The organism is Rhizobium sp. Leaf341, assembly GCF_001424325.1.
Classification (GTDB): Bacteria; Pseudomonadota; Alphaproteobacteria; order Rhizobiales; family Rhizobiaceae; genus Ferranicluibacter.
Genome location: NZ_LMPE01000005.1, coordinates 1 through 207,068 on the forward strand (window position 1 = coordinate 1; position 207,068 = coordinate 207,068).

Here is a 207,068-nt window from a genome sequence, read left to right on the forward strand (position 1 = left end):
CAGCGCCGCCGCCCTCGTTGGTAGGCGGGTTATAGGGCTACCCCCGCCCGTTCGTCAACAGGGTTTCTGAAAAAAATGACAGTTTTCTGACAAGTCTCGATGCAGCAAGGGCTGGAGTCCCCTCCCCTCCCCGGGCACCCCGGGGAAAAATGCCGTCATTGAGCGGCCGCCCTCAGTTTTACACATTCACGGTGTCTGAAAGCATGACATGCGCCGTGTCCGATTTGACTCGAGGACGCGAAAGATGCACATCTTCGGACAATATACGCAGCCTATAATAAGAACCGGCCTACAATAAGAACCGGCGCGTTCAACAGGGACCCGATCAGCTGGCATGATCACGGACAAATCCATGATGCGGTCGCTGGGCAACGAGCCGCCCATACTGGCCGACGGCCGCAGGGCACCCGACCGCCGAGAAATCTCGCTCCGCTGGCTCTCCGGCACCTTCCTGACCGGGATCACCTCCAGCCTGCTGATGGGCGTCGCGCTTTTTGCTGCGCTCGACGGACGCCAGCAGCTCGCCATCCCGGCGGAAGCCTTTGCATCCGCCGATCCGGGTCTGCGCGCCGGGCAACCGGCGACGGTGGCCAAGCGCGGCGGCCGGATCCTTTCCCCCGTGATCGTTGCCAAGCCCTCCGACCGCACGATCCTCGAGGTCTCCACGATGATCCATGACGGCGAGAAGGAAGTGGTGCGCCGCCAGCCTTTCGCGCATGTGAAGATGACGCTTGCCGCCAACCATCAGGCCTCGGAGTCCTATCCGTCGTTCGATCCGCTTGCGGTCTTTTCCAATGACGACGCGGCCTCCGCCCCTCCCCCGGTGCGCACCGGCACCATCTACGGCTCGGACGTCGAGTCCGAGGTTGCGCTGAAGACCGTCGACTTTCCCCTGAAGGGATCGACACTGAAGTTCGGGCCTTCGATGACGCTCGACGAGGTGGAAGAGAATGTCCGCTCCAACGGCGCGGCGCTCACCGAAGGCAATACCCAGCTCGCCTCCCTCTTCTACGTGGATCCGCGACGCTTCGCGTCGGATGCCTCCGACCTCGACCTGATCCAGGGTCTCTCCGCCCGCGTGGTCGAGGAGAACATGACGGTCACTCCCTTCGAGACGATCAACGACAAGAGTGCCGAATTTGCCGACGACGTGATTCCGGTCCGTCGCGAAGCCGACATGGCGAGCGTGCTGAGCGGCGCAGGCTATTCCAAGGCACAGGCGACCGATATCGCCGCCGTTCTGAAGACCGCGCTGAATTCCGACGTCTTTCATGAGGGCGACGTCGTTCGGATCGGGATCATCCAGAAGGGCGAGAACGAGGAAGCGCGCGTCATGCGCGCGAGCGTCTACGCCAAGGGCGGCGCACATGTGCTGACCATGGCGCTCGACGATCACGGCAGCTTCGTGCGCGGCGAGGAACCGCCGCAGCTGTCGGCCGTCTACACCGCCTTTGACGACAACGGCACGCCCACCATCTCGGCCGGACGTGACCTGCCCCGCGTCTATGACGGCGTCTACCGGGCCGCGCTCTCCTACGGCATGAATCAGACCATGGTCTCGCAGCTGGTGAAGCTTCTGGCCAGCAATGTCGATTTCCAGGCGCAGCTGAAACCAACCGACAGCCTGGAAGCCTTCTTCTCGGTTGCGGACGAGAGCGGGCGGGCAACGGACACGTCCGAGCTGCTCTACGTCAACGCGAAATTCGGCGATGCGCAGACGCGCTTCTATCGCTTCCAGGATCCCGACGACAATTCCGTCGACTACTACAACGAGATGGGCAAGAGCATCCGCCAGTTTCTGCTGCGCAATCCGGTTCCCAACGGCACCTTCCGGTCGGGCTTCGGCATGCGGCGCCATCCGATCCTCGGCTTTTCGCGCATGCACACCGGCGTGGACTGGGCCGCACCTCGGGGAACGCCGATCATCGCGGCGGGCAACGGCGTCGTGGAGAAGGCCGGTTGGGACAGCGGCGGTTACGGCAACCAGACGCTGATCCGCCATGCAAACGGCTATGTCTCGTCCTACAACCACCAGAGCGCCATCGCCAAGAACGTCAAGCCGGGCGCCCGCGTCTCGCAGGGGCAGGTTATCGGCTGGATCGGGACGACCGGCCTGTCGACAGGCCCGCACCTGCACTATGAGCTGATCGTCAACGGCAACCGCGTCGATCCGCTCCGCATCCGCCTTCCCGGCGGCAAGTCGCTGGACGGTCCTGCGCTCACCCAGTTCGAGGTCGAGCGCCACCGCATCGACGAACTGCTGGCCAAGGACAATGGCAGCGAGGTCGCCGCCACCCAGTGACGGCGATCCACGCGCCGCGATCGGGTAGACCGGAGCGCCGCGCTGAGCGACGCGGCAACCGGAGACCGGCCGTGAAGCCAGACGTACCGCAGGCACGACTTGCGGCAGGCAACACTTGCAGTAGGCAACACTTGCCGCAGGGCGATCCTCAATGCGGCCGCTTCGCAGCCGTTTCGGCAAGGCTTTCCTGATCCTGCATCTCCCCGGCCCTTGCTGCATCCAGCCGTTCGGCAACACCCGCATCGGCCGGATCCTGCTCCCGCCGCCAGGGCCTGCGGCCCTTGAGAACCCCGGATTCGTGGACGATCTCGGCCACATACTCTTCCTGGCGGTAGGCCATGACATGGATGCCGGAGACGCCCTTGATCTCCTTCACCTCGTTGATGATGTCGATGCAGATCTGCTTGCCTTCCTTCTTCTGGTCGGACGCGCCTTCCAGCCGGGCGATGATGGCATCGGGAATATGCACGCCGGGCACGTTCGATCGGATCCAGCGTGCGGTCCGGGCCGACGCCATCGGACCGACGCCGACGAGGATATGGCAGTGCTCGTGCAGGCCGAGATCGCGCACCTTGTCCATGTAGGCGCGGAACATCGGCACGTCGAAGCAGTACTGGCTCTGCACGAACTGGGCGCCGGCCTCGATCTTCTTGGCGAGCCGGTAGGGACGGAAATCATAAGGCGGCGCGAAGGGATTGATGGCGGCACCGAGAAAGACGCGGGGCGGCGCTGTGAGCTTGCGGCCGGAGAGGAATTTCGCGTGATCCCGCATGATCCGCACCGTTTCCAGCAGCGACATGCAGTCGAGATCGAAGACAGGCTTTGCACCCGGCTGGTCGCCGGCCTGAACGCCGTCGCCCGTCAGGCACAGGATGTTTGCGACGCCCATGGCCGCCGCTCCCAGCACGTCGCCCTGGATTGCGATCCGGTTGCGGTCGCGGCAGGAAATCTGCATGATCGGAGCATAGCCCATACGGGTCAGAAGCGCGCAGATGCCGACCGAGGACATGTGGCAATTGGCGCCCGACGCGTCGACGGCGTTGATCCCGTCGACCCAGCCCTCGAACACCGCGGCCCGGGCATAGACCTCTTCCGGATCCGCGCTGTCAGGCGGGTTCAACTCGGCCGTGACCGCGAATTCGCCGCGCCGAAGCACCTGCTCCAGGCGCCCGCGCGAGGAATGTCCGGGCAGGAGATCGCCGGGGGAAGCGGGCGGGATTCCCGTTCGTCCGCTCATGCCGGCCGTCCCGCGGATCCGGCCGTGGTGTCACGGGCCTCGGCGGCCGCCGCCGTCACACGCAGCCAGGAGGATGTCTCGCGCAGCGACTGGTTCACCGGCGGCTGCACGGCAAGGATGGCATCGCCCTTGTCCATCTGCCGCGAACCTTCCCAGGCCTTCACCCAGACGCAGGGCATATCCGGCTCCACTTCACAATTGCCGTTGGCGCGCACGCCGCCGCAGGGTCCGTTGCGCAGTTGCTTCGGACAGTTCATCGGGCAGGACATGCCGGTGGAGGACAGGATGCATTGTCCGCACATGCGACAATCGAACAACAGCCCCTTCACCCCGCGCTCGACCACGGTAACCGGCGCTTCGGCCCTGGCATAGCCGATCGCCCGCCAGAGCGGATGCAGCGCCAGAAAAAGCGCGGCGAAGCGGTGATAGACCCACTCCAGAAGGCGGGCGTGGCGCACGGACCAAAGGCGAATCGCAAAACTGCGCTGCCCTCGCCGGTTCGGGGAAACGGCGGCCGGCGTGTAGGCGCCGGTGGTGGCCTTGCGGGCGGCCTGTGCATTGCCCTTGATGGGATGGGGAGCGGGCGCCAGATCGGAGGGCGTGGGTTTCGTCATGGCACGTCTCTCTGTTCCACGTCTCTCGGTTCCACGTCTCTCGGTTCAACGTCTCTCGGTTCGGCGCGGTCGATGTCCGCGCGGGACGTCATCGGCCGCGCCGCAGCCTTTGCCGAACGCTTCATCGTCAACGGTCTCGCACCGCCGGAATGTGCGCGGTTTTTCCGGATTGGGCGCATCCTTGCACGACACACCCCCAAGGCGAAAGCGACGTTCGGCGCACCGGACTACCAGATGCCGCGCGTCACGCCGTTCCAGACCCAGGTCCACACCGGCGGATGATACCATTGGCGGGACGGAGCGGATACGGCAACCGGCCGAAGCGCCCCGGTCAGGGCATCTTCGACGGCCTGGAGGACGATGCCGGTCGACGCCGCCGTCTGCAGCAGGGGATAGGTGTGCATCGTATCGGCCTTTGCGGGCGTCATACGGGTTTGGTAGAGGATGCCGCCGGTATCCACCCCCGCATCGACAAGATGCACGGTCGCGCCGAAGTTTGCCTCGTCCCGATTCACCCGGGCCCAATAGCCGCCCATCAGGCCCCGGTACTGCGGATTGATGCCGGCATGAAAATTGATGACCGGACAGGAGATCGCGGCCAGGGTGGCCGCCGAGAGCATGCGGCACGAGACGAGAAGTACGGCGTCGGGCGACACCTGCGTCAATGCCGCCAAGGCTTCCGCCGTGTTGACGGAGGGGATGGAAACCCTCTGCACCTCGGCATTTGGCGCGTCGGAAACACCATAGGTCTCCAGGATCTCTCGGGCGCGACGCTCGGTCCAGCGCTTGCCCACCTTCGATGCCACCATCGTCACGAGTTGCCCCAGAGCGACCGGCCATCCGAGTTTTCGCGCGCGTCTTCTGACAAAGACGGATTTCGACTCCGCTGGCTCCTGGAAAACGACGACCTCTGAAAACCGGCCGGCAAGGGCATTGATCAGGATTTGCGGATTTCGCCCGCCCGCCGTGACCACGACCACCCGGCCATCTCGCTTCGCCTCCGACATAGGACCGTCCTTCTCCTGCAGACGCTCTTTGTCGCCGATCCCGCTTACCGGGGGATTAAGGACAGGAAAGCGAGGCCAGGCCGGCATGGAAAAGGCCTCCCCGGTGTCCCGGGAAGGCCTGTGTCCGTTGATCCGATCAAATACGTTCCGGATCAGGCAGCGGCGCGGTCGTCGCTGGCGCCGCGCAGCTTGAAGTTCAGCCGGTCGGAGCCTTCCAGCACCTTGACGACGGATCCGTCCGGAATATCGCCGGCGAGAATCCGCTCGGCCAGCGGATCCTGGACGTAGCGCTGGATCGTCCGCTTCAACGGGCGCGCACCATAGACGGGATCGTAACCGCGCTCCGCCAGCCAGTGCCGGGCGTCGCCGTCCAGCTCCAGCGTGATCTTGCGATCGGCCAGCAAGGTCTTCAGGCGCTCCAGCTGGATGTCGACGATCGCACCCATCTCGCCGCGCTTCAGGCGGTGGAAGAGGATGATCTCATCGACGCGGTTAAGGAACTCCGGCCGGAAGGCCGAGCGAACCACGCCCATCACCTGCTCGCGCACGCTGTCGGTATCCTCGCCTTCGGCAAGCCCGGTCAGATATTCCGCTCCGAGATTCGATGTCATGATGATCATCGTGTTGCGGAAATCCACGGTTCGGCCCTGCCCGTCGGTCAGGCGCCCGTCGTCCAGCACCTGCAGAAGCACGTTGAACACGTCAGGATGCGCCTTTTCGATCTCGTCGAACAGCACGACCTGATAGGGCTTCCGGCGCACCGATTCCGTCAGCGAACCGCCTTCCTCGTAGCCGACATAGCCAGGAGGTGCACCGATCAGCCGGGCAACGGAGTGCTTCTCCATATATTCCGACATGTCCATGCGCACGAGCGCTGTGTCATCATCGAACAGAAAACGCGCCAGCGCCTTGGTCAGCTCCGTCTTGCCCACCCCGGTCGGGCCGAGGAAGATGAACGAGCCGATCGGCCGGTTCGGATCCTGCAGTCCGGCACGTGAGCGACGCACGGCACGCGACACCGCCTGGACGGCATCGCCCTGCCCCACGACCCATTGCGCAAGCTCGTCCTCCATCCGCAGCAGCTTTTCACGCTCGCCTTCCAGCATCTTGTCGACCGGAATACCGGTCCAGCGGGACACGATGTGCGCAATATTGTCCGGCGTCACCACCTCCTGAACCATGGAGGCGGCGGAACCGTCCTGCGCTTCGGAGTCCTGAAGCTCCTTTTCGAGCTTCGGGATGACACCATAGGCAAGCTCGCCGGCCCGTTGGAACTCGCCCTTGCGCTGGGCAATGGCCAGTTCATTGCGGGCTTCGTCCAGCTGCCGCTTCAGATCGGCGGCAAGACCCAGCTTCGACTTCTCCGACTGCCAGCGCGCCGTCAGCGCATCGGCCTGCTCTTCGAGACCCGTCAGGTCCAGCTCGAGCTTCTCCAGCCGGTCCTTGGAGGCGCGGTCGGTTTCCTTCTTCAGGGCCTCCCGCTCGATCTTCAGCTGCATGATGCGACGGTCGAGCTCGTCCAGTTCCTCCGGCTTGCTATCGACCTGCATCCGCAGTCGCGACGCGGCCTCGTCCATCAGGTCGATGGCCTTGTCGGGCAGGAACCTGTCGGTGATGTAGCGATTGGACAGCGTCGCGGCCGCGACAAGGGCCGCATCCGAAATCCGGACCTTGTGGTGCTGCTCGTACTTTTCCTTCAGCCCGCGCAGGATCGAGATCGTATCCTCGACATCCGGCTCGTTGACCATGACCGGCTGGAACCGGCGGGCCAGCGCCGCATCCTTCTCCACATGCTTGCGGTACTCGTCGAGCGTGGTCGCACCGACGCAGTGCAGCTCTCCGCGGGCAAGGGCCGGCTTCAGAAGGTTGGAAGCGTCCATGGCACCATCGGCCTTCCCGGCACCGACCAGCGTGTGCATCTCGTCGATGAACAGGATGATTTCGCCCGCATCCGCCTGGACTTCCGAGAGAATGGCCTTCAGCCGCTCTTCGAACTCGCCGCGAAACTTGGCACCGGCGATCAGCGCGCCCATGTCGAGCGCCATCAGCCGCTTGTCCTTGAGGCTTTCCGGCACGTCGCCATTGACGATGCGCAAGGCGAGACCTTCGGCGATCGCGGTCTTGCCGACCCCGGGTTCGCCGATCAGCACCGGGTTGTTCTTCGTCCGACGCGACAGCACCTGGATCGTGCGACGAATTTCGTCGTCACGCCCGATGACGGGATCGAGCTTGCCGTCCCGCGCATCCGCCGTCAGGTCGCGCGCATATTTCTTCAAAGCGTCGAAACCCGCTTCGGCATTGGCGCTGTCCGCGGTGCGGCCCTTGCGGATATCGTTGATCGCCTGGTTCAGCCGCGCCGCCGTAACGCCGGCCTTGGACAGCGTCTGCGCGGTGGACGCGGAGGCTTCCACGGCCAGTGCCAGCAGCAGGCGTTCGACGGTGACGAAACTGTCGCCCGCCTTTTTCGACGCCTCTTCGGCGGTCGTGAAGACCTTTGCCAGCGGCTGCGAAAGCGAGACGCCGCCATTGCCGCCGGAGACCTTGGGCAGCTTGCCAAGCGCCGCATCATTGGCGAGCTTGGCGTCCTTCGCACGGCCGCCGGCACGTTCGATCAACGAGGCCGCCATGCCCTGGTCGTCATCGAGCAGCACTTTCAGAACATGCTCGGGCGTGAACTGGGGATGCCCGGCCGAAAGCGCATAGGTCTGCGCCGACTGCAGGAAACCACGCACGCGTTCGGAATATTTTTCGATATCCATCGTCTACCTCCTTGGGACCGGAACGCCCATGCGGCACGCCCCGGCGGTTGGGATCAGGCTCCCGAAATCGGCAAGCCCGGTATCGCGACGAAGAGGCCGCGGGTTGCAGCGTCGTGTCGCTTCGAAGAAAGATATGGGAGGCATTTTTGCCGAATTAAAGAGCAGATTTCGCGTTGCCTCTGCTTTATCGCGCGATTGTTTCCTGCGGCGCGAAAGCGTCCAGAAGTGCGGGGTCGACGATCCAGCCTTCCAGGGGATCGGCCTCGACCGGGATGCCGTAGCCCCTGTCTTTCTGCCCATAGGCCCAGCCTGCCTGAACCGCGCACAACAGCGCGTCCAACGCATCCGCCGTCGGATCATCGGCAAGCGAACGCGGTGCTTCGATGCGAAGACCGGTGCGGGACAGATCGCCTGCGGGGTCGCAGAGGCGGTCGAAGAGATCGAGACGAGCCGCGAGAAGTTCCGGCGTCTGCAGGCTGCGCGCGTCGTTCTTGTAGGATCGTCGCCCGATCAACCGCCGCGCCATCACGCCGGGATAGGCCTCGACCACGACACGGGCCGGGTCGCCCGCCCGCAGCAGCGGCAGATGCACATCGGACGCAAGCAGCCGGCGGGCGCCCTCGTAGAACATGAGACCGACCGGCACGCCATGCAGCTTTTGCGGGCTGATGCCGCCGGTCGTGCGATCGATGAACCGCTGATGTTCCTTGTCACCCGCGGCACGCGGTAGACGATACGCCGTCAACGTCTCGTAGAAGGCTGCCCGCGAGAGCCCCGAGACATGACCGACATAGGCCTCCCAGCTGAGAGGCCAGCCGATCGTCTCGATGAATTTTCGCGATTGCCCGAAAGGAAAGTCGAGACCGGCAATCCAGGGCCCCGACGAGGACAGGAACGCGGTGAAGCCTTCGAAATCCGCCCAGCGATGCAGCGCCACGAACCGAAGCGTCTCGTCCTCCAGAACGCATTCTGCACAGGTTATCGGCTTCCGCCCGGACGGCGCAGAGGTGAAATCGATGCCGAAGACGCGCATTCCCTCGCCAGCTGCCACGATCTGGCGCCCGCTGTTCGTGGCAGGTCGGGCGAGCGGCGGCGTGGGCAGGGTTTCGGCACGGAAGGCGGATCGTGTCTCCGGCAACAGCGACGCGGGCAGCACCGTCATCGCCTGGAGGATGGCCGCAACATGCATCGACTGGCCGATCAGACCGGAAGCCAGACCGGCGAGCACGGTCTCGATCGGCAGAAGTTCGACCGACATGCCGTCTTCGTCCGGGTCAAGCTGCTGGTCGCCGACGCGCACGACGTTGTGGGCAAGGAAAGCATGCACCCGGTTCGTCTGCGTGGAAGGATTGGCGTAGAGCGAACTCAGCCGTTCCATCCGCTCACAGCCATATCCGGTTTCCTCCAGAAGTTCCCGCCGCGCCGCCGCTTCCGGATCGGCATCCTCTGGCTTCATGCTGCCGGCCGGCGCTTCCAGCAGGGCCTTCCCCACAGCATGCCGATACTGGCGGACCAGGACCATCTGCCGATCCGCGGTAATTGCGACGACCGCCACCCAATCGGGATAGGTCAGGACATAATAGGGATCGACGCGAAGCCCGGTCGAGGTTTCGCAGGCCTCCGCACGGAGGTCGATCTGCCGGTCGCGGATCAAAGATCGCGAATGCAGGATTTTCCAGCTCTCGTCATTCCCAGCCATCGTCACCCCCAAGACACCACACGCCGACACGGGCGCGGAAGCGCCCCTACCCCATTCACGCCGGCGCGGCGGCTTTTCGAGCCGATTGCATCCTATTTGTAAGAATTGACAAACGCCCTGAAATCCCGAACGCCGGAGAGAGCCAGATCTCCAGCACGCCGACACCGCGGAACCCTGTCCATGCCACACACGCGCCCGCCAGCCTTCCCGGCAACCCTGCTCTCGACCCTTGCCGGAACGTTGGCGCTTCTGATCCTCATCGGGGGACCAGCATCGGCCGCTGGAAACACGCCCTGCAGTGGACGGAAAGGCGGGATCGAGCGCTGTCTTGGCGAACGTTTCCTCTGCCGAGACGGTTCGATCAGCGCCAGCAGGAAATCGTGCTCCGCGACCGTCGGCCTTCTCGACATCCTGCCGAAGCCCCCTGCGGCCGCCGGTTCGACAGGTTGCAACTGCCGGGACGGCAACGTTTGCACGGGCCCACGCGGCGGAAGGTTCTGCCTCTCCGACACCGGCACGAAAAGCTACCTCAGAAAATAGAAGACGACAGACGGCAAGCTCCCGGGTTGCGTCTCGAAAGCCTCTAGACACGGAAGCGGGACGACCGCGCGACGCCCGCTCGGCCGTATGCCCGAACAGCGACCATGAAAAAGGGCGACGTTGCCGCCGCCCTGTTTGACTACGATGATCGTGCGACCACTTATTCGGAGTCGGCCAGAACCGGTGCTTCCGGCTGCTCGCCGGCGACACCCTCTTCCGCAGACCCTTCGGTGCGACGCGGACGACGGGGGCGCGGGGCGGCGCGGCGGCGCGGGGCACGGCCTGCGGATGCTTCCTCTTCGATGACCACCTCAGCGGGCGTGCCTTCGATCTCCGGCTGCGGGCCGGTTCCATCAATGACGGTTTCCGGCGCAGCGGCAACGGGGTGCTGGGCAGCGACCGGACGTTCGCCACGGGGCTGACGCTCCGGACGGGGTGCGCGCTCGGTGCGTTCCGCCCGCTCAGGGCGCTCGGCCTGCTCTGCGCGTTCGCTGCGCTCCTGGCGTTCCACCTGGACAGGACGGTCGGTGCGATCCGACCGCTGTTCCTGACGGTCCGCGCGCTCGGTGCGCTGCTGCTGCGGCTGCTGCTGACGGGGCTGTTCACGCCGGGGCGTCGGCTGCTGGATCATGGCGGGCTGATCGTCGTAGCCCTGGTCCTGATCGTCATCCATCATGCCGTCACGGTCGTTTCCGTCCATGTCGTTGCCATCATAGGACGAACGATCGTCGCGCTGGAAGCGCTCCTGCATCTGCGCCTGTGCGGCGGCAATGATGCGATTGTAGTGCTCGGCATGCTGCAGGTAGTTTTCGGCGATGACACGGTCGCCGGAGCTCTGGGCATCCCGTGCAAGCGTCGTGTACTTCTCGGCGATGTGCTGCGCGGTGCCGCGAATCTTCACGTCTGGGCCGGAACTGTCATAGGTCCGGGTGAGCGGGTTCTGCCCCTTCCGGTTATGATTGTTGTTGCCGCCGCCGCCATTGTTATTGTTGTTATTGTTGTTGTTACGCCCACGGCCGCGCTTGTTCTGCTGTCCTGGCCTCATCCTATCGTCACCCGAAATCTCTTGATCATGATGGTTCATATGGCGTCCGGCCTCATGGCTCCGGCCATCGTGGTAAACACCTTCCGTCAACTCCCGACATCAGGGGAATGAGAGCAAGAAGGCACGCCGCGACCCAGCAGCCTGAAAAGGCATCTTGCTGGTTGGCGTCAAATTAACAGGTACCCGCACCAGGCACTGTCGACCCAAGCTCTTGTGTCAGAAGAGCATTCCCTGCGGAGAGGTCTGACCGGAACGAATCCTGAAATCCTTGACCGTCTGCTCAGTGCGTGGCGGCAACCTAGCCGTCTTCCCTGCCAATTCCAAGCCTTTTCTTTGCATATGCGAAAAGAACAGCGCGTTGTAGAGAGAGTAAACGCTGGCTTTCCCACAGGTTTGCAGGCCGATGCGTCATCGATGGCCAACATCGGCACGGCGGAAGACGAGCACGCGGTCGTTACCGCCAAGGTCGCGCAGGAAATGCGTTCGCGCGAAACCTTCCGCCTCGAAGATGCGGGTGACACTGTCCTTCTGATCGAAGCCGATTTCCAGCCCCACCACGCCCTCATCTTCCAGAACCGTGGCCACTTGACCGGCAATGATCCGGTAGGCGTCCAGCCCGTCGGCCCCGCCATCGAGCGCCAGCAGCGGATCGAACAGCCGGACCTCGGGATCCAGCCCGCGAATGACGTCGGACCGGATATAGGGAGGATTGGAGACCACGATGTCATAGCGCCCGTCGACGCCCGCGAACCAGTCGCTCTCGACGGTCCGGAAGCGGTCGGACAGACCGTGCGCCTCGGCATTGGCGGCCGCCGTCGAAAGCGCGTCGGCCGAGAGATCGACGCCGACACCGGTCGCCTGCTCGACGTCGTTCAGGAGCGCCAGGCAGATGGCCCCCGTTCCCGTACCGAGATCGAGAATGCGGCATGTCCCGAGCCGCGCCACCGATGCACGCACATGGGGCAGCATCGCCTCGACCAGCGTTTCCGTATCCGGCCGCGGCTCCAGCGTTTGCGGCGAGAGCGCCAGGGTCAAGCCGTAGAAATCCCGCGCACCCAGGATACGGTGCAGCGGTTCGCGTGCGAGCCTGCGCGCGATGGCCGAACGAACGGCAACGACCTTGTCCGCCGGCACGACATCCCCGCCGCGGCTCACCAGCTCCGTCGGCGTTAGGCCCAGCAGGCCGCGGATGAGAAGACGGGCTTCCTGGGCCGGATCATCGAAATCCGCCTGCCGCAGCGCCGTCCGGATCTCGGCGGCAAGACTGTCGATCGTCGCGGTCACCGGTCAGCCTTGCTGTTCGCCGAGACGGGCGAGCTGATCGGCCTGGTAGTCGGCAAGCAACGCATCCACAACTTCGTCGATCTCGCCCATCATCATCCGGTCGATCTTGTAGAGCGTGAGGTTGATACGGTGGTCCGTCACCCGACCTTGCGGAAAATTATAGGTGCGGATGCGCTCGGACCGGTCGCCCGAGCCGACCTGGCTCTTGCGGGAGGCCGAGCGCTCGCTGTCCGCCTTCTGCCGTTCCATGTCGTAAAGACGCGACCGCAGGACCTGCATCGCCTTCGCCCGGTTCTGATGCTGCGATTTTTCCGAACTCGTGACCACGATGCCGGAGGGCATGTGGGTGATACGCACCGCGCTGTCGGTCGTGTTGACGTGCTGGCCGCCGGCGCCCGACGAGCGCATCGTATCGATGCGGATGTCCTCGGCGCGGATGTCGATATCGATGTCCTCGGCCTCGGGCAGCACGGCAACGGTGGCCGCCGAGGTATGGATTCGCCCTTGCGTTTCGGTGTCCGGCACCCGCTGCACGCGATGCACGCCCGACTCGAACTTCAGCTTCGAGAAGACGCCGCGCCCCGTCACGGTGGCGATGATTTCCTTGAACCCCCCGGCATCGCCATCGCTGGCGCTCAGCACTTCGACCTTCCAGCCCTTGTCGCTCGCGTAGCGCTCGTACATCCGGAAGAGATCGCCAGCAAAGAGCGCTGCCTCCGAGCCACCGGTGCCCGCGCGAATCTCGAGGATCGCGCTCTTCTCATCGGCGGCATCCTTCGGCAGCAGCAGGATCTGCATTTCGCCTTCCAGCGCCTCCAGCCGGGCCTCGATCTCGGGCTTTTCCATGTCCGCGAGATCGCGCATGTCGCGGTCGGTCGTCTTGTCCGACAAAAGCGTTTCGATGTCGGCAAGCTCTGCACGCGCCTTTTCATACTGGCGGATCTTGGCGACGACAGGCTGAAGCTCGGAATATTCGGACGCAAGCTTGACATAGACGTCCGCTGCCGGACCGGCCGACATGCGTGCCTCGATCTCGCCGAACCGCCGCTCCAGCTCCCGCATCTTCTCGACAGGTAATGTGGCCAATGCTTACTCCAGGCCGCTCTGCGGCAAAATTTCAAATGTCAGAAAGAAGGACCCTCTCCGGCCGGGCAGAGAGGGTCTTCCGCGTCCCGGGTCCGAGCCCGTCTAGACCGGAATATCGTTTTCCGCCGCGAAGGCTTTCAGAAGCTCCCGCGGGGTGCGCGTTTCCTTGGTGTCGTCCAGAAGCGCGTTCAGTGCGGGCGACAGCCGTGCCAGATCGGTCGCCATCAACATCGCCTTGACGGGTCCGACGGCCGTGGGGGACATGGACAGCGAACGGAAGCCGATGGCCAGCAAAGCCAGGGCCGAAAGCGGCTTCGACGCCATCTCGCCGCACAGCGTGACGGACGTGGCGTTGCGCTCGCCCGCGCGCACGATCTCGCGCAGCATGCGCAGGAACGGGCGGCTCAGCACGTCGAAGCGGTCGGAGACACGCGAATTGCCGCGATCCACGGCCATCGTGAACTGGAACAGGTCGTTGGACCCGACGGAGACGAAGTCGACCTCGCTCATCAGTTCGTCCAGCTGGTAGAGCAGCGCCGGCACTTCCAGCATGGCACCGAACTGCAGCTTGCGGGGCAATTGCTCGCCGACCTTCGACTGGCGCTGGATTTCCTTCTGCAGCAGCTCGCGCACCGCCTTCAGCTCGAAAACCTCCGTCACCATCGGCAACATGATGCGCAATTCCTGTCCGGCCGACGCCCGCAGCATCGCGCGCAGCTGCGTGCGCAGCAGGCCGGGACGGTCGAGCGACAGGCGGATCGCCCGCCAGCCCAGCGCCGGGTTTTCCTCTTCCGCAGCCCGGAAATACGGAACCACCTTGTCGCCGCCGATATCGAGCGTGCGGAACGTCACCGGCTTGCCGGCGGCCTGTTTGAGGACGTTGCGGTAAAACGCCTCCTGCTCTTCCATGCGCGGCATGGTCGAGGCGATCATGAACTGAAGCTCGGTGCGGAAAAGACCGATGCCCTCGGCGCCCGATTCGTCGAGCTGCGGCAGATCGACCATCAGTCCGGCATTCATCTGCAGCCGGATCCGACTGCCATCCTTCGTCACCGGCTCGACGCCGCGAAGCGCACGGAACTGCTCCTGCCGGCGCGCGCGCAGGCGCACCTTCTCCTCATAGGCGCGCTGGAGATCGGCCATGGGGCGCAGGTGCACCTTGGCATCGTCGCCGTCGATGATCATCGCATCGCCGTTTTCCGCGAGCGCCACGGCACCGGCCGCCTGGCCGACGACCGGGATGCCCATGGCCCGCGCGACGATGACGACATGGCTTGTCACCGCGCCGTCTTCGAGCACCAGTCCGCGAATGTTTTCACGCGGATAATCGAGGAGCTCGGCAGCCCCCATGGCCCGCGCGACGACCACGGCGTCGACCGGAAAATCCTTGTCCGACACGCGCGCGCCGTAGCCCGTCAGCTGCCGCAGCAGCCGGTTCGCCAGATCGTCGAAATCGTGCATGCGCTCGCGCAGATAAGGGTCCGTCAGGCGCATCATCCGCGCCTTCGTCTCGCTCTGCACGCGCTCGACCGCGGCTTCCGCCGTCAGCCCGTTGCGGATGGCCTCTTCGAGCTTGCGCACCCAGCCGCGGTCATGGGCAAACATCCGATAGGCTTCGAGCACCGCACGATGCTCGCCCTCCATCGAGACGTCGCGCCGCGACAGCATGTCGTCGATCGAGATCCGCAGCGACCCCAAGGCTTCCCCGAGTCGCGAAAGCTCCTTGTCGGTATCGTCGTTCAGGAGATTGGTGACGACGATCCGTGGTTCGTGGAGCACGACATAGCCGAGGCCGACGCCCTCGTTGAACCCGGAGCCCTCGATCGTCACGGGGCGCGACAGGTCCAGCTCGAGGCCCGGGCGGGTGATCTTCTTCAGCTCGCCGGTGGCGACCATTTCGGCCAGAACCATGGCCGTTGTCTCGAGCGCTTCGACCTCATCGTCGCGATAGGTGCGGCTCGCCTTGTTCTGAACAACGAGAACGCCGAGCGACCGTCCGGTGCGCAGGATCGGCACGCCGAGGAACGAATGATAGACCTCTTCGCCCGTTTCCGGCAAGTAGGTGAAGGCGGGATGCGACTGGGCGTCGGACAGGTTGAGCGGACGCGCGCTGGCCGCGATCGTGCCGACGAGGCCCTGCCCCATCTGCAGTTGCGCCAGGTGCACGGCGTCCTTGTTCAGACCCTCGGTGGCGTAGAGTTCGAGAACGCCGTCGGAGCGCAGCACATAGACGGAGCAGACTTCTGCAACCATGTTCTGCGCGATCTGGCGCACGATCCGGTCAAGCCGCTCCTGCGGCTCGAGCGGCTCCGCCATCAGTTCGCGCAGCCGCTTGAGAAGAACGCGTGGACCGGACAGGTCTCTCATCGCGCAACGTCTCCCCGATCAAAGAGTGGAGGTGCAGACACCTCGGGCGGCAGCCTTCGGCCGCTTCGCTTAATTCTTATCCAGCCCGTAGACGGAATGCAAAGTCCGAACAGCCAATTCGGCGTACGCACCGTCGATCAGGATGGAAATCTTGATTTCCGAGGTGGTGATCGCCTTGATGTTGATGCCTTTTTCAGCAAGCGCGCGGAAAGCCGACGCCGCAACGCCGGCATGGCTGCGCATCCCGATGCCGATCACCGACACCTTGGCGAGACCCGATTCGTTCTGGACCGCATCGAAACCGATCCTGGTCTTCTCCGCGTCGAGAACGCGCAGCGCCTTGTCGACATCGCCGGACGGCACGGTGAAGGTCATGTCGGTCTTCGATCCGTCCTCGGAGATGTTCTGGACGATCATATCGACATTGATGTGTGCTTCGGCCAGCGGCCCGAAGATCGCGGCGGAAACACCCGGGCGATCGTTCAGACGCCGCAGCGAAATTTGCGCCTCATCCTTGGCATAGGCGATGCCGGTTACGACTTCCTGTTCCACGATCTCTTCCTCATCACAAATCAGCGTTCCCGGCGGGTTCAAAAGATCGCCCATGCCGGGCGCGTCGGGGTCCTCAAAACTGGAGCGCACGAAGGTACGGACCTTGTGCACCATGGCAAGTTCGACCGAGCGCACCTGCAGGACCTTGGCGCCGAGCGATGCCATTTCCAGCATTTCCTCGAACGCGATCTTCTTCAGGCGGCGCGCCTTCGGCACGATGCGCGGGTCGGTGGTGTAGACGCCGTCCACGTCGGTGTAGATGTCGCACCGATCGGCCTTGACCGCAGCGGCGATGGCAACCGCGCTTGTGTCGGAGCCGCCGCGACCGAGCGTGGCAATCCGGTTGTCGGGGCCGAGCCCCTGGAAGCCGGCGATGACGGCCACCTGGCCTTCGCCGAAGCGGCGGATGAGGTCGGACCCGTCAATATCCAGGATCCGGGCCGCGCCATGGGCGTTGTCCGTCCGGATGGGGATCTGCCAGCCCTGCCAGGACCGGGCGTTGATGCCGATATGCTGCAAAGCGATGGCGAGCAGCCCGGAGGTCACCTGTTCCCCGGAGGCGACGACGGCGTCATATTCGCGGGCATCGTGCATGGGAGAAGCGTCACGCGTCCAGCCAACCAGTTCGTTGGTCTTGCCCGACATGGCGGATACGACGACAGCGACCTCATGGCCGGCATCGACCTCGCGCTTCACATGGCGGGCAACGACCCGGATGCGATCCATGTCTGCGACGGAGGTCCCGCCGAATTTCATCACGATGCGTGCCATCTGCCTCTACCGGTACCAGAGATTGCGCGCGCCGCGCGCCTGCTGAAGTTGGCGGCTTCCTTAGCGAAGTTGCCGGAAACGCGCAATGGCCGGGAGAACCGGCGGGATCCCTGCCCGCGGGCGGGCCTGGCGCCTTGCCGCGGGGAGCGCGGTCGTGTCGCAGCCCTTGACAAGTGCGGAGTGCCGGACGACTTCACGGAGGACGCCTGAATTTCCCGGAGACGACATCATGACAGACGCGGCCCGCACGACCATCGACCAGTCCGAAGTCGATCGATTCTCGGCACTGGCGGCAGAGTGGTGGAACCCGCACGGCAAGTTCAAGCCTTTGCACAAGTTCAATCCTGTCCGCCTTTCCTACATTCGCGATCGGGCGGCCGAAACCTTCGGTCGCGACCTGAAGGTGCCGCGGCCGCTGGAAGGCCTGCGGCTTCTGGATATCGGCTGCGGCGGCGGGCTACTCTCCGAGCCGATGGCGCGCATGGGGGCGGATGTCGTCGGTGCCGATGCCTCGGAGAAGAACATCCGCATCGCCCAGACACACGCTGCCGGGAGCGGCGTTTCCGTGGATTACCGAGCGGTGACCGCCGAGGCACTGGCAGAGGCCGGGGAAACGTTCGATATCGTCCTCAATATGGAGGTCGTCGAGCATGTGTCGGATGTCGATTTCTTCCTGACCACCTGCGCTTCCATGGTTCGCCCGGGGGGCATGATGGTGATTGCCACGATCAACCGCACGATGAAGGCCGCCGCCCTGGCCATCTTCGCCGCCGAGAACGTGCTGCGATGGCTGCCGCGCGGCACGCATCAATACGAGAAACTGGTCCGGCCGGAAGAGATCGAAAAGCCGCTTTCAGCCTCCGGGATGACGATCACGGAACGCACCGGCGTCTTCTTCAGCCCCTTCACCAACCAGTGGAACCTCTCGCGCGACATGGACGTCAATTACATGCTGATCGCCAAGCGCCCCCGCGACTGATCAGGCGGCCGTGGCCCGCCGACGCGATGACGCCGTCCTTCGTCGCGCCGTCAGTTGACATCGTCGGGCAGGATCGGGAGCGGCGCAACGTCGATGCCCTCCTCGATCAGCGCCCGCGCCTCGTCGAGCGTTGCGCGGCCGATCAGGCCGCGGGCGTCCGCTTCGCCATAATGGATCCGGCGCGCTTCCTCGGGAAACTTCTCGCCGACGTCCTCGGCATTGGCACGGATGGTCGAGACCATCTCGCGGATCTTGGACACAGCGGCCTGCTGTGCCTGGTCCATCATCAAGCCGCGCTGCGTGTCCTTGCGCCGCCCGGTCGAGAGCGCCGGCGCCATCAGAGCGCGATGGACCGCGGCGGTCCCGCAGACGGGACAAGCGACCAGCCCGCTCTCGGACTGGGCATCGAAGTCGCCACTCGATCCGAACCAGCCTTCGAAGCCATGGCCCGCATCGCAGGTCAGCGCATAGCGGATCACGCGGCCACGCCTCCGCTCGTCGGGGCGCCCTCTGCGGCTGCGAGCGAGAAGTCGCGCGCATTCTTGAGATTGGGGATCTTTCCACGGGCGCCGGCCACGGCGGCCATGTCGAGATCGGCCGTGATGACGGCCGCACCGCCCGGCCCCGCTTCGGCAAGGATTCGGCCCCAGGGATCGACGATCATCGTGTGTCCGAAGGTTTCACGCCCGTCCTCGTGCACCCCGCCCTGTGCCGCGGCAATCAGGAAGAACCCGTTCTCGATCGCCCGCGCCCGCAGCAGGATCTCCCAGTGCGCCTCTCCGGTCTGGCGGGTGAAGGCGGCGGGAAGCGTCATGATCTCGGCCCCCGCGACCGCCTGCCGGCGAAACAGCTCAGGGAACCGGACGTCGTAGCAGATCGCAAAGCCCAGCCGGCCGAACGGAAGATCGGCAAGTCGCGCGGTTTCGCCCGGCGTATAGGCCGAACTTTCGCGCCAGCTTTCGCCATTGTCGAGGTCCACGTCGAACATGTGGATCTTGTCGTAGTGACAGATCTTTGCGCCATCCGGCCCGAACAGAAATCCGCGATTGGCGATCTTGCCGTCGGACAGACCGATCGCGGTCGAACCGATATGCAGGTGAATGCCGAGCTCGGCAGACAGGCGGCGCGCCGTCTGCACGATCACGTCGTCGTCCTCCCCGCGCAATGCGGCCCGCAGGGCCGTGCGGTCGCGCTGCAGGGCACCGGTCATTTCCGGCGTCTGGACATAGAGGGCGCCCTGTGCCGCTGCGTCGCGCACAAGTTCCGCCATTTCGGCAGCGTTCCTTTCGGGCGCGGTGCCGGAGCACATCTGGACGGCGGCGACACGAACGGACATGCGGTGGGGATCCTCAGGCTGCCAGCATCGGGTCGAGCTTGCCGGCCCGGTCGAGCGCGTGCAGATCGTCGCAACCGCCGACATGCCGGCCGTTGATGAAGATCTGCGGGAACGTGGAGCCGCCATTCGACTTGGCGATCATCTCCTGGCGGAGATCGGGAGAATAGGTCGCATCATGCTCCTCGAACGAGACGCCCTTGCTGGACAGAAGCTTCTTGGCGGCCGAGCAATAGCCACAGGCCTGACGGGTATAGATTACGACGGAAGCCATGAGCGACACCTGATTTCGGAATGTTTCCGCACCAGCACGACGCTGATGCCCTGCCTTGTTCGACATGTCCGGACGGAACCGGCATGGTCCCGCCGCCTGTCTTCGTCCGGTCATATAAGCACGGTCACGGCTCTTGCAAAGGTCAAAACCGTTACCTCGCTCGCCCCCGCGCGCTTCAGGGCCCGCGTTGCCGCCTCGACGGTCGCCCCCGTGGTGTAGACGTCGTCGACAAGCACGATCCGTCGGCCGAAGACGAGCGGCTGGCCCGCTTCCGTCACCCGAAAGGCGCCTTTCACATTATCCCGACGCTGCGTGGCACCCAGGCCCACCTGCTTGGCCGTCCGTCGCTGCCGCACCAGGGCCTCCGACAGCATCGGCCGGCCGGAGAGACGGGCAAGCGCCCGCGCCAGTTCCGCCGACTGGTTGTAGCGGCGCGACCAGAGCCTGTATCTGTGAAGCGGCACCGGCACGATCGCCTCTGCCGCCTCGACGGCCCCCTCCCCGGCCCGCAGCATCCATGCCGCCATCATCGGCGCGAGATCCGTCCGATCTGTGTATTTCAGCGCATGCACGAGGTCGCGGGCAATTCCGTCGTGAATGGCGACGGACCGCAGGCGTGTGAACGGTGGCGGATGGGCGATGGCGTCGGCGGAGAGGATGCCATGGCCGAGGTCATGGGAAAACGGAACGCCGAGCACCTCGCAGAACGGTCTCTCGATCAGCCGCAGGCTGGCCCAGCAGGACGGGCAGACGGCGGCATGCGCCTGGACGAAGCGACCGCAGCCGCGACAGACCGGCGGATAAAGAAAATCGGCCACATGCCGCCCGACGGCGAGAGACCGTGCGACAAGGGTCGAGCGAAAGCGCTCAAAGCGGCCACGCGGCCGTTCCCCGGCGTCCCCGCCGCCGCCCGAGGGGTCCGCGCGCGCTGCTGGAGCACCGGCCGCAGTCGGCAAGGGCTGCCAGTCACCGTCCATCTCCGGATGCGTCCTTCCACGCGCTCGACCGTTAGAAGATGCCGCCCGCTCTTGCACAGTCGCGCACCGGCGATGATATAGGCCGAGGTAAGGAGATTATCGTGGATATCGTTTTTGACCAGCCTCTTGTCGAAGCTCGGCGCCTGCGCGCGCTCAAGGCAGGCGACGAGAAGGCGCAATTCCTGCTCGACATCGTTGGCGAGGATCTTGCCGAACGGCTGGCGGTCGTGGAGCGCCGCTTCGAGACGGCCGTTGAACTGCACGGCTACACCGGCCGGACCGCCCGCGCCTTGATGGCCACCGGCAAGATCGGCAAGCTGACCCGGGTCGAGACGGACGCCGCGTTCGGCGGACCGGACGAGGTGATCGTCGCGCCGCTCGAGACGGTGCCGGTCCCACCCTCCAGCGCCAATCTCGTGGTCTCGCCCCTCTCCCTGCATCTGACGAACGATACGCCCGGCGTGTTTATACAGATTCGGCGGGCGCTGGCGCCGGACGGGCTTTTCCTGGCGGCCATTCCCGGCAACGGAACGCTGCAGGAGCTGCGGGAGGTTCTGCTGGCGGCCGAAAGCGAGATCACGGGCGGCGCCAGCCCGCGCGTCGTGCCCTTTGCCGACGTGCGCGACATCGGTGGCCTGTTGCAGCGCGCAGGCTTTGCCCTACCCGTGACGGATACGGAGACCTACACGGTCCGCTATGCCTCGCTGTTTGCACTGATGAAGGACCTGAGGGCGATGGGCATGACCAATACGCTGGTCGCCCGCAGCCGCAGGCCGCTGTCCCGCGCCGTGTTCCTGCGGGCGGCAGAGCTGTATGCCGAACGGTTCGCCGATCCGGACGGGCGGATCCGTGCAACCTTTTCGGTTATCTATCTCTCGGGCTGGGCACCGCATGAAAGCCAGCAGAAGCCGCTGGCGCCGGGCTCGGCGAAGATGCGGCTGGCGGATGCCCTGAAGGTGGACGAGAAGCCCTAAGGGGCAACGACAGCGGATGGCGGCCGGACCGGCAGCGCCTGCGACATCGGGCGCAACGCCTCTCAAAAGGCTCCGGCCGGGAAGCCTTGGTCGACGGTTCGCGTCACGGTGTCGTGAGGGCGTCCTTGACGGTGTTGAAGACGGTCGTCAGCTGCTCGCTCATGGCGCCGAAGCCGCCGATGATAGCAACCGCGATGATGCTGGCGATGAGACCGTATTCGATCGCGGTCGCGCCGTGGCGGTCGGAGAGAAATCGCTGAAACATGCACGTCACGGACATTCCCTCCAAACCGGTCTGAATCAGCATCCGCTCTTGACGCCATCGCCATTGACGATGCAGACGGCGCCCGGCATCTCCTGCAGGACGCTGCGGCGGACCGTATAGCGCTTCGTGCCCTTGTCATCGGGGATAGAGCCCGTCGAAATGGTGTCGTAGTCAATGGGCGCGTTTGCGAGAACCTTGGTCGTGTTCTTGCTGGCCATCATCGGCGTCAGAATCAACGTCAACGCAATGACGGCCGTTCCGAACAGCAAAGCGAGGTTGAGCACGCCGGTGCGCCGGTACTCGCCCTTCGTCAGGTCCTTGTCCTGAACCGTTCTCCAGAAATCATCGTCCACCATGGCCTGCCTCTTGCCTTTCCGACGCGGCGGAATGCTCCGTTTTCCATCCTCGATCGCCGCGCGCCGGTCCCGTCCTCCCGAAGGGCGGCGCGACTCGGCATCACGTGCTGGCCATTGTGCCCGTGGGAGATAAACGTTCCATTAACGCACAGGCAGGAGCATGCCGGAAATGCCTTTGCTTCAGCGCATTTAGGAAGAAGTTGGAAAGGTTTTCGGGATACGCGAAGGGAGGGTAGACGACAGGGCAGACGGCCCGGCTAGAGAAGATCCATCAGATAGGGGATCAGAGGCTCGTCGGCCGGCGGCATGGGATACTCGCGAAGCGCCTTGGCCCGCACCCATTTCAGCGCCTGTCCTTCCCGTCCCTGCGGCACGCCCTCGTATCGGCGGCAGACATAGAGCGGCATCAGCAGGTGAAAGTCCGCATAAGCGTGGCTGGCGAAGGTGAGCGGTGCGAGACAGGCCACCTTGGTGCGGATGCCGAGTTCCTCGTTGAGCTCGCGGATCAGCGTCTCCTCCGGCGTCTCTCCGGCCTCGACCTTGCCGCCCGGAAACTCCCAGAGGCCCGCCATGGATTTGCCCTCCGGCCGCTGTGCCAAAAGGATGCGGCCATCGCCATCGATGAGGGCGCAGGCCGCAACAAGCAGCAGCCGACGGGGCGGGTTTGCATCCATGATCATTCCTCAGGCGGCGTTCGATAGATATAGCGATAGGCCTCGGCAAAGCCGAGCCCGCGATAGAGCGCCAGGGCCGGTCCGTTGCCGGCCTCGACCGCAAGCCAGGCCTGGCGTGCCCCCTTCAACCGCGCCCAGCGGAGGCTCGCGCCGACGATGTCGCGGCCGATGCCTTCACCCCGCCGGTCCGGCCGGACGGCGACCAGCAGCAGGCCGGCAAGATCGTAATCCTGCACGGCCAGCGTGACGGCCGTCGGACCTTGCCCGATCTCCTCGAACAGGAACAATCCGCACTCCGCCCGGATCGCCTCGATCACCGATGTCAGAGATGCCTTGCTTTCCGGGGGATCGCCGGCAATGGCGATGCGCGCCTCCACGAAGCGGGCGACATCCCGCAACGGCACGTGGCCGAGCTCGTCGCTGGCCGGATGCGGTGGAATATCCGCCGTCATGACGATCGTCTCGGACAGGCGCGTCCACCCTTCGGCATCGAGATGGGTGGCAAGGGCGCGCGGCGTCAGCGGTGTCTGGCGCACCGTCGGCACCAGACCCGCGTCGCGAAACTGGCGCGCCGCTCGTTCGAGCCGGCCGGCCATGTCGCGCCCGTCATGCGGATCGAGCGGATTGATCGAGTTCAGCCGCCGGGAGCCGTGTCCGGGCGTCGTGCGCACCAGCCAGCTGCCGTCATAATGCACCGTCGCTGCCGGCCAGGCCCGAAAGCCGATCGCTTCCAGCCGCCGCACCAGCGGCAATTTCTCTCGTGTCGTGTCTTCCAGCATCGGCATGTCCGGTCGGCAGTCTCGGAGCCCGGCTTCGCGCTCAGCTCCGGTAGTCGCCATTGATCTCGACGTATTCCTTGGTCAGGTCGCAGGTATAGACCGTCGCAGTGCCCGTGCCGAGCCCGATCTCCACCTTGATGGCGATGTCCTGCTCCTTCATGACGGCCGTTGCGGCCGCTTCGGAATAGGCCGGGTCGCGCTCGCCGTCGACGGCGACGCGGATATCGCCGAACCAGATGGCAAGACGGTCGCGATCCGCCTTCTCGCCCGCCTTGCCGACAGCCATGACGATCCGGCCCCAATTGGCATCCTCGCCCGCGACCGCGGTCTTCACGAGCGGCGAGTTGGCGATCGACAGGCCGATCCGCTTGGCGGCGGCGTCGCTCTCGGCGCCCTCCACCGTGATGGCCACCATCTTGCGCGCGCCCTCCCCGTCCCGCACCACCTGAAGGGCGAGATCGAACAGCACGGCATTGAGCGCCGTACGGAAATCGTCGAGCGCCGCGTCGGATGCATCCTCGATGCGCGCCTGACCCTCTGCCGCCGCGGCGCCCGTTGCAAACAGCATCAGCGTATCCGACGTCGAGGTATCGCTGTCGACGGTTACCGAATTGAAGGACGGACCGACGCCCTGCGACAAGAGGGCCTGCAGGGCCTGCGGTGCGATGTCCGCGTCGGTGACGACGAAGGACAGCATCGTCGCCATGTCGGGCGCGATCATGCCGGCGCCCTTGGCGATCCCGTTGATGGTCACCGTCACGCCGCCGAGGGTGGCCGAACGGGTCGCGACCTTCGGATAGGTATCCGTGGTCATGATCGCCTTGGCGGCCTCCAACCAGAAGTCTTCCCGGCCACGCGCATGCATGTCGCCGAGCACGCCGGCAAACTTGGTGGCGTCCAGCGGCTCGCCGATCACGCCGGTGGAGGCCAGAAACACCTCGTCCGTCGAGCAGCCGACCGCCTCGGCCGCCGATCGGGCGGTCAATTCCGTCGCGGAAAGACCCTTGACCCCCGTAAAGGCGTTGGCATTGCCGGAATTGACGACGACCGCGCGGGCGACGCCGCCCGGCAGGTTCTGCCGGCAGAAATCCACGGCGGCGGACGGGCAGAGCGAGCGCGTGAAAACGCCGGCGACCGCGGCGGGCGCATCAAACACCATCATCAGGACGTCCGTCCGGTTCCTGTACTTGATGCCGGCTTCGGCCGTCGCCATGCGGACGCCGCGCACCGGCGGCATGTCGGCAAAGGTTTTCGGGGCAAGCGGGGAAACGGAAGCGGACATGGAGGAACCTTCGCGGAAAGGGCTGGGGGGATCGGCGACAGTGACGGAACGGTGATCGAGCCGTCAAACGAAAATCCCGAAGGATCGCCTTCGGGATTTCACTCATGATGGACGGTTGTCACAGACGCGTGACACCGGAGGATGGAAGCGGCGGTCGCCGGCCTCTGCGGCCGAAGCAGACCGGACGATCCAGCCGTCAGCCGCCTAGTTGGCGCCTTCGACGGCGTCGCCTTCGGCGGCGCCCGCTTCGTCGGCCTTGTTGGCCTCGTCATAGGCCTTCTTCAATGCAGGGTCGCTGATGTCGACGCCGGCATCCTTCTTGGCATCGGCGAGCAGCGCCAGATACTTGTCGCGCATGACGAGCTGCTTGACCTGCGGCTCGACCTGGTCGAGCGGCGGCGGCGGCTGGAGGCGCTTGTCTTCGAGAAGAATGACGTGATAGCCGAACTGCGATTTGACCGGAGTCTTGGTGTAGGCACCCTTCTCCAGCGCGAAGGCGGCTTCGGAGAATTCCGGCACCATGCGCTCCTTGGTGAAGTAGCCGAGGTCGCCGCCATCGTCCTTGTTCGGATCGGTGGACTTTTCCTTGGCGAGCGTGGCGAAATCCTTGCCCGCATCGAGGTCCTTGATGATTGCCTTGGCTTCATCCTCGGTCTTGACCAGGATGTGACGGGCCTTCACCTCTTCCTGTGGCTTGATCGCTGCGATTTCCTTCTCGTAGCGCGCCTTGACCTCGTCGGCCGAAACGGCGTCGACGACATGCTTCTTGAAATACGCGTTGTGAAGCTCGCGGTCCGTCAGATAGGCGAGACGCTTCTTGAAGTCTTCGCTGTTCTGCACGCCTTCGGCTTCGGCGTCCTTGGCGAGAAGCTTCACGTCGACAAGCCCCGAAAGCGCTGCGGCGCGCTTCTGCTCGTCGGGCAGCTGGGCCAGCTGCGGATCGAGCGAGGCCATCGCGAGATCGAGCTCGGACTGATGGATCTCGGCGGTCCCGACCTTGGCGACGACCGGATCGGCGGCATCCTGGGCAAAAACGGGCCCATGGATCGCGATCACGGCGCCAAGCGCCACGGCAGCGAGCAATCTGGATTTCAACATTCCGTAAACCTTTCCCGATGGGGTACCGGATCCGCCCTTCGCGGCCGGGTCGCCGACCTCACAAACACCAGAATGTGGCCGTTGTGTAGCCTTGCAAAACCGGCATTTTCAGCGAAACGTCGGCCTGCAACTCCCGTTGACATCATTCGACCCCCCTCTTATCTGTCACGCAACCTCGCGTCCAGAACAAGATCCGGGCGTTTTGGCGCAGTCGACGGGAAATCACACCCCACGCGCAGAACGCCGACGTCACATGAAAGGACCATCTTCATGGTCAGTCTCGGCGGCATCGCCCGCAAACTCTTCGGGTCCTCCAACGATCGTCGCGTCAAGGGCTACAACACCCGTGTTGCCGCGATCAACGCTCTCGAGCCTGAAATGAAGGCTTTGAGCGATGAAGCCCTTGCGGCCAAGACCGTCGAGTTCCGCCAGCAGCTGGCCGCCGGTAAGACGCTGGACGACCTTCTGGTCCCCGCGTTCGCCGTGGCCCGGGAGGCCGCCCGCCGCGTGCTCGGCCTTCGCCCCTTCGACGTCCAGCTTATCGGCGGCATGATCCTGCACGAGAAGTCGATCGCCGAAATGAAGACCGGTGAAGGCAAGACGCTGGTCGCGACGCTTCCCGTCTATCTCAATGCGCTTGCCGGCAAGGGCGTGCATGTCGTTACCGTCAACGACTATCTCGCCAGCCGCGACTCGGCCACCATGGCGCGCATCTACGGCTTCCTCGGCCTTACCACCGGCGTCATCGTCCATGGGCTGACGGACGACCAGCGCAAGGCCGCCTATGGCTGCGACATCACCTACGCGACCAACAACGAACTCGGCTTCGACTATCTGCGCGACAACATGAAGTACGAGCGGGTCCAAATGGTCCAGCGCGGACACTTCTTCGCCATCATCGACGAGGTGGACTCGATCCTGGTCGACGAAGCCCGTACGCCGCTGATCATTTCCGGACCGCTCGACGACCGGTCCGAGCTCTACACGACGATCGACGCCTTCATTCCGATGCTGGACGAGGCCGACTACGAGATCGATGAAAAGCAGCGCTCGGCGAACTTCTCCGAAGACGGCACCGAAAAGCTCGAGAACCTGCTGCGCCAGGCTGGCCTGCTGAAAGGCGAGACGCTCTACGACGTCGAGAACGTCGCGATCGTCCACCACGTCAACAATGCGCTGAAGGCACACAAGCTGTTCCAGCGCGACAAGGATTATATCGTTCGCGGCGACGAGATCGTCATCATCGACGAGTTCACCGGTCGCATGATGCCGGGCCGCCGCTATTCCGAAGGCCAGCACCAGGCGCTGGAAGCCAAGGAAAAGGTGACGATCCAGCCCGAGAACCAGACGCTCGCCTCGATCACCTTCCAGAACTATTTCCGCATGTACGAGAAGCTCGGCGGGATGACCGGCACGGCCTCGACGGAAGCGGAAGAGTTCGGCAACATCTACGGCCTTGAAGTCGTGGAAGTGCCGACCAACCTGCCGATCCAGCGTATCGACGATCATGACGAGGTCTACCGGACCACGGAAGAAAAGTTCAAGGCGATCGTCGAGGAGATCCGGCAGGCGCGCGAGCGCAACCAGCCCGTTCTCGTCGGCACCACCTCGATCGAAAAGTCGGAACTGCTCGCCGCTCTCCTGAAGCGCGAGGGCTTTACCAACTTCCAGGTGCTGAATGCCCGCTATCACGAGCAGGAAGCCTACATCGTCTCCCAGGCAGGCGTCCCCGGCGCGGTGACGATCGCCACCAACATGGCGGGCCGCGGCACCGACATCCAGCTCGGCGGCAATCTCGACATGCGCATCGAGGCCGAGCTCCACGACGTGGAGCCGGGTCCGGAGCGCGACCAGCGCGAAGCCGCCATCAAGGCAGAGGTCCAGGAACTCAAGCAGCAGGCGCTTGCCGCCGGCGGCCTCTATGTTCTGGCGACGGAACGCCATGAAAGCCGCCGCATCGACAACCAGCTGCGTGGCCGCTCCGGCCGTCAGGGCGACCCCGGCCGTTCGAAGTTCTACCTGTCGCTGCAGGACGACCTGATGCGGATCTTCGGCTCCGAGCGCATGGATTCCATGCTGCAGAAGCTCGGGCTGAAGGAAGGCGAGGCGATCGTCCATCCCTGGATCAACAAGGCGCTGGAACGCGCGCAGAAGAAGGTCGAGGCGCGCAACTTCGACACGCGCAAGAACCTGTTGAAGTACGACGACGTGCTGAACGACCAGCGCAAGGTCATCTTCGAGCAGCGCATCGAGATGATGGACAGCGAGGACGTTTCGGAAACCGTGGCCGACATGCGCCACGAGGTCATCGAGGACATTGTCGCCAAGCGCATTCCGGAAAAGGCCTATGCCGAACAGTGGGATGTCGAGGGGCTGAACAACGACGTCCTCGAAACACTCAACCTCGACCTGCCGATCGCCGCCTGGGCGGCGGAGGAAGGCATCGACGAGAACGACATCCGCGAGCGCATTTTGGCTGCGGCCGACCAGGCCAATGCCGAACGCGCCGAGCGATTCGGGCCCGAGATCATGCGCTACGTCGAGCGCTCCGTCGTGCTGCAGACGCTCGATCACCTGTGGCGCGAGCACATCGTCAACCTCGATCACCTGCGCTCGGTCATCGGCTTCCGCGGCTACGCCCAGCGCGATCCGCTGCAGGAGTACAAGGGCGAGGCGTTCGAGCTGTTCCAGGCGCTCCTGACCAATCTGCGCCAGGGCGTCACGGCGCAACTGATGCGCGTCGAACTGGTGCGCGACGCCGCCCAGGCGCCGCAGCCCGAGCCGCCGGAAATGTTCGGCCATCACATTGACGCCCAGACCGGCGAGGACGAGTTCACCACCGACCGCAACCTCGCCACGGTCGCGCCCGAAGACCGCGACCCGACCAACCCGGCCACCTGGGGCCGTGTCTCCCGCAACGAGGTCTGCCCCTGCGGTTCCGGGAAAAAGTACAAGCACTGCCACGGCGCCTTCGAGGCCACCGAGGCCTGAGAAACAAGCTCCGTCGACCGACAACCACGACACCACGTTCCGACAAGGGGCGTGGTGTCGTCGTTTGGACGCAGCGTGCACGCGCGTCTCACCGGTCAGAATGACCCCAGAACCTCTTTGCCTGCGGATGGTCGCATGCCATTGTCCCCGCGCACCTGTTTCGAAGCGCGTGAAGGGACCACGTCATGACATCGCTGGATCTCTTCCTTCCCTTCCTGGTCACCACGGGCCTCTTTGCCTTCCTTCGCGGTCCGGCCATGCTCTATGTCGCGGCCCGCACGGTTGCCGCCAATCGGCGTGCCGGGCTGATGGCGACGCTCGGCATCCATCTCGGCGGCTATGTCCACGTGGCCGCCGCCGCCGCCGGGCTGTCGGTGCTCTTCCAGGCGGTGCCGGCGGCCTATATGGCCGTCAAGCTCGCCGGTGCCGCGTATCTCGTCTATCTCGGCATCGCCATGGTGCGGACGCCGACGCGCCAACCAGGCGACAACGGGATCCCGGCGCCCGGTGTCGCGATGACATCCGCGCGCCGGGCTTTCCTGCAGAGCATGATGGTCGAGGTACTCAATCCGAAGACGGCGATCTTCTTCCTCGCCTTCCTGCCGCAATTCGTCGACCCGGCAGCCGCCGTTCCGATCGCGCTCCAGTTCGCCGTCTTGGGGACCATCGTCAACATGATGTTTTCGCTCGCGGATATCGTCTGCGTCCTGCTTGCCGATGCCGTTCTCGCGCGTTTGCGCACCTCAGGGCGGGCAGAGCGCCTGATGCAGAAGGTCGGCGGAACGGTCCTTGTCGGTCTCGGCGTTCACGTGGCCTTGGGCCGGGCCTAATCCTGACGTCCGGGCGCGTGTCCCAACGGAATGTTAACGCAGATGCGGCATCCTCCAGCCGTGTCGTATGGCGTCCAGGTCAGGTAGCGTTTCGTGTTTATGGCAGCGTGTCAAACGGCAGAGCGTCTTCTGCCGCCGGGTCTCAAAGACCGGCTCCTGCCGCTGATGCGCCGGCTGGAGCCGTTGCTCACCAGCGATGATCCGAAACATCGTGCGCAGCGCATGGCGCTTGTCGCCTTTGCCATCCGCGTCGTCAGCGCCGGCATCGCCTTTCTGTCCCAGATCGTCATGGCGCGCCTGATGGGCGAGTTCGAATACGGCATTTTCGTCTTCGTCTGGGTTCTCGTGGTCCTGTTCGGAAACCTGTCCTGCCTCGGCTTCCACACCGCGATCATCCGCTTCGTCCCGCAATATCACGCCGTGAACGCCATCGATGAAATCCGCGGCATGATGACGACGGTCCGGATCTTCGCGCTCCTCTCGGCGACAGCGCTCGCGCTTGTCGGCATCGGCGGGCTCGTTCTCTTCGGCGACGTCGTCAACGGCTACTATCTCGTGCCGCTCTATCTCGGTGTCTTCGCTTTGCCCATGATTGCCCTCGGCGATGTCATGGACGGGACATCGCGGGCCCATAGCTGGGCCGTCTCGGCCCTCAGCCCTACCTATATCGTCCGGCCGGTGCTCATTCTTGCCTTCATGGTGGCTGCGGTTCGCCTCGGCGAGGCCTCCACCGCACAGACGGCCATGATCGCCGCCATGGCCGCCACCTATGTCGCCACCGTCGGGCAGTTCTTCATTCTGACCTGGCGGCTGAAGCGGCGCTATCAGACGGGCCCGCTGCGGATCGAGTTCCGCACCTGGCTGCGCGTTGCCCTGCCGATCTTCCTCATCGAGGGCTTCGGATTCATGCTGACGAATTCCGACGTCGTGCTGGTCGGCATTGCGCTCGATCCGGAAAGCGTGGCAATTTACTTTGCCGCCGCCAAGACCATGGCGCTCGTCCACTTCGTGCTGTTTGCCGTCAAGGCCGCAGCCGCGCCCCGCTTCTCCGCCGCCATGGGCCAGCCGGATCGGCAGCAGCTGTCGGTGATTGCCATCGAGAGTGCCCGATGGTGCTTCTGGCCGTCGCTCTTCGTCGGCGGCGGCGTCCTTGTCTCGGGCGGCTTCCTGCTGTCGCTGTTCGGTCCTGCCTTCGTGTCGGGCTATCCGCTGATGGCGATCCTCTTCGCCGGCATCATGGCCAAGGCGTTCGTCGGTCCGGCGGAGGCCCTGCTGACCATGGGAGGCCAGCAGTCGCTCTGCGTCAAGCTCTACGCCGCGGCCCTTGCGGCCAACATCGCGCTCAATGTCAGCCTCATCCCGATCTTCGGTCTGACGGGGGCTGCCCTGGCAACGGCCGGCGCCATGGTGGTCGAGGCCGGTTTGCTCCACCTTGCCGTACGCCATACCTTCGGCATCAGGCTGTTTGCCTTTGCCGACCCCCATTCCAGACCCGTCAGGACCGATCGTCTCGATGCCGCCGCGGCAAAGGCGAGACCGATGGATGCAGAGGCCAGCCGACCATGAGCGCCACGCCCCAGTTTCCGACAGACGCCAACAGCCGCCCCTCCCGGGTTCCGCAGCGCGATCCGGTCGGCCACGCCGAAATCCATGCCGAGACGCTGGTGCCGACCGGGCGACCGGGCCGCGAATTCTGCGTCTATCCCGCCCGAGCCGGCTACGACCTGCAGGAGGAACTCGATTTTCTGTCGCATCGGGCGATCGAACCGAACGTGTTCTTCTCCGGCCGCTTCATTGCACCGGCCATGCCCCGTCTGGAAGATCGCGTCGTGCGGTTGGCGATCCTTCGTGACCGCAGCGAAACCCGCAGCCGGCTGCGCTTCCTGATGCCGTTTTCGGTGGAGAAGCCCGGCTTTGCCATCGGCACGCCGATCATCCGCGCCTGGTCCAACCCGTTTGGACCGCTCGGCACGCCGCTTCTCGACACGGAGGAGGCCGCCGAAACGCTCGACAACCTGTTCGACGCGCTGGCCAATCCGGATGCAGGCCTGCCGCCGATCCTGGTGCTGCCCGACATCCGCCTGAAGGGACCGCTCGCCAGCCTTGCCCGCGCGGTCGCCATCAGCCGGAACCTGCCGCTGACGGTCACCGACACGTTCAGCCGGCCGATTCTCCAAAGCGCGCTCGACGGCGAGACCTATCTGCGCGCCTCGATCAGCCCGGCGCATTTCCGCGAGTTGCGGCGCCAGTGGACGCTCCTGTCGCGCCTCGGCACGGTGACCCATGCCGTCGCGCGCCAGCCGGAAGAGATCCGCCTGCGCATGGAGGAATTTCTTGCCCTCGAAGCGTCCGGCTGGAAGGGGCGCCAGCGCACGGCGATCGTCATGGACCGCTACCGCGCAGCGTTCGCCCGCGAGGCGATCACCAATCTGGCCGAAGCCGATGCCGTCCGCATCCACACGATCGACCTCGACGGCGTCGCAATCGCCTCGATGGTGGTCTTCATGATGGGCGGCGAGGCCTACACCTGGAAAACCGGCTATGACGAGACCTATGCCCGATACTCCCCCGGCAAGCTGCTTTTGAGCGAGCTGACGGAATGGCATCTCGATGACCCCAATATTACGAAATCCGACAGCTGCGCGGTCCCCGATCATCCGATCATGAGCCGGTTCTGGGAAGAGCGCGAGGAGATGGGCACGCTCGTCATTGGCCTGCGCGCCAATCGCGACCGTGACGTGCGCCAGGTTGCCACGCAGCTCCACCTTTACCGCAACACCCGCAACATGGCCCGGCTGCTGCGCGAGAAGATGCGCGCGCTGGCGCCGCGGGGTTTCCGCTAAGGCATGTCGCCCGAACGTGTGCAGCGGCTTCGGGAAACGAGATACATCAAAACATAACTTTAAAGCGCATCGCCCGAAGAAGGAGAGCCCGCCGGAAGCCCGTCCTTACATCCGAGCTTCGGCATCGCGCAGCAGGCGGCGCAGGATCTTGCCGGACGTCGTCAGCGGCAAGGAATCGACGAAAGCCACCTCGCGCGGATATTCGTGCATCGACAGCCGCGTCTTCACCCAATCGGACAGGGCGGCGGCGAGAGAATCCGAGGCCGCATACCCCTCTGCCAGAACGACATAGGCCTTGACGATTTCGGTGCGCACCGGATCCGGCTTGCCGATGACGGCGGCCATGCGGACGGCGGGGTGGCCGGCCAGACAATCCTCGACCTCGCTGGGCCCGATGCGGAAACCGGACGAGGTGATGACGTCGTCATCGCGACCGAAGAAACGGATATAGCCGTCCGCATCCATCACGGCCTGATCGCCCGTCGTCATCCAGTCGCCGATGAACTTGGCCTGCGTCGCTGCCGGATTGCCCCAGTATCCGAGAAACATCACCGGATCCGGCCGTCGCACGGCAACCTGGCCCACCTGCCCGCGCGGCAGGACCGTCCCGGCCTGATCGATGATGTCGACCACGTGACCGGGCGCCGCCTTGCCCATGGATCCCGCCTTCAGCACGCCATAGGCCGCACTGGAGGAAATCACGATGTTGCACTCCGTCTGTCCGTAGAACTCGGAGATCGCGACGCCGAGCGCTTGCGACGCCTGCTCGAAGGTCTCGCGACCCAGCGCTTCCCCGGCGGCCCCGACCGTCCGAAGCTCGAAATCATACTGTGTCCTGGGATGCGCCACTGCCGTCATCAGCCGCAGCGCCGTCGGCGGGATGAACGCATTGCGCACCTTCATCTCCGACAGGATCCGGAACGCCATGTGCGGATCGAACTTTTGCGCCGGAGACGACACGACGGGAACGCCGAGCAGGAGCGACGGCAACAGCGCATTCAGCAGCCCGCCGGCCCAGGCCCAATCGGCCGGCGTCCACATGCGGTCGCCGGCCTGGGGCAGGCCGGCATGGTGAAACTGGAAGCCGGGAATATGGCCGAGCAGCACGCGATGCCCGTGCAGCGCGCCCTTCGGTGGCCCCGTGGTGCCGGATGTATAGATCATCAGGGCCGGATCGTCCGGCCCGGTCTCGGCCGCAACGAAACCGCTTGCCTCCGTGGCCGTAAGCGCATCGAAGGAGACCGTTGCGCCCGCCTCGGCCGCGCCCTCGCCGCCATCCGTGCAGACGATCAGGCGCAGATCGGGCACGCGCGCCCGGATATCCGAGAGGCGCGCGACGCCGGAACGATCGGTGATGACACTGCAGGCGCCGGCATCCCGCAGCCGGTATTCCAGCGCCTCGACGCCGAAGAGAAGGGCAAGCGGCAGCGCGATGCCTCCGAGCTTGTAGATCGCCGCATGCGCGATCGCCGCCGCGAACCCTTGGGGCAGCAGGATGGCGACGCGATCGCCCGGCCGGACCCCGCGCGCGAGCAGACCGGCCGCCAGGGCCGAAGACTGCGCCGCGAACGCGCCATAGGTCAGCGTCTGATGCTGTCCGTCCGGCTGGAAATGCTGCAGACAGACGCGCTCCGGCGCCCGCGCCGCCCAGGCATCGCTGACGGCGACGCCGATATTGAACACGCGCGGGATCTTCCAGGCGAAATCCCGGATCAGGGCGTCATAAGAGGTATTGGGGATGGACGAGGTGGGACGCATGAACCGCCGAGCGAGATGGAGACCGACATGGCGGCCGCCCCGACCCTATCATCCCCCTGCTCGGCAGATCAATCGAGGGCGACACGATCGCCCGCATGGATCCCGACCGAAGGACGCCCGCCTGCGCTGCTCGCCCGCCTGCCTGCCCGCCCGAGCTCACCCGAAATGCGCCAGGTCGTTGCCGCTCAGCCCATGAAGGGCGTGAAAGAGGGCATCCTGCGTGCGGTAACCGCTCTCGAACAGCGAGATCGCGGCGCTGGCCGCACTGACGCCGGCCTGCGTCCGCAACCCGATCCGCCGCTCGGCGCACCACGCAAAGACCGCACTCGCCACGACATCGACCTCACGTCGCTTTGGAACGCGGATCGTCGAAACTGCAAAAGAAGCCTGTGCCAAGGAAGCATCTCCCGTTCTGTAAGTGATGGCTTCAGAATGGCACGCACCGTCCTCTTTCGGCAAACGGCATGCGCCGGCCCGGTTAAGAAGCCACAGCACCTGTTCCAGGCTGAAACACGCCTCCCTGTGAAGACCGCGAAAATTCGGGGCAGCGGTCCTGCCGCACGCCGACGGCCGGGCCATACCCACCCCGTCCGGGCCGGTCCTCCCCCGCACCGCTGCGCCGCCTCCCGCGCACCGGCCGGAATTCCTCCCCGGAAACCGCCTGTAAAATGCCCCTTCTCGCAAAAAGCCGGCAAAGCAATTGCCAAAGCGCGCCCAATCTTTACCAAGCCTTCAGGATTGGCATGCGATTGTCATGGCACGCGCGGTTTGTAGAGCGTCCGCGCACCCTTCTCCCCCCGATCATCCCTCGATCACCCGGCAGGAAACCCTTTCGGCTTTCCCCTCGTGCCCTTTGGGCAGATGTGTTGATCTCGACCGAGGCCCTTGCGTTCGCAAGACGCGACCGTCACGTGTCTGTACGCGTCTGATGGAGGCCGCCGTCGAACCTCCGCCCACGGTATTCTGTCGGCCCACGTCAGCTGTTGTAGGTTCGCCGCAAGTCGCGCCGCCTAGACCAGTGAACTGCCGCGCTGCGACCGCTCGTCCCGGTTCAGAGCGTCCGCGATATCCCGCGCATCCTGCTTCTCGAGCCCGGTCAGATCCCGCCCGTCCGATGCCGCCGGCAGCCCGGTCATCTCGTCAACGACGGTCCAAAACCCGCTCCGCTCCTGCCGCACCCCATACCGCGTATCGACCATGTTGTGGCTCTCCGGTCCTGCTGGCGAGGAAATGAGGTGTCGGGGGCGAAGATCAAGGGGATGCTGCGGGGATAGGCTGGCGCGATAACGCGATCAGGTGGCCGTACCGTGCGGGCGGATCACAGGAAGGGAACCTCACCAATCGGCGCTTCACGCAGCTTGAGGAGCATCGCAAGCTGAAGCCGCGAGTGGCGTCGCTCTTCTCGTCTGACTTACGGAGAGACGCCCGTCCCCGATGCACTTGCTCCGCTGTTCCGCTCGCTAGTGGCTTTCAGCAGCAGGGCGGCGACACATATGGCGAGAGCAGGTGTGGCGGCTTTGACAGGATTGCTGTTCTCGCCGATCGAGGCACTGGCGAGCCCCTCCTCCCATCCGCATCCGCCTCTGTGCCCCGGCAAAATCACCTCTGCAAGCTCATAGGCATCCTGCAGATTGCTCGTGTAAGCCGGAACTCTCCCCACAACAGCGGGGCTCGCAGCACCCATGTTTGTTTCGAAAGCGTTCGCTGCATAAGCTCCCTCCACGCTCTCCTCTTCTGTGCGCGACCAGCCGAGAAGCGTGGCAATCATCATGTCCAGTTCACGGGAGCCCTGAGGAGCGTTCGCCAGCGCGCGGATAACGTCGATATAGCTCATTCCTTTGATCTCCCATGTTGCATCAGATGGAGCAACCTGTGATGCCTGAGTGGACGCAATGCGTATGGAAACGCAACAACAGACCCGTTATCGATGGGTCAGCAGATACATGAAGTCTATGAAGAGGAATACCCTTGAGGAGTCGTTCGATCCCTGGGCCGGCACGGTTCGATCCGGATCGAAGCGGAGAGCACGGGGGAATATTAGCAACTTCTCAATGTTTGAAAATACTTAAAAAGAGCACTCTTTGGAACAGATTGACCCCTCCTGTCCTCGCCTCTATGTTGCGACCGCTCAAAGCGAATCCGTTGCTGAAAGGGTCGGTTTTGAAGAACCCAAACACCGTCAACATCCTCATTGGTTACGACTCTAAAGAAATAGCTGCTTACCATGTACTTTCGCAGAGCCTGATTAAGCATTCGAGTCTTCCGCTCTCGATCACACCCATTGCCCTCGACAATGTCGCAAGCATCTTCACACGCGAGCGCAACAGCCTCCAGTCGACCGAGTTTTCCTTCAGCCGCTTTTTGGCCCCATATCTCTGCAATTTCGAAGGTTGGTCCATCTTCATGGATTGCGACATCATCGCTCGAAAGGATATCGCCGAGTTATGGGCACTGAGAGACGAACAATACTCTGTGATGGTGTGCAAGCATGACTACCAGCCCAAGGAAGACGTGAAGTTTCTCGGACAGGTGCAGACAAAGTATGAAAAGAAAAATTGGTCGAGCGTCATGCTGTTCAACAACAGCCGCTGCACGAACCTGACGCCTGACTATGTGTCGACAAGAAGCGGTCTCGAGTTGCATCAGTTCAAGTGGCTCGACGGAGATCACCAGATTGGCGGTCTCCCTCTCAAATGGAACCATCTGGTGGGCGTTTATGACTACGATCCCGAAGCGGCACTTGTGCACTATACCGAAGGCGGCCCCTATTTTGCAGACTACGCCGACTGCGATTATGCTGATGAATGGAATGCGATATTGAACGAAACAACATCCGTGGCGCAAAAATGAGCACACTTGTCTCTTTGAAGGGACTGGTGTCCCGCTTCGCCTTTACGCCATCGCTGAAACATGCGGTGGTCACGACCTTTCACAAGAAGGGCTACGAGGTCTATGGAAAGCGCTGTATCGAGACCTTTCTCGAGTACTGGCCGGCAGACGTCGAGATGCTCGTCTATGCGGAAGATGTTGATGTCGATATCAGCGATCGCCGCCTGACCGTGATTGATCAGGTACGAAATGTACCGAGACTGCATGAGTTTCGTGCACTGTACAAAGACAACCCTTACGCAAACGGCACGGACCCGCGCGGTAAAGGTGGATCAGACAATTTTCGATGGGACGCCATTCGATTTTCAAACAAGGTCTTTGCCGTCACCGACGCCATCGAGCGGACCAAGGGTTCATTCGATCAGCTCATCTGGCTTGATGCCGATACAGTGACGCACACGCAGTTTCCCAAGAAAATCATCGACAACCTTGCGCCGCGACGGAAACAGCTCGCTGCCTATCTCAATCGCAAGAGCTATCCGGAATGCGGGTGGGTCGGGTACAACCTGCACCACCCGGCCATTGATGATTTTGTTCACCGCTTCGAGCAATCCTATCTTTCAGGCCGCTTCCTGAAGTTGAAGGAGAGCCACGATAGTTATGTTTTCTGGGATATCGTGAAGGACATGAAGAAAAAGCGCGTTGCGGACTTCAAATATTTGGGCTCGGATACTGCGACTGGCCATATCTTCATCAACAGCGTGTTGGGTGGCTATCTTGACCATCTGAAAGGCGAGCGGAAGACGGACGGGAAGAGCCACGCAAGCGACCTGTATACAGGAAGGAAAGAGGGTTGGTGGCGCTAGCCTGCCCCCTCGCCTGTTGACAAACTCCTGCTACCGTCGCGGCAGCACCGGATATCAGCCTCGCTTGGAGATCGCCGCATCGCGACGCGAACAACGATCGTCCTTGATATGCTCGTGGCTGATGCTGCACACCTTAGGATCGCTTTAGATGAAATTGACAAAGGTCAGCCGCGAACGAAATGACTGGCATTTTTGGCAGGTCTTGGTCGTCTGCAGCGGAGCTGAGTTCCTCGCGTCCGGCCCCTCCCTTGTCCAGTCCCTGGAACTGAATTCACCAGATACCCGGCTTGTCGTGCTTCTCACGGACGGGGATAGCGCTGCGCGCTTATTGCTGCGGGATCTTGGACAGAAGCTCTTAAGCGTCGCTCTCTACGAGGCCCAGCTCGAAACAGCCGTGCCCTGCCGGGATCGCTATGTGCATGTCGCCGCGATCTTGGAGATGACCCAGATGCACACGCTGCTTCTGCAGGTCGACTCGTTCGTGCGCAGAGATCTGTCTCTGTTACCCACGGAGCTGCAGAAATGTGATTGCTCGATCCCCCTGCGGCTGGAGCGGGAACGTTCGCAGGACAGGGTCCGCCTGAGCTCCATCTGGCTGGCCCCGACCTACAACACGCAAAGCCTTCTCAAGGAGGCAACGCGGTACCTCCACGGCCATAAGGCCGCGACCTTGACGGAAATGGTCGAGCGGAAGGCATTCTACAATGCGCTGGTCAGATGCAGCGATTTTGTTCGACTGGTTCCGATGCCGATCAAGTTTTGCGACAGAAAGGATACTGCGTCCGCTTATATTCTTTCCGATCTCGCAACGCGTGTGGCGGACGCGCATGTTCGCGAAGAACAGGATCGGGTGAAGACACGGTTCGATGCGCCTGTGACGGATATCGTTTACTATCCCAAACAGGATGTCGGCACGAAGGCCATCCTCAAGAACAATCACTTCAAGCTTCGCCTGAGCCGTCTTTCGCGGCCCGGACGAATCTATTGGAGGTTCATGGCGCGTTTCCTCGCGGAAAGAGCGTGGAGCAATGGACGGAACGCCCGGATCGTCGCTCTTCCGCAGTGGGAGATAACGCCGGAGGAACTGCAAAAGCTGGGTCGCGACGTCAGTCACATTTACTTACCCCACATGATCAGGGAACAGTTGCGCCATCCCAAGGCTCGCTATTACATGCAGGAGCTTTTGCCAGACCTGTTCACCGTTGATGAGAATGGTTGGGGTGCTGCCTCCAAGGCGTTCAATTGCTCGGATTTCCTGCGTCATGACCCAGATCCGCGTCTTGACGCTTTTCTTGCCAAAATCAGAACGTCGCGGATCACCAAGGCGCCGCAGGCCAAGTCCCAGCAAGGCGAACTGCCGACATTCGCCATTCTGGTTCCCCTCCAGGTACCGGGCGACGACGCCCTCATTCACCACGCCAATATAGACCTGGAGGGCTTTGTCGAAACGCTCGCGGGCTTTGCGAACAGAGCGCGGGTGACGGTCCTTTTCAGAAAGCATCCCTACGACGAAACCACGTTCTACGACCGGATGAAGGAGCGCTTCGCGTCAGAGCATGTCGTGTTCGACAGTCGTGGGCATATTCACGACGCGCTCGAGCAGGCCAAGGCCGTCGCCGTTATCAACAGCGGCGTCGGTTTCGAGGCCATGATCTATAACAAGCCCCTCCTCTCCTTCGGACGCGCTGTTTATGATGAAGCCGTCGGTCGGGTGACCAACGACAATATCGACGACGTCTACGCGCAAATCATCAGTGAGAACGAGCAGACCCGGACCGAGCGCTATAGAAGGTTCATTTCCTGGTACGTCTTTGCCGTAGGGATCAAGATCAACGAGCAGATCCTCAACCTGGCGGAGGATCGGATCGCCACGCCCGCATATGGCGAAAACCCCGTATACCCCAACTTGGTCGCAGATGAATCGGCCGATGTCCGCGGCGTCAAGGTCGTCAAGCTGAAGCCCAAGCAGCCATGGATGCGCCTGCGCGCGAGATCCGAGCATATGCTTCGCTACTGGAAGAGGGCTTTTTCCAGACGGTGGCGCCGGTTCCGGAAAACGAACACGATTCAATACGATTCGAAACTCAAGGCACTTTTTCTGCGCGACCTTGATGAGAGCGTCTTTGCTGGGAAAACGGTCGCTCTGGTCGGCAACGCCTCTTCCTTGGGGCTGAGCGCGAATGGTGCCGAGATCGATCGGCACGACATCGTGATCCGCATGAACCTGGGGTATCCCCTGACAGTGCGGAGAGACGTCGATCTCGCGGATACCGACAGGAAATGGGTTCAGGGACAATTCGTCGATATGAAGTCGACGGGGCGGGAAGGCTTTACCCTTCTGCGCCCTGATGCCCCGGAGGATGTGGCCCGGAGGTTGACGAACATTCAGGCAACAGGGCGTAAAACGGATATCTGGTCATGCTCCACCAGCGACCGCAACCGTCAAGTCACCTATGCGCCGGTGTTCGACTGCACGAAGGTCGCCTGCCACCCGGCCTATCATCATCTCTCGTGGAAGCTCCTGCTCAAGAATACCGTCATGCGAATGCCGCAGTCCGTGTTTGAGGATTTGACCACCTCGTTGCAACTCGAGCCAACGTCGGGCCTTATTTGGATCGAGTATCTCACCCGCACGTCGATGAAGTCGCTCGATCTCTATGGGTTTGATTTCTTTGCATCGGGCCATATCACGCGGACGACGCCGAACGTTCTGAGCGCAAGCGGCACGTGGCCGCATGACCCGGCGATTGAACGTGCCTACGTGTTCGAAACCGTGTTAAAGACGGACGCACGGGTATGTCTGGTGACGCGTGATACGTTGGACACAACAGCTTGAAACGAGAAGATCTGTGCATTGCTTTCCATCCGCAACTTGCTACCTGCTGCATCCGAAATCCCCATGAAAGGCGTGTTTACAAAGAAGGTAGCGTTTGCGCCTGGCATAGAGGTACGCGTGGAAACGCCCGTTCGTTTCAACGACGTCAAGTTTCGCTCCAACATACAAGTGGGGGCGTACACGTACTTTCGTGGGGCGGATCTCTCAAGGCTGGCGAAGGTTGGTCGATATTGCAGCATTGCACCCGGATTTCGGTGCGGCGAAGCCAGTCATCCGCTGACATGGCTCAGTACATCTCCCTTCCAGTACTCGGACAACAAATTCGAGTTTGAAAAGCTGATCGGCGCGTTTGAGTTCGAACCCCGCACAGCCGAAAACGATCCGACGGCCGCGCGGGGCGATCCGAGCATTGGTCACGATGTATGGATCGGATCCAACGTCACGATCATGCGTGGCGTGACCATCGGACACGGCGCTGTGGTTGCAGCCGGCTCCGTGGTGACCAAGAACGTTCCGGCCTATGCCATGGTCGGCGGCGTACCAGCAAAGGTCATACGCATGCGCTTTGAAAGGCCACTCGCGAAGCGAATGCTTCAGTTCAAGTGGTGGCGGTTTGACGCCAAGGATCTGAGTGGCCTCAAGTTCAGCGACCCGGAAGCTGCACTCGATGAGCTCGCAGAGAGAGAGAGGCTCGGGCTGCAAGCACGTCCCGTCAGGTACACTCTTGTGGACCACAAAGACCTTTGAGCGAACCGACCCGGGGGCATAGACGCCCTCCCACAAATTTTTCGCCGTCCATGAACTCGATAGGCCACATTACCCCTTTTGGAGATAAGTGCGCGCTTCAGGTTGCTGAGCATATCGAATGAACCCAACAAACCGGCCATACAGTGCAGGCGAGCGCCAGGAGCGCGCTCGCCTGCACATGGTAGCGTTTTGGGAATCCCGGCATGAGTACCGGATTCACGGTTCAAGGTTGGGCGGCCTGCACAGCAAGCAGATCACGCTTCGCCGAAGCGTGATTCGGATCAATTTTCAAAGCTGACTCGAAAAGCTTCTTCGCCTCGTTATGCTGATCCTGATCAATCATCGCAGCTCCAAGGCGCCAATGATACTCGGCGACAGATGGATCAAGCCTTAGCGCTGCCTGGAGGAACGGGAGCGCGCTAGCTTTGTCGCGTGCGCGTGCGTACCCAATTCCGAGTTTGTAGTTCAGCCGAGCATTGTCAGGCATGTGCTGCAAAGCGACCTTCAGGATCTCGACGCCCTTTTCGGGTCTGCCTGCCCTAAGCAGGCAAACGCCATAGTCAGCATAAATCGGCCCTAGATCCTCCGCGCTAATAGCCGTCGTCTGAGATGGGATAACCGTGCTGAAAACGGTGCAAGCCTCCTTGTACTGCCGCAACTTGAAGAATTTTGCCGCCAAGACTAGGCGATCCTTCGTACCAAGCCTGTCGGCTTTCTTGAGGAGAACAGCATCTGTTTCCACATTTGTAGGAGCGGCAGCGGGACTAGCCAGCGGCTGCTTCGGCCGCACGCCAGCAGAAGGACAGTATGAGTATAGGACCGTGTCCATGATAAACCCGACAACATCTCGCTCAACGTGAATATTGTCCCGCGTGTAAGCTCGCGAACGATCAGTCAAGGTCACTATTTCGTACGACGGGAAATAGTCCGTCATGTCATGAGACCTGACGAACTCTTCACATGCAGCTCGCTGAACGCTCTTGCTATAGCAATTTGCCATAAGCGCATCGTCGCCTGTGAATGTCGCTTTAAAAGGCACAGGTGACGTCGTTATCAGAATCTTGGTATGCGCGGCGCCGTATTTGCGGACGAGCGAGTGGATGCGTTCGAGAGACGCGAGAATCTCTCCGTAGCTCAAGACGTCGAGGGCAAACCGGTTGGGATAACGCCGTCGTGCCTCTACCGGCGGAATACCGTTGAGATACAAATCCGCTTCCAAGTCGAACCAGCTTTCGGCAAGCCCCAAGGTTATGATCACCACATCGCTGGTGGCAAGTTCTCGCATCGCTGCCATGACATCCGCCCTGCGCGCGGAGACGCGATCAAATGTAGTGGGCGGTAAATTGTAGCCGAGATGAGGATCAACCCAAAGTCCGGGTCCAGCCTCAAGGAACAACTTATCTTCCGGATGCGGCAACCCTTCAAAAGCCCAGCGAATCTCGTTTTCCATCGAGTGAACAGAATACTTGTTCAGTACGTCATTTGGCGTCTGTGTAACACGCTCTTCTGGAGGCACATTGATCTTCAACATCGGCAATTCAAAGCCGATGCTATCAAGATGCTTCTCAATTTCGCGTGCGAAACAAGATCCGATTGTGATGATTTTTGCCCCAGGCTCAAAAGTAAATGAAGAGCTAGGAGACAGTTCCGCAACCCCACCCAATCGGGTCTGGGGCTTACGACCATCGGGCCATGATGAGCGGCGGACATTCTTTTGTAAATTCTCAAGCGCGGCGGCGCCCTCAAGACGGAGCAATGGCAAGAATGCCTCCATGAGTTGTTGTATCGTAAGACGGGATAAGCCGAGGAGAAGGCTAACGCAACTCAATTACATGTTTTCCAGAAAGCCGTCGTCAGACCTAGGCGGTCTTCGGCTTACAGCTCCTCAAACCCAGCACACGCAAATGAGGTAGACGCTAACAGCCTGCCCAGGATCGGGATTGAGCGATCGGGACGATGAAGATTCATAGCCGGTGTCCGGATCCGGTTGGCAGCACCACGTGGGGCCGGACGACCCCGGGGTTCTATCGCTGCGCCCCGCGGAAGGAAGCGAGCTCTGCTGCCTTCGACTGCTTCCCCTGCCGATTGGCGAGACATCTCGGCCTCACAGACGACCGTTATCAGCGCGACGAAAGCTTTCGTCTAGGCAGGTTTTGCGGCGCTCAGTATGGCAATGCAGAGCGCAAGCGGCGCGCTGGTCGCGGCAGCCTCGACCGTGCGATTGCCATACTCCACAGATGCGTTGCTCCCGGTCCCGCCCCAGGTCACGGCGCAGATCAGGGTTGGAGAAATCTGGTTTGCAAGCTCATATGCAGACTGAAGGTTCGTCGTATATCGCGGCACCTTGTCCGGGTCCGCGGTGCCGGGGTTCACCCAGAACAGCCGTTCGCCCTTTTCTCCAGACTTTTTATCGACATAAGGGAACGACCGCCTTTCCCAACCCAGGAGATAGGCAACCTGTCCATCGAGCGTTCGCGAACCGATAGGAGCTTGCTGGAGCTGACGGATAACGACGTCGAAACGAGCCGATTTTTCATTGCCCAACGCGTCAGTTACTGTTCTTTCCACGTGCAATCCTGTCCCTGAGCCTCATGGCGACAACCTGTTCCATTGTACTAGCAAGAAGCATCTTAAAAATGAAGTCGGGATCAAACGCCGCATCGCAAGCATGTGCCTCATGAAAAATGCGCTGTATCTCGGTGGGTCTGTCGTCGTCGATCGCGCCTCGACGGCGGCGTATCAACACGAACTGCGATTGCCGTTCCTAACGCAGGCATACCCGCTTTTTCGCTCTCAGACCCGCAGGAATGGCGTACAAACGCTTCTTTCGCGGCAGGGGCGTCACCTTGATTTGACCCGATTGGGAAGCTACGATGTTGAGCACTTGTTGCAAGGCGCCCCTGCGTCGGAAGGTCTGACCCGTTGAGTAAGATGAAAACACACCTTCGAGTGGTGGCGGCGCTCGTAATTCGTGAAATGTCGACCCGCTTCGGGAGAAAGCCCGGCGGTTACGTCTGGGCACTTCTCGACCCGCTTGCGCACATTGCCTTTCTCTCGTTCATCTTCATGGGGATTGCTCGTCATCCCCCTCTTGGCGCGAGCTTTATCCTGTTTTTCGCCACGGGCTATATCGGGTTTATGTTTTATCAGGCGTCGGCCGGCTACGTAACCGGCTCTGTCAGAGGCAACCGACCACTGCTCGCCTATCCGAACGTTGCGCCGATCGATACAGTGTTCGCGCGCCATATACTTCAGGTCGGGACCAATATCGTTGTCAGCCTTGCCGTTTTACTGCCGATCACCCTATCGCTCAAGCACCCCGTCGAGATCAGTTGGGTGCCTCTGATCGAGGGCGCGAGTGCCGGCGGAGTGTTGGCTCTCGGCATCGGCTCCACGAATGTCGTGCTGTTCCAGCAATTCCCCGTCTACGAGAAGATTTTCGCAATCGTGAGCCGCCCGCTCTTCATGCTGTCGGGTGTGTTTTATCTGCCGGATACCCTTCCTCCCCAGATGCGCGAGATCATTCTCCTAAACCCTGTTGCACATGTCATCATGTCGTTTCGGAAGGGATTCTATCCCGAATATCGCGCTGTCGGTTACGATCCCGGCTATATGTACGCCATTGCTCTTTCGGTACTGGTCCTTGGAATGTGCGTCTTTACCTCGTCGCGAAGGGTTTTGAGGGGCCGCTAGGATCAACTCTCGGTGAGAGCCGTGATGGCCTCCGGTTACCACATTGGCATCAAATCAGTCAGCCATCACAAACATTGTGTCTCCGGCGCTGCCTTGCTAGGAATGCCGTATTCAGTTTCTGAAGAGCAGACACAGATCGGCAGAGGCCGAGGTGTCGGCTTTTGGAGGTATGGTTCCGGGACACACATCCCGTTCGATTTCAAGGAAGAACGACATGGCCGTCGCCCCCCATTCTGAAGTGTCCGTCGGCGAAGGTACGCACAGAGTGACCTTTTCCAACACCGGCAGGCTGTCCCTGATCGCCGGTCCCTGCCAGATGGAGAGCCGCGACCATGCGTTCATGATCGCCGGCACCTTGGTTGAGCTCTGCAGCAAGCTCGGTCTCGGCCTCGTCTACAAGTCCTCCTTCGACAAGGCGAACCGCACGTCGATGTCCGGCAAGCGCGGCATCGGTCTCGACAAGGCGATGGAAATCTTCGCCGACCTCAAGGCGGAATATGGCTTCCCCGTCTTGACCGACATTCACACCGAAGAGCACTGCGCACGCGTCGCCCCGACCGTCGATATCCTGCAGATCCCGGCTTTCCTGTCGCGTCAGACGGACCTGCTCGTGGCCGCCGCCAAGACAGGCCGGGCGATCAACGTCAAGAAGGGCCAGTTTCTGGCGCCCTGGGACATGAAGAACGTCCAGAGCAAGTTTCTCGAGAGCGGGAACCCGAACGTGCTGCTATGCGAACGCGGCGCCTCGTTCGGCTACAACACGCTCGTCTCCGACATGCGATCGCTGCCGATCATGGCGTCGCTCGGTTCGCCGGTCGTGTTCGACGCGACGCACTCGGTCCAGCAGCCCGGCGGGCAAGGCGGATCGTCGGGTGGGCAGCGCGAGTTCGTGGAAACGCTGGCGCGCGCCGCCGTGGCCGTCGGCGTGGCCGGCGTGTTCATTGAGACGCACGAAGACCCCGACAACGCGCCGTCCGATGGACCGAACATGGTGCATCTGAAAGACATGCCGCAGCTTCTCGAAAAGCTGCTCGCCTTCGACGCCATTGCCAAAGCATAGACGCAATTGGGTCTCATGGACCTTCGACACGAAGATATGGAAGGAGTCGCGGCATGATCAAACGCGCTTTGCAACTCGTTGAACACGATGTGATTGATTCGGCACTGCGAACGCTCTCCTTTGGAAAGCAGGGGCTGGACGCGCTCGAGGCCGCCATGGCCAATGGTCTCGGCGATGCCTTCCGCAAGGCAGCGGCGCTGATCGGCGAAAGCGACGGTCGGGTCATCATCACGGGCATCGGCAAAAGCGGGCATATCGGCAGCAAGATTGCCGCCAGCCTCGCATCGACGGGCACGCCGTCCTTCTTCGTGCACCCGGTCGAAGCCAATCACGGCGATCTCGGCATGATCACGCCGGCCGATGTCGTGCTGGCGCTGTCCTGGAGCGGAGAGACGGCCGAGCTTCAAGGGATCGTGTCCTTTACGCGTCGCTTTTCCGTGCCGCTGATCGCGCTGACATCCGGGGAACACTCGGCCCTTGCGCGCGGCGCCGATATCGTGCTGCTTCTGCCGAAGGCGACGGAAGCCTGCCCGCACGGACTGGCGCCGACGACCTCGACGCTGATGCAGCTCGCCATGGGCGATGCCCTTGCCGTCGCGCTGCTCGAAGCGCGGGGCTTTTCGGCAACCGACTTCCGCGTCTACCATCCAGGCGGCAAGCTCGGCGCCATGCTCTCGCATGTCAGCGACCTCATGCACACGGGCGACCATCTGCCGCTCGTGGCGAAAGGCTGCTCCATGCCGGATGCGATCCACGAGCTGTCGGCCAAGCGGTTCGGCTGCGTCGGCGTGGTGGACGACGACGGCCGTCTCTGCGGCGTCATGACGGATGGCGATATCGCCCGCCACCTCGATGGCCGCCTCGGGTTGATGACGATCGACGAGGTCATGACCCACAACCCGAAGACGGTGGGAAAAGGCACGCTGGCGACCGCTGCCATGGCGATCCTGAGCAAGCACGGCATCGCGGCCCTGCTGGTGGTGGACGACGACAGAAGGCCGATCGGGATCGTCCATTTCCACGATCTCCTGCGCGCCGGCGTGGCCTGAAGCCTCTCTGGGGGCGGTCCATTGTCACCAGGGTCGACGCAGCAGGCGTTGCACCCCGGTGCATACTCCGCCTTGCCTGCTCCGACCGTCGTCACGACCGTTGGAGAAAGAAACACGCGCTTGCGGCAGAGTTGGCGATCCGCGCCATGCCGCGGCCGTGCGGGAGCGGCCTTGGTCGCCATGCGAAAGCGCGGCGTTGATGTGCGCTGACCTCGGCGCCCATGCCCGTGCCCGTGCCCGTGATCAGGACGAGGACTGGGCGCGTCCAAGCCCTAGAGACCCTGGTCCCGTTTCCCCATGGCGTGCGGCGGCCTCACCGTTCCTCCAATGCCCGCACTTGCCGGTCCAGCCGCTTGACGATTTCGAGCAGAGCGGAGAAGGCGCGTTCATACTTGAAACCCTCGACGGCACCGCCCGGACCCCGGATCACCAGAGGCTCAAGGCCAAGTGCGGCGGCTTGATCCGCAATCGAACCCATATGATCGGTTTCAGGATCATCGCCCTCGCAGAGGCTTTTGTAGAGCTTGCCGTCGAGCAGGAGCATCGCATCGAGCATCTCGTCCGGGATCGGCCTGACATCCGTTTTGTACTTGAGCGCAGAAGTCGAGCGTCGCAGACGCCCATCGCTGTCCACCATCACGTTTGCGGCGTTCGCCGTTGTGCCGGCGTAGACAGGAGGCGACGCAAGGCTACCTCCGTCATAGGAAAGGAAGGTGACGTTGCTCCGCTGGAACGTCACGGTGCCTTCGCCCCAGCGCTGGTCGTAGGCCGTTCCCCAGACGGTCTCGTTGTCGGCCATCCATCCCCAGGTGGTGATGGCATCGCCAACCATATTCTGGAGGCTTATCCGACCGTCGGCCCGCCATGAGCGAAGGGTCAGGCCCGACATGCCCGTCTCGCCATCCGAGAGGAAGTCGAACCCGTTGTGATAGCCGGGGCCTTGGAAGGAAATCCGGCGTCCCTTGTCACCACGCGGGATCCAGGCTCGCGGCAGCACGTCGCCCGTGTCGTCGGGTATATCCGCGCTGATATTGCAAAAGAACTCGCCCTCGAACCGCAGCAGATCGCCTCGGTGCGGAGTCGTCTGGGCGCTGGTGCGGATGCGACCGCGCCTTTGCGCCTTGGGCACGCCTTGTGATGTCTGGTACGACAACCATGCCGCACTCGTTTCTGCAAAATTGCGGCCACCCGCCACGTCGAGATTGGACCAGGACCCGATGTCGAACATCCAGATGCTGGCGCAATCGAAGCGGCAGCTTTCGAACGACAGGCCTTGCGCGCCGCCCAGCCCGGGGATGGCATAGTTCAGGCGGATCAGGGCACCATCTGCTTCCCGATAGGCAAGGGTCTCGCCGCTGCTGTCGTTGTAGAACTCGCAGGCACGAAATTTCGTGTCGGAGATGCCGTTTGCGGCATAGGCGGCGTTCGGACCGCTCTCGACCACCAAGGCACATGCCCCTTCGAACCGGCAGACGTCCCAGAGATTGTTCGTCAGCCCATAGTCGTAGAGCGTCGCGTAGTCGGACGTGAACCATGCGGGAAGGTGAGCCAGCGTCATCATCCGCGGATTCGATCGCCCCCATGTGGCGTCCAGACGGCACGCCGCTTTTCGCCATGCGCCGCGCACGTCGAGGCCCGAATAGAAACCCCGGGACACGCCGCACAAAAGCAGGCCGACATCCCAGGAATCGGCATCGCGGCCCGTCTGAAGCGTGATGTCGATCACGCCGCCATTCTCGCCGAGTTCGGCGATAAGGGGGCGCAGAAGGACGTCCGTTCCATCGCCGCTCTCATCGGTCCAAAGCCGCGGTGTGCCGGGCCCCGATGTGTGAAACACGGTTCCGGTCAGCGGATGGGCGACCCCGGCGGTTGTGTCTCCGTACTTGCGCAAGACGTTGTGCCGAACAGTGCCTCTCAGCCGGACAGAGGACGGGCGATACAGGGTATCGTCGACAAAGAAGAAGCCGGCCGCATGGACATCTCCTCCGCCCTTCGAATACTTGAAATCGATCGCGTTCTGGATTGCCGCCCGGTTGATGGCCGCATCCGCGGGCGAGGCCGAGCCCCTGGCCCCGAACATGCGAACATCGATGTTCAGCGCGTTGGCGTACGACCACCAACCGCCATCTGCCGTCTGCCTGTGCCATGCCCTGACCGGACTTGGAGGCGAAGGCAGCCGGTACATCCTGAAGCTGTCGCAATCGTCGTCAAGATAGTAGCCATGCAGGTCTACAACGGCGATGATCGACGGTATGAACGCGGCGACGAATTGCGCCATCGTGTTGAACGGCAGTATGCCCAGCCCAGACGGGAGGTTCCCATCCTTCCCGGCGATCATCGGGTTCAACCCGGCGCCGCCTGCATGCGTTGCGGCTGCTGTCCCCGCGGTGAGAGCCGACACTCCAAACAGCAGATGTCTGCGCGTTCCGTCCAAAGCAGGCTTTCCCTCGTTTCGCGATCCGAACGCGATTTCGTTTCCCACAGCATGTTTGCTGGAGGCCGCATCGAGCGTACACGGGGCTACGGTAGAGGAAATCTTGGCGAAAGTGGACCCGGAGCCATCGGGACAGGGAACAAGCCCCGGCGTCGTCGGCGCTTGTTCCGACGTGCAGATCTCCGGAGAGGACTTTTTGTCCGCCCGGTACCGAGGCCATGTCTTGAGCAGGGCATCAACCTGTCGGTAACGGTCGCGGAGGATCGTCTCAGCGGGACGTATGCGTTCCGCGAACTAAAACTTAGGACCGAGCACGTCAGTGCTGCCGTTGCAACGCGGCGCGACCTCCAGCACCTCGCGCGTCATGATCTCCGACGGGAAGACAGATCAAGCATCGCTGCCCAGCTCAAGCGCCTTCACGACAAGGTCCGGTTCCCGTGGGGCTTCTACAGGCGACGGGTCAGAAATGCCGGCGCTGTGGCCAGCCAAAAGCCGGGTATAGGAACGCTCGGCGGCCTCCGCGGCTGCAATATGCGAATGGGCCTGTCCGGCGTTCTGATCGGCCTCGAGGCCTTCATGGTTCGTGGTCAACTCCCAGTGCCAGCCCTCGTCGAGACTAATGTCGGACACGGCAAGGTAGATACGCGCAACGGCTTTGTTTCCGTCGAGGCCTGTGAAGTCACCATGGCTGGTCGGGTTCGCCTTACGCCATTCCAGCGGGACGACAAAGGTGGGGCTGCTCTTGTTCATGGGATCGAAACTTGTGTCGTTCCCCGTTGTTCCCAGGAACACGTCGGACGGTGAACTTCGGATGAAGGGCAAACAAGTGCCTTTCCGACCTATCAATCGGACCCGCACGCGTTACCTAGCATGTTCGGACGTCGGTCGTCGTCTGGCACCCTGGCATGGATGGAGGATGCATGTTCCTGCGCACAGTCGATTGGCCGAGAGCCGTCGCGATGGTGGCCGATATCGCCAAAGGAACCGCGTCGGTCACGCTCCGGACGTATTCGCGAAAAGATGACAAGGCTGACGCTGCGGTCAACATCTATGGCTGGGCCTTTCACCAGATCCAGGCGTTCGGCGAGTCCGAGAAACGGGCAACCCGACTTGTGGATACGCAACAGCTCACCCAGGCCCTCCTGGGGATAGCGACGCCGGACGCAGAGTCTTTCACCTATGAGGTGGAGAGCGGCCGGGACTACGCTGTTGAAGCGCAATCGATCGTCAAGGCATTTGGCGATGTTGCCGTAACGGTGGTGTCGGCGGACGTCGGCAAGGTGTCGATTACCTGGTTCACCGTTGTGGTTCGACTGAACAGCGACCTCATTCACTGGAAGATGCAGTATCACGAGCGAGATATCCGGCTCTCGAGCCCCCGCCCATAGGCGGTGACGGTGTGTGCTCCCGCACTTGTTGAAGCCGGAGACCCGCCAAGGCGGCGGAACTCGCACCCGTCCCCGCAGTTGTCGTTGGTGAAGGAGCAAGACCATGACCAATGAGAACGAAGAACGGGCCAACAATGCAGGCCTCGATAGCAGAAATGTGACCGAGCCATCGGCGCTCGATGTTGAGCGGCAACCTCAGCCCGACAAGGCACCGGAGACGGACTCAAATCTCAACACTGCCCCGCCTGTGAGGATGGGGCGCGGATCTGAAGCGGCAGAGAAGCCGACGGAAGCGGATACAGCCGATAATCCGATCCATCATACAGGCCATCTCCCAGCACCGGTGACGAGCAACCGATAAGCAATTCATCTTCGGAGGATTGTAACAATGACGGATCACAAGAAGACACATGGCGTCGATCTGCAGGAGCCCACCGGTACGCCGGAACAAAGGGCTTCCAGGGAGCAGGAGCCGCCTGTCCGAGAGTCCAGTGAACAATATTCGAAAGACGTCACGGACCGCAGTCTGATGCCGATCGGCTCCACATTGAAGAAAGGGAAGCCGACCGTGCCGTGACGGGTCAGCACGACACGATCTTGATATCGGCCTCCCGAGCCGCCTGCAGAAATTGCAGGCGGCTTTGTTCCGGCTGTGCAGCATCTTGCAACACGGATTTGCATGTCCTGACGGCTCTCTCGTAAAAAATACCGTTCCGCAGAGGCCATTCGTTGCGAAGGACCTTTGCTGCCTCTTTTGCGCTTGTCACAATGCGATAATGCCCATGCCCATACATCTCAAGCGTAACGGGCTGGTCCCAAATCTTCGTGTCCATGGTGTCCTCCACCCATAGAACCTGATGGTTGGCCGTGTGGTTCCCCATCAAACGAATGACACTGATCGCTATCGAAGCTCAACCCACAAGAGTGTCCATTCCTCTCCCGGTGCCCGATGCCGATAGATCCCTTGACCCTCAAACTGCATGATCTTCGTTATTGAGATGATGTCCGCCGCGGTATGGGCCGCGGGCAGCGAGGCCTGCTCCAGAACGGCCTCTAGCTGCTCCAGCGACGTCGTTCCCTCAAGAGCAGCGCCCGCCGCTCTCTCAATCTTCCAGGCGTACTGGTTCATCTCGTCACCATCTTATCTGCGCAAAGCGTCTTGGATCGTGACCGATGCCGGCACTGCGCCGGCTTCGTTCGTCATTCCGATGATCCTGATGTTCCTCGTTCGCCTTAACCGCAGGCCGTCGCTGGCGATGAAGAAGATCGGGTCGAGCGCTTCTGCCCGTCATTCTCCAAGGTTGGCCCATTCCGTCCCTCTGGGATCAGGAACAGCTCATCTGCGCGTTGCATGTTGAGAGAATACCGAGCCGCAGCGGAAGCTTTGCAGACGGCAGCATTCGCAAGCTTGGAGCGTTCTCTGTGTCCTCTCGTCCCATGATGCGGAGCCAAACAGGGCAGGTGCGCGGAGGTTTCGGTACGGGATGGGACCAAAGGCGTGTGGCTGTCTTCGCCCAAAAACATCGAAGCGGAGCAAAACACCGATTGAGCGCGTGAAGTTGCTCGGAGCGGGTGCGCCGTCCTCGGCCCTTGGTAACCTTCGCCGCCCAAAGCTTTCGTGCCTCAACGCCTGCGCACGGTGCATGGCATGCGGATCTCAGCGATATTCGCCAGCTCTCTTCACCGCGGGACTGGACCCCATCCGCGACGACGGTATCGATCTATATGGAAAGTGGCGAACGGAAGCGCGCGGCCTCGGGCTGTTCCCGAGGGTGGGCACGGCTGCAATCGAAGGCCGACGCGGCCAGTCGCAAAAAGAGCTTCAAAGGCTTTGGAGAGGACAACAGATCCTTAAAGGATCAGAATCCCATGTCCCGCAACCTGTCTCGCTGCGGGGCTCCACCGTCGCGCAAGCGAGCTTTCGTGACGTCATTCCCGTTTCGCGCCAAGATCACTCCGCTGGTCGAACCAGAATTTCCACACGACGGTTCTTTTGACGCCCTTCGGGGTCATCCTTTCCTTGCGGTGTTTCATTCGGCGCCACGGGATTGGCTTCACCGCGTCCTTCGGTCGTGATCAATGCGGTCTGGAAGTTTTGCTTGCGGACAAGGAAGTCCTTGACCGCTTCGGCCCTCCGGACAGAGAGCTTCAGATTGTAGCTGTCGCTGCCCTTGCTGTCGGTATAGCCATCCACCAGAAACAGCGCCTTCGTGAAGCGTTGGCGGACATCGTCCGACATCGCCTCCAAAGCCTGTGTCGCCTTCGAACGCAGTGTTGCCTTGTCGAAATCGAAGAGAATGTCGGCCGACAGGGTGTAGCGAACGCCGCCTTCAACCTCCTTGACCTCCAAGCCCTTCACGACCGGCGGAGGCGGAGCAGCGGGCTTTGGGCCGAGCGCCAATTCGTCGTCCGTCATAGGGGGCGACGCGAACGCAATCCCAGGGGAGGCAAAGCCAATCCCGGGCGATGAGAAACTGATGCTGGGCGACGACGCCGAAAACCCCGGCGGAACTGTCGCTGGTGCGCTTTGCGCCATCGCGCCGCTCACCGTCGCCAGGAAAACGCCCGTTGCGATCGCGAGGTTGCCCATCATTTGACCGCTACATCCATGATCGGCACGGTCGAGCCAAATCGGACGGCGAACGGGCCGGGGCTGGTTGCGGGCGGTGCAAACCAGGCCCAGGCCTTGAATGTCTCGCCGGGATTGAGCGGTGCTTCCGGCGGCTGCGTGCAGAGGCACTCGCTGGCGACGCCGATCTTGAAGCTCACCTTGTTCGGGAAGTCGTAGAGCGTAATCTCGTTCAGACCGTAGGCAGCACGGCCGATACCAATTTCCGCGATGTTGACCGCCGCATTGCTGTTATTGATGACCTCGTAATCAAGCTGCACGATGTCCTGGCCCGGCACGCGCTTGAGGTCGACAATCCGGGCACTTACCCCCGACTGAAGCTCGACCGTCATCGGAGCGCTCTGCGCGAACGCTGCCGAAGTAAAAACAAGCGACAGACCCGTCAGAAGCAGTATGGCTGAACGGCTCGGCATGGTTCTCCCTCCCTATCGAACAGGCCACAGACTACAACTTTGCCCTTATCTCACAAGATCCACGATCGTTTTTCCGAACGGTGCCGATCCCGGCTTGGGACCGCGATAACCATCCCCGAGGCAATCCATGGAGACCGGATTGCGAGGACGACGAATGCGTGCCAAGCCGCTCGATCGAGACACGACGGGCAGCGCAAAGCGGACTGAGACAAGGCATCAATCGCTAAGGGTTTTTTATTGGTGAGAATAATCTCTCTGGTGCCCCATGCCGGAGTCGAACCAGCACTCCTTTCGGAACTCGATTTTGAGTCGAGCGCGTCTACCAATTCCGCCAATGGGGCACGGGAGAGGCAGGAACGGGATTTATACGGGTGGACGGGGCTTGGTCAACCGGGATTCCGTCGGAATGCAGCGCAATCGCTTGCCGTCATGGCTGAGGGCGCTTCGCCGTTGACCGGACAACAGGTTGGTCGGGTTGCGGAAGACATGCGGGGAAGACGTGTGGCGGAAAGCATGCGCCGAGGAGCATGGTCCGCTCATGCCTGTCGTCCGAACGTGTAGAGCGGTTTCGGGAAACGACATGCATCCAAACCAGCCCTGAATTGCGTTGCGTGAATCCCTTTTCACGCAACGCGCTTGAGGGTGCGGGACGGCTGGCTGGCGTGGCGCCAGCATGCGCCCCGTGAAAAACCATGGTGCGGAGCAACATCCATTGTGCAGGCGCGATTTACAGTTGGGCCGTTCGTGCATAAAAGCGAGAGCATGCCCTTCGGGGCACCGCCGTTTTACCGCCCGGCTCGGGATATCGTCGCGAGTTTCGGGCCAGCGCTGCGCGCGGGATCCCGTCCCGCCTGCCGTCTGAACGAGGATTTGCCGATGCTCCGCAGCCTTTACGACTGGACCATGTCGCTTGCCGCCCGCAAGTCGGCGGAGGTCTGGCTTGCCGTCATCGCCTTCGTGGAAAGCTCCGTCTTCTTGGTGCCGGCCGACGTGCTGTTCCTGCCGATGGCGCTGGCGCGGCCCGAGCGGGCCTGGCGCTATGCGGCGATCGCGACCGTCGCCTCCGTCCTCGGCGGCATTGCCGGCTGGTATCTCGGACATTATGCGTTCGAGGCGCTGGCCCGCCCGATCCTCGAATTCTACGGCAAGCTCGAGGCGTTCGACACCATGCGGGCCTCGTTCAGCAACGAAATGCTCGTTCTGCTGCTCGTCACCTCGGGGCTTGCCCACCTGCCGCCGATCAAGGTCGTCACGATCCTCTCCGGCGTCGCGGGCATCCATCTCGGCTTGTTCATCATGTGCGCCGTCATTGCGCGTGGCGCGCGCTTCTTCCTGCTCGCCTGGCTGCTGCGCCGCTACGGCGAGGAGATCCGCCATTTCATCGAAAAGCGTCTCGGCCTGATCTCGGCCGTCATCGCTGCCGTGCTGATCGTTCTTTTCATCGCCTACCGCTTCTTCCTGCACAATCCGGAGATCGTCACGCCCTGACCGGGCGACGCCTTTCCGGGTCGCCGGCCGGCGCGAAACCGATTTCGGTCGCCGGCCATATGCTGTAAGCCCGTCGGCAACATCGACGCCAACCCGCCTTTCGGAGCCTTGAGATCGTGACCGAGACCGTGACCGCCCTTCGACGCTCCCCTGCCCTGCCCGCAGCCGTCCTCGTCACGCTCGGGATGATCGTCACGGTGGGAACCGCGCTCGGCTTCGAGCATCTCGGCGGCTATATCCCCTGCGCCCTCTGCCTGATGCAGCGCGAGCCCTATTATTACGGCATTCCCGTCGGCCTGCTCGCCATCCTCAGCGCAGCCTTCCCCATGCCGGCCTGGCTGCCGCGCCTGCTGCTGGCCGTCGTCGCGCTGATGATGCTGGTCGGCGCGGGCATCGGCATCTACCACGCGGGCGTCGAATGGCATTTCTGGGCCGGCCCGGCAAATTGCTCGACGACGGCGCAGGGCGTCTCGCCCAATGTCGGCGACCTCCTGGGCGATCTCGACAGCAAGCATGGGCCCTCCTGCACGGATGCGGCCCTGCGCGTGCTCGGCCTTTCCTTTGCCGGCTGGAACGTGCTGGCGAGCTTGGTGCTGGCGGCCATCGCCATCCGCGGCGCCGTCAAAGCCCGGTAAAAACCGAAAAGGGCGCCCTCATGTGGCGCCCTCGAAACCCATCGGCAATCCGTCAACGCCAAGCCTTACGGCTGCAGTTCGACATCCCAGTAGAGATAGTCCATCCAGCTTTCGTGCAGGAAGTTCGGCGGAAACAGCCGGCCATTGTTGTGCAGGTCCTGCACGGTCGGGTGGTACGGTTTCTGGTGGGGGAACATGCCGGCATTGCGGGGCATCTTGCCGCCCTTGCGCAGGTTGCAGGGCGAACAGGCGGCGACCACGTTTTCCCACGTCGTCTGGCCGCCATGGCAGCGCGGAATGACATGGTCGAAGGTCAGGTCGTCGGGCGAGCCGCAATACTGGCACTCGAAACGGTCCCGCAGGAACACGTTGAAACGCGTGAAGGCCGGATGACGCGAGGGCTGAACATAGCTTTTCAGGCAGACGACACTCGGCAGTTTCATCGAGAAGCTGGGCGAGGAGACCTGATGTTCGTATTCCGCGAGAATAACCACACGGTCAAGGAAGACCGCCTTGATCGCGTCCTGCCAGGACCAGAGCGACAAAGGGTAATAACTGAGAGGCCGGTAGTCCGCGTTCAACACGAGCGCAGGCAAGGCCTGAGGTGAGACTGCAATCGTCAAGTCCAGTGACTCCTGATCGATTCGGCATCTGCCCTTCTATATTAGGCTCGTTACGTCAGGATTGTGAAGCCGAAAGGAAAGTGGAAACAAAAGATTCATTTCAGTTGGTTACGCGCCGGCTTTGCCGCGTCCGGCCCCGCCAGAACAGGTGCGGCATCGCGTCGCATGCGCTGTGCATAGAAGGCCCAGAACAGCCGGGCGGCAATGCTGCGCCAGGGGCTCCAGGCCAGACTGAGGCCTTCCAGCACCCGGGCCGAGGGTCGCGTGTCCAGGCACAGGGCATCGGCAACAGCACTTTGAAGCGCGACGTCGCCCACGGGAAAGATGTCGGGATAACCGGCACAGAAGACGAGATAGACCTCGGCGGTCCAGCGACCGATCCCCGGAAGCGCGCCGAGCGTGGCGATGGCAACCTGCGGATCGACGGAACAGAGGCCGTCGAGATCGAGCGATCCGGCCTCGACAGCGGACGCGGCGGCCCGCAGGGCCCTGATTTTTGCACCCGAAAGCCCGACCGCGCGGCATTCTTCCTCGCCGAGCGAGAGAAAGGCCTGCGCCTCCACCGTGCCCAGGCGCAGCACCAGCCGGTTCCAGATTGCGGCCGCACTGGCCTTGGAGATCATCTGGGACACGATGATGGCGGCCAGCCCGGAAAAGCCGGGTTCGGATCGCCGGAGCGGCACGGGTCCCGTCGCCGCGAGGATCGGGATCAGCCGGGGGTCGCGCTCCGTCAGAGCCGAGAGCCCGAGGGAAACATCGTGATCGCTCAGAATCCGCATGGCGGAACGCTTCTCCTGGTCTTGGCCCGGCGGCCCTTCGGTGGCAGAAGACGCCATGCCGCACCGCCTGTCAAAGCCCCCGGTATACCGCTTCGCGCCGAGCCCCAATGGCCTTCTCCACCTCGGCCACGCGCTGTCGGCGCTTCTCAACGCCCGTTTTGCGGCAGAAACCGGCGGACGGCTTTTGCTGCGCCTCGAAGATATCGACCGGACCCGGTGCCGCCCGGCATTCGAGCAGGCCGCTCTCGATGACCTCGCCTGGCTCGGCCTGACCTTCGACGAGCCCATCCGGCGCCAGTCCGAGCACTTTGCGGATTACGAGAGGGCGCTGGACCGCCTCAGGGATCTGGGTCTCGTCTACCCCGCCTTTCTCACGCGCGGCGAGATCCGCACCCGGGTCGCTGCCATCGAGGCGGGTGGCGCCCCCTGGCCGCGCGATCCGGACGGCGCGCCTCTCTACCCCGGCCCGGAGCGCGACTGGAGCGAGGCGCAGCGGGCGGACGCGGTGGCCGAAGCAACGGCGGCCGGACGACCGTTCGCCTGGCGGCTCGACATGGCGAAAGCCCGCAACGCCGTCAAAGGGCCGCTGACCTGGCAGGAAACCGGCCTGCGTGCCCATGGCGAGCCTGAGGACGGGAAGACCGTGCTGGAAACGGTTCACGCCATGCCCGAGGCTTGGGGCGACGTCATCCTGTCGCGGCCGGATGCGCCCTCCAGCTACCATCTGTCGGTCACCGTGGATGATGCCTTGCAGGGCGTAACCCATGTCGTCCGAGGGCAGGATCTCTTTCATGCGACCTCGGTCCACCGCCTGCTGCAGGCGCTGCTCGACCTGCCGGAACCGGTCTATCACCACCATCGCCTCATCCTCGGAGCGGACGGGCGCAAGCTGTCGAAGAGCCATCGCGATACGGGGCTGCGCGACCTCAGGGAGAAAGGCCTTTCAGCGGCGGATGTCCGCGCGCTTGTCGTCTGACGCCGCGGCCGCGCTCTCTTCCGGCAGGGCGATATCGCGCGTCGCCGCGGCCTCCTCCGCCGGCATGCCGCGAAAATGGCGGATCACCATGCGCTTGACCTTGTATTTCATGATCGCCGCGTTGATCTCCGCGCCGATGATGAAGATCGCGCCCAGCATGTAGAGGAACACGAGAACGATCATGATCGAGGCGAGACCGGCATAGGTCGAGGCATAATTTGCGAAATTCGAAAGATAGGACGCGAAACCGACGGCACCGATCGTCCAGGCAACAAGCGTGATGACGATCCCCGGCAGCACGTCCATGATCTTGCGCCGGCCATCGGGCAACCAGAGATGGGAAACGATCAGGCCCCCGGTCAGAATGAGGAGCGCCAGCGCCAGACCCCAGTTGTCGACCATCGACAGAAGCTCGTCGAGCCAGGGCAGCCAGCGGTCGGCATAGCGCAGGGCCAGCGGCACCGCGACCAGCAGCAGGCTGACAAACGCCAGGATGACGACCCCGGCCAGCACGAAGCCGAGGCTGGCGATCCGCGTGACGTACCAGGGCCGGCTTTCCGCCACCCGGTAGGCCCGGTTGAGCGAAATGCGCAGCGCCTCGACGCCATTGGAGGCAAAATAGGCGGCCGCGAGCACGGAGACGGTGAGCAGCCCGCCGCGCGGCGTGGTCAGCACCTGCACGATCTCGTCGGCGATCGGCTTTGCGATCGATGGTGGCCATGTGTCGAAGATCAGGTGCACGGCCGTGGTCGCGAACTGGTCGGCACCGAGGAAGCTGCCGAGCGCGGTTCCGAAGATCAGGAACGGAAAGATTGCGAGCAGCGACGACAGGGCGACATGGCTGGCCATGGCCCAGCCGTCATCGTCGCTGAAATGCCACAGCGCATCGAATGTGACCTTCCAGGCCATACGCAGGAACAACGGCATCCGGTCTCCGCTCTCAAGGGCGCGACGTCCTCTTCCCCGAAAGACGTACGGCACCGCGATTTGGTTTCAAGCGCAAGCCCTTGCGTCCGGATCGGCGTCCGGGTTGCAAAGCCGCCGCATTGTCACCTGCTGTCGAATATGGGAAACCAGCGCTCCAAGTCCACAGCCTCATGGGCCTCATCAGCTTCATGCGCCTTGTTGGCCCATCTGCGGAATCCGGAGCGACACGCCTTCATGACCGATAGCCCTCATCGGGATCGACCGACCATCATTGTGACGGGATGTTCTTCCGGCATCGGGGCCCATGCCGCAAGGGCGCTCACACGCGACGGGTGGCGCGTTTTCGCCACCGTCCGGCGCGAGGAGGATCGGGTCGGCCTCGAAGCCGAGGGGATCGAGACCTTTCTCATGGACTACACCCGCACGGAAACGATCGCGGCGCTGGTCGAAGCTGTCCTCACGCGGACAGGCGGGCGGCTGGACGCACTCTTCAACAACGGCGCCTACGGACAGGCCGGCGCGGTGGAGGACCTGCCGACGGAGGCGCTGCGGCTGCAGCTCGAAACCAACGTCATCGGCTGGCACGATCTCACCCGTCGCGTCATCCCGGTCATGCGGGCGCAAGGCCACGGCCGCATCGTGCAGTGCTCGTCCATTCTCGGCATCGTGCCCTACCGATGGCGCGGCGCCTACAACGCGTCGAAATTCGCCATCGAGGGCCTGTCGCTGACCCTGCGCATGGAGCTTGCCGGTTCGGGCATTTCGGTCAGCCTCATCGAGCCCGGCCCGATCGAATCGCGCTTCACCGCCACGGCCGTGACGCATATCCGCCGCCATATCGACCTCGAAGGCTCGGTCCACCGCGCAGAATATCAACGGCAGATGCAGCGGCTGACCGGCGAAAGCGGTCCGGCGAGGGGAAAACTCGGACCGGAGGCCGTTTATACCGTTCTTGTGAAAGCTTTGACGGCAAAACGGCCGCGACCGCACTATATTGTGACTCAACCAGCCAAACAGGGCGCGCGGTTGAAGAAACTGCTTCCGGCAAGCCTGTTCTATCGCATTATCGGACGCCTCGGCTGAGCGGCCGGATCCTCTCTGGTGGGACGGCGAGCGGCCGTCAGAAAGACTGCGCATGAGTTCCTTTCTTACCGGCCTGACACTCCTCGTGATGGGCCTCGTCGTCATCGTCCTCGTCCGCGGGCTGATCAACATGGCCAAGGGCGGCAGCGGCAATGCATCCAACAAGCTGATGCAGGCCCGCGTCCTGCTGCAGGCGGTTGCCATCGGCCTGATCATGTTGACGCTCTGGATCACCGGCGGAGGCCGCTGAGATGGTCAAGCTCAACAAGATCTACACCCGCACCGGTGACGACGGGACCACGGGCCTTGCCGCCGGTCCGCGGCGTTTCAAGAACGACCTGCGGATCGAGTGCTACGGCACGATCGACGAGGCGAACGCCGCCATCGGCATGGCGCGCCTCACCACGGCAAGCGAGCCGGAGGTCGATGACATGCTGAAACGCATTCAGAACGACCTCTTCGACCTCGGTGCGGATCTCTCGACGCCCGATACCGGGGAAACACTCCCCTACGAGCCGTTGCGCATCGTCGCCGGCCAGGTGGCGCGGATCGAGGCCGAGATCGATCGCCTCAACGCCGACCTCGAGCCGCTGCGCTCCTTCGTGCTGAACGGCGGCACCCCGGCAGCCGCCCACCTGCACCTTGCCCGCACCATTGCACGGCGCGCGGAGCGCGCGATGGTCGCCCTCTCCCATACCGATGGAGAGACCGTCAGCCCGGCAGCGCTGGAATATGTCAACCGGTTGTCGGACTTCCTCTTCGTCGCGGCTCGCTGGCTGAACGATCGCGGCCGCGGCGACGTCCTGTGGATACCCGGCCTCACGCGGTGACGCCGGCTTACACCGCAAGCCCGGGCTTGCGCAGTAAGGGCTGGGCTTGCGCGGCAAGGCCAGGGCTCAGGGTGAAAGCAGGGCTCAACCGGTAAGAGCCATGATGCGGGAGGAAACTGCATGTTCATACCGCTTCACGATCGCAACAACCTGAAGCATATCCGTCTGCAGATCGTCACGATCGGGCTCATCGTGGCAAATGTGGTGATCTTCTTCCTGACCGGGCCGCTGTTCGTCGAAGCCGCAACCGTCAACGCCGACCTCCTGTCGTTCGGCTATATCCCCGCGCTCATCTTTGGAGATGCGACGCTGGCACCCGGCATCGCCGTCGTGCCGGAAAGCGCGACCCATATCACCTACGCGTTCCTGCATGCCGACCTCTATCACCTCGGCACCAACATGCTGTTCCTCTGGGTGTTCGGCGACAATGTCGAGGATGCGCTTGGACATCTTCGGTTCCTGATCTTCTATCTTGCCTGTGCGGCGGCAGGTGCGCTCGTGCACGGCCTTGTCGTGCCCTTCTCGCAGGCGCCGCTGATCGGCGCATCCGGCGCCGTCTCCGGCGTGGTGGCGGCCTACTTCCTCCTCCACCCGAAGGTCCGTGTCTGGGTGCTCGTCCTCTTCCGCATTCCGCTTCCCCTGCCCGCCTTCATTCCGCTCGCGCTCTGGATCGCACAGCAATTCTACATGCTGGCGGTCGATCCCTCGGCGGATGTGTCCTGGGGCGCCCATGTCGGCGGGATCATCACAGGCCTGCTCCTTGTTCTCGTCATGCGCCGCAAGGGCGTACCGCTGTTCGACAGGGTCGTCGTCGTGCCGAAGGCCGTTCGCCTCGTGGAAACGGCTCCTCCCGGCGTCGCGCCTGGTCAGGGCCAAGCCGGCCCGTGGAGTCCGCTGCCGTGACCAGATCCATGCGACGACGAGAAAACCGGCAAGCACTATTGACGTGCACGTAAAGGTCAGTAATTTACGGGATGGACCGGGAGCGTGGTCAGCCGAGATTGTAATTGTGGAAAAAACGCGTATCGATGTCGCCAATCGACTGACAGGGCGGCAAGGGACTATGCGATTTCTGTTGTCTGGAACCGTGTTTCCTTCGGCTCGAGACCGGCGCCGAGACGCGCCGAACGGACCATCTGGGGCTGACACGGACAGCCGCGACCACGTCAGATCCGTGCCGGGCCCGCAGACCCGGCCACATCGTTGAGATTCACTGCCGAGATTCGATGAAGGAAGCTCCATGAAAATTCTTGTCACCGTGAAGCGCGTCGTTGACTACAACGTCAAGATCCGCGTCAAGCCGGATGGGTCCGGCGTCGAGCTTGCCAACGTGAAGATGTCGATGAACCCGTTCGACGAAATCTCCGTGGAAGAAGCCCTGCGGCTCAAGGAAGCAGGCAAGGCGACGGAGGTGGTCGTCGTATCCATCGGCCCGGCGAAGGCGGAGGAAACGCTGCGCACCGGGCTCGCCATGGGTGCGGACCGCGCAATTCTGGTCGAGACCGATGCGACCGTGGAGCCGCTGGCGGTCGCCAAGATCCTCAAGGGCGTCGTGGAAGCCGAACAGCCGTCGCTCGTCATCGTGGGCAAGCAGGCCATCGACGACGACAGCAACCAGACGGGCCAGATGCTGTCGGCGCTGCTCGGCTGGAGCCAGGGCACGTTCGCGTCCAAGGTCGTCCTTGACGCCGACAAGGCGACCGTCACCCGCGAGGTCGACGGCGGCCTGCAGACGATCGACATCAAGCTTCCGGCCGTCGTCACGACGGATCTGCGCCTCAACGAACCGCGCTACGCCTCGCTGCCGAACATCATGAAGGCGAAAAAGAAGCCGCTCGACAAGAAGACGCCGGCCGATTTCGGCGTCGACACGGCACCGCGCCTGACCGTCCTGAAGACCGAAGAGCCGGCCGGCCGCAAGGCGGGCATCAAGGTCGGCTCGGTTGCCGAACTCGTCGACAAGCTGAAGAACGAAGCCGGCGTGCTGTAAGCCCGAGGTGCACGGTGCGCCGCAGGTCCGCCAGGACAGTGCGCACCGGCAGCCGGGCTCTGCATGCGACATGCTGCCGATACGCGGTCGATAAGGGACCGACGACGACGCAGCGACAGACAGATCGAGATTTCACGGAGAACATACGACATGGCCATTCTTCTTCTGGCGGATCATGACGGTCACACCGTTTCCGACGCAACCGCCCGTACCGTCAGCGCCGCGACCGCCATCGGTGGCGACATCCATGTTCTGGTCGCAGGCGCCGGTGCGGACGCCGCGGCCGCCAACGCCGCAACGCTGGCCGGCGTATCGAAGGTCCTGCTCGCAAACGATGCAGGCCTTGCCAACAACCTGGCCGAGCCGCTGGCGGCCCTCATCGTGTCGCTCGCCGGCAGCTACGACGTGCTGATCGCGCCGGCCACCTCGGTCGGCAAGAACGTCATGCCGCGCGTCGCAGCCCTGCTCGATGTCGCCCAGATCTCCGAGGTCACCGAGGTCGTGTCGGCCGATACGTTCAAGCGTCCGATCTATGCCGGCAACGCCATCCAGACCGTTCAGTCGGGCGACGCCAAGAAGGTCATCACCGTGCGGACCTCGACCTTCGCGCCCGCCGCCGCAGGCGGTTCGGCACAGGTCGAGACCGTCTCTGCGGCAGCCGATCCCGGGCTGTCCACCTTTGTCGCGGATGCCCTGTCCTCGTCCGACCGTCCGGAGCTGACCTCCGCGAAGATCATCGTGTCGGGCGGCCGCGCGCTCGGCTCGGCGGAGAAGTTCCAGGAGGTCATCCTGCCGCTCGCCGACAAGCTCGGCGCCGCCGTCGGTGCCTCGCGGGCCGCCGTGGATGCGGGATATGCGCCCAACGACTGGCAGGTCGGCCAGACCGGCAAGGTGGTCGCTCCGCAGCTCTATATCGCCTGCGGCATCTCCGGCGCCATCCAGCACCTCGCCGGCATGAAGGACAGCAAGGTCATCGTCGCCATCAACAAGGACGAAGACGCACCGATCTTCCAGGTCGCGGACTACGGTCTCGTCGGCGACATCTTCACGCTGCTGCCGGAACTCGAAAAGGCGCTGTGACCTTGCTCCAGCCCAGGCTGGGTTCCCGACACGGCGGAGGCTGTGCCTCGACACACCGAGAAGTGAACGGCCGCATCCCCAATGCGGCCGTTTTACATTCGAAGACGCGCAGAGAACGACGGAAAGCACTGGCAAAACCCACCGCCAGCCGGTATCACTTTGAGGCAGGCCTTGACTGCATCATTCCGGGATCGAAAACCGATCCGCAAGGCGATGATGCGGCGGGTGTCGAGCGCGACTGCGAAGCTGGGCGCGTCACCATGGCGCGCGGCGCGGTCGCGGTCCTGAACGTCGGCTGCGATTGGGGAAGAACGGCTTGATGATCAAGAATGTCGGAATCGTCGGTGCGGGGCAGATGGGCTGCGGCATTGCGCAGGTCGCCGCTCTGGCAGGGTACAAGGTGCACCTCTACGACATCGCGCCCGATCGCATCGAGGCTGGTCTCGCCACGATCAACGGCAACATGGCCCGCCAGGTCTCGTCCGGAAAACTGACCGAGGACGAGCGCAAGAAGGCGCTCACGCTCATCAAGGGGTCCTCCGATCTGACGGACCTGTCGCCGGCCGATCTCGTAATCGAAGCGGCGACGGAAGACGAAGCCGTCAAGCGCAAGATCTATGTAGCCGTCTGTCCGGTATTGAAGCCCGACGCCATTCTGGCGACCAACACCTCGTCCCTGTCGATCACGCGCCTTGCCTCCGCCACGGACCGTCCGGAGCGTTTCATGGGCATCCACTTCATGAACCCCGTTCCGGTCATGAAGCTCGTTGAACTGGTGCGCGGCATCGCGACCGAGGAAGGCACGTTCGCCTCGGCCCGCCAGTTCGTCACGGCCCTGGATAAGACCATCACGGTGGCCGAAGATTTTCCGGCCTTCATCGTCAACCGCATCCTTCTGCCGATGATCAACGAGGCGATCTACACGCTGTACGAAGGCGTCGGCACGGTCGATGCGATCGACACCGCCATGAAGCTCGGCGCCAATCACCCGATGGGACCGCTGCAACTGGCCGATTTCATCGGCCTCGACACCTGCCTGTCGATCATGCAGGTCCTCCACGATGGTCTCGCCGACAGCAAGTACCGCCCCTGCCCGCTGCTCGTGAAATATGTCGAAGCCGGCTGGCTTGGTCGGAAGTCCGGTCGCGGTTTTTACGACTATCGTGGGGAAACCCCGGTTCCCACGCGGTAAATCCGCCGTCGCCAACAGGCACGATCGGCAACAGCGAACACGAGCGCGAGCGCCGTCCTCGCGGCGCAGGGCTTCATAATTGCCGACGTCGCTGACGGCTCAGGACCCAGTGCCCGCCGCGGCCGCGGCGCGCACCAGGGCCCGCCCCTCGTCGCCATCCCAGGCCGCCGGCCCGTTCATGGCCGAGAGCAGGCAACCCTTGTCGTCGAGAAGCACGGTCACGGGCAGCCCGAAAGCGAGCCCCTCCTTCTTCAGCGCATTGAAGACGCCCATGGAGGCATCGCGATAGGGTTTTAGCGCCGCGACGCCGGTCTCCGACAGGAACGCTTTCGGCTTCTCGTCGCTGCCGGTGTCGATATTGACGGCGACGACCTCGAACCGGTCGCTTCCCTCCGCCTTTTCCAGCCTGTCGAGCGCCGGCATTTCCTCGCGGCAGGGCACGCACCATGTGGCCCAAAGGTTGAGGAGCACCGTGCGGCCCTTGAAGTCGGCGAGCGTCAGATCCTTGCCCGTGCCGTCCTTGCCCGTTCCATCCTTGAACGTGAGATCCTCCAGGGGCCGCGGCCGGTCGGCCGGCGCCATGGCGGCCACCTGGCCCTTCATCAGCGGCGTAAGGCTGGCGATCTTGCCCGACGCGGCTGCGCATTGACCGGAGGCGCCCGCCGAAGCGATCTCCGGAGCATTGCCAGACCCGCTTTGCCTGACGTATACCGCTGCCGCACCGGCGATCAGGCCCAGAAGGGCTGCCAGCGCCACGAGCCGTAGGGCGGAGCGGGGTTTCCCCGGGTCTGTCATGTCGGTTTTCAAGACTTGTACCTTTTTCAGGACGGATATTGCGATGGCCGACGGCGCTTCCGAGACGAAAACCTCCAACCAGATGTGGGGCGGTCGTTTCGCGTCCGGACCCGACGCCATCATGGAGGAGATAAACGCCTCCATCGGCTTCGACAAGAAGCTCTACGCGCAGGATATCCGCGGCTCCAAGGTTCATGCCGAAATGCTGGCCCATCAGGGCATCATTTCCGGCGCCGACAAGGACGCCATTCTCGGTGGCCTCGACACGATCCTGTCGGAAATCGAAGCAGGCACCTTCACGTTTTCCCGCCGCCTCGAAGACATCCACATGAACGTGGAATCCCGCCTGGCGACGCTGATCGGCCCGGCCGCCGGCCGGCTGCACACGGCGCGCTCGCGCAACGACCAGGTGGCGCTCGATTTCCGCCTCTGGGTCAAGGAAGAGCTGCAGAAGGTCGAGACCGCGCTCACGCGCCTGATCGCCGCCTTCCTCGATCGTGCCGAGGAACATGCCGACACGGTCATGCCGGGATTCACCCATCTGCAGACGGCCCAGCCGGTCACGTTCGGCCACCATTGCATGGCCTATGTCGAAATGTTCGGCCGGGACCGCGCCCGTGTGCGGCACGCCATCGAACATATGGACGAAAGCCCGATCGGCGCGGCGGCCCTTGCCGGCACCGGCTTTCCGATCGACCGGCACATGACCGCCAAGGCGCTTGGTTTCGCCGGACCGACGCGCAACTCCATCGACACCGTTTCCGATCGCGATTTCGCGCTGGAGTTCCTGTCGATCGCGGCGATTTCGGCCACCCACCTGTCGCGCCTTGCCGAGGAGATCGTCATCTGGTCGACGCCGCAGTTCGGCTTCGTCCGGCTGTCGGATGCCTTTTCCACCGGCTCCTCCATCATGCCGCAGAAGAAGAATCCGGATGCCGCCGAGCTGGTGCGGGCCAAGACAGGTCGTATCAACGGCTCGCTGATCGCGCTTCTCACCATCATGAAAGGCCTGCCGCTCGCCTATTCCAAGGATATGCAGGAAGACAAGGAACAGGTCTTCGACAGCGCCGAGAGCCTGGAGCTCGGCCTTGCCGCCATGACCGGCATGGTGCGCGACATGACCATCAACACGGAGCGCATGAAGAAGGCGGCCGGGTCCGGCTTCTCCACCGCGACGGATCTGGCGGACTGGCTCGTGCGCGAAGCCGGCTTGCCCTTCCGCGATGCCCACCACGTGACCGGCCGTGCCGTGGCGCTGGCCGAGAGCCGGAGCTGCGACCTTGGCGAACTGGGCCTTGACGACCTGCAGGCGATCCACGCGGCGATCACGGACAAGGTCTTCGACGTGCTGACGGTCGAGGCCTCCGTCGCCAGCCGCACCTCCTTCGGCGGCACCGCGCCGGCCGAAGTTCGCCGGCAGATCGCCTGGTGGCGGGCACGCAACTGAGGCGTCCGGCCTTCTGCTGCATGTCGCCCGAAACTGTGCAGCGGTTTCGGGAAACGACATGCATCAAAATAAGAACGCAAAGGCCGGCCCGGGCGATCGATCACGTTTCCCGGGCGATCCATCAGCAATTCGAACGTGCGCGGTCCTTGAAAAACAGCTAAGAGGGACCGCCTTCCCTCGCAAAGGACCCGCGACGATGACATTTCGGACTGCCGCCCTGACGGCGCTGCTTCTGACGGCAACGGTGCTGACGGCCTCCGGCTGCGGCCGCAAGGGCGATCTCGAACGTCCGAGCGTCGCCCGCGCGAAGGCGGCAAAGGACACCCAGAACACGACTGCCACGCCTTCGGCCCTGCCGTCCGGCTTCGTGCGCCCGGCAAGCGGGGCCGCCCCGGCGAGCGCCGCCGTCTCCGGCAATGCCTCGACCCAGACGACGGCCGTGACGCAGATGAACACCGTCCCCGGCTCTGACAACACGGCGGCCCGCAGCGGCCGCACTGGCGCCCAGGCCGACGTGCCCGAGCGCTCCTTCCTCCTCGACCCGCTGCTCTGACAGCCCACCGAAGGCCCCATCCGTGAACCACTTCGAATATCGTGACGGCGTTCTGCATGCGGAAGACGTGCCGGTGACCGACATCGCCCGTGCCGTCGGCACCCCCTTCTACTGCTATTCCACCGCGACGCTGGAGCGGCACTATGCCGTCTTCGCGAAGGCCTTCGAGGGCGTCGACGCGCTGGTGTGCTACGCCATGAAGGCGAATTCCAACCAGGCCGTGCTGAAGACGCTCGGCCGTCTCGGCGCCGGCATCGACGTCGTCTCCGGCGGCGAACTGGCCCGCGCACTGGCCGCCGGTATTCCGGCGGAGCGGATCATGTTTTCCGGCGTCGGCAAGACGGCCGGCGAGATGGATCTGGCGCTGGCCGCCGGCATCTACTGCTTCAACGTCGAATCCGAACCCGAGCTCGAAGTGCTCAACGCCCGCGCCGTCCGTCTCGATCGCCAGGCGCACGTGTCCTTCCGCATCAATCCGGATGTGGATGCCCGGACCCATGCCAAGATCTCGACCGGCAAGAAGGAAAACAAGTTCGGGATCGGCTTCGAGCGCGCCCGCGCCGTCTATGCCCATGCCGCAACGCTTCCCGGCATCAAGGTCACCGGGATCGACATGCATATCGGCAGCCAGATCACCGAGCTGCAGCCGTTCGAGGACGCCTTCAAGGTGCTGCGCGATCTCGTGGACGCGCTGCGCGCCGACGGGCATGTCATCGATCATGTCGATGTCGGCGGCGGTCTTGGCGTTCCCTACAAGGAAGACAACAATCCCCCGCCCCTGCCCGACGCCTATGCGGCGATCGTCAAGGAGCAGCTTGCCGGTCTCGGCTGCCGCATCGTCATGGAGCCCGGCCGCCTGATCGTGGGCAATGCCGGCATTCTGGTGACCGAGACGATCTATGTGAAGGATGGCGGATCGAAGACCTTCGTCATCGTCGATGCGGCGATGAACGACCTCATCCGTCCGACGCTCTACGAAGCCTATCACGAGATCCGCCCGGTCCGCATCTCGGCCGCCAACGCGCCGCGCATCACCGCGGATGTCGTCGGCCCGGTCTGCGAGACCGGCGACTATCTGGCGCTCGACCGCGAAATGGCCATGCCGCGCCCGGGCGATCTCTTTGCCGTCAGCACGGCAGGCGCCTATGGTGCGGTGCAGGCCGGCACGTACAATTCGCGGCTTCTGGTGCCGGAGGTCCTGGTCAAGGGCAACCGCTTCCACGTGGTCCGTCCGCGCACCACCATCGAGGATCTGATCGGTCTCGACAGTCTGCCGGAGTGGCTTTCGGACGAGTGGCTTTCGGACGAAGCGCTGCCAGACTGAGCGCGACCCCGGCCGGCTCCGGCACGCCCGGTTGCCGTCCGTCTGTGCGGGAAGGTCAAGACCGTCGGACGTGGTTTCGCCGGAGGACGCCACGTTCACGATTGCGTTCTCGCCCTCGTCTTCGCCACAAACAATGGTATCCTCGCGCCCGTAAGCACATCGGCGGGCGCAGGATTCGCGTGCGCTGCGGTGTAAGGGCAGAAACAGGACGGTGCGGATGGCAGAATTCCGGCGACAGGAACGACCGGTCGGCAAAAACGGCGTCTCCGGCAGGATGAAGACAGGCATGACGCAGACGCTCGCCCGCAAGCGCGGCTTCGCCCGCGCGGTTCTCGTTGCCGAGCGGCTGGCGCCTCGCGCGCTCCTCCCGCTGGGCATCGCCTTTCTCTTCCTTTCCGCTGCCTGGTTCGGCCTGTTCCGCACGGTGCCGCCGCTCGTTCACGCCGGTTTGCTGCTGACCTTTGCGCTTGCCTTCATGGCTGCCCTCGTCCCGGTCTTCCGCATCCGCCTGCCCGATATGCACGAGGCCGATCGCCTGCTGGAAGAGCGCAATGCGCTGCCGCACCAGGCGATCGGCGTGCAGGACGACAAGCCGGCCACCGGCGGCGCTTTCGGTGAGGCGCTGTGGCGCGAACACCAGACACGCATGGCCCGGATGATCGGCGCGCTCGAAACGGGGCTGCCGCGCCCCGATATCGCCCGCCATGACGGGTTCGGCCTGCGTGCGTTGCCGGTTCTGCTCGTGACCGTCGCCTTTGCCTATTCGTATTCCAACCGCGCCGGGACGCTCTCGGATGCGTTCCGCCTGCCCGACACCATCGTCGCCGCGCCGGATGTGCGCATCGACGCCTGGGTAACGCCCCCCACCTATACAGGCCGCGCGCCCGTGTTCCTGACGGGACGGGCAGACCAGGCCGATGCCGCAGGCGCGCCCGCGGAGGCAAGCGTGCTCCGCATCCCGCAGTTCAGCGACGTGACCGTTCGCGTGACCAGCGCGGCATCCGCCCCGGACACGGCCGTCACCTTCCTCGACACGGGCGCCACCACGGCCGTGCCGATCCCGCCGCAAAAGCCGCAAGAGGCGGGTGCGGACAAGGCTGCAAGCACGGTTGCCAGCCCGGTCTCTCCCCCGTCTCCGCCTGCAGGCGAGACGACGGCGACGGACAGCGCGGCCCCGACGCCTCCCGGCAACAGCACGCATCTTTACAAGATCACCCGCGACGGCACGCTGACGGTCGGCACGCAGACATGGCAGTTTGCCGTCATTCCCGACGCCGTGCCCGAGATCGCCTTCGACGGGACGCCGCGCGCCACGGTCAATGCCGCACTGGAGATCCCCTTCATCGCCAAGGACGATTACGGGCTGAGCGAGGCTTTCGCGGAGATCGTCCCGGCGGAGGCGCCACCCGTCGAGGCAACGCCGCTCTACCCTGCCCCCGAATATCGGCTCGACCTGCCGCGCCGCAATGCAAAGGACGCCAAGGCGACGGCAAGCCGCAACCTGTCGGAACATCCGCTCGCCGGCAAGCGCGTCCGCATCACGCTCGTCGCGCGCGATGCCGCCGGCCAGGAGGGGCGCAGCGCCCCGCAGGAGATGATCCTGCCCGCCCGCCGCTTCTATGAACCGCTGGCTGGCGCGGTTGCCGAGGAGCGCCAGGTCATGGCGCTGAACAGCCGGGACCTGCCACGCGCGATCGAACTCAACGATGCGCTGAACATCCGCCCGGAAGACAACATTCCCAACCTCACCCATTTTCTCCTGCTGCAATCCGCCAAGGGCCGCATGACGCTGGCCCGCGACGAAGAGTCGATGCGCGGCACCGCCGACTATCTCTGGGAGGTCGCGCTCGGCATCGAGGACGGCAACCTGTCGCTGGCCGAACGCAATCTGCGCGAGGCCCAGCAGAAGCTGTCGGATGCCTTGGAGCGCAATGCCTCGGACGAGGAGATCGCCAAGGCCATGCAGGAGCTGCGGGAGGCGATGAAGCAGTTCATGCAGGCGCTTGCCGAACAGGCGATGAAGAACCCCCAGACGGCCGCCCGGCCCAATATGGAGAACATGCTGAGCAGCAAGGATCTGGACAAGATGATGGACCAGATCGAGAACCTCGCCAAATCCGGGTCGAAGGATCAGGCCCGCCAGATGCTGTCGGAGATGCAGCGGATGATGAACAACCTGCAGGCCGGCCGCAGGCCGCAGGACATGCAGCAGGGCCAGGACAACAGCGCGATGCGCCAGCAGATGGACAAGCTCGGGCAGCTGATGCAGGAGCAGCAGCGACTGATGGAGCAGACGTTCAAGCACGACCAGGCCCTGCGCAACCGCATGCAGATGGGCGATCCGATGATGGACGAGAATCTGTTCGAACAACCGCCGGGAGACCCCAACCAGCAGCAGGGCCAGCAACAGGGCCAGCAGCAGCAGGGTGAGCAGCAGGGCGGCGATCCGACCGAGCAGATGACGGAGGAGCAGCTGCGTCAGGCCCTGAAGGATCTCCAGGGACAGCAGCAGGCGCTCGAAAAGCAGCTCGGCGAGCTTCAGAAGGGGCTTGAAGGCATGGGCATCAAGCCCGGCAAGGGTTTCGGCCAGGCAGGGCGCGAGATGAAGGGCGCATCGGGCCAGCTCGGCCAGGGCCAGGGCGAACAGGCGGTCGGCAGCCAGGGCCGTGCACTGCAGGCCCTGCGCGAGGGTGCGCAGGACATGATGAACCAGATGAGCCAGGGCCAAGGTCAAGGACAGGGCCCCGGCCAGGGCATCCCGCAATATGGACAGAACGGCCGCGACCCCCTTGGCCGCCGCCAGCAGAATGCCGGACCCGACTTCGGAGATCAGGTGAAGGTGCCCGACGAGATCGACACCCAGCGCGCGCGCGAAATCCTCGACGAGATCCGTCGCCGGCTCGGGAACAACGTCTCGCCCGAGGTGGAACGGCAGTATCTGGAGCGGTTGCTGGACATCCGGTAATATCAGAGCAGCGCGCGTCCCGCGTCACGGGGGCGCGCCCGACGGACAATCAGGCCCTCGACGCCCGCGTTCTCGACAGCCTTACGCCGCCAGAGCCACGGCGACCGCCTTGCGGATATCGGGCAGGCTGAAGGGCTTGGCAACGACGTCGACGATCTTTCCGGCAAGGTCGTCGGCGCGCTCGCGCTGTTCGGCGTAACCGGTCATCAACAGGATCTTCAGTCCGGGAAAGGCCGCCGCCGCTTCATGGGCAAGCGCGATGCCGTCCATGACGGGCATGCGGATGTCGGAAAGCAGCAGGTCGAAGGTGGCACCATGCAGATGCTCCAGCCCCTCCGCGCCATCGCCCGCCTGCACGACATCGTGCCCGTCCATCTGCAAGGCGCGCGCGACGAAGCGGCGCAGGGAGTCTTCATCCTCGGTGATCAGGATCTTTGCCATCATGGCCTCCTACGGTTCGGACGCCCACAAGCGCAGAGTTTTCTTTGAAAACCGTAAAGACCGGCAAACCTCTTCTCGCAAGAGGCCGGCATCAGATTTTGTCGGCATCCCCGGTGACCACGCCGACGAAGGGCAGTTCGCGGAAGGCGTAGGCGACGTCCATGCCGTAACCGACGACAAAGTAGTCGGGGCATTCGAAACCGACGAAATCCGCTTCGAAGTCGATCTCGCGCTTGACCTTCTTGTCGAGGAGAACGGCGATCGAGACCGACTTCGCGCCCCGTTCCAGCATCAGGTCGCGTGCGAAGCGGAGCGTCCGCCCCGATTCGAGAATGTCGTCGATCAGCAGGACGTCGCGGCCACGGGGGTCGCTGTCGATGTCCTTGATGATCTTCACCCCGCGCGAGACCGTGCCCGTGCCGTAGCTCGACAGGGTGATGAACTCGACTTCCGGCGCAAGGCCCGCATGATGCATGGCCCGGATAAGGTCGGCTGCGAAGATGAAGGAGCCCTTGAGCACGGAGATGACCAGCAGGTCGTCGGTGCGGCCCTTGACGATGTCGGCCGCCATCTCCGTGTTGCGTGTGGCAATCACGTCCGGTGAAAACAGCGTCTCGATCATCTTTCCGCGAACGACGGGCATGGCAGTGGCTCCAGGCGACGGGACGCCGTCCGGCGCCCTTCAAGGCTTGGCGTTAGCACAGTCAGCGGGGCGAAGCACCCGTCGGGCCAAAGGAAATTTGCACGATCGGCGCCGAACCACCGGCATGTGGCAGCCGTGCGGAGAAGGCGCGGCTCTCGCCCGGTGCAAGCAGACGGTCGCCGGCAAGCTGCCCCTCGGCCGTCATCCGTCGCCCGGAGGCGGCGACATCGACGCGGATGGCCGGGACGGCGCGTGCGACGGACGTCGGGTTGACCACCGTGCCATAGACGGCGACGACCTTCAGGCCGGCGGCATCCTGCAATTCGGTGCGGACATCGCCGAAGCCGAGCGCCGGCGCTGCCTGGGGCTTGGTCGGGACCAGCGCGGTTGCCAGAGCAAAAGCAGCGACGCAGACCGCCATCGTCAGGCCGGCGAAACGGCGGGGGGAAATCCGTTGCAGGGTGCGCTCCGCCAGCGCGACGGGCCCGGCCCGACGCTCGGGAGCCTGTCTCGGCGTCGATAAGGGCGGCGTCGCACGCGGGGCGGGCGACCGCGAGAAGGGCACGACCTCGAAAACGGCATCGACGACATCGACCGGGTGCAACACCCGTGATGCAGGCCGCGCCGGACGGGCTCGTTCCGGGGGGAGAAGATCGATCCTGCGCGAAGCGCCTGAAAAGCCGGTCATGCATCGTCCTTCCGAAAGGGGCTCGCACGGCGACGCGCGAAATCCTTTCCGAAAGGTAAAGCCGAAGGGTTAAGGAAGTGGTAACGCAACCGAGGACCGAAAGCTGCAGCCTGCGCGCGTCTGTCGGCCCTTAAAGCGACGTTTTTGCCTGCGAGGTTAAAGGGAAATTAACCACTGTTTAACCATGCTGGCCGGATCGCGCCCGCACTCGGCGGTAGAGCGTCCATCTCAGAGGCTGGAAGTTGATTCATTTCGAAAACGTCGGATTGCGTTACGGCATGGGACCGGAAATTCTCCGCGACCTGACCTTCGATATCCCGCGCAAGTCCTTCCAGTTCCTGACCGGCCCGTCCGGCGCAGGCAAGACGACGCTGCTGCGCCTTCTGTTCCTGTCGCTGCAGCCGACGCGCGGGTTGATTCGGATGTTTGATCGCAACATCGCCTCCATCCCGCGCGACGAACTACCCATGCTGCGCCGGCGCGTCGGCATCGTCTTTCAGGATTTTCGCCTGCTCGACCACCTGACCACCTACGAAAACGTTGCCCTGCCGCTGCGCGTGCGCGGCAAGGACGAATCATCCTATCGCTCGGACGTGCTGGAACTGCTCGGCTGGGTCGGCCTCGGCGAACGGATCAACGTCCTGCCGCCGGTGCTCTCGGGCGGGGAAAAGCAGCGGGCCGCCATTGCCCGTGCCCTGATCGACCGGCCGGAAATCCTGCTTGCCGACGAGCCGACGGGCAATGTCGATCCGCCGATGGCCCGCCGTCTTCTCAATCTGTTCATGGAGCTCAACCGCCTCGGCACGGCCGTCGTCATCGCCACGCACGATCTCTCGCTGATGGACCAGGTGGAGGCGCGTCGCATGATCCTGTCCCAGGGGCGGCTCGACATCTATGACTGACGCCCGCAAGACATCGTCCCGCGCGACACCCAGCCGCGGCAAAGGCGGCCCGGTTCACGCAGCACCGGAGACGGACGGGCGCAAGGCCCCCATGCGCGTCCGGCCGACCGCCCCCATCGTGCCTCCGGTCAACGTGTCCGGCAACGCGCTGATGCTGGTGATCGCCATCATGTCCTTTCTCGCCTGCCTGACGCTCGGCGCGGTCTCCATGGTGCGGGCCACGGCCGAGAGCTGGCAGAGCGAGATCTCGCGCGAGGTGACGATCCAGATCCGGCCCGAGGAAGGGCTCGACATGGAGAAGGCCCTGCGCGACGCGCGCGACATCGCTCTGACCTTCGACGGCACCGTCGACGGCAGCATCGTCGACCGCACCGCGACCGCGCGCCTGCTGGAGCCCTGGCTCGGAGAGGGGCTCGATATCGACGAACTGCCCGTGCCGCGCCTCGTGATCATCACCATCGATGAACGCAACCCGCCGGATTTCGCCGGCATGCGGGCGCGTCTGACCGGCGAGATCCCGCAGGCGACGCTCGACGACCACCGGACCTGGGTGGACCGGCTGGTGGCGATGGCGCACACGACGGCGCTGATCGGAACCGGCGTTCTGACGCTCGTCTTCTCCGCCATGGTCCTGACCGTCATCTTCGCCACGCGCGGCACGCTGTCGGGCAATCGCCACATCGTCGAGGTGCTGCACTTCGTCGGCGCGGAGGCAAGCTTCGTCGCCTCCGAATTCCAGAAGCACTTCCTGAAGATCAGCTTCAAGGGCGCCGGCGCCGGCGGGCTCCTCGCCGCCCTCTCCTTCGCGGCGGCCGGCTGGTGGCAGTCGCGCTCGCTCGCCACGCCGCAAAGCGACCAGGCGACGGCCCTCTTCGGTACCTTCACCATCGGCTACACCGGCTATCTCGGCATCGCCGCCATCATGCTCGTCATCGCCCTTTTGACGACGCTGACGGCGCGGTTCACGGTCATGCGCACGATCTATGAAATCGATCGCATCCGCTCCGACCCGGCCCGGGCCGATCTCATCCCGAACGCCTGACATGTCGAAGCGCACGCCCTTCCCTTCTTTGGTCACGCTTTCGCGGTCGCTGCCCGCGCGGGCCATCGTTAAGGCGCAAAGCAGGTTCACCGGTTTCGAGACATCGCAACATCTGTCGCACCGGGTCGCAGGCATCCGGCGCAACGGTGGAAGAACATCATGATGGCGGACGAGCCTTCCGACGCGGAGACATCCGGCGACACCGAGCGCAAAGGTTTTGCGCGGCGGACGCGTCGGCATGTCAGCTTCCGCCGACAGCTCGCGCGCCTGACCTTCTATGTCCTGCTGGTCGTGGCTGGCTGCGCCACGGCAAGCCTGCTCTACTTCGCCGATCAGGTCGCCTCGCTCCAGCCGCCGACCAGCCCAAAGGCCGATGCCATCGTCGTCCTGACGGGCGGGTTCCAGCGCATCGACCAGGCCGTCGACCTGTTGAAGGCCGGGGCTGGACAGCGCCTTTTGATCTCCGGGGTCCACCCCACCACCACCAGCAGCCAGATCCGCCGCAACACCCAGAGTTCGGCCGATCTGTTCCGCTGCTGCGTCGATATCGGCTATGATGCGATCGACACGATCGGCAATGCCCATGAAACGGCAAACTGGATCCGCGACAACGGCTACAAGAGCATCCTCGTCGTCACCAACAATTACCACATGCCGCGCAGTCTTCTCGAGCTGCGCCGCGCCAATCCCGGCATCACCTTCGTACCCTACCCCGTGGTGAACTCCGACCTGAAAAGCACGAACTGGATCGCCAATCCCATGGTTCTGAAATCGATCCTGTCCGAATACGCCAAGCTGACGGTCGCATCGCTGCGGGATCTGTTGGGCACCCCGACGGATAGCGGACTGCGAACCGAGCGGGCCCAGACCGGGCAATAGCGCGGCCGGCAGGCACCCGCGAGATCCCGGTTTTCGTCGCGCCGGAATTCGTGTAGGCACCCGGACGGCATGCTCGATCCCGTCTGCCGCCCGCTTTTCGAAAGCCGCCCATGATTCGCCTCCGCTCGGTCCTGTTCAACGTCGCCTTCTATGCCAACCTCATTCTGCGCATGATTGTGCTGACGCCCGTCTATTTTCTGGTCTCGCGGAAGACATCCTGGTTCGTGCCGAAGAACTGGGCCCGCAGCAATCACTGGCTGATGCGGGTGATCGTCGGAACGACCTTCGAAATCGAGGGGCTCGACAATATCCCGAAGGACGGCGTCTACATTCTTGCGCCCAAGCATCAGTCCTTCTGGGATGTCTATGCGCTGCTGCCCTGGCTGTCCGACCCGTTCTTCATCCTCAAGCGCGAGTTGATGCGCATTCCGCTGTTCGGCTGGTATGTGGCCAAGCAGCGCATGGTCCCGGTCGATCGCAGTGCCCGCGGCCGGGCGATGGCGGCCGTCATGCAGCGCGCCAAGGCCGAGATCGCGACCGGCCGGCAACTGATCATCTACCCCGAAGGCACCCGCAGGGCGCCGGGCGCGCCGCCCGACTACAAATACGGGATCGCCCGCCTCTATCGCGACCTGCAGGTGCCCGTCGTGCCCGTCGCGATGCATCCCGGCCTGTTCTGGCCGCGCAGCACGACGCTGCGCTTCCCCGGCCATTTCAAGGTCCGCATCCTCCCCCCGATCGGCCCGGGCCTCGACAGCGACACCTTTCTCAAGACGTTGATTGCCGTCACGGAAACGGCAAGCGACGAGCTGCTGGTCGAAACCGTCCGGGCAAACCCGCATCTGCCTCTGCCGGAGAGCGCGCGTACGCGTTTGTCAGAGCTCGGCGTCACCGTGCCCTAAGAGACCCGTCAGCGCTTGGCGAGCAGTGTCTGCACGCCGCGGCCGACCTCTTCCAGCCAGTGATCGCGAATGCCCATCGCGCGGAGATGATCGAGCGTGTTCATGACGTAATCGACATTTTCGCCGGATCGGCCGCGCGCCTGTGCGACGATCAGCGCTGCCTCGTCGGCCTGGAGGGCGCCCGCATATTGCAGATGTGCCCGGTCGATGACATAGGCGAGCGCCGTCACCGTCCGCCCGTCGGCCAGCCGCAGCGGCACCAGGCGCTCCTTGTAGACATGGGTTACCAGCTCGCGCTCGCGCAGATAGGCAATGACCGCCTCCCGGTCACCTCCGGCGATGCGGAACGCCATGCCGAGACACGATCCTCCGCGATCCAGGCCGAGAACGAGGCCCGGTCGGTCCGCCGTGCCGCGGTGAACCTGGGAGCGCACGCAGAGGGCGCGGCGATAGCCGAAAACACGCGCCCGGGTCTGCTCGACGAAGGCAAAGCCGGGGTTCCACATCAGCGAGCCGTAGCCGAACACCCAGATGTCGTCCGAGATGCCACGCATGTCCGTCATCATCGCAAGATCCGTCACAAGAAAGGGAATCCCGTCACCGAAAGCCTGGCCCCGGCGGCCGGTTCCGCCCTCCTACTGCAAAATGCCCGAAAGCAAAACGATTGGCGACGTCCCGAGCGGCTTTTTCATCACGCCGACACCCCCGGACGATGGTCTCCCGGCGGGGGGCCGGGCGTTCTGCGCTATTTTCCTCGAAGCATTCCGGTTCGCGGTGGAATGCAGTAGAAGACCCCGACGACGCGAACGCGGCCGAAGGTGTCGCACATGACGAGCGCCGGTTGACGCACCGCCCTGCCAGCATCCAGACCGCCGACCGGAGACCCGCATGACTCAGACAGAACCGCCCGCCGCGAGCACACGGATCCGGCGTCTCGGCATCGGCATCGTCATCTTCCTGGCGGTCTACAGCGGCATCTGGTTCCTGGCGGCCCACCAGATCGAGACCCGGCTTGCGAGCGTTCTCACCAGCCGGTCCGGCAGCGCCAGCGCACAGTGCGATGGGCTGACCGTGCGTGGCTTCCCCTTCCGCATCGGGCTGTTCTGCGACGCCGTGAAGGTCGATGACACCAAGCTTGGCGCGTCCGGCGCCGCCGGCGCGCTCCGGTCGGCCGCGCAGGTCTACTGGCCCGGCCATGCCGTGATCGAGATGGATGGTCCGGCCGAACTGCGCTTTTCCCCGGGCATCACCACATCCATGGACTGGCAGACGCTGAAGGCCAGCATCCAGGCGACGCTGTCCGGCCTCAGCCGCACGTCGATCGTCTCCGATCGCCTGGCCGGAACCCTGGTGCCGACGCTCGGCGAGGACGCGCTCGCCTTTGCCACGAGCCATACCGAACTGCATCTGCGCCAGAACGAGAGCGATCTCGACGCGGCCCTTTCGATCACCGGGCTCGACCTGAAACCGCACAATGGCACCAGCCTGCTGCCGCTGATGAACGCCGCGATCGATCTGACCGTCAAGGATCGCGCCACCGTGCTCGACCGTGGCGGCCTGTCGCGCCATGCCCTGCGCAACAGTGCGGGAGACGTCCGCAACCTGACGATCGATCTCGGCAATGGCATGGTCACGACCGCCAGCGGTCCGTTTACGGTGGATGATCAGGGTCTGATCTCCGGCGCCTTCAAGGTCAAGATGCGGGATGTCGCGGCCTGGCGCACGGCGCTCGCTCAGGCCTTTCCCGACAGCGAGAACATGCTCGACAACGCGGCCAACATGCTCACGGCGCTTGCGGCGGGCGGCAACGACACCACCGTCACGCTCAACGTGCGTGACGGCACCGCCTTCCTGGCCTTCATCCCGATCGGCGTTCTTCCACAGCTCTGATGCATGTCGCCCGAAAGTGTGCAGCGGTTCCGGGGAACGACGTGCATCAAGACAAAAACGCTTCAGGCCCGGTACGGGCGGAGACGCGCGCGGCGTGCGGGAACGCGACCCCGCTTTCGCCACGGGGCCGCTAGGACTTGGCGTCCAGCGCATGGCGGCCGAAATCGACCATGTCGGTATCCTGGCCGGCCTGGATGATGGAACGACGGATCGCCCGGGTGCGGGTGAAGAGGTCGAACAGCTTGTCGCCGTCGCCCCAGCGGATCGCCCGCTGCAGATAGGCAAGATCTTCCGAAAACCGCGACAGCATTTCAAGGATCGCATCCTTGTTGTGCAGGCAGACGTCGCGCCACATCGTCGGGTCCGAGGCAGCCAGACGCGTAAAGTCGCGAAAGCCGGAGGCCGAATACTTGATGACCTCTGATTCGGTGACCGTCTCGAGATCGTCTGCCGTGCCGACGATGTTGTAGGCGATGATATGCGGCAGATGGGAGACGATGGCGAGCACCTTGTCGTGGTGTTCGGGGTCCATCTCCTCGACATCCGAGCCGAGCGCTTCCCAGAAGGCCCGTAGGCGTGCCTTGGCGAGCTCGTCCGTTCCGGGCGGTGGCGTCAGGATGCACCAGCGGCTTCTGAACAGACCGACGAAACCTGCGTCCGGGCCGGAATATTCCGTTCCCGCAATCGGATGGCCGGGAATGAAATGGACCGTGTCCGGCAGATGCGGCGTCATCTGCGCGATGACGGAACTCTTGGTGGAGCCCACATCCGTCACGATCGCCCCGGCCTTCAGGTGCGGCGCGATCGCCTGCGCGACAGCACCCGATGCCCCGACCGGGACGGAGACGATGACGAGATCGGCATCCTCCACCGCTTCGCCCGGCGACAGGACATAGCGCTCGCCGAGACCAAGGACTTCCGCCCGCGCCAGTGTCCCGGGACTGCGCGTCGAAATCGTGACCGAGGTCGCAAGCCCCTTGTCGCGGATCTCCCGCGCGATGGAGGAACCGATGAGGCCGATGCCGATCAGCGCGACCTTGTCGAAAAGCTTTGCCATGTCGGTCTCAGTCTTTCCGAAGGAATTCCGAGAGCGCCGCAAGGACGCCCTCATTGGCCTCCGGCGTGCCGATCGTCAGACGCAACGCATTCGGGAAACCGTAGCCGCGAACCGCGCGCAGGATGAAGCCGCGGCTGGTCAGGAACGCATCCGCATCCGCCGCCCGCTTGCCGTCGACCTCCGGGAAGTGGATGAGCACGAAATTGGCAACCGAGGGCGTGACCTCAAGACCCAGCGCCGTCAGCGCTTCCGTCACCCTGCCCACCCATTCGGCATTGAAATCGATGGCAGCGGCGGTGAACGCCGTGTCGCGCATGGCGGCGGCTCCGGCGGCGATCGCCGGCGCGTTGAGGTTGAATGGTCCGCGGCTGCGGTTCAGCGCATCGATGATGGCGGCCGGCGCATAGATCCAGCCGATGCGCAGGGCCGCCAGACCGTAGATCTTGGAGAAGGTCCGCGTCATCACCACGTTCTGGTTGGACGACACCAGTTCGATGCCGGCCTCGTAGTCGTTGCGCCGGACATATTCCGCATAGGCGGCATCGAGCACGAGAAGCACATGCTTCGGCAGGCCCGCCTGCAGGCGACGCACATCCTCGACGGGGACGAAGGTGCCGGTGGGATTGGCGGGATTGGCGAGGAAGACCAGCTTCGTCTTGTCGGTCACCGCGGCAAGGATCGCATCCACGTCGACGCGGCAGTCCCGCTCCTTGACCGTCACCGGCGTGCCGCCGGCCGCCATGATCTGGATCTTGTAGACGAGAAAGCCGTGCTCGGTGATGATGGCCTCGTCGCCCGGCGCGAGATAGGTGTGGGCGAGCAACCCCAGCAGCTCGTCCGACCCGTTGCCGCACATCAGGTTTGCGGGATTGAGAGCATAGACATCGGCAATCGCATGTCGAAGCTCGAGCGCCTGCCCGTCCGGGTAGCGTTCCAGCTGCCCGGCGGCCTGGCGAAAGGCCTCGATCGACCTGGGGCTCGCGCCGAGCGGCGTTTCGTTGGAGGAAAGCTTGTAGACCTTGGCCACGCCCGGTGCGTGTTCCTTGCCCGGCACATAGGCGGCGATGTCGAGAATGCCGGGGCGCGGTGTCGGAGCGTTCGGAAGAGAGCTCATGGTCTGGCTTTCGCTGGTATCACGGATGGCTCTGCCATTACCGGTCCATCGCCGCCTTGTCGAGGGGCCGGAGGGCGAAGAGGTTCAGCGGCCGACCTCGGTTCACCGCGTCGGCGATTGGCCGTCGCGTGCCGTCGGGACGCCCTGCGGCGCCAGCACGGGCACGAACACGCGGCGGGATGCGCGCGCCGCGACCGGCAGCCCCTGATAGAGCCGTTTCTGCGCCTCCACGATGATGACGCCCGAGAACATGGGCCAGAGCGCCCGCCCGATCCTCTCGAACGCCCGTCCGAGCTTCAGCACGGTCTTGACCGTCGAGGGCGGAAAGAACAGCGCCTCGCAGGAGGCGCCCGGAGTGAAATTCGTTTCCCGCAGGAGCGCCGTCAGCTGTCCGCGGGAATAGGGCCGGCCGGAGCCGAACGGCGTATGGTCCATGCGCGCCCAGACGCCCTGCCGGTTGGGCACCACGATGACGAGGCGGCCGCCGGGCGCAAGCACCCGCCACAGCTCCTTCATCGTCTCGCGCGGATTTTCGGCGAACTCCAGCGCGTGGACCATGAGAATCCGGTCGATCGAGCTGTCGGGAAGCGGCAGTTCCTCGTCGAAGACCAGAGCCGTGGACGACAGCTCGCCGACCGGCCAGTTCACGGCCCCCTGCCCCGCCGGCATGAAGGCGAAGGTGCGCTCCGTATCGGCCCGGAAACGCTCGAGATAGGGCAGGACGTAGCCGAGCCCCACAAGCCGCTCTTCCGGCAGGCGCGCCCAGATGGAGGCGAGCGCCATGGAGATCACCGGTTCGGTAAAGCGTCCGAGCCGCGAATGATAGAACTGGCGAAGATCGACGATATCGGCGTGCATCCGCAGAGGGTAGTGCGCAGCCCGCCGAAAGGAAACCGGGCGCCGCCGAAATTCGCGACCGCCGCCATCGCTGGACTTCGCCGGCGGTGCCTTTACATTCTGAGGACAACGCCTGTTCCAGCCTCAGCCGCAGCCCCAGCCCCAGCCCTCCGAGGACTTCACCATGCCAGCGCTCGACCTCGACCTGTTCCTTTGCCGCACCGACAATTTCGGCGTCCTCCTCCACGATCCCGAAACCGGCGAGACGGCCTCGATCGACGCGCCGGAGGAGCAGCCGATCCTCGACGCGCTGGAGCGACGAGGGTGGACGCTGACGCACATCTTCACCACGCACCACCACAACGACCACGTGGAGGCGAACCTCGCCCTGAAGACGCGCTACGACGCGACGATCATCGGGCCGGATCGCGAGGCCTCGCGCATTCCCGGCATCGACATGACCATTGGCGACGGCGGCGATTTCACCTTTGCCGGCCACAAGGTCCATGTGATCGGCACGCCCGGCCACACCGCCGGCCATATCTGCTACCACCTGCCGGAAGATCGCCTTCTGTTTGCGGCCGACACGCTGTTCGCGCTCGGCTGCGGCCGCCTGTTCGAAGGCACTCCGGCCGACATGTGGGCTTCCCTCCAGAAGCTCATGGCGCTGCCGGACGATACGCAGGTCTATTTCGGCCACGAATATACCCTGTCGAACGCCCGCTTCGCCGTGACGGTCGATCCCGACAATGCCGAACTGAAGACGCGCGCCGCCGAGATCGAGGCCCTGCGCGAACGCGGCGGCTGGACCGCGCCGACGAGCCTCGGCGTGGAAAAACGCACCAATCCCTTCCTGCGCCCGAACGATCCCGGCATCCGCGCCCATCTGGAGATGGTCTCGGCCAGCGACGGCGAGGTCTTTGCCGAGATCCGCAAGCGCAAGGACCATTTCTGATGGCCGCTCAGGGCGCCCTGGATGCCCGTGCGATCGTCGCGGCGCTCGGCATGACGCGGCATCCGGAGGGCGGCTGGTATGCCGAGACCTTTCGCGATGAAGCGGGCGGCACGCGGGGCCATTCGACGGCGATCTACTATCTGCTTGAGGCCGGCGAACGGTCGCACTGGCATCGCGTGCGCGATGCCGCCGAAGTCTGGCATCATTACGCCGGTGCGGCCCTGACGCTTCGCCTGGCGGCACCGGACGCGCCTGCCTCGACCATCGTGCTCGGCACAGATCTGGAGGCGGGAGAACGTCCGCAGGGCATCGTTCCCGCGGGGATCTGGCAATCGGCCGAGTCTCGCGGGGCCTGGACCCTCGTCGGCTGCACCGTCGCCCCCGGCTTCGACTTCAGCGTCTTCGAGATGGCGCCGCCCGGATGGGAGCCGCCGCAAGCGGCTCACACAGCCGACTGAACCCGGTCTGTCGACACGGGCTCGGCCTTGCGCGACGAGAAGATGACGTCGCGCGCCGCCAGCACCGCCCCGCCGGTCACGAGCAGGCAGGCGATGGCGATGCCCAGGGACGGCTCGGCAAAGCCGAACAGGATGAGGGTCAACGTCGAAAGCACCGGGGCCGAATAGCTGGCGACGCCGAGCAGCTGGATGTTGCCGTTCTTGACGCCATGATCCCATGCGTAGAAGGCGGCCCCGACCGGCAGGAGCCCGAGCCCGGCAACGGCCAGCCATTGCGTCCCCGTATCCGGCCAGACCGTGGTCTCGAGCGCGAGATGGCAGAAGAACGACAGGATCGAGGTCGCAAGACAGAAGCCGGTAACGACATCCGTGGAAACCGCCTCGAACCGCCGGGTCAGCAGGGAATAGATCGCCCAGGTGAAGGCGCAGGCGAGGGCGGCGCCATATCCGAGCGTATAGGCGCTGTCGAAGGCGACGCCGTTGCGCGCAACGATCATCGCCGTGCCCGCGAGGCCGCAGAGCGCACCCGCCACATGATGCCACCGCAGCCGCTCGCCCGGCAGCAGCGCCGAACCGACGACGATCAGCAGCGGCCAGAGATAGGCGATCAGCCCGGCCTCGACGGCCGGGGCATTGCGAAGCGCCGTGAAATAGAGCGCGTGATAGCCGAACAGCCCGGCAATGCCGACGATCCACACCTTTGCGGGCTGGCGAAGCAGGGCGATGCGCTCCGGCCGGAGCGCCAGCACGGCAAGACCGGGAAGGCTGCCGATGGCAAAGCAGATCGCCGAAAGCTGGAAGGGCGGCATCGTACCAGACGCGGCGGTGAAAAGGGCCAGAAGCGCCCACATGAGGATTGCGGTGAAGCCGATCAATGTCGCCCTGGTCTGCATCTGCCCGCGCTCCTAGCCGCTCCTGCCCTGCCTGCGTCGGTCGCCCTCTCCCGCGCGCCGGCACCGCGTGACGCGCCGCGATGCGGATGATGCCGGGCGGATCACCCCTTGAACCGCGTGGCCCAGACGGTCACAGGCCCGTATTTCGTCGGGATGCGGACGTAGACAGGTGCATATACCTGGACGGCGTCGGACTTTGCAAACCAGATCTCCATGCTGTCGAGCTTGCGCAGGTAATCGACGTCGGCACGCCCCTTGCGATAGCCCGATTTCGGCACGAACTGGACGCCGCAGACGATGACGTCGCCGCTGAAGCCGTCGGTCTTGAAGGGCTTCGTCCCCTTGGCGCTCAGCTTCAGATCCATGCGCGATTCGCCGTCGAACACGGGCAGCGTCTTGGGGCACACCTTGCTGCCGGCCGGGAAGATCAGGCCCGACAGCGGATCGACCACGCCCCGCATGTCTTCCTTGGTCACCGGCACCCAGTTCTTCGGCGGCTTCTTGCGCTGCGGGGTCAGGATCGCGGAGGTCACATTGCCCTTGTCGAAAGCAATGTCGATCGCGCGTGCCTTCTTGCCCGTCTGATACCGGACCGAGTAGTCGCTGGCGACGAGCTTGTCGCTCTCGATCGTGCCGGACACTTCCGTGCGCCCGCTCGTACTCGACAGGATGTCGGCGAGGCCGGCCGAATTCAGCGTCCCCGAAATCGTGTAGCGGCGATCTTCCATCTTCGTATGGAAGGACGCCCTGGCAATCGGCAGGCCGGCCAGTGAAATCGTGTAATCGGTGTCGTGCACGACATCCGCCGGGCGCGCCGCATTCGAGGGAACCGTCACCAGGGACATTGCGGCGAGAGCCGCAAGACCGACACGCAGGACCATGCCGTCCACCTTTCCGAAAGAGATCGGGAGAAAGAAGGAGAGATAGGCAGCGTTTGCGGCATTTCTACGCCCGTGCTATTCGGCCTCCACGCGTCACCGTGGCCGCGACTTTTCCACCGCCGCACCCCGATCTTGCCCGCCTTGGCGGGAAAATCCAGTGTTTTGGCTTGACGCGCGCCGCGCTGCTGACTATAGAACCGCAACTTTCCAATCCTGACCGGTGGGAATGCTGCCTGGGCTTGTGGCCCGCGAACGCATTGAACGCAGGCGAAAAGAAATAGGTGATTCCATGTCCCGTAGTTGCGAATTGACCGGCAAGGGCGTCCAGTCGGGCAACAATGTGAGCCACGCGAACAACAAGACCAAGCGCCGGTTCCTGCCGAACCTGTGCCAGGTCACGCTGATCTCGGACTCGCTCAACCAGCGTTTCCGTCTGCGCGTTTCCGCAGCGGCTCTCCGCACGGTCGAGCATCGCGGCGGTCTCGACGCGTTCCTGCTCAAGGCCAGCGAAACCGACCTGTCGATGCGCGCCCGTCTGCTGCGCCGCCAGATCGTCAAGAAGACCGCGGAAGCCGTCGCCGCCTGATCGGCCCGACCGAGCGTCATTCGGATATTGGCCTGCCTTCATCGGCGGGCCTTTTCCTTGCGCGCTTTCTGTTGGGAACCAACCCGTCATAGGATCTGCCGCCGTTCGGGCAGCCGGTCCCTTCCTCCAACTGGTGGCATCACCCAGGATAAAAAAATGCTGAACGCACGCCTGTTCGCCCTCTACGTCGCCTTGATGACCCTTGTGGTCGTCGCCTCGAATGTCCTCGTGCAGTTTCCCCTGCCCGGCTCCATTGCCGGCATGCAGCTGGGCGACCTTCTCACCTGGGGCGCCTTCACCTATCCCGCCGCCTTTCTCGTCACGGACCTCACGAACCGCCAGTTCGGTCCGCGGATCGCACGCCGTGTCGTGATCTGCGGTTTTGCGGTGGCCGTGGTGATCTCCATCGCGGTGGCCACGCCCCGCATCGCCGTCGCATCGGGCTCCGCTTTCCTGCTCGGGCAGCTTCTGGACATTTCCGTGTTCAATCGCCTGCGCCGTCAACGCTGGTGGCGCGCGCCGCTCGCTGGCTCGCTGTTCGGCTCGGCCCTCGACACGGCGATCTTCTTCTCCCTCGCCTTCGCCCCGATCTTCGCCTTCATCGGCCCGAACGACCCGTTCGCGCTGGAGATGTCCCCGATCTTCGGCGTCCTTGCGACCGAAGCTCCCCGCTGGATCTCCTGGGCCCTCGGCGATCTCAGCGTGAAGATCCTCGTCGGCCTCGTCCTCCTTCTGCCTTACGGCGCCTTGATGACGGTGCTGAAGCCGATGCCGGGCGCGCCGGGCGCGCGCGTCTGAACGTTTGCCCTGCAGCCGCCGCTAGAAACGCTGCCGCGCCGCGACCGTCTCCCCGCTTACAAAGCAACACGCTCGCTCCGTGCGGAGCGAAGGGCATAGGGGGCGGGCGCGGCATCGCCAACGCACATCCCCTACCCGTCACGGCAGAAGCTTGAACTCCAGCATCAGCGAGCGCTCGAGGATCGAGTGGTTGTCGTCGGACACGAGGATGAGGTGGATGTCGCCATTCGGTCGCGTCACCACATCAAGACCTTCCATATTGTCGATCTGGTAGCCAAGATCGGCCGCCATCAGCACCTCGCCATCGACCACCGCGCCCGGGCGGATGTCGTCACCCTTGATGCGGCGGATTTCCATGCCGAGCCCGGTGGCGAAGCTGAACCGACGTTCGAGCAGCAGAAGATCGCCGTTCGGCAGGAAGGCCCCGTCCGTCACGGCGAAGGGATCCTTCTGCACCACCCCGAACACGCCCTTGCGAGGACCTTCGAGTACGGCCGCCAGAAGATGGTCATCCTTGTCGAACGAGAGCTCGGCCACGATGACGGGCGCGCCGGCAAGCGGGCTCGCCTTCGGCGACACCGCGACCATCTCGAGGCTTCTGTTGTTCTTCAACCGTCCCTTGGGAATGAGGATCGGCAGGGTTCGGAGCGGACGGGACTGCGCAAAGCCGGGGTCGGGATAGATATCCACCCGCGCGTCGCCTTCGAAGCTGACAAGCACCTCGCCGTCACGCAGCGCCAGTCCTTCGGAATCCATGCGGGCTTTCGCACTTTCCGCACGGCCGCGACGATCCGTCATCGAGGTGACGGTAACGTCGGCAAGCCCTGAAAGCCGACCGCCGGCATCCCGCTCGATACGACCTTCGAGCCAGTGTGCGGTATCGAGGACGCCCACGAAGTGCTCGCCATCCGGGCGAAATCGGATCGAGGAAAAGGCGCCGAAAAGGGCATTGTCGGAGGTGAGATCGAGACCGCCGACAAACTGTAGCTTTCCGAAGATGGTCTGATCGGAGCCGAACCGGAAGGTTTCGATCGTCTTGGCAAAGATCGTCATCGCCGCCGTTTCGGCCCGCTCGGGTTCGAGCTTCCGGTCGGCAGCCTGCACGGGCGGGAGCACGGTCCCGCCCCCCGCGAGAGCAAGGAGGTAAAGGCCCGCCGCAAGCAGGAGACGGCGGCAGGCCGTCGTCAGCGTCCCCTCAGCCGGCACGTCGGGCTGCGCGTCTGCCGCGTCCGTTCTCGTCGTCGAACAGGGAGGCAAGCTGCTCCGTCATCGCACCGGCGAGTTCGTCGGCATCCACGATGGTCACGGCGCGGCGGTAATAGCGCGTGACGTCGTGTCCTATGCCGATGGCCAGAAGCTCGACCGGCGATCGGGTTTCGATCTGCTCGATCACGGCGCGCAGATGCCGCTCGAGATAATTGCCCGGATTGACCGACAGCGTCGAATCATCGACCGGCGCGCCGTCCGAAATCATCATCAGGATCCGCCGCTGCTCGGGCCGCGCGAGGAGACGGTTATGCGCCCAGATCAGCGCTTCCCCGTCGATGTTCTCTTTGAGCAGGCCTTCGCGCATCATCAGGCCGAGATTGCGCCGCGCTCGCCGCCAGGGCGCATCGGCCGATTTGTAGATGATGTGGCGCAGGTCGTTCAGACGGCCGGGCGCCTGCGGCTTGCCGCTTGCCAGCCATGTCTCGCGGGCCTGGCCACCCTTCCAGGCCTTCGTCGTGAACCCGAGGATCTCGACCTTGACGCCACATCGCTCGAGCGTGCGGGCCAGGATATCGGCGCAGGTGGCGGCAACCGTGATCGGCCGGCCGCGCATGGAACCGGAGTTGTCGATCAGCAACGTCACCACGGTGTCGCGGAAATTCGTATCCTTCTCCCGCTTGAAGGAGAGCGGCTGCATGGGATCGATGATGAGGCGGGTGAGACGCGCCGGGTCGAGATAGCCTTCCTCGAGGTCGAACTCCCAGGAGCGGTTCTGCTGCGCCATCAGGCGACGCTGCAGCCGGTTGGCCAGCCGGCCGACGGCTCCCTGCAGGTGGGAGAGCTGCTTGTCGAGAAAGGCGCGCAGGCGGTCGAGTTCCGCCTCGTCGCAGAGTTCTTCCGACGTGATGGTCTCGTCGAACGCTTCGGTGAAGACGGCATAGTCCACCTTCTCGTTGAAGTCGTCGAACGGGCTGTTCGGCCGCTTGACCTCGCCGGGCGTCTCGCTGTCCTCGTCACCGTCATCCGACATTTCCTCGTCGGAAATCTCGGCGCCGTCCATCTCGCCGTCTTCCATCTGCTCTTCGGCAGATTCGTTCTCCTCGGACGGTGCGGCATCCGAGCCGGCATCTTCTTCGGAGGTCGACTCGTCCTGCTCTTGGCTGCGCGGCTGGTCCTCGTCGGTCTGCGTCTCCTGGTCGTCCGGCTCCGCGTCCTCGTCGGTGTATTTCTCCGCCACGTCCATGGAGGCGAGCATGTTGCGCACGACGCGGGCAAAGGCCTGCTGGTCGTTGACGGCGCCCGAGAGGTTTTCCATCTCGTGGCCGGCCTTTTCCTCGATGAAGGCACGCCAGAGATCGAGCACCTTGCCGGCCGATTCCGGCGGCTTGCGCCCGGTCAGCCGCTCGCGCACGATCAGCGCCACGGCCTCTTCGATCGGCGCATCCGCCTGCCGTTCGATGGCGCCGAAATTGGCGCGGGCGTACTTTTCGTCCAGCATGGAGGTGATGTTGTCCGCCACGCCATCCATGCGGATGGAGCCGATGGCCTCGCAGCGCGCCTGCTCCACGGCATCGAAGATGACGCGGGCATCCGCGCCCTGGGGCGACATGGTCGCGTGGATCCGGTCGTCGTGGCATGCCTTGCGCAGCGCCATGCTGTCGCCGATGCCGCGCGTCACCGACAGTTCCTGCCGCGTCGGGCGGCGGGAAATGTCCGGCAACCGCATGCGATCGCCGGTCAGGCCAGGCCGCTCATTGGCAAACACGACCTCGATCTCGGATTCGCCCGCGATCGAGCGGATGCAGCCGGTCAGCGCGCGGCGGAACGGTTCGACATCCACCTGCGTGCCGGGTTTCGGTCTCGTATTGTCGCCGCGCCCTGCCATGCGATCAGGCCGTCGCTTCGAGAACGATGTTGGCAGCGCTTTCCTTCAGCTCCACGCCGAACGCGCGCTGATAGTGCTCCGCCACGAGGGCCCGCTCCAGCTCGTCGCACTTGTTGAGGAAGGTCACGCGGAAGGCAAAGGCGATATCGCCGAAGATATGCGCATTCTCCGCCCAGGTGATGACGGTCCGCGGGCTCATGACGGTCGAAAGGTCGCCATTGATGAAGGCGGCGCGGGTGAGATCGGCAACACGCACCATCTTGGACACCGTGTCGCGACCGCGCTTCTCGGTGAAGCCCTTCACCTTGGCGGCGACGATGTCGACCTCGTTGTCGTGCGGCAGATAGTTGAGCGTGGTCACGATCGACCAGCGGTCCATCTGCGCCTGGTTAATCTGCTGCGTGCCGTGATAGAGGCCGGTCGTGTCGCCGAGGCCGACCGTGTTCGCTGTGGCGAACAGGCGGAAGGCGGGGTGCGGCCTGATGACGCGGCTCTGGTCAAGCAGGGTCAGGCGGCCGGACGATTCGAGCACGCGCTGGATCACGAACATGACATCGGGACGGCCCGCGTCATACTCGTCGAAGACCAGCGCGACATTGTGCTGGTAGGCCCAGGGCAGGATGCCGTCCTTGAATTCGGTGATCTGCATGCCGTCCTTGACGACGATCGCATCCTTGCCGACGAGGTCGATACGGCTGACATGGCTGTCGAGATTGACGCGCACGCAGGGCCAGTTCAGCCGTGCGGCGACCTGTTCGATATGCGTGGACTTGCCTGTGCCGTGATAGCCCGAGACCATGACGCGGCGGTTGTGCGCAAAGCCGGCAAGGATCGCGAGCGTGGTTTCGCGGTCGAAGAGATAGTCGGGATCGCTGTCGGGCACGTAGGCATCGGCCTTGGAGTAGGCCGGCACGCGCAGGTCGCTGTCGATGCCGAAGACCTCGCGGACGGATACGGTCGTATCGGGAAGATTGGAAATATCGAGGTCTACCTTGCTCATCATGTCTCCGGCGGCCGCGCTTTGCGTCAGGCCTCATATCGCATTGCAGTGTGACGGGGTTCTTCCTAGCAGAAGCCTGCCTGTTTTAACAATTGGTAGGCCTGAACGACCTCACGAAAACGGTCCTCCGAGCCCCGATCTCCGCCATTGGCATCAGGATGATGCTTTTTCACGAGATCCTTGTAGGCGGTCTTGATGTCGGTGGCGGTTGCCGTCGCCGGCAGACCGAGCGTGTCGAACGCCTTGGTTTCCAGTGTCTTCGGCTTGCGCTGACGCGGCTCGGGCTGCGGCCGACGGGCCCGCGCCTCGTGCAGGAAGCCGAACGGATCGCTCATCCGCGCCTTGGCGCCCGCCGAACCGGACCGCGTCTGGCCCTGCTCCGGCGCGCTCTTCGCACTGCGGTTGACGCCGAGCGTCCAGGTTGGACGGTGGCCGGTCAGCGCTTCCTTCTGGTAGCGCGCGATCTCGTTGTCCGAGAGCCCGGAAAAGTAGTTGTAACCCTTGTTGTATTCCTTCACGTGCTCGAAGCAGAACATGAAATACTGGTTCTCGGCATTGCGTCCGACCGGGGCGCGATGCCCGCCATTTTCCTCGCAGCCGTCCCACTGGCACGTCGGAGCCACGGGCTCCGGTTTCCGGGTGGTCCCGCGTCGCTTCGTCCGGATGGTATCGAAGTATTTTGAGTCGAGTTTCATGGCACACATTATGGTGTGACGGAGAGGTCACAACAAGAATTGACAAATGCGAATGTTGCAGGCTTTTTGGGGCTGATTTGCCGGGAGCGCGGAGACCTGTTCAGCAGGGCCCGCATGCAGGTCCGACCAAGGATCTGAGCACCCGGCGACCCTTCCGCCGCATGCCGAGAAACGGGGCCACGCCATGTCGCTAGAGCAGCGTATCACATCCAGGCTCACCGAGGCTTTCGCACCCTCCCGGCTGGCCGTCATCAACGAGAGCCACCTGCATGCAGGCCATCATGCCGACTTCAACGGCACCGGCGAGACGCACATGCGCGTGCGCATCGTGGCCGAGGCCTTTACCGGCATGTCGCGCATCGCCCGTCACCGCGCCATCAACGATCTCCTGAAGCCGGAACTCGACGCCGGCCTGCACGCGCTTGCCGTCGAGCCGGCAGCGCCGGGCGAGCAGACGCGCTGGTAGGCATTTACCCGGACGCCTGCGCCTTCGGCGGATCCTCCGCGGGGCGGATGCGCAGCTTGGTGATCCGGTTCTTGACCCGCTTCATGACGATGAAGCGCTTGCCGTAGAAGGTGAAGGCCTGCCGCTCGTCCGGGATCGTGCGGGATTCGTGGATGACGAGGCCGGCGATCGTCGTCGCCTCGCCGTCGGGCAGCGACCAGTCGAGCGCCCGGTTGAGGTCGCGGATAGGCACGCCGCCATCCACCACGATCGAGCCATCCGCCTGCTGATGGACGCCGCGGATGTCGAGATCGTGCTCGTCGGCGATATCCCCGACGATCTCCTCCAGAATGTCTTCCAGCGTCACCAGCCCGCGCACCTCGCCATATTCGTCGACGACGATGGCGAAATGGCTCTTGCGGCGCAGGAACGCGCTGAGCTGGCTTGCAAGGTTGGTCGCATCCGGCACGTACCACGGCTTCTGCGAGATCCTGACGATATCGACCGTCTCCGGCCGGACGCCGGGCTCGGCGAGCGCCCGCAGCAGATCCTTGGCGTGGAGCACGCCGATGATGTTGTCGGCCGAGCCGCGCCAGACCGGCATGCGCGTGAAGGGGCTTTCCAGCACGGCCTTCACGTTGACCTCGGACGGATCATCGGCATTCAGCGCCCGCATCGCCGTGCGGTGCACCATGATGTCGGACACTTCGAGTTCGTCGAGATCGAGCACGCCGCTGACACGGTCGCGATCGGCCTTGACGACAGCGCCTTCCCGGTGGAGGAAATCCACCGCCCCGCGCAGTTCCTCATGCGCCGTCAGCAGGGGCGCCTCGTGCGACAGGTTGAAGCCGAAGGCCTGCATGATGGCCCGCACGGTCGCGTTCACCAGGCTCGACAGCGGCCCGACGAGGGCGACAACCACGCGCACCGGCCCCGCGACACCGACGGCGAAGCGCTCCGGCGCGGCATTCGCCCAGCTGCGCGGCAGCACGTCGGCCAGCACCACAAGCAGGATGGTCATGGCGATCGTCGCATAGGCGACGCCCGGTGCGCCGAAAAGCGAGAGGAACAGGCCGGTCGCCACCGCGGTTGCCAGAACACGCACGAGATTGCTGGCAAACAGCAGCGCGCCGATGGCCCGGTCGCGCCGCTCGACGAGCCGGTCGACCACGCCGGCACGCGCCTCGCCCTGGACATCGAGCGTGTGAAGGCGCGTGCGCGACACCGCGGTCAGGGCCGTTTCCGAACCGGACAGGAAGGCGGCCAGCACGATCATCAGCAGGATGGCCAGAACGGCCGGCCCATGCGCGACCAGAAGAGCGGTCAGCGCCTCCATGGTCATGCCGCGCGATCGGGGTGGTTTTCGGCAAGGAACGAAAGTACGGCCGAGGCCGGCACGTCGTCGGCGACGAAGGCCTCGCCGAGGCCGCGCGTCAGGATGAAGGTCAGCTTGCCGCCCTTCACCTTCTTGTCCTGGGCGATGGCATCCATCAGCACCTCCGCCGGCGGCAGCCCGCCCGGAATTTCGTGCATGCGGGTCGGCAGGCCGACCGTGCGCAGATGCGCCTCCACCCGCGCCGCCACGTCGGGGCTCGCGAGATTCATGCGGGCGGAGAAGGCATGCGCCAGCACCATGCCGATCGCCACGCCCTCGCCATGCACGAGGCGGGCGCCGTCATAGGCGGTGGCGGCTTCCAGCGCGTGTCCGAAGGTATGGCCGAGATTGAGCAGCGCCCGGCGGCCGGTCTCGCGCTCGTCCGCCACCACGACGTCGGCCTTTGCCTGGCAGCTGAGCGCGATGGCCTCGATGCGCGCCGCGCCGCCGGCAAACACCGCCTGCCAGTTGGCCTCCAGCCAGGCAAAGAAGTCCGGCTTGTCGATCAGGCCGTATTTGGCGACTTCGGCATAGCCGGCCCGGAACTCGCGCTTGGACAGCGTGTCGAGCACGTCCGTATCGGCCAGCACGAGATCCGGCTGGTGGAAGACGCCGATGAGATTCTTGCCGTGCGGCGAATTGATGCCGGTCTTGCCGCCGACGGAACTGTCCACCTGGGCCAGAAGCGAGGTCGGGATCTGGATGAAACGCGACCCGCGCCGCGCAATGCCGGCGGCAAAGCCTGTTAGATCGCCGATGACGCCGCCGCCGAGCGCGATCACGGCGTCGTTGCGTTCGATGCGCGCTCCGAGGATCGTTTCGCACACGGGAATGAGGTGCTCGAAGCTCTTGGTCTTCTCGCCGGCCGGAAGAATGGCGGACACGGCCTCGATCCCTGCCTCAGCCAGACTGTCCATCAGCGGCTGCAGGTAGTGGCGCGCGACGTTCTCGTCCGTCACCACGGCCATCCGCCGACCGGTCAGCCGCGCGGCGATCTGAGCGGCGGCCGAGCCGATGAGGCCCGGACCGATGAGGATGTCGTAGGCGCGATCGCCGAGCGGAACATGGATTTTGCGCACGGCCGGGGTCTCGCTCATCGCTTGCTCGCTCTCATTGTTGTTCCTGGTCATGCCTGCCCGTCGGCTCCCGGCTTGGAATTGGCCTATTTTCGCGCCGGAAGCGCGGCGATGGCTTCCAGAACCTCTTCCACGATGCGCTCCTTCTTGACGTCGCGCGACAGGACGCTGACATCGGCCTCGGCATAGATCGGGTAGCGCTCGATCATCAGCTTCTCAAGCGTGCCCTTCGGGTTCTCGGTCCGCAGCAGCGGCCGCGTATCGCGCTTGTTGACCCGTTCCCACAGAACGTCGAGGTCGGCATTCAGCCACACCGACACGCCGCTTTTCTGGATCTGGCGGCGCGTCTGCGGGTTGATGTAGGCACCGCCGCCGGTGGAGACGATGCGGGCGCCCGACTGCAGGAGCCGCTTGATCACCCGCGTTTCCAGCGCGCGAAACTCGGTTTCGCCGTAGGCCGCGAACAGTTCGGCCACCGTCATGCGCGACACGCGCTCGATCTCGTGATCGGAATCGACGAAGGGCAAGGACAGCGCCTGCGCCGTCAGCCGGCCGATCGCGGACTTGCCGGCCCCCATCAGTCCCACGAAGACGAGGTTGCGCCGGCCGAGCACGGCCCTCGCCCGCTTGACCAGCGCTTCCGAAACCGGCTCGACCACGTCGCTCATCACCGCAAGACTTTCCCCATTTCCCCTGTTCTATCGACAAAACAACGGGGAGCGTCAAGTCGCGGCTGGGTGCGCAATGGCTTTCCATCAACGCCGGCTTCTCCTGTCCACGATCCCGCTCGCCGATCCCGTGCCGCCGATCCCGTGCCGCGGCTTCGCCCGACTTGCGAACGCGCGGAGGGGGGGCCATATAGACGAACGCCCCGGAGACGTTCATGCCGACCCTCGTCCGCTTTCTCATCATCTGCCTGATCATCGCGGGCGCCATCTACGCAACCATGCTGGCCCTCGTCACCTTCGTCGATCCGGCCGAGCGCGACGTGACGATCCGCATCCCGCCGGAGCGGCTGGACACCGAACGCCTGGCACCGCGATAATGGATCTGTCGTCCGCCCACCTGGAATCCTTCCTGGAGATGATGAGCGTCGAGCGCGGCGCAGCCGTCAACACGCTCTCATCCTACCAGCGCGATCTCGAAGACATCCTGTCCTTTCTCAAGGGCCGCGGCGTGACCGTGGCGGAGGCGGGACCGGACGATTTTCGCGCCTATTTCGCCGCCTTCGCCGCGCAGGGCTTCAAGGCCTCCTCGCAGGCCCGCCGCCTGTCGGCCCTGCGCCAGTTCTACAAGTTTCTCTATGCCGAGGGCATCCGGACCGACGATCCGACCGGCGTGCTGGATGCGCCGAAAAAGGGGCGGCCGCTGCCCAAGACCATGAGCGTCGACGATGTGACCCGCCTGATCGGCCAGGCCGAGGCGGAAGCGGAGGCCGAACCGCAGCTCGATCGCCTGCGCATGGCGGCCCTGATCGAACTCCTCTACGCGACCGGCATGCGCGTCAGCGAACTCGTCTCCCTGCCCGCCTCGGTCCTGGCGCGCGACGGCCGGTTTCTCATCGTGCGCGGCAAGGGCAACAAGGAGCGGATGGTGCCCCTGTCGCGCAGCGCGATCGCGGCGCTGCAGCGCTATGGCGCGCGGATGCAGGCGGAGGCGGCCGCACGGCCAAGCGAAACCAGAGACGCGGACGACAGCCCGTGGCTGTTTCCGGCGAACTCCGAGACCGGCCATCTCCCGCGGCAGGTCTTTGCGCGCGACCTGAAGGGTCTTGCCGGTCGGGCCGGCGTCCGCGTCGCCTCGATTTCGCCGCATGTGCTGCGGCATGCCTTTGCCAGCCACCTTCTTGCCAATGGCGCGGATCTTCGCGCCGTGCAGGAACTGCTCGGCCATTCGGACATTTCGACCACACAGATCTACACCCACGTGCTCGAGGAAAGGCTGCACGATCTCGTGCAAAACCATCACCCTCTTGCCAAACAGGCCAAAAAACAGGATTAGGACGCTCGCCTCCCGTTCCGGACTGCCACGGGAGACCCGCGTCGAAACGATCGGAACCGCATCTCATGCATCACTATCTCGATTTCGAAAAGCCGATCTCGGACCTCGAAGGCAAGATTCACGAGCTGAAGAAGATCGCCGGCGAGGACGAGAGCATCGACACGAGCGACGAGGTCGAACGGCTCGAGGTCCGCGCCCGCGAGGCGACCGTCGAGATCTATTCCAAGCTCACGCCCTGGCAGAAGACGCAGGTCGCGCGGCATCCGCAGCGCCCGCACTTCCAGGAATATGCCGCCGGTCTCTTCACGGACTTCACGCCGCTCGCCGGCGACCGGAAGTTTGCCGAAGATGCCGCCATCCAGGCAGGCCTTGCCCGTTTCCGCGGCATGCCCGTGGCCGTCATCGGCCAGGAAAAGGGCAACGACACAAAGTCGCGCATCAAGCACAATTTCGGCAGCGCCCGGCCAGAAGGCTATCGCAAGGCGATCCGCGTCATGGAGATGGCCGATCGCTTCGACCTGCCGCTGATCACGCTGATCGACACCGCCGGCGCCTATCCCGGCATCGGCGCGGAAGAGCGCGGTCAGGCGGAAGCCATCGCGCGGTCCACCGAGATGTGCCTCAATCTCAAGGTGCCGATCATTTCCGTCGTTCTCGGTGAAGGCGGATCCGGCGGCGCGATCGCCATTGCCACCGGCAACCGCGTCTACATGCTCGAACACGCGATCTACTCGGTCATCTCGCCGGAAGGTGCCGCCTCCATTCTGTGGCGCGACTCCACCCGCGCCAAGGAAGCCGCGACCAACATGAAGATCACGGCCGAGGACCTGAAGGCCTTCGGCGTCATCGACGGCATCATCGAGGAACCCGTCGGCGGCGCGCATCGGGATGCCGATCTCGTCATCGACCGCACCGGCGGCATCATCGCCGACGCGCTGAAGGACCTGTCGAGCCGCAAGGGCGAGGACCTGCGCAAGGAGCGCCGCGAGAAGTATCTGAGCATCGGTCGCTCGCTCTAGGCGCGACCGGGGCTCCAGGTGTAAAGACACTCGCCCCTGCGCCGGGCGTCGATGCGACTGCCTTATTCCGGGCACGCCCGCCCTATTTCGGCTATGATTGTCGGGCCCTTTGTGCGTAGACGCTTGCGCGTGAGGGAGACGTCCCGCACGCGCGGGTGCTCGGGCGGTTAACAATTTGTGAAGCATAAAACCGTATTGATTCTGGCAGACTCGGCCGCTAGGGAAGAGTCGCGTCCGACTTTCATTTCGATGGGCTCCTGCCGATGCGTCTGACACATATTCTCGCTGCCGCCGTCATGGGCCTGTTTCTGGCGGGCTGCACCACGGAAGAAGTGGTCGATAGCGTCGACGTCGACCTGAAGAAGGTCACCAGCAAGACCAACTACGAACTGTCCGGCAAGATCGTCCAGAAGATGCAGGCGATGAGCATGGCGAAGACCTCGCCGATCATGCTGCGCATCTTCAAGGAAGAAGGCGCACTCGAGGTCTGGAAAGCCAATACGTCCAACCGCTTCGAGAAGCTGCGCGAGTACAAGATCTGTGCCTGGTCCGGCAAGCTCGGCCCGAAGGTCAAGGAAGGCGACCGTCAGGCGCCCGAGGGCTATTACCCCCTCGCCCCGGGCCAGCTGAATCCGAATTCCAGCTACTATCTCGCCATCAACACCGGCTTTCCGAACCAGTTCGACCGCGCAAACGGCCGCTTCGGCACCAATCTGATGATCCATGGCGCCTGCTCCTCGTCCGGTTGCTACTCGATGACCGACGAGCAGATGCAGGAGATCTTCGCGCTCGCCCGCGACGCCTTCAAGGGCGGCCAGTCGACCATCCAGCTGCAGGCTCTGCCCTTCCGCATGACGGCCGAGAACATGGCGCGGCATCGCAACAGCCCGCATTACGATTTCTGGAAGAACCTGAAAGAAGGCTACGACCAGTTCGAAATCACCAAGCGTCCGCCGGAATTTGCGATCTGCGACCGGAAATACGTCTTCAACAAGAGCGTCGCCGGCAAGATGAACCCCACGGGCCAGTGCCCGGCGCTGTCGACGCCGCCCTCCATGGAAATGGCGCTGGCGAGCTACAACAAGAAATATGACGAGGACTACGCGAAGGCGCTGAAGAAGCTCGACGGTCTCGTCTGGTACGAGCCGAGCGAAGCCGAACGCAAGGCCGTGGTCGCCAAGCAGCGCGCCGGCCGCGAACTCGCCTACGCCCCGACGGGCACCTCGCTCGACGCCGGCAAGCTGATGAAGGTGGCCGATCTCGAGAAGCAGGAAGCCCACCGCGCCGAGCTTGAAGAGGCCAAGAAGGCGATCGAAATCCAGACCGCGGCTCTCGAGAAGAGCACCCGCAACGGCAAGAGCGTGCCGATCCCGCAGGAAAACCCGCTGCCGCGCCCGGTCGCGCAGATCGCGACCGCCGCGCCGGTGCCCGGCCAGGGCGGTTTCTGGGGCAATCTGTTCAAGAAGCCGGCACCGGTCGCCGCCGTCCAGCCCGCCAGCGGTCCGCTGCTCGGCGAACCCCAGACGGCAAGCGCCGACACGACGGGCCAGAGCCTTGCCTCCGGTCCGGGCGCAGCCGCCAGGGCCGGCCGCGAGACCACGGCCGCCGTACCGGTCAACGTGGAAACCCGGAAGGTCAGCGTCAAGCCCGGCCACAAGGGCGCCCAGCCGACGGCCGTCAGCCAGGCTGCGCCGGTCGATCAGACGACGGGTGCACAGGTCTCCGCCGCCGGCGCACACACAGCCGAAGGCGCTCAGGCTGCAGGTGAAATGCCCGTGCCGCAGGCGTTGGCCGAGCAGCAGCCGGAAGGCAAGAAGAAGCCGTTCTGGAAGCTGTGGTAAAGCCCGGCCTCATCTCCGCAGCGCCGTCGACGGCGGGCGACGAAGGGCCCGCCTCGTCCGGTCATCAGGATCCGGCGTGTCCGCCGGGCCCAGAGCCGGCACTTTCTCTCGATCTCAAGGGACTGAAGTGCCCCCTCCCCGTCATGCGCACCCGCAGGCGGATGGCATCGCTCGACACGGGCACGCTGGTCCGGGTGGAAACCACCGACCCGCTTGCCGTCCTCGACATTCCCCATTTCTGCAGCGAGGACGGTCATCGCCTGGAACATCAGGAGGCGACCGCGCGCGGCCACCGCTTTCTCATCCGCAAGGGGTCCGTCTGAGCCGACGTCCGCCTGTCGTGGAACCGACCCCCGTGCCCGTCCCGCCGTGTCCCCTACCATGAGGGGCGCGGTTACATGCGCAGGCCGGGGACCGCCAGCGGATTGTCCGAAAGCGCCTGCCGGTCCGGCCGGTCGATCGCGGGCTTGCCGGTAAACGCATCGAACAGATCGCGGACGAAGTTTTCCTCGAGCCCTTTGGTGATCAGCACCATGCGTGTGCGCCGATCGTCCGGGTCCGGCCAGGCAGCCAGCCGCTCCGGGGGGTGAAAGATCTGCTGGACGCCGTGCAGCACCAGGGGCCGCTCGGGCCGCTCCGCGGTGCAGACGATCGCCTTCATGCGCAAAAGCTTCTCGCCATGCGCCGAGCGGAGAAGATCGACGAACATGTCGAGCGCCATCGCGGAAATCGGCCGGTCATGCACGATGCTGAAGGAGCGGATATCGTCGCCATGCCGGTTGGTGTCGTGGCGATGCGCATGGGCAGCGTCATGCCCGTGATGATGGCCATGATGATCATGCGCATGGTCGCGATCGTGGCGGTGTTCTGGGTCATGCCCGTGTGCCGGATCATGATGGTGATGATCGTGATCGGCCTCGTCCTGAAGCCAGCGGCCGACATCGGCGATCTTCGTCGCGGGATCATAGAGACCGCAGGCAAACAGCGCGGCCCGACCCGTTTCCGGAAGATCGCCATCGATGACCGGGGCGCGCGGGTTGAGAACGGCCAGACGGGCCTTCAGCGCCGCGACGCCTTCGGGCGTCCCGAGCGTCGCCTTGGTCAGCACCAGGCGGTCGGCGACCGCGATCTGCTTGGCGGCCTCGACATGATGGTCGAGCGTCGAGAGGCCGTTGACGGCATCCACCACCGTCACCACGCCGTCGAGCCGGTAGCTCTGCGCCAGGGTCGGATGCCCCATCACCGATTGCATGACCGGCGCGGGATCGGCAAGACCGGTGGTTTCGATGACGACGCGCCTCAGCGGCCGGATCTTTCCCGTCTGCATCCGATCCATGAGATCGGCCAGCGTATCCACAAGCTCGCCCCGCACCGTGCAGCACAGGCATCCATCCGCAAGCTCAATCACGCCGTCGCCGGAGGACTCCACCAGCAGATGGTCAAGCGACACGTCGCCGAACTCGTTGATGATGACGGCCGTATCGGCAAGGTCCGGATCCTGCAGCAGGCGGTTGAGCAGCGTCGTCTTGCCGGCGCCGAGGAAGCCGGTCAGGATCGAGACCGGCACCGGATCGAAACGGGTAATCATGGCGCTCGCTTTCAAGGGCACGCCGGGCTCTGCGGGCATGCGGGAGAGAGGACGGGCCGCACGCCCGAGGAGAGCGGGCGTTGCGACCTTTAAAAGACCGGCCGCGGCACGGGCACCGGCACATTGGCAACGTCGCCCTGTGCGCCGTCGGTCTGGCCGTCGGCATCCGCCGCCTTCGCCCCCTGGCCCGGGATGAGCTGTGCCGACACGAAATTCAGCGGCCGGTTGATCTCGTGGATGAAGGGCGACAGCAGCTTCTGGCGTCCCGCCTCGTCGCGGCCTTCGCTGCGCACCTTGGCGGCCTGTGCCGAACAGATCTGCTTGGAAATGTCGGCCGTTACGTCGCGCGTGTCGCCGTAGGGGGCGATCTGCCCGAGGCCCGGCTTTCCCGCCGGGCTCGACGTCAGCGCCATCTGCATGAGGCGGGCCGACTCGTCTGCCCGGCCCCCGAGGCTGTCGGCGCCGAGCACGACGGACACGACGCTGCGGCCGTTGCGTGTGGCCGATGACACCTGGTTGAAACCTGACGCGCAGATGAAGCCCGTCTTCATGCCGTCCGCACCGTCGAAGCGGCCGATCAGCATGTTGTAGTTGGGATAGCTCTTCTTGCCGGTGGTGAAACCCTCATAGGCGAAATAGGCCGCATATTCGGGAAATTCGCGCTTGATGGTGATGGCGAGAACGGCAAGGTCCCGCGCCGTCGTGTACTGTCCGGGCTCGGGAAGGCCGTTGGGATTGACGAAGTTCGACGACGTCATGCCGATCCGCTTCGCCTCGGCATTCATCATGGCGACAAAACCGGGCTCGGAGCCGCCGACCGCCTCGCCGATCGCCACCGCGATATCGTTGGCCGACTTGATCAGCATCATCTTCAGCGCGCTGTCGAGCGTCATCGATGCGCCGGGCTTCAGATACATCTTGCTCGGCTGCTCGGAGGCCGCATGCTTCGACATCACCACCGGCGTTTCCAGCGTCATGCGACCGGCTTTCAAGGCACGAAACGTCGTGTAGGCCGTCATCAGCTTCGTCAGCGATGCCGGATACCAACGCTGGAAGATGTCTTCCTGCTCGTAGACCTTGAGCGTCGCGACGTCGACCACCAGCTTGGGGTTGGCAAGGGCCGGCGCCGCGACCGTCAGTGCCACCGTACCGGCCAGGGCTGCAGCCACCAGCCTGGCCCCTGCCGACGCTCCGGCTCCCACATTGAAACCGGACATGCGAATCTTCATAGTCACCACAGTTCAACCTCGAAATTTTCGGGCAGTGCCTCGTGCCGAGGCGCTATTTAACCTATATGGCAGGGGCAAGGCAAAGACCTTTGCCAGAAGATTGCCCGGCGAAATCGCCCGGCCGCCACCCTGCGACCGCGCGCTGCCACCACGACCGACAGGATAGACCATGCCGATTCTCAACCGTGCTGCCGAACTCCAGGACGAAGTCACAGCGTGGCGCCGCCATCTTCACAGCCGGCCCGAACTTCTGTTTGCGGTCGAAAATACGGCATCCTTCGTCGAAAACAAACTGCGCGACTTCGGTGTTGACGAGATCGTGACCGGGCTCGGGCGCACCGGCGTGGTCGGCCTCATCCGCGGGCGGCTGGGCGATGGCGCCACCATCGGCCTGCGCGCCGACATGGACGCCCTGCCGATGACGGAGACGACCGGCAAGCCCTACGCCTCCACGACACCCGGCAAGATGCATGCCTGCGGCCACGACGGCCACACGGCCATGCTGCTCGGCGCCGCCAAGTATCTTGCGGAAACCCGCAACTTCAAGGGCGCGGTCGCCGTCATCTTCCAGCCGGCCGAAGAGGGCGGCGGTGGCGGCAACGAGATGGTCAAGGACGGCATGATGGAGCGCTTCGGCATTTCCGAGGTCTATGGCCTGCACAATATGCCGGGCATGCCGCTTGGCCATTTCGCCTCCCGCGTCGGCCCCATCATGGCTTCGACCGACGAGTTTTCCATCACCATCGAAGGGCGTGGCGGCCATGCGGCCCAGCCGCACCGGACCATCGATCCGATCGTGCTCGGCGCGCAGATCGTCACCGCGCTGCAGACCATCGCGTCGCGCACGGCCGACCCGCTGTCGGCCGTGGTCGTGTCCGTCACCAAGTTCAATGCGGGCTTTGCCCACAACGTCATCCCCGAGCAAGCGCTGCTCGCCGGCACCGTCCGCACGCTGATGGCCGAAAATCGGGACATGGCCGAGCGCCGCATCAACGAGATCTGTACGCATCTGGCCGCAGCCTACGGCGCGAAGGCGCGTGTCCGATACGCACGCAACTACCCCGTCACCGTCAACCACGCCACGGAGACCGGCCATGTGCTGCAGGCCGCAAGCGATGTCGCCGGTGCGGCACAGGTCGCGGGCGATGTCGACCCGATGATGGGCGGGGAGGATTTTTCCTACATGCTGCTTGCCCGCCCCGGCGCCTTCATCTTCATGGGCAATGGCGACAGCGCCGGACTGCACAATCCGGGCTACGACTTCAACGACGAGGCCATTCCCCACGGCATCTCCTATTGGGTGCGTCTCGCCGAAAGCCGCCTGGGCGCCTGATGAGCGGCATCGACAAGATCGACCGGCGGATCCTCAGCATCCTCCAGGCAGACGGGCGGATCACCAATCTGGAACTGTCCGAGCGCATTGGCCTCTCGCCGACCGCCACCAGCGAACGCATGCGCCGGCTTCTGAAGGAGGGTTTCGTTTCGGGCTTCGGCGCGCGTCTCGATCCGCAACGGCTTGGCTTCGGCCTGCTCGTCTTCATCGAGGTCATGCTGGACAAGACGACGCCGGAGGTCTTCGATACGTTCGCCGATGCCATCCGCAAGGCACCGTCCGTCATCGAATGCCACATGGTTGCCGGCGGCTTCGACTATCTGGTGAAGACCCGCTTCGAAGACATGAGCGCCTACCGCAACTTCCTCGGCCAGTTTCTCTGGACGCTCCAGGGCGTCAAGGAAACCCGGACCTATGCGGTGATGGAGGAAATCAAGAACGACGGTCCCCTGCCGCTGCTCTAGCGGAACTGGTCACTTTCTGGGCACTGCACAATACCCGCGCAAGTTTGGTGCGCCTATGTATCAGGACACACTAATAGTGCGGGCCTGTGGGTCCAGCCAGAAGGTCGCAACCATGATGGAACCCGAGAGGAAGGACATTTCGGAAGCACGCGCCACGCCGCGGGCCATGCGGGCCGTGACCGAGCGGATCGGCATTGATCTCGAGAGCTTCCGGCAGGAGAACGACGACATCGTCCGCCACATCCGCCTGCTCGGCATCAATGCGAGCATCGAGGCCGCGCGGGCCGGGGATATCGGCAAGGGCTTTGCGGTCGTCGCAAGCGAGGTGCAGCGGCTGGCCGGCGTCTCCGCCACGATCGCCGCCAAGCTCCAGCAGGAGGTGATGGAGCGCGTCAATCTCGGGCGCGCCTTGTCGGACGCCCTGGTGCACGAGATGGAGGGCGTCCGCCTGGTCGACCTCGCTCAGACCCTCGTTCAGCTCATCGTGCGGAACCTGTTCGAGCGGACCGCCGACGTCCGCTGGTGGGCGACCGATACGGCCCTCTGGGAGGCCCTGGAAAATCCCGATCGCGCCTCGCAGGCCTTCGCCGCCAAACGCCTCGGCGTCATCAACCGCTTCTACACCGTCTATCTCGACCTGGTGATGGTGGACATGTCCGGCCGGGCGGTCGCCTCCGCCAATCCGAGCTTCCAGAAAGGGGTCATGGGCCAGACGCTTGCCGGCGAACCCTGGGTGGCTGCCGCCATGAAGACGGAATCGGGCGACGACTACATCGTCGATACCGTCAAGCCGAGCCCCCTGCACGGCAATGCGGATGCGCTGGTCTATGCCACGGGCATCCGACAGGGCGGCGTCTCGACGGCGCCGCTCGTGGGTGCGCTCGGCGTCTATTTCGACTGGGCGAACCAGGGCCAGTCGATCGTCCACAAGGAAGCCAACATCGCGCCGGCGGACATGGAGCGCACGACGGTCCTGCTGCTCGACGGCCAGAGCATGGTGATCGCCGCCTCGCGCCCCGCGCTGGTCTACACCAGTTTTGCCCTGACGCCGCCCGAAGGCATGAAGCGGGGCAGCTACTACATGAGCGACGGAACGCTGGTCGCCTTCGCGCCGACCCTTGGCTACGAGGATTATGATGGTCTCGGCTGGTGCGGCGTCGTCATCCAGCGACCCGAACGTGACGCCGATATCCGCGAGCGCTTCTCGCTCTGACGTCACGAAAAAGGGGCCACCGTTGCCGGTGGCCCCTTGGTCAAAGACCTTCAATACGTCGATCAGATCGTCGCGGCGTCGATGACGAAGCGGTAGCGCACGTCGCTCTTCAGCACGCGCTCATAGGCTTCGTTGACCTGATCCATGCGGATCAGTTCGATTTCCGAGACGATGTTGTGCTTGCCGCAGAAGTCGAGCATCTCCTGCGTTTCCTTGATCGAGCCGATCATGGAGCCGGCAACGCTGCGGCGGGCGGGCACGAGCGAGAACGCGTGGACCGGAACCGCATTTTCCGGAATGCCGAGCAGCACAAACGCGCCGTCGACCTTCAGCAGGCCGAGATAGGCATTCCAGTCGATTTCAGCCGAAACGGTGCAGAGGATGAGGTCGAACGTGCCGGCCAGGGTCTTGAACGTCTCGGCATCGCTCGTTGCGTAGTAATGCGTCGCACCGAGCTTCAGGCCGTCTTCCTTCTTGGAAAGCGACTGGCTGAGCACGGTGATCTCGGCGCCGAGAGCCGCACCGATCTTCACGCCCATATGGCCAAGGCCGCCCATGCCGACGACAGCCACCCTCTTGCCGGGACCAGCCTTCCAGTGCATCAGCGGCGAGTAGAGCGTGATGCCCGCACAAAGCAGCGGGGCCGTCGCGGCAAAATCCAGATTGTCGGGAATGGAGAGCGCGTAGCCTTCCTTGACGACGATGCTGTCGGAATAGCCGCCATAGGTCGGCGTCGTGCCGTCGGCCTCGACATCGTTATAGGTCTGGACCAGACCCGGCATGTAGTGTTCGAGGTCGAGATCGCGCGTGGCGCAGGTCGTGCAGGAATTGACGAAGCAGCCGACGCCGGCCTTGTCGCCCACCTTGAACTTGGTCACGCCCGCGCCAACGGCGGACACGATGCCGACGATTTCATGGCCGGGAACCATGGGGTACTTGGCGTTGCCCCATTCGTTGCGGACCTGGTGGATATCGGAATGGCAGATGCCGGAATACTTGATGTCGATGACGATATCGTCTTCGTTGGGCGCACGACGCTCGAAGGTGAAGGGTTCGAGCGGCTTCGACGCGTCGGTCGCCGCATATCCTTTTGCGAAAGCCATGGGTGGTTCCTTCTGTCTGCAAATCTGAACCGAGCGAGACATCGCCGGCCGCGGCAATATGCAATTTATCACTGACCAAGGCATGCGCCATTCCTGCAAATTTCTTGCCCGATCCTGCAAATGCTGATGCAGGGACTGCGTTCGCCCGCCAGGCGGCCCGTCGTGGAATGGCTGTGCTCGAACGAGCGGATCATGCGGTTCACACCACGCGGGGTTGCCGGTTCCCGACCGCTGAGCGGCAGGCGATATAGGGCAATTCCGACGTTGAAGCCGGAGCGGCTTTCACGCTAGATATCGTGTTCCTGCCGTCACCCGCATCAGGAGAGGCTTACCCTCATGTTCGACCCGTCCGTCGCCCGCCGCCAACCCTTCGTCGAGATCATTGCCCGTTTCGCCAGCGAGGACGGCGACCACGCGACGCCGGTGCCCGGGCTGACGCTGCACCGCCGCTCGGATCAGGCCGTCCCCTCCTGCGGCGCCTACCGCCCGAGCTTCGCCCTCATTGCCCAGGGCGTGAAAAAGGTGACGCTCGGCCACGAGACCTACATCTATGGCGGCTCCGACTATCTGCTCACCTCGTTCGATCTTCCGGTCACGAGCCAGATCGTCCAGGCCTCGCCCGAAAGCCCCTATCTCGGCATGGTCTTCGAGATCGACGTCGCGAAAATCCCGCCGCTTCTTGCCCTGCTCGACCGGCCGGTTGCAGCGGCAGACGGTGCGCAGGCCGCGACCGGCCCCGCGGCTGACGGTGCGGCGACGGAGCAGCGCGGCATGTCGGTGGCCGCGCTGACGCCCGAGCTCGAGGACGCCGCGCTCCGCCTGCTGCGGCTCCTCGACCGGCCCGGCGATATCCCGGCCTTGCTGCCGCTGATCGAGCAGGAGCTGATCTTCCGCCTGCTGACGGGCCCCCATGCTGCGCGGCTTCGCCAGATGGCAATGGTGGAAAGCCAGTCGCACCAGATCGGCCGCGCCTGCGCCTGGCTGAAGGAGCATTACGCGCTGCCGCTGCGCATCGAGGATCTCGCCCGCCGCGTCAGCATGAGCGTGTCCTCGCTCCATCACCATTTCAAGGCGATCACCGCCATGAGCCCCATGCAGTACCAGAAGCAGCTTCGTCTGCAGGAAGCCCGCCGGCTGATGGTGGAGACCATGCTGGATGCCGGAAGCGCCGGCCATCAGGTGGGCTACGAAAGCCCCTCCCAGTTCAGCCGCGAATACGCCCGCCAGTTCGGCGCACCGCCGCTGCGCGACGTCGGTCGCACGCGCCGCTCTCTCACCGATCGCCGGGGCAGAGAGCCGGAAATGCTGAGCGAGGGCTGAGCCCCTCCACGCTCTCTCCCGAAAACCCACACCACGATCCCGCATCGAACCGGAGTTCCCATGACCGAAACCGTCCGCCTGTCCCTCGACGACGCCCGCGCCCTGAGCCTGCAGGCGCTCGCCCGGGCCGGCCTTACGTCCGATCATTGCGAGGCGCTGGCCGACCTGGTCATGGCCGGACAGATCGACGAGTGCCATTCGCACGGGCTCTATCGCGTGCTGAGCTGCGCCGATGCCATCCGCAAGGGCAAGGTCGACACGGCGGCGGTGCCGGAGATTTTCGACCAGGCCCCCGGCATCGTCCGGGTCGACGCAAAGTTCGGATTCTCGCCACTTGCCTTTCGGCTCGGCCTGCCCTTGCTGCAGGAGAAGGCGCGCACGCAGGGCGTAGCCGCGCTTGCCATCAACAATTGCTATCACTTTTCCGCGCTCTGGCCCGAGGTCGAACGTCTCGCCGCTGCCGGCCTTGCGGCCCTGGCCATGACGCCGAGCCACAGCTGGGTTGCGCCCGCCGGCGGCACGAAGCCGGTGTTCGGGACCAACCCGATCGCCTTTGCCTGGCCGCGTCCGGGCCCCTATCCCTTCGTGTTCGACTTTGCCACCAGCGCATCCGCGCGCGGCGAGATCGAACTGCACCGGCGTGCCGGAAAGCCGATCCCCGAGGGGTGGGCGATCGACAAGGACGGTGCGCCGACGACCGACCCGGAAGCGGCCATGGCGGGGGCGATGCTGACATTCGGCGGGCATAAGGGTTCGGCCCTCTCCGCCATGGTCGAGCTGATGGCCGGGCCGCTGATCGGCGACCTGACAAGCCGCGCGTCCCAGATCTTCGATGCGGGCGCCGGGGTCACGCCCTGCCACGGCGAACTCCTGCTGGCCTTCGACCCGAACCTGCTCTCGGGTGGGCACGCAGCGGAACATGCCGAGCGGGCGGAGGTGCTGTTCGACGCGATCGTCGGCCAGGGCGCCCGTCTTCCCTCGCAGCGTCGCTACGCCGCCCGCGAACGCAGCCATGCCAATGGCAGCGTCGAGATCCCGAAGTCGCTGCACGACGACCTGCTCGCACTGCTCGGCTAAGAACGACCTGATCGTCGGGGTTGGGGTTCCGAACCGTTCAGGCCCGGGATCGTGGGCTGAGGACCCGGGAACGGCAGGCCGTTCAGGCCTTGGGGTCAACGGCGGCCCGCGCCCATTCCCGGCGACCGATCATCACCATGGCCCCCATCAGCATAGCCGCGAGCGCAAACCAGGTCAGGGCGTAGACGAGGTGATTGTTGGGAAAGACGATGCGCGTGAGGCCGCCGACCGGCAGTCCGCCCGGATTGGCCGTGCCATCGGCATCGATGAAGTAGGGAGCCGTCCGGTCCTGCCCGCGCGCAGCGGCGATCGCGGCAACATCCCGGGAATACCAGCGATTGCCGGGAGGATCGTTCTTGCGGAGAAATCCGCCGCCCGGCTCGGAAAGGCGCAGCAGGCCGACGATCGTGGCTTCGCCGGCCGCATTGCCGGCGGACCGGCTTGCAGGATCGCGCCGGTCGGGCGGAACGAAGCCCCGGTTGACGAGGACGGTGGTGCCGTCGTCGCGAACGAGCGGCGTCACGACCCAGAAGCCCGGGCCGCGCTCGGTCGTCGCCTGCACCAGCGTTTCCGCCGCGTGACGGAAGGTGCCGGTGACGCGGACATGTCGGTACTCGTCGTTCCCTGCGGTGATCGCCGACCACTGGTCGGCCTGGGGCGCCTCGACCGGGGCGGCATGGACCCGGGCATTCACCCGTTCGATCAGATCGAGCTTCCAGAAGAGGCGCTGAACCTGCCAGATGCCGAGCGCCAGGAGCACGACCGTCACGAAGGCCGACGCAACCCCGAAAACGACGAGCCCTCTGCGGGATCGGCCGCGTGAAACGGCGGCGCCCGGAGGCGCGAGCGCATCGTTGGTGCCTGCCCTGCGCGTGGATCCGGCGGCCGTGTCCGGCCGCCGGGAAGGATCAGGGGACATTGCGCATCATGTCCGGGGTCATGGTCATCATGTTCGTGTTCAGATGGTGCATGACCCAGAGCGAGCCGGACAGAGCGATGACGATCAGCACGAGCGTGAAGATCAAAGCCATGATCGTCCATCCGCCTTCGGATTTGGTGTTCATGTGCAGGAAGTAGACCATGTGCACGACGATCTGCACGACGGCGAAGACCATGACGAGCCCGGCCGTGAGGGCCTTGTTCTCGAACACTTCGCCCATGACCAGCCAGAAGGGGATGGCCGTGAGGATGATCGAGAGGACGAAGCCGGTCATGTAGCTCTTGAAGGAGCCGTGAGACGCTTCGTGACCGTGGCTATGGCCGTGATGGGCCTCGTGCGCGTCCTCGTGCAGGGGGGCGTGTGTGCTCATCCGAGAACTCCGATCAGGTAGACAATCGAGAAGACGCCGATCCAGACGACGTCGAGGAAGTGCCAGAACATCGAAAGGCACATCAGGCGGCGGCGGTTTTCCGGGATCAGGCCCTTCATCGACACCTGGGCCATCAGCGTGATCAGCCAGATGATGCCGAAGGTCACGTGCAGCCCGTGGGTGCCGACCAGCACGAAGAACGCCGACAGGAAGGCGCTGCGACCCGGGCCGGCGCCTTCATGGATCAGGTGCACGAACTCGTAGATTTCAAGACCGATGAAGATCGCGCCGAAGATGCCGGTGATCCCGAGCCAGAACAGCGTCTCTGTCTTGGCGTTGCGCTCCATCTGCAGCATCGCGAAGCCGTAGGTGATCGACGACAGAAGCAGCATGGACGTGTTGATCGCCACCAGCTTCAGGTCGAACAGGTCGGCCGGTGACGGCCCGGCCGCATAGGAGCGGCCGAGCACGGCATAGGTGGCGAACAGGATCGCGAAGATCAGGCAGTCGCTCATCAGGTACAGCCAGAAGCCGAGGCCCGTGCTGTTCTCCGGATGATGGTCCTCCGTCATGTAGAAGACCGGCTTTTCGCCTTCGGCGACAGGGTTGTGTGTCGGTGCGCTCATGTTCAGGCCTGCCCGGAGAGCTGCCGTGTGCGCTCCCCTTCCGTTGCGACGACGTCTTCCGCCGGGATGTAGAAATCGCGGTTGTAGTTGAAGGTATGTCCGATGGAGACCGCGATGATGCCGACGAAGGCAACGATGGCCAGCCACCAGATGTACCAGATCACGCCGAAGGCAAAGGCCACGCTGAGGCCGCTGAGGATGATCCCCGTGCCGGTGTTCCGCGGCATGTGGATCGGCTTGAAGCCCTCGAGCGGACGGGCATAGCCGCGGCTCTTCATGTCGTACCACGAGTCATGGTCGTGGATGACGGGCGTGAAGGCGAAGTTGTAGTCCGGCGGCGGCGACGAGGTCGACCATTCGAGCGTCCGGCCGTTCCAGGGATCGCCCGTCACGTCGCGCAGCTTCTCGCGCTGCAGGAAGCTGACGACGAGCGAGATGATGAACGAGGCGATGCCGAGCGCGATCAGGAGGGCCCCGAAGGCGGCGATGATGAACCAGATCTGCAGCGACGGATCCTCGAACTGGCTGAGGCGGCGCGTGACGCCCATCAGGCCGAGCACGTAGAGCGGCATGAAGGCGAAGTAAAAGCCGACCAGCCAGAACCAGAAGCTCATCTTGCCCCAGAAGTCGTTCAGCTTGTAGCCGAAGGCCTTCGGGAACCAGTAGGTGACGCCGGCCATGACGCCGAACACCACGCCGCCGATGATGACGTTGTGGAAGTGGGCGATGAGGAACAGCGAGTTATGCAGCACGAAATCGGCCGGGGGAACAGCGAGCAGGACGCCCGTCATGCCGCCGATGACGAAGGTCACCATGAAACCGAGGGTCCAGAGCATGGGAACCTCGAACCGGATGCGCCCACGATACATCGTGAAGAGCCAGTTGAAGATCTTCGCACCCGTCGGGATCGAGATGATCATCGTGGTGATGCCGAAGAAGGCGTTGACGCTGGCGCCCGAGCCCATGGTGAAGAAGTGGTGCAGCCAGACGAGATAGGACAGGATGGTGATGACGACCGTCGCGTAGACCATCGAGGCATAGCCGAACAGGCGCTTGCCGCAGAAGGTGGCGACGATTTCCGAGAAGATGCCGAAGGCCGGCAGGATCAGGATGTAGACCTCCGGGTGACCCCAGATCCAGATCAGGTTCACATACATCATCGGGTTGCCGCCGAGATCGTTCGTGAAGAAGTGCGTGCCGACATAGCGGTCGAGCGACAGCAGCGCGAGCGTGGCGGTCAGGATCGGGAAGGACGCGACGATCAGCACGTTCGTGCAGAGCGAGGTCCAGGTGAAGATCGGCATCTTCATCATGGTCATGCCCGGTGCGCGCATCTTCACGATGGTCGCGATCAGGTTGATGCCCGACAAGGTCGTGCCGACACCCGCCACCTGCAGGCCCCAGATATAATAGTCGACCCCCACGCCGGGGCTATAGTCGGCGCCGGAAAGCGGCGGATAGGCAAGCCAGCCCGTGCGGGCGAATTCGCCCACGAAGAGCGAGATCATGATGATCGCCGCGCCGGCCGCTGTCATCCAGAACGAGAAATTGTTGAGGAACGGGAACGAGACGTCGCGGGCTCCGATCTGCAGCGGCACGACGAAGTTCATCAGGCCGGTGACGAAGGGCATCGCCATGAAGAAGATCATGATCACGCCGTGCGCGGTGAACACCTGGTCGTAGTGATGCGGCGGCAGGAAGCCTTCATTGCCGTTGAAGGCGATGGCCTGCTGCGTGCGCATCATCAGCGCGTCGGCAAAGCCGCGCAGCAGCATGATCAGCGCGAGGATCACGTACATGATCCCGATTTTCTTGTGGTCCACGCTCGTCAGCCACTCCTTCCAGAGATAGCCCCAGAGCTTGAAATAGGTGAGCGCGCCGACGACCGCGAGGCCGCCAAGGACGACGCCGATGAAGGTGAGCACGAGGATCGGCTCGTGGTAGGGAAAGGCTTCCAAGGTCAATCGTCCGAAGACGAGGCTGGAAATGTCCTGATTAAACATGGTGACCCCAGTTCTTACAGTCGCAAGCGGTGCGGAAAAGCGCCGCGATCATTTCGAGTTGTTCAGCTGTTCGGGCGCGATCGAGCCTTTGTCTGGCGTCGAGGAGCCGCTGTCGGAGGCCGGAGCCTGCGGGTTTTCGCCACCCATCTGGTGGCCGTCCATATCGTGACCGTTCATGTTCTGCATGTCGTGCTGCATCGGCTGTGCGCCGCTGCCGGACTGGCCCTCGGCATCCTGTCCGGTCGTGCCTTCGGGTGCGCCCTGTCCGCGCGCCGGCTGGCCGGTTGCGGGGAAGGTTGCCGAGTTCGTGCCGTCGCCGGTGCCGGCGTGGCGGTTGTCATACTGCAGGCGTTCGCGGTTGGCTTCGCTCTCTTCGCCGCCGCCACCCATCATGTCGACATGCATCATTTCGTTCATGCACATCTTGCCCGGCTGGGCGCACATGTTGAGGACTGCCTCGTAGAGACCGTTCTCGACGCCGCCGTAATAGCGAACCGGCTCCCGCTCGCTCGGCTTTTCGAGCTTCAGATAGGCATCGCGGTTGAGCATGGTGCCCTGCTGCTTGACCTTGGAGACCCAGCCGTCGAAGCCGGCCTGATCAAGACCATGGAACTTGAAGCGCATGTGTGAGAAGCCGGCGCCGCTGTAATTCGCGGAGAAGCCCTCGAACTCGCCCGGCGCGTTGATCACGGCATGGAGCCGCGTCTGCATCCCCGGCATGGCGTAGATCTGTCCGGCGAGCGCCGGGATGTAGAAGGAGTTCATGACCGAGGACGCAGTGATCTTGAAGTTGATCGGCACGTCCACGGGCGCCGCCAGTTCATTCACCGTGGCGATCCCGTAGTCCGGATAGAAGAACAGCCATTTCCAGTCGAGCGCGACGACCTCCACGGTCAGCGGCTTGACGTCGGCGGGAACGGCGCGCTCCGCGTCCAGGCGGTCGATCGGGCGATAGGGATCGAGCTTGTGCGTGCTGATCCAGGTGACGGCGCCGAGTGCGATGATGATGGCGAGCGGCGCAGACCAGATCACCACTTCCAGACGCGTGGAATGGTGCCATTCTGGATCGTAGACGGCCTGCGTGTTCGCACGGCGATAGTGCCAGGCGAAGTACAGGGTCAGCACGATCACCGGAATGATGATCAGGAGCATCAGAAAGGTGGAGACCAGGATAAGGTCGCGCTGCTGTGCTGCGATGTCGCCCGAGGGAGACATCACCACCATGTTGCAGCCGGCAAGCCCCGCCAGCAGCGGCAGCATGAGGATGCGACAAGCGTGTCGATAGAGGTTCGCCATGGTCCAATGCTCTTTTCGTTGTCTGTGCCCTGCGAGTAATACCCTGCGACCACGAACGATATGAGGTGTTTGGTCGCACCGCAGCAAAAATGATGCCCTGCGGCAAAACGTGCTGCCGCGTCGATAGACCGCTCGGGCTCGGTTCGCCATTCGCGACGGCGCGTCGTCCACAAGCTTCCGGATCGGCCTGCCTGTATGCGAGATATGCATCGCGCGGAAAAAGTCGAGACTTGGGCCTTGAATTGATCGCATCCGGACACGGGGCATAGCGTCGCAGGGGACAATTTCTCGCCGCGGGCCCTTGATAACGGTGTTGGTTTGATCAACATCGTTCAAAAGACGGCACGCGTTGAACCGCGCGGCCCTGTGACGGCATGGAGGCATCCCGATGACAACGATAGCAGAGACGTCCGGCGGACCCTCTTCCTCCGCTCTGGAGCGCGACGCCCGGCAGATCCACGGCGATGCGCCGGTCTCTCCGGGCTCGATCGCGCTCGGCGTGATCATCGGACGCATGTCGGAGTTCTTCGATTTCTTCGTGTTCGGCCTTGCCTCGGTGCTGGTCTTTCCGCGGCTTATCTTTCCCTTCGCACCGGACGCGCTGACGGCGACGCTCTATTCCTTTGCGATCTTCTCTCTCGCCTTCGTCGCACGCCCCATCGGCTCGATCGTCTTCATGGCCATCGACCGGGCCTACGGTCGCGGCACCAAGCTGACCATCGCGCTGTTCCTGCTCGGAATTTCCACGGTGTGCATGGGCTTCCTGCCGAGCTACCAGGACGCCGGCGTCTGGGCGATCTACCTGCTCGCCATCTTCCGCATCGGTCAGGGCCTGGCGCTGGGCGGCGCCTGGGACGGGCTGGCCTCTTTGCTCGCACTGAATGCACCGGAAAAGCACCGCGGCTGGTACGCGATGATTCCGCAGCTCGGCGCGCCGATCGGCTTCGCCCTCGCCAGCATCCTGTTCGGCTTCTTCGTCGCCAACACCTCGGAAGCCGACTTCCTCTCCTGGGGCTGGCGCTACCCGTTCTTCGTGGCGTTCGCGATCAACGTCGTTGCCCTCTTCGCCCGCTTGCGCCTCGTCATGACGAAGGATTTCGGCGATCTGCTGGAGCGTCACGAGCTCGAGGCCGTGCCCTTCACCGACCTGATCCGCACCCATGGCCGCGACATCCTGATCGGCGCCTTCGCACCGCTGGCAAGCTTCGCCATGTTCCACGTCGTCACGATCTTCCCGCTGGCCTGGACCAATCTCAACAGCGACCAGTCGATCGGCTCGTTCATGCTGGTTCAGGTGGCCGGCGCCGGCCTCGGCATCATCACCGTCGTCGCCTCGGGCCTCCTTGCCGACCGTTTCGGTCGCCGCAAGCAGCTGGTCATCGGTGCGATCATCATCGCCATCTTCAGCTTCATCGGCCCCATCCTGCTCGGCGCGGGCCAGACCGGCATCTCGTCCTTCGTCATCGCCGGCTTCGGCGTGCTCGGCCTGTCCTTCGGCCAGGCGGCGGGCTCGGTCTCCTCGCGCTTCACGCAAGGGTACCGCTATTCGGGTGCGGCGTTCACGTCCGACCTGGCGTGGTTCCTTGGTGCCGGCTTTGCACCGCTGATCACGCTTGGCCTCTCAAGCAAGTTCGGCCTGCCCTTCGTGGGCTACTACCTGCTGTCGGGCGCGATCTGCACCATGCTGGCCCTTTTCCTGAACAAGCGTCTGCTGGCCCGGGAATAGTCGCAACCCACGCGCATGACGAAACATCCCGGCGAACGTCGAACGGTCGCCGGGATGCGGTATATCGATGGTGAAGAGGGAACGTTCTGGAAAAGCGGCAAGGCCCGCCTATTCGGGAAGCAGCGTGCGGAAACTGCCGTTGAAGTAAAGCAGCGGCGCTGCGCCCTCGCGAACATGCACGCTGCGGACCCGGCCGATGAGGACGGCATGGGTGTGACGGTGCAGTGCTTCGTCCAGCCCGCAGTCGATGACGGTCAGCGCGTCGGCGAGCGCCCATCCACCGCTGTCGAGCTTGATCCATTCGGCACCGGCATAGCGCTCGGCACCGCGACGCCCGTCGGCCCCCGCAAAAGCCTTTGCGATGCCTTCCTGCCCTTCCGCCAGCACATTGACGCAGAAGCCGCCGCTGCGTTCCAGCACTGGCCAGGATGACGACGTCCGGTTCAGACTGACGATGACGGATGGCACGTCTGCGGACAGGGAGGTCACCGACGTCGCGGTGAAACCGGTCCGCCCTTCGCCGTCGCCCACCGTGATCACGCAGACGGCGCCAGCAAGATGACGCATGGAAAGCTTGAACGCAGCGGCATCGGGGGCAGCTTCCACGGACGACGGATGAACGGCAGCAGTCATGTCTCGATACCTCGCAATGGACCCGACGAGGCGACGACACCGCGGCGGTCGGGGCTTTCCGTCTTACGCGACTCCCCTGAACATCTCACCTATATCTTTCCTTCATCGAAGACGCGACGCAAGCGGCGGGCCGCGATCTTCCCGTATGCTTTACCGAGGCTGAACGGAAGACAGACCGGACGCGTCTCCGCAAGGCCGCAGCGACAGGGACGCGCGATCACGGCGCGGAGGCTCGCGGCAGTTCGCCAGGAGGCAGGCTCTGCGCGAGGCGCACGAGATAGCCGTCCGGATCCTGCACCAGAAGCTCGCGCGAGACCACGTCCCGCCCGCCGACATTGTAGACGGCATCCTGCACGCCGCGGAACAGCGGCCATGCGGCCGCCTCGAGACGGGCCGCGATGTCGGATATGTCGGACACCGCGATCTGGAAATTGATGCCACGGCCGAGGGGCGGCTCCAGGGGCGCCGTGACCCACGCGCCGTTGATCTGCGACAGCATCACTTGTGCGCCCTCGCGTTCGAGATAGGCGAAGTTTGCAGCCTTCCGGTCATAGGCGATGCGGAAGCCGAGGAGATCGCACCAGAAGTTCAGGCTGCGACCGATATCGATCACGTCGAACTCCGGGACGAGCGCATTGAAGCCGCCGGCCGGCAGTCCGCCGGCGCTGTCGGCAGCGTTGCGCTCGCTCTGCCCGAGGCTGGGTGGGGTGATATCAAGGCTCATGATGCCGGCGCCTCCCGCCGATCGGCAAGGTTCCGATCCAGGCTCCCATCCAGGCGCCCATCCAAGCGCCCAAGGCAAATGCGGATATCGAAGGTCATCGGCGGCTCCGGGCGGGCAGGCTCTCCTGTCCGCCACCTTAGACGGCCATGCCGTCCGGGCAAGCCTGAAAGCCCTGAGCGGAGCGGAAACCCGCGCGGGCCGCCGCGAAACGACATGGCCTCACGATCGAACGGAACTTCGGAGAAATGCGCGCGTTGTGCGCAAAACCAGGAGAATTGCCATGTCGATACGATCTGCAGCCCTGACAGCCTATCTTGCCCTCACCGCAACCTTCATGACCGCCGCCGTCTTCTCGCAGGCGGATGCACCGACAGTTTCGATGAGTTCCGTCTCGCTCGGAAAAACCAATCGCGTGATCTCGGGATCGCCGGACAGCTTCGTCATGGAACGCTTTGCCGGCTGACGGACGTTTCACGCTTCCGCGGAAGGGCTTGACGGTCCACGCCGACCGGGGAGCCTCATGCGGAACTCTGCGCTACCAGATCAGGCGCAGCAGAAGATAAGCTCCGACCCAGAACCCGACCGAGATGGCAAACGCGCAAATAAGCGCGATGATTCGCAGGGTCGGCCATGCGGTTCGCGTCTGCTTCCCGGCATCCGTCCGGTGAAATCTTGGCATGGCGACATCCTCGATCGTCTTTTGCATGGCCTGCCTCATCCGGATGTCCTCCAAACCACCGACACGAAACCGCTCGGTCTCGTGTCCGATCCTCTGGATGTGTACCTGCCTTTCGGCATCAAAACGCTAATCTCGGTCACGGCATTTTACGCAGTGGTGCATTCTCCCTGATACGCTAGACGAAAAAGCCCGGCCTGCAGGTGCAGCCGGGCGCAAGATTTATCATCACAAAAACGTGTAGTCTCAGGCGTCTTCGACAACCCGAAGTGCCTGTGCCCTGGCAAGAGCAGCCTTCTGGACGGCATCCTGCACCTTTTCGAAAGCACGAACCTCGATCTGACGAACACGCTCGCGGCTGATGTCGAACTCGGTCGAAAGCTCTTCCAGCGTGACCGGATCCTCCGTCAGACGTCGGGCCTGGAAGATGCGGCGCTCGCGATCGTTGAGAACGTCCATCGCGCCCGACAGCAGCGAACGCCGGTTTTCCAGCTCGTCCTGTTCGATCAGGATATCTTCCTGGCTTTCGTGGTCGTCCACCAGCCAATCCTGCCACTGGCCGGATTCGCCCTCGCCGGCCTTGATCGGCGCGTTCAGCGACGCATCGCCCGAAAGCCGCTGGTTCATCGAAATGACCTCGGCCTCCGACACGTTCAGCGTGGTCGCGATCTGCTTCACCTGGTCCGGCTTGAGGTCGCCATCGTCAAGCGCCTGGATCTTGCCCTTGAGGCGACGCAGGTTGAAGAACAGACGCTTCTGATTGGCGGTCGTCCCCATCTTCACGAGCGACCAGGAGCGCAGAATATATTCCTGAATGGACGCCTTGATCCACCACATCGCATAGGTCGCCAGGCGGAAGCCCCGCTCGGGATCGAACTTCTTCACGGCCTGCATCAGGCCGACATTCCCTTCGGACACCACCTCGCCAATCGGCAGGCCGTAGCCGCGATAGCCCATGGCGATCTTCGCCACGAGGCGCAGATGGCTGGTCACGAGCTGGTGGGCAGCCTTGCGGTCGTCATGTTCCTGGTAGCGCTTGGCGAGCATGTACTCGACCTGCGGCTCCAGCATCGGAAACTTGCGGATTTCATCAAGATAACGATTGAGACCACCTTCGCCGGCGGTCAGTGTCGGCATCGTACTCCGGGCCATTGTGCACCCCTTTCTCGTTCCGGCTTCCATCTGGCCAGCCGGGATGTGGGTCCTTCGACCCCACAGGTCACCAAGATAAGAACGCGCCGCGCACGATTCAAGGATGCAGCCGCGCGATTGCGACCCCATCCTTGGGCTTCGGGATATCTCGGTTAGATCGGCACGACGGCGCTGAATTCAACCCCTCGTGCCATTTTTCAAAAGCCGGCCCGGTCTCTCCTCATATACGGGAGAGACCCGCTGTACGACCGATCTCAGTGGATGGCGGCGCCGTCGTCTTCCTGTTCGGACAGGAACGCCTCGTCGCTCTTGGCGCTCAGGCGGACGCGGTTCCCATCGACGCTGTCGACCAGCGACAGGTCGATGAAATGATGGTGATCCTGATGCCCGACCGGATTGTCCTTCTTGGTCAGCTTGATGCGCTGACCTTCGACACCGTCGACGGTTCCGACGTGTACGCCATCGGCGCTGATGACTTCGGCATGTTCCTTGATGTGGCTGGCGTCGATCATGATGTCTTCCCTTCGCTTTGGATGAGGCTGTTGATGCGGGGAAAACGCCGGCCTCTGCAAAAGGATGCATAGGCGCGCCAAGATTTCGCGGCCAGCCTGCCGGCCAATGACAACCGTCACGCCTTGAGCGCGGCTGCCAGCTCCAGCATGTCGGCGGGAAGCGGCGAGGTGAACCGCATGGTTTCGCCGGTGGACGGGTGCTCGAACGCCAGCATGAACGCATGCAGCGCCTGGCGCGGGAACCGGTCGACGGTCGCCTTGGCCGCTTCCGGCAGGAGGTTCGATTTCGTCCGGAACGCCGCGCCGTAATCGACGTCGCCGATCAGCGGATGCCCGATATAGGCCATGTGCACGCGGATCTGATGCGTGCGCCCCGTTTCGAGGCGGCATTCGACCATTGCCGCGAGCGCCGTCGCGTCCGGCTTTTCGTGATAGCGCTCGGTGACTTCGTAGTGGGTGATCGCCTCGCGGGCATCATCGGCATCGTGCTTCTTCACCGCCCGCTTGATCCGGTCGCCGGCGCGTCCGAGGGGTGCGTCGATGGTCCCGCGCAGTCCGCGCGGACGCCCCCAGACGATGGCGGCATAGGCACGCTCCAGCGGCCCCGTGCGGCCATGGTCGGCAAACTGGTCCGAGAGATGCCGGTGGGCGAGATCGTTCTTCGCCACGACCATGACGCCGCTCGTGTCCTTGTCCAGGCGGTGGACGATGCCCGGCCGCTTGACCCCGCCAATGCCCGACAGGCTGTCGCCGCAATGATGGATCAGCGCATTGACCAGCGTCCCCGTCCAGTTGCCTGCGCCGGGATGCACGACGAGGCCCGGTGGCTTGATCAGCACGATCACGTCGTCGTCCTCATAGAGGACATTGAGCGGGATAGCCTCGCCCTTGGGCTCGGGATCGTCCGGCTCCGGCATGCCGATCTCGAACAGGTCGCCCGGCTGCACCTTGCGCTTGGGCTCCAGAACCGGCTTGCCGTTGACGCGCACGGCGCCCTGCTCGATCAGCGCCTTGATGCGGTTGCGCGAGAAAAGGCCGTCCATCTGCTCGGTCAGCCACGCATCCATGCGCCCGGATGCATCCTCGTCCGCCGTCAGGACTTTCCTTGGGGCTGCCGCTTGTTTAAAGGGGTCGTTCATTCTTGCTCAATCCGTGAGGTCAAACCGCCCATGTCGCTCCAGGAACCTGACGAACAGGACGAAAAGCCGCTCGATCCGGTCATGGAAAACGTTCGCCGCAAGATGATCCGCCTGCAGCTGGTCTCGGCGGGTGTGATGTTGGTCATGCTTATGGCCGTGCTGGGCGCGATTGTCTACAAGGTCACGCGCCCGAGCGCGGCGCCGCAGCTGGCAGGGACGCTTGCCAACACCGGGGCCGGCGTGCCGAGCGACGCGCCACTGACGGCCACCGCCCTGCTTCCGCAAGGCTTCGAGATCGCGCAGACGTCGCTCTCCGGCGGGCAGATCCTGTTCTTCGGTACGCTCTCCGGCGTTCGCAAGGCGCTCGTCTACGACATTGCCGCCAACCGGATCGTCGCCGACGTCACCGTGTCCGCGAACTGACCGTGGCAGACGCCGAGCGCCGGGTAACGCGCATCACGGATCCGGCGGATCCGCGCATCGCCGCGTTCGTCTCGATTCGCGAGCGCGACCTGACGGGGCGGCAGAACCGCTTCATCGCGGAGGGAACCGTGGTGCTGCGCATGCTCGCGGCATCCGCCCGCACTGCTGGGCCATTCACGGCCGAAGCGATCCTGCTTCTCGAAAGCCGCCATGCCGGGGTGGCGGACATTCTCGCCCAATTCGACGACACGGTGCCGGTGTTCCTCGCGGATGCGGGCGTGTTCAACGCGATTGCCGGCTTCGACATGCATCGGGGCGTGCTCGCGATCGGCCTGCGGCAGAAACCGCAGAGGCTTGCGGACGTGCTGGCGAGCCTGCCGGACGATGCCCTGATCCTGGCCGCCTGCGGCCTTTCCAACCACGACAATGTCGGCGCGATCTTCCGCAATGCGGCGGCCTTCGGTGCGAGTGCCGTGCTTCTGGATGAAACCTGCTGCGATCCGCTGTATCGCAAGGCGATCCGCGTGTCCGTCGGCGCGGTCCTGACCGTTCCCTTCGTGCGCGAGGGATCGGTCGGCAGCCTGCTCGCCGCCATCGAACACCGCGGCTTCGCGCTCTGGGGCCTGTCACCGCGTGGTGAGACCGATCTGGACGACATCCCGCCGGCGCGCCGCACGGCGCTGGTCGTCGGCGCCGAGGGCGAAGGCCTGCCGCCCGCCATCCTGGCGGCGATCCGGACCGCGCGCATCCGGCAGAAGCCCGGTCTCGACAGTCTCAACGTCGCCACCGCCACCGGTATCGCCCTGCACCGGATCGCGCAGCTGAACGCGATCGTCTGACCGCGTCTAGAGCGCGTTGCGTGAAAAAGGATTCACGCAACGCGCTTTCAGGTCGTGTTGTGATGCATGTCGTTTGCCGAAACCGCTGCACACGCTCGGGAGACATGCGTTAGGAGGTGGAGGCAAGAAGCGAGCGGGTGCGCGCGGCCAGCGTCGGCGTGCCGGCGTCCGCGGTCTCGCGGGCCAGCAAGGCCGGAATGGGCGACGCCGCGCCTTCGTTGCGCGCGGTCAGGGCCGTCATGCCGGCCGCAATCGTCAGCAGGTCATTGCGCAGCGCTGCATCCTCCCCGGGATCGGCAGAGACAAGCCGATCAAGGAATGCGCCGGCCTCGGCTCTCAGCTCGTCCGGCGACGGAAGGGTCTGTGCGGGAAGGCGCGTGATCCCCTCGGGTGCCGGCATGGCGATTGCGGTCTCCTCGGCAACGGGTGGACGCACGGCCTCGCCAGCCGCGTCTCCCCCAGCCGCGTCTCCCCCGGCCGCGTCTCCGCCCGCCAGACGGGTCTCGATTCCGGCCGCGCGCAGGGCCTGAAGCGCCGTCGCCAGATCCGATGTCATCTCGCGCACGCGCGTCATCAGACGGTCGATTTCGGCGCGACCCCGTTCGAGGCTTGTCTCGCGGTCGGCCAGAAGCGCATTGGCCGTCGTCAACCGGGATTCCACCTGCTTTGCGCGAAGCTCCTGCTGCTCGAGCTTCAGTTCGAGGGCCTTCGCCTTTTCGCTCGCGCGACGCCGCTCGTCGCGCAGGGTTTCGCGCTCGTCGCGCAGACCGCCGGCGCGGGCATGGAGCTCGTCGATCTGGAGCGCTTCGGCGGCAGACACCGCCCGCATCTCGTCGAGGTCGCCCGAGACGCGGTCGAGCTGACGGGCAAGCACGGCCGCTTGCTCGGTCTTTGCCGCATAATCCGTTTCCAGCGACGCCAGCGCCTCCTTCAACCGTTCGATATGCTGCTCGAGAAGCCGGATACCGGAGCGCAGGTCGCCCGCTTCCACGTTCATCACGTCCAGCTGGGCTCGAAGATCCTCGTTCTCGGCACGCACGGTGCGCATCTCCTGCTCGGCCTTTTCGCGCGCGAGCATCAGCGCGATCGCCTTGTCGCGCTCACGCTTCAGCGTCTGGCTGGTCCGGACGTTCTCCGCAGCATAGATCGCGCGCGCCGCATCCTTCTGGGCACGCACCTCCTGCTGCGAAAGCGGCGTCGTCGCCTTCAGCCGGTCTTCCGCAAACCGCACGATCCGCCGATGGACGACGGGCGCGACCAGCGCGCCGAGCAGAACCGCAGAGAGAAAACCCAGGGCGAACAGCAGTGCAAATTGGATCACGCGGAGGTCACTTCACAGGCGGTTGGACAAGGGCTTCATCCCCTTGCCATCATTATTCGCGCTCGGCCCGGACTTGGCAAGCATGCGACGAAGAGGCCGCACGACAGAAGCATGCGGCCATCGGCAACCACGAGATCCGGACGCGGGGTCCCCGGCCCGGAGATGGCTCAGAAGGGGTTCCAGGTCGGCTGCTGGGTCAGCTTGAGATAGCCGACATTGATGCCGAGGCGTGCGCCGACGCCGGTACGGATCGGCACGAGCACGATGTGCTCGTCCGTCAGGACCGTCATGCCGACACCGGCCACCACATAGGCCGAACCGGACACGCCGCCGAAGCGCTTGTAGAGGCTCGGCACGCTCGGAAGATTATAGACGAGCATCATGATGCGGCTGCCCTGCCCCCCGGCGTCGATGCCGAGCGAAGGACCCTGCCAGTAGACGCTGTGCTGTCCGGCATTCTTCGTGTTCAGACTGCCCTCGCCATAGGTCAGGCCGGCGACGAAGGCGCCCGATCCTTCCTGGCCGAGAATATAGCCGTTCGGCAGTCCGTAGCTCTCGAAGGCGCGCTCGACCACCTTGGCCAGACCGCCGGAGGTGGATCCGAAGAAGCCGTGACCGGCATCGACGATCTCCTGGATGGAATATTGCGACGCGCTGTTGGCCGCCTGCGCGGACGCGGTGGAGACCGTCACACACAGGGCAAAAGCGCCGAACAGGACGGCTTTCACGGCAGACAGCAGGCCGCGCCGCGGCATGCGGGTGGCGGCATCCTTCGAGGGTGCACATGTCGATCTCGGCAGCATCGAATCCTCCGTTTTCGCAGGGCCGATGACGTGCGACAGGCGCAAGCCGTGCCTGTCCTCGCTCCCGGCCCGGGATTCCGCCACTCTGAACCCATCATCTTAACAATTGGTTTACCAAACATGGTGTCATTATGGCTGCACCGAACGCGCCACGTCCGCGCAATCTTCACCCGCTAAACAATCCCCGAAAACGGCCCTGCGCGAACCCGTCGCGCACCGGGATGATCGGCAAGGGCGACCTTTAAGGACACGACGATGGAAAAGAATCCGAACCTCACCCTGACCGGCCCCGATCTCGCTGCCCTGTTGTGCAGCCGCGTCTGCCACGACATCATCTCGCCGGTCGGCGCCATCAACAATGGCCTCGAGTTGCTGGACGAAGGCGGCGCCGATGCCGACGCGATGGACCTCATCCGCACGAGCGCACTGAACGCCGCCGTCCGCCTGAAATTTGCCCGCCTCGCTTTCGGCGCCTCCGGCTCGGTCGGCGCGTCGATCGACACGGGTGAAGCGGAAAAGGCGGCGCGCGATTTCGCGATCGTCGAAAAGAAGACCGAAATCAGCTGGACCGGGCCGCGCGTCATCATCCCGAAGAACCGCGTCAAGCTGCTGCTGAACCTCTTCCTCATCGCCTATGGCGCCATTCCGCGCGGCGGCTCGCTCGACGTGACCTTGGAAAACCCGGAATATGAGGCCGTCTTCAAGCTCGTCGTGCGCGGCAAGATGATGCGGGTACCACCCAAGCTTGTCGAACTTCTGTCCGGCACGCTCGAAGAGGCGGTCGACGCCCACACCATCCAGCCCTACTACACGGTGCTCCTTGCGGACGAAGCCGGCATGAAGATCGAAATCCTTCCGACGCCGGAAGAGATCGTGTTCATGGCCTCCTCGGTTTCCTGAGGTCTGCGGTAACGGTTTGTTTGCCAAAGGCGCCTAATATTCTCCCGACGCGCACATGACATCGCTCCGGCCTGCCGGATGATGGACATGCGCAACCGGACGTTGACGCACCGCGCGGGCGGTTTTCTGCCCGCGGACGCGACCGACGTCGCGATGACGGGAATGAAAGGACAAAGGAGCCCCCATGCAGCGCTTGATGATCGCCGACGACTCCGACGTGGTGCGCAAGGTCGGCAAGCGCATCCTCTCCGGCATAGGCTTTCTGGTCTCCGAAGCCGCCAACGGCCTCGACGCCCTGGCGCGATGCGAAGCCGAACTGCCGAACATCATTATCGTTGATGCCGGGCTCGACGGCGCCCTGGAACTCATCGCAAACATTCGCGTGATGTCCGAAGGCAAGTCTGTGCGCATCTACTACTGCGTCATCGAGGCGGATCTCCGCAAGATGATGGCCGGCAAGCGCGCCGGCGCCGACGACTTCCTGCTGAAGCCGTTCGACCGCAAGATCCTGACCAGCGTGTTCGGCGCCTACGCCGCCGCTGCCTGACGTCGACATTTCCGAAACGTCCCTCCCCTCCGCAAACGGCCGCCTTCCCGGCGGCCTTTTTCGTTGCGCGGCGCAGGGCGCGTGGCGCGGCTGCCGGACGGTTGCCAGAGGGCCGAGACGAACTGGCCGGGACGAACTGGCCGAGAAAAACTGGCCAAAACGAAAAACCCGCCACGAGGGCGGGTCGGTCGGCACCGATGAACGGCGATCCTGCACTGCGGGATGCATGATCGCCGACGGCGCTCAAGACATCCGGGAGATCAGGCGCTCTCGGCGAGGTCGCCTTCCGGTTCGCGCAGCACATAGCCGCGGCCCCAGACGGTCTCGATGTAGTTGGCGCCGCCTGCGGCATTGGCCAGCTTCTTGCGCAATTTGCAGATGAAGACGTCGATGATCTTCAGTTCGGGCTCGTCCATGCCGCCATAAAGGTGGTTGAGGAACATTTCCTTGGTGAGCGTCGTCCCCTTGCGGAGCGAAAGCAGCTCCAGCATCTGGTATTCCTTGCCCGTCAGGTGAACGCGCTGGCCGCCGACTTCCACGGTCTTGGCATCCAGGTTGACGATCAGTTCGCCGGTCGAGATGACGGACTGGGCATGGCCCTTGGAGCGGCGAACGATCGCATGGATGCGTGCCACGAGCTCGTCCTTGTGGAACGGCTTGGTCATGTAGTCGTCTGCGCCGAAGCCGAGGCCGCGGACCTTGTCCTCGATGCCGGCCATGCCGGAGAGGATGAGGATCGGCGTCTTCACCTTGGACAGGCGAAGCGTCCGGAGCACCTCGTAGCCCGACATGTCGGGCAGGTTGAGGTCGAGCAGGATGATGTCGTAATCATAGAGCTTGCCGAGATCGACGCCCTCTTCACCGAGATCGGTGGTGTACACATTGAAACTCTCGGACTTAAGCATCAGCTCGATGCTCTGCGCTGTCGCGCTGTCGTCCTCGATAAGCAGAACCCGCATATGTTTGTCCCCTTTTCCGCCGCCGAAAGGTATCGCAAGGCTGCCTGACGCTAAACGGATCCAGTCGTTGCCTGATTTGGAGCTTGCCACCAAATGGTTAACAAATTCTGATTCCCTCTGGCAAGGTGCACATCCTTTGTTAAATATTTTTGTCAGCCCCTTGATTTTGTTTGATTTTGATAAAACGACCTTCTCACCCTCAAGGTGAGCCGGGCGCCCTATCGGACTCCAGAGATTCGTCAAATGACCAAAGCATCACATTTCGCGTTGGCCATTTACCGGGCCTTAAATGATCGTCCCTAGGATTAACTATGCCCGTAAACGAAACGTTACCAGCGGTAGGCATTTGTTAAGATCGCTGGGATTTTTTCGCGGCGCTGCAGGCATGAGCCTTCGGCAAGGGTTGCAAGTGAGATGCCGGGTCTCGCACCGCGGGAGTATTGCGTATGAAGTCACGTGAGAGCCTTGTCCGCCTGAAGGAATTTCAGGTGAAGGACAAACAGCGTCAACTGAAGCAGCTTCAGATGATGATGGCCGAATTCGAAAGGATGACCAAGGATTTGGAGCATCAGATCGCCTTCGAGGAGAAAAAGTCTGGCATTTCGGATCCGTCCCATTTTGCCTATCCGACCTTTGCAAAGGCAGCCCGCCAGCGGGCCGACAATCTGCAAGTGTCGGTACGGGAACTGAAAGTCCAGCAGGACGCGGCCGAACTCGCTCTGGAAGAGGTCCAGGCAGAATTCGCCAAGGCCTCCGCCCTCGAAGAACGCGACGGTCTCGTGCGGCTGCGCGCCTGATCCGTTCTGCCGACAGTCGAAACTGTTCGGCAGACCAGCCTGACCGACGACACCGCGCCTCGCTCCGAAGCGCGGCTGTCGTCGTCGTGCTTTCAGCTCATGTCTCCGGCCGGCCTTCGTGCTCCTCGTGCGCAAAGATCGACACAGAGGATGATCGGTAAGCCAAGGAGCTTGCGCGAAGCCTGTCCGCCCCTCGCCTCGCGGTTGCCGGACGCAAAAAAGCGCAGGATCGGCGCTTGCTGCTCCTTTATAGCGGCCCGCGGCCACGCTGCCCTTGTTGCTGCCCGTGAACTCGTCCCTGCCCTTCAGCCAGGCCCCGGCGGGTGCGGCTCGCGCCGATCCTGAACCCGCCATCCTCCCGTCGATCCTAACGCTGCCGCCGTGCCCCAGGGGGACGCCGTGCCGGACGCGGGGTCAGACACGACGCAGCACCGGTTGGAGAACGCGGATGGGCGACCGCGACATATGCCGCGGCCGCCCATCGATAGGCCTGACCTCCTGAGGGGTCAGTGGCGATATTGCTGGATGCGCGTCGTGCGCAATCCGGCGAGGCCGTGATCGTTGATGGAGGCCTGCCACGACAGGAACTCCTCCACGGTCAGCGTATAGCGCTCGCACGCTTCTTCCAGGCTCAGCAGGCCACCGCGAACGGCCGCCACCACTTCTGCCTTCCGTCTAATCACCCAGCGCCGCGTGTTCGCCGGAGGAAGATCGGCAATCGTCAGTGGGCTGCCATCCGGGCCGATGACATACTTCACGCGGGGTCGTACCATTTCGGTCATTGGACTCTCTACACATACTCAAGACCATATTCCGCGAGCCTAGCCTGCCACATTTAAGATTTGCCTAAGCTCCGCGACACAATTTATCCATCATTCGAATGACTTGCCGGAAAGGGTGAAGACGGCACGGAAAGAACGGCCTTTTTTCGCCCTTTCGCCCGCGCTCAGGCGGCGCAGATGCCGCATGCAGGCCGCGATTGTATCACGGCGCGGCACACGGAAAAGCAGGGGGAAATCCCGGGAAACAGGGCCTGCGGACCGCCATCGTCCCCGCATGGCTGCCATGCGAAAGCGCGGGTTTCAAAACTTGTAAGTTTTACATATAAATCGATGCAATGCAGAGACGTGCGATGCGCGCGGGCTGACGGGACGCTTTTTTCTTGCGACGGGTGCTGGCCGCGCAAGGCGGCGATGTCGGCAGGCTGCAGAATATCTGCCTCGAAGGCCGCAAGGGTTTCGAGATCTCTCTCCTTTGCATCCCCGGATGCGTTCGGATCGGTATTCCGCTAGACTGACGGTTTCTGATGACGGCAGAGCGCCCGCGTAAGCGGGAATAGAGCGCCATGCTGCCAGCAGACAATGACACGCGGATGACGGGACCGTTGTGCCGGTGTGCCGGCAGGCCGGCGGCAGGTGGGAGCAGGCAGACACATCGCAGGAAACGCAGGAAACAGGGAGCCGGCCAGGCCGGCAGGGGTGATGACGCTATGTCCGACGTGGATGAAACGGTAAGCGGCAGGAAATCGAGCCTGCTGTCTGCCAGCCCCGATCCTTCCGCCGTCCAGACGGAGTACGAGGTGCTGCGCCTCATGCGGCAATGCGCCGCCGAATTCGGCTTCGACAACTTCATGATCGTGCGCGTTCCCGCTGGCGACCAGCAGAATTTCGCGGAGCGTCTTGTCGTCAGCAGCTGGCCGGCGGATCTGGTGCGCGGCTATGATGCGCTCGACATCTTTCGCCTGAGCCGCCTGGTGGAGGATCTGCGCCACACGAAGCTGCCCGTCTTCCGGGAGACGGCCGCCCTGCTCGGCCTTCGCGGCAAGCCCGTGACCTCTCTCCAGATCGCCCCCTCCATGGCCTTCACCTTGGCCGTGCTGATGCACACGACCTATGCTGACCCGTTCATCGTCACCCTCTCGGGAAGCCGCGACGCGCCGCACGGCATCGAGGCGGCGGAACTCTATTACGTGCTCCTGCAGCTGTTCGAGCGGCTGGAGCGCGCCATGGATGCGGGCGTCACGACCCGCGAGAAGCTTTCGGCCCGCGAGATCGAGTGTCTCCGCTGGGCCGCGGCCGGCAAGAGCAGCGACGAGATCGCCATCATCCTCGGCATCTCGGCCTATACCGTCAGCAGCTATTTCAAGACCGCGGCCCGCAAGCTCGACGCCGTCAACCGCATGCAGGCCATCGCCCGCGCCATGCGCCTGAAGATCATCTGAGCCCTAAGCCCGAGCCCGCAGAAACCCTCGACGGCTATACCTTCGGGATCGGGGCCTTCGGGATTGGTACCTCCGGGACCGAGCCTTTCGGAATGAGGGCTTCGGGACCGCAATCACGCGCAGCGCTTGTAGAGCCCCGTGCGACCTTTTATATTGCGGTGAACAAGGTGCAGGCGCCGATGCCGCACCGGTCATCCGACAGAAGCGGACCTTTTCTCGTGAACAGCCTCGATTTCGACCGCAAGCCCAAAGATACCCGCGTCGTGGTCGCCATGTCCGGCGGCGTCGACAGCTCCGTCGTTGCGGGCATCCTGAAGCGGGAGGGCTATGACGTCTTCGGCATCACGCTGCAGCTCTACGACCACGGCGCGGCCGTTCATCGCGCCGGCTCCTGCTGCGCCGGACAGGATATTGACGATGCCCGCCGCGTCTGCGAGGTGCTCGGCATCCCGCATTACGTGCTCGACTATGAACAGCGCTTTCGCGAGACGGTCATCAATCCCTTTGCCGAAAGCTACATCGCCGGCGAGACGCCGATCCCCTGCGTCGCCTGCAACCAGACGGTCAAGTTCGCGGATCTCCTGGCGACCGCGCGCGATCTCGGTGCCGATGCGCTGGCAACCGGGCATTACATCCGCTCGCGCCCCAATCCGCAGCCGGGCTTTCCCGGCCGCCGCTCGCTCTATCGTCCGGCCGATGCCGATCGTGACCAGAGCTACTTCCTGTTTGCCACCACGCAGGAGCAGATCGACTATCTGCGCTTTCCGCTCGGCCACCTGACCAAGGCGGAAACCCGGGCCCTGGCCGAGGACATGGGCCTCGTCGTGGCCAAGAAGGCCGACAGCCAGGACATCTGCTTCGTGCCGCAGGGCAAGTACAGCGACATCGTTTCCAAGCTGAAGCCCAATGCGGCGCTCGCCGGCGATATCGTCCATCTCGACGGGCGTGTGCTCGGCCGCCACGACGGCATCCTGCATTACACGATCGGCCAGCGCCGCGGCATCGGCGTCGCCACGGGCGAGCCGCTGTATGTCGTGCATCTCGACGCACGCTCCTGCCGCGTCATCGTCGGCCCGCGCGAGGCGCTGGAGACCCGCCGCGTCGCGCTGCGCGACATGAACTGGCTGGGCGACATCCCCTTGGCCGACCTGCCGGCGGAGGGCCTCGCCTGCTACGCCAAGGTGCGCTCGACCAAGGTTCCCGCCCCGGCGCGCCTGACGGTCGATGCCGCCGGCATCACCGTCGAACTGATGGAAGGCGAAGCCGGCATCGCGCCCGGCCAGGCCTGCGCGCTCTATTCCGGCCCCGGCGAGGACGCCCGCGTCTATGGCGGCGGCTTCATCCTGCGCTCCGAGCGCGAACCCGCTGCCGAACAGGCCCTGCGCCACCTTCTGGACGCCCCTGCGGCCGCCTGAAACCGGTCGGCGACAGCCCGCCCTGGGCGTCGCCGACGACGCCCCTCCCCCAGCCCCGCTTTTTTTCCGCCATCGCTTGACACCCCCCTGAACCCCATCTTATAAGCCGCCCACCGAAAGCGACCGACCAAGGTCGCATCCGGCGGCGGGGTAGCTCAGGTGGTTAGAGCAGCGGAATCATAATCCGCGTGTCGGGGGTTCGAGTCCCTCTCCCGCTACCAATAAATTTATAGCATTATCAACACGATAGTCCTTCCGAGGCGATGGCAGTTGCGACCTTCAAGTCGCTGTAGCCGGACGCGGTTTTCCGGAATTTTGACACAAGAAATCGGAATTTTCGCTTTTCCACTCCCGCTGTCAAAAAGCCTTCAAAGGCACTGCAAACACAGTTTGAAGATGGTGGCCAGATCAGGTGCGGAGCGGAATGGGGGAATAAGTAATGGAGCGGTGGGCGTCGATTACACCTTTGTCCGTCAGTTCATCAGCTAACGCCTGCCCAATAACAGCCTGATACTGAGAAGGACCGACGATGACGCTTTGAATGAGATTGGCAACGTCCAATCCGGGAAAGGTGTCATCAGTCAGATCAAGCTTTAATATGCGCTGCGGCACACCAGCTATGGTCTCGGTATGCCGTCTTAGCTTCTTCAGCGGATCAAGACCTAACGTGTGAAATATGCGCCATTCTCGTTCCTCACAAAAGCCGGGATGTTTCGTGCAATGAGCGATGGTGCGCAACAGTAAAAAGTACCCTCCGATCGTACTAGACCGACCAGCTTGGAGGAGCTGATCTCGGTGTTCCCGAACCCGAACCGCAGTCTGCACAAGCATGTCTCGAAGTTCTGTGTCTGAGAGGTAATATACGGGGCTGCTGAAAACACCCAGCTCGTCTGTCATCATTCCAAACAGGCCAGTATTCAGCACAAGACCCACACCTGCCTGTCCAGACGAGTAGTTTCGCCACATAGAAAGCCTGCCTACCGCCTGCTCTGTGTCTGGGTGGGCAGATAGACAAGCAACATAGGTTTCGTTTTGGATTTGGGTCGACCATTCGGCAAAGAGGCCGAACGCCTCATCAGCAGCCCCAGGGAACACCTCGTCCATCGCTCTCTTCACAGCGTTGATGCCAGATTCGATGGTCGTGTCGTCTGGCCCTTCGAGTGACCTTCTAATGAGATTGAACCCGTGATTGACCTCCATGTAGTCATTCATAACACGGACGTTTCGAAGCCAAATTTCGCGGTTTCGTATAATCCTGACTGCAGTGTCGGCGGAACAGTAGTGGATTAACTTCCGTCCTTCGATCAGGAGCGGAGCGCGATGCTGGGTATCATCGTATCCAAAGACATTTTGAATTATGATGTCGTTGTCACCCATATCTACGCTCCTCTCGAAATGACTCACAAACCGCTCGACGGCTTTTGCTTAGCAACGATCAGCTCTCGGGCTGCTGAACCTTTGCCGCCAGATACCGAATAGAGCAGATCCACATCCACTACGTCAAACCGACCGAACATCTCTCGCGTCTGCGGAACGTCGTTGATTGATAGGACGAAATTCCCCTTCAGCTTTGCAAGCCGATCGGCCATGACCTCGAACTGATCACGGCCAAACAACCCTGGCCCATAGTCGCCCTCATTCCCGAAGTATGGCGGGTCGAGGTAGAACAGCGCGCCCGGCCGGTCGTAGCGATCGATGAAAGCCAACCAGTCGAGGTTCTCGATCACAACACCGGAAAGCCGTTCGTGCACGTCTTCCAAGAGCGGAGCGAGACGCGTGAGATTAAAGCGGGCGCCGCCGTCATGAATGACGCCAAAGTTCTGGCCTGACACCTTCCCGCCGAACGCGAGTTTTTGGAGATAGATGAACCGCGCCGCCCGTTCGAGGTCGGTCAATGTCGAAGGATTGCATGCCTTCAGCCGCTCGAACTCGCGGCGGCTCGTGATCTGGAATTTGAGGCAATCCATGAACTGCGGATAGTGGCGCTGCAGGATCCGAAACAGGTTCACGATGTCCCCGTTTCGGTCGTTTATTACCTCATGCCGAGGCGCTGACCGGCGGCGGAAAAAGACCCCGCCCATTCCGACGAACGGCTCTGCATATGTAGTGTGCGGGATCTCCGCGATCATTTTGACCAGGCGAGGTGCCAAGGTCCGTTTCCCGCCGATCCAGGCGGCTGGGGGTTGCGTGTTTCCTACGTCTCTCGAAGCGTTTTCGAAGGCCATTTAAATGCATCTCAGAATCATGCCACAAGCTGCTTCCCCTCCTAAGGGGATCGGGTGTGACGGTTGTTCCTCAACGCTGTCGGACGGGTCTTAGCTCCAACTGTGACCGTCCTCGGAGGCTTGCCTCCGGCACCTGGTGAATCAGCCGCGATCGCCCGCGGCCGATAGTCTTGACCCCATCAAACGATGACGGGGTGCGAAGGCTAGAAAGCGTTCCGCTTGCGAAGGGTCGGGTTCCATATCGTGATGTCGAAGCCCTGCCCCGTAAACGCGGCATCTGCGATCATTCGCACTTGCCAATTCACCCAAGTAAAACCCGCCACCAATGCATAGGGCACGGATCTATGGCGCAGAGTTTTGCCATGAAGGTCAGTCGGGAGCCCTCCAGCTTCGGTGGTGTAGAGGTCACTAATCGGGTTGGCCTCGTTGCTTGTGTTGCCCCATAGAGCGCACGAACGCAGCTTGTCTGCCCCCGAATTGATCATGACTTTTGCGCCTGCTTCAATCAGGTTTCCGCCGGCGAAATTGGCGATGTTCGCGGCCTGCTCAAAAGTCACTCGATCACCCGCTGCAAAGTCGCTTGCAACAAGTCGAACTGCCTTCCCGATCCCGTCCGGCGCGTCGATAACAGAGGCGACCACCGTTCCGGTTCCCGTGCGCGCAGGCGTGTAACCGGTTGGTACCGTCCCTGATATACCAGCCCCTGATGCGGCAGCTGTGGTCGCAAACATCGCGTTGGTAAGCTGGCCGATGTTGCCGTTCCCCGGCACGTAGAACGAGCCAGTGGCCATGTTCGGGTAAGGTTTGACGATCCCGCTAAGGAAGGCTGCAAAGCCCTTGCCGATCCAGTAATTCCCCGTCTTCGTGTAGTGCACACCGTCGCTGGAATAACCGGCCTTGAAAGCAATGGCCGTAGTGGTGGTTGCCGCCTGATCCCACACAATCGTCGCAAGGTCGAAGAGGAGGATGCCGGGAAGCTGCTCGGTCAGTTCCACCACAAACTCGTTGAACTGCACGAGCATGGCGATCATTGCCTGACTGAAGTTCGTTGCGCCCGGCTCGGTAAACAGGATCGGCGTTTTGCCCTTGCTGAGCACCTTCAGCGCTGCGGCCTTGATCCGCGCGAAGATCGTCGCTGCGGTATCGCCCGTCGTTCCCGATTGAGCGATATCGTTGACGACGCCGAAGATGGCGATCAACGACGCGCCGGATGCGATAGCGGCATCAAGGTTCTGTAGGTATTGATCACTGCGAAACCCACTGAGGGCGGTTTTCGCGCGAAGTGAAATCCCACCGTCCAGCAGCGTGGAGGCCACATTAATGAAGTGGAAGCCTTTGACTTTAGCCGCGTTGGCCGGCCACAGGCTGCCGCCGCCATCAACCATGATGGCTTCAAGACGGCTGTCGCCATTGACGGCGAGGCCGAAACCAGGCCGGCGGTGGAACCCCGCAGCCTCCTGCATCAGCTGAAGGTCGGTGTTGGCGGCTTCCTGTAATGCCGGCGTGAGGTCAGCGATAGTCAGATATGGTGCAGGCATTATGCGGCCCTCGAAGTGAGTGGTTGATCTGTTGTGCGGCTGATGATGACGCCGTTGTCCGTTCGAGATCGAAGGACGTTAACCCCGCCGCCTTGAAGAATGCCGGGGCCACCAAAGACAGTGGCAAGGATAGAGAAGTGCGCCATTATTCAGCGCTCCATACTTTGAGGGCATCGCCGGGCTTGTTGCTGGTCCAGACGAGGCGCACCGAGAAGAGCTTCCGGCATGCCATCATGCTCTGCGATGCCGGCTTCATGGAGCTGATCGAAACCCACGGCGCCGAGGCATCAAGGCGCGCCTGAAGCTCGACGGTGGCGTTGGTGCCGGCAACGCCGGCAGCCTGGACGGTGAAGTCTGCCGCCGGCGTCCAGGGATCACCTTCCCCGGAAGCCAGCGTGGTGTCTATTCTCAAGGGCATATCGAAGACCTTTCAAGAGCCCTTAAGGGCACCGTTAATGGTACAGGATCAGTTGCCGGCCGGCGCGGCTGCGGACGGGTCTGCCGGCTCACCTGCAGGCGGCGCGAAGCCCATCTTCTCGGCCACCCATGCGGGTTCGTATTTCTGGAGGAGTTCGTAGGCCTCCTGGACGCGGAGTGAGAGATTGTCGATGGCGCCTGCGAGCGTGTCGCATTCGTTCTGGAGAGCTTCGTTGCGGCGCTTCAGGGAGCCGATCATCATGGACATGCTGAGTTTCCTTGTAAGGTTGTCGTGAATGGAAAGACGGGACCTGCGGGTCATTCTTCCGCCCAGCTGACGTTGCTGGCGGCGGTGATCGCCTCGGCCGTCGTGGCCTCGGCAATGGCTTTCTTCGCAGCGATACGCTTGGCCTCGACGCTGGCCGAGACCTGCTGGAAGGCCGAGAATGCCGCGACAACCTGCTGCGCCTTTTCGAGCGGCGTCATGTCGTCGGCTGCAGCCTCGGCGATGATGTGCGGGATCTTGTCATTGGCGATGCTCGGATTGGCGAGCTTGTCGCGCGCTTCTTCGAGCTTCTGCTGGTAGGCCATCAGCTGCCCGTAGCCGGGCGTGATGAACTGCATCCGGTATGCCTCGGCTGCGCGATCGACCTTGAGGACGGCGTCGGCGCGCAACGCATCGAGGTCGATATCGGCCGGCGCCGGCGTCCAGGCGGCAATGCGGGCGGCAAGACCTTCGGGCAGTGTCGGCCAATCGCCGACCGTCGAAAACAGCGTGTCTTCGGCCTTGGAGAACTGGCCTTCGATGGTCGCCGCCTCGCCGGCAGGCAATTCCGACAGCATCTTGCCGGCAACCGCATACCAGAAGTCCTGGGCGTTGAAGACCTGCTGACGGGCAAGCCAGATCGATGCGCATACCGCCCAACGTTCGGCGACTTTCGCGCGGAGCGCCTTGACCACACCCTCGGTCATGCACTCGTACATGCTGTCGATATTGTACATGGTTGATCCTTTCAGAGAGCCCAGAGAGCGTTGTCGGAGATGTCGAGATCCTCGCCGGCTGCGAGGCGGTCTTTGAGTGATCGGCCGGTCATGGTGAGGTGCTCGACGTGCGCCATGGCTGCGCGGCCGAAGCTGACCATCGTGACGACGTCCATTGGCACAATCGCGTTGTCGGCCGCGATCCATCCGAAGTCGGTGTCGCCGCCCTGCCAGCGCAGATCGCCCGGCTGGGCGCCCTGCATCAGCGCGAGTGCTGCGCCGGTGGCAGCACCATTGATGTTGCGGAGATCCTGCTCGCGCGCCTGATAGAGGTTGCCCATAAAGGTGAAGCCGGCGGCAATGCGCCGATCGCGCTCTCGGTCCACATCAGCCGACGACATGATTATGGGCTCGATCGGCCCGCCATTCGGATCGTGAACGATCTCGGGCACTGTCACATCGACGTAGTAGGCTTTGATCGGATGCAGGCGGACCGGGCTGATAATGTTCGGCTCGGAGAAGGCCGAGACCTGCAGCTGGTAGTCATCCTCGCCGAACGCATTGCCGTGCTGCAGAATGGAGCCCGTTACCGGATGGTAGATGACGAACCAGACTTCTGCCGGCAATGGCAGCGGCGCCTCGGCATCCGGTACGGGCTGCTCGATAAGATCGCTCATTTCTTCAGCCTCGTGATTGTCCAGGACGTGCCATCGTTGGAGAAGCCGGCCGAGCTGCCGAAATAGCCCATGTTCTTGTCGTTGTTTCGCATCGCGCCGCCCGACCCCATGACGAAGACGAGCGTGATCGTCACGCTGCCGGCCCCGCTCTTGGTGTAGCTTCCCGAGATCGGCTGGCTGGAGCAGCCATACGTGTCGATCGCCGGCCCCTGGATCTTCACGGTGTCGAGAACCGTACTCCCGACGCGGAGCTGCACCTCACCGGCATAGAAGACTTCGGCGTTTACCCCAGTCATGAAGCCGCGCAGGTTCCAGAAAGCGTCGATGATCAAGCGTTCGTCATCGGCCAAGCTGATGGTGCGTGACAGGATCGTGGTCGTTGCAGACTTCGGCACAAAGGCAGACGACGTGTTGTAGTAGACAGCCGAGATCGCGCCGTTGACGAGCTTCTCGCCATTGAGTGTCAGGTTGCTGATGTCGGCGTTGCCGACCGTCAGGTTCAGCGCAGCCAGACTATTGAAGTTCGCCTTGTCGGCCGTGATCGAGCCGTCGACGATCAGTTCGGCGTTCGCACGGCGATAGCAGAACGGGTTCCAGACGTAGAGCGTGCCGGCAGATGTTGCGCCCGCGGTTGGAACCTGACGGCGAATATAAAGCTGCGCAGTGACCGCCCCAGCTGGAACAGTCGCATTCTGCGCAACGTTCCTTGCGCTGTAGTTTATCCCCGGAGCTTCATTATACGACGGGCTTCCGACGTTGTTTCCATTGGCGTCATAGAAGTTCAGGGTGATACGAACGCCTTGGTTTGCGATGTCCGCATTGAAGTCGATGGTTGCGCCGAAACGAAGCTCATCTCCTGGACGAACGTTAAACGACTGCGACGTTGCGCCTGCGATGAATGTGCTGCCGCTGCTCGCTGTCGCATTATCGTTGAAACGAATGATCGGACCGATGTCGGTGACACTCGTGAAGTAGGGAACCGCATTGCCATTACCGGCCAAACTCCAGGCTTTGGCGTCCTGCAGAGCATTGTCCGGGACCATGTTGCTGGAGTCGGTCAGGACCAGGTGACGAGCAGTGATCGACTGCGCGGCGACATGGCGAGCGCCGACCGAGTTCGCCGCGATTTTGTCAGCAGTAACCGCGTCGGCATCGAGCTTGTCCGTCGTGATGGCACCAGCAGCGATCTTGACGGCCGTGATCGCGCCGGCCGCGATCTTCTGTGCCGTGACGGCATTGGCGTCGATCTTGTCGGCTGTGATGGCATTCGCGGCGAGCTTGTCGGTGTCAATCGAGCCGGCCGCGATCTTGCTGGCCGTGATCGCGTTGGCGGAGATCTTGTCCGACGTGATCGCATTGGCGGCAATTTTGTCAGAGCTGATCGCGTTTGCCGTGATCTTGTCGCCAGTGATCGCGCCGTCGACAATCAGTTCAGAGGATGCCGCCCTGCGGACGGAGATGTTCCGGATGACGACGGCCGGGACATAGTTGCCCGACGCATCACAAGCCACGCGCATACGCAGGCGCGCATATGCCGAGCCAGCTGGCGGATTGAATATTTGCGTCAGGGCCGTTGAGGCCGTGGAGCCAGTGAATAAGACGTTCTGATTGCCGACGTTCTGGCTATCGACGTTGTCGAAATCCTTGGTGAGGAACTGGATCTCGCAACGGAACTGACCGCGAGCTGCCGCGTATCCTCTTACCTTCAGGCTTACGGCAATCTGTTCGCCGACGTTGACCGGAAAGTTATTGGAATACTGATCCGACACGAACTGGTTGGCAGGCTGACCTGCACGGTTCGGGCCGGCATACAGCATAACGCGACCCAGCTCATCCTGGGAAGCCGTGGACGCCAGGAGCGACCAGTCACCGTTCATACCTCCGTTCCACGCAACCGGATCGAGAAGCTCCCCAGCCACGAGGTTGGCTGCGTCCATGACGGTGAGCTTGCCGGTCGTAATGGCGCCGGCCGCGATCTGGTCAGCCTTGACCGCCCCAGCCTGAAGATGAGCCGTCGTGATCGCGTCCGCTGCAATCTTTGCCGAGGTGATCGAGTTCGCCCCGATCTGGTTTGCCGTGATCGTGCCTGTCAGGTCCTGTGTCGGTACCGACGCCGAGTAGGCAGATCCAGTCCATCGATAAAGTTTGCCCGCGAAGTTGATTACGTCTGTGGACTTCGTGGTCGGCAGGGTCGAGCCAGAAACGTTCGTGACCGGGCTGAGGCCGTTTGCAAACTTGGTCGCATCGAGAGCGGCGTCGGCAATCTGGCTTCCGGAGATCGTGCCGGCGATGTCGGCCGCCGGAACGTCGGCCGTGTATTTGGTGCCGTTCCATCGATAGAGCTTGCCGGCAACGGTGATGACCTCAGTCGTCTTGGTTGTCGGGACCACGGCCCCCGAGATGATGCCGACCGGACCCAGACCATCGGCGAACTTGTCGGCGACGATCGCGCCGCTTGCGATGATATCCTTTGTGACGGCCGCGATCGCCAGCTTGTTCGTCGTCACCGCCTTATCGGCAAGCTTCAGCGCCGTGATCGCCGCGTCCATGATCTTGTTGGCCGAGATGGCGGCATCAATGATCTTCTGTTGCGTGATCGCGTTGTCGAGCACATCCTGAGTGGCAAACCCGATGTTTGCCGTGGTGACGGAGATCCACGCCGAGTCCGCAACCTTGCGGCCGGAGTACGGTACCAGCCGGCCCTGCACTTCATATTGCGTCGCCGGCCAAAGCCAGAGGCCAGTCAAAGTCCACTGACTGCCCGGCCCGTATGGAAGCTCGTTTTCAAAGACAACAACGCCGGTCGCCTTCAGACGAACGCGCACCCTGACGCGCGCGACATCGACGAGGTTTGGCGCGCATGACACGACGATCGTCGGACGCCGGGCAATTCCATCGCTTCCCGAGATCGTGCCGGCGCTGACGTTCCAGCCGGTCATGGGTTGCGTCGGCGTATCGAGGCGCCCGACCCAGCCGTCGGAGACGGTTTGCTCCATGGTGTCCGTCCAGTCGTAATCGGTCGGATCGATCTCCTGAAGCGTGACAATCTGGTTCATGCCCATCTGGCCGCGTCGCTCAACGACGAGGAAGCGCTTGTTCACGTAGCCATTGTGCGGGGAGGTCCAGGCGACCACGTCGATGCCGGCTTCCAGGACATACGCCATGGGCGGCAGCGGGATCTGGTGGCGACGGAAGCGACGTGCCTCCTCGAGGATGCCGCGCATCAGCTGCTGCACCTGCCGATGATAGGAGGTGGCGCCGAACGAGACGTCGGCGAGATTGCGCTTCCCGTCGAGCGCCTCATAGCCAGCGTTGCGCAAAGGCGGCGCATCCTTAGCGATCCATCCCTCTTTCGGGTTCGGATATTTGCCGTTGATGCCGTTGATCGTCTGATCGACCGAGTTGAACGGATCAAAGCCTGAGGGATCTGTGATGCCGATATCGTCGTCGTGAAAGCTGAACACGGCCCCGCCGAAGGTGCCGTTCTTCATCTTGAACACGCCGCCCTGGTCGGTGAGACGGCCGTTCTGGGCCTTGCGCAACTCTTCGAGGACGGCGAGCGGCACAGTGTCGCCCGTGATCTCGTAGCCGCCGCGCCATTGCGGCTCGGTCGTGTCGCCTGGGCGCTTAACGGATTTTGCCGCCTCCTGGTGAGCAGCAATCCAGTTCGACGCCGGCATGCGGGACGCGTCAACGTCCTGCCCGCCATAGAACCATTCGCCTTTGTAGCGCAGGCCACGGATGACGTTATAGGTCATCACCGACAGGTTCTCGGTCGGCTCGTAGGTGCTCTCGACGCCGAAGCGGTGCGTACCGTTTCCGCCTTGCGTGCTGTCTTTGCGGACGTCGTAAAGGGGCAGTGGTGCAGGCTCGAACAGCGCTTTCGGCTGTCCTTTGAAGAGCGTGCGCTCCCAGCGATAGGTCATGATGACGTAGGGAATGCCGCGCCCGATCATGGTCGCGTCCCACGGCCGATCCTCGTCGTCCCCGAATTGCTCGAGCAGGAACGGATCGGCCGCGGTCTGGCTGCCGTCGTAGAATTTTACCCAGCAGTAATCGTGAACGTTGCCCTCGTCGTCGCGGAACTCCTTGACCGGATAGCCACGCCCGAATTCGGTGTCCGGCTCATTCCAGAGGATCGTCCCCCGCTCGCCATCGATCCAGATGCCATCGAGCGCTGGAACCGGCAGGCTGCCGATCTCGAACACTTCCGTCAGGTACGAGTTCGGCGTGTCGCCGTTATAGTTTCCCCAGGTGCCGACGTACTTGCGCTTCCCGCGCGTGGCGAACTTGCCGATCGTCGTCGATACCGGCTGATCGTCACCGACATCCGCCTGCACCTTCATGCCGACCGGTGGCGGCTTGTCGGCCGCGGTCGCCATCTGCAAAAGCGTGGTACCGGCTGCGAGCGCCAGACTGACGATCGCGTTGGCGACGCCGGCGCCGGAGACCACGGCGCTGAAGACACCGATGACGGCGCCGATCAGCGGCCCCGCGAACGCCTGATCGGCCGTCAGCAGGAAGAACGTCAGCGCAGTCGAGGAAAGGGCAAGCCGCTTCAGCATCAACCCACCTTGAAGGCGCGAACGGCCTTCTCACGATCGACCGTGCCGAGACCTTCTTCGCCAAGCACCCAGATCCGGTCGAAGTCGAACACGCCAAGCACATGACCGAAGGGCGTGTCGGTCGGAATAGCAGCGATATCGCCTGTCTGCGCGTCCACGGGATGCGCATGCTCGGGCAGGATCGAGGCGGCGAAATCGGCGAGATCCGTAAAGCCCTGGTCACGGATCAGACGATAGGCAGATGCGCCGTCGTGATACTTGCCGCGGTAGGGCAAAGACAGGTCGACGCCGGTGAGCGCATAGATGTTGCGAGCCGCGAGCAGCGCGCAATCGTTCCGGTCCCATGAGATCGGTTCGCGCCGGATGTCGTCGAAGACATCGCAGAACGGCCCCATCCACCTTTCGCGGCGCTTCAGCTCGATCATTTCTCACCCCACGGCTCATTCCAGTTTTCGACCGGCCCGGCATACTTGCCGAAGTTGTCCACCTCGCCGTTCGGTCCCTTGCGCTTCTTCTGTTCCTCAGCGCTCGATTTCGCCGGGTTCGGCCGGGTGAGGTTAACGACGGCATCGTTGACCAGGCGCACTTCCAGCACCTCGCCGTTGCCATCCTCCCCGCCTTCCTGGATCGAAGCGCCGTCGACCACGCCGAGGTAGTCGTTCTCGGGCATCGAGGAGAGCTGGCGGGTTCTAGGATCGAGCAAGCCGATCCAGATCTCGACGCGCGCTGCGCGCAGGTCTAGGCCGCGTGCCGCCGCCTCGACGGCCGGGTTGAGCATGGTGAGATTGAGATTGCGCGTGTTGACCTCCAGCGACGACGTGCTGACGCTCTCGCCCGTATCGAGATCAACGGAGCCTTCGAACACGCGTGCCGAGATCTGGCCGTCAATCAGGGAGCGGACCTCGACCGTGACCGGCGCGTCCCCGCTCCAGAAGCTGACGGTCTGCTTCGTGGTCTTGCCAGCGCCATCCGGCCACGTGCGGGCGATGAACGACACGAACCAACGCGGGACAATGCCGTCCTCGGGCGCGTTCTGAAGCATTGCGAAGAATGAGGGATCGACTGTCTTCATGGCTTCTGGATCGCGGTGAAACCGGCGCCTTCTGTCAGGTGTCGACGCGCCCGGCCGGCCTGATGGCTTTCGGGCATGATGACCATGCGGCAGGCGGGCTTGGCGAAAATGGCGGTCGTGTTGGCGGACACACCGACCGGGACGTTGGGGAAGATGCTGAGGAACGGCGTGACACCATCCGCATCGGCCGTCCCGCTTTCGGAGATCTCAAGGAAGGCGCTGCGCACCGGGCTTGCACCGAACGACACCTGAAACTTGTCGGCGACGGTCAGCGCATAGCCGGCCGGGAAACCGGAGAACCGCATCGAGCGCATATCAGCGCCGATCGCGGCGATCTGGATGTTGCGGGATCCGAGCGCGAGCCCGCGCGGGTCCTTCTGCGGGAACGGCGACAGCGGATCGTAGAGCCAGAACATCTCCTGGGCACCGCGCAGTGCGCGGATCAGGGCGGCGTATTGCTTCATCTCGGAGCTTGCCCGGCGATCGAGCTCGATGACGGCGCGCCAGAGCGGGTCAGCCAGCTCGGCCTGCCAGATCCGGCCGCTTCCCTGTCCGGAGAGGCTGTCGCGGCGCTTGATGCTCCATTCGACACTGGAGATCGGCAGCCGATCGGCGAACGTCGGCAGGCTGTAGGGGAAGTTGAGGGTCATTGGCCCCTCACATACGGGCGCTTCTTGATCTGATCGACGCGCGACGGGAGGTTCTTGTCATAGGACCGAATACCGCGGGAAACGCCGCGATCTACGGCCTCCTCGATGTCGCGATCGCCGCGCGGGTTCTGTACATAGACGTTGATTTCCGTCTTGCCGGCGCCGGCTTGATCGTTCGCTGCAGCCGAGGATCTCGCCTGTCTCTGCGACGGATAGACCGACGCCGGCGCACCGATGCGAGCGACGAAGCCTCCCTCGTCGTAGCCGCGTCCTGAGTTCAAGCCTTCGAGCATCGCCCGCACGCCTGGCTGCGCAACCACGCTTGCCTTGACGACATATTCCTGACCATGGACGAAGCCGGCGATCTCGCTGCGGCCACCGTTTCCTGTCCAGCCGCCCGTGTCGTAGAGGCCCTTGCCTGGGTTATTGACGGCGAAGTTCGATTGCGCACCGTTTGGCACGAAGGTCGGCAGGAACGCGGTCAGGAGGGAGCTGAAGAACCCGCCGCCGCCCGTCGGCGCGGGAGGGAACATGTTAGCGAGGTTCTGCCCAGCTTGACCGAGGCCTTCCCCGAAGCCAGCGAGACCCTTGACGGCCGTCGACGATGCATTCGCAAGCCCCCCGACAGTCGAACTAGCGGACTGCCCTGTCGTGGCGAGCTTGTCCAGATTGTCGTTAGCGCTCCCGAGGGCGGCGTTGAATTTCTCCACGTACCCGGTTCCTGTGGTTCCGAGAATGTCGGCACCACGCCCGCCCTTACCTACGGAGCCGGGCCCACCAAACCACGCCTGCGCAGCTCCCGAAGGCCCATACTGGTCCACGTAGCCGCCGAAGCGATGGTTGAAGATCGCATCTTGTGCAGCCTTGTCACCAAGGAACTGTGACGTGGACAAGCGGCGTCCAAGTGCAGCTTCAGACCAAGGGCCGATATTGCTGCCCATCATTTGATAGGCGCCATAAGCGCGGTCACCGCTCCGGGTGATCGGGCCGAGCGCACCATAATTGCCACTGCTCTCGATTGACTGGATCGCCTTGGCATAGGCTGAGATGTCATCTAGCGGTGCGCGCGTCACAGGGATCACTGGCGCCGCATAGGTCTGGAAACCAGTCGTTGGCGTGTTCTGGTTGGCGGCAACCGGCGACGATTTCATGAAGCGGCCGATCACATCGGACAGTTCCGTGCGGTCGCCGCCCAACAGCATGTTCTTGATCGAGTTGGTGCCCAGCTCCTGGAAGAACTTGCCGACGTCGCCGAGAAGGCCATTCAAAGCCCCCTTGAAGTCGCCTTTGAGGAGCGAACCGAAGACGTTGTCGATCGCAGTTTCACCTGCTGACTGGAACATCTGCCAAGCCGCTGTTGCCTTCGCGACCTCTGCCGTCTGATTGGCGATCTCACGGGCATTACGACGGATCGCGTCGGCTTCGGCCGACAGTGCCGAGTAGCCACGCGCCCTGATCATCTGCTCGCTTTCCAGAACAGCGAGAGCCTTCTCGCGCTCGGCCGTTGTTGCGCCCACCAACGTCTGCTCAAGCCGCAGCCGCTCCAGATCGTCGTCCTGCCCCCTGATGACGTCGATTGCACCGGCGCGGCGCTGTTCGAGTTCGCTGGCAGCCGCAGCCTCTTTCGCCGTCGCCAGCGCTTCGGCCAGTTTCTTCTGTTCCTCACCCTGCGCGGCCGCGGCCGCAGCTGCCAGCGGGCGAAGTTGGATTTCGGTTCGCAGAAGCGCTTCCGCTTCGCTGGCAGTGATGTTGCCGGCGGCGACCTGGTCGTTAAGCTTGCGGCGAGCATCAACCTCGGCCATCAACTCGGCCGACTGCAGCTGCGATGATGCTAAGGTCTCCTGGATGATCCGATTGCGGGCGGCAGCAATCCGAGAGGATGCATCGCTGGTCTTGATCTCTTCTCCAGCGAGCTGCAGGCGCTCCCGATCGGCAACTAGCCCGGCCAGTACAACCGGATTGCGTTCTGTCTGGATACGGATGTCGAGAGCTGCAAGCTGATTGGCGCGCTCCTGCGCCGGGATCATCGTCTCGAGAGCATGGGTTTTTGCATCGATCGAAGCGGCGATATCGTCCCGCTGTGTGTTGCTCAGGCCCGGAGCATTCAGACCGGCCTGCAACGCCTTGATCTGATCCTCCAACTGACGTCGCGCGCGCGCGTACGCTGTTGCAGGGCCATCGCTTGCAATGTCCGCCGCAAGTACGCCGGGCTGCTTGCGCCGTTCGAGATCCTGCTGTCGTGCAATGTTCTCGCGTTCTCTCGCCTGGTCAGCCTGGAGGCGGCGCAATTCGGCGGTGTCGCGACGTTCCTGCGCTTCTCGCAGCATCTTCTGGCGGGGATTTTCCAACCAGCCCGGACCGTAGTCGGTCTGCGCATCCTGTAACTTCTTGATCCGTTCGGCACGGGTCGGCGCGCTGATTGCAGCGTCAACGGCCCGGCCGACGGCATCCATCGCGTTGGAAGCGCTGGTGCGAACAACATCCCACGCGCGCCCGAGTGCGGTCGTTGCTGCGCTGGCGTCAGCCAGCCTATTCGGCAACGCGTCAAGCAGAACCTTCTGCGCTTCGCCCGCCCGGTTCTGTGCCACGAGCCGCCTTGCATACTCGGCCGTTGCAGCGTCGATCAGGCCATACTTGCGGTAAAGCGTGTCGATGGCTTGCGCGGGATTTGCAAACATCTCAGCCAGCGCGGCGCCGGCATCCTCTGCTGACACGCCGATCGTTGCCCCGAAGTTCTTGCTGATGGAGATCAGCTGCTCGAAGTTCTCAGACCCGATCTTTCCCGTGCGCAGGAACTGCGCTTCCATCGTGCGCGCCGAGGAAATGGAGATGTTCGCGACCGCTGCCCCATTCCGCGCGGCCGTTTCCATGCTTGCGGCAGTGCCGGCGGTCGCACGCCCGAGACCGCCTGCGGCGGTTTCCACTTCCTTGACTGAAACGAGATAGTCGTTCCACGCCACCGCGCCGAGGATGACGGCTGCAGTGGTACCGCCGATCGCAACGCGCAAAGGCGTGATGGCAGCGAGCGCCGCCTTGGCAGCGTTCCCCATGCTGCCATAGATCTGCATCGCCTGCGGACCTTGCTGGAGTAGGACCTGTGTCACGGGCATGCCAAGTGCCAATGACTGGACCGTGTCCACGCCTTGCGTGAACAGATTGGCCTTCTGATCGGGTCGAAGGCCCTGACCGCCCGAAATCCCCTTGCGCGACTGGATCAGGCCGAGCGTCGCCTGCCGTTCACGCGAGATCGCCGCAGTCATCTCGTCATGGGAAAGCGCTCCGACGCGATTAGCCTGACGGATGTCATCGACGGTTTTTCGGTAGGCGGTAAGAGCCGCGTAGCGGGGATTGTAGGCTTGCCGCAGCCGATCGCGCTCGTCCATGAACGCAGTGATATCGGCACTACGGTCGGGCTGGATAACCTGCGACTGGACGATCGACTGCGCGGACTGCTTGCGCCGCGCGGCCAATCGCTCGGCAGCACCGGCCTGTTCTTCCATGGCCCGCGTCTCGCGGATCCTGGCCTCGATCGCCGTAGTCGCGGAGATCGCGCCGACCCGTTCAGCCTCGCTGATGTCGATCAGCGCTTTGCGATGGCGCTCCATCAGAGCGAACATCGGATCAAACCGCGACTGCAGGCGGTCCATTTCTTTCAGATAGGCGGCAACGTCGGCGCCACGATCCGGAGCGATCGTGCGGCGATCGACGGCCGACTGCGCCTCCTGCTTGCGTCGCGCGGCCAGACGTTCGGCGGCACCTGCCTGCTCTTCCATGGCCCGCGTCTCGCGGATCCTCGCCTCAATGGCGACAGACGCCGATATCGCCCCGACCCGCTCGGCGTTGGCGATGTTGATCAAGGCCTGCCTATGACGCTGCATGGCTGCAAACAGCGGATCGAACCGGGCCTGCAGGCGGTTCATCTCCTGCCCGTATGCGGCGATATCGTCACTGCGCGTCGTGTTGTTGTTGGCCGCTTCTTTCAGCTTGCCAAGGGCCGTCGCAACCGCCTCGATCTTCGGCTGCACCGTTGCAGCTTCCTTGCCGATCGCGGCAACGGCCGAGCGCGCTTCAAGCCCTCCGGACTTCGCGCCAGAGGGATCGACGGTTACGCCAATGGCAATGCGATATGCTGGAGCCATCACGCGTCCTCGTCTTCGGGAGCGTCTGCCATGTCGGCATCATTGAAGATCGGGAGAACGGCATCCTCGATCGCCGGGAAATCCTTCAGGACGTCGATCGGAAACTCGTGCGCGTCGAGCATGGCCCTGCACGCCGAGTAATCGAGGCCGATCCACAGCACGCCCTGCTTCGTGCCCACGCTGCGCCATTGCGTGGAGCAGGCCATGAAGGCGGAAAGGCTGTCAGAATTGTGGATCGACACTGCGGACACGTCTTCGTCTTCCTCGCCGGTTTCGTCGTCATCCGCCTGGATGATGTGCCCGAGCTCTGCAAATTGCCGGCGGAGATCCTCGTCGATCGGCGCGGGCTTGGTGGGATCGCTGCGGCCCTGGCGGGCAAGTGCCCAGACCCTGACCGCAGCTGTCAGTTTTTTACGCGGCCCTTTTCGAGCGTGATCGCCTCGTCATAGGCCCGCACGAGCGCGGTGCGGACGCGCTGGTGAGCCCAGACAGCGGCGAAGGTTTCTTCGGTGAACGGGATTTCGGCGCCGTCCTCGTCAGCGATCTTGCGCCAGTTCTTCAGGACGCGGCGCATTGCCTTCAGGTCGTGTTCTTCGACACGGTCCTGAACTTCGAAGAGCTGCTCGTCCGTGATGTCGGCTTTGATCTCAGCAATGATCGCGGTGCGGGCGCGCGCCGAAGCACGAGCCTCGGCGCTCGACTGGATGGCAAACTGCACCTCGAAGACGTGCTCGATCGACTTGCCGGGCTTGGCGTCATCCGGCTCGCTGACTTTGACTGGCCACCAGAAGGTGAGATTTTCGACAACCTTGAACATGGATTTCCTTGAGGAGACTAGGACGAGAGGACGGGATCAATGGCCGGGTGAAAGGCCTTTGAAGGTCACTTGAAGGTGAGGACGAATTCGTCGTTGCCGACGACGGGCGTGAGGTAGAGCGGCAACTGATTGTTGATCCGCTTGCGGGTCTCGCCGTATTTCGGTCGGCCGAGCTGGACGGCCGGCGCGTCGAACTGGACGATATTGCCGGGGGTCGTTCCATGGACTGCTGCGAGCGTGCCGAGTGTGTGCTTCGCCGAGCGATCGTACCAGTTGATAGCTGCCAGCAGATCAGCGCGCACAACGGCATTGCCGGTCATCATGCGGTCCACCTGTTCGATCGCTTCTTCGCCAATCAGGAAGTCCGGCTCGATCTGGTTGCCGAGGTCGAATGAAATTCCTTCGGTTCCGCCTGTGAAGCCGTGAAGCGAGAACGTCGTATTGGCCTTGTTCACCGGTACCGGCTTGATGAACTTCGACACATCAACCGTCGAGATCGCGACATCCGAGATGGTGCCGAGCAGTCCGGACAAGTTGAATTTGAAGCGTGGAATGGCCAGCGGCGCCATGTCCAGCGTCCACGTCCCACGAGCCCCGACCAGGATGTGCTGCACGCCGTCCGCGTTGAAACGGATCGACACGCTCTCCTGTCCGGTAGAGATCGGATTGTACTTGACGTCCTGACCGACGGTGATGACCTCACGCATGGCGCAGGCCCGCAGAAGATCGCCGAACGCCGGAACGGTCCCGGCAACACCCGAGCCGGCAACCTCGACCTCTCCGGCAAGCGTGCCGTAGCTGCCGACGAGAATGACGCCCTGGTGTCCCATGTAGGGAAGCACGAGGTCGCGGGTGACCTCTTGGCCTGCAGCCGGATCGAACTCGACGTTCGTCATCTGCATGGCATTCGCCACGCCAGTCGGGACACTGTCCGTGCCATAGACCGTTTCACGCTTCACGAGGATGGCGCGGTTTCGGAAATAACGCTTGGCCATGTCGCTCAACCCTTCTTTTTCGCCGCAGCCGTGGTGTCGGCAGGCGTCTGGCTGGCAGGTGTCTCGACGTCGGCCGGCGCATCGGTCGATGCGATATCGGTGACCTCGGGCTTTGCTTCCTCGGTCCGATCGACCAGCTTCAGCGAGCCATCCTTCTGGCGGATGTACGATCCGCCTACGTTCTGATCTTCCATCAATCGGTCTCCAGGTAGCGGCTCGTCTGCCACGTCTGGACGTAGACGGTGACACCGTTGCCAAGCGGCGCGGCCTGTGCCGACACCAGTTCAAAAAGGTCGCCTCGGGGATCGACCGCCCAGCCGGCGAGAGCCTGCTCGATGGCGCCCTTCAAGGTGTCGAAATCCAATGCGCGCTGCGCGCCCTGGACATCGGCATGGCGGCGCAAAACCAACGCCACGAGGATCTGCACATGCACGAGCTGCTCGAAGCCGCCCATTGCCAGATCGTTGGGCTCGGCCTGCTCGCGGTAGGGAATAACAAAGACAGTTCCGTTTCGCGGCGCGGTACCGGCGCTGACAGAGGCCAGATCCTCGACCGGCAGGACGTCGGCAACCGTCGTCCCCAGCTCGACCTTCAGCCGCTCGATGACGGCCGCGATCAAAGCCAGCCCCCCATTTTTTCGCGAGAGAAGACGGGCTCGGGACCATCGACGCGGATGCCGTCCGACGTGGACTGCGCCGGCGCAATGCCGTCAGCGCCCGGAAGAGCGATCAGGCCGCGTGCTGCCTGCTGAAGAGCGGCCACCGCATCCTTGTAATCTCGCACCACGTAATCCGGAGGTCCGGCGCGATGCAGATGGTACCGGGCGATCGAGACCGCCCAGGTGGAGACGATCGCCGCGACGCTCGACAGTGGCAGGCGAAAGCGAACGGCCAGATAGCCGTTCACGGTGTTGTCCGCATGGATGAGCGAAGCCTCGACGACATCCGGATCTGCAACGCCGTCACCGTCGCGATCGGCGACCTGGAGGATTTCATCCAGGCCGGCGCGTTCGATCAGATCGTCGAGCGAGGCATAAGGCATCAGACTTCGAAGCCCTCATCCCACGAGGAGGCGATCGCAAGTGTGCCGAGCAGCTCGGCATGCTCGGTGATGCTGAGGTCGATCGTTTCTCCGATTTCCCTCAGCACGTTGTTCTGCCGGGTCCGGCCGGTGAGAATGAAGCGCCGCTTATCGTTGACGTAGGCAGGGCGGGCACCGTCGACATCGGCGAGACGCGCAGCCCGCAGCGCACTGATCTGAGCCTGCAGCTCGGAAGCCATGTTGACCAGATCGCCGACGACTTCGGCCGGATCGTCCGCCGGGCGCCAGCCCTGCAGCGGTCCGAGGTCGGCGTGCGTGTCGATGGCGCGCAGAAGGGAGAGGCCAACCGTAGCCTTATCGATCAGATCATCGACATCGGTGCAGCCCGTCATTTCGAGCGCGAACTTCAGCGAGCGTGCGTCGAGCGCTTCATTGGTAGCGGTATGCGCCCCCTCGACCAGAACAGCGACACCGCCATCCGTTCCCTGCGGAACCTCGACCACTGCCCCATCGATCCCCGAGGCCAGTGCCGGCACCTCGGGGTTGGGCTCTGTGACGAAGCCGGATGCTTCGACGTTGCCCTGCGGAATTTCCGACGCGACCAATTCCGCGTCGACGACACTGCCGCTCTCGCTCTCGGGGGTATGGGTGGAAAGGACTTCACCTTCGCGAATGGTCCCGTCCGGACCGTTCAAGCCGGACGGGTCGGATACCGCTGCGGGAGGCATAGCGGTATCCTGCGCCGTGCCCAGGACATCGGTCCCGGTTTCTGCTGCGATCGGCGCGCTGGATGGTGCGGATTTTCTGGAGGCCATGAACGGTTTCCCTTCGAGCTTTCGGAAAGGAACCAGCCATCCGGTCCCTTTCGAAAAGCTCCGGCCGATCGCGCGGCCGGAGTGCAGCATTCCCCGCTGACTTGCGTCAGCGAGCGGCGAGGCTGAGACCGTGGGTGCGGTAGCTGTCGCGATAGACCGGCTTCAGGCTACCGATGACGAGGAACAGTACGACAGCGAACACGGGTGCCATGATGGCAAAGGAAGCAGCGACCGGCGTTTCGCGAAGGACCACCATCGCAAGCTCGATGGCCGGATAGATGAGGTAGGCGATGGGTGCGCAGATGGCCGCAAAGAGGGTGGCGGATCCAAGGAAGATGAAGCTGCGATAGGTCATGAGGTCCCTTCGGGCGGTTGTCCTCCGGCCGGGTTGGCCGAAGGGGAGAGCGTTGGCCTGGCAATCAGGCCGTGATGGGCTTAGGCCGCGACGTTCTGGAAGAAGTAGCCAAGCTCCGGAGCCGACACGACTTCGGCGACACTCTCGCCGGCGCGCACCCGGCGCGACCCGCGCAGACCGATCTTCGGTTCGTCCATCGAACCGGCAACGCGGGCGCCATACTGAGCGGTCCAGCCCCAGGTGGGGACCTCGCCGAGGCTCGACACGATCTTCTCGCGGCGGATCAAGGCGCAGTGCTTGCCCCAGAGGCGATAGCGCTGGGCAGGCTGACCGGGACGCGCTGCATTGGCAAAGCCGGAGCCGATGACGATGTCGTCGAGTTCGAGCAGATCCGCGACAGCCCGCTTGTCGGCGAGACCATCGGCAACACCGGACGTCGTCAGGGCACGCAGAACGTTCGGGTTCTGCCGGAGCTTCGACCACGCAAGCCGGCCCATGACGGCAACGTTTGCCCGCATCACCATGCTGTCGAGAGCATCCGTGATCGCGCTGATCGGCTTGCTGTCGGGATGGCTCCACTGCGAAGCACCGGACAAGACCTCACGGTTGGTAGTGGGATAGGAGAGCGGGTTGAAAGCCTTGTCGGCAACGCGCTTCTCGCGATCGAGCTCGACGATGTTGGTAAGCTGTTGGACTGCGAAGGCTTCCGGGTCGTAGCCCGCGGGCGCCTGATTGATGTCGGCGATCGGAATGATGGCGTCCTGACCGTAGTCGGCCGTGGCGCCCGTCACCTCCGTGCCGCCGAACTCCATGATGTTCGGTTCGGACTTGCGGCCGACCTTGGTGTCCGGGATCGTGATGGTCTGGTCAAAACCGAAGACCATGTACTTGAAGGTCTCGGTTCCGAGACGCGGCTCGAGGCGAGGCATGACCAGATCGGCGATCATCTCCCCATTCTTGAAGGCAACGGCGATGCCGGTCAGTACCGGATCGACGGGAAACGGCTGTCCAGCCATGCGTGTCTGCTCCTGCGGGTGTCGGTCCGGGCTTAGCCCTGGATGCGATGGGGGTTGATGAAGGCTTTGGCGATGTCGCCGACGACGCCGTTGGTGAGGACGCGGCCGACGACGAAGTGATTGATGCCGGCGCCAGGCGCTGCGGCGATTGCCCGACCTGTGCCATCGGCCGTGATGCCGGCACCCGGCAGGACCGTGCCGCCGACGAGGACCTCCGCCGGGCCGAACAGCACGACATCGACACGCCCGCCGCTCTTTGCACCGTTCGGGTAATCGACGACGCCGGCGATCAGATCGGTCGGGGCCGTGGCCAGCGCGACCTCGCCATCATTGGCGGTGAACTTCACCAGGGCGCGATGGCTGAGGTCGCCCGAGGCGACGAAGGTCTTGGTGTACGGGTTCATGCAGTCGCTCCTCAGCGGCGGTTCTTCAGGCGCATTGCAGCCGTGGCGGGATCGATGTCCTCGCCGCGGGTCTTGGCGTCCCGGATTTCAGTCTGGATGGCGGCGGCGACCTGATTGCCGTCCGAAAAGTCCGGGCCGTTGTCGTTGGCCAGTTCCTTCGTGGTGACGGGCACGGGCAGCTTTTCGAGCAGCTCGCGGAAGGCGCCGCGCGGAGACGTGGTCTTTTCCGTGCCGGCTTCCGAGAAGGTCAGCACGTCGTCGGACATTTCCGAAAACAGCGCGATTGCCGTGTCCTTCAGGCCGATCGGCAAGCGGCCGGCGGCAATGATGCCCTCGACGAAGGAAGCGTCGGCGGCGGCCTGGGCCTTGGTGCTGGCCTCAGAGAAGGTCGTTTCACGCGCCTTGATGGCGGCTTCACGGGCATCGAGATCGGCAAGCCGTTCGGCCTCCGTCTTCTGGACGATGGTCATGGGAGGATCCTTGATGGTTTCGGAGTAGGTCGGCCGCACCTCTTCCTCGCGCGCTTCAGCACGCATGGAAGCGGCGTTGTCCGTGATCTGGTCGATCTCGTACTGCGGGATGATCCGGTCGGCCGTCGCGATATCGGCGGTCTCGATGAAGTAGTCGCGCATGCCGCGGAAGAGCCGGCCGATGCTGTCCATCGTCCAGGCCGTGCGCCACGGTGTCTCGGCAAACTCCAGGACAAGGTCCGTCGCCTCGGCGAACTCGATCCCGGCAAGGCCTTTGACGGCCGGCGGCTCGGCGCCCAGAAAGCCGACATGACGGAGATGGTAGGAGCCGGGCGTCGGATTGCCCGGAGCGGCCGGATCATAGAGCGCGGCCGAGACCTTCAGGAACTTGCCGTCGCGGACCATCTCGGAAAACGACGGGTCAAGGCGGTCGGGCTCGGCAACCAGCCGCCCATCCTTCACGGAGAGCGCCTTTACCCAGCCGAAAGCCGGTGCGTTCGTCTTCGGATGGCCGACAACGATCGGCGCCTGGTGATTGGCCGGATCGTAGGACGAGGCGATCGCCGCAACATCGGCGTCGGAGAAGGTGATCGCCTTCCCCTGCGTCGAAACATGGCTGCCGGTTTTGAAGATTTCGAACGGTTTCATGCCCGGCATCTAAGCCGAGCGACCGCACCTCGTCGGGACCGCGAAATCGCACACCGAGGAACAAAGGCGGGAAAGCGGAACGGAAGGGGCGAAGCGAATGCCGCACACGATCTTCAGATCGTTTTCAAAGCCGTTTCAAAGCCCGCTGGCGCGTTTGAGGCACCTTTGCGCCATCACCGGCCCTTAACGCGCACCATTGGCCTCCTGAGCCCGATTTGCAAGCGGCCTATTTTTGCTCGATCGCCTCGACGAAGTGGTCTTTGACGATATCGAGAATAGCGGCGATCGATGCCTCGTTAAACCCAAGGAACTGCCGCTTCGGAATTTTCACGCTCTGAACCTTGAAGGTCTGCCCACCCATCGAGAACACGAGCGCCTCGGCCGTCTTCGGACGGATCGTGCCGCCCTCGTTGTGGATCCTCGCATAGACTTCGTTCGAGCCGATCTCGACGCCGTCGCCGGCGAGCTGCCAGACGATCTGGGAAAGGCTGCGCGTCTCGCCGCGCAAGATGCCTGGGCCTTTCTTCGTCTTGGCATAAAGCGGATTGAGCGCCGCCCAGGGCGCACCGTCCGGATCTCGCTGATCAATGAAGCGCCGGCGCGTGACCTTGGCCTCGAACTCACCGATGTTCTTCAGCGCGGGCTTGATGTTGCCCGCAGCGGCCAGCAGCCGCGCGAGCGCGTCGTTGATGGCTGCTTCGTCAACTGTGATGGTCGCGGCTGCCATGCGGTCTCCCGTTGTTCTGCGACGGCGACAGTGCTATATTCTGGCTGTCGGTCGATCGAGGCGCCGGAGCCCTCCGTAGATCTTCTGATGCAAAGCGCGCCCCGGCAGGCGCGCTTTTTCTATTCCGGCCGACGATAGAGCAGTGCGCCGCGGCGATAGGCCCGCAGATAGTCTTCCTTGGTATCGAAGCCCGTTACGGCCACCCAGCCCTTGCTGGTCCATTCGAAGCGCACAAAGAGCTGTCGGCCGTCCGGCAAAACAACGCGTTTCAGGTAGGCGCGCCGCAAGACGACGCCGCTCCTCACCGCGGCCCAATCTATCCAGATCTCGTCCGGCGCGATGATGGCGTCGGCCAGCAGCTTGGCATACTGCCCACGGCCGCGCTTGTCGCTCTTCAGGCCAACAACGGTCCCGTCCGGCATACGCTGCTCAAACAGCGACTTGCTGATGGTGATCAGCCCCCCGGACTTGTCGCGGAACGGACCTTCGCCCTTCTTCAGGTCGAACCGCTTCAGGAAGCCCTCGACATAGGCTTTCGGCTCAAGCCCCTCCGGCATCAGATCGCGGCTCTTGGCGACGGTCGGCTCAGGAAGATCCGGCAGGTTGGCCGGCGCCGGCACGTCTGGCCCATATGGCGGGAGCGGATCGCGCAGCTCGGTCGGGACGACACCGTCGAGCCATTCCTTCCCGACGTTGTATTCCCAGCCCCGATCAATACCGCTGATCCGTTCTTCCTTCTCGCCGGTTCGAGGGTCGATGCCCTCATACTTCACCAGCTCGGGCGCCTCGTCGGGTGCATCCTTGCCCAGCGCCTGCATCTCACGTCGCGACAGCGCCTCGACATCGCATCCGCATCCCCAGCCGTTCGGTGGGTAGATGCTGTCCCAGATCGGATCGGTTGCCGCCCACACCTTGCCGTCCCAGGCCAGATGCTGAAGGCGCGGATGCAGCGCGCCGGAATGCACATACTGCCAGTACGGCCGATACTTCAGCACATCGGGATCTGTGAGCTGCTTGTAGCGCCCGGCCATGTAGCTCGTGCGCATGTTCGTCGTGTAGATGATCCGGGCCCGCCACGCGCGCCTTTCCCCGTCCGTCGATCCACGCGCGTTAAACAGCCAGCCAGTGCGATCGACGATGGCATCAAAGTCCTTTTGGAACTCTTTGAAGCCTGTTCCCTGGGCGCGTGCCTTCTCGATGGCCGTGCGGAAATCCGCGAGCATGTCATCCCTGGTGACGCCGGCCACGGAAAAACCGCGGACGTGGCCGGTATGCTTCAAGTCATCGTAGCGCCTGGTCGGGAGATTGACCTTGCCGGCAAGGAAGTCGATCGCCTCCTGAAACGGGATCTGCTCACCGGCCATCGACGGATGCCACGCCTTCGAGCTGGGCCAGCATCGCGGCCTGTTCGAGGAGCTGGGCAAGATCGTCCACGCCCATCTCCGACGACAGCCGCGCCAGCCGCAGCGTCAAGTCGTCATAGTCTCGCGCCTCGGCAAATTCGGTTCGGATTTGCCCGATCATGCTGTCGAACACGCCGGCGCCGGCGGTCTCCAGCTGGTCAGTCAGATTTTCAACGACACGTTCGCTGTTGGAGCGGGTCGGCGGATCGGCGAAGTCCAGATTGTCGAGCGCACCCTTGCCGGGCGAGCCCGGCACTGGCGGCTTCGTCTCCGGCTCCGGTTTCTCGATCCATTCCCCGCCATATGTGTCGTCGATGTACTGCGGATCCTTCGGACGATACCCCATCTTGAAGATCGTCTCGTCACACTTGATCTTCTCGTTCAAATCCTCGGCCTCGGCAAAATCGCGCCAGACGTTCGGAACGCCGGCGCCGGGGAAGTTCAGCTCGACGATCCAGCGGACGATGGTGTCTTTGATCGTAGCTGAGATCAGATCGGCATCTGCCTTGGCGATCGCAACGCGTACCTCGTTGTGCACTTCGCCAAGGGATCGAGCACCACGTTCACCGGAGTTTGTGGTCAAGGTTTCACCGAGGACGGCCTCGCTCATCAGCTCGTCGAGATAGCGGTTCAACTTCTCGAACACGTCGCCGCCGCCAGCCTTTGCCTCGAGTAGCTCGACAATGACGTTCTCCGGGACCGCGATGCCAGTATCATTTGCAAGCTGGCGGATCGCCTCCAGCATCTCGTCTTGGCGCTGCTTGTCGTAGCCGCCTGGGTAAATGATTTTCGTCGTCGGCGTTCCGTGCTTCTCAACCGCACGGAGCCACTGCGCAAGCGCATTGCGCTTCATCCAGGCGGGCCAATAGAGCACGCTGCCAAGGCCGATGCCGTAGGGATCGTCCTCGTCGTCGTCGATTGAATGCCGGTGAACCACGAATTTACGATCGGGAACCGGCACACCCTCGACCATGGCCGAGCGCGTCAGAAGCCGCAGCTGGCCATCCATATCGAAGCGGAAGCGACGCTGTTTCTTGACCTTGACGGCCTGCAGCGTCCAGACGCCGGCAACGTTCGCCCAGAGAACCTCGGCAACCGAAAAGCCCTTCAGGACAGCCCCCATAAGGCCACGTGTGAGCTTGTCGAAGTCGATGGCCTTGAGCTGACGTGTGACCTCAGCGGCCGCGCGCTTGTCGAGATCGCTTTCGGAGACCTCGAACACATTCCATTCGCGGCTGACGACTTCGAGCTTCCGCTTCTGCAGGATGGCAAAGGCGTGCGGATCGCGCCGGATCTCGTCGTAGAGCTGATGGCCTTTACCCAGGCCACGGGTCCGCAGGATCTCGTCGGTCGGGTGCATGACGCCCGCGAACTCCGGCACGAACGGGTCCGTCCGGATCGTTGCGATCTCCATCGTGGTGTCAGCCATCTCAGTACCCCGTAAAAGCGGAAAGATCGGAACGTGCGCCGACAGCGCCGTAGCCTCCGGACGCGTCTGTGAACTGGCCAGCGGTCGGTCGATCGCTGCCCGTCACGCCGGCGCCGGCTTCGCCACCGTCCTGCTCGCTCGCATAGATGGCCAAGGCACCGGCGACGGCACTGTCCCCGTGGCGGGCAAAACCATCTGCCCCTTGCGTGCGGGCATCGTCTGGCACCTTGGCGATGCCCTTGGTCATCTTCAGGAGGCGGTAGTCGCCGAGCACGTCGTCATCGAGCGGCAGCTCGAAGGTGCCGTCCTCGAAGCCGGCTTTCAGCTTCGGCATGTTGAGCATGTACCATTGCTGCGAGAGCTTGATCTCGGAGACGAACGATACCCCGAAATGCTGGCGTGCCGCTTCTGCATGTGCCGCCCCGTTGCCCGTTGCGTCGAAGGCCGCGTGAAAGAAGCGCGGCAGATGCTGGCGCAGGAACAGGATGATCTGGCGCTGACTTTCGAACGGCACGTTGCGCAGCTCAAGAAGGAACGGTGTGCGCAGGCTGGTGTCGAGACGCACCTGAAATGGATGGATCACGGACAAGTCGCCCGATCGGCCAAAGTCCTGCCCAAAGCCGGAGCGCATGGTCGGATCGAGACACTTGAGATGCGGCAGGAGCTGCTCGTTACAAAAATCCGCGATCTCGGCATCGCGCAGGGCCTTCGGCCAGTCGACGAAGCCGTCCGGCGACGCCCAGCGAATGACCGGGATATCTTCCTTCATCCGCGACATGATCAGCGATCGGGGAAGGAATGCACCTGACGACATCGCCGGGATGCAGAACAGCTCCTCGTCGGCGCCGGCGCCGTAGAACTTGATGATGTCCTGGCGCCAATCGGCCTCGGCCTCGGCCGACCACGGCTTGCCCGTCACATAGGCGATGCGCTCATAGAGGCCTTGCTGCAGCGCCGTGTCGAAATCGATGCGCAGATGCTTGTAACTTTGCCGGCCGGCGTGGATGTCCTGGATCTGTTCGTTGAAGTGATTGTCAAAGCCGTCATGCGTCGAGCAGACAATGACCTGACCGCCCCACATGAGAAAGGCGAGCGCCGCCTTCAAAAGCTCTTCAAGGCTATCGACGAAGGCCGCTTCATCGATCATCACCACGCCCTGCTTACCGCGCAGGGTGCGAGGTGCCGACGACAGACCGACGATCTCGAAGCCGGACGAGAACTTGATCCGGAACGCCTGGATGGCGCGCTCGCCATCCTTGTCAGAGTCGTCCCAGATGAACTCCTGCATCTCAAGGGCAGCCTGGGCGAAAGCTCGGGCCCACATCGCGCAGGCGTCGATGAACTCCCGCGTCATCTCTTGGCTATAGGAGATGTACATGAAGTCCATTCCGCCGGCTTCGCGGGCACGCGCAGCGCGGAGGACGGCATAAGCCGCACACGCCCATGTCAGGCCGATACGTCGCGACTTCTCGACGAAGAGCACCCGGCACGCGGTTGTCTCGAGGAGGGCGAGCGTCTGCTGCTGATACGGCAATAGCGCCTTGCGGGCGCCGATCCGGTTGATGACCGCGTCTGTCGAGATGCGTCGCGCCTCGGCCCACTGCTCTTTGCTGATGGGCCCGCTCATTTCGTTCCCACCCCGAGGATCTGATCAAGGATCTCGCTTGCCGTCTCGTCGGTGAGACCCTTGGAGCGCTGGACAAGCTTGACGGCCTCTTCCGCCTTGGAAGCAAAGTCCGCCTCGACCTTCTGACGCCTGGCTGTCGAGACGCCCTGCGCCTGGCTGGCAGCGCGCAGCGCGTTCGCAAGTGACATCGCACCCTTCGGATCAAGCCCTGCCTCGCCGGCATTGGTCAGCAGTTCGAAGATCAGCGTCTTGATCGCTTCGGCCGCGATCAGGGTCAGATCGTCGGAAGATTTGGCATCCCACTTCTCGGCGATCGTCGCGGCGATCTCGCGCGTCTGGTTGAGCCGGTTCGACAGCGTAGCGAGCTTGATCGAATAGCGGTTGAAGGCCGAGAACGACGGGATCGTGAATTCCAGCTCGCCGCGATGTTCACGCTTCAAGCCCTCAAGGGCCGCAAAGAAGTCCTGGTAGATGTCGATCTGCGTCCGGTCGCGGTCCTGCAACTCGGCCGCTGCCTTGGCAACGATCGGCGCGCACTCTTCCGGCAGAAGCTCGATACCGGAGAGCCTGCTACGCATGCGAGCTTCCAGCAGGCGGAATGATCGCGCGCGACGGCCGCTTCACCCCTTCGATGATCGTTTCACGGAGAAGGTGTCGCCAGCCGAGGTCGGTCAGCGTGCCGATCTTGACGGAGCCAGCGTCCACGATCGTGATGGCGCCCATCATGCGAAGGTAATCCATCTCGCCGTGGATCCACGACCGAGGCTGGCGAATGACGAACGTCTGCAAGACGAGCTCAATCGTGCTGCTCGACAGGCTTTCGTTCACCTGTTCGGAAAGAGCCCGGAGAATGATCAGGCGCGCGTCTTCGCGCATGACCTTGTCGTAATCGATCGCAATCGGGATCATCAGCCCGCCTTCTTCATCTGGTCAACCAACACGTCGTTCAAACGCTCCCCGATCGCCTGGATCGGCTTCAGGCGTTCGTCCATGGAGGAGAAGCGGCCTTCGAGCGTCGCATCCTGCTTGTCGAGACGGCCAACGATCGTCAGCATCGTCATCTCGATCCGGTGCGTCGTTTCCTTGTCTGGCAAATGCTTCATGTCGCTCTCGATCGTCTGAATGCGCCGGTCGTGATCAATGAGCTTGGCCTCGTGCTTGGCGACGCGCTCCTCCAGCTTCCTCTCTCCAGAGGAGAGAATGCCTTTCAAAAGGATCGCAAAATTCACGATGGTCATGGCAGCAACGATCCAGGACATGAGCGGCGCCAGATCGAGAGCGACAGTGTTTGCTGTGTTCACCGGTGATACTTCTCTGCTTCGACGAACGTCTGGCACTCGGTGCACCTGCGGGCAGATGGCAAGGCTCGACGTCGTTCTTCGGGGATCGGATGATCGCATGCGATGCAGAGATCCGTTCCGGTCTGCAAAAGCGCGATGCTTGCAGCTTTAACGCTGGCATCGCGCTCCTGTTCAATTCTCGCCTGGGCGAGATCGAGGGCGGCTTCCGAAGTTTTCACCGACGGGTGCCTGCCGACGGAAGCGCACCTTCCCTGCTGGCAGATCCTTCTGCAGGCGAACCGCCGGTCGCGGGCGCGGGCAGAACAAGGACCGGAGGCTTCGGAAGGCCGAGAATATGCGGCTCGAGCAGCTGCCGGATATCATCCGGCGAAGTCTTGCCGAACTGCTTGAGGGCATCCGGTACCGAGTGCAGGACGTATTCGACGGCCTGGTCGACCGTGCCGCCCGGCAGAAGCAGGAGCTTCGCACCGTTGGCCAGCGCCGACTGGAGAGCGTCGCGGTGCTTGCCCTCGATGCTAATGCCGAACCAGCGGCGCGCCATCATGGAAATCACGGCCAGAAGGCCGACGATCAGAAAGTTGAACAGCTGCGGGAGCAGCTGCGACATGAGCAGTTCTTTCATGCGGCGATATCCTCGGAGGGTGTGTAGGGCTGGATCATCGCGGCCGTTTCCCGGCCGACGATACCGTCGACGACAAGGCCACGAGCGCGCTGAAAGGTTTTCACGGCTGCTTCCGTGCCGGGACCAAAGTCTCCATCGATCGCCAGAAGGTAAAAGCCGGCAGCTGCGAGGCCGCGCTGGAGCTGGTCGACGGCCTCACCCTCGGAGCCGCGCCGTAGAATGGCGACGTCGTCTTCGATGTTCTGATTGGCTGCGATGATTTGGACCTGAAGCTGCGTAAGGGCGGACTTAGCCTTGCCAAGCTTGAGGCGGCGATCGTCCAGACCATTCCGGCCACCATTGATCACCCTGGTCACCGCGACGAGATCGTCACGGTCGGCCAGTGCGTTCAGATTGCGGGAGGACCAATAATAGAACGCGGCCCATGCGGCCCAGGGAAACTCGGCAACGAGTTCCGGACGGGCTTCGAAGTCTGGACAGCTGCGATCGATTTCCCGCATCCAGATAGTGAACGCGAAATAGTTTGCCCGGCCGGTCAACTGGATCGGGCCGCGGCCTTTGAAGCGCTTGCCGTCGCCGGCCTTGATGTTGCCGAGGTCCTTGCGTCCCTCATATGCAGCGCCAGAAGCGTATTCTTGTGTCGTGGCGAAACTGTCGCTCTCATGGGCGACCTGCGCCAGAAGGTGAGCAATCCGAAGGGCAGACGTTACCTTAAAACGCGTCAGCATCTCCGGGAGGTACGGCGCAAAGCCACCAATCACAGCGCGCTGTTGCTGGCCCTTGGCACCGGACAGACGCGGCACGACGGCGTAAAGCGTGGCAGCATCGACAGACAATGCCAGTGTCTTGGTGGTCATAAAGAAAAGCCCCGTTGGGATTGGGGCGACAATGACGGAATTTGGAACGTAGAGCGGGCCTGCGAAATCGCAGCCCGAGGAACCTAAAGCAGCTTGAGCTGCGGGTCGGCCGGCGGACGTCTGCGACGGTGCTCGGCGACAGTGTTTTGAGAGATGCCCAGGGTACGGACAATCTCGTTCGTTGAATAGCCCTTCTCGATGAGATCAGCAATGGCAGCCGCCCGACGACGCTTGTCGCCAGCTATGGCCTGCGGGATCTCGATCTTCATGGAACCGAAGGCTGCGGCGATCTTCTCTGCCGCGTCCAAACCGACGACCTGGACGAGCCAGTGATCGGCGGTCACGTGTTCCGGAATGTATACGCGCTCCCCAGGCCGTGCCCGCCCAAGCGCAATCGCCGCTTCCTCGCCTGCAACATTGGCGATGCGGTTGAGAAGCGGCGTGAGCCAGACACGGTCAGAGGGATGCCCGTTTGAGTTCATGGTGCCTTCTTTTCCCGGATGCGCCGGCCGAAGGCGTTCATGACTGTGATCCATTCGTCCTGCGTTAGCGCGCGCCCCGACACCTGCTGGCCGAGAATACCTTTCACGGCATCCCAAAAGGCCCGTGGGATCTTCGCCTCTGCCTCACCGACCAAAAGGATCCATTGCGCCAAGGCAATCCGGTAGCCTTCGGCACGCTGCCACAGCTGCAAGCGCGAATGCTCACTCCAATCCACGCGTGCCTCGCGGCTCAGCCACTTCTTCAGGGCTTCGATCACCTTGCGAGCGTCTTCGGCATTTTGAAGCCAACGCACATGGTCGATGCCGGTCTGCGCTTTCACGAAGGCAATCAGCGCGGCGTCATCCCGATCGCGGACCACGCCGAGGTTGAAGCCGGCAATCCAGAGCGCCTGCAGCTTGCCAGCATACCGGCCGGACAGCTTTTGTTTCCCGTTCTGTCGGCACTCGATCGGCTTGAAACCGAGGCGGCGAAACTCGGCAATGACAGCCTGACGCTCTTCCTCAGACATGTCCTTGGCCGAGGACTTGCCGGTGATAAGCTGAAGCTTTGCACGATAGATGTCGTCGTCAAGGCCGAGCTGCTTCTGAGCGATCTTGATGGCGGCGAGCGAACTCATGACCATTTCTCCCAAAGCGCGTTTGCAATGATGCTGAGATTGACGCTCAGGAGTTTGCCATCTTCGATGGTTTTAACCGCCAGCGTGCCGTGATCTGTTGTGTGAATATTGAACCCCTGCCTTTCATGTTCTTCGACAAGGGCAGCAACGATCTCATCACTGTTCCGATAATGTCTCATGCGCTCTCCTCGGACGCCGTCTGGTCCACGCGCGTGGCTGCCATCATGAAGCGCGGCTTGAAAACATGGGCGTAGACATGCTCCACGGTCCATCCAAGCGCCTGCATCTCGGCCCACTTCTCCGCGCCGGCGGGGTCACTCGAAGGGAAATGCGCCTCTATCGCCGCCTCGGCAGTAGAGCGATACGTGTGGCCGACGAGCACACCGGCCGCATTACACAGCGCGTACCCCTGCGAATAGCTGTTGACGGGACGAGGAGCGTCAGAAGACGCACCTCCTTCAGCCAGGCTGCTTTCGGTACCCTCGATATCGTCGTTCGTCATTGGACCGCCTTTATGCTTTGGCCATGTCGATGGTGACCGCTCGAAACTCGTCGGTGAGTTTCTCTCGGCGGTAGAAGCGCACGTATTGCTTCGAACCCGTCACTCTCATGGCATCACGAATGGCGTCCATGGCACGCTTCCATCGGGGATCCTCGATCTCGTGCCGCATGAGCATGAAAATCTCAGAGCGGTTGATTTTTCCTTCGCTGTCGGTGTTGAAGGCACGCGTGACGATGGACTGGATCTCAGGTCGGCTGTCGCTCGACCATTCGTTCAAGCACTCGTCGATCAAGCTCTTTGCGATATGCAGCTCTGATCCGAAGTCGATCAGCTCCTGCACCTGAACCTGTACCTTCATAAGCCCGTCGAAAGTTTGATAGGTTCGGTTGCCTTTCGCGCCTCCGACCTTCGCATTGTACTCCTGCGCGATCAGAGCGTCGTAGTCACCGAGGTCCGTCATTGTGTGGCCACGAAACCGACCGATCTGCTCGTTTAGCGAGACTGCAAAACTCATGATCTTGCGAACGATCTCGTCTTCAAGCTTATGCTGCGGTTTGACCATGGAGAGCGGGACATACGAGCCCTTGGCATCGACCATGAAGTCACGGCCGTTGATGGCGATGACACCGTCGCTTCGTTCTTCCAGGATAACTGCGTCCATTTTCATCGTCCTTTTTTCAACGCGTCGTCGGCGTTCTTGAGGTCTTTGGCGGTAGCAACCACATGCTCGCGGGCTGCTTTCTCGCCGGGTGTGTATTGCGCTTGCTCGAACCGGCTCACGGCTCGTTTCAAGCGGTCGATTGAGAGGCGGACCGCCCGAAGGCGGCCCCTCGTATTGGCTTCATCACGGTTGGCGGCTTCGATGAGGCGAAGGTTCACGATGTCGTCGATCTCCGGCTGAAGCCGTCTCAGTAGGTCAGCCTTCGGAAAGGCAAACAGCAGATCGAGCGTTTCTCTCATGCTGCATCGCCTCCTCCATTCCGTGTTGGCTGCGACGGACGACGGCTTGGAAAAGCAACAACATTGCCGCCAACCGATGCTGGACCTGCGTTGTGGCGCACAATCGCCAGCTGTCTGCCGAGGCTGCGGTTCTCCTCCTCGGTCTCCTCCGCAAGCGACACGACCGTATTCATTCGACGTATCCACGCGGCGATCTCGTCGCTGGTGAAGTGCTTGCCGCCATGGACGTAGTCTTTAAGCCGATCGCGAACGACCGCCGCATGTTCTGACGCAAGAGCGCTATTGGTCATGACTTCCTCCCAAAATCTGGACGAATAACCGTGCCTTCCGGGGGCAACATGTCGGCCAAGGCGTCCGTGGCGGTCTGTTCGATGCGGGTGCGGTATTCGCGGCCGGCTTCGGTTTCACGAAGGATGGCAAGCTCTAGCTCCATGCTTGTGGCGAGCTTCTCAAGGATGCGAAGCTTCTGATCCAGCACGTTTGCGAAGACAGAACCCGCCAGCACATTCTTGGCTCCGTCGCGCAGTTGGCCGAGTTCGGTGCTCAGCGTCTGGTCGAGAGCCTTCCTCATGCAATGTCTCCCAGATCCCGGTTCTTCCAGGCCATCTGCAAGTGCTTGAGCGTCACTTCGTCGCCATCGCCGATCGCTGCCATCGTGGCGAGCTTCATGGTGCGGTCGATCTGCCGGAGAGCGCCTGGCTTGAGGGCGATACCGAGGAGGAACCGGATCATGTCGTCATCCTGGACATCCCAGGCGGCGATCAGGGTTCGTGCATCATCACCGCGGCTCGGCTCGCGCTTCAGGCGCTTGTCAAAGCGGGACAGAACCTGCGCGCGGCTGGAAACCGACCGCGACCGCTCTTTCATGAAGTCGCTGGCCGTGTCCTCGTTTCCGAGTAGTGCAACGCCGCATTTGTTGATGTCGACGAAGTGACGAAGCTGGTTGATGGCCTCCGGCACAAGGTTTTGCGCCTCGTCGATGATGAGGATCGAACCGTCGCCGATCCTCTGGAGTTTGCGGCCGATCGCGCGGACCAGGCGCGCGGGGTTGTGCTCAAGCACGTCCAGTTCGGCGGCAAGCTCGACGAGCATGCCGTGAACCGTCTTCGTATTCGGGCTGATCGTGGCGAGGTAGGAGTGCGGCCGGGTCTGGCAGAAGTGACGTGCCGCCGTGGTCTTGCCGACACCGGCATCGAGCGTGATGGCGACGAAGCCGGCGGTCACCTGGGCGTAGGCGAGCGTTTCGAGGATCTCGCGCGCAACCAGCGTTTGCTGGAAAACCGGCGAGACGGGAACACGAGAGGCAAGGCCCGAGCTTTCCTCAAGTGCGGCCAGCCAGTTGCTGACCTGAATGTTCTGGTTGACCAGAACACCGAGATATTTGCCCGATGCCCACTGCGAAAATGTGCCTTCCGCAATGTCGGTCCGGCGCGCAATCGCCGTCTTGCTCCAGCCATTGGCCGTGGCCACGCCGATGACGCGCGAAATCAGAGCGCGCCAGATCTCGACGTCCTGCGCCGGATGCTTGGCCAGAAACTCGGCGCTCGGCTGCGGGTGCTCCCATCCGCTACTTGTGCCTGTGGTTTTTTTCATCTACTTGGTTCCTTGCATAAGTATCTTCGGGCGCCCCTTCACTGTGGCGCCCATTTTTTTGGTCGGAACCGTACGCATTACTTTTCGGCTCTGGTCTTACGGCCGGGCTTTGACGACCCTGCCGCTGTCTTCCCCGTGGGGAATGGGATGATCGCGGTCTCCTCGCCCATGATCCGGGCAAGTCCACGCGAGAAACTGTTTTCGAATTCGCCCTCGCCGATCGCCTCGACTGATGCGGCCGGAGCGAGGTTGCTGCTCGTGATGAGGCGGGTGACGACCGGACGAGGCGCTGGCGCTTCCGGGCGCTTCTCGGCCTTGCGTGCTTTGGCGTAGAGGTCGGCCAACTGGTCGGCCTCGATCGTGCGATTGAGTTCGAGCAGCGACTTCTGCGCTTTGGCATAATCCGAGGCTTTGCGTGCCGTCTGGCGGGCGGCGGCTTGGCAATCGAAGCCATGGGCAAGGATGCACTCAGCATCGCCGAGGAACCGACCCGCACCATCGTAGAGCTTGATAGCACCATGCAGGTTGGCCGGGTCGAACCGGATGGTCAGCTTCTTGCCGATCCACTGGTTGAGAACTGGCGCCCAATAGCGGTTGCCGGCGTAATGGATCGCGCCGTCCGGTTTGCGGGCCGTGACGTTCTCGGCTGCGAGCATCCAGAGGGCGCGCTGCGCTGTGTTGGAATAGCGCAGGATGGTCGAGGGTTCGGCGACCGACTCCGCAAAGATCGCGTTGAAGCTGCGGCCGCCGGCCATTTCCGTCCGGCGACCTTCACGAGCGTTGTGCTCTTCCACCATGGCCGCGACATGCTCTTGGAGCACGTCGAGCTTGACGGCCGTACGACCATAGTTCTCGGGCTTCTCGTCCACGTTCGGCCCTGTGTAGGCGCCCGACATGGCAGGGTGGCGCGAGATCTCGTCGGCCAGATCCCTCCAGGCCCGCTCGATTGGCTTTGATCGACCGGAGTACGGCTTGGTGAAATGCGCGTTGATGTCGAGGGTCTTCAGAAGACCAGCGACCTCGTCCTCTGTGATCTTGAACCGGTTGCGGGCCGTCGCCTGACCAGAGATTTTCTTCGAGGCAAAGGCGCGGCCGTTGTCCATGTAGATGTGGTAGGGCAGCGCGCCGTCCGCGTTTTCGATCATGGCGCCGATGCAAGAGCGTACTGCTTCCCATGTCTCTGCCTCAGACAGGATCCACGACAGGACCTTGCGAGAGTAGATGTCCTGTATCCCGATGAGGATGACGCGGACAGGAACCTTTTTCCATGGCACGCGCACGAACAGATCGAGCTTGTGCCCATCGGTGTTGACCATCTGCATGGCGTGCAGGTGAGCAACGGACCGGGTCTGCGCCGGAAACAACTGAGCGGCCGCTTCCTTACCGTCCCGTGCCAAGATCTGAACCGCCTTCGGCACCTCAGCCTCAAGGCGTCGGCGCAAGGAGCGCTCGGAAGGGATCGGCGACCAGCCGTTTGCCTTGGCGGCGCTCATCATCCGGCGGAAACAGGATGTAAACTTCGGCTTCTCCGGCCGAAGATAGTCCGACTTCAAAGTTGCCCAAGCTTCGGCGTGGCAGTCTGCGCGATCGACGACAAGACCGCTGACCGCAGACGAGAATGCAGGAGCCAGTGCAGCAAGCCAATCAGCTCGCGCATGGCCTTCAACCATCTGACGCCAACCATACAGGGTGGTAACGGCGATATCAGCCATGCGGGCGCAGTGCTGCACAGCCGCGGTAGCGGCAATGCCTGACGCCTTCATGTCATCGACCGCGATCAGTACATCAAGCCGCTTCCGGCAGATGGCTTTATGCTCGTCGGTCAAGGCTTCAAAGCGCGACCAAAGCTGCTTCGAGACGCCTTTGACGGGGGCTGTCAGGTCGGTGTTCAGGAAGGCGATTTTCTGCCGGGCCTCGGGCGGCAGGAGCGAATAATGAAACTCGCGGCCGCCCCCGCGCTTCGCAATTGCTCGCGACTTGCCAGGCTGATGATCCCATGCCGCGCGATCGGCATGATCGTGGATCCGCCGGACAGATGTCGGCAGGCCCGGCAGCTTGGCCTCAGCGAGTTCCGGAATGGTGAACCACTCTTTCATCACCGGCCCCTTCGCTTTATTGTAACAGGACGGGCCTGCAGGGACTTCAGCTCGGCTGCAAGCTCGCGCTGCTCCTGCTGAAGTCGCGCGATCTCGGCAAGCCGGGCTTCGTCGCCTTCGAGCAGGATCAGCCCGTCTTCACTCAGCACCACATCCCAAAGCCAGACGGCTCCGGTCGCACGAACGAACGCCTTGAAGCGCACGAGGCTGATGTCATGTGCCGTCTTGCTCTCGGCCGTGTAGGCATCGAGCGCGCCTTTCGACACGGACGATAGGCCAAGATAATGGGCCATGCGGGCGGCTATCGTCGGCCGGTCATGCGGGCATTCGCGGATAGCACGGGCCATTTCGCGCTTCAGAAGCGAGCGGAAACGATCGAGGTCGATCCGCTCGGCAGCTTGCCGCACAGGGAATACAGCTTCGGAAAAGAAGTCGAATTGGTGAGGATCGCGCTTCATGCTGCACGCTCCAAGAAGGAAAAGTCCGAGGTCGACCCGATATGGTCGAGGAAGCGACGTTGCGTTTCCTCGTCGGCTTTACTCCAGAGCGCCGCCATCTTGTCGAAGATTGCCTGCTGCGGATCGGCCTCGGGCTTCGGGCCTTTCAGCCACTGTAGGATAGGCTTCAGGTCCGGGCTTTCCTTCAAGGCGGCGGCTACCTTCAGCTGATCGTCGGCAGAGAGCTTCGCCAGTTTCAGAAGAGCGGACTGATCGGTTTCGGCGTCAGTACCGCGGACGGCTTGGCGCAATGTGGGATGCAAATTTTGACCGATACGCGTTACATGAAAGTAGGTGCGGCGACCAAAGCCAAGCCGCTCCTGGACAGCTACAGAAAGCTCACGCCCAGAGGCAAACATCTCAGTGCAATCGTTGCACTTTGATTTTCGATCTCCGCCGACTGTAATCTTTCCATGTTGTTCTTCCCAAAGTTGGCGATACGTCATGACGAAGATGGCACGATCGAGCGGGTTCAGCTCATTGCGGTAGAGGTTCTCGGAGATCTCGAGCATCTGCGCTTCCTGCGCATCTGCCTCAACGATAATGGCGTCGATTTGAGTCCACCCAAGCAGTTTGGCTGCCGTTGTGCGATAACCGCCAGCGACAAGCGTGAAGGGCGTGGCACCCTTGTTCTTTGCAGGCGTCCTGCGGATCATGATCGGGCTGATCTGGCCGCGCTCGGTAAGTGAAGCGGCAATCATCTCAACATAAGCAGGATCAATCGGCCGGAGCCGGTCGCCGATGTGGATGTCGGAGAGAGGTGCACGAATGAACTTAGCCATTAGGCGGCATCCTCAACGGCTTCATGGAGGGCAGTCATGAACAGGTCGTTGGCGCGAGCAGCGATTGCCCGGTACGTCCGCTCGAAGACGGGCTCATCGCACCGGTAATCGACCGTGCGCACAGCCTGGCCAACCATCGTGCGTCCGACACTGAGCAGCACCATCACGCGGCGGCGCGGGATGCAAAACTGAACCATAAGGATGTGGATGGCGACCTGTCTGGCGAGTGCCGCATCGAGCATATCGACCGGCGGATCGATGATGAAGCGGAGCGGCAGGTGGCTAAAATGGGACCGGCTGGCACGATATGCAGCTGAGACCATCGCCTGCAGGCGCTCTTCTGCGGAAAAGGGGTTGATCTGGCTCACAGGCTGGCCCTCGCAAATGTTGCGATGACCGCAATCAGACCCATGACGACCACGCTGAAGATCAGCGTCGTGTCGGCAGCCCGGCAGATTGGCGAGCGACCCGGAATGAACGGATTATTGCCAAATTCGGGCGTCACTTTCGCCATAGGCTTGAGTGCGAAATTGCGCGAGAGTTCGGTCTTGGCGCGGACGGCGCTGTGACTGACGGCCGGGGACTTCAGGTCCCTGCGGCAATTGTCGCGGTAGGCTAGAGCAGACGGTTGTTCGTTCGCGCCCACCATTACGCGGCACTCCGGCCAACGTTGGCATATTTGGGCGAAAGGATCTTGGATGTCGTCTTGGGATAACGATCAGGGAAAAGCAGCTCGACAGGCTCGCCCAGGAAGTCGGCAATTGCCTGCTCGGATTTCGCGTTGGGTCGGTTCCAGATCGTGCGGAAACCCCCAGGACTGACATTGTTGATTTCGGCCAGCTTCGTTAAGGTCATCCCACGGCGGCGAAGTTCGCCTAGGATGGCGTGACGGTCCCACTTTCGGAGCTTAGTCATCTGGTTTCTCCTGCGAAAAGCGGATGTTGGCGCATCCGCTTTTTGTTGAATGGTAGTGAGCACAAGCAGCCCGCTTTTTGCGGCTGCTAATGATAGGAGTAAATTCGATTTCAGATTTTGTAAAGCTGAAATCGAATTTATGCGGATGGTATTTTGGTGAGACCGGAAACCGAGCCGAAGACGCCGCTGGCCCAACGCTTGCGTCAGTTCCGCCGCAATATCGGGGACATCGACCGGGACCAGGTGGCGCTGAATATCGGCGTAAGCAAAAGCGCTTTAGCCTCGTACGAGCGAGGTGACACTGAACCTTCGGCCTCGGTCTTAAACGCGTATAGAGAGCGCTACGGTGCCAATTTGATCTGGCTTGTCACCGGTCAAGAGGAAGAAGCGGGAGCTGGCCAAGTCGTCCCTGCAGGACCATTATCGTCGGAATTCATTCGTCTACCGCAGTACGACGTGGCCGCATCCGCTGGTCGTGGCGTCGTTACCTATGTAGAGCACGCCGCAAACGAGGTAACGTTCGAGAAGCGCTTCCTCCGTGGCCTCGGCGCACAGCCAGAAAGCTGTTTCCTCATGTGGGCTAAGGGAGACAGCATGCTGCCGACCTTCCCTGACGGAGCAATGCTGATCGTCGACCAAAGCCAGCAAACCGTTGATGATGGCAGGATCTACGTCTTTAACGCTGAGGGCAATTTGCTGGTAAAGCGCGCTAGATGGCGGTTTGACGGCAGCCTGGACCTGATGTCTGATAATGTCGCCGGCAATTATCCGGTTGAGAGCTTCGTGACCGATCGCATCGTCGATCTTATCGTGGTCGGGCGCGTCGTGTGGTACGGCCGCTCGGCGTAGGTCAATTTTCCTAACCAATACCTCTATCTGAGAATCTTTTCCAAGCCCAATTGACTCCAAATCGGCATGAGAACAAACTAGGAACATCCACGGCGTTTAAGCAAGGAGTTTCCGATGTCCTTACAGACCAAATACATCATTGTGCCCTTCAAAAAGGTGAAAGGCGGAGCGATCGTCCCAGGTGAGATGCGAACGGCATCTAACGAGGCATTGGCGGAGCGGATCGCGGAATCAATGTCCGAGCGGTTTGCCGGAACTGCTGCTTTCGAGGTTCTCGCTGATATGGAAAACGGAGACATGACGAGCCCTCGTCTTCTTTGCAAATTTGGTAGTATCGTCGATTTCACACAAGAAGCAGCCGCAGCATGAGCGCGGTCAAGGAAGTCGAGAAAACACAGATGCCGGAGCTCGAGCAGGTCCTGGCATATCATAACGGCAACACAATCGCCGCCATTGAAACTTTGCTCAAGGATTGCCGCCACCTCCGAGAGCAACTGTCGTGGGCAGGATGTGCTCTCAGCGTTGGATACACACGCGGCTGGCGACCGGTCCCTGATCGAGACTAGCCCTGCCGGATAAAAACGGCCCAGGCAATAACATCCGTCGCTGGACGCTCCACGAAGCGGCGGATGAGGGACAACTAGTTAACTTGGCCTGCACCTACTACCGGACCATGAAGCGCTCCCGCGCCAGTGATGTCCACCGCCTCTGCGGAAATCTAACGCTCGACCAATTCCTGATCGGCTTCGCTGCGAAACTGCAGGAAAGAGCATTACCTAATTGCAGACTTTAAGGCGCACTACGAACCGAACGTTGGCATCGGCAGTGACGCTGCAAGAAGTCTAAGTCAACAACTGGCACATTCGATTTGGCGACGCTGGGCTAAGCGGCCTGCAATTTGGGTTTTCAACTTATCTGCGGTCATTTTATCAGTGGAAGCTCTGAGAAGTTTCTTCGTTTCGACAATCTTCTTCAGCTGCCTATTTGGAAGTTTCAATGACCCGTTGCGAACAATGACGCCCGTGATGTCAGCTGGACAGCAAACAAGGCTCACTTCTTTTTCCCGCTTTAGCCTGAAGCCATTCTTTACGATCGTTTGTTTGACATTCCATACCAACGCGCCCGGCACGGTCTTCCCAGAGATGGTGATATCGTCCGCGTAGACACTCAAAATGCAGCCAGCTCGATGCACAAGTGCAGCGACCTCACCCCACATCTTTAGATTTGAAAAATACGCAAGGATCGGGCTTGACGGAGAGCCTTGGGGAAGCCTGCCGCTGTCGGTTACAATTGCCACTAGGATCGCAGTTACATCAGGAGCACATTTCATCACGGTCCTGAAGAACCAAGCGACCCGATTGGCGGTACAGCTTGGAAAGTAATCAGCAATATCCAAAAGCCAGAAGGCACTCCCCTCAATATGTGCTCTGGCGTTATCAACATAAGACACGCCCCTCACTGGACTACACAGATAGGGTGGCGCCTTAACGCGTGACAGAAGGTCGGCTATTCGCCCCTGCAACTTCTTTAGAGGATCGACCGGAATATCGATAGGGCGGAAACAGTCCGCTTCATGAGGTGCCGGAGGTTGGGTTAACCACGGCGCGGTATCGCTATCCTTTGGTTTCCAGCGTTTTTTGTATTTGACCTCAAGCTTCTGGACAAGGTTCAGATGATCCGGTGAGCAGAGCAAAACACTCGCAAGTTTTTTCCGCGTTCCGATATTGAAAAGCGCACTATCTCGTAAATCATGCGATTTCACCGCCCTATGCGACATCGGAAAACGACCTTTGCTCGATTAATTGGAGAAAATTTATAACTTTAGACGCAATAAAGGTCTTTGCCTTTTCGCCTTTTCCAGCTCCCTCGATGTTCTCCGAAAAAAACATAATAGAAGACGCAGGAATCCCGAATGTCTTCGCATACCGGTCAATGATCTCTAGAGAGGGCGTCTTATTGCCACTCTCAATTTCAGAAAGATGTGATTTGGATATCCCGAGTTTTTCTGCTGCTTCACGCTGCTTAAGATCGTGAAACACGCGAATTAATCTCAAGGCTTCGGATAACATATGAAACTCCTTTCCTTGTAGATATTAGGTTAACGGCGTATCACGACGGTCCGAAGATATCGTGGCATATCCGCACTAGGCGAAATATGGTCAAAGCCAGACGGAGAGTCGACTTCAACATTCGCGGATTTTTGAGCTGTCTCCAGCACCACCTGACGAACCGAACCCGGCGCGTCTTTTTCCCGCTCTTTAGCCGCTGCTGCTGGCGATCACTTTCTTCTATAGACATGTAAAGTTCCTCTGTTTGCCCGTCGGGACCATCCCTAAGGGTCGTCACCAAACAGAGTCGGAACCAGCAGCACGCACCTTTTACCTAGAAGCAGCCCGCTCGTTAGGGCTGCTTCTGCTTCGCCCGCCCGCCACGGCCTCCCCTCTCGGGTCGCCCGGCGTCCGGGTAAGATCAGAGGACGCGAGGTCCTCCACGGTATCCGCATATGCGAATACCTGAAAATGACGACTTCTTCCGCTCGTGATCTAGAACAAGAAATAGCCGAGTAGCCGGGTGATTTCAAGAAGTTTGTTCGCTCTTAGCGAACTTTTTTAATCAGCTGACCCGTAAGAGCGGGGCTCGCGCGGGACAAAGATCCCTTAAATGCATATGCTAGATGATGTGTCGTCCCGATCGCATGTATCGCATTTATGGAACGACCAACACGTTCACTTAAGCGCCTAAGATGAGACAGCCGCTCCCGGCCACCTATCCCCGCTTATGAAACCATCTCGGCCCAGGATCATATGGCGGGATTCTAACGCCTCGACACCGAGAGCCCTTCTCTCGGTTATGCCGGCTGCTGCTCAAGGGATCGCATAAAAACAAGCTCCCTTCAGCTCATTGCAATCAGTAAGCGATCAACGTGCAGATTACATACATTCCAGCGAGAATCTTGATAGGCTGTCTGCAGGCCGAATCAGGGAGCAGGTAATGAAGATTGTATCCGTCATCAACTACAAAGGTGGGGTTGGGAAAACTACGGTCACTGCGAATTTGTCAGCTGAACTTGCATGGCGAGGCTATAAGGTGCTGATGATCGATCTTGATCCGCAAACAAATCTGACTTTCTCATTTATTCGCCCTGACGAATGGCAAAACTCACTGGCGGAAACAAAAACCATCAAGCAAGCTTTCGACTCATTAATTGACGGCTCTACGTTCGACATTAACAGCTTAATTGTTGAGCCTGCCCGAGTAAAACAAAGACTTGATGGAAATGGCAAGCTCCACTTGATAAGCTCTCACCTTGGCTTGATAAATGTGGATCTCGACTTGGCGACACTGCTTGCGGGTGCCAATATGAAGCAGTCAAAAAAGAACTTTTTGAAAGTTCACAGGCGGCTAGCAGATGGTATTGCTGACATTCCATCTGGCGAATATGACGTTGTGCTGATTGATTGCCCTCCCAATTTTAATATTGTCACCAAGACGGCAATTGTAGCAAGTGATTACATACTCGTTCCCACGCGCCCAGATTTCCTTAGCACCCTTGGGATTGACTACCTCATTCGCAATATGAACGAGTTGGTACGCGACTATAACGATTACGCGGAAGAGGGCGAGGATGCGACCGCCCCTATCATGCCTTCCACAATCGGAGTTCTATTCAACATGATCCAAGAGCGCTCGGAAGCCCCCATCCAGGCTCAACAAACTTATATAAGCCAGTTGAGCAGGCTTGGTGGCCTCGTTATTTTCGATGATTACATCAAGCGGAACGATACTTTATTCGCCAGCGCACCTGAAGAAGGTGTACCTGTCGTGCTGAAAGGCACAACAGGCGGAACTTATAAATCAGTGGTTGATGGCCTTGAAGCTGTCGCGAGTGAATTCGTCGACAAAATAGATCTGTAGGGCCTAATATGACTTCCGGAAATAAAGATCTGGCAAAGCTGATACGATTGATCGCGGATGTAGCCGAAAGCGAGAACGACGAGCTAATAGCTGCCGTCTATAGCAGTGCGCGCAGCGCACGAGCTGAATTCAGTAAACGGCGAAAGCTTCCGGTAGAAGCTCCTGAGAGGCCTCCGGCAATATCTGAGGATGAATTACGTCGCTTGGAGCAATTTGAAAGTCGGCAAGAGTTGAGCGTTCATTTGAAAGAGCTATTTCCACGTAAGAGCGATGTCGATGCAGTTGCTCGCGCGCTGAAGATATCGTTGTCGAAAAATTTCAGTTATGACGATGCAGTCGAGAAGATAATAGACGCTTCTATTGGATACAAAATCAGGTCCCGTGCGATACGGGGTGAGTAAAGCATACTTTATAGTACGACGACTTCAGAAAGTATTCCAAAGCCTTGACGCTGTGACACTCTTGAATTTTTCCGGCTGCGTTACTGTTGAAAAGGGCTCGACACAAGGTAAATCTCTGAGGATTAAACAGAATCCGAAGACCGGACACAATGACCTTCTTAAAATTGGCTAGGAGCGTGCAACTCTGCCTGTCGATGGGGCAGGTCGCATAAGACTCGGATATGGATCGGCCGACACCGATCGCATATATCGCCTTTATGGAACGACCTGCAGGCGTCGCATAAGGTCCAAACATGGAACGACTGGTCAGTCACGTAATTCGCTTATATTCAACCTAGGTTTCTCAACACTTAGTGCCGGACTATGCACCGCCGGATTTCACTGCTGAACATCGACCGTCCCGCGCTTGATGGATATCGTAGTTTTTTATTACAGAGCATTCACTAGGTTACTAATAAATGTCCGGTTTGGACCACCTGGACTGGTCGGATTTAAACATATCCGGTTCGCCAACTAAAACCGCGAGTTCATCTAATTCCTCGTAAATCTTCTTCCTCTTCCACTCCATATCTCGGTAAGATTCGTCAAATATTGGACTAATATAGGGGCGCATTCTAGGATTTAAATTGTAAGCTAAGTCATTTCGTTTTTGCATCTTAATATGCCACCTGCGTGCACGCTTGATTGGAGCTGCAAAGTTCTTAATCTGATCCGAACTGAACTTTATTAAATCATTATGTTCAGGATGGAGTAATATTTTTCGTTGTACAGTAAGCATCCATCCAGGGCTTGGATTTTGGCCAATATAATATTGGCGCAAAAAAGATGTGACGCCAATGCTAGAGAGAGACACACGCATCAGAGGAAGAGGATACCTTTTATTTTCGTTGTAGTAAGGTTTAAGCATTGCCACACCGTTTCCAATACTTTCCACTCTTTGCTCAAATGACACCCTGCTAGGTTGGAGTGTACGGTACTCTTGAGACACTTTTTCACCAAACATGATCAGTGCCATCATCACCTTTGCACCGTAAAAATCGGCCCAGAACTCGAGTGAGCTGTTGTCTTCTGCCTCTAGGGTTTCACCATGAAGATGCATGTGCACAAGATGTGCAATCTCGTGGCCAAGGATCAACAGGTGAAAATGGAGGCGGTCGGGATTGTCAATTTTCTCCTGCGCCATTTCGTTTGGGATTACGATGAAGCTTCCCGATTTGTTGCTCCGTATGCATGGGTTCTGGACTGACCCCACACGAATGAGTATCGTCGGCCCGCAGAGTGGCAGAAAAAAATTTCGAAAATCGGAAGCCGCAGCACGAGCCAACTGCTCCCCCGTTATCAACTTAGCGGATGTCATGATGCCGCCCTCTAGTACCCAGCCTTAGCTTGCTCTGGTTCATGTGCATACTGAATGACTCCTATAGGAAGCAGTGCGGATACGGTAATCAGGCACTGATGCGCCTGTCACGCTTAAATTACCCGGAAAAAGCCTAACATGCTGCTTTTTCATCGTAATTTCAAATCGGACACACAGACATTCTTTAGATTGGTTCAGAGTGGCCGATTTGCCGTTTCAGGCTGAGATCTTCAACCAGATCGCCCTGTATCCACATCATTACAAATCAATGGTTTGAAGACCCGTAAAAGGCGTTTCAAGGGTTTTTGAAGGCTTCTTCACGGAAACATGCGGATCCGGCGGAGATTGACATGGTGGGCCAGTTTCAGGACCGCCGCGCTGTCAAAAACTGTTGGAGGACATACCGGTCAAGCGACGCATAAACCGTTGTCAATCAACGGCTTCCCGCACATTCCCGCTCGTTCCCAGATATTCCCGGTATTTGCAGATAGCGGTGACAAACAACAGTCGCATCGAGATGCGACCTAATTCCCTTGGTTTCCATGGGGTTCCTTCGACTCTCGGCTATTCCATGCGACGTGGGATGCGACGTGGCCTTAAACATTTTTCACAGCGTCGCAGAGCGCTCACTGGTCATGAAACGATGTTTGAGCGACTTGATAAAATCTCCGTTGAAGATGTTAGAAGTAAACGCGACGCAGCCCAGGCACGTGCGGACGGTTGGTGGACAAAACTGCTCACCTCGCTGAGCGCCGGTGCAGGCGCGGGTCTTATAGCTGTCTTAGCGTTCTTGGCGACGAAATTAGACCTAAGTCCGGTTGCTACACTGCTCGGCGTTCTCGCCCTCATCGCATTCTTTACTGCGCTTTGGTTCAATGCGTTAGCGATGATGCATATGTTTAATATTGCTAATTTCACGGTCGGAAACTGCGAAAATGAAATGCAGCGGCGAGCAACTCTTGCGATGATCGAGCCGATGGCCTCTCCAGAGGATTTGGCTCTGATCAAGGAGGGGCTACAAACGAACTATGACCACGGCGAGAAAAGCATCGAGTATTTTCACAAGCTGGCGGGCCGCCGAACGATGGGCACGCTTATCACCCTGCTCCTAGGATGCCTTCTATTCTTCTCGATGATCGTCATCAGTAGCAACGCCCTGACCGCAATTGGAAATCTTTATGAAGCGGTGCTTGCACGGTTTGCTGTCTGCTAGGCTGCCGTCCGCCTCGTAGCCCGACGCTGCTGGCGGTTCAAGCTGGCTGCCAACTCCTCCTGTTTGACGACGCGGCTAATTCCGACGCAATGACTTGAGGTCAGGCAAAAAGGCGCGTCTCTAGCGCGCGGATAAGTATCAGAAAGTGTTGAGACCCGTAGAGATAAGATTCAGTATCGAGCAAGGAGAGGCCCCTCAGGGGGCCACCCCCGTCAACCTCGGCATAAAGCGTATTAGACTTCTGAATCAGAATCTGCGTGCGCCAAAGGAGCCACTCCAAAAAGTGCGTGTCAAGATCTTTTGAACAGGCACCAACGTCCTCATCATCGCGCCGCGAGGTGCCTTTGGACAAATACCGGACAGGACGCGGACAATCACCGGACAAATGGCACCGTTTGAGTTTTGCCCCCGGTGGAAAGATATTTCTGGGCGCGTAGATCAATTGACGGCGCAACGTTAGCCGTGCCACCGCTTTCCCGTGGCAGGAGGCAAAGATGAATCCGGAGCAACTGTATGTATCACTGCAACGGCATATCGAAGCCGTTCCAGATTTTAACTCGGGAGCTATGACCACCGATGCTAAGCGGTGGCTCGCGAGGACATTTGCGCTCGTTCAAGAAAGCGGTGACTTAACAGACACTGCACGGACCCGCACAATTACCGCGCGACTCGGGTCGGAGTATGAACTTACCGATGACGTCCCCGATTTGATGGACATCCTCTACCGCGCCGCTGCTGTTGCCGAAGTTCGCGCACCTGCCTCCGCTCAAGGTGCGTTCATCAATGCAGGAAACGCCTTCGATGCCATGATTGCGGTTGGTCGAGTGCTCACCGCAGCGACTGTCAGTGTTCGCATCGTTGATCCGTACATGGACGAGAAGGCCCTTACTGACTTTGCTATGTTAGCTAACGAGGGCGTCGCGATTGAACTCTTGGCCGATGCGACCGCGGTCAAAGCCAGCCTCAAACCGGCATCAACCAGGTTTACAACCCAATTCGCAACAACGCGCCCGCTCGACGCGAGACTCTCGCCATCAAGAGCTCTGCATGACCGGCTCATTGTTATCGACGGCACCACAGTGTGGTCGCTTACACAGTCCCTCAATGCGATCGCTGCAAGATCTCCTGCATCAATTATCCGCGTTGACGGAGATGCATCAGCCCTGAAGATCCAAGCCTATGAGGCCTTTTGGCACGCTGCGACACCGCTATAGGAAGCGAGCGAGCACTTGTTGGCATTTAGCATTTTTATGACGACACGTCTAAAATGCAGAAGAGAGGGGGGAGACGAAGTTGGATTTCATGAGGCTCCTCAAATCGCTCGAAGAGCTCCTGTACGAGCTTGTCAGTTGGCTCGTCTTCTACCCGGCAACGATGTGGCGCAGCGTGACAAGACCTCTGAGCATGATGCGCTATGCGGACCTGGAGCTGGCCGACCGGCCTGAGGACCAATACGACGATACGTTGAGCCCCCCGCTGTTCCTGCTGATCACCCTGCTTCTTTCACAGGCCCTTGCAGCAGCGTTACCCTCCATCGTCGATCCCGCCAGACTGGCCGAAGTCGCGTCGGCAGGGTCCAACCTGATGATCGCGAGAGGCGTGATCTTCGGAATCTATCCCCTCTGCATGGCCGTCACGCTGCTGCGGTGGAAGTCGGTCAAGCTCAGCCGAACCTCTCTTCGCCCACCGTTCTTCAGCCAGTGCTTCGTTGCCGCACCCTTCGTTTTCGCCGTCGGACTGGGCGTCGATCTTCTCGTCCTGCCTTTGCAAAAGGGCATGGTCGCAGGCCTGCTTGTCCTGATCGTGGCCGTGGCCTGGTATGGGCAGTGCCAGGTTCGATGGTTTGTCCAGGACCTCTCCATCGGGCCGTCAAAAGCCTTCGGTCTTTTTCTTCTCGCCTTCACGCTGGCCACAGGGCTTGCCTTGGGCCTTGCCGTGCTTGTCAGTTTTGAGTTCAACGCGGTTTACGGCCACCCGTCGCCCGGCACCGCGTGACGTGATGCGTCGAGAGCGCGAGCTGCACGGACGCCGACGAGACAGGGGCTTGCCGCAATGCCCGCACGGTTCCGAAAAACATCCGGCGATCCGGAATCGTGGCGAATGACGACCCCCTCCTTATGTTTGAGGTCGGGCATATTGCGCTTAAATACGAAATAGCGAATATTCAGGTTCCCTCATGAGAGAACCTGCGGATGACCGCCTTATCGGCCGAAGCCAGACTGTCCGGGATCGACGCCTGTCGCGTCGTGGCCTTCGTCTTCATCGTCGCTTTGCACGCCAAGAGCCCGTTCCTCCCACCGCGCTACGGTCTCCCGCTCGAGATTTTGCCGCGCTTCGCCGTCCCCTTCTTCTTCCTCGTCTCCGGATACTTCCTCAAGGTCGACACACCAAAGTTTTCCGCCTTCGTCGGCAAGTTCGTCCAGCGCCTGTTGGCGATCTACATCGTCTGGATGCTCGTCTATCTCGTTGCCTGGCGGCTCTTCCATGTCGATTTCGGTTTTGCCACCATCGTCGGGCTCGTCGTCGGCGGGGGCCCGGGCTACCATCTCTGGTTCCTCCCTTCGCTCGGCGTCTCGGTCATCACCGTCTTCGGGATTGCGCGCTTCTTCGGCGATCGCGCCCTCGTCGCCATCTGCCTGCTGCTCTACGGCATCGGCCTCTACTACGTCGCGCTCTCTGCGCCTTTGGGCCCTGCCGTCCATTGGAATTTCCGGAACGGGCCCTTTTTCGGTGCCTTGTTTGTCGCCCTGGGCTTTCTCATCCGGAAGCATGGCTGGCAACCGGGGATGCGCGGCGCGCTGACCCTCACCACCTTGGGCCTGCTTCTCTCCGGCGTCGAACGCGCTGTCCTCGTGCTTGCAGACCTTGCCACGCCGTCGCAAGCGATCGACTATACGCTGGGAACGGTGCCGTTCGGGGTCGGCGTCTTCGCCATCGCCCTGAACCTGTCGCCCCGCGGTCGCATGGTCGGAAATCTCGCGGCCCTCGGCCGTTACACGCTCGGCCTCTATTGCATCCATGTTCTGCATCTCTGGTGGGTGCAGTGGCTCTTGCCCGCGACATCCCTCGGCAACGTTCTCATCGCGACCGCCGTCACGGTCTCCGCGTCCGTCGCGACGATCCTGCTCCTGTCGCGCGTCACGGCGTTCCGGCGCTTCATCCGCTGACGGCAGGCCATGCCGGCGCGGCGCGCACCCACCGCCGCGCCAGCCCTTGGACGACGATCGCCAGCGTGACGATCCCGCCCGCCAGCAGGAAGGTGCGCTGCAGGCCGCCGGCCATGGCGGCGGGGGACGCGAGGGCAAGCGCCTTCGTGCCGACGCTGTGCGCAAAGACCGTCCCCATGAGCGATGCGCCTCCGATCAGGCCCAGGTTGCGCGACAGGTTGAGGAGGCCCGAAACGGTGCCGCGGCGGTCCGGTGCGACATCCGCCAGCGCCTCCGTGTTGTTGGCGGACTGGAACAGCTGGTAGCCCGGCGTCAGGACGAGGATGGACAGCACATAGCCGGCAACCCCGATCCTGTTCGGCAGGAAGGCCAATGCGAAGGCACCGGCGGCCATGAGGACGAGGCCCACCAGCAGCACCCGGCGGCTTCCCCAGGCATCCACCATCCGACCGGACGGGACGCCGCTGACGATCGAGATCACCGGACCGATCGCCATCAGGAGGCCGACCCGCGTGTCCGTCAGGCCGAGGCCCTGTCCGAGGTAGAACGGGGCCACCACCAGCGTCGTCATCATGACGTTGGCGACCAGCACGTTGACGATGAGATGCGGCAGGAGGCCGTGGCGCAGCATGGCGCGCAGCGGGACAGCAGCCGCCCTGCCCTGACCCGCACCCTGACCTTGGCCTTTGCCCTGACCCCCGCTGTCGGCATTTGGCATAAGGTCCGGCTGCACGGCGGGCACCCGGGCCGGCAGCAAGGCAAAGGCCATCACCGAGGCGATGGCCGCCAGCGGCACCTGCACCCAGAAGATGCCGCGCCCTCCGAGGATCGGGATCACCAGGCCCCCGAGGGTCGGCCCGAGCGCCGTTCCGAGGGCCGACACCGTGCCGAGCAGGCCCATGGCACGGCCGAGGCTTCCCGCGCTCGCCGTCTCGCGCATCAGGGCCATGGACAGCGTCATCAGGAAGGCGGCCCCGATGCCTTGCAGAACGCGCGCGCCGATCAGCGTCCACAGGTCGGGCGCCAGGGCGCCAAGCAGCGACCCGGCGAAGAAAAGGCCGAGGCCCGCCAGCAGCGTGCGCTTCAGCCCATATGCATCGCCAAGCCGACCGGCATGAACCACCGTCACCGTCATGGCGAGGAGGTAGGCGACGACGACCGCCTGCACCTCGGCAAAGGGTGCGGCAAACTCCCTGGACAGCGTCGGCAGGGCGATGTTGGCGATACTGGTGCCGAGCGAGGCCAGCAGCATGGCAAGCGCCAGCGTGATTCTGCCCCCCAGCCGTGATCGGTTCCCCGTGATGGTTCCAGCCTGTTGCATCCTTGTGTCCTCTTGCTCGAATATCGGTTTCGGCCCATGCTGCCACTTCAAGCGCACTTGAGGTCAAGCATGAAATTTCTGGATATCGGAGAGGTGTCGGCCGAGACGGGCGTGAAGCCGTCGGCCCTGCGCTATTATGAGGCGGTGGGTCTGATCTCCTCCGTGTCACGCCACGGATTGCGGCGGCAGTTTCCGCCCGAGGTCCTGCTGCAGCTGAGACTGATCACGCTGGGCAAGAAGGCCGGCTTCTCGCTGGACGAGATGGCCGGGATGTTCGGGCGAAACGGCATGCCGGACCTGCCCCGCGCCGAGCTTCAGCAAAAGGCCGACGCGATCGACCGCCAGATCCGCGAGCTGACGGCGCTGCGCGACACGCTCCGGCATGTCGCCGCCTGCCCCGCGCCCTCCCATCTGGAATGCCCGACCTTCCGGCGGCTCCTGCAGGTCGCGGGAAAGCGGCGCAGCACGGGGAAGGAGACCGGCGGCCGGCGACGCCCGGCCTGAGGCGCGGCGTCGCGGCGAGGCCCTGCCGCAAGGGCCAACACCCGGGTGGTGGTCGGCGCATCGGGCCGCCCCCCAACAAAAAAGGCGCCGCCGGTAAACCGGCAGCGCCTTTCCGTCGGGTGAGAAAGAGCGTCGCTTAAAACTCTTCCCAGCTGTCTGTCGAAGGGGCGACAGCCGCTGCCGTGGCAGCGCCGCGACCCGTCACGGCCCTTGCGATCTTGCCGGCCATCGCGCGGGCCGGTGAAGGTGCCGGTGCGTGTGCCGGTGCGAAGCGGGCCGAGGCCATCGTCGCCGCCGTCTTGCGCAGGGCAGCCGTCTGGACGGAGGAGCTGTCCGCCTGGCCGAGCTGGAACTGGCTGATCAGTTCGCGCAGCCGGCCGGCTTCGCTGGCCAGCGCCGCGCCGGCCGCATTGGCTTCCTCCACCATGGCGGCGTTCTGCTGCGTCACCTGGTCCATCTGGTTGACCGCCGTGTTGACTTCGGCAAGCCCGATCGACTGTTCCTTCGCCGAGGTGGCGATCGAGTCCATGTGCTGGTTCATCGTCACGATGAACTGGCTGATCGTCGTCAGCGCTTCGCCCGTGTCACTGACGAGCTTGACGCCGGTTCCCACTTCCACGGAGGAATTCCGGATCAGATCCTTGATTTCCTTGGCAGCCTTGGCGGACCGCTGCGCCAGTTCGCGCACCTCCTGGGCGACGACGGCAAAACCGTTGCCGGCCTCGCCGGCCCGTGCCGCCTCGACGCCGGCGTTCAGGGCCAGCAGGTTGGTCTGGAACGCGATTTCGTCGATCACGCTGATGATGTTGGCGACCTCGGACGACGATGCCTCGATCTTGCGCATGGCCTCGACCGCGCTCGCGACGACGGTTCCCGACTGCGTCGCGCTGGTGCTCGCCTGGACAGCGACGGACCGCGCCTCCTCCGCGCGCTTGGAGGAATTGGCAACGTTAGCCGTGATCTGGTCGAGGGCTGCCGCGGTTTCTTCGAGCGACGCAGCCTGCTGCTCGGTCCGCTTGGCAAGGTCGTCGGCACTCTGGCTGACTTCGCGCGCCCCGCCGTCAATCGAGTTTCCAACCTTCGCGACGTCGGCAAGCGTCGTGCGAAGCTGCGAAATGGCCAGATTGAAGTCGGCGCGCAGGCTCTCAAAGTCGTCGGCAAAAGGCTGCTTGAGCTCGAAGGCAAGGTTACCGGACGCCATCTGCTTCAGGCCATCCGCAAGGCCGTTGGTGGCCTGCGCCATGGCTTCGGCGCGCGTCCGCTCGATGTCTGCCGTGCGAAGCCGCTGTTCTTCCGTCAGATGCCGCTGGGTCGCGGCGTCCTGCTCCAGCTTGGCATTGGCCTGCGCGTTGGCCCGGAAGACCTCCACGGCTGCTGCCATTTCGCCGATCTCGTCGGCCCGACCCGCAAAGGGAATGGCCGTTGCGGCATCGCCACGCGCGAGACCGTTCATGGACGCCGTGATCGCCTGGATGGGACGCGCAATCCCCGTGACCGCAAACCAGACGGACCCGGCGATCAGAAGGGCCGTGAACACCAGCAGCACGATCGTCACCGAAAGCGCCTGATTGTAGCCGGCTATGCTCGACTGGTAAGCCGCACCAGCACCCTTCGTGTTGATATCGACCAGCTTGGCAAGGCCGTCATTGATACTGGCCGAAAGCGGCTTCATGTCCGTCAGCAGAATCTTTTCCGAAGCCGCATAATCGTCGGCGGCCGAAGCCTTTTTCAGCAGTACGAGAAGCTCTTGAAACTGGGCATAGTCCTCGCGGATCTTCTTCGTGATCTCGAGCTCGACCGGGTAGGTGTAGATCTTCTCGTACGCTGCCAGCGCCTTGGTGAAGCGAGCGGCCGCTTCGGTGGCGTCGGCCTCGGCAAGCTGCTGCTCGGCGGCCGTGCTCGACACGATGTGATCGCGCCATGCGACGCGGATGTCGGTAAAGGCGTTGTCGGCCTCCTTGGCGGCATCCAGGCTCGGCATCCAGTTGCCGGCGATGTCGGAGGTGCTCTTGTTGATGTTGGCCATGCTGAGGACGGCATAGGCCGCAAAGCCTGCAAACGTCAGGCCGATCATCGAAAGCACGATGATCAGGGCAGTCTTGATCTTGGGGCGGGTTATGGGAAGCACTCAACGCGTGCTGTTGGCAAGTCATCTGCCGTGCGCGTTCCATCCATCGGCGACTCATACCGATAGTGTAGACTTACTCTTCGTCCGTTGACCGGGCATTAATCCCCGATGACCCGAATGGAAAAATTCCCGCCACGGGATCTTAACCTTTTCCGGGGTCGATGGAGCGTCTACCGCATTTTTGCAGTCCGGGCCGACAGCTTGTTTCCGTCGGGATCGCGCAGATACGCGACGAAGGCGCCGTTCGGGCGCTCGGATGGCGGGCTCTCGATCGCGGTGCCGCCATGGTCGGTCCCGGCCTTGTGCCATGCGAGAACATGATCCGCACTCGCTGCGCCGATGCCGATCGTTCCGCCATTGGCTGCGGTCGCCGGCCGGCCGTCGATCGGCGTCGTGATCATCAGCAAACCGCCCTCGTGATCGTAGATCAGCCGGCCCCGGGCATCCGTCTTGCCGGGCTGTCCGCCCAAAGCGGTGAAGGTGGCGTCGTAGAAGTCCCTCGCCTTTTCGAGATCGTTGCTGCCGATCATGATGTGGGTGAACATGCTGCGTCTCCAGAGATGATCCGTCCGGGGTGGTGCCGTGAAACTACCGCATCCCGTGCGCCTGGCAAACCTTGTTTTAAAGGCAAGAAACGGCACGCTTTCGAACGCAAAGGCCGGATGTCGATGCAGCGGGACTCGACTTTCGGCACGCGGGCCATATTCTCCTGACCGTCATAGTCGACTGACCATCAATGTCCGGAGGACGCCGTGTATAAAGCGCTCATTCTTGCCCTCTCCGTGTGCGGCTCCTTTCTGTCCGTCACCGCGGCCTCGTCCGCCGATCTGATCGTCGAGGGCGGCGATATGAACCGATATGCGCCGCGTGCGGCCTATGTGGCCACGGATGTCGATTGCGAGCGGCTCCAGATCGACTATCGCTTCCCGTATCCGCGGTACACGGAGATCGTGCAGGTCTGCTATCCTCCTGTCGATCTGCGGCCGACGGGCGTCGGCAGCACGAGCGGCGGCCTCATTCATGCGAGCGGGCGCTCCAGCATCCGCTGAGGCCCGCGCTGGTCGAACCCCGTGCATCGGTTGCATTTGATGCATCGAGCGCAGGGTGTCTTTACCATCCTTGCTGGGAAGGCCCGTAACGATTTTCAGGCACTCTGCTTTCGGTCACACAGAAAGCGGGACACGCCGATGAAGCAGCTTCCAGTCAACTCCAGAATCATCACCGCGGTCTTCTTCAATCCCGAAGACGGGCAGCTCCATCTCCGCCTGAAGAATGGCGAGGAGCGCCGTTTTCTGGGCGTCGGCGAGGCCGACGTCCATGCTATGATCGACGCGCCCTCGCCGGGCCAGCATTACATCGATCATATCCGCACGAAGTTCCCGCGCCTCGTCACGGAGCGGGTCACCGAGCGGGTCGTGGGGCAGCCTGCCGCAGCGGTCCGGGCGGCCTGAAACCCGGGATCCGGCGCTTCGGACTCAGCGTGTCGCGCCGGTGGCGGCAGACACGCGCCCCCGGTGACACCCGCGCCTCAGCGCCTCACGACGTTCTCGGTTGCCACATCCTTCTCCGGTGTTTAATGTATACCTGAAATAAGGATGATGCGGAGCATCACTCCGCGGCAGGCCGGATGGTCCATGCGAAGGGTTTGTCGTGTCAGGGTCCAGCACCAACAGCGAACGATACGCCGGCCAGGACTATCTGGCGGAAAATCCCACCTGGCACGAGGAGGATGCGCCCTGGAAGGCCGGGCACATCGCCATGATCCTTCGATCGAACGGGATCGATCCCCGCAGCATCTGCGAGGTCGGCTGCGGAACCGGGGCCATCCTCGAGGTTCTCGCACAGGACTTTCCAAAGGCCGCGATCGAGGGGTTCGAGATCGCACCCGCAGCCTATGAACGCAGCCTGCAGAGAGCGTCACCGCGCCTCGCCTTTACCCTCGGCAGCCCCTTCGACACCGATCGCCGGTTCGACCTGTGCATGGCCATCGATGTCATCGAGCATGTGGAAAGCCCCTTCGAATTCGTCCGTGCGATGCACGCGATATCGACCCGCCAGGTATTTCACATTCCGCTCGACATGAACGCACTTGCCGTGGGCCGCGGCTGGGTTCTCGAAGAGGCCCGGCAGAAGATCGGACACCTCCATTACTTCGACCGCTCCTCGGCGCTTGCGCTTCTCCGGGAATGCGGCCTCGATATCGTCGACAGCTTCTATACGCCCTGGGCGATCGACCAATCCGGCAAGACGTGGAAGAAACGGCTTGCCGCCTATCCGCGCCGCATTGCCTATTCCGTCGCGCCGCACGGCACGGTCCGGATGATCGGCGGTTGGTCCCTCATGGTCCTCACGCAGTCGCGATAAGCGGCCCGCCCGATCACGCGGCATTCCACCGCCATGTCAGGCTGTGCAGGCCCGCCACCGGATCGGCGCTTCATTCGCCCGGGATTTCGGCCTAGGGTGGGGCGGAACAGACGGCTCTCAGGCCGCAGCCGCGCCGCCTGCCCGGCCGCAAGCCGGAGAGCGACAGCGAGACGGCATCCGATGGACTGGACCTATATTCAGGCAAATTTCGACTGGGCCGGGCATATCGCCGAAGCGCTCGCCATGTCCGCGGTGGTGGCGGCGCTGTTCTGCATCGTCTTCGGGCGGCGCGTGGCCGTTCTGATGGGGCTCGCCTTTGCCATCGGGCATTTCCATGGACGGGAAAAACGCGACTTCGAGGTCAGCGTGAAGATGAAGCCGCCCCATCTCGAAGGCTACGAGATGTGGAAATGGTCCTTCGACCAGATGACGGATTTCTGGCCGACGGCGCTGGTGATCCTCGGCATTGCCATCCTGATCTACCGCCGGCGGCGCTGATCTGCGCCAGCCCCGCGCGACGCTTCAAACAGGCTCAGGGCGCGGGATCGGCGCGGATGATCGTGGAATAGTCGGGGCCGTTGGTCGGCTGCGCCTGCGCCTTGGCGCTGATGGCGGCTTTCGCCCGGAGTTCCCTTTCCGGCAGCTTCCAGAGGGTCGCCTCCTGATCGAGCAGATAGCCCGGGAGATAACCCGACAGCAGGATGCGCCAGTCCATGGGAATGCCGGGCGAGACCAGCCGGGCGAGATCGAAGATGACGGTGGTGCAGTTGGTGGTCAGCGTGTCGTAGAATTGCGGTGTCTCGGCGCGGGCATTGGCGGCGTTCACATAGGTCAGGAACAGGGCTGCCGCCGCCTGTCGCGGCAGGGCCAGAGGGTAGAGATAGGTGTCCTCCCGCCGCATATTGGTGCGCAGATAGAGAATGTCGCTCTCGTCCGCCGCGATGAAGGCGAGCTCGTAGCTCTTGAAGAAGCCGGCGATGGAAGAGAATTCCTCGGTTGTCTCCCGCCGGATTTCGACGGAGAACGCCACGTGCCGGCCGTCGGCAAAGCCGAAGCTGACGAGCGTGTGGGCGATGGCGTCCATGCCCCAGTACGACAGGACGAGATCGGTGCCGGTGATCGTATCGAGATCATAGCTGCGGGTTTCCCAGCGCGGTTCGGCATCGCGATCGCTCGTCCAGCGGAAGTTGCGCACATTGTGCAGGGTGACGAGGTGGCCCACCTGTCCCGGAGCGCCGTTGGCGGCCCCCTCCTCCCCGCCGATCGTTCCCGTCACCGTTCGGGCGACATCGGGCGCCCAGTCGCGATCGAGCCGCGGGCGGATCGTCTGCCACCAGAGCCCGACGGCGACGAGCCCCACGAGAAAGATGCCGACGGCCGGCAAGGGAGAGCGTCGGCCGAAAAGCACAAGGCCGAGAACGAAGGCGACCCAGAGAGCAGCGGCACCGCCGCGCACGATCCCGTCGCCCGGTATCCGGTACCAGAGTGCAAGGGCCGTCCAGACGGTGGCGAGCAGCGCCAGCAGGAAAAGGACGACGCCGAGGAGGCCGGCGGCAAGGGTCGTGATCACGCGCATGCTGGGAACCTCGTGGAGAGTGACACGGCGGGCTCGCATCCGCCGCGCGAAGATTATCGCGGCGACAGGATGCGGCCGGCGACGGTGAAGGGGCTTGCCACGACCTGACCCGCCGCATCAAGAATGAAGGCCCCGACATCCGTCGGCGTCGCCGCGCCGGGGCGGCCGAGTGCGCCGATCTGGGGGCCGAGCGCGGCAAGGCTCGCATAGCGATCATGGCCCAGCCCGTCCGGCGCATCGAGCGAGGTGATGTCGACCACGAGCACGCCGTAGGCCTTGGCCGTCTCCCGCACCTTGGGGTCCTCGACATCGAGCCGGCCGACCCGTGGACGCGCACCGCTGAGCAGGCTGGAGGCCGCCAGGGCCTCGTCCTGCGGCGAGACCAGCAGAACCAGCGGCGAACGCAGCCGACCGATCACGTCCATCTGCCGGCGAAAGAGATCCGCATCGATATCGGGCGCGGCAAGGATCACCGTCAGCTTGTCGAGCACGTCCCCGCGATCCGTCAGCCGCAGCTGGCGCAAGGACTCCATGATGAGAAAGCCGCCCATGCTGTGGCCAAACACCAGGATCTGGCGCACCTTGCCCGTTTCGCTGAGCGCCGCCATCAGCGACACCAGATCGTCGCGCGAAAACAGCACGGCATCGCGATCGGCGAGATAGCCGGACAGCGCCCCTTCCGACGGCCAGGAAAACAGCACCGGCATCGCCTTGCTGCGCGAGTCCACGGCCATCTGCGCGAGCCGGAACACGCCCTCCTGGTATCGGTAGTTGAAGCCATGCACGAACAGGCCGACCGTGCCGTCGAAGCCGGGTTGCGACACGATGGCGGCGACCATGCCGCGCTGGTCGAGCCTGCGGCGTTCGCGCACCGTCATCGCCTGTTGCATCGCCTGCGCGGACATCGCCTGGCCGGACGGATATTCGATCGCCGCCGGCTTGTGGGAGGCCGGAATCGACAGCCGGTAGCGCTCATAGGTCATCGTCCGGGCGCGGCCGCTGTCAAAGCCGTCGCCGTCTCGCGTGCGGTTGGTGACGGCAAAGAGCGTCAGCGAACTCGCGCCCGACGCCTTCGCCGTGGACACCCCTCCGGCGGGCGCGGAGACGGGCTCGAGCACCGCAGCCGGCGGCCGATGGGCGCAGCCGGCGAGCGCGACGAAAACGCTGAACAGAAACAAAAGGATGCTAGGGCGAACGCGCAGAAAAGGCGCACCGGCGCAGATCGCAGTCATCAGGCGTCCTCATGGGCTCTTGCAGGGAACCGGCAAGCATGCCGCCCTTGTTGCGCGGGTGCTCATGCACCGTCAAGCGCAACATAGAGCGCCGCTGCCCGGCTGACCATCTCGCGCTATCATCCTCAAAAAATGCCAATACACGTCAAGGGCGCATTCGTGACTTTCATGCAACAGCCCCATTTTTCGAGGTGGAGGTGCGCCGTAAATTACGCAGATCTCCTCTACACGACTCGCAAAAACCAGCTACTTACAAATCACACGACGCACCGTTGCCGACTGCGTCCCCTCTTTCGAAGGATATCTTCATGACCCGCTTTACCTCGATCCTGCTCGCCGGTGTCGTCTTTGCCGCAACCGGCTCCATCGTTCGCGCTGCGGATCTGACGGAGCCGGTCGGCCCGGTCGTCGTCGAAACCAATGGCGGCTTCTACCTGGGCTCGGTCAGCAGCCTGACCTTCCTTGACGACACATCCTTTGATTTCGGCGGCGCGACGGTCAAGACCGACTATGACGTCGGCTACTACACGGGCGTCCGCGCCGGTTACAGCTTCGGCGAGATGGGCTTCGTCACGCCCCGCATCGAACTGGAAGTCGGCATGGGCAACGCCTCGGTCGATCATCACCGCGTCAGCGGCGGCCCGTCCTTCGACTCCATCGACAGCTTCGGCGATGCCCGCACCATCCAGGGCTATGTCAACGGCTACCTCGACATCCCGCTCGGTGGCGCACTTTCGGCCATCACGCCCTATGTCGGCGGCGGCGCCGGTGTCATGAACCTCGAACTGCGTCGCCAGGGCGTTGCCGTCGCGGGCGCCGGCACCCTCATGGATGACGACGACACGCGCTTTGCTTACCACCTGGACGCCGGCGTCGGCATCAACATCCAGGAACTGGGCCTGTTCACCAACTTCGCCCTGCTGACCAACACCACGTTCGATATCGGCTACCGCTTCACCGCTGCCGACAACTTCTCGTTCACGGCACGCGACGGTTCGCGCTCGGAAACGGATTTCCGCAGCCACGCCGTCATGGTCGGCTTCCGCAAGACCTTCTAAGGCTTTCACGCCTCCTGACGGCAAAAAGCCGGCTGGTCCTCCAGCCGGCTTTTTTCGTGCCGTCATTCCTCGGAAAGGTGGTCCAGCCGCGTGGCAGGCCGGCCGACGGGCCGGGGTCGTCCGGTCAGGATGCGAGGATCTTCTCGATCACATAGCCGGTCAGCTCGTCCTCGGCGAAGATCTGGCATCGCCCGGTCTCCTCGACATGCTGGTAGATATAGTCGGCGCGCGCTTCGTTGTTGTCGCTGGCGATCATCAGCGTCCGGCGGAGCGCCTGGCTGCTGAGAGTCATCGCCGGCAGCGCCAGCCGACCCTGAAGGAAGATGCTGAAACGGAAATTCGGGTGCATATCGCCATCCCACTTCGCCGCAGATCGCCGTGCCGCAGCACCCGAGGTTCTCAGACCTCGGCTGCCGACACAGGCCGGGGGGCAAGGATATCACCAAAGGACCGGCTTGTGATTCTGGGTCGGAAAACGTACCGACGGGCTTAGGCTGCATCGCCCGGGACATGTCCGATCGGGCGGCCGTTTTCGTTCGACAGGCAGACAGAGGCTCTCTCCTTCCTTGACACGCGCTTGCACCCATACGCCGGCCCCGGCGACGCCGCAGCCGGCCTCCGTCGAGGGGCGCGCCTGCCGCACCTGCACGCTCTGCTGCCGCCTGCCCGATATCGACGCGCTGGACAAGCCGGCCAATGCCTGGTGCCGGCACTGCACGGCCGGCCACGGCTGCGCGATCTATCCGGAGCGTCCGACCCTCTGCCGCGACTTTCTCTGTGCCTGGATGACGCGACCGGATCTCGAGCCGGAATGGGATCCGCTGGTGGCCAAGATGATGGTCTACGAGCAGGGACCGCAGACGACCGTGCTGGTGGATCCCGACCACCCTGCCATTTGGCGCGAGGCGCCGTACGCGGCGATGTTGGAACGCTGGGCGACGGAGGCGGAAGCGAAAGGCGGCTATGTCATCCTGTTCGTCGGAGACGCGGTCTTCAAGATCGCGCCGTCCGCACGGTGACGCGACACGCAAAGGCCCGGGACCGCGCAAAGGCGATCCCGGGCCGTGTTCCCAGCGACGATGGCTCAGTTCCCGGCCGGGCGTGCCTGGCTCCAGGCGGTCAGCGCCTGGTTGAACGCGTCGGTGCCGGCCGTCCCCTTCTCCAGCGTCAGCAGCGCACGACGGCCGTTGCGGTAGCTCAGGGGAATGTCGATCCAGGCCCGTGTGCGCAGCAGATCGAGATTGGTCGTCACGGCTTCGGGAAAATCGTTGAGCGCGATCATGTGGAAGTCGTCGGTGATCTTGGCCGGCACGGCGATCAGGGGGTCGCCGCGATCCTGCTCGTTGCGCTTCATGGCCACGCGCTGAACGCTGTCGATGCTGCCGCCCTCGAAGTTCTCGGGCAGCGAGAACACGAATTCGATCGTGTGGCTGGCCGGCAGCGACGTGTCGGTGTTCCGCTTGATCGTCATCAGCGCGGTCAGGCCGCGGTCCGGCACGGTGATCTGCGCCTGGATGACCGGCTCGGGCCGCTGCCCGGCTTCCGGCGCTTCCTCCTTCAGCGACCAGGCGACGCTTCCCTCGATGGCGGTGGGCGCCGTCTGGCCGAGACGCTCCTCGTAAAGAAACATCTTCTGCGCGCCGGCCGGCATCTGGGTCGTGGCCTGGTCCGGCGCACCGGTCGGGGTGACGGGCGGTGTCTGGGCGGATGCCGCATCCGCACCGGCAGCCGCAGCATCGGGCGATGTGCCGGGGGTCGCAGCCGGGGTCGTCGAAGGCGTCGTGTCTGGCGTCGCGGCTGGGCTTGCATCGGTCGTCGTCGCCGCATTGCCCTGGGCCGGCGGCGTTGCGGATGCGTCGGCCGTATCGACCGGGCGGCTCGCCTCGGTCTGCGCGGCCACGGATTTGCCTTCCTGCGCGGCGCTTTCGCCGGCCGGCGGCTGGGCCGCGCCCTCGTCCACCTCGCTGCCGTCCGTCTGGAGACGCTGGGTGAACTTGTTGTTCGGCTCGGCGGAGGCGACATCGGTGGTCGCACTGCCGCTGGCCGCGGTGCCGGATGCAGGCGCGCCGGTCCCGGATGCCGACGTTCCGCCATTGCTCGCGGTCGGCGGCGCCGTATTGAGGGAAGCGATCGTGTCGGAAATCCAGCTGTTCACCGCATCGCGGCTCATCCAGTAGGCATATCCCCCACCGCCGAACACGAGCAGGAGAACGAGCACCGACACGACCCGCTTGATGCTGAAAGCCGATTTGCGCGGCTCGGCGCGATAGGAGGCCGGACGGCGCGGCGCGGCGGGCGCCTCTGCCGGATCGAGGGCCGCACGACCCTGTGCGGCCGCCGCAGCGCCGCCGGCGGCCAGCAGGCTGTCGATCTCGTCCCAGTTTTGCGGCGGCGGCGGCTCGTCGCCGGCCTCGGTCCGCTCGGTCTCGTTGGACCGATCGACCGGCCAAGACCAGTCCGACACGGCCGGCTCGGTCCCTTCGGGACGCACCTCCTGCTGGAAGGGGTCCGTCTCGTCCAGTGCCCAGGAATGCGACGGCTCGCCCTCGGGCGTGAGGCCGCCTGATACGGCCGGCAGGACCAAGGGCGTCGCGTCGACAGCGTCGCCGCGATCGTCGCCCGAAACCGGCTCGGTGCGCCAGTCGTCATGCGGATCGGCCGCCTGTTCGGCCGGGTGCGTCTCGACCGATTCTGTCCAGACGGGCTCGATATGGGCGGTGACCGGCGTGGCGGCCAGCTCAGGAGCCAGCTCGTAGGTCTGCGTGGCCACCGGCTCCGCATCCGGCGCGGCGACAGGGCCGGCGGGTGCTTCGTTCCACTCCGGCAGATCCCACGTCGCCGACGGCATCGCGCTGGCGTCGCGCGTCTCTGCGTCCGGCTCCACGAGAGGTGCGGCCTCATGAAACGCCGGCTCATAGGAGACAGGCTCATAGGCCACAGGTTCGTGGGCCACAGGTTCATAAGCGTCCGGTTCGCGGGATACGGGCTCGAAAGCGACGGGCTCGTAGCTCGGATGCTCCGGCTCGATCGCGTGCGGCTCGGCCGAGGCCGGTTCCGGCGCGCGGTCGTGCTCGTCGGCCCAATCCTGCGCGGGTTCCTCGACAGGCTCCGGCTCGAGCGCCACCATGTCGTTTTCGTCGGCCACCGCATCGGTGGGCGGATCGATGGGCGCGTCGACGGGTTCGGCCGTCCGATCGTCCGGCTGTGACGCCGGCTCGTTCAGATAGGCGAAATCCTCGACCGCGTCCGGCTCCGCATCCGGCAGGTCGCGATCGTCCCCCGGCGCGCGAACAGGCTCGAACGCCGGCGCGTGATAGACATCGGGCTCGATCGGCTGCGGCGCCTCTGCGATGTCGGCAGGTTCGTCGGCATAGCCGGCATCCGTGGCCGGTTCCCGGTAAGACGGCTCCTGGTAGGCCGGCTCTTCGTGGGACGGCGCCTGGTCGACCGGCTCTTCGTAGGCCGGCTCTTCGTAAGCTTGCTCTTCGGAGGCGGGTGCCTCGTCAACGGGCCGGGGCGCGAACGCGTCGACAGGCTCGGCGGCGATGGGCGCCGCTTCGACCGGCTCCTCCGGTGCAACATGCGTGACGTCGTAGGGTACGGACGGCTGCTGGAACGTCACCTCGGCAGGAGCTGCTGCCGGGGATGCGACGTCGACCGGAAGAGGCTCGCGCGGCACGGGCTCTGGCATGGTCTCCGGCGCGGGCTCCGGCACCGTCTCCGGCATCGTCTCGACCGGGACAACCGCCGGGGCAACAGCGACGGCCGCAGCCGTAGCGGTCGCAGCCGCAGGCGCCGCATCCAGGGCGGGCGCTGCGGCGTGGCTGGCCTCCACCTCGGTGATGGCCGTTTCGAGCTTGCCCATCTGCCGATCGATCATCTCGTCGGAGGGGCGCGGCTTCATGCTTTCGAGCTGACGGCGGACGGCACCTCGGGCCTTTTCGTAGACCCTCGACCGCATCTCCGGACTGTTGTCGGACAAACCGTCCACGGTCCTGCGAATAACTGCTACAAAATCCGCCATCGAAAACTTTCTTTCAACCCTTCGGGGTGATTAAGCCGATACTTGATACGTCGCAAGCGCGGGATCTCTTCAAAACCCGCGCTTTACGCCCTGTCATCACCCCGTTACAGGCCTGTTAACCTAGTCCTCAAACGGATCGGTAACAAGTATCGTGTCGTCGCGCTCCGGACTTGTAGACAGGAGAGCGACCGGTGCGCCGATGAGTTCTTCCACCTGGCGGACATATTTGATCGCCTGCGCCGGCAGGTCGGCCCAGCTGCGCGCCCCCACTGTGGACTCCTGCCAGCCCTCGAGCGTCACATAGACGGGCTGCACCCGCGCCTGGCTTGCCTGGCTGGCCGGGAGATGGTCGATCTCCACGCCATCGAGCGTGTAACCGACGCAGATCTTCAGTTCCTTCAGGCCGTCAAGCACGTCGAGCTTCGTCAGCGCGATGCCGGTGATGCCGTTGGTGGCGACCGACTGGCGCACCAGCGCCGCATCGAACCAGCCGCAGCGGCGCTTGCGGCCCGTCACCGTGCCGAACTCATGACCCTTTTCGCCGAGGAACTGTCCGATCTCGTCGTGCAGCTCCGTCGGGAACGGACCTTCGCCGACGCGCGTCGTGTAGGCCTTGGTGATGCCAAGGATATAGCCGAGCGCGCCCGGGCCCATGCCCGAACCGGCAGCGGCCTGGCCGGCGACCGTGTTCGAGGAGGTGACGAAGGGATAGGTGCCGTGATCGATGTCGAGAAGCGTGCCCTGCGCGCCTTCGAACAGGATGCGCGCGCCCTTGCGGCGCAGGCGGTCGAGCAGCAGCCAGACCGTATCCATGAACGGCAGCACGCGCGCGGCGATGGAGGACAGTTCCTCCATGATCGCGGCATGGCTCACTTCGGCTTCGCCCAGACCGCGGCGCAGCGCATTGTGATGCGTCAGCAGACGATCGACCTTGGCCGGCAGGGTCGAGAGATCGGCCAGATCCATGACGCGGATCGCGCGACGGCCGACCTTGTCTTCGTAGGCCGGGCCGATGCCGCGGCGGGTGGTGCCGATCTTCGTGCCGCTGTTGGAGGCCGCGTCCTCGCGGATGCCGTCAAGCTCGCGATGGAGCGACAGGATCAGCGTGGCATTGTCGGCGATGCGCAGGTTTTCCGGCGTGATGGTGACGCCCTGCCCGTCCAGCTTCTCGATCTCGGCGATCAGCGCATGCGGATCGATGACGACGCCATTGCCGATGACGGCGAGCTTGCCGGGACGCACGACGCCGGAGGGCAGCAGCGACAGCTTGTAGCTGGTGCCGTCGATCACGAGCGTGTGGCCGGCATTGTGCCCGCCCTGGAAGCGGACGACGACATCGGCGCGTTCGGAGAGCCAGTCGACGATCTTGCCCTTGCCCTCGTCACCCCATTGCGATCCGACAACCACGACATTCGTCATTTCGTTTTTCCTGTCTGCAAGCGCGCGTTTTCATCCGCGCTCATCTTCGCCTCGCACGCGATCGCCCTGCCTCGTTTGGCATTGACCTCCCGCACCGACCCATGATCCTGCAACCCGATCCTGTTCCGGGGCTGCAAACCCGCGCATCTATAATGCCTCGTTTTTTCAAAAGCTATTCCGTTTGCCCGGAAATCGGGGCTTTTTGCATGGCAACACCGCGCTTTACGCGATATGCAGCGGGAAGGACGCGTCGCAAAACCTCTTCTCTTCCTGTCCGAGACGGAATTTCAGCTTGAACATTCAGGCCTATCTGATCCTTGCCTTGACCACCTTCATCTGGGGCGGCAACTCCGTGGCAGGCAAGATCGCCGTCGGCCATGTCAGCCCCATGCTCCTGACGGGCATGCGCTGGACGATCGCCTGCGGGCTGCTGCTCGCCATCGCCATCCCGCCCCTGCGCAAGGATTGGCCGCTCATCCGCCGCCACGCGCTGCTGCTCTTCAGCTATGGCGCCGTCGGCTTCACCGCCTTCAACGCGGCACTCTATTCGGCTCTGCAATACACGAGCGCGATCAATGCCGTGATCGAACAGGCGGCGATCCCCATGGTGATCTTTGCCGTGAACTTCGTGCTGTTTCGCACCGGCGTGTCGGTTGCCCAATGGTTCGGTTTCGCGCTGACGCTGTTTGCGGTGGCCTTGACCGCGTCGCACGGCGACCTCTCGACGTTGCTGTCCCTCGACCTCAACCGCGGCGATGCGCTGATGATGTTCGCCGTCCTGGTCTATGCCGGCTACACCGTGACGCTACGCTACAAGCCCGGCATCCACTGGAAAAGCCTGATCGCCGTCTCGGCATTCGCCGCGCTCCTGAGCAGCGTGCCGCTGATGATCTGGGAAAGCACCTCCGGCGCGATGATCTGGCCCGATACCACCGGCTGGATCATCGTCGCCTATGCCGGCGTGTTCCCGTCTCTGATCTCGCAGATCCTCTATGTGCGCGGCGTGGAGTTGATCGGCCCGAACCGGGCCGGGCTGTTCATCAATCTCATCCCCATTTTCGGCACGCTGCTCTCGATCGTCCTGATCGGCGAACAGCTCCACACCTTCCACATCATCGCCCTTGCGCTCGCGCTCATCGGCATCGCCGTGGCGGAAAAGGGCCGGCCGAAGGTGGCCGCCGAGAGCCCCTGACGATAAACCTGACGAAAAAAGCGCCGGACCTTTGCAGGATCCGGCGCGGGTTGACGATGCAGGGCTCTGCCGCCGCCGTTACTCGACGTTGAAGACCAGGGGCTTGGCCTGGCGAATGGCCGGGTTGTCCGTCAGGGTCTTCAGCAGGCTGTCGGGTACAGGGCCGTCGACATACAGCAGGGCGATCGCATCCGAGCCCGCATCCTTGCGGCCGAGCTGGAAGTTGGCGATGTTGACGCCGGCATCGCCGAAGGTCTTGCCGATGAAGCCGATCATGCCGGGGACATCGGTGTTGGTGATGTAGACCATGTGGCTGCCCACGTCGGCATCGAGGTTGATGTCCTTGATCTGGATGAAGCGCGGCTTGCCATCCGAGAACACCGTGCCGGCGACCGAGCGCGTCTGGTTGTCGGTCGTGACCGTCAGCTTGATGTAGCCGTCGAACACGCCGGTCTTGTCGCGCTTGACCTCCGACAGGATGATGCCCTTTTCCTTGATCATGATCGGTGCGGAGACCATGTTGACATCCGACACCTGGCTGCGGATGAGGCCGGCCAGCGCCGCACTCGTCAGCGCCTTCGTGTTCATGCCGGCGGTGGAGCCGTCATAGAGGATCTCGATCTCCTTGATCGCGCTTTCCGTGACCTGACCGACGAAAGCGCCGAGCACGTCGGCAAGCCGGATGAAGGGTTTCAGGATCGGGGCTTCTTCCGCCGTGATCGAGGGCATGTTGATCGCGTTGGAAACCGCGCCCTTGACGAGATAGTCCGACATCTGCTCGGCGACCTGCAGGGCGACGTTTTCCTGGGCTTCCGTGGTGGCGGCGCCGAGATGCGGCGTGCAGACGACGTTCGGCAAGCCGAACAGCGGGCTTTCCTTGGCCGGCTCGGTCTCGAACACGTCGAAGCCGGCACCGGCGACATGGCCGGACTTCAGGGCTTCGGCAAGCGCCGCCTCGTCCACCAGGCCGCCGCGGGCGCAATTGATGATCCGCACGCCGGGCTTGGTCTTGGCAAGGGCTTCGGCATTGAGGATGCCGCGCGTCTTGTCGGTCATCGGCACGTGCAGGGTGATGAAATCGGCCCGCGCCAGCAAGTCGTCGAGTTCGACCTTGGTGACGCCCATCTCCTCGGCGCGCTCCTTGGACAGGAAGGGGTCATAGGCAAGGACGTGCATCTTGAGCCCGATGGCGCGCGAGATGACGATGGAACCGATATTGCCGGCACCGATGACGCCGAGCGTCTTGCCGGTGATCTCCACGCCCATGAACTTGGACTTTTCCCATTTGCCGGCCTGCGTCGAGGTGTCGGCGGCGGGAAGCTGGCGCGCGACGGCGAACATCAGCGCGATCGCGTGTTCGGCCGTGGTGATGGAATTGCCGAACGGCGTGTTCATGACGATGATGCCGCGGCGCGAGGCGGCGGGAATATCGACATTGTCGACGCCGATCCCGGCCCGGCCGATAACCTTCAGGTTGGTCGCAGCCGCGATCAGCTTCTCCGTCGCCTTGGTGGCGGAACGAATGGCGAGACCGTCATAATTGCCGATGATGTCGGCCAGCTTGTCCTTGTCCTTGCCGAGCTGCGGCTGGAAATCGACATCGACGCCACGATCGCGAAAGATCTGGACGGCGGTTTCCGACAGTTCGTCGGATACGAGAACACGAGGTGCCATGAGAGGCCTCCACTGGTGAGAACGTCTTGAAACGAAACGGGATGTGATGCGGACGGGTGGCGAGCCTGCGCGACGCCGCGCGGACCCGCCGTACCGGTCTTAGGCTGCGGTCTTAGGCTGCGGCCTTGAGCTGCGCGGCCTTCTGGGCCTCGAACGCCCAGTCGAACCAGGGCATCAGCGCCTGGAGGTCGGCCGTGTCGATCGTCGCCCCGGCCCAGATGCGGAAGCCCGAGGGAGCATCGCGATAGGCACCGATGTCATGGGCAACGCCCTGCTTTTCGAGCAGCGCCACCATGCCCTTGGCAAACGCTTCCTGCTGATCGGCCGCAAGGGCCGTGACCGCGGGATCGACGATCTTGAGGCAGACGGAGGTGTTGGAGCGGGTGTCGGCCACCTCCGCCAGATTGGCGATCCAATCGGTCTTCTCGACATAATCGAAGATGACCTGCGCATTGGCATCCGCGCGCGCCATCAGCGCGTTCAGCCCGCCGAGCGACTTTGCCCACTGCAGGGCGTCGATGTAATCCTCGACGCAGAGCATGGAGGGCGTGTTGATCGTCTCGCCCTGGAAGATGCCCTCGATGATCTTGCCGCCCTTGGTCATGCGGAAGATCTTGGGGAGCGGCCAGGCCGGAGTGTAGCTTTCCAGACGCGCGACGGCGCGCGGGCTGAGGATGAGCACGCCGTGGCCGCCCTCGCCGCCCAACACCTTCTGCCAGGAGAAGGTGACGACATCGAGCTTGGAGAAATCGAGATCCTGCGCGAAGGCGCCGGAGGTCGCGTCGCAGATCGTCAGGCCCTGGCGATCGGCGGGAATGAAATCGGCATTGGGAACGCGCACCCCCGACGTGGTGCCGTTCCAGGTGAAGACGACGTCACGATCGAAATCGATCGTGGAGAGATCGGGCAGCTTGCCGTAATCGGCCGTGATCTTGCGGGCGTCGGCGAGCTTGAGCTCCTTCAAAACGTCGGAAACCCAGCCCGATCCGAAGCTTTCCCAGGCGACCATATCGACGCCGCGCTCGCCGAGAAGCGACCACATCGCCATTTCGACGGCGCCGGTGTCGGATGCGGGAACGATGCCGATGCGGTAATCCGCCGGCACGTTGAGGACCTCACGGGTCAGATCGATCGCTTGCTTGAGCTTGGCTTTGCCGACCTTGGCGCGATGCGACCGGCCGAGCGGTGCATCTGAGAGTGCGTCCAGCGACCAACCAGGGCGCTTGGAGCAAGGTCCGGACGAAAAATGGGTGTTCGCCGGACGGAGGTCCGGTGTCGCAGGCGTCTTCATGATGGCTACCCTTCCAGATAGAAAGCACCTCGTTAGGGAGGCGTGTCCTGCCGCCGTCAATACAGAAACAGCTCATGCAACGCAAGGGAAAAAGTCAGGAATGCCGTGGGAGCGCCATTTCTCATGCCGCCTGCGACATGGCGGCACGCTGCCCGACGTGGGATTTGAAGGGTCATTGACGGCACGCAGATCAAGGTCGACCGCGCTTGGCGCGGCTGACTGAAGGAATAAGCGTGCCGTCCGATGATGCGCGGCGCTTAACGCCGACGATACCAGGAATGGTCGGGCCGGGAACGACCATGGATGGCGAGCGCAAGGGCGTAGCCTGTCAGGAGCGCTGCGGCGAGGCTCGTCATCGGCCTGTCGCCGGCGGTCGAGCGGATGGTGGCGCGAAGACGTGCGGTGGCGTCGGAACCGCGATCTGCGATCCGGCTGCGCAAGGTTTCGATCTCGGCCTTCAGGGCAGCCACCGTATCGGCGGCGTCGTTCGAGGACGGGTTTTCCTTCGCGGCCAACGCTTCGTCGACCAGCGGTGCGTCGGTCTGCGTCACGGCGTCCGGATCGGCATCTGTGTCGATCGTGCCGCGGGGGATGGGGTTTCCGATGTCGGTCATGGCGGGCTCCTCTTCTGGAGCCAGAACAGCCGGATCGCAACAAGGTTCCTTAAGGGGTGCCCGATCAGCATCCGGCCCCCTCTCCATCCGTGTCCCTGCCCTTGCCCCTCCTTGAAGGGCCGGCTCATGCATGTCGCCCGAAAGCGTGCAGCGGTTTCGGGAAACGACTTGCCTCAAACAAGAACGCAACGCGCTAGTAGAGCTGGAACCGCAGGCCGGCGCGGACCTCGTGGCGGGAAAGGCCGTCGTCCTGCGCGTTCTCGCCGGCACGGGCGAACATGTCGCCCCCCGCGATATCGGAATAGCGGTAGCTGATATCGAGCTTCAGCCGCTCGGTCAGGTCATAGGAGGCGCCGGCCATGAGGGCATAGGTAAAGCGCCAGCTGCTGTCGCCGTGATACGCGCTTCCGGCGATCGGGGCGCCGGCCGCCGTCGCCGTGACGTCCTGCCAGTCGACCGATGTCGCGCCAATGCCGGCGCCGAGATAGGGCGTGAAGCCTGCGACGGTGGCAAGATCCACATAGCCGTTTGCCAGGATGCCGACGCCGCGCAGATCGGCGCGGTAGCGCGCGGACGTGCCGGTCGCATCGCTCGTTCCGGAGAAACGGCCTTCGAACAGGTCTGCGGTCAGGTCGGCGCGCAGGATGTCCGTGAACCGATAGCCAAGGCCGAGCGTGCCGGACACCGGACGGTCGAACCGGTCGTCGTCGAAATCGCTGCGAAGGCCGCCGACCGCCAAAGACGGGCTGCCCTCCTGGCGGAAGACCGTGGCACCGAGATCGGCGCGAAGATAGAGACCGGCCGACACGGTTTCGGCCGCGATGGTGACCTCGGGCGCCGACAGGAGCGCGTCCTCGGCCTGTGCGACAGGCGTGAGGCCGAAGCCGAAGCCGAAGACGACGGCGCTGAACAGGAAGGGGGCGATGGCCGCGCGACCGGGCGTTGCCGATCCTGCAGTGCCCGATGGGGAAAGACGCGTCATGGAGCCCTCGATTGCCGGTGTTCCCCCGGCCGGCGAATCATGCGGGCGGCGGATGGACAGGCGTTAACTTTTGGGCCGGTATGGTTAATGCCGCGTTAACGCGGACACCCCTCTCAGGCGGCAAGCCCGGCGCGGCCGGCATCGGCAAAGGCTGCGGGACGCTCCGTCATGACACTGGCCTCGAAGACGACATCGGCCTCGGCAAGCCTGTACTGGACCGGCGGACCCGGCTCCATGCGCACGTCGAGCGGCCCCGCGCCCTCGGCCCCCGGCTGCCCGAGACCATCGATCAGCGCGTTGATGTCGACCTCGCGGGCAAGCAGGCACTGGAGAAGCAGGCACACGGCGGCATCCGACAGGCTGTCGACAGGCACGATCCGCTCGAAGATCTGGTCCATGCCGACATGCCCGGTGATCCGCCAGAAGTGTCTTTCCATCGTCGCGTCCCGTCAAGTTTTCATCGAATCATCCGATCTCGACCCTAACCCGCGACGCGACACGCACAAGCAACCCCCGGCATCGCCCGTCCGTCTGGTTAAGACAGCCTCAACGACACGCGCGATCCCTGTGCCGAAAACGCACAAAGCCGCCCCTTTCGGGACGGCTTCGCGCAACCGGGGAAGAGAGGCGGCTTACTTGTAGACGGGCTGTTCGACCGGATATTCCGGGACGTAGGCTGCTTCATCGCAACCGCCGAAGGCGTAGCGCAGGCCGGCGCGGGCTTCGTGGACATTGATGCCCTTGTCGCGACCGGGGCCGCCGCTGGCCTTGTAGCCGAACATGTCGCCGCCGACGATCTGGCGGAACCGGTAGCCGACGTCGGCCTTCAGGTTGCAGGTGATGTCGATCGACGTGCCGGCCATGACGCCGTAGGTGAAGCGCCACTTGCGCTTGCCTTCATGCTCGAACGTGCCGTCGCAATTGTTGGGGTTGCCGGTTTCGCAGCTGGTGTTCTTCAGCTTGTCCCAGCGCACCTGCGTGCCGCCGATGCCGGCGCCGACGTAAGGGGTGAAGATGCCGTAGGTGCCGATATCGACATAGGCGTTGGCCATCAGGCTCCAGGCGTGCATCGAGGAAATGTCGCGCGAGGTGCAGAAGGTGGCAACGCCGCAGCTGCCGGTGGTGGAGCCTTCGAAATCGGCCTTGCCGATATGGTCGAGCGTCAGGTCGGTGCGCAGGTGGCGGGTGATCTGGTAACCCACGCCGATGCCGCCGGTCCAGGTGTCATCGAGGTCGTAGCGGTCGAAGTCGCGCTCGTAGGAGTTCGAGCCCTGATAGAATTTTGCGCCGCGAAGCTTCGTGAAGGCATAGCCGACGTCGCCGCGGAGATACCAGCCGCTGGCGTCGCTGACCTCGACGGGCGCTGCTTCCACGGCAGGTTCGAGCGGGGGCTGGTAGAGGTCGGCAGCATAGGCGACGGTGCCGGTCAGCATAGCTGCCACAACGCCAAGCACGATAGTCTTCATGGCTCACTCCATTACGATGTTGCGTCAGCCCACCTCATCGTGCAGCCCGACCGTCCTGTTGCGTGGCATCATGACGGAGATTGGTTAAGCTGCACTTAACCAAGAATCTTCACCCTGTCGGGACATAAAAAAACCCGGCCGAAGCCGGGTTTGCTGTGGGGTCATGGGGATCTGGACGATCAGGCCGCGTGGCGGGCCGATCCGATGACGGAGACGAGCTCGTCGACGATCCGCTCCACCTGGCCGCGGTCGTCGCCTTCCGCCATGACGCGGATCAGGGGCTCGGTGCCGGACGGGCGGATGAGCAGGCGGCCGGTCTTTGCCAGCGCGGCCTCGGCCTCCGCGATCGCCTGCCGCACGGCATTGTCCTCGAGCGGCGCGCCGGTGGAGACGCGCACGTTCTTCAGCACCTGCGGCACGGGCGTGAACTTGTGGCAGACCTCGCTGACGGGCTTGCCGAGCCGCTTGACGTTGGAGAGCACCTGCAGGGCGGCGACGAGGCCATCGCCCGTGGTTCCGAAGTCCGAGAGGACGATATGGCCCGACTGCTCGCCGCCGATGTTGAACCCCTTCTCGCGCATGTGCTCGACGACATAGCGATCGCCGACCTTGGTGCGCTGGAGCGACAGCTTGCGGCTCTGGAGGTAACGCTCGAGCCCGAGGTTGGACATGACCGTGGCGACGATGCCGCCGCCGCGCAGGCTTCCGTCGGCCGCCCAGCTGTCGGCGATGACGGCCATCAGCTGGTCGCCATCGACAATGGCGCCCTTTTCATCGACGATCAGCACGCGGTCGGCATCGCCATCGAGCGCGATGCCGATATCGGCGCGCACCTCGTGCACCTTCCTCGAAAGGGCGGCCGGGCTGGTGGAGCCGCAGTCCAGATTGATGTTCGTGCCGTTGGGGTCCGTCCCGATGGTCACCACGTCCGCACCGAGCTCCCACAGGGCGGCCGGCGCGACCTTGTAGGCGGCGCCGTTGGCGCAATCGATGGCGATGCGCAGGCCCTTCAGCGTGACGTCGCGCGGGAGCGTGCGCTTGGCATGTTCGATATAGCGGTCGTGGACCCCGTCGATACGCTTGGCGCGGCCGATCTCGTTGGAGCGCGCGAGCTGCATCGACAGGTCCTGGTCGAGCAGTTCCTCAATCTGGCCTTCGATATCGTCCGACAGCTTGTAGCCGTCGGGGCCGAACAGCTTGATGCCGTTGTCCTCGAACGGATTGTGCGAGGCGGAGATCATCACGCCGATATCCGCGCGCAGCGACCGCGTCAGCATGGCGACGGCGGGCGTGGGAATGGGACCGAGGACGAAGGCATCGACGCCCGCCGCCGTGAAGCCGGCAACCATGGCGTTCTCGAGCATATAGCCCGAGAGCCGCGTATCCTTGCCGATGACGACCCGGTGGCGATGTGCGCCGCGCCGAAAGATGGTGCCGACGGCGATCCCGACCCGCATGGCGAGATCCGGCGTCATCGGGAAAATGTTGGACTGCCCGCGAATGCCGTCGGTGCCGAAATATCTGCGCTTCATGATCGCTCCATCGTCATATCCGGCCGTCCGGACCGGATCGGGCCGGTCTTCCTGGTCTGGTCTTGCCGGTCTGGCCGTGCCCGTTTGGTCGTGCTGTCTTGGCCATGCTGTGTTGGTCGTGATGCCCTCACCGGGATGTCATGCCCCTGACGTCCCGGCTTGCTCACTCGACCTTTTGCCACAGACACGCGGAAAACGGCATCCTCCCGGCCATCAGAAATGATTACACGCCGTTACCTTCGCAAAGCTTACCGGACAGCGGACGCGCCGAGACCCACGCACGCGGGACGCGCCGTGGAGAAAGGCATTCGGACGAGGCGCTGGAAGCTGCCACGTGAAGGGTAGAAGGGAAGACGACATCTTCC

Annotated in this window: 213 protein-coding genes, 2 tRNA genes and 1 pseudogene; 79 read left to right on the top strand and 137 right to left on the bottom strand. The window is 63.1% G+C overall.

Going from position 1 to position 207,068, the window contains the following annotated elements; genetic code table 11:
- Nucleotides 1–334: 334 nt before the first annotated feature.
- Nucleotides 335–2,302, top strand: a complete 1,968-nt coding sequence (locus ASG03_RS07145) for a M23 family metallopeptidase (RefSeq protein ID WP_062474652.1) — start codon at nucleotides 335–337, stop codon at nucleotides 2,300–2,302.
- 148 nt (nucleotides 2,303–2,450) lie between these two features.
- On the opposite strand, the gene ASG03_RS07150 is transcribed toward ASG03_RS07145, so the two are convergent.
- Entirely contained in the window at nucleotides 2,451–3,539 is a 1,089-nt protein-coding gene (locus tag ASG03_RS07150) for a methylenetetrahydrofolate reductase (protein ID WP_062693107.1), read from the bottom strand.
- On the bottom strand, nucleotides 3,536–4,153 hold the full coding sequence (locus ASG03_RS07155; RefSeq protein WP_156381756.1) for a methylenetetrahydrofolate reductase C-terminal domain-containing protein: 618 nt from the start codon (nucleotides 4,151–4,153) through the stop codon (nucleotides 3,536–3,538). Before ASG03_RS07155 ends, ASG03_RS07150 begins: the two co-directional genes overlap by 4 nt.
- Nucleotides 4,154–4,225: 72 nt before the next feature.
- Here ASG03_RS07155 and ASG03_RS07160 point away from each other — a divergent pair, with 72 nt between their 5' ends.
- The gene (locus ASG03_RS07160) at nucleotides 4,226–4,435 is read left to right on the top strand and encodes a hypothetical protein (protein ID WP_062693108.1); all 210 of its coding nucleotides are present in this window, start codon (nucleotides 4,226–4,228) and stop codon (nucleotides 4,433–4,435) included.
- Here the strand turns inward: ASG03_RS07160 and ASG03_RS07165 are convergent.
- The 8 genes from ASG03_RS07165 to ASG03_RS07200 all read right to left on the bottom strand — a co-directional run bounded on the left by ASG03_RS07165 (nucleotide 4,381) and on the right by ASG03_RS07200 (nucleotide 17,263).
- Nucleotides 4,381–5,160 carry a formyl transferase gene (locus tag ASG03_RS07165; RefSeq protein ID WP_062693109.1) on the bottom strand — a complete coding sequence of 260 codons (780 nt, stop codon included), beginning with the start codon at nucleotides 5,158–5,160 and terminating at the stop codon, nucleotides 4,381–4,383. The genes ASG03_RS07160 and ASG03_RS07165 overlap by 55 nt on opposite strands.
- Before the next feature lie 152 nt (nucleotides 5,161–5,312).
- Nucleotides 5,313–7,919: an ATP-dependent chaperone ClpB gene (gene clpB / locus ASG03_RS07170; protein ID WP_062474661.1), complete on the bottom strand. Its 2,607-nt coding sequence runs from the start codon at nucleotides 7,917–7,919 to the stop codon at nucleotides 5,313–5,315.
- Between the two features lie 184 nt (nucleotides 7,920–8,103).
- Nucleotides 8,104–9,618, bottom strand: a complete 1,515-nt coding sequence (locus ASG03_RS21960) for an NUDIX hydrolase (RefSeq protein WP_244475194.1) — start codon at nucleotides 9,616–9,618, stop codon at nucleotides 8,104–8,106.
- 700 nt (nucleotides 9,619–10,318) lie between these two features.
- The gene (locus ASG03_RS07180; protein WP_062693110.1) at nucleotides 10,319–11,203 is read right to left on the bottom strand and encodes a DUF4167 domain-containing protein; all 885 of its coding nucleotides are present in this window, start codon (nucleotides 11,201–11,203) and stop codon (nucleotides 10,319–10,321) included.
- A gap of 408 nt (nucleotides 11,204–11,611) precedes the next feature.
- Nucleotides 11,612–12,487, bottom strand: a complete 876-nt coding sequence (gene prmC, locus ASG03_RS07185) for a peptide chain release factor N(5)-glutamine methyltransferase (RefSeq protein WP_062693111.1) — start codon at nucleotides 12,485–12,487, stop codon at nucleotides 11,612–11,614.
- Between the two features lie 3 nt (nucleotides 12,488–12,490).
- Nucleotides 12,491–13,573 carry a peptide chain release factor 1 gene (gene prfA, locus ASG03_RS07190; RefSeq protein ID WP_062693112.1) on the bottom strand — a complete coding sequence of 361 codons (1,083 nt, stop codon included), beginning with the start codon at nucleotides 13,571–13,573 and terminating at the stop codon, nucleotides 12,491–12,493.
- A 102-nt stretch (nucleotides 13,574–13,675) separates the two neighbouring features.
- The gene (gene ptsP, locus ASG03_RS07195) at nucleotides 13,676–15,940 is read right to left on the bottom strand and encodes a phosphoenolpyruvate--protein phosphotransferase (RefSeq protein WP_062693113.1); all 2,265 of its coding nucleotides are present in this window, start codon (nucleotides 15,938–15,940) and stop codon (nucleotides 13,676–13,678) included.
- Between the two features lie 69 nt (nucleotides 15,941–16,009).
- Nucleotides 16,010–17,263, bottom strand: coding sequence for an aspartate kinase (locus ASG03_RS07200; RefSeq protein ID WP_062474675.1), 1,254 nt, complete (start codon nucleotides 17,261–17,263; stop codon nucleotides 16,010–16,012).
- 229 nt (nucleotides 17,264–17,492) lie between these two features.
- On the opposite strand from ASG03_RS07200, the gene ubiG reads away from it, so the two are divergent.
- On the top strand, nucleotides 17,493–18,242 hold the full coding sequence (gene ubiG / locus ASG03_RS07205; protein ID WP_062474676.1) for a bifunctional 2-polyprenyl-6-hydroxyphenol methylase/3-demethylubiquinol 3-O-methyltransferase UbiG: 750 nt from the start codon (nucleotides 17,493–17,495) through the stop codon (nucleotides 18,240–18,242).
- Nucleotides 18,243–18,292: 50 nt separating this feature from the next.
- Here ubiG and ASG03_RS07210 read toward each other — a convergent pair whose 3' ends face one another.
- The 4 genes from ASG03_RS07210 to ASG03_RS07225 all read right to left on the bottom strand — a co-directional run bounded on the left by ASG03_RS07210 (nucleotide 18,293) and on the right by ASG03_RS07225 (nucleotide 20,826).
- A complete protein-coding gene (locus ASG03_RS07210; protein ID WP_062474679.1) occupies nucleotides 18,293–18,721 on the bottom strand; it encodes a DUF1178 family protein in 429 nt (142 codons plus the stop codon).
- Complete coding sequence (locus tag ASG03_RS07215; RefSeq protein WP_062601018.1) at nucleotides 18,718–19,578, bottom strand: carbon-nitrogen hydrolase family protein; 861 nt, start codon at nucleotides 19,576–19,578, stop codon at nucleotides 18,718–18,720. The genes ASG03_RS07210 and ASG03_RS07215 overlap by 4 nt, the downstream gene beginning before the upstream one ends.
- A gap of 13 nt (nucleotides 19,579–19,591) precedes the next feature.
- Nucleotides 19,592–19,849, bottom strand: a complete 258-nt coding sequence (gene grxC / locus ASG03_RS07220; RefSeq protein WP_062475712.1) for a glutaredoxin 3 — start codon at nucleotides 19,847–19,849, stop codon at nucleotides 19,592–19,594.
- Nucleotides 19,850–19,959: 110 nt separating this feature from the next.
- On the bottom strand, nucleotides 19,960–20,826 hold the full coding sequence (locus tag ASG03_RS07225; RefSeq protein ID WP_082475608.1) for a ComF family protein: 867 nt from the start codon (nucleotides 20,824–20,826) through the stop codon (nucleotides 19,960–19,962).
- Nucleotides 20,827–20,927: 101 nt separating this feature from the next.
- Between ASG03_RS07225 and ASG03_RS07230 the strand changes: the two genes are divergently transcribed.
- Nucleotides 20,928–21,800, top strand: a complete 873-nt coding sequence (locus ASG03_RS07230; protein WP_062474685.1) for a class I SAM-dependent methyltransferase — start codon at nucleotides 20,928–20,930, stop codon at nucleotides 21,798–21,800.
- 103 nt (nucleotides 21,801–21,903) lie between these two features.
- Here the strand turns inward: ASG03_RS07230 and ASG03_RS07235 are convergent, their stop codons facing one another.
- The 6 genes from ASG03_RS07235 to ASG03_RS07260 all read right to left on the bottom strand — a co-directional run bounded on the left by ASG03_RS07235 (nucleotide 21,904) and on the right by ASG03_RS07260 (nucleotide 26,254).
- Nucleotides 21,904–22,065: a Flp family type IVb pilin gene (locus ASG03_RS07235; protein ID WP_082475648.1), complete on the bottom strand. Its 162-nt coding sequence runs from the start codon at nucleotides 22,063–22,065 to the stop codon at nucleotides 21,904–21,906.
- 35 nt (nucleotides 22,066–22,100) lie between these two features.
- Nucleotides 22,101–22,421, bottom strand: coding sequence for a hypothetical protein (locus ASG03_RS07240; protein WP_062474688.1), 321 nt, complete (start codon nucleotides 22,419–22,421; stop codon nucleotides 22,101–22,103).
- Between the two features lie 257 nt (nucleotides 22,422–22,678).
- Nucleotides 22,679–23,095, bottom strand: a complete 417-nt coding sequence (mutT, locus tag ASG03_RS07245) for an 8-oxo-dGTP diphosphatase MutT (protein WP_062474691.1) — start codon at nucleotides 23,093–23,095, stop codon at nucleotides 22,679–22,681.
- 2 nt (nucleotides 23,096–23,097) lie between these two features.
- Nucleotides 23,098–23,934 carry a GNAT family N-acetyltransferase gene (locus tag ASG03_RS07250; protein WP_082475609.1) on the bottom strand — a complete coding sequence of 279 codons (837 nt, stop codon included), beginning with the start codon at nucleotides 23,932–23,934 and terminating at the stop codon, nucleotides 23,098–23,100.
- Nucleotides 23,915–25,156: a bifunctional glutamate N-acetyltransferase/amino-acid acetyltransferase ArgJ gene (argJ, locus tag ASG03_RS07255; protein ID WP_062693117.1), complete on the bottom strand. Its 1,242-nt coding sequence runs from the start codon at nucleotides 25,154–25,156 to the stop codon at nucleotides 23,915–23,917. The genes ASG03_RS07250 and argJ overlap by 20 nt, the downstream gene beginning before the upstream one ends.
- A gap of 204 nt (nucleotides 25,157–25,360) precedes the next feature.
- Nucleotides 25,361–26,254, bottom strand: coding sequence for a peptidylprolyl isomerase (locus ASG03_RS07260; RefSeq protein WP_062474702.1), 894 nt, complete (start codon nucleotides 26,252–26,254; stop codon nucleotides 25,361–25,363).
- Between the two features lie 270 nt (nucleotides 26,255–26,524).
- On the opposite strand from ASG03_RS07260, the gene secA reads away from it, so the two are divergent.
- The 4 genes from secA (at nucleotide 26,525) to ASG03_RS07280 (ending at nucleotide 32,918) form a co-directional block, all read left to right on the top strand.
- Entirely contained in the window at nucleotides 26,525–29,245 is a 2,721-nt protein-coding gene (gene secA / locus ASG03_RS07265) for a preprotein translocase subunit SecA (protein WP_062693118.1), read from the top strand.
- 185 nt (nucleotides 29,246–29,430) lie between these two features.
- Nucleotides 29,431–30,075, top strand: a complete 645-nt coding sequence (locus tag ASG03_RS07270; protein ID WP_062693119.1) for a LysE family translocator — start codon at nucleotides 29,431–29,433, stop codon at nucleotides 30,073–30,075.
- A 99-nt stretch (nucleotides 30,076–30,174) separates the two neighbouring features.
- Nucleotides 30,175–31,641: a lipopolysaccharide biosynthesis protein gene (locus tag ASG03_RS07275; protein ID WP_062693120.1), complete on the top strand. Its 1,467-nt coding sequence runs from the start codon at nucleotides 30,175–30,177 to the stop codon at nucleotides 31,639–31,641.
- Entirely contained in the window at nucleotides 31,638–32,918 is a 1,281-nt protein-coding gene (locus ASG03_RS07280; protein ID WP_062474715.1) for a GNAT family N-acetyltransferase, read from the top strand. The genes ASG03_RS07275 and ASG03_RS07280 overlap by 4 nt, the downstream gene beginning before the upstream one ends.
- Nucleotides 32,919–33,023: 105 nt before the next feature.
- Here ASG03_RS07280 and ASG03_RS07285 read toward each other — a convergent pair whose 3' ends face one another.
- The 4 genes from ASG03_RS07285 to ASG03_RS07300 all read right to left on the bottom strand — a co-directional run bounded on the left by ASG03_RS07285 (nucleotide 33,024) and on the right by ASG03_RS07300 (nucleotide 36,510).
- Complete coding sequence (locus ASG03_RS07285) at nucleotides 33,024–34,676, bottom strand: AMP-binding protein (protein ID WP_062693121.1); 1,653 nt, start codon at nucleotides 34,674–34,676, stop codon at nucleotides 33,024–33,026.
- Between the two features lie 156 nt (nucleotides 34,677–34,832).
- Nucleotides 34,833–35,072: a hypothetical protein gene (locus ASG03_RS07290; RefSeq protein ID WP_062693122.1), complete on the bottom strand. Its 240-nt coding sequence runs from the start codon at nucleotides 35,070–35,072 to the stop codon at nucleotides 34,833–34,835.
- A gap of 614 nt (nucleotides 35,073–35,686) precedes the next feature.
- On the bottom strand, nucleotides 35,687–35,875 hold the full coding sequence (locus ASG03_RS07295) for a hypothetical protein (RefSeq protein WP_062693123.1): 189 nt from the start codon (nucleotides 35,873–35,875) through the stop codon (nucleotides 35,687–35,689).
- A gap of 212 nt (nucleotides 35,876–36,087) precedes the next feature.
- On the bottom strand, nucleotides 36,088–36,510 hold the full coding sequence (locus ASG03_RS07300; RefSeq protein WP_062693124.1) for a hypothetical protein: 423 nt from the start codon (nucleotides 36,508–36,510) through the stop codon (nucleotides 36,088–36,090).
- A gap of 281 nt (nucleotides 36,511–36,791) precedes the next feature.
- Here ASG03_RS07300 and ASG03_RS07305 point away from each other — a divergent pair, with 281 nt between their 5' ends.
- From ASG03_RS07305 to ASG03_RS07320, 4 genes are all read left to right on the top strand, one after another.
- Complete coding sequence (locus ASG03_RS07305; RefSeq protein ID WP_156381783.1) at nucleotides 36,792–37,526, top strand: glycosyltransferase; 735 nt, start codon at nucleotides 36,792–36,794, stop codon at nucleotides 37,524–37,526.
- Nucleotides 37,523–38,371, top strand: a complete 849-nt coding sequence (locus tag ASG03_RS07310) for a hypothetical protein (RefSeq protein ID WP_062693125.1) — start codon at nucleotides 37,523–37,525, stop codon at nucleotides 38,369–38,371. Before ASG03_RS07305 ends, ASG03_RS07310 begins: the two co-directional genes overlap by 4 nt.
- A gap of 148 nt (nucleotides 38,372–38,519) precedes the next feature.
- Nucleotides 38,520–41,207 carry a glycosyltransferase family 29 protein gene (locus ASG03_RS07315; protein ID WP_062693126.1) on the top strand — a complete coding sequence of 896 codons (2,688 nt, stop codon included), beginning with the start codon at nucleotides 38,520–38,522 and terminating at the stop codon, nucleotides 41,205–41,207.
- A gap of 63 nt (nucleotides 41,208–41,270) precedes the next feature.
- Nucleotides 41,271–41,954 (top strand): CatB-related O-acetyltransferase, encoded by a 684-nt coding sequence (locus ASG03_RS07320; protein ID WP_062693127.1) that lies wholly within the window; start codon nucleotides 41,271–41,273, stop codon nucleotides 41,952–41,954.
- A gap of 223 nt (nucleotides 41,955–42,177) precedes the next feature.
- Here the strand turns inward: ASG03_RS07320 and ASG03_RS07325 are convergent, their stop codons facing one another.
- Together ASG03_RS07325 and ASG03_RS07330 are read right to left on the bottom strand one after the other, a co-directional pair.
- A complete protein-coding gene (locus ASG03_RS07325) occupies nucleotides 42,178–43,728 on the bottom strand; it encodes a GSCFA domain-containing protein (RefSeq protein ID WP_082475610.1) in 1,551 nt (516 codons plus the stop codon).
- Between the two features lie 368 nt (nucleotides 43,729–44,096).
- The gene (locus tag ASG03_RS07330; RefSeq protein ID WP_156381758.1) at nucleotides 44,097–44,522 is read right to left on the bottom strand and encodes a hypothetical protein; all 426 of its coding nucleotides are present in this window, start codon (nucleotides 44,520–44,522) and stop codon (nucleotides 44,097–44,099) included.
- Nucleotides 44,523–44,876: 354 nt separating this feature from the next.
- On the opposite strand from ASG03_RS07330, the gene ASG03_RS07340 reads away from it, so the two are divergent.
- The 3 genes from ASG03_RS07340 to ASG03_RS07350 all read left to right on the top strand — a co-directional run bounded on the left by ASG03_RS07340 (nucleotide 44,877) and on the right by ASG03_RS07350 (nucleotide 47,756).
- Nucleotides 44,877–45,647 carry an ABC transporter permease gene (locus ASG03_RS07340; RefSeq protein ID WP_156381759.1) on the top strand — a complete coding sequence of 257 codons (771 nt, stop codon included), beginning with the start codon at nucleotides 44,877–44,879 and terminating at the stop codon, nucleotides 45,645–45,647.
- Between the two features lie 214 nt (nucleotides 45,648–45,861).
- Complete coding sequence (gene kdsA / locus ASG03_RS07345; RefSeq protein WP_062474738.1) at nucleotides 45,862–46,707, top strand: 3-deoxy-8-phosphooctulonate synthase; 846 nt, start codon at nucleotides 45,862–45,864, stop codon at nucleotides 46,705–46,707.
- A 53-nt stretch (nucleotides 46,708–46,760) separates the two neighbouring features.
- Nucleotides 46,761–47,756, top strand: a complete 996-nt coding sequence (locus ASG03_RS07350) for a KpsF/GutQ family sugar-phosphate isomerase (RefSeq protein WP_062474740.1) — start codon at nucleotides 46,761–46,763, stop codon at nucleotides 47,754–47,756.
- Nucleotides 47,757–48,069: 313 nt separating this feature from the next.
- Here the strand turns inward: ASG03_RS07350 and ASG03_RS07355 are convergent, their stop codons facing one another.
- Both ASG03_RS07355 and ASG03_RS07360 read right to left on the bottom strand, forming a co-directional pair.
- Complete coding sequence (locus ASG03_RS07355; protein ID WP_156381760.1) at nucleotides 48,070–50,103, bottom strand: tail fiber domain-containing protein; 2,034 nt, start codon at nucleotides 50,101–50,103, stop codon at nucleotides 48,070–48,072.
- Nucleotides 50,104–50,577: 474 nt separating this feature from the next.
- Nucleotides 50,578–50,940: a hypothetical protein gene (locus ASG03_RS07360; RefSeq protein WP_062474746.1), complete on the bottom strand. Its 363-nt coding sequence runs from the start codon at nucleotides 50,938–50,940 to the stop codon at nucleotides 50,578–50,580.
- 170 nt (nucleotides 50,941–51,110) lie between these two features.
- On the opposite strand from ASG03_RS07360, the gene ASG03_RS07365 reads away from it, so the two are divergent.
- The 3 genes from ASG03_RS07365 to ASG03_RS07370 all read left to right on the top strand — a co-directional run bounded on the left by ASG03_RS07365 (nucleotide 51,111) and on the right by ASG03_RS07370 (nucleotide 52,155).
- A complete protein-coding gene (locus tag ASG03_RS07365) occupies nucleotides 51,111–51,578 on the top strand; it encodes a hypothetical protein (RefSeq protein WP_062474749.1) in 468 nt (155 codons plus the stop codon).
- A gap of 103 nt (nucleotides 51,579–51,681) precedes the next feature.
- Nucleotides 51,682–51,939 carry a hypothetical protein gene (locus ASG03_RS21380; protein ID WP_062474752.1) on the top strand — a complete coding sequence of 86 codons (258 nt, stop codon included), beginning with the start codon at nucleotides 51,682–51,684 and terminating at the stop codon, nucleotides 51,937–51,939.
- A 27-nt stretch (nucleotides 51,940–51,966) separates the two neighbouring features.
- Complete coding sequence (locus ASG03_RS07370) at nucleotides 51,967–52,155, top strand: hypothetical protein (protein WP_062693132.1); 189 nt, start codon at nucleotides 51,967–51,969, stop codon at nucleotides 52,153–52,155.
- Nucleotides 52,156–52,159: 4 nt separating this feature from the next.
- Here ASG03_RS07370 and ASG03_RS07375 read toward each other — a convergent pair whose 3' ends face one another.
- The 5 genes from ASG03_RS07375 to ASG03_RS07395 all read right to left on the bottom strand — a co-directional run bounded on the left by ASG03_RS07375 (nucleotide 52,160) and on the right by ASG03_RS07395 (nucleotide 54,961).
- Nucleotides 52,160–52,411 carry a DUF982 domain-containing protein gene (locus ASG03_RS07375; protein WP_162241366.1) on the bottom strand — a complete coding sequence of 84 codons (252 nt, stop codon included), beginning with the start codon at nucleotides 52,409–52,411 and terminating at the stop codon, nucleotides 52,160–52,162.
- Nucleotides 52,412–52,479: 68 nt separating this feature from the next.
- The gene (locus tag ASG03_RS07380; RefSeq protein WP_062474761.1) at nucleotides 52,480–52,707 is read right to left on the bottom strand and encodes a hypothetical protein; all 228 of its coding nucleotides are present in this window, start codon (nucleotides 52,705–52,707) and stop codon (nucleotides 52,480–52,482) included.
- Nucleotides 52,708–53,529: 822 nt separating this feature from the next.
- Entirely contained in the window at nucleotides 53,530–54,171 is a 642-nt protein-coding gene (locus tag ASG03_RS07385) for an OmpA family protein (RefSeq protein ID WP_062693134.1), read from the bottom strand.
- Entirely contained in the window at nucleotides 54,168–54,620 is a 453-nt protein-coding gene (locus tag ASG03_RS07390) for a hypothetical protein (protein ID WP_062693135.1), read from the bottom strand. Before ASG03_RS07390 ends, ASG03_RS07385 begins: the two co-directional genes overlap by 4 nt.
- 256 nt (nucleotides 54,621–54,876) lie before the next feature.
- Nucleotides 54,877–54,961: transfer RNA gene (locus ASG03_RS07395), tRNA-Leu, on the bottom strand.
- 535 nt (nucleotides 54,962–55,496) lie between these two features.
- Between ASG03_RS07395 and ASG03_RS07400 the strand changes: the two genes are divergently transcribed.
- Nucleotides 55,497–56,108, top strand: a complete 612-nt coding sequence (locus tag ASG03_RS07400; RefSeq protein WP_062693406.1) for a YqaA family protein — start codon at nucleotides 55,497–55,499, stop codon at nucleotides 56,106–56,108.
- Nucleotides 56,109–56,224: 116 nt separating this feature from the next.
- Complete coding sequence (locus tag ASG03_RS07405) at nucleotides 56,225–56,743, top strand: disulfide bond formation protein B (protein ID WP_082475611.1); 519 nt, start codon at nucleotides 56,225–56,227, stop codon at nucleotides 56,741–56,743.
- A gap of 65 nt (nucleotides 56,744–56,808) precedes the next feature.
- Here the strand turns inward: ASG03_RS07405 and ASG03_RS07410 are convergent, their stop codons facing one another.
- Nucleotides 56,809–57,366: an HNH endonuclease gene (locus ASG03_RS07410; RefSeq protein ID WP_062474798.1), complete on the bottom strand. Its 558-nt coding sequence runs from the start codon at nucleotides 57,364–57,366 to the stop codon at nucleotides 56,809–56,811.
- A 95-nt stretch (nucleotides 57,367–57,461) separates the two neighbouring features.
- Nucleotides 57,462–58,145 (bottom strand): DNA-3-methyladenine glycosylase family protein, encoded by a 684-nt coding sequence (locus tag ASG03_RS07415; protein ID WP_062693136.1) that lies wholly within the window; start codon nucleotides 58,143–58,145, stop codon nucleotides 57,462–57,464.
- 55 nt (nucleotides 58,146–58,200) lie between these two features.
- Between ASG03_RS07415 and gluQRS the strand changes: the two genes are divergently transcribed.
- Entirely contained in the window at nucleotides 58,201–59,121 is a 921-nt protein-coding gene (gene gluQRS, locus ASG03_RS07420; RefSeq protein ID WP_062693408.1) for a tRNA glutamyl-Q(34) synthetase GluQRS, read from the top strand.
- On the opposite strand, the gene ASG03_RS07425 is transcribed toward gluQRS, so the two are convergent.
- The gene (locus ASG03_RS07425; RefSeq protein ID WP_082475612.1) at nucleotides 59,089–60,048 is read right to left on the bottom strand and encodes a YihY/virulence factor BrkB family protein; all 960 of its coding nucleotides are present in this window, start codon (nucleotides 60,046–60,048) and stop codon (nucleotides 59,089–59,091) included. The two genes, gluQRS and ASG03_RS07425, sit on opposite strands and share 33 nt — an antisense overlap.
- A gap of 234 nt (nucleotides 60,049–60,282) precedes the next feature.
- Here ASG03_RS07425 and ASG03_RS07430 point away from each other — a divergent pair, with 234 nt between their 5' ends.
- From ASG03_RS07430 to ASG03_RS07465, 8 genes are all read left to right on the top strand, one after another.
- The gene (locus ASG03_RS07430; protein ID WP_062693137.1) at nucleotides 60,283–61,131 is read left to right on the top strand and encodes an SDR family oxidoreductase; all 849 of its coding nucleotides are present in this window, start codon (nucleotides 60,283–60,285) and stop codon (nucleotides 61,129–61,131) included.
- Between the two features lie 52 nt (nucleotides 61,132–61,183).
- Nucleotides 61,184–61,381, top strand: coding sequence for a twin transmembrane helix small protein (locus ASG03_RS07435; RefSeq protein ID WP_062474808.1), 198 nt, complete (start codon nucleotides 61,184–61,186; stop codon nucleotides 61,379–61,381).
- Between the two features lies 1 nt (nucleotide 61,382).
- The gene (locus ASG03_RS07440; RefSeq protein WP_062474811.1) at nucleotides 61,383–61,961 is read left to right on the top strand and encodes a cob(I)yrinic acid a,c-diamide adenosyltransferase; all 579 of its coding nucleotides are present in this window, start codon (nucleotides 61,383–61,385) and stop codon (nucleotides 61,959–61,961) included.
- 120 nt (nucleotides 61,962–62,081) lie between these two features.
- Entirely contained in the window at nucleotides 62,082–62,864 is a 783-nt protein-coding gene (locus ASG03_RS07445) for a rhomboid family intramembrane serine protease (RefSeq protein WP_062693138.1), read from the top strand.
- A 337-nt stretch (nucleotides 62,865–63,201) separates the two neighbouring features.
- A complete protein-coding gene (locus ASG03_RS07450; protein ID WP_062693139.1) occupies nucleotides 63,202–63,951 on the top strand; it encodes an electron transfer flavoprotein subunit beta/FixA family protein in 750 nt (249 codons plus the stop codon).
- A 150-nt stretch (nucleotides 63,952–64,101) separates the two neighbouring features.
- Nucleotides 64,102–65,031 carry an electron transfer flavoprotein subunit alpha/FixB family protein gene (locus tag ASG03_RS07455; RefSeq protein ID WP_062693140.1) on the top strand — a complete coding sequence of 310 codons (930 nt, stop codon included), beginning with the start codon at nucleotides 64,102–64,104 and terminating at the stop codon, nucleotides 65,029–65,031.
- Between the two features lie 62 nt (nucleotides 65,032–65,093).
- Nucleotides 65,094–65,351 carry a hypothetical protein gene (locus ASG03_RS21860; protein ID WP_062693141.1) on the top strand — a complete coding sequence of 86 codons (258 nt, stop codon included), beginning with the start codon at nucleotides 65,094–65,096 and terminating at the stop codon, nucleotides 65,349–65,351.
- Nucleotides 65,351–66,223 carry a 3-hydroxybutyryl-CoA dehydrogenase gene (locus ASG03_RS07465; protein WP_062693142.1) on the top strand — a complete coding sequence of 291 codons (873 nt, stop codon included), beginning with the start codon at nucleotides 65,351–65,353 and terminating at the stop codon, nucleotides 66,221–66,223. Before ASG03_RS21860 ends, ASG03_RS07465 begins: the two co-directional genes overlap by 1 nt.
- Before the next feature lie 99 nt (nucleotides 66,224–66,322).
- On the opposite strand, the gene tlpA is transcribed toward ASG03_RS07465, so the two are convergent.
- Nucleotides 66,323–67,018: a thiol:disulfide interchange protein TlpA gene (gene tlpA, locus ASG03_RS07470; RefSeq protein ID WP_062693143.1), complete on the bottom strand. Its 696-nt coding sequence runs from the start codon at nucleotides 67,016–67,018 to the stop codon at nucleotides 66,323–66,325.
- A 43-nt stretch (nucleotides 67,019–67,061) separates the two neighbouring features.
- Here tlpA and argH point away from each other — a divergent pair, with 43 nt between their 5' ends.
- The 4 genes from argH (at nucleotide 67,062) to ASG03_RS07490 (ending at nucleotide 73,307) form a co-directional block, all read left to right on the top strand.
- Entirely contained in the window at nucleotides 67,062–68,465 is a 1,404-nt protein-coding gene (gene argH / locus ASG03_RS07475; RefSeq protein WP_062474827.1) for an argininosuccinate lyase, read from the top strand.
- Between the two features lie 196 nt (nucleotides 68,466–68,661).
- Entirely contained in the window at nucleotides 68,662–69,018 is a 357-nt protein-coding gene (gene lptM / locus ASG03_RS22230; protein ID WP_062474830.1) for an LPS translocon maturation chaperone LptM, read from the top strand.
- Between the two features lie 22 nt (nucleotides 69,019–69,040).
- Nucleotides 69,041–70,342, top strand: a complete 1,302-nt coding sequence (gene lysA / locus ASG03_RS07485; RefSeq protein ID WP_062693144.1) for a diaminopimelate decarboxylase — start codon at nucleotides 69,041–69,043, stop codon at nucleotides 70,340–70,342.
- A gap of 217 nt (nucleotides 70,343–70,559) precedes the next feature.
- On the top strand, nucleotides 70,560–73,307 hold the full coding sequence (locus tag ASG03_RS07490; RefSeq protein WP_062693145.1) for a TIGR02302 family protein: 2,748 nt from the start codon (nucleotides 70,560–70,562) through the stop codon (nucleotides 73,305–73,307).
- Between the two features lie 81 nt (nucleotides 73,308–73,388).
- Here the strand turns inward: ASG03_RS07490 and ASG03_RS07495 are convergent, their stop codons facing one another.
- The 3 genes from ASG03_RS07495 to ASG03_RS07505 form a co-directional block, all read right to left on the bottom strand.
- The gene (locus ASG03_RS07495) at nucleotides 73,389–73,748 is read right to left on the bottom strand and encodes a response regulator (RefSeq protein ID WP_062474841.1); all 360 of its coding nucleotides are present in this window, start codon (nucleotides 73,746–73,748) and stop codon (nucleotides 73,389–73,391) included.
- 91 nt (nucleotides 73,749–73,839) lie between these two features.
- Nucleotides 73,840–74,391 (bottom strand): hypoxanthine phosphoribosyltransferase, encoded by a 552-nt coding sequence (hpt, locus tag ASG03_RS07500; protein WP_062693146.1) that lies wholly within the window; start codon nucleotides 74,389–74,391, stop codon nucleotides 73,840–73,842.
- 61 nt (nucleotides 74,392–74,452) lie between these two features.
- A complete protein-coding gene (locus ASG03_RS07505; RefSeq protein WP_062693147.1) occupies nucleotides 74,453–75,079 on the bottom strand; it encodes a hypothetical protein in 627 nt (208 codons plus the stop codon).
- Nucleotides 75,080–75,321: 242 nt separating this feature from the next.
- On the opposite strand from ASG03_RS07505, the gene ftsE reads away from it, so the two are divergent.
- The 4 genes from ftsE (at nucleotide 75,322) to ASG03_RS07525 (ending at nucleotide 78,804) form a co-directional block, all read left to right on the top strand.
- Nucleotides 75,322–75,981, top strand: coding sequence for a cell division ATP-binding protein FtsE (gene ftsE, locus ASG03_RS07510; protein ID WP_062595674.1), 660 nt, complete (start codon nucleotides 75,322–75,324; stop codon nucleotides 75,979–75,981).
- 91 nt (nucleotides 75,982–76,072) lie between these two features.
- Nucleotides 76,073–77,023 (top strand): cell division protein FtsX, encoded by a 951-nt coding sequence (locus ASG03_RS07515; protein ID WP_062693148.1) that lies wholly within the window; start codon nucleotides 76,073–76,075, stop codon nucleotides 77,021–77,023.
- Between the two features lie 159 nt (nucleotides 77,024–77,182).
- Complete coding sequence (locus tag ASG03_RS07520; RefSeq protein ID WP_082475614.1) at nucleotides 77,183–77,902, top strand: YdcF family protein; 720 nt, start codon at nucleotides 77,183–77,185, stop codon at nucleotides 77,900–77,902.
- A 110-nt stretch (nucleotides 77,903–78,012) separates the two neighbouring features.
- Nucleotides 78,013–78,804, top strand: a complete 792-nt coding sequence (locus tag ASG03_RS07525) for a lysophospholipid acyltransferase family protein (protein WP_062474852.1) — start codon at nucleotides 78,013–78,015, stop codon at nucleotides 78,802–78,804.
- An 8-nt stretch (nucleotides 78,805–78,812) separates the two neighbouring features.
- Here the strand turns inward: ASG03_RS07525 and ASG03_RS07530 are convergent, their stop codons facing one another.
- Nucleotides 78,813–79,370: a gamma-glutamylcyclotransferase gene (locus tag ASG03_RS07530; protein WP_062693149.1), complete on the bottom strand. Its 558-nt coding sequence runs from the start codon at nucleotides 79,368–79,370 to the stop codon at nucleotides 78,813–78,815.
- Nucleotides 79,371–79,692: 322 nt separating this feature from the next.
- On the opposite strand from ASG03_RS07530, the gene ASG03_RS07535 reads away from it, so the two are divergent.
- On the top strand, nucleotides 79,693–80,694 hold the full coding sequence (locus ASG03_RS07535) for a DUF2125 domain-containing protein (protein WP_062693150.1): 1,002 nt from the start codon (nucleotides 79,693–79,695) through the stop codon (nucleotides 80,692–80,694).
- 130 nt (nucleotides 80,695–80,824) lie between these two features.
- On the opposite strand, the gene ASG03_RS07540 is transcribed toward ASG03_RS07535, so the two are convergent.
- The 3 genes from ASG03_RS07540 to ASG03_RS07550 all read right to left on the bottom strand — a co-directional run bounded on the left by ASG03_RS07540 (nucleotide 80,825) and on the right by ASG03_RS07550 (nucleotide 83,723).
- Nucleotides 80,825–81,751: a prephenate/arogenate dehydrogenase family protein gene (locus ASG03_RS07540; RefSeq protein WP_062693151.1), complete on the bottom strand. Its 927-nt coding sequence runs from the start codon at nucleotides 81,749–81,751 to the stop codon at nucleotides 80,825–80,827.
- Between the two features lie 7 nt (nucleotides 81,752–81,758).
- Entirely contained in the window at nucleotides 81,759–82,865 is a 1,107-nt protein-coding gene (gene hisC, locus ASG03_RS07545; RefSeq protein WP_062693152.1) for a histidinol-phosphate transaminase, read from the bottom strand.
- Between the two features lie 102 nt (nucleotides 82,866–82,967).
- Nucleotides 82,968–83,723, bottom strand: a complete 756-nt coding sequence (locus tag ASG03_RS07550; RefSeq protein WP_062475742.1) for a class I SAM-dependent methyltransferase — start codon at nucleotides 83,721–83,723, stop codon at nucleotides 82,968–82,970.
- Between the two features lie 163 nt (nucleotides 83,724–83,886).
- Between ASG03_RS07550 and gloB the strand changes: the two genes are divergently transcribed.
- Both gloB and ASG03_RS07560 read left to right on the top strand, forming a co-directional pair.
- Nucleotides 83,887–84,657, top strand: coding sequence for a hydroxyacylglutathione hydrolase (gene gloB, locus ASG03_RS07555; RefSeq protein WP_062474868.1), 771 nt, complete (start codon nucleotides 83,887–83,889; stop codon nucleotides 84,655–84,657).
- Nucleotides 84,657–85,115 carry a cupin domain-containing protein gene (locus ASG03_RS07560; RefSeq protein ID WP_062693153.1) on the top strand — a complete coding sequence of 153 codons (459 nt, stop codon included), beginning with the start codon at nucleotides 84,657–84,659 and terminating at the stop codon, nucleotides 85,113–85,115. Before gloB ends, ASG03_RS07560 begins: the two co-directional genes overlap by 1 nt.
- Here the strand turns inward: ASG03_RS07560 and yddG are convergent.
- Both yddG and ASG03_RS07570 read right to left on the bottom strand, forming a co-directional pair.
- Nucleotides 85,100–86,008: an aromatic amino acid exporter YddG gene (gene yddG, locus ASG03_RS07565; RefSeq protein ID WP_062474874.1), complete on the bottom strand. Its 909-nt coding sequence runs from the start codon at nucleotides 86,006–86,008 to the stop codon at nucleotides 85,100–85,102. The genes ASG03_RS07560 and yddG overlap by 16 nt on opposite strands.
- 101 nt (nucleotides 86,009–86,109) lie before the next feature.
- Nucleotides 86,110–86,889, bottom strand: a complete 780-nt coding sequence (locus ASG03_RS07570; RefSeq protein ID WP_062474876.1) for a DUF3108 domain-containing protein — start codon at nucleotides 86,887–86,889, stop codon at nucleotides 86,110–86,112.
- A gap of 289 nt (nucleotides 86,890–87,178) precedes the next feature.
- Here ASG03_RS07570 and rpmB point away from each other — a divergent pair, with 289 nt between their 5' ends.
- Together rpmB and ASG03_RS07580 are read left to right on the top strand one after the other, a co-directional pair.
- The gene (gene rpmB / locus ASG03_RS07575) at nucleotides 87,179–87,475 is read left to right on the top strand and encodes a 50S ribosomal protein L28 (RefSeq protein WP_062474881.1); all 297 of its coding nucleotides are present in this window, start codon (nucleotides 87,179–87,181) and stop codon (nucleotides 87,473–87,475) included.
- 156 nt (nucleotides 87,476–87,631) lie between these two features.
- Entirely contained in the window at nucleotides 87,632–88,273 is a 642-nt protein-coding gene (locus ASG03_RS07580) for a VUT family protein (protein ID WP_062693154.1), read from the top strand.
- A gap of 138 nt (nucleotides 88,274–88,411) precedes the next feature.
- Here ASG03_RS07580 and ASG03_RS07585 read toward each other — a convergent pair whose 3' ends face one another.
- From ASG03_RS07585 to ASG03_RS07600, 4 genes are all read right to left on the bottom strand, one after another.
- Nucleotides 88,412–89,377, bottom strand: a complete 966-nt coding sequence (locus tag ASG03_RS07585; protein ID WP_443216591.1) for an esterase-like activity of phytase family protein — start codon at nucleotides 89,375–89,377, stop codon at nucleotides 88,412–88,414.
- 91 nt (nucleotides 89,378–89,468) lie between these two features.
- The gene (cobT, locus tag ASG03_RS07590; protein WP_062693155.1) at nucleotides 89,469–91,367 is read right to left on the bottom strand and encodes a cobaltochelatase subunit CobT; all 1,899 of its coding nucleotides are present in this window, start codon (nucleotides 91,365–91,367) and stop codon (nucleotides 89,469–89,471) included.
- Nucleotides 91,368–91,371: 4 nt separating this feature from the next.
- Nucleotides 91,372–92,367 carry a cobaltochelatase subunit CobS gene (cobS, locus tag ASG03_RS07595; RefSeq protein WP_062474891.1) on the bottom strand — a complete coding sequence of 332 codons (996 nt, stop codon included), beginning with the start codon at nucleotides 92,365–92,367 and terminating at the stop codon, nucleotides 91,372–91,374.
- Between the two features lie 65 nt (nucleotides 92,368–92,432).
- Nucleotides 92,433–93,071 carry a J domain-containing protein gene (locus tag ASG03_RS07600; RefSeq protein ID WP_062474893.1) on the bottom strand — a complete coding sequence of 213 codons (639 nt, stop codon included), beginning with the start codon at nucleotides 93,069–93,071 and terminating at the stop codon, nucleotides 92,433–92,435.
- Between the two features lie 175 nt (nucleotides 93,072–93,246).
- On the opposite strand from ASG03_RS07600, the gene ASG03_RS07605 reads away from it, so the two are divergent.
- Nucleotides 93,247–93,528 (top strand): BolA family protein, encoded by a 282-nt coding sequence (locus ASG03_RS07605; RefSeq protein WP_062474895.1) that lies wholly within the window; start codon nucleotides 93,247–93,249, stop codon nucleotides 93,526–93,528.
- 4 nt (nucleotides 93,529–93,532) lie between these two features.
- On the opposite strand, the gene ASG03_RS07610 is transcribed toward ASG03_RS07605, so the two are convergent.
- From ASG03_RS07610 to ASG03_RS07620, 3 genes are all read right to left on the bottom strand, one after another.
- A complete protein-coding gene (locus tag ASG03_RS07610; protein WP_062693156.1) occupies nucleotides 93,533–94,849 on the bottom strand; it encodes an HlyC/CorC family transporter in 1,317 nt (438 codons plus the stop codon).
- A complete protein-coding gene (aroB, locus tag ASG03_RS07615) occupies nucleotides 94,846–95,979 on the bottom strand; it encodes a 3-dehydroquinate synthase (RefSeq protein WP_062693157.1) in 1,134 nt (377 codons plus the stop codon). The genes ASG03_RS07610 and aroB overlap by 4 nt, the downstream gene beginning before the upstream one ends.
- Before the next feature lie 65 nt (nucleotides 95,980–96,044).
- Nucleotides 96,045–96,626, bottom strand: a complete 582-nt coding sequence (locus ASG03_RS07620; protein ID WP_062474906.1) for a shikimate kinase — start codon at nucleotides 96,624–96,626, stop codon at nucleotides 96,045–96,047.
- Nucleotides 96,627–96,841: 215 nt separating this feature from the next.
- On the opposite strand from ASG03_RS07620, the gene ASG03_RS21775 reads away from it, so the two are divergent.
- The 5 genes and pseudogenes from ASG03_RS21775 to ASG03_RS07640 all read left to right on the top strand — a co-directional run.
- Nucleotides 96,842–97,003, top strand: a complete 162-nt coding sequence (locus ASG03_RS21775; RefSeq protein ID WP_164490738.1) for a hypothetical protein — start codon at nucleotides 96,842–96,844, stop codon at nucleotides 97,001–97,003.
- Nucleotides 97,000–97,959: a site-specific tyrosine recombinase XerD gene (xerD, locus tag ASG03_RS07625; protein WP_062693411.1), complete on the top strand. Its 960-nt coding sequence runs from the start codon at nucleotides 97,000–97,002 to the stop codon at nucleotides 97,957–97,959. The genes ASG03_RS21775 and xerD overlap by 4 nt, the downstream gene beginning before the upstream one ends.
- A gap of 65 nt (nucleotides 97,960–98,024) precedes the next feature.
- Nucleotides 98,025–98,978 (top strand): acetyl-CoA carboxylase carboxyltransferase subunit alpha, encoded by a 954-nt coding sequence (locus tag ASG03_RS07630; RefSeq protein ID WP_062693158.1) that lies wholly within the window; start codon nucleotides 98,025–98,027, stop codon nucleotides 98,976–98,978.
- A 263-nt stretch (nucleotides 98,979–99,241) separates the two neighbouring features.
- Nucleotides 99,242–100,819, top strand: a complete 1,578-nt coding sequence (locus tag ASG03_RS07635) for a L,D-transpeptidase family protein (RefSeq protein WP_062693159.1) — start codon at nucleotides 99,242–99,244, stop codon at nucleotides 100,817–100,819.
- Nucleotides 100,820–100,917: 98 nt separating this feature from the next.
- Nucleotides 100,918–101,142, top strand: a pseudogene (locus tag ASG03_RS07640) (sulfurtransferase TusA family protein); the annotation flags it as partial.
- Nucleotides 101,143–101,213: 71 nt separating this feature from the next.
- Here the strand turns inward: ASG03_RS07640 and ASG03_RS07645 are convergent.
- Both ASG03_RS07645 and ASG03_RS07650 read right to left on the bottom strand, forming a co-directional pair.
- Nucleotides 101,214–102,407 carry a CobW family GTP-binding protein gene (locus tag ASG03_RS07645; protein WP_062693160.1) on the bottom strand — a complete coding sequence of 398 codons (1,194 nt, stop codon included), beginning with the start codon at nucleotides 102,405–102,407 and terminating at the stop codon, nucleotides 101,214–101,216.
- Between the two features lie 89 nt (nucleotides 102,408–102,496).
- Nucleotides 102,497–103,624 carry a D-alanyl-D-alanine carboxypeptidase family protein gene (locus tag ASG03_RS07650; protein WP_062475753.1) on the bottom strand — a complete coding sequence of 376 codons (1,128 nt, stop codon included), beginning with the start codon at nucleotides 103,622–103,624 and terminating at the stop codon, nucleotides 102,497–102,499.
- A 181-nt stretch (nucleotides 103,625–103,805) separates the two neighbouring features.
- Here ASG03_RS07650 and ASG03_RS07655 point away from each other — a divergent pair, with 181 nt between their 5' ends.
- The 3 genes from ASG03_RS07655 to ASG03_RS07665 all read left to right on the top strand — a co-directional run bounded on the left by ASG03_RS07655 (nucleotide 103,806) and on the right by ASG03_RS07665 (nucleotide 106,646).
- The gene (locus tag ASG03_RS07655) at nucleotides 103,806–104,969 is read left to right on the top strand and encodes a M20 aminoacylase family protein (RefSeq protein ID WP_062693161.1); all 1,164 of its coding nucleotides are present in this window, start codon (nucleotides 103,806–103,808) and stop codon (nucleotides 104,967–104,969) included.
- Nucleotides 104,969–105,433, top strand: coding sequence for an Lrp/AsnC ligand binding domain-containing protein (locus tag ASG03_RS07660; RefSeq protein ID WP_062474920.1), 465 nt, complete (start codon nucleotides 104,969–104,971; stop codon nucleotides 105,431–105,433). The genes ASG03_RS07655 and ASG03_RS07660 overlap by 1 nt, the downstream gene beginning before the upstream one ends.
- Nucleotides 105,434–105,545: 112 nt before the next feature.
- A complete protein-coding gene (locus tag ASG03_RS07665; RefSeq protein WP_200934692.1) occupies nucleotides 105,546–106,646 on the top strand; it encodes a methyl-accepting chemotaxis protein in 1,101 nt (366 codons plus the stop codon).
- A gap of 62 nt (nucleotides 106,647–106,708) precedes the next feature.
- Here ASG03_RS07665 and ASG03_RS07670 read toward each other — a convergent pair whose 3' ends face one another.
- A complete protein-coding gene (locus tag ASG03_RS07670; RefSeq protein ID WP_062474923.1) occupies nucleotides 106,709–107,749 on the bottom strand; it encodes an NAD(P)-dependent alcohol dehydrogenase in 1,041 nt (346 codons plus the stop codon).
- A 336-nt stretch (nucleotides 107,750–108,085) separates the two neighbouring features.
- Between ASG03_RS07670 and ASG03_RS07675 the strand changes: the two genes are divergently transcribed.
- Together ASG03_RS07675 and ASG03_RS07680 are read left to right on the top strand one after the other, a co-directional pair.
- Nucleotides 108,086–109,069 carry an AraC family transcriptional regulator gene (locus tag ASG03_RS07675; RefSeq protein ID WP_062474926.1) on the top strand — a complete coding sequence of 328 codons (984 nt, stop codon included), beginning with the start codon at nucleotides 108,086–108,088 and terminating at the stop codon, nucleotides 109,067–109,069.
- A 60-nt stretch (nucleotides 109,070–109,129) separates the two neighbouring features.
- Entirely contained in the window at nucleotides 109,130–110,146 is a 1,017-nt protein-coding gene (locus ASG03_RS07680) for an Ldh family oxidoreductase (protein ID WP_062474929.1), read from the top strand.
- A gap of 82 nt (nucleotides 110,147–110,228) precedes the next feature.
- On the opposite strand, the gene ASG03_RS07685 is transcribed toward ASG03_RS07680, so the two are convergent.
- From ASG03_RS07685 to cyoA, 5 genes are read right to left on the bottom strand one after another with little or no spacing between them, the layout of a single operon-like run.
- Entirely contained in the window at nucleotides 110,229–111,065 is an 837-nt protein-coding gene (locus tag ASG03_RS07685; protein ID WP_082475616.1) for an SURF1 family protein, read from the bottom strand.
- A complete protein-coding gene (gene cyoD / locus ASG03_RS07690; RefSeq protein WP_062474932.1) occupies nucleotides 111,055–111,456 on the bottom strand; it encodes a cytochrome o ubiquinol oxidase subunit IV in 402 nt (133 codons plus the stop codon). The genes ASG03_RS07685 and cyoD overlap by 11 nt, the downstream gene beginning before the upstream one ends.
- Complete coding sequence (gene cyoC, locus ASG03_RS07695; RefSeq protein WP_062474935.1) at nucleotides 111,453–112,082, bottom strand: cytochrome o ubiquinol oxidase subunit III; 630 nt, start codon at nucleotides 112,080–112,082, stop codon at nucleotides 111,453–111,455. Before cyoC ends, cyoD begins: the two co-directional genes overlap by 4 nt.
- Nucleotides 112,083–112,084: 2 nt before the next feature.
- Nucleotides 112,085–114,085, bottom strand: coding sequence for a cytochrome o ubiquinol oxidase subunit I (gene cyoB / locus ASG03_RS07700; RefSeq protein WP_062693162.1), 2,001 nt, complete (start codon nucleotides 114,083–114,085; stop codon nucleotides 112,085–112,087).
- A 48-nt stretch (nucleotides 114,086–114,133) separates the two neighbouring features.
- Complete coding sequence (cyoA, locus tag ASG03_RS07705; protein ID WP_082475617.1) at nucleotides 114,134–115,381, bottom strand: ubiquinol oxidase subunit II; 1,248 nt, start codon at nucleotides 115,379–115,381, stop codon at nucleotides 114,134–114,136.
- A gap of 397 nt (nucleotides 115,382–115,778) precedes the next feature.
- On the opposite strand from cyoA, the gene ASG03_RS07710 reads away from it, so the two are divergent.
- Complete coding sequence (locus ASG03_RS07710; protein WP_062693414.1) at nucleotides 115,779–117,107, top strand: MFS transporter; 1,329 nt, start codon at nucleotides 115,779–115,781, stop codon at nucleotides 117,105–117,107.
- Nucleotides 117,108–117,215: 108 nt separating this feature from the next.
- Here ASG03_RS07710 and ASG03_RS07715 read toward each other — a convergent pair whose 3' ends face one another.
- Both ASG03_RS07715 and ASG03_RS07720 read right to left on the bottom strand, forming a co-directional pair.
- Nucleotides 117,216–117,740, bottom strand: a complete 525-nt coding sequence (locus ASG03_RS07715) for a flavin reductase family protein (RefSeq protein WP_062474941.1) — start codon at nucleotides 117,738–117,740, stop codon at nucleotides 117,216–117,218.
- A gap of 217 nt (nucleotides 117,741–117,957) precedes the next feature.
- Nucleotides 117,958–118,464, bottom strand: a complete 507-nt coding sequence (locus ASG03_RS07720; RefSeq protein WP_244475196.1) for a bleomycin resistance protein — start codon at nucleotides 118,462–118,464, stop codon at nucleotides 117,958–117,960.
- A gap of 280 nt (nucleotides 118,465–118,744) precedes the next feature.
- Here ASG03_RS07720 and ASG03_RS07725 point away from each other — a divergent pair, with 280 nt between their 5' ends.
- Nucleotides 118,745–118,927: a hypothetical protein gene (locus tag ASG03_RS07725; RefSeq protein WP_062474945.1), complete on the top strand. Its 183-nt coding sequence runs from the start codon at nucleotides 118,745–118,747 to the stop codon at nucleotides 118,925–118,927.
- 72 nt (nucleotides 118,928–118,999) lie between these two features.
- Here ASG03_RS07725 and ASG03_RS07730 read toward each other — a convergent pair whose 3' ends face one another.
- The 4 genes from ASG03_RS07730 to ASG03_RS07745 form a co-directional block, all read right to left on the bottom strand.
- On the bottom strand, nucleotides 119,000–119,170 hold the full coding sequence (locus tag ASG03_RS07730) for a hypothetical protein (RefSeq protein WP_156381761.1): 171 nt from the start codon (nucleotides 119,168–119,170) through the stop codon (nucleotides 119,000–119,002).
- A gap of 216 nt (nucleotides 119,171–119,386) precedes the next feature.
- A complete protein-coding gene (rpoH, locus tag ASG03_RS07735; RefSeq protein ID WP_062693163.1) occupies nucleotides 119,387–120,292 on the bottom strand; it encodes an RNA polymerase sigma factor RpoH in 906 nt (301 codons plus the stop codon).
- Nucleotides 120,293–120,546: 254 nt separating this feature from the next.
- A complete protein-coding gene (locus ASG03_RS07740; protein ID WP_062474954.1) occupies nucleotides 120,547–120,804 on the bottom strand; it encodes a DUF2171 domain-containing protein in 258 nt (85 codons plus the stop codon).
- 116 nt (nucleotides 120,805–120,920) lie between these two features.
- Nucleotides 120,921–121,943: an RluA family pseudouridine synthase gene (locus tag ASG03_RS07745; RefSeq protein ID WP_062693164.1), complete on the bottom strand. Its 1,023-nt coding sequence runs from the start codon at nucleotides 121,941–121,943 to the stop codon at nucleotides 120,921–120,923.
- A 30-nt stretch (nucleotides 121,944–121,973) separates the two neighbouring features.
- On the opposite strand from ASG03_RS07745, the gene ASG03_RS07750 reads away from it, so the two are divergent.
- Both ASG03_RS07750 and ASG03_RS07755 read left to right on the top strand, forming a co-directional pair.
- Nucleotides 121,974–122,366, top strand: coding sequence for a hypothetical protein (locus tag ASG03_RS07750; protein WP_062693165.1), 393 nt, complete (start codon nucleotides 121,974–121,976; stop codon nucleotides 122,364–122,366).
- 2 nt (nucleotides 122,367–122,368) lie between these two features.
- Nucleotides 122,369–123,205, top strand: coding sequence for a TrmH family RNA methyltransferase (locus ASG03_RS07755; protein WP_062693166.1), 837 nt, complete (start codon nucleotides 122,369–122,371; stop codon nucleotides 123,203–123,205).
- A gap of 109 nt (nucleotides 123,206–123,314) precedes the next feature.
- On the opposite strand, the gene ASG03_RS07760 is transcribed toward ASG03_RS07755, so the two are convergent.
- Together ASG03_RS07760 and ASG03_RS07765 are read right to left on the bottom strand one after the other, a co-directional pair.
- Nucleotides 123,315–124,526, bottom strand: a complete 1,212-nt coding sequence (locus ASG03_RS07760; RefSeq protein WP_062693167.1) for a hypothetical protein — start codon at nucleotides 124,524–124,526, stop codon at nucleotides 123,315–123,317.
- Between the two features lie 167 nt (nucleotides 124,527–124,693).
- Nucleotides 124,694–125,281, bottom strand: coding sequence for a DUF1134 domain-containing protein (locus ASG03_RS07765; protein ID WP_062475769.1), 588 nt, complete (start codon nucleotides 125,279–125,281; stop codon nucleotides 124,694–124,696).
- 303 nt (nucleotides 125,282–125,584) lie between these two features.
- Between ASG03_RS07765 and chpT the strand changes: the two genes are divergently transcribed.
- A complete protein-coding gene (chpT, locus tag ASG03_RS07770; RefSeq protein WP_062474969.1) occupies nucleotides 125,585–126,229 on the top strand; it encodes a histidine phosphotransferase ChpT in 645 nt (214 codons plus the stop codon).
- 184 nt (nucleotides 126,230–126,413) lie between these two features.
- Entirely contained in the window at nucleotides 126,414–126,776 is a 363-nt protein-coding gene (locus ASG03_RS07775) for a response regulator (protein WP_062693168.1), read from the top strand.
- Nucleotides 126,777–127,036: 260 nt separating this feature from the next.
- Here the strand turns inward: ASG03_RS07775 and ctrA are convergent, their stop codons facing one another.
- A complete protein-coding gene (gene ctrA, locus ASG03_RS07780) occupies nucleotides 127,037–127,735 on the bottom strand; it encodes a response regulator transcription factor CtrA (RefSeq protein ID WP_056339603.1) in 699 nt (232 codons plus the stop codon).
- A gap of 446 nt (nucleotides 127,736–128,181) precedes the next feature.
- Between ctrA and ASG03_RS07785 the strand changes: the two genes are divergently transcribed.
- A complete protein-coding gene (locus tag ASG03_RS07785; protein WP_062474976.1) occupies nucleotides 128,182–128,532 on the top strand; it encodes a hypothetical protein in 351 nt (116 codons plus the stop codon).
- Nucleotides 128,533–129,038: 506 nt separating this feature from the next.
- Here the strand turns inward: ASG03_RS07785 and sciP are convergent.
- Nucleotides 129,039–129,314, bottom strand: coding sequence for a CtrA inhibitor SciP (sciP, locus tag ASG03_RS07790; RefSeq protein WP_062474978.1), 276 nt, complete (start codon nucleotides 129,312–129,314; stop codon nucleotides 129,039–129,041).
- A gap of 707 nt (nucleotides 129,315–130,021) precedes the next feature.
- Here sciP and ASG03_RS07800 point away from each other — a divergent pair.
- The 3 genes from ASG03_RS07800 to ASG03_RS07810 all read left to right on the top strand — a co-directional run bounded on the left by ASG03_RS07800 (nucleotide 130,022) and on the right by ASG03_RS07810 (nucleotide 132,389).
- A complete protein-coding gene (locus ASG03_RS07800) occupies nucleotides 130,022–130,753 on the top strand; it encodes a helix-turn-helix transcriptional regulator (protein ID WP_062693170.1) in 732 nt (243 codons plus the stop codon).
- Nucleotides 130,754–130,932: 179 nt separating this feature from the next.
- On the top strand, nucleotides 130,933–132,168 hold the full coding sequence (gene mnmA, locus ASG03_RS07805; protein WP_062693416.1) for a tRNA 2-thiouridine(34) synthase MnmA: 1,236 nt from the start codon (nucleotides 130,933–130,935) through the stop codon (nucleotides 132,166–132,168).
- A gap of 144 nt (nucleotides 132,169–132,312) precedes the next feature.
- Nucleotides 132,313–132,389 (top strand) — tRNA-Met (locus ASG03_RS07810).
- A 187-nt stretch (nucleotides 132,390–132,576) separates the two neighbouring features.
- Here the strand turns inward: ASG03_RS07810 and ASG03_RS07815 are convergent.
- The 48 genes from ASG03_RS07815 to ASG03_RS08040 form a co-directional block, all read right to left on the bottom strand.
- Nucleotides 132,577–133,545, bottom strand: coding sequence for a DUF2971 domain-containing protein (locus ASG03_RS07815; protein WP_062693171.1), 969 nt, complete (start codon nucleotides 133,543–133,545; stop codon nucleotides 132,577–132,579).
- 23 nt (nucleotides 133,546–133,568) lie between these two features.
- Nucleotides 133,569–134,393, bottom strand: a complete 825-nt coding sequence (locus tag ASG03_RS07820) for a DNA adenine methylase (protein ID WP_062693172.1) — start codon at nucleotides 134,391–134,393, stop codon at nucleotides 133,569–133,571.
- Nucleotides 134,394–134,596: 203 nt separating this feature from the next.
- Nucleotides 134,597–135,931, bottom strand: a complete 1,335-nt coding sequence (locus tag ASG03_RS07825; RefSeq protein WP_062693173.1) for an SGNH/GDSL hydrolase family protein — start codon at nucleotides 135,929–135,931, stop codon at nucleotides 134,597–134,599.
- A gap of 145 nt (nucleotides 135,932–136,076) precedes the next feature.
- Nucleotides 136,077–136,349 (bottom strand): hypothetical protein, encoded by a 273-nt coding sequence (locus ASG03_RS07830; RefSeq protein WP_062693174.1) that lies wholly within the window; start codon nucleotides 136,347–136,349, stop codon nucleotides 136,077–136,079.
- A 48-nt stretch (nucleotides 136,350–136,397) separates the two neighbouring features.
- The gene (locus ASG03_RS07835; RefSeq protein WP_062693175.1) at nucleotides 136,398–136,616 is read right to left on the bottom strand and encodes a hypothetical protein; all 219 of its coding nucleotides are present in this window, start codon (nucleotides 136,614–136,616) and stop codon (nucleotides 136,398–136,400) included.
- Nucleotides 136,617–136,666: 50 nt separating this feature from the next.
- Nucleotides 136,667–137,350: a hypothetical protein gene (locus ASG03_RS07840; protein WP_062693176.1), complete on the bottom strand. Its 684-nt coding sequence runs from the start codon at nucleotides 137,348–137,350 to the stop codon at nucleotides 136,667–136,669.
- Between the two features lie 11 nt (nucleotides 137,351–137,361).
- Nucleotides 137,362–138,006 (bottom strand): DUF4376 domain-containing protein, encoded by a 645-nt coding sequence (locus tag ASG03_RS07845; protein ID WP_062693177.1) that lies wholly within the window; start codon nucleotides 138,004–138,006, stop codon nucleotides 137,362–137,364.
- Complete coding sequence (locus ASG03_RS07850) at nucleotides 138,003–142,571, bottom strand: hypothetical protein (protein ID WP_062693178.1); 4,569 nt, start codon at nucleotides 142,569–142,571, stop codon at nucleotides 138,003–138,005. The genes ASG03_RS07845 and ASG03_RS07850 overlap by 4 nt, the downstream gene beginning before the upstream one ends.
- Nucleotides 142,571–142,996 (bottom strand): DUF6950 family protein, encoded by a 426-nt coding sequence (locus tag ASG03_RS07855; RefSeq protein ID WP_062693179.1) that lies wholly within the window; start codon nucleotides 142,994–142,996, stop codon nucleotides 142,571–142,573. The genes ASG03_RS07850 and ASG03_RS07855 overlap by 1 nt, the downstream gene beginning before the upstream one ends.
- Nucleotides 142,993–143,643, bottom strand: a complete 651-nt coding sequence (locus tag ASG03_RS07860) for a hypothetical protein (protein WP_062693180.1) — start codon at nucleotides 143,641–143,643, stop codon at nucleotides 142,993–142,995. Before ASG03_RS07860 ends, ASG03_RS07855 begins: the two co-directional genes overlap by 4 nt.
- Complete coding sequence (locus ASG03_RS07865) at nucleotides 143,640–144,293, bottom strand: hypothetical protein (RefSeq protein WP_062693181.1); 654 nt, start codon at nucleotides 144,291–144,293, stop codon at nucleotides 143,640–143,642. The genes ASG03_RS07860 and ASG03_RS07865 overlap by 4 nt, the downstream gene beginning before the upstream one ends.
- Nucleotides 144,290–148,432: a phage tail length tape measure family protein gene (locus ASG03_RS07870; protein ID WP_062693182.1), complete on the bottom strand. Its 4,143-nt coding sequence runs from the start codon at nucleotides 148,430–148,432 to the stop codon at nucleotides 144,290–144,292. Before ASG03_RS07870 ends, ASG03_RS07865 begins: the two co-directional genes overlap by 4 nt.
- Nucleotides 148,432–148,683 (bottom strand): DUF1799 domain-containing protein, encoded by a 252-nt coding sequence (locus tag ASG03_RS07875; protein ID WP_156381763.1) that lies wholly within the window; start codon nucleotides 148,681–148,683, stop codon nucleotides 148,432–148,434. The genes ASG03_RS07870 and ASG03_RS07875 overlap by 1 nt, the downstream gene beginning before the upstream one ends.
- A gap of 152 nt (nucleotides 148,684–148,835) precedes the next feature.
- Nucleotides 148,836–149,249, bottom strand: coding sequence for a hypothetical protein (locus tag ASG03_RS07880; protein WP_062693184.1), 414 nt, complete (start codon nucleotides 149,247–149,249; stop codon nucleotides 148,836–148,838).
- 65 nt (nucleotides 149,250–149,314) lie between these two features.
- The gene (locus ASG03_RS07885) at nucleotides 149,315–150,244 is read right to left on the bottom strand and encodes a phage tail tube protein (protein WP_062693185.1); all 930 of its coding nucleotides are present in this window, start codon (nucleotides 150,242–150,244) and stop codon (nucleotides 149,315–149,317) included.
- Nucleotides 150,245–150,249: 5 nt separating this feature from the next.
- On the bottom strand, nucleotides 150,250–150,438 hold the full coding sequence (locus ASG03_RS07890) for a hypothetical protein (RefSeq protein ID WP_062693186.1): 189 nt from the start codon (nucleotides 150,436–150,438) through the stop codon (nucleotides 150,250–150,252).
- Complete coding sequence (locus ASG03_RS07895; protein ID WP_244475197.1) at nucleotides 150,438–150,863, bottom strand: phage tail terminator protein; 426 nt, start codon at nucleotides 150,861–150,863, stop codon at nucleotides 150,438–150,440. The genes ASG03_RS07890 and ASG03_RS07895 overlap by 1 nt, the downstream gene beginning before the upstream one ends.
- The gene (locus tag ASG03_RS07900; protein ID WP_062693188.1) at nucleotides 150,860–151,285 is read right to left on the bottom strand and encodes a gp436 family protein; all 426 of its coding nucleotides are present in this window, start codon (nucleotides 151,283–151,285) and stop codon (nucleotides 150,860–150,862) included. Before ASG03_RS07900 ends, ASG03_RS07895 begins: the two co-directional genes overlap by 4 nt.
- Nucleotides 151,285–152,100: a hypothetical protein gene (locus tag ASG03_RS07905; protein ID WP_156381764.1), complete on the bottom strand. Its 816-nt coding sequence runs from the start codon at nucleotides 152,098–152,100 to the stop codon at nucleotides 151,285–151,287. Before ASG03_RS07905 ends, ASG03_RS07900 begins: the two co-directional genes overlap by 1 nt.
- Before the next feature lie 106 nt (nucleotides 152,101–152,206).
- On the bottom strand, nucleotides 152,207–152,455 hold the full coding sequence (locus ASG03_RS07910; protein ID WP_062693190.1) for a hypothetical protein: 249 nt from the start codon (nucleotides 152,453–152,455) through the stop codon (nucleotides 152,207–152,209).
- A gap of 80 nt (nucleotides 152,456–152,535) precedes the next feature.
- Nucleotides 152,536–153,471, bottom strand: a complete 936-nt coding sequence (locus ASG03_RS07915) for a major capsid protein (RefSeq protein WP_062693191.1) — start codon at nucleotides 153,469–153,471, stop codon at nucleotides 152,536–152,538.
- 32 nt (nucleotides 153,472–153,503) lie between these two features.
- A complete protein-coding gene (locus ASG03_RS07920; RefSeq protein WP_062693192.1) occupies nucleotides 153,504–153,875 on the bottom strand; it encodes a hypothetical protein in 372 nt (123 codons plus the stop codon).
- 11 nt (nucleotides 153,876–153,886) lie between these two features.
- A complete protein-coding gene (locus tag ASG03_RS07925; protein ID WP_156381765.1) occupies nucleotides 153,887–154,993 on the bottom strand; it encodes a peptidase in 1,107 nt (368 codons plus the stop codon).
- 226 nt (nucleotides 154,994–155,219) lie between these two features.
- Nucleotides 155,220–155,720, bottom strand: a complete 501-nt coding sequence (locus ASG03_RS07930) for a phage virion morphogenesis protein (protein ID WP_062693194.1) — start codon at nucleotides 155,718–155,720, stop codon at nucleotides 155,220–155,222.
- 119 nt (nucleotides 155,721–155,839) lie between these two features.
- Nucleotides 155,840–156,967, bottom strand: coding sequence for a PBECR2 nuclease fold domain-containing protein (locus ASG03_RS07935; protein ID WP_244475198.1), 1,128 nt, complete (start codon nucleotides 156,965–156,967; stop codon nucleotides 155,840–155,842).
- A gap of 106 nt (nucleotides 156,968–157,073) precedes the next feature.
- On the bottom strand, nucleotides 157,074–158,552 hold the full coding sequence (locus ASG03_RS07940; RefSeq protein WP_062693196.1) for a DUF935 domain-containing protein: 1,479 nt from the start codon (nucleotides 158,550–158,552) through the stop codon (nucleotides 157,074–157,076).
- Nucleotide 158,553: 1 nt separating this feature from the next.
- Complete coding sequence (locus ASG03_RS07945) at nucleotides 158,554–160,179, bottom strand: hypothetical protein (protein WP_062693197.1); 1,626 nt, start codon at nucleotides 160,177–160,179, stop codon at nucleotides 158,554–158,556.
- A complete protein-coding gene (locus ASG03_RS07950; protein WP_062693198.1) occupies nucleotides 160,176–160,757 on the bottom strand; it encodes a DUF3486 family protein in 582 nt (193 codons plus the stop codon). Before ASG03_RS07950 ends, ASG03_RS07945 begins: the two co-directional genes overlap by 4 nt.
- Nucleotides 160,750–161,088, bottom strand: coding sequence for a VpaChn25_0724 family phage protein (locus ASG03_RS07955; RefSeq protein ID WP_244475199.1), 339 nt, complete (start codon nucleotides 161,086–161,088; stop codon nucleotides 160,750–160,752). Before ASG03_RS07955 ends, ASG03_RS07950 begins: the two co-directional genes overlap by 8 nt.
- Nucleotides 161,088–161,480 (bottom strand): Clp protease, encoded by a 393-nt coding sequence (locus ASG03_RS07960; protein ID WP_200934693.1) that lies wholly within the window; start codon nucleotides 161,478–161,480, stop codon nucleotides 161,088–161,090. The genes ASG03_RS07955 and ASG03_RS07960 overlap by 1 nt, the downstream gene beginning before the upstream one ends.
- Complete coding sequence (locus ASG03_RS20995) at nucleotides 161,477–161,698, bottom strand: TraR/DksA C4-type zinc finger protein (protein ID WP_082475618.1); 222 nt, start codon at nucleotides 161,696–161,698, stop codon at nucleotides 161,477–161,479. The genes ASG03_RS07960 and ASG03_RS20995 overlap by 4 nt, the downstream gene beginning before the upstream one ends.
- Nucleotides 161,695–162,102 carry a hypothetical protein gene (locus ASG03_RS07965; RefSeq protein WP_062693199.1) on the bottom strand — a complete coding sequence of 136 codons (408 nt, stop codon included), beginning with the start codon at nucleotides 162,100–162,102 and terminating at the stop codon, nucleotides 161,695–161,697. The genes ASG03_RS20995 and ASG03_RS07965 overlap by 4 nt, the downstream gene beginning before the upstream one ends.
- Nucleotides 162,099–162,959 carry a peptidoglycan-binding protein gene (locus ASG03_RS07970; protein WP_062693200.1) on the bottom strand — a complete coding sequence of 287 codons (861 nt, stop codon included), beginning with the start codon at nucleotides 162,957–162,959 and terminating at the stop codon, nucleotides 162,099–162,101. Before ASG03_RS07970 ends, ASG03_RS07965 begins: the two co-directional genes overlap by 4 nt.
- Nucleotides 162,960–163,042: 83 nt before the next feature.
- Nucleotides 163,043–163,441 carry a helix-turn-helix domain-containing protein gene (locus tag ASG03_RS07975; protein WP_062693201.1) on the bottom strand — a complete coding sequence of 133 codons (399 nt, stop codon included), beginning with the start codon at nucleotides 163,439–163,441 and terminating at the stop codon, nucleotides 163,043–163,045.
- Entirely contained in the window at nucleotides 163,438–164,079 is a 642-nt protein-coding gene (locus ASG03_RS07980) for a gp16 family protein (RefSeq protein ID WP_062693202.1), read from the bottom strand. The genes ASG03_RS07975 and ASG03_RS07980 overlap by 4 nt, the downstream gene beginning before the upstream one ends.
- Nucleotides 164,076–164,258 (bottom strand): hypothetical protein, encoded by a 183-nt coding sequence (locus ASG03_RS07985; RefSeq protein WP_062693203.1) that lies wholly within the window; start codon nucleotides 164,256–164,258, stop codon nucleotides 164,076–164,078. Before ASG03_RS07985 ends, ASG03_RS07980 begins: the two co-directional genes overlap by 4 nt.
- On the bottom strand, nucleotides 164,255–164,581 hold the full coding sequence (locus ASG03_RS07990; RefSeq protein ID WP_062693204.1) for a hypothetical protein: 327 nt from the start codon (nucleotides 164,579–164,581) through the stop codon (nucleotides 164,255–164,257). The genes ASG03_RS07985 and ASG03_RS07990 overlap by 4 nt, the downstream gene beginning before the upstream one ends.
- Before the next feature lie 10 nt (nucleotides 164,582–164,591).
- The gene (locus ASG03_RS07995; RefSeq protein WP_062693205.1) at nucleotides 164,592–165,242 is read right to left on the bottom strand and encodes a DUF3164 family protein; all 651 of its coding nucleotides are present in this window, start codon (nucleotides 165,240–165,242) and stop codon (nucleotides 164,592–164,594) included.
- A gap of 2 nt (nucleotides 165,243–165,244) precedes the next feature.
- On the bottom strand, nucleotides 165,245–165,541 hold the full coding sequence (locus ASG03_RS08000; protein ID WP_062693206.1) for a hypothetical protein: 297 nt from the start codon (nucleotides 165,539–165,541) through the stop codon (nucleotides 165,245–165,247).
- Nucleotides 165,538–165,831 carry a hypothetical protein gene (locus ASG03_RS21385; RefSeq protein WP_156381766.1) on the bottom strand — a complete coding sequence of 98 codons (294 nt, stop codon included), beginning with the start codon at nucleotides 165,829–165,831 and terminating at the stop codon, nucleotides 165,538–165,540. Before ASG03_RS21385 ends, ASG03_RS08000 begins: the two co-directional genes overlap by 4 nt.
- Nucleotides 165,828–166,112, bottom strand: a complete 285-nt coding sequence (locus tag ASG03_RS08005; RefSeq protein WP_062693207.1) for a hypothetical protein — start codon at nucleotides 166,110–166,112, stop codon at nucleotides 165,828–165,830. Before ASG03_RS08005 ends, ASG03_RS21385 begins: the two co-directional genes overlap by 4 nt.
- A complete protein-coding gene (locus tag ASG03_RS08010; protein ID WP_062693208.1) occupies nucleotides 166,109–167,134 on the bottom strand; it encodes an AAA family ATPase in 1,026 nt (341 codons plus the stop codon). The genes ASG03_RS08005 and ASG03_RS08010 overlap by 4 nt, the downstream gene beginning before the upstream one ends.
- Nucleotides 167,135–167,211: 77 nt before the next feature.
- Nucleotides 167,212–169,230, bottom strand: coding sequence for a transposase domain-containing protein (locus ASG03_RS08015; protein WP_062693209.1), 2,019 nt, complete (start codon nucleotides 169,228–169,230; stop codon nucleotides 167,212–167,214).
- On the bottom strand, nucleotides 169,230–169,688 hold the full coding sequence (locus ASG03_RS08020; protein ID WP_062693210.1) for a hypothetical protein: 459 nt from the start codon (nucleotides 169,686–169,688) through the stop codon (nucleotides 169,230–169,232). Before ASG03_RS08020 ends, ASG03_RS08015 begins: the two co-directional genes overlap by 1 nt.
- Nucleotides 169,685–170,509: a ParB N-terminal domain-containing protein gene (locus ASG03_RS08025; RefSeq protein ID WP_062693211.1), complete on the bottom strand. Its 825-nt coding sequence runs from the start codon at nucleotides 170,507–170,509 to the stop codon at nucleotides 169,685–169,687. Before ASG03_RS08025 ends, ASG03_RS08020 begins: the two co-directional genes overlap by 4 nt.
- Nucleotides 170,509–170,877, bottom strand: coding sequence for a hypothetical protein (locus ASG03_RS08030; protein ID WP_244475200.1), 369 nt, complete (start codon nucleotides 170,875–170,877; stop codon nucleotides 170,509–170,511). The genes ASG03_RS08025 and ASG03_RS08030 overlap by 1 nt, the downstream gene beginning before the upstream one ends.
- A complete protein-coding gene (locus ASG03_RS08035) occupies nucleotides 170,874–171,158 on the bottom strand; it encodes a hypothetical protein (RefSeq protein WP_062693212.1) in 285 nt (94 codons plus the stop codon). The genes ASG03_RS08030 and ASG03_RS08035 overlap by 4 nt, the downstream gene beginning before the upstream one ends.
- Complete coding sequence (locus ASG03_RS08040; RefSeq protein WP_062693213.1) at nucleotides 171,158–171,424, bottom strand: helix-turn-helix domain-containing protein; 267 nt, start codon at nucleotides 171,422–171,424, stop codon at nucleotides 171,158–171,160. Before ASG03_RS08040 ends, ASG03_RS08035 begins: the two co-directional genes overlap by 1 nt.
- 156 nt (nucleotides 171,425–171,580) lie before the next feature.
- On the opposite strand from ASG03_RS08040, the gene ASG03_RS08045 reads away from it, so the two are divergent.
- Both ASG03_RS08045 and ASG03_RS08050 read left to right on the top strand, forming a co-directional pair.
- Nucleotides 171,581–172,273, top strand: coding sequence for an XRE family transcriptional regulator (locus tag ASG03_RS08045; protein ID WP_244475201.1), 693 nt, complete (start codon nucleotides 171,581–171,583; stop codon nucleotides 172,271–172,273).
- A 114-nt stretch (nucleotides 172,274–172,387) separates the two neighbouring features.
- Nucleotides 172,388–172,642 (top strand): hypothetical protein, encoded by a 255-nt coding sequence (locus tag ASG03_RS08050; RefSeq protein ID WP_062693214.1) that lies wholly within the window; start codon nucleotides 172,388–172,390, stop codon nucleotides 172,640–172,642.
- Between the two features lie 478 nt (nucleotides 172,643–173,120).
- Here ASG03_RS08050 and ASG03_RS21005 read toward each other — a convergent pair whose 3' ends face one another.
- Nucleotides 173,121–174,050, bottom strand: a complete 930-nt coding sequence (locus ASG03_RS21005) for a reverse transcriptase family protein (protein ID WP_082475620.1) — start codon at nucleotides 174,048–174,050, stop codon at nucleotides 173,121–173,123.
- Nucleotides 174,040–174,342, bottom strand: coding sequence for a helix-turn-helix transcriptional regulator (locus ASG03_RS08055; protein ID WP_062693215.1), 303 nt, complete (start codon nucleotides 174,340–174,342; stop codon nucleotides 174,040–174,042). Before ASG03_RS08055 ends, ASG03_RS21005 begins: the two co-directional genes overlap by 11 nt.
- Nucleotides 174,343–175,264: 922 nt before the next feature.
- On the opposite strand from ASG03_RS08055, the gene ASG03_RS08060 reads away from it, so the two are divergent.
- Both ASG03_RS08060 and ASG03_RS21390 read left to right on the top strand, forming a co-directional pair.
- Nucleotides 175,265–176,188 carry a ParA family protein gene (locus ASG03_RS08060; RefSeq protein WP_062693216.1) on the top strand — a complete coding sequence of 308 codons (924 nt, stop codon included), beginning with the start codon at nucleotides 175,265–175,267 and terminating at the stop codon, nucleotides 176,186–176,188.
- A gap of 8 nt (nucleotides 176,189–176,196) precedes the next feature.
- The gene (locus ASG03_RS21390) at nucleotides 176,197–176,589 is read left to right on the top strand and encodes a hypothetical protein (protein WP_156381767.1); all 393 of its coding nucleotides are present in this window, start codon (nucleotides 176,197–176,199) and stop codon (nucleotides 176,587–176,589) included.
- 451 nt (nucleotides 176,590–177,040) lie between these two features.
- Here ASG03_RS21390 and ASG03_RS21395 read toward each other — a convergent pair whose 3' ends face one another.
- Nucleotides 177,041–177,946, bottom strand: coding sequence for a hypothetical protein (locus ASG03_RS21395; RefSeq protein WP_156381768.1), 906 nt, complete (start codon nucleotides 177,944–177,946; stop codon nucleotides 177,041–177,043).
- 643 nt (nucleotides 177,947–178,589) lie between these two features.
- On the opposite strand from ASG03_RS21395, the gene ASG03_RS08065 reads away from it, so the two are divergent.
- From ASG03_RS08065 to ASG03_RS08085, 4 genes are all read left to right on the top strand, one after another.
- A complete protein-coding gene (locus tag ASG03_RS08065) occupies nucleotides 178,590–179,159 on the top strand; it encodes a hypothetical protein (protein WP_062693217.1) in 570 nt (189 codons plus the stop codon).
- Nucleotides 179,160–179,653: 494 nt separating this feature from the next.
- On the top strand, nucleotides 179,654–180,373 hold the full coding sequence (locus ASG03_RS08075; RefSeq protein WP_062693219.1) for a hypothetical protein: 720 nt from the start codon (nucleotides 179,654–179,656) through the stop codon (nucleotides 180,371–180,373).
- Nucleotides 180,374–180,461: 88 nt separating this feature from the next.
- Nucleotides 180,462–181,154, top strand: coding sequence for a permease (locus ASG03_RS08080; RefSeq protein WP_244475213.1), 693 nt, complete (start codon nucleotides 180,462–180,464; stop codon nucleotides 181,152–181,154).
- A 197-nt stretch (nucleotides 181,155–181,351) separates the two neighbouring features.
- Nucleotides 181,352–182,326, top strand: coding sequence for an acyltransferase (locus ASG03_RS08085; RefSeq protein ID WP_062693221.1), 975 nt, complete (start codon nucleotides 181,352–181,354; stop codon nucleotides 182,324–182,326).
- Here the strand turns inward: ASG03_RS08085 and ASG03_RS08090 are convergent.
- Nucleotides 182,316–183,647 (bottom strand): MFS transporter, encoded by a 1,332-nt coding sequence (locus ASG03_RS08090; RefSeq protein WP_062693222.1) that lies wholly within the window; start codon nucleotides 183,645–183,647, stop codon nucleotides 182,316–182,318. The two genes, ASG03_RS08085 and ASG03_RS08090, sit on opposite strands and share 11 nt — an antisense overlap.
- A gap of 69 nt (nucleotides 183,648–183,716) precedes the next feature.
- Here ASG03_RS08090 and ASG03_RS08095 point away from each other — a divergent pair, with 69 nt between their 5' ends.
- Nucleotides 183,717–184,151, top strand: a complete 435-nt coding sequence (locus ASG03_RS08095; protein ID WP_062693223.1) for a helix-turn-helix domain-containing protein — start codon at nucleotides 183,717–183,719, stop codon at nucleotides 184,149–184,151.
- A gap of 136 nt (nucleotides 184,152–184,287) precedes the next feature.
- Here the strand turns inward: ASG03_RS08095 and ASG03_RS08100 are convergent, their stop codons facing one another.
- Both ASG03_RS08100 and ASG03_RS08105 read right to left on the bottom strand, forming a co-directional pair.
- A complete protein-coding gene (locus ASG03_RS08100) occupies nucleotides 184,288–186,270 on the bottom strand; it encodes a methyl-accepting chemotaxis protein (protein WP_062693421.1) in 1,983 nt (660 codons plus the stop codon).
- A 179-nt stretch (nucleotides 186,271–186,449) separates the two neighbouring features.
- On the bottom strand, nucleotides 186,450–186,824 hold the full coding sequence (locus ASG03_RS08105) for a VOC family protein (protein WP_062693224.1): 375 nt from the start codon (nucleotides 186,822–186,824) through the stop codon (nucleotides 186,450–186,452).
- Between the two features lie 207 nt (nucleotides 186,825–187,031).
- Here ASG03_RS08105 and ASG03_RS08110 point away from each other — a divergent pair, with 207 nt between their 5' ends.
- The 4 genes from ASG03_RS08110 to ASG03_RS08125 all read left to right on the top strand — a co-directional run bounded on the left by ASG03_RS08110 (nucleotide 187,032) and on the right by ASG03_RS08125 (nucleotide 189,141).
- On the top strand, nucleotides 187,032–187,328 hold the full coding sequence (locus ASG03_RS08110; RefSeq protein ID WP_062475014.1) for a hypothetical protein: 297 nt from the start codon (nucleotides 187,032–187,034) through the stop codon (nucleotides 187,326–187,328).
- A 138-nt stretch (nucleotides 187,329–187,466) separates the two neighbouring features.
- Nucleotides 187,467–187,730, top strand: a complete 264-nt coding sequence (locus ASG03_RS08115; protein ID WP_082475621.1) for a KTSC domain-containing protein — start codon at nucleotides 187,467–187,469, stop codon at nucleotides 187,728–187,730.
- A 199-nt stretch (nucleotides 187,731–187,929) separates the two neighbouring features.
- On the top strand, nucleotides 187,930–188,643 hold the full coding sequence (locus ASG03_RS08120; RefSeq protein WP_062693225.1) for a class I SAM-dependent methyltransferase: 714 nt from the start codon (nucleotides 187,930–187,932) through the stop codon (nucleotides 188,641–188,643).
- A gap of 180 nt (nucleotides 188,644–188,823) precedes the next feature.
- The gene (locus tag ASG03_RS08125) at nucleotides 188,824–189,141 is read left to right on the top strand and encodes a hypothetical protein (protein WP_062693226.1); all 318 of its coding nucleotides are present in this window, start codon (nucleotides 188,824–188,826) and stop codon (nucleotides 189,139–189,141) included.
- A 34-nt stretch (nucleotides 189,142–189,175) separates the two neighbouring features.
- On the opposite strand, the gene ASG03_RS08130 is transcribed toward ASG03_RS08125, so the two are convergent.
- A complete protein-coding gene (locus ASG03_RS08130; RefSeq protein ID WP_062693227.1) occupies nucleotides 189,176–190,219 on the bottom strand; it encodes an Lnb N-terminal periplasmic domain-containing protein in 1,044 nt (347 codons plus the stop codon).
- Between the two features lie 53 nt (nucleotides 190,220–190,272).
- Complete coding sequence (locus tag ASG03_RS08135; RefSeq protein WP_062693228.1) at nucleotides 190,273–191,451, bottom strand: alpha/beta hydrolase; 1,179 nt, start codon at nucleotides 191,449–191,451, stop codon at nucleotides 190,273–190,275.
- 308 nt (nucleotides 191,452–191,759) lie between these two features.
- On the opposite strand from ASG03_RS08135, the gene ASG03_RS08140 reads away from it, so the two are divergent.
- The gene (locus ASG03_RS08140) at nucleotides 191,760–192,509 is read left to right on the top strand and encodes an outer membrane protein (RefSeq protein ID WP_062475024.1); all 750 of its coding nucleotides are present in this window, start codon (nucleotides 191,760–191,762) and stop codon (nucleotides 192,507–192,509) included.
- A gap of 124 nt (nucleotides 192,510–192,633) precedes the next feature.
- Here ASG03_RS08140 and ASG03_RS08145 read toward each other — a convergent pair whose 3' ends face one another.
- The gene (locus ASG03_RS08145; protein WP_062693229.1) at nucleotides 192,634–192,858 is read right to left on the bottom strand and encodes a hypothetical protein; all 225 of its coding nucleotides are present in this window, start codon (nucleotides 192,856–192,858) and stop codon (nucleotides 192,634–192,636) included.
- Between the two features lie 217 nt (nucleotides 192,859–193,075).
- Between ASG03_RS08145 and ASG03_RS08150 the strand changes: the two genes are divergently transcribed.
- Nucleotides 193,076–193,528, top strand: coding sequence for a hypothetical protein (locus tag ASG03_RS08150; RefSeq protein WP_062693230.1), 453 nt, complete (start codon nucleotides 193,076–193,078; stop codon nucleotides 193,526–193,528).
- Nucleotides 193,529–193,593: 65 nt separating this feature from the next.
- On the opposite strand, the gene ASG03_RS21660 is transcribed toward ASG03_RS08150, so the two are convergent.
- Nucleotides 193,594–196,533, bottom strand: coding sequence for a hypothetical protein (locus ASG03_RS21660; protein ID WP_162241367.1), 2,940 nt, complete (start codon nucleotides 196,531–196,533; stop codon nucleotides 193,594–193,596).
- 120 nt (nucleotides 196,534–196,653) lie between these two features.
- Nucleotides 196,654–197,952, bottom strand: coding sequence for an adenylosuccinate synthase (locus ASG03_RS08160; protein WP_062475034.1), 1,299 nt, complete (start codon nucleotides 197,950–197,952; stop codon nucleotides 196,654–196,656).
- A gap of 292 nt (nucleotides 197,953–198,244) precedes the next feature.
- Here ASG03_RS08160 and ASG03_RS08165 point away from each other — a divergent pair, with 292 nt between their 5' ends.
- Nucleotides 198,245–199,144, top strand: a complete 900-nt coding sequence (locus ASG03_RS08165; RefSeq protein WP_062475037.1) for a DMT family transporter — start codon at nucleotides 198,245–198,247, stop codon at nucleotides 199,142–199,144.
- A gap of 78 nt (nucleotides 199,145–199,222) precedes the next feature.
- Here the strand turns inward: ASG03_RS08165 and serA are convergent, their stop codons facing one another.
- The 7 genes from serA to glmM all read right to left on the bottom strand — a co-directional run bounded on the left by serA (nucleotide 199,223) and on the right by glmM (nucleotide 206,703).
- Nucleotides 199,223–200,818 (bottom strand): phosphoglycerate dehydrogenase, encoded by a 1,596-nt coding sequence (gene serA, locus ASG03_RS08170; protein WP_062475040.1) that lies wholly within the window; start codon nucleotides 200,816–200,818, stop codon nucleotides 199,223–199,225.
- A gap of 112 nt (nucleotides 200,819–200,930) precedes the next feature.
- A complete protein-coding gene (locus ASG03_RS08175) occupies nucleotides 200,931–202,109 on the bottom strand; it encodes a phosphoserine transaminase (RefSeq protein ID WP_062475043.1) in 1,179 nt (392 codons plus the stop codon).
- 257 nt (nucleotides 202,110–202,366) lie between these two features.
- Nucleotides 202,367–202,723: a hypothetical protein gene (locus tag ASG03_RS08180; protein WP_062475046.1), complete on the bottom strand. Its 357-nt coding sequence runs from the start codon at nucleotides 202,721–202,723 to the stop codon at nucleotides 202,367–202,369.
- Nucleotides 202,724–202,916: 193 nt separating this feature from the next.
- Nucleotides 202,917–203,705, bottom strand: coding sequence for an outer membrane protein (locus ASG03_RS08185; protein ID WP_082475622.1), 789 nt, complete (start codon nucleotides 203,703–203,705; stop codon nucleotides 202,917–202,919).
- 113 nt (nucleotides 203,706–203,818) lie between these two features.
- Complete coding sequence (locus ASG03_RS08190; protein WP_062475049.1) at nucleotides 203,819–204,142, bottom strand: hypothetical protein; 324 nt, start codon at nucleotides 204,140–204,142, stop codon at nucleotides 203,819–203,821.
- A 195-nt stretch (nucleotides 204,143–204,337) separates the two neighbouring features.
- Nucleotides 204,338–205,171: an outer membrane protein gene (locus tag ASG03_RS08195; protein WP_062475052.1), complete on the bottom strand. Its 834-nt coding sequence runs from the start codon at nucleotides 205,169–205,171 to the stop codon at nucleotides 204,338–204,340.
- Between the two features lie 179 nt (nucleotides 205,172–205,350).
- Entirely contained in the window at nucleotides 205,351–206,703 is a 1,353-nt protein-coding gene (gene glmM / locus ASG03_RS08200; protein ID WP_062475055.1) for a phosphoglucosamine mutase, read from the bottom strand.
- Between the last annotated feature and the right edge of the window lie 365 nt (nucleotides 206,704–207,068).

Coding starts and splice junctions, on each gene's coding strand:
- ASG03_RS07145 (WP_062474652.1), top strand. CDS start 335: ATGATCACGGACAAATCCATGATGCGGTCGCTGGGCAACGAGCCGCCC.
- ASG03_RS07150 (WP_062693107.1), bottom strand. CDS start 3,539: ATGAGCGGACGAACGGGAATCCCGCCCGCTTCCCCCGGCGATCTCCTG.
- ASG03_RS07155 (WP_156381756.1), bottom strand. CDS start 4,153: ATGACGAAACCCACGCCCTCCGATCTGGCGCCCGCTCCCCATCCCATC.
- ASG03_RS07160 (WP_062693108.1), top strand. CDS start 4,226: ATGTCCGCGCGGGACGTCATCGGCCGCGCCGCAGCCTTTGCCGAACGC.
- ASG03_RS07165 (WP_062693109.1), bottom strand. CDS start 5,160: ATGTCGGAGGCGAAGCGAGATGGCCGGGTGGTCGTGGTCACGGCGGGC.
- clpB (WP_062474661.1), bottom strand. CDS start 7,919: ATGGATATCGAAAAATATTCCGAACGCGTGCGTGGTTTCCTGCAGTCG.
- ASG03_RS21960 (WP_244475194.1), bottom strand. CDS start 9,618: ATGGCTGGGAATGACGAGAGCTGGAAAATCCTGCATTCGCGATCTTTG.
- ASG03_RS07180 (WP_062693110.1), bottom strand. CDS start 11,203: ATGAGGCCAGGACAGCAGAACAAGCGCGGCCGTGGGCGTAACAACAAC.
- ptsP (WP_062693113.1), bottom strand. CDS start 15,940: ATGAGAGACCTGTCCGGTCCACGCGTTCTTCTCAAGCGGCTGCGCGAA.
- ASG03_RS07200 (WP_062474675.1), bottom strand. CDS start 17,263: ATGGCACGCATCGTGATGAAATTCGGCGGGACCTCCGTCGCAGACATG.
- ubiG (WP_062474676.1), top strand. CDS start 17,493: ATGACAGACGCGGCCCGCACGACCATCGACCAGTCCGAAGTCGATCGA.
- ASG03_RS07215 (WP_062601018.1), bottom strand. CDS start 19,578: ATGTCCGTTCGTGTCGCCGCCGTCCAGATGTGCTCCGGCACCGCGCCC.
- grxC (WP_062475712.1), bottom strand. CDS start 19,849: ATGGCTTCCGTCGTAATCTATACCCGTCAGGCCTGTGGCTATTGCTCG.
- ASG03_RS07225 (WP_082475608.1), bottom strand. CDS start 20,826: ATGGACGGTGACTGGCAGCCCTTGCCGACTGCGGCCGGTGCTCCAGCA.
- ASG03_RS07235 (WP_082475648.1), bottom strand. CDS start 22,065: ATGTTTCAGCGATTTCTCTCCGACCGCCACGGCGCGACCGCGATCGAA.
- ASG03_RS07240 (WP_062474688.1), bottom strand. CDS start 22,421: ATGGTGGACGATGATTTCTGGAGAACGGTTCAGGACAAGGACCTGACG.
- mutT (WP_062474691.1), bottom strand. CDS start 23,095: ATGGATGCAAACCCGCCCCGTCGGCTGCTGCTTGTTGCGGCCTGCGCC.
- ASG03_RS07250 (WP_082475609.1), bottom strand. CDS start 23,934: ATGGCGACTACCGGAGCTGAGCGCGAAGCCGGGCTCCGAGACTGCCGA.
- argJ (WP_062693117.1), bottom strand. CDS start 25,156: ATGTCCGCTTCCGTTTCCCCGCTTGCCCCGAAAACCTTTGCCGACATG.
- ASG03_RS07260 (WP_062474702.1), bottom strand. CDS start 26,254: ATGTTGAAATCCAGATTGCTCGCTGCCGTGGCGCTTGGCGCCGTGATC.
- secA (WP_062693118.1), top strand. CDS start 26,525: ATGGTCAGTCTCGGCGGCATCGCCCGCAAACTCTTCGGGTCCTCCAAC.
- ASG03_RS07270 (WP_062693119.1), top strand. CDS start 29,431: ATGACATCGCTGGATCTCTTCCTTCCCTTCCTGGTCACCACGGGCCTC.
- ASG03_RS07275 (WP_062693120.1), top strand. CDS start 30,175: ATGGCAGCGTGTCAAACGGCAGAGCGTCTTCTGCCGCCGGGTCTCAAA.
- ASG03_RS07280 (WP_062474715.1), top strand. CDS start 31,638: ATGAGCGCCACGCCCCAGTTTCCGACAGACGCCAACAGCCGCCCCTCC.
- ASG03_RS07285 (WP_062693121.1), bottom strand. CDS start 34,676: ATGCGTCCCACCTCGTCCATCCCCAATACCTCTTATGACGCCCTGATC.
- ASG03_RS07295 (WP_062693123.1), bottom strand. CDS start 35,875: ATGGTCGATACGCGGTATGGGGTGCGGCAGGAGCGGAGCGGGTTTTGG.
- ASG03_RS07300 (WP_062693124.1), bottom strand. CDS start 36,510: ATGAGCTATATCGACGTTATCCGCGCGCTGGCGAACGCTCCTCAGGGC.
- ASG03_RS07305 (WP_156381783.1), top strand. CDS start 36,792: ATGTTGCGACCGCTCAAAGCGAATCCGTTGCTGAAAGGGTCGGTTTTG.
- ASG03_RS07310 (WP_062693125.1), top strand. CDS start 37,523: ATGAGCACACTTGTCTCTTTGAAGGGACTGGTGTCCCGCTTCGCCTTT.
- ASG03_RS07315 (WP_062693126.1), top strand. CDS start 38,520: ATGAAATTGACAAAGGTCAGCCGCGAACGAAATGACTGGCATTTTTGG.
- ASG03_RS07320 (WP_062693127.1), top strand. CDS start 41,271: ATGAAAGGCGTGTTTACAAAGAAGGTAGCGTTTGCGCCTGGCATAGAG.
- ASG03_RS07325 (WP_082475610.1), bottom strand. CDS start 43,728: ATGGAGGCATTCTTGCCATTGCTCCGTCTTGAGGGCGCCGCCGCGCTT.
- kdsA (WP_062474738.1), top strand. CDS start 45,862: ATGGCCGTCGCCCCCCATTCTGAAGTGTCCGTCGGCGAAGGTACGCAC.
- ASG03_RS07350 (WP_062474740.1), top strand. CDS start 46,761: ATGATCAAACGCGCTTTGCAACTCGTTGAACACGATGTGATTGATTCG.
- ASG03_RS07360 (WP_062474746.1), bottom strand. CDS start 50,940: ATGAACAAGAGCAGCCCCACCTTTGTCGTCCCGCTGGAATGGCGTAAG.
- ASG03_RS07365 (WP_062474749.1), top strand. CDS start 51,111: ATGTTCCTGCGCACAGTCGATTGGCCGAGAGCCGTCGCGATGGTGGCC.
- ASG03_RS21380 (WP_062474752.1), top strand. CDS start 51,682: ATGACCAATGAGAACGAAGAACGGGCCAACAATGCAGGCCTCGATAGC.
- ASG03_RS07370 (WP_062693132.1), top strand. CDS start 51,967: ATGACGGATCACAAGAAGACACATGGCGTCGATCTGCAGGAGCCCACC.
- ASG03_RS07375 (WP_162241366.1), bottom strand. CDS start 52,411: ATGGACACGAAGATTTGGGACCAGCCCGTTACGCTTGAGATGTATGGG.
- ASG03_RS07380 (WP_062474761.1), bottom strand. CDS start 52,707: ATGAACCAGTACGCCTGGAAGATTGAGAGAGCGGCGGGCGCTGCTCTT.
- ASG03_RS07385 (WP_062693134.1), bottom strand. CDS start 54,171: ATGATGGGCAACCTCGCGATCGCAACGGGCGTTTTCCTGGCGACGGTG.
- ASG03_RS07390 (WP_062693135.1), bottom strand. CDS start 54,620: ATGCCGAGCCGTTCAGCCATACTGCTTCTGACGGGTCTGTCGCTTGTT.
- ASG03_RS07400 (WP_062693406.1), top strand. CDS start 55,497: ATGCTCCGCAGCCTTTACGACTGGACCATGTCGCTTGCCGCCCGCAAG.
- ASG03_RS07415 (WP_062693136.1), bottom strand. CDS start 58,145: ATGCGGATTCTGAGCGATCACGATGTTTCCCTCGGGCTCTCGGCTCTG.
- gluQRS (WP_062693408.1), top strand. CDS start 58,201: ATGCCGCACCGCCTGTCAAAGCCCCCGGTATACCGCTTCGCGCCGAGC.
- ASG03_RS07425 (WP_082475612.1), bottom strand. CDS start 60,048: ATGCCGTTGTTCCTGCGTATGGCCTGGAAGGTCACATTCGATGCGCTG.
- ASG03_RS07430 (WP_062693137.1), top strand. CDS start 60,283: ATGACCGATAGCCCTCATCGGGATCGACCGACCATCATTGTGACGGGA.
- ASG03_RS07435 (WP_062474808.1), top strand. CDS start 61,184: ATGAGTTCCTTTCTTACCGGCCTGACACTCCTCGTGATGGGCCTCGTC.
- ASG03_RS07440 (WP_062474811.1), top strand. CDS start 61,383: ATGGTCAAGCTCAACAAGATCTACACCCGCACCGGTGACGACGGGACC.
- ASG03_RS07445 (WP_062693138.1), top strand. CDS start 62,082: ATGTTCATACCGCTTCACGATCGCAACAACCTGAAGCATATCCGTCTG.
- ASG03_RS07450 (WP_062693139.1), top strand. CDS start 63,202: ATGAAAATTCTTGTCACCGTGAAGCGCGTCGTTGACTACAACGTCAAG.
- ASG03_RS07455 (WP_062693140.1), top strand. CDS start 64,102: ATGGCCATTCTTCTTCTGGCGGATCATGACGGTCACACCGTTTCCGAC.
- ASG03_RS07465 (WP_062693142.1), top strand. CDS start 65,351: ATGATCAAGAATGTCGGAATCGTCGGTGCGGGGCAGATGGGCTGCGGC.
- tlpA (WP_062693143.1), bottom strand. CDS start 67,018: ATGACAGACCCGGGGAAACCCCGCTCCGCCCTACGGCTCGTGGCGCTG.
- argH (WP_062474827.1), top strand. CDS start 67,062: ATGGCCGACGGCGCTTCCGAGACGAAAACCTCCAACCAGATGTGGGGC.
- lptM (WP_062474830.1), top strand. CDS start 68,662: ATGACATTTCGGACTGCCGCCCTGACGGCGCTGCTTCTGACGGCAACG.
- ASG03_RS07490 (WP_062693145.1), top strand. CDS start 70,560: ATGGCAGAATTCCGGCGACAGGAACGACCGGTCGGCAAAAACGGCGTC.
- ASG03_RS07495 (WP_062474841.1), bottom strand. CDS start 73,748: ATGGCAAAGATCCTGATCACCGAGGATGAAGACTCCCTGCGCCGCTTC.
- hpt (WP_062693146.1), bottom strand. CDS start 74,391: ATGCCCGTCGTTCGCGGAAAGATGATCGAGACGCTGTTTTCACCGGAC.
- ASG03_RS07505 (WP_062693147.1), bottom strand. CDS start 75,079: ATGACCGGCTTTTCAGGCGCTTCGCGCAGGATCGATCTTCTCCCCCCG.
- ASG03_RS07515 (WP_062693148.1), top strand. CDS start 76,073: ATGCGCGTCCGGCCGACCGCCCCCATCGTGCCTCCGGTCAACGTGTCC.
- ASG03_RS07520 (WP_082475614.1), top strand. CDS start 77,183: ATGATGGCGGACGAGCCTTCCGACGCGGAGACATCCGGCGACACCGAG.
- ASG03_RS07525 (WP_062474852.1), top strand. CDS start 78,013: ATGATTCGCCTCCGCTCGGTCCTGTTCAACGTCGCCTTCTATGCCAAC.
- ASG03_RS07530 (WP_062693149.1), bottom strand. CDS start 79,370: ATGATGACGGACATGCGTGGCATCTCGGACGACATCTGGGTGTTCGGC.
- ASG03_RS07535 (WP_062693150.1), top strand. CDS start 79,693: ATGACTCAGACAGAACCGCCCGCCGCGAGCACACGGATCCGGCGTCTC.
- ASG03_RS07540 (WP_062693151.1), bottom strand. CDS start 81,751: ATGGCAAAGCTTTTCGACAAGGTCGCGCTGATCGGCATCGGCCTCATC.
- hisC (WP_062693152.1), bottom strand. CDS start 82,865: ATGAGCTCTCTTCCGAACGCTCCGACACCGCGCCCCGGCATTCTCGAC.
- ASG03_RS07550 (WP_062475742.1), bottom strand. CDS start 83,723: ATGCACGCCGATATCGTCGATCTTCGCCAGTTCTATCATTCGCGGCTC.
- gloB (WP_062474868.1), top strand. CDS start 83,887: ATGCCAGCGCTCGACCTCGACCTGTTCCTTTGCCGCACCGACAATTTC.
- ASG03_RS07560 (WP_062693153.1), top strand. CDS start 84,657: ATGGCCGCTCAGGGCGCCCTGGATGCCCGTGCGATCGTCGCGGCGCTC.
- yddG (WP_062474874.1), bottom strand. CDS start 86,008: ATGCAGACCAGGGCGACATTGATCGGCTTCACCGCAATCCTCATGTGG.
- ASG03_RS07570 (WP_062474876.1), bottom strand. CDS start 86,889: ATGGTCCTGCGTGTCGGTCTTGCGGCTCTCGCCGCAATGTCCCTGGTG.
- rpmB (WP_062474881.1), top strand. CDS start 87,179: ATGTCCCGTAGTTGCGAATTGACCGGCAAGGGCGTCCAGTCGGGCAAC.
- ASG03_RS07580 (WP_062693154.1), top strand. CDS start 87,632: ATGCTGAACGCACGCCTGTTCGCCCTCTACGTCGCCTTGATGACCCTT.
- cobT (WP_062693155.1), bottom strand. CDS start 91,367: ATGGCAGGGCGCGGCGACAATACGAGACCGAAACCCGGCACGCAGGTG.
- cobS (WP_062474891.1), bottom strand. CDS start 92,367: ATGAGCAAGGTAGACCTCGATATTTCCAATCTTCCCGATACGACCGTA.
- ASG03_RS07600 (WP_062474893.1), bottom strand. CDS start 93,071: ATGTGTGCCATGAAACTCGACTCAAAATACTTCGATACCATCCGGACG.
- ASG03_RS07605 (WP_062474895.1), top strand. CDS start 93,247: ATGTCGCTAGAGCAGCGTATCACATCCAGGCTCACCGAGGCTTTCGCA.
- ASG03_RS07610 (WP_062693156.1), bottom strand. CDS start 94,849: ATGACCATGGAGGCGCTGACCGCTCTTCTGGTCGCGCATGGGCCGGCC.
- aroB (WP_062693157.1), bottom strand. CDS start 95,979: ATGAGCGAGACCCCGGCCGTGCGCAAAATCCATGTTCCGCTCGGCGAT.
- ASG03_RS07620 (WP_062474906.1), bottom strand. CDS start 96,626: ATGAGCGACGTGGTCGAGCCGGTTTCGGAAGCGCTGGTCAAGCGGGCG.
- ASG03_RS21775 (WP_164490738.1), top strand. CDS start 96,842: ATGCCGACCCTCGTCCGCTTTCTCATCATCTGCCTGATCATCGCGGGC.
- ASG03_RS07630 (WP_062693158.1), top strand. CDS start 98,025: ATGCATCACTATCTCGATTTCGAAAAGCCGATCTCGGACCTCGAAGGC.
- ASG03_RS07635 (WP_062693159.1), top strand. CDS start 99,242: ATGCGTCTGACACATATTCTCGCTGCCGCCGTCATGGGCCTGTTTCTG.
- ASG03_RS07645 (WP_062693160.1), bottom strand. CDS start 102,407: ATGATTACCCGTTTCGATCCGGTGCCGGTCTCGATCCTGACCGGCTTC.
- ASG03_RS07650 (WP_062475753.1), bottom strand. CDS start 103,624: ATGTCCGGTTTCAATGTGGGAGCCGGAGCGTCGGCAGGGGCCAGGCTG.
- ASG03_RS07655 (WP_062693161.1), top strand. CDS start 103,806: ATGCCGATTCTCAACCGTGCTGCCGAACTCCAGGACGAAGTCACAGCG.
- ASG03_RS07660 (WP_062474920.1), top strand. CDS start 104,969: ATGAGCGGCATCGACAAGATCGACCGGCGGATCCTCAGCATCCTCCAG.
- ASG03_RS07665 (WP_200934692.1), top strand. CDS start 105,546: ATGATGGAACCCGAGAGGAAGGACATTTCGGAAGCACGCGCCACGCCG.
- ASG03_RS07670 (WP_062474923.1), bottom strand. CDS start 107,749: ATGGCTTTCGCAAAAGGATATGCGGCGACCGACGCGTCGAAGCCGCTC.
- ASG03_RS07675 (WP_062474926.1), top strand. CDS start 108,086: ATGTTCGACCCGTCCGTCGCCCGCCGCCAACCCTTCGTCGAGATCATT.
- ASG03_RS07680 (WP_062474929.1), top strand. CDS start 109,130: ATGACCGAAACCGTCCGCCTGTCCCTCGACGACGCCCGCGCCCTGAGC.
- ASG03_RS07685 (WP_082475616.1), bottom strand. CDS start 111,065: ATGTCCCCTGATCCTTCCCGGCGGCCGGACACGGCCGCCGGATCCACG.
- cyoD (WP_062474932.1), bottom strand. CDS start 111,456: ATGAGCACACACGCCCCCCTGCACGAGGACGCGCACGAGGCCCATCAC.
- cyoC (WP_062474935.1), bottom strand. CDS start 112,082: ATGAGCGCACCGACACACAACCCTGTCGCCGAAGGCGAAAAGCCGGTC.
- cyoB (WP_062693162.1), bottom strand. CDS start 114,085: ATGTTTAATCAGGACATTTCCAGCCTCGTCTTCGGACGATTGACCTTG.
- cyoA (WP_082475617.1), bottom strand. CDS start 115,381: ATGGCGAACCTCTATCGACACGCTTGTCGCATCCTCATGCTGCCGCTG.
- ASG03_RS07715 (WP_062474941.1), bottom strand. CDS start 117,740: ATGACTGCTGCCGTTCATCCGTCGTCCGTGGAAGCTGCCCCCGATGCC.
- ASG03_RS07720 (WP_244475196.1), bottom strand. CDS start 118,464: ATGAGCCTTGATATCACCCCACCCAGCCTCGGGCAGAGCGAGCGCAAC.
- ASG03_RS07725 (WP_062474945.1), top strand. CDS start 118,745: ATGTCGATACGATCTGCAGCCCTGACAGCCTATCTTGCCCTCACCGCA.
- ASG03_RS07730 (WP_156381761.1), bottom strand. CDS start 119,170: ATGCAAAAGACGATCGAGGATGTCGCCATGCCAAGATTTCACCGGACG.
- rpoH (WP_062693163.1), bottom strand. CDS start 120,292: ATGGCCCGGAGTACGATGCCGACACTGACCGCCGGCGAAGGTGGTCTC.
- ASG03_RS07740 (WP_062474954.1), bottom strand. CDS start 120,804: ATGATCGACGCCAGCCACATCAAGGAACATGCCGAAGTCATCAGCGCC.
- ASG03_RS07745 (WP_062693164.1), bottom strand. CDS start 121,943: ATGAACGACCCCTTTAAACAAGCGGCAGCCCCAAGGAAAGTCCTGACG.
- ASG03_RS07750 (WP_062693165.1), top strand. CDS start 121,974: ATGTCGCTCCAGGAACCTGACGAACAGGACGAAAAGCCGCTCGATCCG.
- ASG03_RS07765 (WP_062475769.1), bottom strand. CDS start 125,281: ATGCCGCGGCGCGGCCTGCTGTCTGCCGTGAAAGCCGTCCTGTTCGGC.
- chpT (WP_062474969.1), top strand. CDS start 125,585: ATGGAAAAGAATCCGAACCTCACCCTGACCGGCCCCGATCTCGCTGCC.
- ASG03_RS07775 (WP_062693168.1), top strand. CDS start 126,414: ATGCAGCGCTTGATGATCGCCGACGACTCCGACGTGGTGCGCAAGGTC.
- ctrA (WP_056339603.1), bottom strand. CDS start 127,735: ATGCGGGTTCTGCTTATCGAGGACGACAGCGCGACAGCGCAGAGCATC.
- ASG03_RS07785 (WP_062474976.1), top strand. CDS start 128,182: ATGAAGTCACGTGAGAGCCTTGTCCGCCTGAAGGAATTTCAGGTGAAG.
- sciP (WP_062474978.1), bottom strand. CDS start 129,314: ATGACCGAAATGGTACGACCCCGCGTGAAGTATGTCATCGGCCCGGAT.
- ASG03_RS07800 (WP_062693170.1), top strand. CDS start 130,022: ATGTCCGACGTGGATGAAACGGTAAGCGGCAGGAAATCGAGCCTGCTG.
- mnmA (WP_062693416.1), top strand. CDS start 130,933: ATGCCGCACCGGTCATCCGACAGAAGCGGACCTTTTCTCGTGAACAGC.
- ASG03_RS07815 (WP_062693171.1), bottom strand. CDS start 133,545: ATGGGTGACAACGACATCATAATTCAAAATGTCTTTGGATACGATGAT.
- ASG03_RS07820 (WP_062693172.1), bottom strand. CDS start 134,393: ATGGCCTTCGAAAACGCTTCGAGAGACGTAGGAAACACGCAACCCCCA.
- ASG03_RS07825 (WP_062693173.1), bottom strand. CDS start 135,931: ATGCCTGCACCATATCTGACTATCGCTGACCTCACGCCGGCATTACAG.
- ASG03_RS07830 (WP_062693174.1), bottom strand. CDS start 136,349: ATGCCCTTGAGAATAGACACCACGCTGGCTTCCGGGGAAGGTGATCCC.
- ASG03_RS07835 (WP_062693175.1), bottom strand. CDS start 136,616: ATGTCCATGATGATCGGCTCCCTGAAGCGCCGCAACGAAGCTCTCCAG.
- ASG03_RS07840 (WP_062693176.1), bottom strand. CDS start 137,350: ATGTACAATATCGACAGCATGTACGAGTGCATGACCGAGGGTGTGGTC.
- ASG03_RS07845 (WP_062693177.1), bottom strand. CDS start 138,006: ATGAGCGATCTTATCGAGCAGCCCGTACCGGATGCCGAGGCGCCGCTG.
- ASG03_RS07850 (WP_062693178.1), bottom strand. CDS start 142,571: ATGCTGAAGCGGCTTGCCCTTTCCTCGACTGCGCTGACGTTCTTCCTG.
- ASG03_RS07855 (WP_062693179.1), bottom strand. CDS start 142,996: ATGATCGAGCTGAAGCGCCGCGAAAGGTGGATGGGGCCGTTCTGCGAT.
- ASG03_RS07860 (WP_062693180.1), bottom strand. CDS start 143,643: ATGAAGACAGTCGATCCCTCATTCTTCGCAATGCTTCAGAACGCGCCC.
- ASG03_RS07865 (WP_062693181.1), bottom strand. CDS start 144,293: ATGACCCTCAACTTCCCCTACAGCCTGCCGACGTTCGCCGATCGGCTG.
- ASG03_RS07870 (WP_062693182.1), bottom strand. CDS start 148,432: ATGGCTCCAGCATATCGCATTGCCATTGGCGTAACCGTCGATCCCTCT.
- ASG03_RS07880 (WP_062693184.1), bottom strand. CDS start 149,249: ATGTTCAAGGTTGTCGAAAATCTCACCTTCTGGTGGCCAGTCAAAGTC.
- ASG03_RS07885 (WP_062693185.1), bottom strand. CDS start 150,244: ATGGCCAAGCGTTATTTCCGAAACCGCGCCATCCTCGTGAAGCGTGAA.
- ASG03_RS07890 (WP_062693186.1), bottom strand. CDS start 150,438: ATGGAAGATCAGAACGTAGGCGGATCGTACATCCGCCAGAAGGATGGC.
- ASG03_RS07900 (WP_062693188.1), bottom strand. CDS start 151,285: ATGCCTTATGCCTCGCTCGACGATCTGATCGAACGCGCCGGCCTGGAT.
- ASG03_RS07905 (WP_156381764.1), bottom strand. CDS start 152,100: ATGGCCTCCAGAAAATCCGCACCATCCAGCGCGCCGATCGCAGCAGAA.
- ASG03_RS07910 (WP_062693190.1), bottom strand. CDS start 152,455: ATGACCTATCGCAGCTTCATCTTCCTTGGATCCGCCACCCTCTTTGCG.
- ASG03_RS07915 (WP_062693191.1), bottom strand. CDS start 153,471: ATGGCTGGACAGCCGTTTCCCGTCGATCCGGTACTGACCGGCATCGCC.
- ASG03_RS07920 (WP_062693192.1), bottom strand. CDS start 153,875: ATGAACCCGTACACCAAGACCTTCGTCGCCTCGGGCGACCTCAGCCAT.
- ASG03_RS07925 (WP_156381765.1), bottom strand. CDS start 154,993: ATGAAACCGTTCGAAATCTTCAAAACCGGCAGCCATGTTTCGACGCAG.
- ASG03_RS07930 (WP_062693194.1), bottom strand. CDS start 155,720: ATGGCAGCCGCGACCATCACAGTTGACGAAGCAGCCATCAACGACGCG.
- ASG03_RS07940 (WP_062693196.1), bottom strand. CDS start 158,552: ATGGCTGACACCACGATGGAGATCGCAACGATCCGGACGGACCCGTTC.
- ASG03_RS07945 (WP_062693197.1), bottom strand. CDS start 160,179: ATGAGCGGGCCCATCAGCAAAGAGCAGTGGGCCGAGGCGCGACGCATC.
- ASG03_RS07950 (WP_062693198.1), bottom strand. CDS start 160,757: ATGCGTAGCAGGCTCTCCGGTATCGAGCTTCTGCCGGAAGAGTGCGCG.
- ASG03_RS07955 (WP_244475199.1), bottom strand. CDS start 161,088: ATGATCCCGATTGCGATCGATTACGACAAGGTCATGCGCGAAGACGCG.
- ASG03_RS07965 (WP_062693199.1), bottom strand. CDS start 162,102: ATGAAAGAACTGCTCATGTCGCAGCTGCTCCCGCAGCTGTTCAACTTT.
- ASG03_RS07970 (WP_062693200.1), bottom strand. CDS start 162,959: ATGACCACCAAGACACTGGCATTGTCTGTCGATGCTGCCACGCTTTAC.
- ASG03_RS07975 (WP_062693201.1), bottom strand. CDS start 163,441: ATGAACTCAAACGGGCATCCCTCTGACCGTGTCTGGCTCACGCCGCTT.
- ASG03_RS07980 (WP_062693202.1), bottom strand. CDS start 164,079: ATGAGTTCGCTCGCCGCCATCAAGATCGCTCAGAAGCAGCTCGGCCTT.
- ASG03_RS07985 (WP_062693203.1), bottom strand. CDS start 164,258: ATGAGACATTATCGGAACAGTGATGAGATCGTTGCTGCCCTTGTCGAA.
- ASG03_RS07990 (WP_062693204.1), bottom strand. CDS start 164,581: ATGACGAACGACGATATCGAGGGTACCGAAAGCAGCCTGGCTGAAGGA.
- ASG03_RS07995 (WP_062693205.1), bottom strand. CDS start 165,242: ATGGACGCAGTTATCCTGGAAGAACGAAGCGACGGTGTCATCGCCATC.
- ASG03_RS08000 (WP_062693206.1), bottom strand. CDS start 165,541: ATGAGAGAAACGCTCGATCTGCTGTTTGCCTTTCCGAAGGCTGACCTA.
- ASG03_RS21385 (WP_156381766.1), bottom strand. CDS start 165,831: ATGACCAATAGCGCTCTTGCGTCAGAACATGCGGCGGTCGTTCGCGAT.
- ASG03_RS08005 (WP_062693207.1), bottom strand. CDS start 166,112: ATGAGGAAGGCTCTCGACCAGACGCTGAGCACCGAACTCGGCCAACTG.
- ASG03_RS08010 (WP_062693208.1), bottom strand. CDS start 167,134: ATGAAAAAAACCACAGGCACAAGTAGCGGATGGGAGCACCCGCAGCCG.
- ASG03_RS08015 (WP_062693209.1), bottom strand. CDS start 169,230: ATGAAAGAGTGGTTCACCATTCCGGAACTCGCTGAGGCCAAGCTGCCG.
- ASG03_RS08020 (WP_062693210.1), bottom strand. CDS start 169,688: ATGAAGCGCGATCCTCACCAATTCGACTTCTTTTCCGAAGCTGTATTC.
- ASG03_RS08025 (WP_062693211.1), bottom strand. CDS start 170,509: ATGGCTAAGTTCATTCGTGCACCTCTCTCCGACATCCACATCGGCGAC.
- ASG03_RS08035 (WP_062693212.1), bottom strand. CDS start 171,158: ATGGTGGGCGCGAACGAACAACCGTCTGCTCTAGCCTACCGCGACAAT.
- ASG03_RS08040 (WP_062693213.1), bottom strand. CDS start 171,424: ATGACTAAGCTCCGAAAGTGGGACCGTCACGCCATCCTAGGCGAACTT.
- ASG03_RS08050 (WP_062693214.1), top strand. CDS start 172,388: ATGTCCTTACAGACCAAATACATCATTGTGCCCTTCAAAAAGGTGAAA.
- ASG03_RS21005 (WP_082475620.1), bottom strand. CDS start 174,050: ATGTCGCATAGGGCGGTGAAATCGCATGATTTACGAGATAGTGCGCTT.
- ASG03_RS08055 (WP_062693215.1), bottom strand. CDS start 174,342: ATGTTATCCGAAGCCTTGAGATTAATTCGCGTGTTTCACGATCTTAAG.
- ASG03_RS08060 (WP_062693216.1), top strand. CDS start 175,265: ATGAAGATTGTATCCGTCATCAACTACAAAGGTGGGGTTGGGAAAACT.
- ASG03_RS21390 (WP_156381767.1), top strand. CDS start 176,197: ATGACTTCCGGAAATAAAGATCTGGCAAAGCTGATACGATTGATCGCG.
- ASG03_RS21395 (WP_156381768.1), bottom strand. CDS start 177,946: ATGACATCCGCTAAGTTGATAACGGGGGAGCAGTTGGCTCGTGCTGCG.
- ASG03_RS08065 (WP_062693217.1), top strand. CDS start 178,590: ATGTTTGAGCGACTTGATAAAATCTCCGTTGAAGATGTTAGAAGTAAA.
- ASG03_RS08075 (WP_062693219.1), top strand. CDS start 179,654: ATGAATCCGGAGCAACTGTATGTATCACTGCAACGGCATATCGAAGCC.
- ASG03_RS08080 (WP_244475213.1), top strand. CDS start 180,462: ATGAGGCTCCTCAAATCGCTCGAAGAGCTCCTGTACGAGCTTGTCAGT.
- ASG03_RS08085 (WP_062693221.1), top strand. CDS start 181,352: ATGACCGCCTTATCGGCCGAAGCCAGACTGTCCGGGATCGACGCCTGT.
- ASG03_RS08090 (WP_062693222.1), bottom strand. CDS start 183,647: ATGCAACAGGCTGGAACCATCACGGGGAACCGATCACGGCTGGGGGGC.
- ASG03_RS08095 (WP_062693223.1), top strand. CDS start 183,717: ATGAAATTTCTGGATATCGGAGAGGTGTCGGCCGAGACGGGCGTGAAG.
- ASG03_RS08105 (WP_062693224.1), bottom strand. CDS start 186,824: ATGTTCACCCACATCATGATCGGCAGCAACGATCTCGAAAAGGCGAGG.
- ASG03_RS08115 (WP_082475621.1), top strand. CDS start 187,467: ATGAAGCAGCTTCCAGTCAACTCCAGAATCATCACCGCGGTCTTCTTC.
- ASG03_RS08125 (WP_062693226.1), top strand. CDS start 188,824: ATGGACTGGACCTATATTCAGGCAAATTTCGACTGGGCCGGGCATATC.
- ASG03_RS08130 (WP_062693227.1), bottom strand. CDS start 190,219: ATGCGCGTGATCACGACCCTTGCCGCCGGCCTCCTCGGCGTCGTCCTT.
- ASG03_RS08135 (WP_062693228.1), bottom strand. CDS start 191,451: ATGACTGCGATCTGCGCCGGTGCGCCTTTTCTGCGCGTTCGCCCTAGC.
- ASG03_RS08140 (WP_062475024.1), top strand. CDS start 191,760: ATGACCCGCTTTACCTCGATCCTGCTCGCCGGTGTCGTCTTTGCCGCA.
- ASG03_RS08145 (WP_062693229.1), bottom strand. CDS start 192,858: ATGCACCCGAATTTCCGTTTCAGCATCTTCCTTCAGGGTCGGCTGGCG.
- ASG03_RS21660 (WP_162241367.1), bottom strand. CDS start 196,533: ATGGCGGATTTTGTAGCAGTTATTCGCAGGACCGTGGACGGTTTGTCC.
- ASG03_RS08160 (WP_062475034.1), bottom strand. CDS start 197,952: ATGACGAATGTCGTGGTTGTCGGATCGCAATGGGGTGACGAGGGCAAG.
- serA (WP_062475040.1), bottom strand. CDS start 200,818: ATGGCACCTCGTGTTCTCGTATCCGACGAACTGTCGGAAACCGCCGTC.
- ASG03_RS08175 (WP_062475043.1), bottom strand. CDS start 202,109: ATGAAGACGCCTGCGACACCGGACCTCCGTCCGGCGAACACCCATTTT.
- ASG03_RS08180 (WP_062475046.1), bottom strand. CDS start 202,723: ATGACCGACATCGGAAACCCCATCCCCCGCGGCACGATCGACACAGAT.
- ASG03_RS08185 (WP_082475622.1), bottom strand. CDS start 203,705: ATGACGCGTCTTTCCCCATCGGGCACTGCAGGATCGGCAACGCCCGGT.
- ASG03_RS08190 (WP_062475049.1), bottom strand. CDS start 204,142: ATGGAAAGACACTTCTGGCGGATCACCGGGCATGTCGGCATGGACCAG.
- ASG03_RS08195 (WP_062475052.1), bottom strand. CDS start 205,171: ATGAAGACTATCGTGCTTGGCGTTGTGGCAGCTATGCTGACCGGCACC.
- glmM (WP_062475055.1), bottom strand. CDS start 206,703: ATGAAGCGCAGATATTTCGGCACCGACGGCATTCGCGGGCAGTCCAAC.